Source organism: Streptomyces sp. CA-210063, assembly GCF_024612015.1.
Taxonomy (GTDB): Bacteria; Actinomycetota; Actinomycetes; order Streptomycetales; family Streptomycetaceae; genus Streptomyces.
Genome location: NZ_CP102512.1, coordinates 2,874,429 through 3,105,114, shown reverse-complemented (window position 1 = coordinate 3,105,114; position 230,686 = coordinate 2,874,429). Strand labels below are relative to the sequence as shown.

186 protein-coding genes, 5 tRNA genes, 7 pseudogenes and 2 riboswitches (2 of these 200 only partly in view) are annotated in these 230,686 nt (G+C 70.9%); of the genes and pseudogenes, 121 read left to right on the top strand and 77 right to left on the bottom strand.

Annotated features, from left to right (window positions below; translation table 11 throughout):
- The 8 genes from JIX56_RS13230 to JIX56_RS13195 form a co-directional block, all read right to left on the bottom strand.
- A protein-coding gene (locus JIX56_RS13230; protein WP_257540425.1) for a DUF1990 family protein crosses the window boundary here: on the bottom strand, window positions 1-133 show its 5' portion. It extends 401 nt beyond the left edge of the window; 133 of the gene's 534 nt are visible here — the first part of the coding sequence; it begins with the start codon at window positions 131-133; the stop codon falls past the left edge of the window.
- Between the two features lie 67 nt (window positions 134-200).
- The gene (locus JIX56_RS13225; protein ID WP_257540423.1) at window positions 201-1,862 is read right to left on the bottom strand and encodes a M4 family metallopeptidase; all 1,662 of its coding nucleotides are present in this window, start codon (window positions 1,860-1,862) and stop codon (window positions 201-203) included.
- 259 nt (window positions 1,863-2,121) lie between these two features.
- Window positions 2,122-4,206, bottom strand: a complete 2,085-nt coding sequence (locus JIX56_RS13220) for a M4 family metallopeptidase (RefSeq protein ID WP_257540422.1) — start codon at window positions 4,204-4,206, stop codon at window positions 2,122-2,124.
- A 257-nt stretch (window positions 4,207-4,463) separates the two neighbouring features.
- Window positions 4,464-4,676 (bottom strand): hypothetical protein, encoded by a 213-nt coding sequence (locus JIX56_RS13215; RefSeq protein ID WP_257550837.1) that lies wholly within the window; start codon window positions 4,674-4,676, stop codon window positions 4,464-4,466.
- 68 nt (window positions 4,677-4,744) lie between these two features.
- Window positions 4,745-6,517 carry an ABC transporter ATP-binding protein gene (locus tag JIX56_RS13210; RefSeq protein WP_257540420.1) on the bottom strand — a complete coding sequence of 591 codons (1,773 nt, stop codon included), beginning with the start codon at window positions 6,515-6,517 and terminating at the stop codon, window positions 4,745-4,747.
- Complete coding sequence (locus JIX56_RS13205; protein ID WP_257540418.1) at window positions 6,514-8,295, bottom strand: ABC transporter ATP-binding protein; 1,782 nt, start codon at window positions 8,293-8,295, stop codon at window positions 6,514-6,516. The genes JIX56_RS13210 and JIX56_RS13205 overlap by 4 nt, the downstream gene beginning before the upstream one ends.
- An 85-nt stretch (window positions 8,296-8,380) precedes the next feature.
- Window positions 8,381-10,294: an ABC transporter ATP-binding protein gene (locus JIX56_RS13200; protein ID WP_257540416.1), complete on the bottom strand. Its 1,914-nt coding sequence runs from the start codon at window positions 10,292-10,294 to the stop codon at window positions 8,381-8,383.
- Window positions 10,291-12,258 carry an ABC transporter ATP-binding protein gene (locus JIX56_RS13195; protein WP_257540414.1) on the bottom strand — a complete coding sequence of 656 codons (1,968 nt, stop codon included), beginning with the start codon at window positions 12,256-12,258 and terminating at the stop codon, window positions 10,291-10,293. The genes JIX56_RS13200 and JIX56_RS13195 overlap by 4 nt, the downstream gene beginning before the upstream one ends.
- A 173-nt stretch (window positions 12,259-12,431) precedes the next feature.
- Here JIX56_RS13195 and JIX56_RS13190 point away from each other — a divergent pair.
- Window positions 12,432-13,068: pseudogene (locus JIX56_RS13190) on the top strand (ABC transporter ATP-binding protein); the annotation flags it as partial.
- Window positions 13,069-13,095: 27 nt separating this feature from the next.
- On the opposite strand, the gene JIX56_RS13185 reads toward JIX56_RS13190, so the two are convergent.
- Both JIX56_RS13185 and tnpA read right to left on the bottom strand, forming a co-directional pair.
- A complete protein-coding gene (locus JIX56_RS13185) occupies window positions 13,096-14,304 on the bottom strand; it encodes an RNA-guided endonuclease InsQ/TnpB family protein (RefSeq protein WP_257540412.1) in 1,209 nt (402 codons plus the stop codon).
- A complete protein-coding gene (gene tnpA / locus JIX56_RS13180) occupies window positions 14,301-14,729 on the bottom strand; it encodes an IS200/IS605 family transposase (protein WP_443031813.1) in 429 nt (142 codons plus the stop codon). Before tnpA ends, JIX56_RS13185 begins: the two co-directional genes overlap by 4 nt.
- 157 nt (window positions 14,730-14,886) lie before the next feature.
- Between tnpA and JIX56_RS13175 the strand changes: the two are divergent.
- A pseudogene (locus JIX56_RS13175) lies at window positions 14,887-15,083 on the top strand (ABC transporter ATP-binding protein); the annotation flags it as partial.
- Between the two features lie 91 nt (window positions 15,084-15,174).
- Here the strand turns inward: JIX56_RS13175 and glgX are convergent.
- Complete coding sequence (glgX, locus tag JIX56_RS13170; protein WP_257540410.1) at window positions 15,175-17,439, bottom strand: glycogen debranching protein GlgX; 2,265 nt, start codon at window positions 17,437-17,439, stop codon at window positions 15,175-15,177.
- Window positions 17,440-17,664: 225 nt separating this feature from the next.
- Between glgX and JIX56_RS13165 the strand changes: the two genes are divergently transcribed.
- The 6 genes from JIX56_RS13165 to JIX56_RS13140 all read left to right on the top strand — a co-directional run bounded on the left by JIX56_RS13165 (window position 17,665) and on the right by JIX56_RS13140 (window position 24,040).
- Entirely contained in the window at window positions 17,665-18,891 is a 1,227-nt protein-coding gene (locus JIX56_RS13165; RefSeq protein WP_257540408.1) for a L,D-transpeptidase, read from the top strand.
- Window positions 18,892-19,071: 180 nt separating this feature from the next.
- Entirely contained in the window at window positions 19,072-20,328 is a 1,257-nt protein-coding gene (locus tag JIX56_RS13160) for a L,D-transpeptidase (protein ID WP_443031812.1), read from the top strand.
- A gap of 97 nt (window positions 20,329-20,425) precedes the next feature.
- Window positions 20,426-21,193 (top strand): enoyl-CoA hydratase/isomerase family protein, encoded by a 768-nt coding sequence (locus JIX56_RS13155; RefSeq protein WP_257540405.1) that lies wholly within the window; start codon window positions 20,426-20,428, stop codon window positions 21,191-21,193.
- Window positions 21,194-21,488: 295 nt separating this feature from the next.
- On the top strand, window positions 21,489-21,992 hold the full coding sequence (locus tag JIX56_RS13150; RefSeq protein WP_257540403.1) for an ATP-binding protein: 504 nt from the start codon (window positions 21,489-21,491) through the stop codon (window positions 21,990-21,992).
- A gap of 98 nt (window positions 21,993-22,090) precedes the next feature.
- The gene (locus tag JIX56_RS13145) at window positions 22,091-23,293 is read left to right on the top strand and encodes a YncE family protein (RefSeq protein WP_257550833.1); all 1,203 of its coding nucleotides are present in this window, start codon (window positions 22,091-22,093) and stop codon (window positions 23,291-23,293) included.
- A gap of 84 nt (window positions 23,294-23,377) precedes the next feature.
- Window positions 23,378-24,040, top strand: coding sequence for an ADP-ribosyltransferase (locus JIX56_RS13140; protein WP_257540401.1), 663 nt, complete (start codon window positions 23,378-23,380; stop codon window positions 24,038-24,040).
- On the opposite strand, the gene JIX56_RS13135 is transcribed toward JIX56_RS13140, so the two are convergent.
- Complete coding sequence (locus JIX56_RS13135; RefSeq protein WP_257540399.1) at window positions 24,022-24,678, bottom strand: GNAT family N-acetyltransferase; 657 nt, start codon at window positions 24,676-24,678, stop codon at window positions 24,022-24,024. The two genes, JIX56_RS13140 and JIX56_RS13135, sit on opposite strands and share 19 nt — an antisense overlap.
- A 49-nt stretch (window positions 24,679-24,727) precedes the next feature.
- On the opposite strand from JIX56_RS13135, the gene JIX56_RS13130 reads away from it, so the two are divergent.
- The gene (locus tag JIX56_RS13130; RefSeq protein ID WP_257540397.1) at window positions 24,728-25,642 is read left to right on the top strand and encodes a MerR family transcriptional regulator; all 915 of its coding nucleotides are present in this window, start codon (window positions 24,728-24,730) and stop codon (window positions 25,640-25,642) included.
- 72 nt (window positions 25,643-25,714) lie between these two features.
- Entirely contained in the window at window positions 25,715-25,927 is a 213-nt protein-coding gene (locus JIX56_RS13125) for an EF-hand domain-containing protein (RefSeq protein WP_257540396.1), read from the top strand.
- Window positions 25,928-26,333: 406 nt separating this feature from the next.
- Here JIX56_RS13125 and JIX56_RS13120 read toward each other — a convergent pair whose 3' ends face one another.
- Entirely contained in the window at window positions 26,334-27,233 is a 900-nt protein-coding gene (locus JIX56_RS13120) for an SIS domain-containing protein (RefSeq protein ID WP_257540394.1), read from the bottom strand.
- 163 nt (window positions 27,234-27,396) lie between these two features.
- Between JIX56_RS13120 and JIX56_RS13115 the strand changes: the two genes are divergently transcribed.
- Together JIX56_RS13115 and JIX56_RS13110 are read left to right on the top strand one after the other, a co-directional pair.
- Entirely contained in the window at window positions 27,397-28,341 is a 945-nt protein-coding gene (locus JIX56_RS13115; RefSeq protein WP_257540392.1) for an extracellular solute-binding protein, read from the top strand.
- Window positions 28,342-28,606: 265 nt separating this feature from the next.
- Window positions 28,607-28,762 (top strand): annotated as a pseudogene (locus JIX56_RS13110) (ABC transporter permease subunit); the annotation flags it as partial.
- Window positions 28,763-28,806: 44 nt separating this feature from the next.
- On the opposite strand, the gene JIX56_RS13105 reads toward JIX56_RS13110, so the two are convergent.
- Window positions 28,807-29,595, bottom strand: coding sequence for a DeoR/GlpR family DNA-binding transcription regulator (locus JIX56_RS13105; RefSeq protein ID WP_257540390.1), 789 nt, complete (start codon window positions 29,593-29,595; stop codon window positions 28,807-28,809).
- Between the two features lie 241 nt (window positions 29,596-29,836).
- Between JIX56_RS13105 and JIX56_RS13100 the strand changes: the two genes are divergently transcribed.
- A complete protein-coding gene (locus JIX56_RS13100) occupies window positions 29,837-30,670 on the top strand; it encodes a class II fructose-bisphosphate aldolase (RefSeq protein WP_257540388.1) in 834 nt (277 codons plus the stop codon).
- 274 nt (window positions 30,671-30,944) lie between these two features.
- On the opposite strand, the gene JIX56_RS13095 is transcribed toward JIX56_RS13100, so the two are convergent.
- The 8 genes from JIX56_RS13095 to JIX56_RS13060 form a co-directional block, all read right to left on the bottom strand.
- On the bottom strand, window positions 30,945-32,552 hold the full coding sequence (locus JIX56_RS13095) for an NADase-type glycan-binding domain-containing protein (protein ID WP_257540386.1): 1,608 nt from the start codon (window positions 32,550-32,552) through the stop codon (window positions 30,945-30,947).
- Window positions 32,549-33,106, bottom strand: a complete 558-nt coding sequence (locus tag JIX56_RS13090; protein ID WP_257540384.1) for a phage tail protein — start codon at window positions 33,104-33,106, stop codon at window positions 32,549-32,551. Before JIX56_RS13090 ends, JIX56_RS13095 begins: the two co-directional genes overlap by 4 nt.
- 112 nt (window positions 33,107-33,218) lie before the next feature.
- A complete protein-coding gene (locus tag JIX56_RS13085; protein ID WP_257540383.1) occupies window positions 33,219-35,177 on the bottom strand; it encodes a putative baseplate assembly protein in 1,959 nt (652 codons plus the stop codon).
- The gene (locus JIX56_RS13080) at window positions 35,177-35,620 is read right to left on the bottom strand and encodes a GPW/gp25 family protein (protein ID WP_257540381.1); all 444 of its coding nucleotides are present in this window, start codon (window positions 35,618-35,620) and stop codon (window positions 35,177-35,179) included. The genes JIX56_RS13085 and JIX56_RS13080 overlap by 1 nt, the downstream gene beginning before the upstream one ends.
- Before the next feature lie 91 nt (window positions 35,621-35,711).
- Window positions 35,712-37,613, bottom strand: coding sequence for a VgrG-related protein (locus JIX56_RS13075; protein WP_257540379.1), 1,902 nt, complete (start codon window positions 37,611-37,613; stop codon window positions 35,712-35,714).
- Window positions 37,613-38,338, bottom strand: coding sequence for a CIS tube protein (locus tag JIX56_RS13070; RefSeq protein WP_257540377.1), 726 nt, complete (start codon window positions 38,336-38,338; stop codon window positions 37,613-37,615). The genes JIX56_RS13075 and JIX56_RS13070 overlap by 1 nt, the downstream gene beginning before the upstream one ends.
- Window positions 38,339-38,354: 16 nt before the next feature.
- Window positions 38,355-38,780, bottom strand: coding sequence for a phage tail protein (locus JIX56_RS13065; protein WP_257540375.1), 426 nt, complete (start codon window positions 38,778-38,780; stop codon window positions 38,355-38,357).
- Between the two features lie 78 nt (window positions 38,781-38,858).
- On the bottom strand, window positions 38,859-39,677 hold the full coding sequence (locus tag JIX56_RS13060) for an extensin (protein ID WP_257540373.1): 819 nt from the start codon (window positions 39,675-39,677) through the stop codon (window positions 38,859-38,861).
- A gap of 55 nt (window positions 39,678-39,732) precedes the next feature.
- Between JIX56_RS13060 and JIX56_RS13055 the strand changes: the two genes are divergently transcribed.
- The 3 genes from JIX56_RS13055 to JIX56_RS13045 all read left to right on the top strand — a co-directional run bounded on the left by JIX56_RS13055 (window position 39,733) and on the right by JIX56_RS13045 (window position 42,747).
- A complete protein-coding gene (locus JIX56_RS13055) occupies window positions 39,733-39,870 on the top strand; it encodes a hypothetical protein (protein WP_257540371.1) in 138 nt (45 codons plus the stop codon).
- A gap of 894 nt (window positions 39,871-40,764) precedes the next feature.
- The gene (locus JIX56_RS13050; RefSeq protein WP_257540369.1) at window positions 40,765-41,430 is read left to right on the top strand and encodes a hypothetical protein; all 666 of its coding nucleotides are present in this window, start codon (window positions 40,765-40,767) and stop codon (window positions 41,428-41,430) included.
- A 486-nt stretch (window positions 41,431-41,916) separates the two neighbouring features.
- Window positions 41,917-42,747, top strand: coding sequence for a hypothetical protein (locus JIX56_RS13045; protein ID WP_257540367.1), 831 nt, complete (start codon window positions 41,917-41,919; stop codon window positions 42,745-42,747).
- Window positions 42,748-43,040: 293 nt separating this feature from the next.
- Here the strand turns inward: JIX56_RS13045 and JIX56_RS13040 are convergent, their stop codons facing one another.
- The 4 genes from JIX56_RS13040 to JIX56_RS13025 all read right to left on the bottom strand — a co-directional run bounded on the left by JIX56_RS13040 (window position 43,041) and on the right by JIX56_RS13025 (window position 45,890).
- Window positions 43,041-43,199, bottom strand: a complete 159-nt coding sequence (locus JIX56_RS13040; RefSeq protein WP_086750330.1) for a DUF6760 family protein — start codon at window positions 43,197-43,199, stop codon at window positions 43,041-43,043.
- Window positions 43,196-43,783: a hypothetical protein gene (locus tag JIX56_RS13035; RefSeq protein WP_257540365.1), complete on the bottom strand. Its 588-nt coding sequence runs from the start codon at window positions 43,781-43,783 to the stop codon at window positions 43,196-43,198. The genes JIX56_RS13040 and JIX56_RS13035 overlap by 4 nt, the downstream gene beginning before the upstream one ends.
- Window positions 43,783-44,226: a phage tail protein gene (locus tag JIX56_RS13030; protein WP_257540363.1), complete on the bottom strand. Its 444-nt coding sequence runs from the start codon at window positions 44,224-44,226 to the stop codon at window positions 43,783-43,785. Before JIX56_RS13030 ends, JIX56_RS13035 begins: the two co-directional genes overlap by 1 nt.
- Before the next feature lie 89 nt (window positions 44,227-44,315).
- A complete protein-coding gene (locus JIX56_RS13025) occupies window positions 44,316-45,890 on the bottom strand; it encodes a phage tail sheath subtilisin-like domain-containing protein (protein WP_257540361.1) in 1,575 nt (524 codons plus the stop codon).
- Window positions 45,891-46,418: 528 nt separating this feature from the next.
- Here JIX56_RS13025 and JIX56_RS13020 point away from each other — a divergent pair.
- From JIX56_RS13020 to JIX56_RS13010, 3 genes are all read left to right on the top strand, one after another.
- Entirely contained in the window at window positions 46,419-47,861 is a 1,443-nt protein-coding gene (locus JIX56_RS13020; RefSeq protein ID WP_257540360.1) for a hydrolase, read from the top strand.
- A 96-nt stretch (window positions 47,862-47,957) separates the two neighbouring features.
- Window positions 47,958-49,394: an RICIN domain-containing protein gene (locus JIX56_RS13015; protein ID WP_257540359.1), complete on the top strand. Its 1,437-nt coding sequence runs from the start codon at window positions 47,958-47,960 to the stop codon at window positions 49,392-49,394.
- Window positions 49,395-49,396: 2 nt separating this feature from the next.
- Window positions 49,397-50,782 carry an RICIN domain-containing protein gene (locus JIX56_RS13010; protein ID WP_257540357.1) on the top strand — a complete coding sequence of 462 codons (1,386 nt, stop codon included), beginning with the start codon at window positions 49,397-49,399 and terminating at the stop codon, window positions 50,780-50,782.
- 33 nt (window positions 50,783-50,815) lie between these two features.
- Here JIX56_RS13010 and JIX56_RS13005 read toward each other — a convergent pair whose 3' ends face one another.
- The 3 genes from JIX56_RS13005 to JIX56_RS12995 all read right to left on the bottom strand — a co-directional run bounded on the left by JIX56_RS13005 (window position 50,816) and on the right by JIX56_RS12995 (window position 54,360).
- Window positions 50,816-52,885, bottom strand: coding sequence for an ATP-binding protein (locus JIX56_RS13005; protein ID WP_257540356.1), 2,070 nt, complete (start codon window positions 52,883-52,885; stop codon window positions 50,816-50,818).
- Window positions 52,882-53,538, bottom strand: a complete 657-nt coding sequence (locus JIX56_RS13000) for a DUF4255 domain-containing protein (RefSeq protein ID WP_257540354.1) — start codon at window positions 53,536-53,538, stop codon at window positions 52,882-52,884. Before JIX56_RS13000 ends, JIX56_RS13005 begins: the two co-directional genes overlap by 4 nt.
- Window positions 53,539-53,670: 132 nt before the next feature.
- Complete coding sequence (locus JIX56_RS12995; RefSeq protein ID WP_443031811.1) at window positions 53,671-54,360, bottom strand: helix-turn-helix transcriptional regulator; 690 nt, start codon at window positions 54,358-54,360, stop codon at window positions 53,671-53,673.
- A gap of 239 nt (window positions 54,361-54,599) precedes the next feature.
- Between JIX56_RS12995 and JIX56_RS12990 the strand changes: the two genes are divergently transcribed.
- Both JIX56_RS12990 and JIX56_RS12985 read left to right on the top strand, forming a co-directional pair.
- A complete protein-coding gene (locus JIX56_RS12990; protein WP_257540352.1) occupies window positions 54,600-58,220 on the top strand; it encodes an AAA family ATPase in 3,621 nt (1,206 codons plus the stop codon).
- 298 nt (window positions 58,221-58,518) lie between these two features.
- Window positions 58,519-58,971, top strand: coding sequence for a DoxX family protein (locus JIX56_RS12985; protein WP_257540350.1), 453 nt, complete (start codon window positions 58,519-58,521; stop codon window positions 58,969-58,971).
- Window positions 58,972-59,114: 143 nt separating this feature from the next.
- On the opposite strand, the gene JIX56_RS12980 is transcribed toward JIX56_RS12985, so the two are convergent.
- The 4 genes from JIX56_RS12980 to gcvT all read right to left on the bottom strand — a co-directional run bounded on the left by JIX56_RS12980 (window position 59,115) and on the right by gcvT (window position 63,521).
- Window positions 59,115-60,482 carry an L-serine ammonia-lyase gene (locus JIX56_RS12980; RefSeq protein WP_257540348.1) on the bottom strand — a complete coding sequence of 456 codons (1,368 nt, stop codon included), beginning with the start codon at window positions 60,480-60,482 and terminating at the stop codon, window positions 59,115-59,117.
- A 110-nt stretch (window positions 60,483-60,592) separates the two neighbouring features.
- A complete protein-coding gene (gene glyA, locus JIX56_RS12975) occupies window positions 60,593-61,858 on the bottom strand; it encodes a serine hydroxymethyltransferase (protein WP_257540346.1) in 1,266 nt (421 codons plus the stop codon).
- 18 nt (window positions 61,859-61,876) lie between these two features.
- Window positions 61,877-62,254, bottom strand: a complete 378-nt coding sequence (gcvH, locus tag JIX56_RS12970) for a glycine cleavage system protein GcvH (RefSeq protein ID WP_257540344.1) — start codon at window positions 62,252-62,254, stop codon at window positions 61,877-61,879.
- Window positions 62,255-62,393: 139 nt separating this feature from the next.
- Window positions 62,394-63,521, bottom strand: coding sequence for a glycine cleavage system aminomethyltransferase GcvT (gene gcvT / locus JIX56_RS12965; RefSeq protein WP_257540342.1), 1,128 nt, complete (start codon window positions 63,519-63,521; stop codon window positions 62,394-62,396).
- A 35-nt stretch (window positions 63,522-63,556) separates the two neighbouring features.
- Window positions 63,557-63,679: riboswitch (glycine riboswitch) on the bottom strand.
- A riboswitch (glycine riboswitch) is annotated at window positions 63,680-63,776 on the bottom strand.
- A 218-nt stretch (window positions 63,777-63,994) separates the two neighbouring features.
- Here gcvT and JIX56_RS12960 point away from each other — a divergent pair.
- The 11 genes and pseudogenes from JIX56_RS12960 (at window position 63,995) to JIX56_RS12910 (ending at window position 75,368) form a co-directional block, all read left to right on the top strand.
- The gene (locus JIX56_RS12960) at window positions 63,995-64,663 is read left to right on the top strand and encodes an ATP-binding protein (RefSeq protein WP_257540340.1); all 669 of its coding nucleotides are present in this window, start codon (window positions 63,995-63,997) and stop codon (window positions 64,661-64,663) included.
- 181 nt (window positions 64,664-64,844) lie between these two features.
- Window positions 64,845-65,621: an enhanced serine sensitivity protein SseB gene (locus JIX56_RS12955; RefSeq protein ID WP_257540338.1), complete on the top strand. Its 777-nt coding sequence runs from the start codon at window positions 64,845-64,847 to the stop codon at window positions 65,619-65,621.
- 153 nt (window positions 65,622-65,774) lie between these two features.
- On the top strand, window positions 65,775-66,563 hold the full coding sequence (locus JIX56_RS12950; RefSeq protein ID WP_257540336.1) for an enhanced serine sensitivity protein SseB C-terminal domain-containing protein: 789 nt from the start codon (window positions 65,775-65,777) through the stop codon (window positions 66,561-66,563).
- Between the two features lie 450 nt (window positions 66,564-67,013).
- Complete coding sequence (locus JIX56_RS12945) at window positions 67,014-68,012, top strand: ABC transporter permease (RefSeq protein ID WP_257540335.1); 999 nt, start codon at window positions 67,014-67,016, stop codon at window positions 68,010-68,012.
- 74 nt (window positions 68,013-68,086) lie between these two features.
- Entirely contained in the window at window positions 68,087-69,841 is a 1,755-nt protein-coding gene (locus JIX56_RS12940; RefSeq protein ID WP_443031810.1) for an ABC transporter substrate-binding protein, read from the top strand.
- 69 nt (window positions 69,842-69,910) lie between these two features.
- On the top strand, window positions 69,911-70,918 hold the full coding sequence (locus JIX56_RS12935) for an ABC transporter permease (RefSeq protein WP_257540331.1): 1,008 nt from the start codon (window positions 69,911-69,913) through the stop codon (window positions 70,916-70,918).
- A complete protein-coding gene (locus tag JIX56_RS12930) occupies window positions 70,915-72,009 on the top strand; it encodes an ABC transporter ATP-binding protein (RefSeq protein WP_257540330.1) in 1,095 nt (364 codons plus the stop codon). The genes JIX56_RS12935 and JIX56_RS12930 overlap by 4 nt, the downstream gene beginning before the upstream one ends.
- Window positions 72,006-73,172 (top strand): ABC transporter ATP-binding protein, encoded by a 1,167-nt coding sequence (locus JIX56_RS12925; RefSeq protein ID WP_257540328.1) that lies wholly within the window; start codon window positions 72,006-72,008, stop codon window positions 73,170-73,172. Before JIX56_RS12930 ends, JIX56_RS12925 begins: the two co-directional genes overlap by 4 nt.
- A 447-nt stretch (window positions 73,173-73,619) precedes the next feature.
- A pseudogene (locus JIX56_RS12920) lies at window positions 73,620-73,873 on the top strand (TRIC cation channel family protein); the annotation flags it as partial.
- An 84-nt stretch (window positions 73,874-73,957) separates the two neighbouring features.
- Entirely contained in the window at window positions 73,958-74,806 is an 849-nt protein-coding gene (locus tag JIX56_RS12915; protein ID WP_257540326.1) for a thioesterase family protein, read from the top strand.
- A gap of 148 nt (window positions 74,807-74,954) precedes the next feature.
- Window positions 74,955-75,368 carry a hypothetical protein gene (locus JIX56_RS12910; RefSeq protein ID WP_257540325.1) on the top strand — a complete coding sequence of 138 codons (414 nt, stop codon included), beginning with the start codon at window positions 74,955-74,957 and terminating at the stop codon, window positions 75,366-75,368.
- Between the two features lie 91 nt (window positions 75,369-75,459).
- Here JIX56_RS12910 and JIX56_RS12905 read toward each other — a convergent pair whose 3' ends face one another.
- Complete coding sequence (locus JIX56_RS12905) at window positions 75,460-76,086, bottom strand: TetR family transcriptional regulator (RefSeq protein ID WP_257540323.1); 627 nt, start codon at window positions 76,084-76,086, stop codon at window positions 75,460-75,462.
- A gap of 122 nt (window positions 76,087-76,208) precedes the next feature.
- Between JIX56_RS12905 and JIX56_RS12900 the strand changes: the two genes are divergently transcribed.
- From JIX56_RS12900 to JIX56_RS12885, 4 genes are all read left to right on the top strand, one after another.
- Window positions 76,209-76,373, top strand: coding sequence for a hypothetical protein (locus JIX56_RS12900; RefSeq protein ID WP_257540321.1), 165 nt, complete (start codon window positions 76,209-76,211; stop codon window positions 76,371-76,373).
- A 35-nt stretch (window positions 76,374-76,408) separates the two neighbouring features.
- A complete protein-coding gene (locus tag JIX56_RS12895; protein WP_257540319.1) occupies window positions 76,409-76,696 on the top strand; it encodes a DUF4190 domain-containing protein in 288 nt (95 codons plus the stop codon).
- A gap of 387 nt (window positions 76,697-77,083) precedes the next feature.
- Window positions 77,084-78,253: a cysteine desulfurase family protein gene (locus tag JIX56_RS12890; RefSeq protein WP_257540317.1), complete on the top strand. Its 1,170-nt coding sequence runs from the start codon at window positions 77,084-77,086 to the stop codon at window positions 78,251-78,253.
- A gap of 124 nt (window positions 78,254-78,377) precedes the next feature.
- Window positions 78,378-79,766, top strand: coding sequence for a DUF6777 domain-containing protein (locus JIX56_RS12885; RefSeq protein WP_257540315.1), 1,389 nt, complete (start codon window positions 78,378-78,380; stop codon window positions 79,764-79,766).
- A gap of 176 nt (window positions 79,767-79,942) precedes the next feature.
- On the opposite strand, the gene JIX56_RS12880 is transcribed toward JIX56_RS12885, so the two are convergent.
- On the bottom strand, window positions 79,943-80,662 hold the full coding sequence (locus JIX56_RS12880; RefSeq protein ID WP_257540313.1) for an N-acetylmuramoyl-L-alanine amidase: 720 nt from the start codon (window positions 80,660-80,662) through the stop codon (window positions 79,943-79,945).
- 60 nt (window positions 80,663-80,722) lie between these two features.
- Between JIX56_RS12880 and mnmA the strand changes: the two genes are divergently transcribed.
- The 16 genes from mnmA to JIX56_RS12800 all read left to right on the top strand — a co-directional run bounded on the left by mnmA (window position 80,723) and on the right by JIX56_RS12800 (window position 101,625).
- A complete protein-coding gene (gene mnmA / locus JIX56_RS12875; RefSeq protein WP_257540311.1) occupies window positions 80,723-81,853 on the top strand; it encodes a tRNA 2-thiouridine(34) synthase MnmA in 1,131 nt (376 codons plus the stop codon).
- Window positions 81,854-82,068: 215 nt separating this feature from the next.
- Entirely contained in the window at window positions 82,069-82,848 is a 780-nt protein-coding gene (locus JIX56_RS12870) for a class I SAM-dependent methyltransferase (RefSeq protein WP_257540309.1), read from the top strand.
- A gap of 9 nt (window positions 82,849-82,857) precedes the next feature.
- Window positions 82,858-83,397: a TIGR00730 family Rossman fold protein gene (locus JIX56_RS12865; RefSeq protein WP_257540307.1), complete on the top strand. Its 540-nt coding sequence runs from the start codon at window positions 82,858-82,860 to the stop codon at window positions 83,395-83,397.
- A gap of 40 nt (window positions 83,398-83,437) precedes the next feature.
- Entirely contained in the window at window positions 83,438-84,130 is a 693-nt protein-coding gene (locus tag JIX56_RS12860; protein ID WP_257540305.1) for an SDR family oxidoreductase, read from the top strand.
- A gap of 254 nt (window positions 84,131-84,384) precedes the next feature.
- Window positions 84,385-85,431, top strand: coding sequence for a methionine synthase (locus JIX56_RS12855; protein WP_257540303.1), 1,047 nt, complete (start codon window positions 84,385-84,387; stop codon window positions 85,429-85,431).
- A 15-nt stretch (window positions 85,432-85,446) separates the two neighbouring features.
- Complete coding sequence (gene ligA, locus JIX56_RS12850) at window positions 85,447-87,660, top strand: NAD-dependent DNA ligase LigA (RefSeq protein ID WP_257540301.1); 2,214 nt, start codon at window positions 85,447-85,449, stop codon at window positions 87,658-87,660.
- 227 nt (window positions 87,661-87,887) lie between these two features.
- Window positions 87,888-90,251 carry a putative bifunctional diguanylate cyclase/phosphodiesterase gene (locus JIX56_RS12845; RefSeq protein ID WP_257540299.1) on the top strand — a complete coding sequence of 788 codons (2,364 nt, stop codon included), beginning with the start codon at window positions 87,888-87,890 and terminating at the stop codon, window positions 90,249-90,251.
- A gap of 316 nt (window positions 90,252-90,567) precedes the next feature.
- Window positions 90,568-90,864 (top strand): Asp-tRNA(Asn)/Glu-tRNA(Gln) amidotransferase subunit GatC, encoded by a 297-nt coding sequence (gene gatC / locus JIX56_RS12840; protein WP_005480000.1) that lies wholly within the window; start codon window positions 90,568-90,570, stop codon window positions 90,862-90,864.
- Window positions 90,865-90,871: 7 nt separating this feature from the next.
- Window positions 90,872-92,368, top strand: coding sequence for an Asp-tRNA(Asn)/Glu-tRNA(Gln) amidotransferase subunit GatA (gatA, locus tag JIX56_RS12835; protein WP_257540297.1), 1,497 nt, complete (start codon window positions 90,872-90,874; stop codon window positions 92,366-92,368).
- On the top strand, window positions 92,365-92,607 hold the full coding sequence (locus JIX56_RS12830) for a hypothetical protein (protein ID WP_257540295.1): 243 nt from the start codon (window positions 92,365-92,367) through the stop codon (window positions 92,605-92,607). The genes gatA and JIX56_RS12830 overlap by 4 nt, the downstream gene beginning before the upstream one ends.
- A 16-nt stretch (window positions 92,608-92,623) precedes the next feature.
- Entirely contained in the window at window positions 92,624-94,138 is a 1,515-nt protein-coding gene (gene gatB / locus JIX56_RS12825; RefSeq protein WP_257540293.1) for an Asp-tRNA(Asn)/Glu-tRNA(Gln) amidotransferase subunit GatB, read from the top strand.
- A gap of 283 nt (window positions 94,139-94,421) precedes the next feature.
- On the top strand, window positions 94,422-96,719 hold the full coding sequence (locus JIX56_RS12820) for an MMPL family transporter (RefSeq protein ID WP_257540292.1): 2,298 nt from the start codon (window positions 94,422-94,424) through the stop codon (window positions 96,717-96,719).
- A complete protein-coding gene (locus JIX56_RS12815) occupies window positions 96,697-97,272 on the top strand; it encodes a GNAT family N-acetyltransferase (RefSeq protein ID WP_257540290.1) in 576 nt (191 codons plus the stop codon). Before JIX56_RS12820 ends, JIX56_RS12815 begins: the two co-directional genes overlap by 23 nt.
- A 35-nt stretch (window positions 97,273-97,307) precedes the next feature.
- Window positions 97,308-97,904, top strand: coding sequence for a hypothetical protein (locus tag JIX56_RS12810; RefSeq protein ID WP_257540288.1), 597 nt, complete (start codon window positions 97,308-97,310; stop codon window positions 97,902-97,904).
- Window positions 97,905-98,089: 185 nt separating this feature from the next.
- The gene (locus tag JIX56_RS12805) at window positions 98,090-98,257 is read left to right on the top strand and encodes a hypothetical protein (protein ID WP_257540286.1); all 168 of its coding nucleotides are present in this window, start codon (window positions 98,090-98,092) and stop codon (window positions 98,255-98,257) included.
- A gap of 278 nt (window positions 98,258-98,535) precedes the next feature.
- A complete protein-coding gene (locus JIX56_RS12800; RefSeq protein WP_257550830.1) occupies window positions 98,536-101,625 on the top strand; it encodes a helix-turn-helix transcriptional regulator in 3,090 nt (1,029 codons plus the stop codon).
- A 34-nt stretch (window positions 101,626-101,659) separates the two neighbouring features.
- On the opposite strand, the gene JIX56_RS12795 is transcribed toward JIX56_RS12800, so the two are convergent.
- Together JIX56_RS12795 and JIX56_RS12790 are read right to left on the bottom strand one after the other, a co-directional pair.
- Entirely contained in the window at window positions 101,660-102,826 is a 1,167-nt protein-coding gene (locus JIX56_RS12795; RefSeq protein ID WP_257540284.1) for a PQQ-dependent sugar dehydrogenase, read from the bottom strand.
- A 104-nt stretch (window positions 102,827-102,930) separates the two neighbouring features.
- On the bottom strand, window positions 102,931-103,929 hold the full coding sequence (locus tag JIX56_RS12790) for an aldo/keto reductase (protein WP_257540282.1): 999 nt from the start codon (window positions 103,927-103,929) through the stop codon (window positions 102,931-102,933).
- A gap of 76 nt (window positions 103,930-104,005) precedes the next feature.
- Between JIX56_RS12790 and JIX56_RS12785 the strand changes: the two genes are divergently transcribed.
- The 7 genes from JIX56_RS12785 (at window position 104,006) to JIX56_RS12755 (ending at window position 117,394) form a co-directional block, all read left to right on the top strand.
- The gene (locus JIX56_RS12785; RefSeq protein ID WP_257540280.1) at window positions 104,006-105,007 is read left to right on the top strand and encodes a 2-hydroxyacid dehydrogenase; all 1,002 of its coding nucleotides are present in this window, start codon (window positions 104,006-104,008) and stop codon (window positions 105,005-105,007) included.
- A 391-nt stretch (window positions 105,008-105,398) separates the two neighbouring features.
- Window positions 105,399-108,491, top strand: coding sequence for a putative bifunctional diguanylate cyclase/phosphodiesterase (locus tag JIX56_RS12780; RefSeq protein ID WP_257540278.1), 3,093 nt, complete (start codon window positions 105,399-105,401; stop codon window positions 108,489-108,491).
- Between the two features lie 247 nt (window positions 108,492-108,738).
- Window positions 108,739-110,586 carry an acetolactate synthase large subunit gene (locus JIX56_RS12775; protein WP_257540276.1) on the top strand — a complete coding sequence of 616 codons (1,848 nt, stop codon included), beginning with the start codon at window positions 108,739-108,741 and terminating at the stop codon, window positions 110,584-110,586.
- A gap of 20 nt (window positions 110,587-110,606) precedes the next feature.
- Window positions 110,607-111,134 carry an acetolactate synthase small subunit gene (gene ilvN, locus JIX56_RS12770; RefSeq protein ID WP_257540274.1) on the top strand — a complete coding sequence of 176 codons (528 nt, stop codon included), beginning with the start codon at window positions 110,607-110,609 and terminating at the stop codon, window positions 111,132-111,134.
- A 118-nt stretch (window positions 111,135-111,252) separates the two neighbouring features.
- On the top strand, window positions 111,253-112,254 hold the full coding sequence (ilvC, locus tag JIX56_RS12765; protein WP_257540273.1) for a ketol-acid reductoisomerase: 1,002 nt from the start codon (window positions 111,253-111,255) through the stop codon (window positions 112,252-112,254).
- Window positions 112,255-112,548: 294 nt separating this feature from the next.
- A complete protein-coding gene (gene serA / locus JIX56_RS12760; RefSeq protein ID WP_257540271.1) occupies window positions 112,549-114,138 on the top strand; it encodes a phosphoglycerate dehydrogenase in 1,590 nt (529 codons plus the stop codon).
- Between the two features lie 322 nt (window positions 114,139-114,460).
- Complete coding sequence (locus JIX56_RS12755) at window positions 114,461-117,394, top strand: helix-turn-helix transcriptional regulator (protein ID WP_257540269.1); 2,934 nt, start codon at window positions 114,461-114,463, stop codon at window positions 117,392-117,394.
- Here the strand turns inward: JIX56_RS12755 and JIX56_RS12750 are convergent.
- Window positions 117,372-118,955 carry an MFS transporter gene (locus JIX56_RS12750; protein ID WP_257540267.1) on the bottom strand — a complete coding sequence of 528 codons (1,584 nt, stop codon included), beginning with the start codon at window positions 118,953-118,955 and terminating at the stop codon, window positions 117,372-117,374. The genes JIX56_RS12755 and JIX56_RS12750 overlap by 23 nt on opposite strands.
- A 98-nt stretch (window positions 118,956-119,053) precedes the next feature.
- On the opposite strand from JIX56_RS12750, the gene JIX56_RS12745 reads away from it, so the two are divergent.
- Window positions 119,054-119,662, top strand: coding sequence for a TetR/AcrR family transcriptional regulator (locus tag JIX56_RS12745; protein ID WP_257540265.1), 609 nt, complete (start codon window positions 119,054-119,056; stop codon window positions 119,660-119,662).
- 33 nt (window positions 119,663-119,695) lie between these two features.
- Here the strand turns inward: JIX56_RS12745 and JIX56_RS12740 are convergent, their stop codons facing one another.
- The 6 genes and pseudogenes from JIX56_RS12740 to JIX56_RS12715 form a co-directional block, all read right to left on the bottom strand.
- Window positions 119,696-119,932 (bottom strand): hypothetical protein, encoded by a 237-nt coding sequence (locus tag JIX56_RS12740; RefSeq protein WP_257540264.1) that lies wholly within the window; start codon window positions 119,930-119,932, stop codon window positions 119,696-119,698.
- Window positions 119,932-120,603 (bottom strand): annotated as a pseudogene (locus tag JIX56_RS12735) (serine/threonine-protein kinase); the annotation flags it as partial. The pseudogene JIX56_RS12735 and the gene JIX56_RS12740, both read right to left, overlap by 1 nt.
- Before the next feature lie 37 nt (window positions 120,604-120,640).
- The gene (locus JIX56_RS12730; protein WP_257540262.1) at window positions 120,641-121,324 is read right to left on the bottom strand and encodes an ATP-binding cassette domain-containing protein; all 684 of its coding nucleotides are present in this window, start codon (window positions 121,322-121,324) and stop codon (window positions 120,641-120,643) included.
- Window positions 121,325-121,371: 47 nt separating this feature from the next.
- Window positions 121,372-122,403 (bottom strand): ABC transporter ATP-binding protein, encoded by a 1,032-nt coding sequence (locus tag JIX56_RS12725; protein ID WP_257540260.1) that lies wholly within the window; start codon window positions 122,401-122,403, stop codon window positions 121,372-121,374.
- Window positions 122,393-124,177 carry an ABC transporter permease subunit gene (locus tag JIX56_RS12720; RefSeq protein WP_257540258.1) on the bottom strand — a complete coding sequence of 595 codons (1,785 nt, stop codon included), beginning with the start codon at window positions 124,175-124,177 and terminating at the stop codon, window positions 122,393-122,395. The genes JIX56_RS12725 and JIX56_RS12720 overlap by 11 nt, the downstream gene beginning before the upstream one ends.
- A gap of 290 nt (window positions 124,178-124,467) precedes the next feature.
- On the bottom strand, window positions 124,468-125,958 hold the full coding sequence (locus JIX56_RS12715; RefSeq protein WP_257540256.1) for an ABC transporter substrate-binding protein: 1,491 nt from the start codon (window positions 125,956-125,958) through the stop codon (window positions 124,468-124,470).
- A gap of 204 nt (window positions 125,959-126,162) precedes the next feature.
- Here JIX56_RS12715 and JIX56_RS12710 point away from each other — a divergent pair, with 204 nt between their 5' ends.
- Window positions 126,163-127,494, top strand: coding sequence for a cytochrome P450 (locus JIX56_RS12710; protein ID WP_257540254.1), 1,332 nt, complete (start codon window positions 126,163-126,165; stop codon window positions 127,492-127,494).
- Window positions 127,495-127,513: 19 nt separating this feature from the next.
- On the opposite strand, the gene JIX56_RS12705 is transcribed toward JIX56_RS12710, so the two are convergent.
- Window positions 127,514-128,203, bottom strand: a complete 690-nt coding sequence (locus JIX56_RS12705) for an alpha/beta fold hydrolase (protein WP_257540252.1) — start codon at window positions 128,201-128,203, stop codon at window positions 127,514-127,516.
- Window positions 128,204-128,307: 104 nt separating this feature from the next.
- Here JIX56_RS12705 and JIX56_RS12700 point away from each other — a divergent pair, with 104 nt between their 5' ends.
- Window positions 128,308-128,682 (top strand): MerR family transcriptional regulator, encoded by a 375-nt coding sequence (locus tag JIX56_RS12700; RefSeq protein WP_257540250.1) that lies wholly within the window; start codon window positions 128,308-128,310, stop codon window positions 128,680-128,682.
- Window positions 128,683-128,725: 43 nt separating this feature from the next.
- Here JIX56_RS12700 and JIX56_RS12695 read toward each other — a convergent pair whose 3' ends face one another.
- Window positions 128,726-129,187: a MarR family winged helix-turn-helix transcriptional regulator gene (locus JIX56_RS12695; protein ID WP_257540248.1), complete on the bottom strand. Its 462-nt coding sequence runs from the start codon at window positions 129,185-129,187 to the stop codon at window positions 128,726-128,728.
- A gap of 90 nt (window positions 129,188-129,277) precedes the next feature.
- Between JIX56_RS12695 and gap the strand changes: the two genes are divergently transcribed.
- The gene (gene gap / locus JIX56_RS12690) at window positions 129,278-130,282 is read left to right on the top strand and encodes a type I glyceraldehyde-3-phosphate dehydrogenase (RefSeq protein WP_257540246.1); all 1,005 of its coding nucleotides are present in this window, start codon (window positions 129,278-129,280) and stop codon (window positions 130,280-130,282) included.
- 18 nt (window positions 130,283-130,300) lie between these two features.
- Here gap and JIX56_RS12685 read toward each other — a convergent pair whose 3' ends face one another.
- Window positions 130,301-131,488 (bottom strand): PucR family transcriptional regulator, encoded by a 1,188-nt coding sequence (locus JIX56_RS12685; RefSeq protein ID WP_443031809.1) that lies wholly within the window; start codon window positions 131,486-131,488, stop codon window positions 130,301-130,303.
- A gap of 128 nt (window positions 131,489-131,616) precedes the next feature.
- Here JIX56_RS12685 and JIX56_RS12680 point away from each other — a divergent pair, with 128 nt between their 5' ends.
- The 3 genes from JIX56_RS12680 to JIX56_RS12670 all read left to right on the top strand — a co-directional run bounded on the left by JIX56_RS12680 (window position 131,617) and on the right by JIX56_RS12670 (window position 134,861).
- Window positions 131,617-132,543: a proline dehydrogenase family protein gene (locus JIX56_RS12680; protein WP_257540242.1), complete on the top strand. Its 927-nt coding sequence runs from the start codon at window positions 131,617-131,619 to the stop codon at window positions 132,541-132,543.
- 239 nt (window positions 132,544-132,782) lie between these two features.
- Complete coding sequence (pruA, locus tag JIX56_RS12675) at window positions 132,783-134,414, top strand: L-glutamate gamma-semialdehyde dehydrogenase (RefSeq protein WP_257540240.1); 1,632 nt, start codon at window positions 132,783-132,785, stop codon at window positions 134,412-134,414.
- Between the two features lie 315 nt (window positions 134,415-134,729).
- Window positions 134,730-134,861: a hypothetical protein gene (locus JIX56_RS12670; RefSeq protein ID WP_257540238.1), complete on the top strand. Its 132-nt coding sequence runs from the start codon at window positions 134,730-134,732 to the stop codon at window positions 134,859-134,861.
- A gap of 145 nt (window positions 134,862-135,006) precedes the next feature.
- Here JIX56_RS12670 and JIX56_RS12665 read toward each other — a convergent pair whose 3' ends face one another.
- Window positions 135,007-136,539 carry a purple acid phosphatase family protein gene (locus tag JIX56_RS12665; protein ID WP_257540236.1) on the bottom strand — a complete coding sequence of 511 codons (1,533 nt, stop codon included), beginning with the start codon at window positions 136,537-136,539 and terminating at the stop codon, window positions 135,007-135,009.
- A gap of 227 nt (window positions 136,540-136,766) precedes the next feature.
- Between JIX56_RS12665 and JIX56_RS12660 the strand changes: the two genes are divergently transcribed.
- The 7 genes from JIX56_RS12660 (at window position 136,767) to JIX56_RS12630 (ending at window position 147,212) form a co-directional block, all read left to right on the top strand.
- Complete coding sequence (locus tag JIX56_RS12660) at window positions 136,767-137,810, top strand: 3-isopropylmalate dehydrogenase (RefSeq protein ID WP_257540235.1); 1,044 nt, start codon at window positions 136,767-136,769, stop codon at window positions 137,808-137,810.
- A gap of 274 nt (window positions 137,811-138,084) precedes the next feature.
- Window positions 138,085-139,173, top strand: coding sequence for a branched-chain amino acid aminotransferase (locus tag JIX56_RS12655; protein ID WP_257540233.1), 1,089 nt, complete (start codon window positions 138,085-138,087; stop codon window positions 139,171-139,173).
- A gap of 339 nt (window positions 139,174-139,512) precedes the next feature.
- On the top strand, window positions 139,513-140,694 hold the full coding sequence (locus tag JIX56_RS12650; protein WP_257540231.1) for a hypothetical protein: 1,182 nt from the start codon (window positions 139,513-139,515) through the stop codon (window positions 140,692-140,694).
- Between the two features lie 35 nt (window positions 140,695-140,729).
- Window positions 140,730-141,068, top strand: a complete 339-nt coding sequence (locus JIX56_RS12645; RefSeq protein ID WP_257540229.1) for a hypothetical protein — start codon at window positions 140,730-140,732, stop codon at window positions 141,066-141,068.
- 307 nt (window positions 141,069-141,375) lie between these two features.
- Window positions 141,376-142,980 carry a citramalate synthase gene (cimA, locus tag JIX56_RS12640; protein ID WP_257540227.1) on the top strand — a complete coding sequence of 535 codons (1,605 nt, stop codon included), beginning with the start codon at window positions 141,376-141,378 and terminating at the stop codon, window positions 142,978-142,980.
- Window positions 142,981-143,339: 359 nt separating this feature from the next.
- A complete protein-coding gene (locus JIX56_RS12635; protein WP_257540225.1) occupies window positions 143,340-145,727 on the top strand; it encodes a glycoside hydrolase family 3 N-terminal domain-containing protein in 2,388 nt (795 codons plus the stop codon).
- A 102-nt stretch (window positions 145,728-145,829) separates the two neighbouring features.
- Entirely contained in the window at window positions 145,830-147,212 is a 1,383-nt protein-coding gene (locus tag JIX56_RS12630; protein WP_257540223.1) for a hypothetical protein, read from the top strand.
- Window positions 147,213-147,301: 89 nt separating this feature from the next.
- Here JIX56_RS12630 and JIX56_RS12625 read toward each other — a convergent pair whose 3' ends face one another.
- The 3 genes and pseudogenes from JIX56_RS12625 to JIX56_RS47990 form a co-directional block, all read right to left on the bottom strand.
- Complete coding sequence (locus JIX56_RS12625; protein WP_257540221.1) at window positions 147,302-148,084, bottom strand: serine protease; 783 nt, start codon at window positions 148,082-148,084, stop codon at window positions 147,302-147,304.
- Window positions 148,085-148,301: 217 nt separating this feature from the next.
- Window positions 148,302-148,514, bottom strand: coding sequence for a DUF397 domain-containing protein (locus tag JIX56_RS12620; RefSeq protein ID WP_257540219.1), 213 nt, complete (start codon window positions 148,512-148,514; stop codon window positions 148,302-148,304).
- Window positions 148,515-148,542: 28 nt separating this feature from the next.
- Window positions 148,543-148,896, bottom strand: a pseudogene (locus JIX56_RS47990) (tetratricopeptide repeat protein); the annotation flags it as partial.
- Window positions 148,897-149,033: 137 nt separating this feature from the next.
- Between JIX56_RS47990 and JIX56_RS12615 the strand changes: the two are divergent.
- The 4 genes from JIX56_RS12615 (at window position 149,034) to JIX56_RS12600 (ending at window position 152,525) form a co-directional block, all read left to right on the top strand.
- On the top strand, window positions 149,034-149,162 hold the full coding sequence (locus JIX56_RS12615) for a hypothetical protein (RefSeq protein WP_257540218.1): 129 nt from the start codon (window positions 149,034-149,036) through the stop codon (window positions 149,160-149,162).
- A gap of 317 nt (window positions 149,163-149,479) precedes the next feature.
- The gene (locus JIX56_RS12610; RefSeq protein ID WP_257540216.1) at window positions 149,480-150,925 is read left to right on the top strand and encodes an ATP-binding protein; all 1,446 of its coding nucleotides are present in this window, start codon (window positions 149,480-149,482) and stop codon (window positions 150,923-150,925) included.
- 96 nt (window positions 150,926-151,021) lie between these two features.
- On the top strand, window positions 151,022-151,894 hold the full coding sequence (locus JIX56_RS12605) for an aminoglycoside phosphotransferase family protein (RefSeq protein WP_257540214.1): 873 nt from the start codon (window positions 151,022-151,024) through the stop codon (window positions 151,892-151,894).
- 37 nt (window positions 151,895-151,931) lie between these two features.
- On the top strand, window positions 151,932-152,525 hold the full coding sequence (locus JIX56_RS12600; protein ID WP_257540212.1) for a YdeI/OmpD-associated family protein: 594 nt from the start codon (window positions 151,932-151,934) through the stop codon (window positions 152,523-152,525).
- 108 nt (window positions 152,526-152,633) lie between these two features.
- Here JIX56_RS12600 and JIX56_RS12595 read toward each other — a convergent pair whose 3' ends face one another.
- Complete coding sequence (locus JIX56_RS12595; RefSeq protein WP_257540210.1) at window positions 152,634-153,254, bottom strand: YceI family protein; 621 nt, start codon at window positions 153,252-153,254, stop codon at window positions 152,634-152,636.
- Between the two features lie 146 nt (window positions 153,255-153,400).
- On the opposite strand from JIX56_RS12595, the gene JIX56_RS12590 reads away from it, so the two are divergent.
- The 3 genes from JIX56_RS12590 to JIX56_RS12580 all read left to right on the top strand — a co-directional run bounded on the left by JIX56_RS12590 (window position 153,401) and on the right by JIX56_RS12580 (window position 157,726).
- Complete coding sequence (locus JIX56_RS12590; RefSeq protein WP_257540209.1) at window positions 153,401-155,740, top strand: polysaccharide lyase 8 family protein; 2,340 nt, start codon at window positions 153,401-153,403, stop codon at window positions 155,738-155,740.
- A gap of 153 nt (window positions 155,741-155,893) precedes the next feature.
- Window positions 155,894-157,477 (top strand): acyl-CoA carboxylase subunit beta, encoded by a 1,584-nt coding sequence (locus tag JIX56_RS12585; RefSeq protein WP_257540207.1) that lies wholly within the window; start codon window positions 155,894-155,896, stop codon window positions 157,475-157,477.
- 57 nt (window positions 157,478-157,534) lie between these two features.
- Window positions 157,535-157,726 carry an acyl-CoA carboxylase epsilon subunit gene (locus JIX56_RS12580; RefSeq protein WP_257540205.1) on the top strand — a complete coding sequence of 64 codons (192 nt, stop codon included), beginning with the start codon at window positions 157,535-157,537 and terminating at the stop codon, window positions 157,724-157,726.
- 262 nt (window positions 157,727-157,988) lie between these two features.
- On the opposite strand, the gene JIX56_RS12575 is transcribed toward JIX56_RS12580, so the two are convergent.
- From JIX56_RS12575 to JIX56_RS12540, 8 genes are all read right to left on the bottom strand, one after another.
- Complete coding sequence (locus JIX56_RS12575) at window positions 157,989-158,570, bottom strand: GTP-binding protein (RefSeq protein WP_009314218.1); 582 nt, start codon at window positions 158,568-158,570, stop codon at window positions 157,989-157,991.
- The gene (locus JIX56_RS12570) at window positions 158,551-159,120 is read right to left on the bottom strand and encodes a DUF742 domain-containing protein (RefSeq protein ID WP_257540204.1); all 570 of its coding nucleotides are present in this window, start codon (window positions 159,118-159,120) and stop codon (window positions 158,551-158,553) included. Before JIX56_RS12570 ends, JIX56_RS12575 begins: the two co-directional genes overlap by 20 nt.
- 99 nt (window positions 159,121-159,219) lie before the next feature.
- The gene (locus tag JIX56_RS12565; protein WP_005479603.1) at window positions 159,220-159,633 is read right to left on the bottom strand and encodes a roadblock/LC7 domain-containing protein; all 414 of its coding nucleotides are present in this window, start codon (window positions 159,631-159,633) and stop codon (window positions 159,220-159,222) included.
- Between the two features lie 10 nt (window positions 159,634-159,643).
- Window positions 159,644-162,880 carry a sensor histidine kinase gene (locus JIX56_RS12560; protein ID WP_257540202.1) on the bottom strand — a complete coding sequence of 1,079 codons (3,237 nt, stop codon included), beginning with the start codon at window positions 162,878-162,880 and terminating at the stop codon, window positions 159,644-159,646.
- Window positions 162,881-163,279: 399 nt separating this feature from the next.
- Window positions 163,280-163,855 (bottom strand): GTP-binding protein, encoded by a 576-nt coding sequence (locus tag JIX56_RS12555; protein ID WP_257540200.1) that lies wholly within the window; start codon window positions 163,853-163,855, stop codon window positions 163,280-163,282.
- The gene (locus tag JIX56_RS12550) at window positions 163,836-164,234 is read right to left on the bottom strand and encodes a DUF742 domain-containing protein (RefSeq protein ID WP_257540198.1); all 399 of its coding nucleotides are present in this window, start codon (window positions 164,232-164,234) and stop codon (window positions 163,836-163,838) included. The genes JIX56_RS12555 and JIX56_RS12550 overlap by 20 nt, the downstream gene beginning before the upstream one ends.
- A gap of 111 nt (window positions 164,235-164,345) precedes the next feature.
- Entirely contained in the window at window positions 164,346-164,759 is a 414-nt protein-coding gene (locus tag JIX56_RS12545; protein ID WP_005479910.1) for a roadblock/LC7 domain-containing protein, read from the bottom strand.
- 9 nt (window positions 164,760-164,768) lie between these two features.
- A complete protein-coding gene (locus JIX56_RS12540) occupies window positions 164,769-168,653 on the bottom strand; it encodes a sensor histidine kinase (protein WP_257540196.1) in 3,885 nt (1,294 codons plus the stop codon).
- A 602-nt stretch (window positions 168,654-169,255) separates the two neighbouring features.
- On the opposite strand from JIX56_RS12540, the gene JIX56_RS12535 reads away from it, so the two are divergent.
- From JIX56_RS12535 to JIX56_RS12495, 9 genes are all read left to right on the top strand, one after another.
- Window positions 169,256-169,435, top strand: coding sequence for a hypothetical protein (locus JIX56_RS12535; protein WP_257540194.1), 180 nt, complete (start codon window positions 169,256-169,258; stop codon window positions 169,433-169,435).
- A 206-nt stretch (window positions 169,436-169,641) separates the two neighbouring features.
- Window positions 169,642-170,418: a fumarylacetoacetate hydrolase family protein gene (locus tag JIX56_RS12530; protein ID WP_257540192.1), complete on the top strand. Its 777-nt coding sequence runs from the start codon at window positions 169,642-169,644 to the stop codon at window positions 170,416-170,418.
- Entirely contained in the window at window positions 170,411-171,886 is a 1,476-nt protein-coding gene (gene gltX, locus JIX56_RS12525) for a glutamate--tRNA ligase (RefSeq protein ID WP_257540190.1), read from the top strand. Before JIX56_RS12530 ends, gltX begins: the two co-directional genes overlap by 8 nt.
- Window positions 171,887-171,979: 93 nt before the next feature.
- Complete coding sequence (locus tag JIX56_RS12520) at window positions 171,980-172,711, top strand: HAD family hydrolase (protein WP_257540188.1); 732 nt, start codon at window positions 171,980-171,982, stop codon at window positions 172,709-172,711.
- Window positions 172,712-172,801: 90 nt separating this feature from the next.
- A tRNA-Gln gene (locus JIX56_RS12515) sits at window positions 172,802-172,873 on the top strand.
- 42 nt (window positions 172,874-172,915) lie between these two features.
- Window positions 172,916-172,988 (top strand) — tRNA-Glu (locus JIX56_RS12510).
- Window positions 172,989-173,010: 22 nt separating this feature from the next.
- Window positions 173,011-173,083, top strand: a tRNA-Glu gene (locus tag JIX56_RS12505).
- Window positions 173,084-173,103: 20 nt separating this feature from the next.
- Window positions 173,104-173,175, top strand: a tRNA-Gln gene (locus tag JIX56_RS12500).
- Window positions 173,176-173,203: 28 nt separating this feature from the next.
- Window positions 173,204-173,276: transfer RNA gene (locus tag JIX56_RS12495), tRNA-Glu, on the top strand.
- Window positions 173,277-173,355: 79 nt separating this feature from the next.
- Here the strand turns inward: JIX56_RS12495 and JIX56_RS12490 are convergent.
- Entirely contained in the window at window positions 173,356-174,000 is a 645-nt protein-coding gene (locus tag JIX56_RS12490; RefSeq protein ID WP_257540186.1) for a MerR family transcriptional regulator, read from the bottom strand.
- 103 nt (window positions 174,001-174,103) lie between these two features.
- Between JIX56_RS12490 and JIX56_RS12485 the strand changes: the two genes are divergently transcribed.
- Window positions 174,104-174,613 (top strand): DUF4188 domain-containing protein, encoded by a 510-nt coding sequence (locus JIX56_RS12485; protein WP_257540184.1) that lies wholly within the window; start codon window positions 174,104-174,106, stop codon window positions 174,611-174,613.
- Window positions 174,614-174,768: 155 nt separating this feature from the next.
- Here JIX56_RS12485 and ndgR read toward each other — a convergent pair whose 3' ends face one another.
- A complete protein-coding gene (gene ndgR, locus JIX56_RS12480; protein ID WP_217547512.1) occupies window positions 174,769-175,485 on the bottom strand; it encodes an IclR family transcriptional regulator NdgR in 717 nt (238 codons plus the stop codon).
- A 195-nt stretch (window positions 175,486-175,680) separates the two neighbouring features.
- Here ndgR and leuC point away from each other — a divergent pair, with 195 nt between their 5' ends.
- The 4 genes from leuC to JIX56_RS12460 all read left to right on the top strand — a co-directional run bounded on the left by leuC (window position 175,681) and on the right by JIX56_RS12460 (window position 179,010).
- Complete coding sequence (leuC, locus tag JIX56_RS12475) at window positions 175,681-177,111, top strand: 3-isopropylmalate dehydratase large subunit (RefSeq protein WP_257540183.1); 1,431 nt, start codon at window positions 175,681-175,683, stop codon at window positions 177,109-177,111.
- 6 nt (window positions 177,112-177,117) lie between these two features.
- Complete coding sequence (gene leuD, locus JIX56_RS12470; RefSeq protein WP_257540181.1) at window positions 177,118-177,711, top strand: 3-isopropylmalate dehydratase small subunit; 594 nt, start codon at window positions 177,118-177,120, stop codon at window positions 177,709-177,711.
- A 288-nt stretch (window positions 177,712-177,999) separates the two neighbouring features.
- Entirely contained in the window at window positions 178,000-178,230 is a 231-nt protein-coding gene (locus JIX56_RS12465; RefSeq protein WP_257540179.1) for a hypothetical protein, read from the top strand.
- Between the two features lie 138 nt (window positions 178,231-178,368).
- On the top strand, window positions 178,369-179,010 hold the full coding sequence (locus JIX56_RS12460) for an HU family DNA-binding protein (RefSeq protein WP_257540177.1): 642 nt from the start codon (window positions 178,369-178,371) through the stop codon (window positions 179,008-179,010).
- Between the two features lie 203 nt (window positions 179,011-179,213).
- On the opposite strand, the gene JIX56_RS12455 is transcribed toward JIX56_RS12460, so the two are convergent.
- Window positions 179,214-179,417 (bottom strand): hypothetical protein, encoded by a 204-nt coding sequence (locus JIX56_RS12455; RefSeq protein WP_257540175.1) that lies wholly within the window; start codon window positions 179,415-179,417, stop codon window positions 179,214-179,216.
- 9 nt (window positions 179,418-179,426) lie between these two features.
- A complete protein-coding gene (gene cofC, locus JIX56_RS12450; RefSeq protein ID WP_257540173.1) occupies window positions 179,427-180,077 on the bottom strand; it encodes a 2-phospho-L-lactate guanylyltransferase in 651 nt (216 codons plus the stop codon).
- Window positions 180,078-180,239: 162 nt separating this feature from the next.
- Here cofC and JIX56_RS12445 point away from each other — a divergent pair, with 162 nt between their 5' ends.
- From JIX56_RS12445 to JIX56_RS12435, 3 genes are read left to right on the top strand one after another with little or no spacing between them, the layout of a single operon-like run.
- Window positions 180,240-181,052 carry a lysophospholipid acyltransferase family protein gene (locus tag JIX56_RS12445; RefSeq protein ID WP_257540171.1) on the top strand — a complete coding sequence of 271 codons (813 nt, stop codon included), beginning with the start codon at window positions 180,240-180,242 and terminating at the stop codon, window positions 181,050-181,052.
- Window positions 181,049-182,059 (top strand): NAD(P)H-dependent glycerol-3-phosphate dehydrogenase, encoded by a 1,011-nt coding sequence (locus tag JIX56_RS12440; RefSeq protein ID WP_257540169.1) that lies wholly within the window; start codon window positions 181,049-181,051, stop codon window positions 182,057-182,059. Before JIX56_RS12445 ends, JIX56_RS12440 begins: the two co-directional genes overlap by 4 nt.
- Before the next feature lie 59 nt (window positions 182,060-182,118).
- Complete coding sequence (locus tag JIX56_RS12435) at window positions 182,119-183,276, top strand: D-alanine--D-alanine ligase family protein (RefSeq protein WP_257540168.1); 1,158 nt, start codon at window positions 182,119-182,121, stop codon at window positions 183,274-183,276.
- Between the two features lie 67 nt (window positions 183,277-183,343).
- On the opposite strand, the gene JIX56_RS12430 is transcribed toward JIX56_RS12435, so the two are convergent.
- Together JIX56_RS12430 and JIX56_RS12425 are read right to left on the bottom strand one after the other, a co-directional pair.
- Window positions 183,344-183,865, bottom strand: a complete 522-nt coding sequence (locus JIX56_RS12430; RefSeq protein ID WP_257540166.1) for a DUF3515 domain-containing protein — start codon at window positions 183,863-183,865, stop codon at window positions 183,344-183,346.
- Between the two features lie 20 nt (window positions 183,866-183,885).
- Complete coding sequence (locus JIX56_RS12425; protein WP_055512560.1) at window positions 183,886-184,119, bottom strand: Lrp/AsnC family transcriptional regulator; 234 nt, start codon at window positions 184,117-184,119, stop codon at window positions 183,886-183,888.
- Window positions 184,120-184,346: 227 nt separating this feature from the next.
- On the opposite strand from JIX56_RS12425, the gene JIX56_RS12420 reads away from it, so the two are divergent.
- Together JIX56_RS12420 and thiD are read left to right on the top strand one after the other, a co-directional pair.
- Window positions 184,347-185,312, top strand: coding sequence for a thiamine-phosphate kinase (locus tag JIX56_RS12420; RefSeq protein ID WP_257540164.1), 966 nt, complete (start codon window positions 184,347-184,349; stop codon window positions 185,310-185,312).
- Window positions 185,309-186,127, top strand: coding sequence for a bifunctional hydroxymethylpyrimidine kinase/phosphomethylpyrimidine kinase (gene thiD / locus JIX56_RS12415; RefSeq protein ID WP_257540162.1), 819 nt, complete (start codon window positions 185,309-185,311; stop codon window positions 186,125-186,127). The genes JIX56_RS12420 and thiD overlap by 4 nt, the downstream gene beginning before the upstream one ends.
- Before the next feature lie 87 nt (window positions 186,128-186,214).
- Here the strand turns inward: thiD and JIX56_RS12410 are convergent.
- Together JIX56_RS12410 and JIX56_RS12405 are read right to left on the bottom strand one after the other, a co-directional pair.
- Window positions 186,215-186,781, bottom strand: a pseudogene (locus JIX56_RS12410) (NF041680 family putative transposase); the annotation flags it as partial.
- Between the two features lie 333 nt (window positions 186,782-187,114).
- Window positions 187,115-187,873 (bottom strand): class I SAM-dependent methyltransferase, encoded by a 759-nt coding sequence (locus JIX56_RS12405; protein WP_257540160.1) that lies wholly within the window; start codon window positions 187,871-187,873, stop codon window positions 187,115-187,117.
- 406 nt (window positions 187,874-188,279) lie between these two features.
- Between JIX56_RS12405 and JIX56_RS12400 the strand changes: the two genes are divergently transcribed.
- Window positions 188,280-188,615, top strand: a complete 336-nt coding sequence (locus tag JIX56_RS12400; protein ID WP_257540158.1) for an SCO4225 family membrane protein — start codon at window positions 188,280-188,282, stop codon at window positions 188,613-188,615.
- Between the two features lie 146 nt (window positions 188,616-188,761).
- On the opposite strand, the gene JIX56_RS12395 is transcribed toward JIX56_RS12400, so the two are convergent.
- The 3 genes from JIX56_RS12395 to rpmB all read right to left on the bottom strand — a co-directional run bounded on the left by JIX56_RS12395 (window position 188,762) and on the right by rpmB (window position 193,520).
- A complete protein-coding gene (locus tag JIX56_RS12395) occupies window positions 188,762-189,967 on the bottom strand; it encodes an FAD-dependent monooxygenase (protein ID WP_257540156.1) in 1,206 nt (401 codons plus the stop codon).
- A gap of 35 nt (window positions 189,968-190,002) precedes the next feature.
- The gene (locus JIX56_RS12390; RefSeq protein ID WP_257540154.1) at window positions 190,003-193,224 is read right to left on the bottom strand and encodes a BTAD domain-containing putative transcriptional regulator; all 3,222 of its coding nucleotides are present in this window, start codon (window positions 193,222-193,224) and stop codon (window positions 190,003-190,005) included.
- Window positions 193,225-193,334: 110 nt separating this feature from the next.
- Window positions 193,335-193,520, bottom strand: a complete 186-nt coding sequence (rpmB, locus tag JIX56_RS12385) for a 50S ribosomal protein L28 (RefSeq protein ID WP_003973430.1) — start codon at window positions 193,518-193,520, stop codon at window positions 193,335-193,337.
- 255 nt (window positions 193,521-193,775) lie between these two features.
- Here rpmB and JIX56_RS12380 point away from each other — a divergent pair, with 255 nt between their 5' ends.
- Window positions 193,776-195,476: a DAK2 domain-containing protein gene (locus JIX56_RS12380; RefSeq protein ID WP_257540153.1), complete on the top strand. Its 1,701-nt coding sequence runs from the start codon at window positions 193,776-193,778 to the stop codon at window positions 195,474-195,476.
- A gap of 157 nt (window positions 195,477-195,633) precedes the next feature.
- On the opposite strand, the gene JIX56_RS12375 is transcribed toward JIX56_RS12380, so the two are convergent.
- Both JIX56_RS12375 and JIX56_RS12370 read right to left on the bottom strand, forming a co-directional pair.
- On the bottom strand, window positions 195,634-198,594 hold the full coding sequence (locus tag JIX56_RS12375; RefSeq protein WP_257540151.1) for a tetratricopeptide repeat protein: 2,961 nt from the start codon (window positions 198,592-198,594) through the stop codon (window positions 195,634-195,636).
- Window positions 198,591-200,492 (bottom strand): HSP90 family protein, encoded by a 1,902-nt coding sequence (locus JIX56_RS12370; protein WP_257540149.1) that lies wholly within the window; start codon window positions 200,490-200,492, stop codon window positions 198,591-198,593. The genes JIX56_RS12375 and JIX56_RS12370 overlap by 4 nt, the downstream gene beginning before the upstream one ends.
- A 192-nt stretch (window positions 200,493-200,684) precedes the next feature.
- On the opposite strand from JIX56_RS12370, the gene JIX56_RS12365 reads away from it, so the two are divergent.
- The 9 genes from JIX56_RS12365 (at window position 200,685) to mutM (ending at window position 211,614) form a co-directional block, all read left to right on the top strand.
- Complete coding sequence (locus JIX56_RS12365) at window positions 200,685-203,903, top strand: helicase-related protein (RefSeq protein WP_257540147.1); 3,219 nt, start codon at window positions 200,685-200,687, stop codon at window positions 203,901-203,903.
- Between the two features lie 188 nt (window positions 203,904-204,091).
- Complete coding sequence (rsmD, locus tag JIX56_RS12360; protein ID WP_257540145.1) at window positions 204,092-204,679, top strand: 16S rRNA (guanine(966)-N(2))-methyltransferase RsmD; 588 nt, start codon at window positions 204,092-204,094, stop codon at window positions 204,677-204,679.
- 26 nt (window positions 204,680-204,705) lie between these two features.
- Entirely contained in the window at window positions 204,706-205,185 is a 480-nt protein-coding gene (coaD, locus tag JIX56_RS12355) for a pantetheine-phosphate adenylyltransferase (protein WP_257540143.1), read from the top strand.
- Window positions 205,186-205,262: 77 nt separating this feature from the next.
- Window positions 205,263-206,330, top strand: a complete 1,068-nt coding sequence (locus JIX56_RS12350; protein ID WP_257540141.1) for a cell division initiation protein — start codon at window positions 205,263-205,265, stop codon at window positions 206,328-206,330.
- Window positions 206,331-206,456: 126 nt separating this feature from the next.
- Complete coding sequence (locus JIX56_RS12345; RefSeq protein ID WP_257540139.1) at window positions 206,457-207,101, top strand: YceD family protein; 645 nt, start codon at window positions 206,457-206,459, stop codon at window positions 207,099-207,101.
- A 2-nt stretch (window positions 207,102-207,103) separates the two neighbouring features.
- Window positions 207,104-207,277 (top strand): 50S ribosomal protein L32, encoded by a 174-nt coding sequence (gene rpmF / locus JIX56_RS12340; protein ID WP_007493396.1) that lies wholly within the window; start codon window positions 207,104-207,106, stop codon window positions 207,275-207,277.
- A 7-nt stretch (window positions 207,278-207,284) separates the two neighbouring features.
- Window positions 207,285-208,139 carry a ribonuclease III gene (gene rnc / locus JIX56_RS12335; protein ID WP_257540137.1) on the top strand — a complete coding sequence of 285 codons (855 nt, stop codon included), beginning with the start codon at window positions 207,285-207,287 and terminating at the stop codon, window positions 208,137-208,139.
- 102 nt (window positions 208,140-208,241) lie between these two features.
- The gene (locus JIX56_RS12330; RefSeq protein WP_257540135.1) at window positions 208,242-210,704 is read left to right on the top strand and encodes a tetratricopeptide repeat protein; all 2,463 of its coding nucleotides are present in this window, start codon (window positions 208,242-208,244) and stop codon (window positions 210,702-210,704) included.
- Between the two features lie 49 nt (window positions 210,705-210,753).
- On the top strand, window positions 210,754-211,614 hold the full coding sequence (mutM, locus tag JIX56_RS12325) for a bifunctional DNA-formamidopyrimidine glycosylase/DNA-(apurinic or apyrimidinic site) lyase (protein WP_257540134.1): 861 nt from the start codon (window positions 210,754-210,756) through the stop codon (window positions 211,612-211,614).
- Here mutM and JIX56_RS12320 read toward each other — a convergent pair.
- Both JIX56_RS12320 and JIX56_RS12315 read right to left on the bottom strand, forming a co-directional pair.
- Entirely contained in the window at window positions 211,587-212,027 is a 441-nt protein-coding gene (locus tag JIX56_RS12320; protein ID WP_257540132.1) for a winged helix-turn-helix transcriptional regulator, read from the bottom strand. The two genes, mutM and JIX56_RS12320, sit on opposite strands and share 28 nt — an antisense overlap.
- Window positions 212,028-212,107: 80 nt before the next feature.
- The gene (locus JIX56_RS12315) at window positions 212,108-213,082 is read right to left on the bottom strand and encodes a CAP domain-containing protein (RefSeq protein WP_257540130.1); all 975 of its coding nucleotides are present in this window, start codon (window positions 213,080-213,082) and stop codon (window positions 212,108-212,110) included.
- Window positions 213,083-213,271: 189 nt separating this feature from the next.
- On the opposite strand from JIX56_RS12315, the gene JIX56_RS12310 reads away from it, so the two are divergent.
- The 4 genes from JIX56_RS12310 (at window position 213,272) to JIX56_RS12295 (ending at window position 219,616) form a co-directional block, all read left to right on the top strand.
- Window positions 213,272-213,553, top strand: a complete 282-nt coding sequence (locus JIX56_RS12310) for an acylphosphatase (protein WP_257540128.1) — start codon at window positions 213,272-213,274, stop codon at window positions 213,551-213,553.
- Between the two features lie 402 nt (window positions 213,554-213,955).
- Window positions 213,956-214,156 (top strand): hypothetical protein, encoded by a 201-nt coding sequence (locus JIX56_RS12305; protein WP_005479841.1) that lies wholly within the window; start codon window positions 213,956-213,958, stop codon window positions 214,154-214,156.
- A gap of 236 nt (window positions 214,157-214,392) precedes the next feature.
- Window positions 214,393-218,004, top strand: a complete 3,612-nt coding sequence (gene smc / locus JIX56_RS12300; protein ID WP_257540126.1) for a chromosome segregation protein SMC — start codon at window positions 214,393-214,395, stop codon at window positions 218,002-218,004.
- 193 nt (window positions 218,005-218,197) lie between these two features.
- Window positions 218,198-219,616, top strand: coding sequence for a sugar porter family MFS transporter (locus tag JIX56_RS12295; protein WP_257540124.1), 1,419 nt, complete (start codon window positions 218,198-218,200; stop codon window positions 219,614-219,616).
- A 155-nt stretch (window positions 219,617-219,771) separates the two neighbouring features.
- Here JIX56_RS12295 and JIX56_RS12290 read toward each other — a convergent pair whose 3' ends face one another.
- Complete coding sequence (locus JIX56_RS12290; RefSeq protein ID WP_257540122.1) at window positions 219,772-220,743, bottom strand: LLM class flavin-dependent oxidoreductase; 972 nt, start codon at window positions 220,741-220,743, stop codon at window positions 219,772-219,774.
- Window positions 220,744-221,025: 282 nt separating this feature from the next.
- On the opposite strand from JIX56_RS12290, the gene ftsY reads away from it, so the two are divergent.
- The gene (gene ftsY / locus JIX56_RS12285; protein ID WP_257540120.1) at window positions 221,026-222,225 is read left to right on the top strand and encodes a signal recognition particle-docking protein FtsY; all 1,200 of its coding nucleotides are present in this window, start codon (window positions 221,026-221,028) and stop codon (window positions 222,223-222,225) included.
- Window positions 222,226-222,323: 98 nt separating this feature from the next.
- Here the strand turns inward: ftsY and JIX56_RS12280 are convergent, their stop codons facing one another.
- A complete protein-coding gene (locus JIX56_RS12280; RefSeq protein WP_257540118.1) occupies window positions 222,324-222,980 on the bottom strand; it encodes a bifunctional DNA primase/polymerase in 657 nt (218 codons plus the stop codon).
- Between the two features lie 428 nt (window positions 222,981-223,408).
- Here JIX56_RS12280 and nsdA point away from each other — a divergent pair, with 428 nt between their 5' ends.
- The 6 genes from nsdA to ffh all read left to right on the top strand — a co-directional run.
- Entirely contained in the window at window positions 223,409-224,884 is a 1,476-nt protein-coding gene (gene nsdA / locus JIX56_RS12275; RefSeq protein WP_257540116.1) for a transcriptional repressor NsdA, read from the top strand.
- A gap of 315 nt (window positions 224,885-225,199) precedes the next feature.
- Window positions 225,200-225,841 (top strand): hypothetical protein, encoded by a 642-nt coding sequence (locus JIX56_RS12270; protein ID WP_257540114.1) that lies wholly within the window; start codon window positions 225,200-225,202, stop codon window positions 225,839-225,841.
- A gap of 402 nt (window positions 225,842-226,243) precedes the next feature.
- Complete coding sequence (locus tag JIX56_RS12265) at window positions 226,244-227,485, top strand: ammonium transporter (RefSeq protein WP_443032035.1); 1,242 nt, start codon at window positions 226,244-226,246, stop codon at window positions 227,483-227,485.
- Window positions 227,482-227,820: a P-II family nitrogen regulator gene (locus tag JIX56_RS12260; protein ID WP_003997576.1), complete on the top strand. Its 339-nt coding sequence runs from the start codon at window positions 227,482-227,484 to the stop codon at window positions 227,818-227,820. Before JIX56_RS12265 ends, JIX56_RS12260 begins: the two co-directional genes overlap by 4 nt.
- Before the next feature lie 26 nt (window positions 227,821-227,846).
- The gene (locus tag JIX56_RS12255; RefSeq protein ID WP_257540110.1) at window positions 227,847-230,297 is read left to right on the top strand and encodes a [protein-PII] uridylyltransferase; all 2,451 of its coding nucleotides are present in this window, start codon (window positions 227,847-227,849) and stop codon (window positions 230,295-230,297) included.
- A gap of 151 nt (window positions 230,298-230,448) precedes the next feature.
- A protein-coding gene (gene ffh, locus JIX56_RS12250; protein WP_257540108.1) for a signal recognition particle protein crosses the window boundary here: on the top strand, window positions 230,449-230,686 show its beginning. It continues 1,313 nt past the right edge of the window; 238 of the gene's 1,551 nt are visible here — the first part of the coding sequence; the start codon lies at window positions 230,449-230,451; the stop codon falls past the right edge of the window.

The window sequence follows — 230,686 nt, the reverse complement described above, 5'->3', positions numbered from 1 at the left end:
CGTCGACGCCCTCGCCGATGCGGGTGCGGACGTGGAGGGGCTTGAAGTCGGGTGGGCAGTGGCCCTCGCGGGTCGCGCCGACCGCGTCGTACGTGAAGGGGCCCTCGGGGAGGGGGCCGTCGGTGTGGGGCATGGGCCAAAGCCTAGGGCGGTACCCGGAGTCGCCTTCTCTCCGGGTACCGCCCTGGCTCAGATGTGCGTCACGCCGTCACGTTGACCGCCGCCCACGCCGCGTTCACCGCCGCGTACTCCGTGCTGCTGGAGCCGTAGAGGGAGGACGCCGCGTTCAGGGTCGCCGTGCGGGCGCCCTTGTAGTTGGTCGTGGACGTCATGTACGTGGTCAGCGCCTTGTACCAGATCTGGACGGCCTTGTCGCGGCCGATGCCCGTGATCGTGGCGCCGTTCGAGGTGGGGGAGTTGTACGACACCCCGTTGATCGTCTTGCTGCCGCTGCCCTCGCTCAGCAGGTAGAAGAAGTGGTTCGCCGGGCCCGAGGAGTAGTGGACGTCCAGGCTGCCCAGCGACGACGACCAGGCGTTGGCCGAGTTGCCGTCCTTGCTCGGCTGGTCCATGTAGCGCAGCGGGGTGCCGTTGCCGCGGATGTCGACCTTCTCGCCGATGAGGTAGTCGCCCGGGTCCTTGGAGTTGGCCGCGTAGAACTCGACCGCCGTGCCGAGGATGTCCGAGGTGGCCTCGTTCAGGCCGCCGGACTCGCCGCTGTAGTTCAGGCCGGCCGTGTTCGACGTCAGGCCGTGGGTCATCTCGTGGCCCGCCACGTCCAGGGACGTCAGCGGCTTGACGTTGCCCTCGCCGTCGCCGTACGTCATGCAGAAGCAGGTGTCGGACCAGAAGGCGTTGACGTACGCGTTGCCGTAGTGGACGCGGGAGTACGCGGCGACGCCGTTGTTCTTGATGCCGTTGCGGCCGAGGACGTTCTTGTAGAAGTCCCAGGTGACCTGGGCGCCGTAGTGGGCGTCCACGGCGGCGTTCTGGTCGGTGGAGGAGCTGGTGGCGGTCCCGGTGCCCCAGATGTCGTCCGCGTCGGTGAAGAGCGTGCCTGCGGAGGAGGACGTGGCGCGGGCCTTGTTGTACGTCTTGTGGGCGCCGCGGGAGGGGTCGTTCAGCTGGTACGTCGAGCCCGACAGGGACGTGCCGATGGTGACCTGGCCGTTGTACTGGCTGTTGCCCGAACCGGTCTGGATGGCCTCGAACTCGTACAGCTTCTTGCCGGTCTCCGCGTCGGTGATGACGTGGAGCTCCTGCGGGGTGCCGTCGTGCTGGAAGCCGCCGACGACCGTCTCGTAGGCGAGGGCGGGCTTGCCGTTCGCGGCCCAGACGACCTTGCGCGGGGCCTTGTCGGCCTCGGTCTTGGTGGAGCCCTCGGCCTTGGCGGCCTTCAGTGCCTGCTTCTCGGCGGTCGCCTTGGTGACGTCCGCGGTGAGGTCGGCGACCTTGACGGAGGCCTGCGTGGCCTTGGTGATGCTCTTGATGTCACCGGCCTTGGACTCGTGGACGACCAGGTCGCCGCCGAGGACCGGGAGGCCGCCGTAGGTGCGCTCGTAGCGCGTGTGGACCGTGCCGTCGGCGTCCTTGAGGACGTCGCGGACGACCAGCTCCTCCTTGGCGCCCAGGCCTATCTCGTCGGCGGTCGCGGTCGTGGCGGCGTCCGCCTTCTTGATCAGGGCGGTGCGCGTGGCGGGGGTCAGCGGGACCTGGGCACCGGCCGGCTGGGCCTTGTCCGTGACGGGCGCGGGCTGGGCGGTGGCGCCGGAGGTCAGCCCGGTGGTCAGCAGCGCGCCGGCGGCGACGGCGGTCGCGATGGCCAGGGTAGTGCGCTTGTGACGCGCGTAGAGGGGAGTCACACAAGCTCCTTATGTGGGGGAAGTGCTCTGGTGCTGGTGCGGCGGGTGGAGGAAGAGTGACACCTGAGGCGTGTTCATGTCAGGAGGGGGTGATGATGTTGGCCGAAAGTCAACTGTCCGGTGAATGTTTCGGGAACGTGAACGGGCTCCGCCCCGGCGGGAATCGACCCACCGGGGCGGTGCCTGGCTGAGAAGTGTCCGCGTGAGCGGTGGCCTACGGGAACGTCAGGCGGTACCTACGGGAACGTCACGCGGTGACCTACGGGAACGTCAGCTTCCAGCTGTTGATGCGGCCCGTGTCCTGCGCCGCGTTGTCCTGGACCCTCAACTGCCAGACCCCGTTGGCGACTTCGGAGGAGGCGTTCACCGTGTAGGTGGTGTTGATGTTGTCCGTGCTCCCGCCGGTGCCGTACGCCTTCAGCGTGTACGCCGTGCCGTCGGGGGCGACCAGCTGGACCTGGAGGTCACCGATGTAGGTGTGGACGACGTCCACGGCGACCGCGAGGTTCGAGGGCGCGTTGCCGGTCCGGCCGGAGACGGTGATCGACGAGGTGACCGCCGCGCCGTTGTCCGGAATCGATACGTCGGCCGTGTTCTCGAACGACGTGCCGCCGCCCCCGCCGCCGCCGGGCCGCGCGCCCACGTTCACGCCCGCCCACGCGTGCTGCACCGCCGTGTACTCGGCGGACGTCGTGCCGTACAGCTCACCGGCGGCCGCGAGGGTGCCGGTGCGGGCGGCCGCGTAGTTGGTCGTGGACGTGAACTTCGTGGTCAGCGCCCTGAACCAGATCTGCTCCGCCTTGGCGCGGCCGATGCCGGTCACCGCCAGGCCGTCCGAGGTGGGCGAGTTGTAGCTGACGCCGTTGATGGTCTTGGCGCCGCTGCCCTCGGAGAGGAGGTAGAAGAAGTGGTTCGCGGGGCCCGACGAGTAGTGCACGTCGATCGAGCCGATGCCCGAGTACCACGCGTCCCTCGACGAGCCGTCCCTGCTCGGCTGGTCCATGTACCGCAGCGGCGTGCCGTCGCCGTTGATGTTGATCTCCTCGCCGATGAGGTAGTCACCGACGTCGGAGGAGTTCGCCGCGTAGAACTCGACCGTCGCGCCGAAGATGTCCGAGGTGGCCTCGTTCAGACCGCCGGACTCGCCGCTGTAGTTGAGGCCGGCCGTGTTGGAGGTGAGCCCGTGGGTCATCTCGTGCGCGGCCACGTCGATCGACGTCAGCGGGTTGGCGTTGCCCGAGCCGTCGCCGTACGTCATGCAGAAGCAGGAGTCCTGCCAGAACGCGTTGACGTAGTTGTTGCCGTAGTGCACACGCGAGTAGGCGCCGACGCCGTCACCGCGGATGCCGCTGCGGCCGTGCACGTTCTTGTAGTAGTCCCAGGTCAGCGCCGCGCCGTAGTGGGCGTCCGCGGCGGCCGACTCCAGGTTCGACGGGGTGCCGTTGCCCCACACGTCGTCGGGGCCGGAGAAGAGCGTGCCGGTGCCGGACGTGCCGCGGTTCAGGTTGTACGTCTTGTGGCCGCCGCGCGCGCCGTCGGTGAGGTTGTACGTCGAACCGGACTGCGTGGTGCCGAGGGTCACCTGGCCGCTGTACACCGTGTTGCCGGTGCCGGTCTCGATCGCCTCCCACTCGAACAGCTTCGCGCCCGTGGTGGCATCGGTGATGACGTGCAGTTCCTGCGGGGTGCCGTCGTGCTGGAAGCCGCCGACGACCGTCTCGTAGGCGAGGACCGGCTTGCCGCTCGCGGCCCAGACGACCTTGCGCGGCGCGCGGTTGACCTCGGGGCTCTTGGCGTCCTCCGCCTTCGCGGCGCCGAGCGCCTGCTTCTCGGCCTTGGCGGCGGTGACGGCCGGCGTCAGTGACGGGACCTTGATCGTCGCCTTGGTGGCCTTCACGATGCCCTCGGTGTCGCCCGCCTTCGACGTCTCGACGACCAGGTCGCCGCCGAGGACCGGGAGGCCGTCGTACGTCCGCTCGTACCGGGTGTGCACGGTGCCGTCGCGGTCCTTGACCACGTCACGGACGACGAGCTTCTCCTTCGCGCCGAGGTTCAGCTCCTCGGCCGTCTCCGCCTTCGTGGCGTTGGCCTCGCGTATCAGCTCGGCCCGCTGGGCGGGGGTGAGCTTCACGGAGACCGCGCCCGGGGTCGCCTTGTCCGCGGCCGACGGTGCCTTCTCCGGGGCGGCGGTGGCGGCGCCCGACTGGACGGCCGCGGCGAGCAGGGCGGTGACGGCGACGAGCGCGCCGGCGGCCGCGCGCCGCCGGGTGCTGTGGCCGAAGGTGGTACCGGTGTGGGAGGTGCGTCTGTGGGACTGGCGTCTCAACACTGACTCCTTCTGCATGGCCGTGGTGCACACGGCCAGGGGAGACCGGACGGCTGGTGACCGCCCGGGCAGAACAAGGTGTGAACTGGTGAACGCGAAAACCACATGCGTGAGGGGTGCTTCGCGGCACGGCGGGCCACTGTGAGCTTGCTGTGACGCGGTTGTGGGCAGAGTGGCAGGAGACCGGGTGTCCTGTCAGGAGCGCGTCAAGGATTGGCCGGAAATGGTCCGTTGCCCGGTTGGTCATGTTCGGTATGCGGACTGTTCACCGCGCGCTACTTGATCCGTTCCAGCGCCTCGTCGGCCGTCAGGTCGGTCAGCCCCTCGACGAGGTGCGCGTGGTCGTCGCAGAACCACACGGCGTTCTCCGGGTGACCGACCCAGTCCTCGGGGTAGGTGCGGGTCTCGCGGAAGTACACCAGGGTGAACTCCGCGAGCGGCCTGTCGCGGCGCGGGGAGCGAGGGCAGACGACACACATCGGCGGCATCACGGGGACGCGTTCTCCTCATCGTGGTAGGGCTGTTCGGCAATCTTGTACGGTGCCGTGCACGCCCGTCAGGCCACCCCCTCCCCGTGCCACCTCCGCCACAGCGCCGCGTACGCCCCCTCCGCTGCCACCAGTTCCTCGTGCGTGCCCAGTTCGGTGAGGCGGCCGTCCTCCATGACGGCGACGCGGTCCGCGTCGTGGGCCGTGTGGAGGCGGTGGGCGATGGCGATGACGGTGCGGCCCTGGAGGACGGCGGCGAGGGCGCGTTCGGTGTGGCGGGCGGTGGTGGGGTCGAGGAGGGCGGTGGCCTCGTCGAGGATGAGGGTGTGGGGGTCGGCCAGGACGACGCGGGCGAGGGCGAGTTGCTGGGCCTGGGCGCCGTCCGTACGGCGACCGCCCTCGCCCAGTCGGGTGTCGAGGCCGTCCGGCAGGTCGCGTACCCAGGTGTCCGCGCCCACGGCCGCCAACGCGGCCCACAACTCCTCGTCGCTCGCGGCCGGTTCCGCGATCAGGAGGTTGTCGCGGACCGTGCCCAGGAAGACGTGGTGCTCCTGGGTGACGAGGACGACCTGGCGGCGCAGGCGTTCGGGGCCGAGGCCGACGACGGGGACGCCGCCGACCGTCACCGTGCCCGCCGTCGGCGCGTCGATGCCGGCCAGGAGGCGGCTGAGGGTGGTCTTGCCGGCGCCGGACGGGCCGACCACGGCCAGCCGTTCGCCGGGGCGGACCGTCAGGTCGACGCCGCGCAGCACCTCGCCGCCCCGCTCGTAGGCGTAACGGACACCGGTCACGTCGATACGGTCGCCCGCCGGTTCCGGGGTGTCGGCGGAGTCCGCGCGCGGGGCCCCGGCCAGGCCCTCGACCCGGGCGAACGAGGCGCCGCTGCTCTGCAGCAGTTCGACCCGCATCAGGATCTCGTCGAGCGGGCCGCTGAGTTGTTGCAGATACAGGGCCGCCGACACCACCGCGCCCAGGCTGACCGAGCCGCGCGCGAGCAGCATCCCGCCGAGCAGCAGGATCAGTACCTGGGGCAGGAAGTACGAGACCTCCACGCCCGGGAAGAACACCGTGCGCAGGAACAGCGTGTGGAACCGCCGCTGCCGGGACGTCTCCAGCGCGTCCCGGCTCGCGATGGTCCGTCGCCGCTCCAGCCGCAGCGCCTCGACCGTACGTGCACCGGACGCGGTCGCCGCGACGATCTCCGCGACCTCGGAATTGGCCGCGCCCTCCGCGAGATACCCGGTCCGCGCCCGGCGCAGATACCACCGCAGCACGACCCAGATGCCGGACAGGCCCACCACCACGCACACACCGAGCAGCGGGTCCAGCGCGAACACCGCGCCGATCAGGAACAGCGCCTGCACCGAGCTGATGAGCAGTTCGGGGCCGACATCGCGCAGCGTCTTGCCGACGGCGTCCACGTCGGCCGTGCCGCGCGCCGTCAGATCACCGGTCCCGGCACGCTCCACGACCGACGCGGGCAGCGCCAGCGTCCGGTCCACGAACTCCTCGCGCACCCGCGCCAGCGTCCGCTCCCCGAACCGGTGCCCCACATACCGGGCCCAGCGCGCCAGCAGCAGTTGCGCCACCGCGCACAGCAGGAGCGTCGCCGCCAGCCGGTCCACCGCCCCGACGCCGCCCCCGCCGCGCACCTCGTCGATGATCCGGCCCAGCAGCCACGGCCCGGCCAGCCCCGTCGCGGCCGCCGCCGCGTTCAGTCCCAGCACGGCGAGGAACGCCCGCCCGTCGGCCCGCACCAGCCGTACGGTGGCCCGCCGCACGGCGGCCGCCTCGGCGATGGGCAGCCGGCCCGAGGAAGAGGTGAGGGGTTCCGTGGTCACCGTACGACCTCCTTGGTCCCGGTCCCGGTCTCGGCCCCGGTCTCGGCCCCAGTCCCGGTCTTGGGCTTGTTCGGATCCTCTTCCTCGCCCGCGTCCCGTGCCACCAGCGACCGGTATCCCGGCTCGGTGGCCAGCAGTTCGCGGTGGCTGCCCGTGGCCGCGACCTTGCCGTCGACCAGGTGGACAACCGTGTCCGCGTGGTCGAGGACGAGGGGCGAGGTGGTGGTGACGACGGTCGTACGGCCCTCGCGGGCGGCCCGCAGCCGCTGGGCGACCCGTGCCTCGGTGTGCGCGTCGAGCGCCGAGGTGGGCTCGACGGCGAGCAGGATCTCGGGGTCGGCCACCAGGGCCCGGGCCAGCCGCAGGCGTTGCCGCTGGCCGCCGGAGAGGTTGCGGCCCTGGGCGTCGATCGCCGAGTCGAGGCCGTCCGGCAGACCCTGGACGATGTCCTCGGCCACGGCCGCGCGCAGCGCCCGCGCGGCCGTGGCGTCGTCGATGTCGCCGTGTCCGCCGAGCAGGTCGCGCAGCCGTCCCGCGAACAGGTCGGCCTCATGGTCGGCGACCAGGATCCGCGCGCGGACCTGCGCCAACGGGATCGCGTCGAGCGGTGTTCCGCCCCAGGTCGCCGCCGTCGGCGCGTACCGGCCGAGCCGGTCCACCACGGCCGTGGCCTCGGCCGGCCGTTCGGCGGCCAGCGCGATCAGCCGCCCCGGCGGAACCCGTACGCCCGACTCGGGATCGTGCAGCGTCGAGGGCTCGGCGGGCGCGTCCCGGGTGCCGTGGTCCGGCAGCGGCTCCAGGGTCAGGAACCGGATGACGCGCCGCGCCGCCACCACCCCGCGGCTGACCTCGTAGCCCCAGCTGACGAAGTACGACACCGGCCGCACCAGCACGGTGACGTACCCGTACACCGACACCAACTCGCCCACGGTGATGGCCCCTTGGGCGGCGAGGCGGGCCGCCAGCCAGGTCACCACCGCGAGGAACAGCGTCGGCAGCCCCAGCCCGAGCGCCTGCATCCAGCTGGTCACCGCCCCGACCCGGTACCCCTGCGCCCGCAGCCGCTGCGAGTCCCGGTGGAACGCGTCGGCGACCAGCCCCTTGCCGCCGAGCCCGTTGAGGACGCGCAGCCCGCCCGCGAGATCCGCGATCCGGGCCGTCAGCACGCCCTGCCGCTCGCGGTACTCCGTCTCCGTGCCCTGCAGTCGCCGCAGCAACGGCCCGATGACGACGGCCATCAGCGGCATCCCGAGCAGCACGACCACTGCGATGGGGAGGGAGACCGACAGAAGCAACCCGGCGACCACCAGGTACGCGGCGATCGCGCCGACGCCGGGTCCGATGACCGTCAGGGAGGAGGAGATCGTGTTGACGTCGCCCACGCCGATCGTGACGACCTCCCCGGCGCCGACGCTGCGCGGCAGAGCGGCACCCAGTCGGACGGCGTGGCCGATCACGACCTTCACCGTGCGGAAGTTGGCGTCCATCCGTACGCGGGTCATCGTGCGGTGGCGCATGATGCTCAGCCAGGCGTTGAAGGTGCCGACACCGAAGAGCGCGGCGGTCCAGCCGGCCAGGGCCGGGTAGTCGCCGGGTTCGAGTCCCTCGTCGATCGCCCGGGAGAGCAGGTAGGGGGTGGCCGCGAGCAGGACCATCCATACGCAGGAGAGCAGGGAGCCGAGTGCGGAGCGGGCGGCTTGCCGCCGGACCAGCCACCAGAGGTAGCGTGCGCCGCTGCGGCAGTCGGGTGTGCCGGGGTCCTCGTACGCGTTGATCATCGGCCCCCGATTCTTGTGTGGGATGCGTCGTGTTTCGGCTGCGGGTGGGTGGGGGCTGTAAGGGCTTTGCCCTTCGCGGGGCGCTCTACGCCAGGCTGTCCCGCCATGCCCGGTGCAGGTTCGCGAAGCGGCCCGTTTCCTTGATCAGGTCCGCCGGGGTGCCGTCCTCCACGATGCGGCCGTGTTCCATCACCAGGACCCGGTCGGCGATCTCGACCGTGGAGAGGCGGTGGGCGATGACGACGGCCGTGCGGCCGCGCAGGACCGTGGACATCGCGCGCTGGACGGCCCGTTCGCCGGGGATGTCGAGGGAGCTGGTCGCCTCGTCGAGGATGAGGACGGCCGGGTCGGCCAGCAACGCCCGGGCGAACGCCACCAGTTGGCGCTGACCGGCGGAGATACGGCCGCCGCGCTTGCGTACGTCGGTGTCGTAGCCGTCGGGCAGGGCGCTGATGAAGTCGTGGGCGCCGAGGGCCTTGGCGGCCCGCTCGATGTCCTCGCGGGTGGCGTCCGGGCGGCCCAGCGCGATGTTCTCGGCGACCGTGCCGGAGAACAGGAACGACTCCTGGGTCACCATGACCACCCCGCGCCGCAGCTCGGGCACCGCGAGGTCGCGCAGGTCGACGCCGTCGAGGAGGACACGGCCGGAGGAGGGGTCGTAGAAGCGGGCCACCAGCTTGGCGAGGGTCGACTTGCCGGCGCCGGTGGAGCCGACCACCGCCACCGTGCTGCCCGCCGCGAGGGTGAGGTCGAAGCGGGGCAGGACCTCACCGCCGGTGCGGTACGCGAACCGTACGTCCTCGAACACGACCTCGCGGCCCGGGAGGTCGGAGGCCGCGGCCGGCAGCTCCTTCGGCTCGGCGGGCTCCGGGACCGACGGGGTCTGGGCCAGCAGGCCCGCGATCTTCTCCAGCGAGGCCGCCGCCGACTGGTACGAGTTGAGGAACATGCCGAGCCGGTCGATCGGGTCGTACAGCCGCCGCAGATACAGCACCGCCGCCGCCAGCACACCCAGCGCGAGCGTCTGGGACGCCACCCGGTACGCGCCCCACAGCACGATCGCCGCCACCGTGACGTTGGCGGTCACCCGGGAGCAGACCACATAGCGGGCCATCTCCAGGATCGCGTCGCCGTTGGTGCGCTCGTGGTGCCGGTTCAGGGCACTGAACTCCGCGTCGTTCGCGGCCTCCCGGCGGAACGCCCGCACCGGGCGGATGCCGTTCATCGTCTCCGCGAACTTCACGATCACCGCGGCGATCGCGCTGGACCGGGCCGTGTACACACTCGCCGCGCGCCGCCGGTACATCCGCACGAACCCGTACAGCGGCACGAACGACGCCAGTGCCGCCGCGCCGAGACCCAGGTCCAGCCAGAGCAGCATCGCCGAGATGTAGACGAAGGCGAGGATCACGCCGATGAGTTCCTGCAAGCCCTCGTTGAGCAGCTCGCGCAGCGACTCGACGTCCGTGGTGGAACGGGAGATGAGCCGGCCCGAGGTGTACCGCTCGTGGAAGTCGATGCTCAGCGCCTGCGCGTGCCGGAAGATCCGGCCGCGCAGATCCAGCAGCACGTCCTGGTTCACGCGCGCGGACGCCCCGATGAACGCGTACTGCAGCCCGCCTGCCGCCAGCGCGCACACCAGATATCCGACCGCCACCGCGATCAGCGGCCCGTTCCGGCCGTCCCGGAACGCCGGTACGGCACGGTCGATGGCGTACGCCACCAGCAGCGGGCCCGCCTGCACCGCCGCCTGCTGGAGCAGGAGCAGCACGCTCGCCATGACCACCCGGGCCCTCATCGGCGCGAGTAGGGAGCGCAGCAGCGCGAGGGTGGCGCCCGGGGGAGTGGGGAGGTCGTCGTGGTCGAACGCGTCGTCGGCGGAAGGTTGTCCCGCGCCGGACTGTCCGCCGCCCGGCCCCTTGTCCAGTCCCTTGTCCAGTCCCTTGTCCGGTTCCTCGTTCGGTTCCTTGTCCGGCGCGGTGGTCGTGGGCGCCGTCATCGCTCGTCCTCCTCGGTTCCCGACATCAGATGGGCGTACTCCGCGTTGGTGCGCAGCAGTTCGTGGTGGGTGCCCACCGCGGCGATACGGCCGCCGGAGAGCAGCGCCACGCGGTCGGCGAGCAGGACCGTCGACGGGCGGTGCGCCACGATCAGCCCGGTCGTCTCCGCGAGCACGCGGCGCAGCGCGGCCTCCACCGCGGCCTCCGTGTGCACGTCCAGCGCGGACAGCGGGTCGTCCAGCACCAGGAAGCGGGGGCGGCCGACCACCGCCCGCGCCAGCGCGAGGCGCTGCCGCTGGCCGCCGGAGAGGCTGAGGCCCTGTTCGCCCACCTGGGTGGCGGTGCCCTGGGGGAGTGCGTGGGTGAACTCCGCCTGTGCGATGGCCAGGGCGCGGTTCAGTTCGGGCTCGCCCGCGTCGGGGTGGGCGCCCATGAGGACGTTCTCGCCGACGGTCGCGGAGAAGAGGGTGGGTTCCTCGAAGGCCACGGACACCTTCGCGCGCAGCTCCTCCCGCGACATCTCGGTGATGTCCTCGCCGTCCAGCGTGATACGGCCGCTCGTCACCTCGTGGAGGCGGGGGACGAGGGCGGTGAGGGTCGTCTTGCCGGAGCCGGTGGAGCCGACCAGGGCCATGGACTCGCCGGGGCGGATGTGGAGGTCGATGTGGTCGAGGGTGGGGGGCGTGTCGGGAGCGGCGTCGGGGTAGCGGAACGTGACGTCGTGGAACCGCAGGCCGCCCTCCGCCGCTGCTCCAGCTGCGGGCAGTCGTGCCGCTGGGGCGGCACGGGTGGGCGCAGCGGCACCTCGAACCGCCGAGCGGCGGATCCCACCCCCGGCCGACGCGAGCGCCGGGCCACTGGAACCCTCGGCGGCACTGGACTCCGGCTTCTCGTCCATCACCTCGAAATACCGCTCCGTCGCCGTCGCCGCCTCCTGGCTCATCGCCAGCAGGAAGCCGATCGAGTCCACGGGCCACCGCAGGGCGAGTGCCGTGGACAGGAAGGCGACCAGCGTGCCCGCCGACAGCGCCCCGTCGGCGACCTGGATCACACCGAGGACGAGGGCCGCCCCGATGGCCAGTTCGGGGAGGGTGATGATGATGCCCCAGATCGTCGACAGCAGACGTGCCTTGCGCAGCTCCGTCCCCCGCAGCGTCCGTGACAGCTCACGGAACGCCCGCGCCTGGCTCCGGTGCCGCCCGAACCCCTTGATGATGCGGATCCCGAGGACGCTCTCCTCGACGACCGTCGTCAGGTCGCCGACCTGGTCCTGCGCGCGGCGCGCGACGGCGGCGTACTTCTTCTCGAAGACGACGCAGGTGACGATCACGGGAACCACGGGGCCCAGGATGACGAGGCCGAGGGTCCAGTCCTGGATCAGCATGATGATGACGCCGACAACGATGGTCACCGCGTTGACCAGCAAGAATGTCAGCGGGAAGGCCAGGAACATCCGCAGCAGCATCAGGTCGGTCGTGCCGCGCGAGAGCAGCTGCCCGGAGGCCCAGCGGTCGTGGAAGGCGACCGGCAGGCGTTGCAGATGCCGGTACAGGTCCGCACGCATCGTCGCCTCGACCCCGGCGAGGGGCCGGGCCACGAGCCACCGCCGCAACCCGAACAGCAGTGCCTCGGCGAGGCCGAGCAGCAGCAGGTAGAGCGCACCGAGCCACACACCCGCCGGGTCCCGGTCGGCGATCGGCCCGTCCACCATCCACTTCAGGACGAGGGGGATGAAAAGGCCCACGCAGGAGGCGATTATCGCGACGAACGCGGCGACGGTCAGCCGCGCCCGCACGGGCCGGACATACGGCCACAGCCGCAGCAGCGTGCGTACGGCGGACCGCCCCTCGGCCTGCTCCGGTGCCGGGGCCGGCTCCCGCTCCGCGGCCTGCTCGGGTGCCTGGGCCTGCTCCGGTGCCTGGTTCTGGTCGGGTTCCTCGGCGGTTGCACGTGTCGTGGGCATCAGCTGCGAGCCTACGGATCGCCACTGACAACGCCCACCGAGTTTTGGCCGGACCGTGCTCGGTCGTCGGTCCTACGACCTGCTCGGCGTCGTCGATCCTACGACCTGCGCGGGCGTGGTGTCGTATCAGGGCATCAGCCGATCGGTTGATGTCCGTTCGAGCGCGACGGCCGATGTGTTCACACGCGCTCCGCCGGGATTCTCGACGTATGCCACCCATGTCGTCCACACCCGTCATCGAGGTCACCGACCTGCGCAAGTCCTACGGCGGCCGGAACGTCGTCGGCGGGGTCTCCTTCACCGTCGAGGAGGGCGAGATCTTCGGGATCCTCGGCCCGAACGGCGCCGGCAAGACCACCACCGTCGAATGCGTCGAGGGCCTGCGGGTGCCCGACGCCGGCCGGGTCAGGGTCGCCGGTCTCGACCCCGTCGCCGAGCACGAGGCCACCCGCCGGGTGCTCGGCGCGCAGCTCCAGGAGAGCGAGCTGCAGGCCAAGCTCACCGTCCGCGAGGCGCTGGAGCTGTACGCCGCCTTCTACCCGAGCCCGCTCGACTGGCGGCCCCTCGCCGAACGCCTCGGCCTGACCGCCAAACTCACCACCCGGTTCGCCAAGCTGTCCGGCGGCCAGAAGCAGCGCCTGTTCATCGCGCTCGCGCTCATCGGCAACCCCCGGATCGTCGTCCTGGACGAGCTGACCACCGGCCTGGACCCGCGCGCCCGCCGGGACACCTGGGCGCTGATCGAGGACATCCGCGCGGGGCGGTGTGACCGTCCTCCTCGTCACCCACTTCGTGACTCCGCCCGCGCGTCACCGCGCGGGCTTCCTGTGTCGGTGGTTAGGCCACGTCGCAGAGGACCAGCCCGGCCCTGTTGAGGACGTTCGTTGCGCCGACGTGATCCGCGTTCGCGGTGAACCCGCATCTGACACATGCGAACTTCGCTTGGGTGGCGCGGTTCTCCTTCGCGGCGTGCCCGCATGCGAGGCACGTGCGGGAGGTGTTGCGCGCGTCCACCGGAACCACGAGGCGACCGGCGCTCTCAGCCTTGTTCGCCAGGATCTGGAGGAACTGCGTCCAACCCGCGTCGAGAATGCTGCGGTTGAGGCCGGCCTTGGCGGCGGCGCCGTTCGGAAGGAAGGCGCCCCTGTCTGCGTGGTCGGGCTTGGGCTTGGGTGTGCGGGTCATGCCCGCCGTGTTCAGACGCTCGTGCGCGACCGCGTCGTGGTCGCGTACCAGGGCGCGGGCGGTCTTGTGATGGAAGTCGGCGCGCTGACGGCGGATCTTCGTGTGCAGCTTGGCGACTTTCCGGGCCGCGGCGCGGTGGCGTTTGCTGCGCTGCCGGGTCCGCTTGGGAAACGTGGCGAGGTGCCGCTGTGCTTCGGCCAGCTCAGCGGCCATCGCGTCGAGGAAGCGAGGGTTGGCGACGTGTTGGCCGTCCGAGGTGGTCAAAAAGTGCGTGACGCCCAGGTCGATGCCGACCACCGCCCCCGTCGGAGGGAGGGGCTCGGCGGGGACGTCGTCGCAGGAGAGGACCACGTACCAGCGGTTCCCCTCGCGCTTGACCGCGATCGTCTTCACCCGGCCCTTGATGGGCCGGTGCTGGTGCACGCGGAGGTGCCCGACGCCCTGGAGGCGGACGCGGGTGTGTGGGTCGTGTGGGGTCGAGTCCCAGCGGCAGCCGTCACCGTCCTTGGGGAAGACGACGGTGTCGAAGTGCCCGACGCCCTTGAACCTGGGGTAGCCCGGAGTCTCGCCGTTCTTCACGCGGCGGAAGAACGCTTGGAAGGCCTTGTCCAAGCGGCGCAGCGTGGCCTGCTGGGAGGAGAACGACCAACGCCCCTGGCGCTCCGCGTCGAACGCCCGGATGTCCTTGAGCTGGGCGGACTGGTCGCCGTAGCGGACGGGCGACTTCGAGCTGTGCCGGTAGGCGTCCCGGCGTTCCTGAAGCGCGCCGTTGTACAGCGAGCAGTGGTCCCGCAGCATGTCGCCCAGCGCGGCCGTCTGACGGGCGGTGGGGCGCAGGAGGAACTTGTACGCGCGGATCACGCCTGCCCCTCCTTCTTCCAGGGGCGTTCCCACTGGGTGTCGATGTACTTCTGCACCGTCCCGGCGCTCACCGCGCCGACGGAGGCCGCGAAGTACGACGACGACCACAGCGTCGGAAGCTTCGACCTCAGATGCGGGAACTCCTCACGCAGCACGCGGGACGTGAAGCCTTTGAACTGGTTCGCGATGTACGAGGCCGGTGACTTCGCGTCATGCTTGACGAACAGGTGGACGTGGTCGGGCATCACGTCGAGCGCCACGATCTCCCACCCCCGTTCATCAGCCTTCTGCCGGATCAGTTCCTCAAGGCGTGCCGCCACTCGGCCGCCGAGGACCGGACGGCGGTACTTCGAGCACCACACCACGTGTAGCCCGAGGTCATGCACGCCGCCGGAGAACCGGCGAACCTTCCTGGTCACAGCCACACGACGAATATACAAACGCCACCTGTAGATGAACCCTCTGGATCCTGAACCTCACCCGTACGTGTGAGGTGGCCGCCCCGGCTGCTCCCCGCCGCCCCCAAGGGGCCTGCGGTTCCCCCACCGGCCTGAGTCGGCGGTCTCCTCGAAGGAGATATGAGGCGCCACCGTCGTCAGCTTCACGCCCTCCGCCCCCGCTGGACGACCATGGCCTGAACGCGCTGCCTGCGCTCACGGCGATCGGGTACAGGGACGGCCGTATCTCCCTCTCCGGGCACCGACGAGATCGCAAACGCCGTGCTCACCCTCTTCGCCCGCACGCACATCTCCGCCCGCCAACTCCTGGTCAGTGACGCCAATCACCGCCGTGGTGGGCCTCCACCAGTCCTTCGACCCGTCCGACGGCGCGAACTCCCGCGACTGGTAGGAGAGCTGGCCCGGTATGACGTCACCCCACGACCCGCAGCAACAACACAGTGCGAGCCGGAACCGAGATGGCCTCCCCCGCCCGATGCACCACCCCCGGCCCCTCCCCCTGCTCCTCCCGCGACGTGTCGACGACCACCTCGTACCGTTCCGCCCACGGCGTGCCCGGCAGCACGAAGTCCACGTCACGGTCCCCGGCGTGGAGGACCGTGAGGAAGCTGTCGTCGATGATCTGCGCGCCCCGCGCATCCCGGCCGGGGATGTCGCGGCCGGAGAGGTACATGCCCAGCGTCGCGGCCGGCGCGTACCAGTCCCGCTCGGTCATCTCCGTGCCGCGGGCCGTGAACCAGGCCAGGTCCCGGAGCCCGTCCGCCGAATGGGCCCGCCCGGAGAAGAAGGCCCGCCGCCGCAGCACCGGATGCTCATGCCGCAGCGCGATCAGGCGGGCCGTGAGGTCGAAGAGCGCTTTCCAGCCGGGCTCCTCCAGCAGGCCCCAGTCCACCCAGCTGATCTCGTTGTCCTGGCAGTACGCGTTGTTGTTGCCCCCTTGGGTGCGGCCCAGTTCGTCACCGGCGACCAGCATCGGCACCCCGGTGGACAGCAGCAGCGTCGTCAGCAGGTTCCGCAACTGGCGCCGCCGCAGCGCCCGTACGCGCTCGTCGTCGCTCTCGCCCTCGGCGCCGCAGTTCCAGGACCGGTTGTCGTCCGAGCCGTCCCGGTTCCCCTCCCCGTTGGCCTCGTTGTGCTTGCGCTCGTACGACACGAGGTCCCGCAGGGTGAAACCGTCGTGCGCGGTGATGAAGTTGACCGAGGCGTAGGGCCTGCGGCCGCCCCAGGCGTACAGGTCACTCGACCCGGACAGGCGGTATCCCAGGTCGCGTACGTCCGGCAGCGCGCCCCGCCAGAAGTCCCGGACGGCGCCCCGGTAGCGGTCGTTCCACTCCGTCCACAGGGGCGGGAAGGCGCCCACCTGGTAGCCGCCCGAGCCCACGTCCCACGGCTCGGCGATCAGCTTCACCCGCCGCAGGACGGGGTCCTGGGCGATGACGGCGAGGAACGGGGAGAGCATGTCGACGTCGTGCATCGAGCGGGCCAGTGCGGCGGCGAGGTCGAAGCGGAAACCGTCCACGCCCATCTCCGTCACCCAGTACCGCAGTGAGTCGGTGATCAGGCGCAGGACGTGGGGCTGGACCACGTGGAGGGTGTTTCCGCAGCCCGTGTAGTCGGCGTAACGGCGGGCGTCGTTCTGGAGGCGGTAGTAGCCCCGGTTGTCGATGCCGCGCAGTGACAGGCTCGGGCCGCGTTCGTCGGCCTCGGCCGTGTGGTTGTAGACCACGTCGAGGACGACCTCGATGCCGGCGGCGTGCAGCGCCCGCACCATCCGCTTGAACTCCCCGACCTGCTGCCCGGCCGTGCCCGACGCCGCGTACGCCGCGTGCGGGGCGAAGTAGCCGATCGAGTTGTAGCCCCAGTAGTTCCGCATGCCCCGGCGCAGCAGATGGTCCTCGTGGGCGAACTGGTGCACGGGCAGCAGCTCCACCGCCGTCACGCCCAGCTTCACCAGGTGCTCGATCGCGGCGGGGTGCGCGAGACCGGCGTAGGTGCCGCGCAGTTCCTCCGGGACACCGGGGTGCGTCTTGGTGAAGCCGCGTACGTGCAGCTCATAGATCACCGAGTCGGCCCACGGCGTCTTCGGGCGGCGGTCGTCGATCCATTCGTCGTCGGGGGCGTCATCGTGGACGACGACGCCCTTCGGGACGTGCGGCGCGGAGTCCCGCTCGTCCCGTACGGTGTCGGCGACCTGCTGCTCGGGCCAGTCGCGGACGTGCGCGTACACCTCCGGCGGCAGACTGAACTCGCCGTCCACTGCACGGGCGTACGGGTCGAGGAGGAGCTTCGCCGGGTTCCAGCGGGCGCCGGTCCAGGGGTCCCAGCGGCCGTGCACACGGAAGCCGTACCGCTGGCCCGGCAGTACGCCGGGCACGAAGCCGTGCCAGATCTCATGGGTCAGCTCGCCGAGCCGGAGCCGGGTCTCCTCCCCCGTCTCGGAGAAGAGGCACAGCTCCACGGCCTCCGCCCCGCCCGCCCACAGCGCGAAGTTGGTGCCCGCGACACCGTCGGGGCCCACCCGGAACCGCGCGCCGAGCGGCGTCGACGCCCCCGGCCACACGGGTTTCGGCTCCGGCGCCGCCTCGCCCTGCCGGCTGCCGTTCAGCACGGTGGCCGGACGCGCGGCCGGCACCCCACGCGTCCCCTGTACTGCCTCCTGCTCGGCTGCGCTCGACACCTCAGGCCTCCCGCGGCTCGGTGGGGCGACAGGAAAGGGAGCCAGGTGTCCCAGCCCAGGGCCTGCTCGTCGGATCGGGCCCGGCGGCCAGGCGCTGTCGCCCGGAGCCGGCCCGATCCGACGGACAGGCCCTTGCTCCCCGTCGCGTCGTCCTCCCAAGGGTTCTGCCCAGAGCACGCCTCGCACTCACGTTTCCCGGGGGCGTGCGCCGTCGTTGGGCCGCACGTGAACCACGCACAGACGCACGCGCGCCGGGCCGGGGCCGCCCTGGCCGCCGCACTCATCTGGGCCGGCCTGCTGGCCGGGGCCGCCGGATGCACCGCCGGATCGCCCCTGACCAGCGAAAAGGCGCCCGACGACACGATCCGGGTCTCACCGGAGGACGGCAGCAAGGGCGTGCGCCCGGAGCAGCGCTTCGAAGTACGGGTGCCCAGCGGGCGCCTGGAGTCCGTCAAGGTGGTGAAGTCCCAGGACGCGCAGGAGTCACCCGTACCGGGGCGGATGTCCGCCGACGGACTGACCTGGCGCCCCACCGGCTCACAGAAGCTCGCGCTGGCCGCCAGGTACACCGTCGACGCGGTCGCCCTCGACGGCCACGGCCGCCGCTCGGCACGGCACGTCACGTTCACGACGTACGTCCCCGACGAGCGCTTCATCGCGTACGTCACCCCGGAGAACCGGTCCACCGTCGGCACCGGGATGATCGTCTCCCTGGAGTTCAACCGGGAGATCGAGAACCGCGCGGCCGTCGAACGCGCCGTCGACGTGACCGCGGAACCGGCCGTCGAGGTCCGCCCGCACTGGTTCGGCAGGAACCGTCTGGACTTCCGGCCCGAGCACTACTGGAAGCCCGGCACGAAGGTCACCGTCGGCCTGCGGCTGCGCGACGTCGAGGGCAGGCCCGGCGTCTACGGCCAGCAGTACAAGACCTTCTCGTTCACCGTCGGCCGCCACCAGGTCAGCCTCGTCGACGCCGCCAGGCACACCATGCGCGTCGAGCGCGGCGACGGGGTCCTCGCCACCCTCCCCATCACGGCCGGGGCGCCCAGGACCACCACGTACAACGGGAAGATGGTCGTCACCGAGATGCTGGAGGTGACCCGGATGAACGGTGCCACCGTCGGCTTCAAGAAGGCGAACGGCAAGGGCGAGTACGACATCCCGGACGTCCCGCACGCCATGCGCCTCACCACCTCCGGCACCTTCCTGCACGGCAACTACTGGGCCCCGGACGCCTTCGGCAGGGCCAATGTCAGCCACGGCTGCGTGGGCCTGCGCGATGTGAAGGGCGGCAGTTCGAGCACCCCCGCGGGCTGGTTCTTCGACCGCAGCCTCATCGGGGACGTCGTCGAGGTGGTCAACAGCAACGACAAAAAGGTCGCTCCCGACAACGGGCTCGGAGGGTGGAACATGGGCTGGAAGGAATGGAAAGCGGGTGCCTCGGTGAAGTAGACCGACATAGGCGCACCCGCGCCGGGGGGACCAGCGGGCTGGGGATTGTTCAAGTTGGGACTGAACGGTGACATGCACCGAGGCCAAACCATCCCGATCATCTGGTTAATGTACGTGCGTACGCGCACGCTGCGCGTAGGGGTGCGGGCCTGATCAGGCCGTGCGAGGGGAGAACAAGAGTTGAACGGGCGACCGATATCGGGGGCGTCGGTTGGCGCGCGGACTCGGCGGCGCAAGGGGGTCCTGGCCATGCTGCCGGTCCTGATGCTGCTCGCCGTCACCGCGTGCGGCGGGGGCGGGGGTTCGGACTCCGGCTCCGACGGCGACAAGGGGAAGGGCTCCGACAAGAGCGCTTCCGACAAGGCGGCCACCAAGGCCTCGGAAGCGGTGGTCTCCATCGCTCCGAAGAACGGCGCCGCCGACGTGGCGACCAGCGGCGCCCTCAAGGTGACCGCCGCCAAGGGCAAGCTGTCCGAGGTCACGGTCGAGAACGACAAGGGCGAGAAGATAGCCGGGGAGATATCCGGCGACGGCGCCAGTTGGACGCCGTCGATCCATCTCAACTCGGCCACCGAGTACAAGGTGCACGCCGTCGCGAAGGACTCCGAGGGGCGTGCGGCGGCCGAGGACTCGTCCTTCACCACGCTGACCCCGAAGAACACCTTCGTCGGCATCTTCACTCCCGAGGACGGCTCGAAGGTCGGCGTCGGCATGCCGTTCTCGATCCGCTTCACGCGGGGCATCACCGCCCCGAAGGACGTCGAGAAGGCCATCACCATCAAGACCGAGCCGGCCGTCGAGGTCGCGGGCCACTGGTTCGGCAACGACCGCATCGACTTCCGCCCGGAGAAGTACTGGAAGGCCGGCACGAAGGTCACCGTCGACCTCAACCTCGACGGCGTCGAGGGCCGCGACGGCGTCTACGGCGAGCAGAACAAGAAGGTCTCCTTCACCATCGGCCGCAGCCAGGTCTCCACGGTCGACGTCAAGAAGCTCACCATGAAGGTCGAGCGGGACGGCAAGGTCATCAAGACCCTCCCGGTCACCACCGGCAAGCCCGGCATGGAGACCTGGAACGGCCAGATGGTCATCAGCGAGCGCCTGAGCGTGACCCGTATGAACGGCGAGACGGTCGGCTACGGCGGCGAGTACGACATCAAGGACGTGCCGGACGCCATGCGTCTGACCAACTCCGGCACCTTCATCCACGGCAACTACTGGGGCGGCGACGCCTTCGGCAACTACAACGCCAGCCACGGCTGCATCGGCCTGCGTGACACCCGCGGTGGTTACGACCGCGGCGCGCCGGGCGCGTGGTTCTTCGACAACTCGATGATTGGTGACGTGGTGGTCGTCAAGAACTCCAACGACCGGACCGTGGACCCGGACAACGGGTACAACGGCTGGAACATGGCGTGGGACAAGTGGAAGGCGTGAGCGCCGCCGCTTGAGCCCGCTTGAGCTCCTGAGATACGGCCCCGGTGTGACGTACCGCACCGGGGCCGTTGTCGTTAGTCCCCGTTAACCTGCCCTCATGACTGTGCATCTCGAAGTCGCCGAAGGTGTCGGCACGATCCGCCTCGACCGGCCGCCCATGAACGCCCTGGACATCGCCACCCAGGACCGCCTCAGGGAACTCGCCGAGGAGGCGGCGGTCCGGGACGACGTACGCGCCGTGATCCTCTACGGAGGAGAGAAGGTGTTCGCGGCGGGCGCGGACATCAAGGAGATGCAGGCGATGGACCACGCGGCGATGGTCGCGCGGTCCCGGGCCCTGCAGGACTCCTTCAGCGCCGTGGCCCGTATCCCCAAGCCGGTCGTCGCGGCCGTCACGGGCTATGCGCTGGGCGGCGGTTGCGAGCTGGCCCTGTGCGCGGACTACCGGATCGCCGGGGAGAACGCGAAGCTCGGCCAGCCGGAGATCCTGCTCGGGGTGATCCCGGGCGCGGGCGGCACCCAGCGGCTGGCCCGTCTCGTCGGCCCCTCCAAGGCCAAGGACCTCATCTTCACCGGCCGCATGGTCAAGGCGGACGAGGCCCTGACGCTCGGTCTGGTGGACCGGGTCGTCCCGGCCGACGAGGTGTACACCGCCGCGCGCACGTGGGCCGCGCGGCTCGCCCAGGGGCCGGCGATCGCGCTGCGGGCCGCCAAGGAGTCGATCGACGCGGGGCTGGAGACCGACCTGGAGACCGGGCTCGCGATCGAGCGGAACTGGTTCGCGGGGCTGTTCGCCACGGAGGACCGGGAGCGCGGGATGCGGAGCTTCGTGGAGGAGGGGCCGGGCAAGGCGAAGTTCGTCTGACGGCGCCGGAATCCGCTCCACAAGTTCCGCTGATCGCCTTGCAGTTGACGCGATGTATTACCCGCGTCCCCCGAAGGGGCGGTTTGTCCGAGCCTTAAGGCAGCCTTAAGAGATCCTTGCCCAAGGGTCTTGGCGTCGACCGGAGTCCGGGTGGTTCGCGCTGGTCACGTGGGCTGTTGCGCGACTTTTGTTGCCGCTGGCATATGTCATCCGAAACCCCCGGAATGGTTGGTTCCGGGGGTTGTATTCCTCCGGAACGGCCCCGAGCAGGGCCCGGGGCGGCCATGATGGGGGCATGGCGGGGCTGGAGGGTATCGAACAGCCGCGGCGGCACGGGAGTGCGACCGCGGCGCGTTGGTCACCTGCGATCGAGGACGAACGGGCGCAGAAGGCACTGGAGTTGTTCGGCGATCCGACCGAAGCAGAGGTCCCGCTGCCGTCCCGTCCCGAGTCCGCGGCCACCGCCCGGCGGCTCGCCCAGGTCGTCGTCCTGCGCCAGTGGCGGCTCTCGCCGAAGATGACCGAGGACGCGGTCCTCCTCGTCTCCGAACTCGTCGGCAACGCCGTACGGCACACCGGGGCCCGCGTCTTCGGCCTCCGCATGCGCCGCCGGCCCGGCTGGATCCGGGTCGAGGTACGTGATCCCTCACGAGGGCTGCCGTGTCTGATGCCGGTGCAGGAGATGGACATCAGCGGGCGGGGGCTGTTCCTCGTCGACAAGCTCTCGGACCGGTGGGGCGTCGATCTGCTGCCGCGCGGGAAGACGACGTGGTTCGAGATGAGGGTCGCGGACCGGTGAGGCGCGCAACGCGCATCTCCGTCAATCGGGTCAATCATCATGTTTCCGGGAGCGGCTCCCTATAAATGGTGCGCGTGACCACGCCCCGCACCCCCCTCATGCAGCGCAACCTCGTGCAGCGCGCCCTTCTCGCGGCCGCCGTCCTCGCCGCCGTGGCCGCGTGCGGCTCCGAGACCGGGACCGATCAGCAGGAGCAGCGGATCCGGGCCGACCGGGCCGCCGCCGAAGCCGAAGCGGCCGAGCGGAAGAAGAAGCAACGGACGGCGGTCCGGGGACTGCACGGCATGCCGCCCGTGCTGGACCCCAAGGACGTCTACGCCGCCGACCGACCGAATCAGCTCTCCCCGGTGGTCAAGGACTTCCCGTCCCGGGTCTACGTCCCCAACAGCGAGTCGGACACCGTCTCCGTCATCGACCCGAACACGTACGAGATCATCGAGACGATCCCGGTGGGCCGCCAGCCCCAGCACGTCGTGCCGTCCTGGGACCTGAAGACCCTGTGGGTCAACAACAACCGCGGCCACACCCTCACCCCCATCGACCCCAGGACGGGGAAGGCGGGCAAGCCGGTCGAGGTGCACGACCCGTACAACCTGTACTTCACCCCGAACGGCAAGTACGCCGTCGTGATGGCCTCCCTCGACCGCGAACTCGTCTTCCGTGACCCGCACACCATGAAGCGGGTCAAGACCGAGCCGGTCACCTGCTACGGCGTCAACCACGCCGACTTCTCGATCGACGGCACGTACTTCATCGTGTCGTGCGAGTTCAGCGGTGAGTTGCTGAAGGTCGACACCGAGAAGATGAAGGTGATCGGGCAGCAGAAACTTCCGTTCGAGGGGGCCATGCCGCAGGACGTGAAGATCTCACCCGACGGCAAACGCTTCTACATCGCCGACATGATGGCCGACGGCATGTGGGTCCTCGACGGCGACACGTTCGACCAGCCGACACTGCTGCCCACCGGCAAGGGCACCCACGGGCTGTACGTCGGCCGCGACTCCCGCGAGATGTACGTCTCCAACCGCGGCGAGGGCACCGTCTCCGTCTTCGACTTCACCAAGAACAAGCTCACCAAGAAGTGGCACCTCCCCGACGGCGGCAGCCCCGACATGGGCGGCGTCTCCGCCGACGGCAAGGTCCTGTGGCTCTCCGGCCGCTACGACTCCGAGGTGTACGCCATCGACACCCGCAGCGGGGAGCAGCTCGCCCGCATCCCCGTCGGCAGCGGCCCGCACGGCCTCGCGGTGTACCCGCAGCCCGGCCGCTACTCCCTCGGCCACACCGGCATCTTCCGATGACACATGACAACCGGGCGGGCTGACACGCCTCCATACGAGTGAGGGTCCCCGGCCCGGCGCCGTCCAGCCGAGATCGTGCTCTCCATGATCACAACTCGCCTGCGGCGCCGGGCCGCCGCCGTCGCCCTGTCCGTCTCCGCCGTCCTCGCGACCTCCGCCGCGACCGCTCCGGCGCAGACCCATGCCTCCCCTTCGGCCAAGGCCGCGGCCGCTCCCGCCTTCGCGAGGGCCGCCGCCCCTGCCGTTGTGGGGGCTGCCGCCCCCACCTGTCCCCAGTTCGAGGACCCGGTCCACGCCGCCGTCGACCGCCGCGTGGACGTCGACCGCATCACCCCCGACCCGGTCTGGCGCGAGACCTGCGGCACGCTCTACCGCAGCGACAGCCGGGGCCCGGCGATCGTCTTCGAGCAGGGCTTCCATCCCAAGGACGTCATCGACGGGCAGTACGACATCGAGCAGTACGTCCTGGTCAACCAGCCCTCGCCGTACGTCTCCACGACGTACGACCACGACCTGTACAAGACCTGGTACAAGTCCGGCTACAACTACTACATCGACGCTCCCGGCGGCGTCGACGTCAACAGGACCATCGGCGACCAGCACAAGTGGGCCGACCAGGTGGAGGTGGCCTTCCCCGGCGGCATCAAGCCGCAGTACATCATCGGTGTCTGCCCGGTCGACAAGAAGACCAAGACGGAGAAGATGAGCGACTGCGAGAGCAACCCGTCCTACGAGCCCTGGCACTGAAGCAGCGCCTCCGAGCCGACGATGAGGTAGCCGGCCGACTGGAACGCCCGCATGCTGCGGGCGTTCCCCGGCGCGATCTGCGCCCACAGCGGCTCGGCGACGAGATGCCGTGCGGCGGTCACCAGCGCCCGGCCCAGCCCCCGGTGCCGTACGACAGGCCCCCGCGCGGAGCGCTCGTACACCTCGACCGAGACCTCCAGCCGCCCGGCGATTCCACGGCCCGTCGTCAGTACACCGCCGTCCGTCGTCCAGACCCGTACGTCGTCACGGCGCCGCCGCGCGTACCCGACGCGGGGATGCCCGGCGTCCTCTATCTCCTTCAGCGGGAGCGGCGGTTCGCCCGGCAGGGGTGAGGCGACCAGCATCGCGTCGATGGTCTCGGACGTGCGACCCGTCCGTTCCATGAAGGCCGCCAGGAACCGTGGGTTCATGCTCGCGGCCAGCGGGTCGCACTCCGCGGCCGCCAGCGTCTCGTACACCCAGTCCGGATCCTCGTCCGTGAAGACGACGGAGTGTGCCGTGAAGGCGAGGACGCCCGCGTCGCGGGGCGAGGGCTGGGGGACGACGGTCGTGCCGCCGTCCGGCGGCGGGAAGACACCCAGGGCCGCCGCATCCAGAATGTCCCGCAAGCTCTCCAACGCCGTGCTCCTTGAGTCTCCACCCACTGGAAGGCCCACACTCGCAGACATGATCGAGACAGGCACCGGCCTTTTCACCATCGGGCAGCTCGCCCGCGGCTCCGGTCTGTCCGTCCGCACGATCCGCTACTGGTCCGACGAGGGCGTCCTGCACCCGGTCACCCGCAGCGCGGGCGGCTACCGGCTGTACGACGCCGAGTCCGTGGCCCGGCTCGAACTCGTCCGCACCCTGCGGGAGCTGGGGCTCGGCCTGGACCACGTACGGCGGGTGCTCGCGGGCGAGACGACCGTCGCGGAGGTGGCGGCCGCCCATGTGGCCGCGCTGGACGCGCAGATCCGTGCTCTGAAGGTGACCCGGGCGGTGCTGTCGACCGTGGCGCGACGCGGCTCGACCGCGGAGGAGATGACACTGATGAACAGACTGGCCAGGCTGTCCGCCGCCGAACGCGGGCGGATCATCGACGACTTCATGGAGGAGACCTTCGGGGACCTGGACACCGCGGACCCCGACATCCGTACGCGGCTGAGGTTCGGCCTCGCGGATCTGCCGGAGGACCCCACGCCGGAGCAGGTGGACGCCTGGGTGGAGCTGGCCGAGATGCTCCAGGACCCGGGGTTCCGGGCGCGGATGCGGCAGACGGTCGAGTTCAACGCGGCGGACCGGGGGCCGGAGGTGCCGGCGGGCACCTCCCTGTGGTTCATGAGCCGTCTGGTGCAGCTCGCGGGGGAGGCGCTGGGGGAGGGCGTCGACCCGGCCTCGCCCGCCGCCGAGGAGGTGCTGGCCGGGCTGCTCGGTGACGCCGACCGGGCCGTCCTGCTGGACCGCGTCACCTCGGCGGCCCACGCCGAGATGGCCCGGTTCCGGGAACTGGCCGCGCTGGTGCGGGGTGTGGAGCCGCTGTCGACGCACACCGAGGAGTTCGCGTGGGTGGTCGCCGCACTCCGTGCTCGCGTGGCCGGATAATCTGACCTGCGTCAGTAGGACTGTCGGCAGGACTGCCGGAGAGACGGCAGGGCACCAAGAAGGGGCGGATCGGTGGCGGACATCGAGGCAGCGCGCAAGGAGTTCCAGCGGATCGACTCGGACGGGGACGGGTTCATCACCGCCGCCGAGTTCAAGACCGCCCTGGCCCAGGAGGGCGACTGGAACGTCACCGAGTCCGTGGCGGAGGTCATCATCCGCACCCGCGACCTCAACGGCGACAAGCTTCTGTCGTTCGACGAGTTCTGGGGCCACCTGAGCAAGTGAGCGGCATGTGTAAGGGGCGTCCCCACAGCGATACGCCGTGGGGGCGCCCCTTACGCGTGGCCCTCGATGCCGCCGGGTCGAGCCGCCCGGCTCCCGCCGTCCTGCGGGGCGGGGGCATGGAGTGATGGAGCAGCACAGCAAGATCATGCGTATTTCTGTTCATGTTCTGGCGATAAACGTCAGCTGTCAACACTCGCCTCCATGATTTATCGGCAGCAACACTGGCCACTCCCGGCCCTGGTGACGGCTGTTTTTCCGGGTCCGCGCTCTGCCTCGGGAGGCCGCGGACCCGGGGAGATCGGCTGTGAATTCCGTGTGAACGGCGCCCGATCCGGGCGGTTTTCGATGCCTGGGGCGGGTCTGGTGGCCGACGGTGGCGGCCAAGGCTGCCGGGGCCCGGCCGGGCTCAGGTCAGAATCACCGAGCGGGTCAGATGGCGGGGGTTGTCCGGGTCGAGCCCGCGCATCCCGCCGAGGGCCGCGGCCAGCCGCTGCACCACGATCAGGTCGGCCAGCGGGTCGCGCCCGAGGGCGACCAGCCGGCCGCCGGTGCGCGCGATCTCCTCCGGCAGGCCGCCGGGAACGGCCGCCGGATCGCCGAACCACCAGGCCACCCGGCCCGGTCCGGTGATGCTGATCGGCCCGTGCCGGTACTCCATCACCGGGTACGCCTCCGTCCACGCGCCCGCCGCCTCGCGCATCTTCAGGGCGGCTTCCTGGGCGATCCCGTACGCCCAGCCCCGCCCGAGGAAGGTGAACTGCTCGGCACTCAGGAGCTCTTCGGGCAGTGGCTCCACCAGCGCCGATGCGGCCTGCGCCTCCAGATGGCCGAGATCCTCACCGAGCAGGGCGCGCAGCAGCACCAGCTCGGTGGTGGCGAACCTGGTCTGCACCACCGACGTCTCGTCGGCGAAGTCGAGCACGACGGCCGCGTCGGCGACGTCCATGACCGGGGTCGCCGGGTCCGCGGTGACCGCGACGGTGGGGGTCCGCCCGCGGAACCGGCCGAGCAGTTCCAGCACCTCCGAGGTGGTGCCCGACCGGGTCAGCGCGACCACCCGGTCGTAGGCCCGGCCGGTCGGCATCTCGGAGGCCGGGAAGGCGTCCGTCTCCCCGTGGCCCCCGGATTCCCGGAGCGCCGCGTAGGCGTGGGCCATGAACCAGGAGGTGCCGCAGCCCACGACGGCGACCCGCTCACCGGGCCTGGGCATGGCCGCGCACGCGGGGTCGTCCGGCCGCCGTGCCAGTTCGGTGGCGCGGCGCCAGCATTCGGGCTGGGTGGCGATCTCGATCTCGGTCCGACTCATGAAGGGCTCCCGTCTCCGTGCTCATGGGCCGCGGCACAACCGAGTGGTAACCGTCGGCCCTTGACATCATGCGCGAACTGTTGGGCATGATGGATGCTGATGCTTGATCTTGGCTATTTTCAAGCAGAAAAAATCACTCGGTTGCAGTGAAGGTGGGTACCCCGTGAAACGGCACCTCGTCGATATCGCAGCAGGTGTGGCCCTCGCCCTGGTCCTCACCGGATGCGGCAAGGGAGGTTCGTCCGGCGGTGGCGACGCCGACGGAAAGACGATCAGATTCGTGGCCGCGAGGTACGACGACGACACCCAGCCCTACAAGGACATCTTCGACAAGGCCGGGATCTCCCGGCCGCCGTCCAGCTGGGCCGAGGTCGAGGACGCCGCCGAGAAGATGAAGAAGGCCGGGGACATCCCGCTGGGCCTGCCGCTCGGCGCGGAGGAGGCCCAGGCCGAGTTCTCCATCTGGGCGATGAACAACGGCGGCGGCTGGACCGACAGGTCGGGACAGTGGGCCGTCGACCAGCGGGCCAACGTGGAGACGCTGGAGTTCCTGCGAAAGCTCACCAAGGCCGGTCTGACCCAGCCCAACCCCGAGGCCACCAACCGCAAGGACGTCTTCAACCAGTTCGCCCAGGGCAGGATCGGCATGATCAACGGTGCCGTCTTCATGCGCAAGGGCTTCATCGACACGGTCGACAAGAACCTGAACTACGGCGTCGCGCCGCTGCCGAGCAAGGACGGTACGACGCACCACACGCTCGGTGTCCAGGACTACCTGGTGGCCTTCAAGAAGGACGAGGACAAGAACCCCGAGGCCGTCAAGAAGTTCCTCGACTTCTTCTACCAGAGGAAGAACGCCTCGAAGTTCCTGTCCACCGAGGGGGTCCTCTCGGTCGCCGAGTCGGCCGGTGACGCGCTGAGTTCGGACGCCGCCTACTACAAGCCGTTCGTCGACGCGCTGTCGGGCGCGCGGTTCGCACCCACCGACAACCCGAACTGGGCGACCGTCGAGGGCGCGGTGAAGCAGCGCATCGGTACCGCCGTGTCGAGTGCCGAGCCCGAAGAGGTCCTCGGCGAGATCCAGAAGACCGCCGAGAAGGACGACTGACGGGTGGCCGTCCAGGACGTCACCGCACGCACCGGCGGGGCGAAGGAGGACCGGACCCGGGCGGCACCGGAAAGCGGCTCCGGCCGCCGCCGGCCCGCACGCCGTCAGCGGGCGCTGGAACCGCTGCTGTGGCTCGGCCCCGCACTCGTTCTGATTCTGGCCGTGGTCGTCTGGCCCGTCGTCGAGATGGTCCGCACCTCCCTGATGGACATCAGCTCCACCGGACTGACCCAGGGCTTCGCGGGCGTCGCCAACTACACCGAGCAACCTGCCGTTCTGCAGCTGGATCCTGAACGCGTACTTCGCGTCCATCCCCAAGGAGTTGGAGGAGGCGGCGTACATGGACGGGGCGGGACGGCTGGGCGCGCTGGTGCGGGTCACCCTGCCGCTGGCGCTGCCAGGAGTGGTCACCGCGCTCGTCCACGCCGGCCGGCCTCGGCCCCGGCCCGGAACATGCGAAGACCCTCAGGCCCGGACGATCTCCACGCCCGCCGCGGCGAACGGCTCGGTCAGCTCGGGACCCGCCGCCTTGTCGGTCACCAGCACATGGACATCCTCCACCGGGCAGATCCGGGCGAAGGCCCGCCGGCCGAGCTTGGACGAGTCCGCGACCACGACCACCTGTTCGGCGCGGAGGGCCAACGCCCGGTTGATGCCGGCCTCGCCCTCGTCCTGGGCAGTGGCCCCGTGCCTGACGTCGATCGCGTCGACGCCGATGAAGACGTGATCGAGCGTGATCTGGGCGAGCACTTCGGTGGCCAGCGGCCCGGTGAGTTCGTACGAGGCCGGGCGGGCCACACCCCCCGTGACGACGAGCTTCACATGGCGGCGAACGACCAGCTCGTTGGCGATGTTCAGCGCGTTGGTGACCACCGTCAGCGAGGGACCGGCGCCCTCCGTGCTCAGCTCGGGCCTGATGGCCAGCGCCCGGGCGACCGCGGTGGTCGTGGTGCCGCCGTTCAGACCCACCACGGCGCCCGCCTTCACCAGGCCCGCCGCCGCATCGGCGATCCGCTCCTTCTCCGGAGCGTTGCGCGCGGCCTTGTAGCGGAGCGGCAGGTCGTACGCGATCGCGTTGATCACGGCGCCGCCGTGCGTGCGGGTGACCATCTGCTGGCGCGCCAGCTCGTCCAGATCACGCCGGATCGTGGCGGCGGAGACCCGCAGTTCGTCCGCGGCGGCGTCGACCTCGATCCGCCCGTCGCGCGTCAGCATCTCCAGCAACGCGCTCCATCTGGCCTGCGGTGCCGCCATGCGTCGTCCCCTGTTCGTGGTGTGCGGGCCCATGAACATCACAGGCCGAAGACCGAATTGCCGCTGCTCGGATCTCCGCTGCTCGGATCTCCGCTGCTCGGACTCCGAAGTCCGGAGCACGGACGCCCGGATCTGTTGAGCCCGGATGTGAAGGCTGATGCCTGCTTGAGCATTTTATCGTGCCAAAACGAGCGAATTCGTGCACGGCTGTCTCGGCTGAGGAAAGGCTATTAAGTACCCCATGCCCTTGATCCCCACCGCCCAACTGGTCCGCTCCGCCCGCGCCGACGGCCGCGGCGTCGGCGCGTTCAATGTGATCACACTCGAGCACGCCGAGGCGATCGTCGCGGGCGCCGAGGCTGCCGGGGCACCGGTCATCTGCCAGATCAGCGAAAACGCGGTCCGCTTCCACGGGGGCTCCCTCGGCCCCCTCGCCTCCGCCACGGCCGCCGTGGCGGAGGCCGCCGGCGTTCCGGTCGGCCTGCATCTGGACCACGTCACCGACGAGGCGCTGCTGCGCCGTGCCGGTGACTTCGGCTTCGGCTCGGCGATGTACGACGGCTCGGCACTGCCGCACGACGAGAATGTCGCCGCCACCCGCGCCGCGGCCGACTGGGCCCACAGTCAGGGCCTGTGGCTGGAGGCCGAACTCGGCGAGATCGGCGGCAAGGACGGCGTACACGCTCCCGGAGTCCGTACCGATCCCGACGAAGCGCGCGCTTTCGTGGCCGCCACCGGCGTCGACGCGCTCGCCGTCGCGGTCGGCAACTCCCACGCGATGACGACCCGAACCGCGAAACTCGACCACGAGCTCATCGCCCGGCTCGCGCGCGCCGTCCCGGTCCCGCTGGTCCTGCACGGTTCGACCGGTGTACCCGACGACGAACTCCGCCGAGCGGTCACGGGAGGCATGACGAAGATCAACATCGGTACGGCGCTGAACATCGCCTTCACCGGGGCGATTCGCGACTTCGTCGCCGGGGACACGCACAGCGTCGACCCGCGGGCGTACCTGGCGACTGCCCGCACCCGCATGGCCGAGGCGGTGGAACACCTCCTGCGGGTCCTCGGCTGACGGTGGCCCACTGACAGCGACGGCCGCTGATGCCGAAGGAGCCCGTCACAAGAAGTGCCCGGCCGGGTGCTCCTCCTCCACCACGACGGGCGCCCGCACGGGTAGGGGGTGCTGTCATCGCGGCCGCCGTCACAGTGCGGCGGCCGCGATGTGACGGCGGCGGGTGCGAGCAGCGTCAGGGCGGTGATGCCGTGCGCTCGGCCGCCCGATGTCGCCGCGGGCGCGGAGCCGGCGTTCTGGGTGGAACTCGGGCGGCCGCCTCCCCGTACTCGGCTCAGCTGGTGCCGCTGGAGCGGCCGAAGAACTCGATCTCGGCTATCGCCACCTGCTTCTTGGGGTCCGCGCCGTAGGCGGAGCGGATGGTGAAGCGGACGGTCTGGGCGTCGCCGACGCGGAACTTGCGGCGTTGGGCGCCGGCGGTCTGGTCGAGGGTGAGGATCTTGGTGGAGACGGAGCCGTCGACAGCGGTGATCTTCGCCTCGATGCGGTGGGGGCGGGCCGACTCCGAGCGCTTGTCCGCGTTCTTCGAGACGCCCGGAATGATGACCACGTCCAGCAGCCGGGTCGGCTGCTCGAAGCGGACCTCCAGCCACTCCCCCTCGCCGGACTCCGTGACACCCGGGCCCCACCACGTGTTGCTGTAGGTGTCGAAGGCCAGTTGGGGCTTGTGACCGGGGAACGAGCGGGACGCCTTGAAGGAGTCCGGGACGACCGAGGCGCGCTTGGCGAAGTGGTCGCGGGCCGCCTGGTAGCCGTCGTCGGCCTGGAAGGCGAGGGTGACGATCAGGGTGAGGACGAGGGCTCCGACCACCCAGTTCAGGATGTGGCCGAAGCCGCGGCGCAGGCGGGGGCGGTCGCCCGCCCACGGGGTCTCCGTGTTGCGGCCGTTCAGCATCCGGCGCCACCACGGCAGCCGTCCCGGTGTCTCCGCGCGGCCGGCCATCGGCATCGCACAGCGCGCGCAGAAGTGCCGGTCCGGCCGGGTGGGAGTCGCACACCACGGGCAGGGCACACCGCCCTCCGTGCCGAACTCCGGGCCGGGAGTGCGGACTTGGGGGCGCTGTGCGTCGGGGCGGCCGGGCAGCACGGGTGCGACGGCCGGCTCCGCCGGGGCGCGGGGTTCGGGGTCGGCGACGGGGACCAGGAGGGACCTCGCCCGGTCGGCGGCCGAGGGCGCGGGAGGGGGGTTCCCGTGGGTGGGGAGGGGGGTGGTGGGGGCGGCCGCCGGCAGGCGGTCGGTGTCGGCCTCGTCCTCGTGGCGGGGGCGGGGCGGGGTCGGTTCGGGGGTGGCGGGGGAGACGGGGGCCGCTGTGGACGCGGCTGTCGCCGCCGTCGCCGCTGTCGCCGCTGTCATGGACGCCGGGGGCGGGGTGACGGTCGGCGTTACGGTGCCGGGTGCCGGTGTGGTGCTCCCGGGGTGCCGGGTGTCGGTGGCGGGCGCGTCCGTTCGGACCGCCGTGGCCGCCTCCGGGGTCCGGCTGTGGGCGGCGTCGGCCGCGGTCGCCCCCGGCTGGCCCGTGTCGTGGGCCGTGCGGGCCGTACCCGTGCCGGCGCCCGGGAGGGCGAAGGCGTCCCAGCCCGGCTCGTCACCGGCCGTCGTGCGTCCGGCGGGCGCCGGTACGGGGGCGGGGGGCGCGCCTCCTGTGCGTCCGGCGTCCGCGCGGTCCGGTGCCGTGTCCGTCGTACGTCCGGTGTCCGGGCGGTCGGCGGCGCCGTTCGTCGCGCGGCCCGTGGTGGCCCGGTCCGTGGTCGCCCGGTCCGGCGCGTCGGACCAGCCGAGTACCGCGCCGCAGGCGTCGCAGAAGGACTGGCCGGGCTCCCCGCGGGTTCCGCATTCGGCGCAGCTCTGGGCCTGGCCGGTGCCGGGGGTCTGGCTGGTCATCTCTCGGGGATCCTTTCGGTGGCGGTCACCTGGACCGTGTAGGGCATGTGGGCGGGGCGGGCGGCGGCCACGAGGCTGTCCAGGCGGTGTTCGTCCGCGGGGGTCGGGTCGGGCAGGCGCAGGGTCACGTGGAGGCGGGGGCGGTGTTCGCCGGGGACGGGGCCGAGGGGGCGGGCGTCCCAGGTGGCGGCGCCGCTCTCGGTGATCTCCGGTGTCACGCCGAACACCAGGCGTACGGCCTCGGACAGGCCGCGTCGGGTGCCGCGTACCCGGTGCAGATACGCGGCGGCGGCGACCGCGGCGCGCAGGCGGTCCTCCGGTTCCGTGCCGTCGGTCTCGGCGCCGACCCAGCCGGCCAGCCACTGGGTGAAGTCCAGGGGGGCCAGTGACGGGGTGAAGTAGGAGTCCAGGCAGTCGAGGACGGAGAGGATCGGGGCGAGTACGTCGTCCAGGCCGCCCACGAAGCGTTGGGCGAGGTCGTCGTCGGCGAACACCGCGGGCAGCATCGTGCCGATGGGGGTGGAGGAGCCGAGGCCGTCTATGGAGCCCCTCATGTGTGGATGCCTCTCGCGCCTATGAGCTCGGGGGGATGGGGCGTGTGGCGGGTGCGGCGCCGTCGTGGCTGGTCGCGCAGTTCCCCGCGCCCCTTGCGGGGCTGCGCCCCGATCACGGCTTGTCCCCGATCACTCGGACCCGGTGGTCGAAGGAGAAGACCAGGGAGGGGGGTGAGAGGTCGATGCGGTCGGTGGGGTCGCCTCGTTTGCCGGTGAGGGGGTCGGCGGGGTGGAGCTGGACGTCGTCGACGAGTTCGACGCCGGGGACGCGTTGGAGGACGGCGAAGACCTCGCCGGACTGGACGGGGCGGCCGAAGGGCCAGCCGCGGCCGTCGGCGCCGCCGGTCAGGGGGTCGAGGTGGCGGTAGAGGGCGTCGTGGGCCTGGCGGCGGACCCGGTCGGTGTCCGTGCCCCGGAAGGCGTGCAGCGTGGCGACGACGGTGATGCCCTGGTAGAAGGGCGGGCCCACGGCCAGCCGGGTGCCTATCAGGCGGCGTTCGTCGAGGTGGCGGGTGATGCGGCGCAACAGGGCGTCACCGGGGACGAGTTGTTCGAAGCGGAGGCGGCCGCCGGGGTCCGGGACGGCCTGCGGGACCACCAACACCCGTACCGCGTACGCCCCGTGCTCGCCCTCCTCGCCCTCCAGGCAGGTGATGCGGGCGGTCTCGGGGGCGGCCCGGCGGGCGAGTTCCTCGTAGTCGCGCAGCGTCACCGCGCGTTCCTGGGCGCGCAGTGTGATCGGCGCCCGGAGCTTCGCCTCCTCCACGGTCTCGGCGTCGACCCCGCCGCGCGCGGCCTCGCGGTTGACGACCTCGGAGACGTACGGGACGGAGGTGCGCAGGACGCGTACGGCACCGCGGGCCACGTTTCCGGCCCGGCCGCCTCCCGTGCGGTAGCGCACGGCGCGGATGACGGCGCCCTTGGGGGCGACGGCCCCGTACTGGCGCAGGGTGCCGTCGGGCTCCCGTACCGCCGGGCCGAAGGCGATCTCGCCGGTGGCGGCGTCGAGGGTGATGTGGCGGTCGTACGGGGCGGACCCGGCGAAGGAGGGGACGACCTCCCAGTCGTTCCAGCCGTCGTGCTCGGCGGTCTGGAGCAGTACGGGCGGGGTGTCGCCCACCACCGGGAAGTGGGCGAGGCGCAGCCGCTGCCCGGGCAGGCCGGTGGACTCGCCGAGTGCCTCGTCGTACACGGTCTCGGCGTGGACGACGGTGGTGGTGCCGCCGATGGTGAAGGCCTCGGCGGCGCGGACGGTCGGCGAGGTGGTGTAGAAGGGCTGGCCGGGGAGGGGTTCGGTGACCCGGCAGCGCAGCCAGCCGGCCTCCTGCCCGCCCGTGCGGGACAGGGTGTGCCCGCCGGGCATGTGGAGGACCACCTCACCCGGGCGGTTCAGGCCACCCGTGCCGTCCCGGTCGACCTCGCACTCCGTCCAGCCGTCCTCGGTCCACGCCTCCCAGACCAGCGGGGGCTGCCGCGGGTCCACGCCGACGCCGTCGACCCGGCTGTCCAGCTCCAGCACGACCGCGCAGGTCGGCACGGCGGCGGTCAGCCCGAACAGCATGCAGTCGCCGGGCCGCGGGGACTCGGCGAAGCACATCAGGTCCTTGCCCTCGACGAGGTCGGTCGTCCGGTCGGCGACCGGCTCACCGCCCCGCTGGGTCACCAGATGCCTCAACTCGCAGGGCACGACGGTCAGTTCGCGCTCGGTGGCGAAGACGACCGCCTCCTCGCTCTCGGTGCGCACGGTGGCGACCTCCGTACCCACGGGCAGCAGGACCGGCTCCTCCTGCGGTGCCGACAGCCAGAAGGTCACATCCGTCCGGGCGGCCGACGGCGGGAACAGGGTGATGCCGACCAGGTCCAGGAACGCCAGATGGTTCTTCTCCGGCACCCGGTTGAGCCGGTAGACGATCTGGTCGGCCATGTGGGCGACCGTCTCCACCAGGGTGACGCCGGGGTCGGAGACGTTGTGGTCGGTCCACTCCGGGGCCCGCTGCTGGATGTAGCGCTTGGCGTCGTCGACGAACTGCTGGAAGCGGCGGTCGTCGAGGTTCGGGGAGGGCAGGGCCATCAGCGGTCGCTTTCGGGACGGTCGGAGCCTTCGGAAGCCAGGTCCGGCTCGTCGTGGGAGGGAATGACGTAGAACGGGAAGACCAGGCTGCGCGGGTTGTTGGTGCCGCGGATCGCGTAGCGGACGTCGATGAAGAGGACGCCCTGGTCGGCGCCCGCCGTCACCTCGACGTCGGTCACCTCGATCCGCGGCTCCCAGCGGTCGAGGCTCGCGTACACCTCGTGCTGGATACGGCCGGCGGTGGCCTCGTTGACCGGCGCGAACACCAGGTCGTGGATGGCGCAGCCGAACTCGGGGCGCATCGGCCGCTCACCCGGCGCCGTGGCCAGGACCAGCCGGATGGCCTCCTCGACCTCGCGTTCCCCGCTGACCAGGGCGATGCCCCCGGTGGGCCCGATGCGCAGCGGGAACGCCCAGCCGGATCCGACGAACTGCTCGGCCATCAGCGGGCCACCCCCCTTTCTGGAGTTCCTGACGTGCGTGACGTACTGGAAGTGCTTGAACTGCGTGTTTTCCGGAAGGACTTCCGGGGCGTCACGGGATCGGATACGGCTTCTTGTTGACCGTCACGAGGCCCATGATGTCCACGTTGGCCGCCCGGAGCGCCGCCTGGCCGACCGCGCTGATCTGCACGGTCCCGGCCGCGTTGATCGTCGCGGCACCGGCCGCGTTCATGGAGAGGGCGCCCACCGCGTTGATGTTGACCGCGCCGCCGAGCGACCTCAGGCCGACCATGCCCTGCCCCTGGAGGTTGAGGGGTCCGCCGCTGCGGATGGTCACGGACCTCAGCGCGCTCAGCGTCAGATCGGTCCCGGCCTTCACGGACACCGACGTACCGCCCGTGATGCTGACGGCCCCCTTGCTGTCCACCGTGATCTCGGTCTTCGTCCGGTCGAGGTTGATGATCAGCCGGTCGTTGCCGCTGGCGATGCGTACGCCCTGCTTGCGAAGGCCGGTCTGCTGGCTGAGCAGGTCCACCCGGTTGCCCTCGCGGTCGGACAGGGTGTGCCGGATCGCCTTCTTCTTGACCGGGTCGTGCAGCCACACGTCCTTCACGGGGGTGGGCTTGTCGATGCCGTTGTAGAGGCCACCGATGACGAACGGGTGGTCGAGTGCGCCCCGGTCGAAGGCGACCAGCACCTCGTCGCCGACGTCCAGTGGGAAGATCCCGCCGCCGCCCTTGCCGCCCATCTGCACGGTCCGCGTCCAGTCGCTGACGTACGTGTCGTCGAGCCACGGGAACTGGAGCTTCACCCGTCCCTGCTTCAGCGGATCCTGTACGTCGGTGACCAGCGCGTTGGCCACACTGGGCAGCCGGGGCGCCGCCGTACCGCCGCCGGAGGTCAGGCCGAACAGCGAGCGCCACTGACGGCCGCTGACGGTCACCCACGTCTCGTAGTGGCTGCCGTCGCCGAAGGAGTGCCGTACGGACGTGCAGGTGTACTTGCCCTCGAACGGGGCGCCCACCTCGGTGAGCGTGACCGGCACGCCGGGGCGCAGCTTGGGGTTGCCGCGCACGGTGACCTCCAGCTCGGCGAAGGCGGAGGTGATGTCGTCGGCGAGGGAGGCGGCGGCGTGCGTGACCTCGGTCTGGAGGTCGTACGGCGTGTCGGTCTCGACCAGCTTGGCCGCCTTGAACGCGGCCGCCGCCTTCTGCGGGCTGGTGCCGATGGCGATACCGGGGTTGGCCTTCGCCGGGGTGATCGCGGTGAGCTTCTTCTTCGTCGTCACGTTCCAGCCGCGCGCCTCGACCTTGTCGACCTGGTCGGCGGCGGTGACGGCGGCCCGGCAGCGCAGGATGTCCACACCGGCCTGGAGGACGAAGGGGCTCTTCTCGCCGGGCGTGCTCGTCGGGGGCGCGCCGGACGCCGGCTTCGGCTTGACGAACTGGAACTTCCCCTTGGCGTCCAGCGACATCACCATCTCGTTCTCGTCGGCGAGCCGCGCGAGGAAGTCCCAGTCCGTCACATTGGACTGGGAGATGAAGTCGTAGACCGTCTTGGTGGCCTGCACCTGCCCGACCGGGATGCCGTTCATCCCGGCCAGCTTGCGGGCGATGTCGGCGGCCGTCTGGTTGCGGTACGCCGCCACCCTGCGCACCCGCATCAGCCGGTGGCCCGGGTCGTAGCCGCGTACGACGGTGAAGGTGCCGGTGCCGTCGTAGTCGGTCTCCATGCCGGTGACCTCGCCCGTGAGCAGCGGCGACGCCGCGCCCTGTCCGTCGGCGACCGGGGCGATGACCACCTTGGAGCCGAACCTGACGTTCAGTTTGCCCAGCAGCAGCCCGTGCGGGTCCCGGAAGGTGAGCCGGAACGCGCCGGGCACCCCGGCGCCGAGATCGACCCAGCCGCCGACCAGCAGGTCGGCGTACTCGGTGGGCAGTTTCTTGCCGTCGAGGGTGACGTGGATGACGTTGGAGAAGGACGGCTTCACCATCAGAAACCCACCTCCTCGGCCGCCGGGAGGACGAGTTCGATGCCGGTGGGCAGGTGCGTCGGGTCGTCGATGCCGTTGGCCTCCGCGATCGCCCGCCACGCGGACGCGTTGCCGTACTCGCGCCACGCCAGCGACTGCAGCGAGTCGCCCGCGACGACCCGGTGCACGCTCTGCGCGGTCAGCGCGCCCGACGTCGGGTTCTGTCCCTTCGTCGTACTGGGGATCTCGTGCAGCGACATCCGGCAGGTGGCCCGGATCGGCACACCGGTCGTCCCGAACAGGGAGTACGTGACGTCCACGGAACTGACGTACGCCGTGAAGCGAGCCGTCGAGAACGACCCCCACTGGAACACCACCCAGGGCGGCGACGGCTGCTTCGCGGCGAGGCTCTTGGCCGTCACCTCGCAGCAGGACAACAGGGACTCCACCTTCTTCAACACCGTGTTGCCGCTCGGCTTGTCGGAGGAGTCCAGGAAGATCTCGACGTTCATCTCCCGGGGCTCGGGCCCCATGAACTCCGGCAGCGCGCCGTCGCGCACGGCCGCGCTGACCGTCGTCTTCCACTGGGCGCGCCGGCTCAGCGTCAACTCGGACGGGTTGAACTCGAAGTTGAACGTCTTCATCAGCCCGCCCGGCGTCGTGCTCGTCCCGACCGGCGGCTCGTGAATGGCCAGCGTGGCCCGCACGAGACTCTTGCCCGCGCCGCCCCTGCTTCCCTTCGCCATGTTCTGTCCCCGCCCCTCAGTCCGTGAACCCGTGGTGCGTGATCTCCAGGACCTCGGTCGCCACACTCGGGTTCGCCGGGTCCAGGGACGGCCCCTGCCAGCTCACCGGGAGGACGTCGATCAGCCCCCAGTGCGCCACCTCCGAGCCGTCCGCGCGCAGCGCCGCGATCTGGGCCGTCGGACGCTTCACGCCCGTCGCCACGGACGAGATCCACGCCGCGACCTTCGCCGTGTCCGGCGTCAGCGGCCTCGTCAGCCGGATGTTCGAGAACGTCACACGCGACGGGAGCTGCCAGACGAACCCGTTGTTCCCGCCCTCCTGGCGGTGCTCGATCTCCACCGTCGACGACAGTCCTTCACAGCCGTTGAAGTAGCCGAGGCTCTCGCCGTCGATCGTCAGCGTGAAGAAGATGGTGGAGCCCGGGTCGAGATCGCGGGGCATCGGGGAGGGCCTTTCTACGGACGGGGGTCGGGTGGTGCGGGCCGGCTTCGCCGGGGGCGGAGGGCTGGTGTCGGAGGGTCAGTGGCGGGGGTCGCGGAGCTTGCCGATGCGTTCGCGGTCGAGACGGAGTTCGGTGCGGACGAGGCGGGTGATCCGGCCGATGAGCTTGTGCGTCAGTTCGTCGAGCTGGAAGTCGGTGAGGGCGCGGGGGTCGAACGGGGCCCCGGAGGAGGGGTGGTTGTCCACTGCGGAGTAAGGGGGTGGGGGGTCGGCCGACGCGGTTGCGGAGTAGGGAGGCGGAGGGTCGGCCGACGCGGTGCGGTGAGGTGTGGTGGCCGCGGTCGCCGTTACCGGTGAGACGGCTGTGGTTGTGGTGGCGGCGGTGGGGCGGAGGGGGATCTCTGGGGCTCGCTGGATCGGGGCGGGGGTGGGGGTGGGCGTGGGGAGTGGGGGTGTCGGTGCGTGGGGGGTGACGGGGGCGGGGCTGGGGGCGGTGTTGGTGGCTTGGCGCTGGAGGGCTGTCCTGGCGGGGAGCGCGCTCGGTCGCCGCGGTGCCTGTGGTGTCTGCGGGGGCGTGGTGGGGGCGACGGTGAGGGGGATGGCGGTACGGGAGGGGGGCTTGTCGGCCGTGAGGCGTTGTACGGCGGGGCCGGTGCCCGGGGAGGTGGGCCGACCTGCCGTGCGTGTGGGGCGGCGCAGGGGTACGGCGGGCTGCGGGGCCTGACGCTGGACGGCGGGGGGTGTGGTGGTGGGGGGAAGGGACGAGGTGAGGGCGCGTGTGGGAGTCAGGGGGCGCGCGGGGGTGGAGATGGGCGCGAATGCGGGTGGGGTGAGGGCGCCGGTGGTGGTGGTCGTCGTCGTCGGCGGCGTGGCCTTGGTTGCGGGGGCGCGTTGCACGGCGGGCTTGGGGCCATTGCCTTCGCCTGGGGCGCCGGTGGTTGAGGGGTAGGCCGTGGCTCGCTGTACGGCGGGGGTGCTGGTGGTCGGGCGGGTCAGGGGCACGGCCGGGGGGCGGTGGAATGGCTGGGCCGACGCCGACGCCGACGCCGACGCCGACGCCGACGCCGGTGCGGGAGATGTGGGGGTCTGAGGGAGCGGGGCCGGGGTGCGCTTCGCCGTTCCCTGGTGTGGTGTTGTGGCCCGCTGTACGGGAGGGGGGCCGGCGGGGCGTGCACCGCCGGGTGCGGTGTGCCCGGAGAGGGGCTTCGCGTCTTGGGGCGGGGTGGAGAGGGGGGCGCCGAGCAGGGGGCGCTGACGGGGCGTGGCGGTGCGCTGGATCGGGGGAACCGGGGGGCCCGAGGGGGTGGTCGGGCTGGTGGCCTCGGCGTGGGTGCGGTCGGCCGGGCCCGGGCGTGTGGTCGGTCCGGTCGGCTGAGTGGAGGGGGTCGACGGCGGAGGGGTGGCGGTGACGGTGGGTGAAGGGGCCGGGCTTGGGGGCGCGGGTGTGGCGGTGGGGGTCGGCACGTTGCTGGAGGTCGGTGCGTTCCCGGAGGTCGGTGCGCCGAGGCCTACGCGCCTTGCTCCGCCGGTGGTGCGCCGCTGTACGGGGTGTGTGGCAGCGACGGTGGGTGTGCTCGGCGGGGGCGGCGTGGTGACACGGGTGACGGGGGCAGGCTGGTTCGGCCCGGGTGCAGGCGAGTGCGCGGCGGTGGGCCTCGTGGTCGGGGTGCCTGGGACTGTGGGGTTGCTGGGGCCGGTTGGTGCCGCCGTAGCGCCGCTGGGGGTGGCTGACGCCCTTTGGAGGGTGGCCGGGGCGCCGAGAGGGTTGCTGCCTGATGGGCCGGCGGAGGGCGTGCCTCGGGTGTCGGTGTCGGTGCCGGGTGGCCGGCTGTCGGCCGTGGCCTTTGTGGGGGCGGAACGAGCTGCCCCGTCGGCCGGGTTGGCCACGGATCCGGTGGGGCGAGCCGCAGGGGTCCCGTGGTCCGCCGCCGGGCGCACGGGCGCCGGGCTGCTGGGACTGGTCGGCGCGTTGGGGGAGTGGGTGGTGGGGCCGAAGGTCGTGGCTGCGGTGCTGTCGGGGTTGACCGTCGCGCGTGGGACGTTGACGGCTGTGCTGTCGGGGGTGGCCGATGCCCGTTGGACGTTGGCCGCTGCGCTGCCGGTGGCCGTGCCGCTGGAGTCGGCCGCCGTGCCGCCCGGGGTGGAGACAGTACCCGTGGAGATGGTTGGCGCGCCGCTGCGGTCGGTGGTCGCTCTCTGGACGCCGATCACAGCGTCACCGCTGCTGGTTGACGTGCCGCTCGGGCCATCAGCCGACCTGGCGGCGCCAGCTGTCGCCGTGCCGTTGCCGTTGCCGCTGGTCGCCGCGTCGCGACCGTGCGCCGCTGTGCTGGGGCCGGTCGGCGTTGCGGACGGGCTGGTCGGAGTACCGGCGGACGCGGCTGCCGTACGGCTGGGACCGGTTGCCGCCCGCTGGACGTTGACAGCTCCGCCGGAAGGGCCACCGGTTGCCGTACGTCCGGGGCCGCCCACCATCCTGCTGGTGCCGCTGGTGCCGCTGGTGCCGCTGGTGCCGCTGGTGCCGCTGGTGTCGCTGGTGCTGCTGGTGCTGCTGGTGCTGCTGGTGCTGCTGGTGCTGCTGGTGCTGCTGGTGCCGCTGGTGCCGCTGGTGCCGCTGGTGCCGCTGGTGCCGCTGGTGCCGGAGCCGTAGCCGGTGGTGGTGCCAGAGCCGGAGCTTGTGGCTGCGTCGGCGGTGGTGCTTGTGGGGTTGTGCGACGTGCTGCCGGGGTTGATCGCCGCACGCTGGATGTCGGCCGCCGGGTTACCGGGGCTGGTCGCCCTCGGGCCAGGGCCGCTCGACGCCGCGCCGGGACCGCTCGTCGTACGCGCTGCCTCGCCCGCTGTGTCGCCCTGTCCGGCCATCGACCGCTGGGTGGTGACCGCCGCGTTGCCCGGGCCGGCCGGCGTGGCGCCGGGGCCGCTCGCAGTCCCGCGAGGGCCGCCCGGCGCTCCGGCGGAGCGGGTGTCCGCTGCGCTGGGGTTGGTTGTCGTACGACCGGGTCCGGCCGCCGCCCGTTGGACACCGGCCTCTGCTCGGCCGGGGGACACAGGTGTGCCGCCAGGAGCGGTGGCCGTGCTGGCCGGGCCAGCTGCCGTCCCTGCGGAACGAGTTGCCGTCCCTGCGGAACCAGTTGACATGCCTACGGGGCCAGTGGACGTCCTCGCAGGGCCAGTTGCCGTCCCGGCGGGGTCGGCTGCCGTACGGCCGGAGGTGGTCGTCGCCCGCTGGATGTCGAGCCCCGCGGGCCTGGGGTTGGCCACCGTCTCGCTCGGACCGGTGGCCGTGTCGGTGAAGCCGCTCCCCGAGGCGTCGACGCGACCACTCGCTGCGGTGGGCGCCGTCGCCCCACGCGGGCCGACGGGCGCGCCGACCGGACCCGCACCGGAATCAGCCGGGCCCGCTGCAGCAGATCCGGACGCCGCAGGCGCAGACGCGGTACCGCCCGATGCAGCATGCGCTGACGAGGCACCGCCCGGTTCCGCTTGCCCCGACGAGGCACCTCCCGAACCCGTACGCGCTGCCGGGGCACCGCCCGACGCCCCGGCGACCCCGGACGCCTGCGGCCGTGCCGTCGGCAGTGTCCGGCGCTGGACGGCAGGCGCGGCGGGCACCTTTGTCAGCGGGGTCGGACGGGCGGTGCGGGGCGGTACGGGAGTCACCCGGGGGCCGGTCGGGCGGGACGGCGTGACCCGGTACGGCGCGCGCTGCACCGGCGGGGCGTCACCGCGCGCGTCGGCCGGGGCCGAGGGCTCGTCGGTGTTCGCCACCGGCAGGGTGCGCGAGGGCATTTCGAGGCCGGAGACGGGTGTCGCCGACGTCGTGAGGACGTCCTTGACCAGCCCGCCCGGCGCTCCGGGCAGGACGGCGTGGGACAAGGTCCCGGTGAAGGACGGGTTCTGCCAGGTGCTCAACCGCCCGCTGAACCCGGCGTCCGCGACAACGGCCCGCCCGGCGGTGGCCCGTTGAATCGGAGCAAGCCCCTCCCAGCCACCGACCGAAGCGGCCCCGCCGACCGGAGCAGCGGCACTCACCGCAGCAGCCCCGTCCGCCGAAGCGGCCCCACTCACCGAAGGCGCTCCGGTTCCCGAAGCCGAGCCGGCCGCAGTACCCGAGCCACCCGCGGTACCCGAGCCACCCCCGGTACCCGAGCCAGCCCCAGTACCGGAGCTACCCCCGGCACCCGAGCCACCCCCCTCAACCCCACCCCGGCGCCCCGCCGCCCCGGTGGCACCTCGTAGGCGATCCAAGAACCCCACGTGTCAGCCCTCCGCCCCGCCCCGTGTCACGAGGGACGCGATCTGTTCGGTGTAGCGGCGGCGGTCGTGGTGTTCGAGGTCGAGGATCTCCTCGAAGCTCCAGTGGAAGTGGTAGGCGACGTACGCGATCTCCTCGTGCAGCCGGTCGGTCGCGTACGTCACGATTCCCCCAGGCGGCTCCCGCCGAGTTCGACCTCGAAGGGCTCGGAGCAGTGGGGGCACTCCACGGCGGCACGGGTGTGACCCTCCGCGTTGACCTGCCGGTAGAAGTCCTGCAGGAACGCGAGGTCGGACGCGAACATGTTCTCCACGATCCCGTCGTGGACCATCGGCAGGTTGCCGAGGCGGGTGATGACCCGGCCGAGCAGCACGACCGACAGATACGCCGGGTTCTCCTGGACGCGGACGTCGCGGAGCGGGATCAACTCGTCCCGGGCGGTGGCGAGACGCATCACGCCCTCCCGGTGGACGTTCCCCGCCTCGTCGACATAGCCGCGCGGCAGTTCGAACGGGAACTCCGTCCGCAGCCGCTGCGCCACCGGCGCCACGGCCGGAGCCGGAGCGGGAGAAGGCGCGGAGGCGTGGGCGGGGCCGAAGGCGGAAGCGGCCGCAGCCGATCCGTCCCCCGCGCCCGTACCCGCACCCGCGCCCATGCCCGCCACCGGCTCCGGACCCGCTGCCCCCGGATTCGGGCCCGGTACGTCCACGATCGAGCCCGCGCCCGCCCTGGCAGCCGTGCGTCGCATTACTCGATGACCAGTTCTTCGAAGACGATGGTCACGGTCTCGGTGAGCGCAGACGCCTCGCCCGCCTTGAGGGTGCTCGCGTCGATCTTGCTGCACCAGGCGTTGCGCATGTTGTACCGCTTCACCGGATTGTTCTGGTAATCCATCATGATGATCGACGCGTTCTTACGGGCCGAGCTCATCTGACCGTTGATCGAGTCGTTGATCCACGTGTTGAACGCGGCCGACTGGGTCATACCGCGGACCACGGTGCACTGCCCGTTCTTCTGCACACCGGGCAGAAGGTTGACCTCGGGCCGCCCCTGGGCGGAGTTCTGCTGGTACGTGATGACGTCCTGCTCGAGGCTGAGGCCGCTGACCTCCGCGAGGTACTCGACCATCACCCCGTCGATCTGCAGGCCGAAATTATGTGAAGTAAGAGCGTCACCCGGCGCGAGACTCATCTGTTCTCTGTCCTTCTAGGGTTCTTGAGGATGTGGCGTACGACGGCGTACGAGGGCATACGAGAGCTGGGAGAAAGGGGAGGGACGGCCTACTCCTCCAGCTCCCCGTTGCCGCTGGAGAACTGCGCCAGCCGGAAGATCACGAACTCGGCGGGCTTGACCGGGGCGATACCGATCTCGCAGATGACCCGGCCGAGGTCGACCGACTCCGGCGGGTTGGTCTCCTCGTCGCACTTGACGTAGTACGCCTCCTCGGGACGCTGGCCGAAGAGGGCACCCTGACGCCACTCGTTGACCAGGAACGCGGAGACGTTGCGCCGGATCCGGGCCCACAGCGCGTGGTCGTTCGGCTCGAACACCACCCACTGGGTGCCGATCAGGATCGACTCCTCCAGGTAGTTGAAGTACCGGCGGATGTTGAGGTAGCGCCAGGCCGGGTCGGAGGACATGGTGCGGGCGCCCCAGACGCGGATGCCGCGGCCCGGGAAGGCGCGGATGCAGTTGACGCCGATGGGGTTGAGCAGGTCCTGCTCGCCCCGGGTGATCTGGAGTTCGAGATCCACCGCACCGCGTACGACCTCGTTGGCGGGCGCCTTGTGGACACCGCGCTCGAAGTCGTTACGGGCCCAGACGCCGGCGACGTGGCCGCTCGGCGGGACCACGCGGGACTGGCCGGTGGCCGGGTCGAAGACCTTGACCCAGGGGTAGTAGAGGGCCGCGTACTTGGAGTCGTACCCGGCGGTCTCCTGGCGCCAGACCCGGATCTGACGGGCGTTGAGGCCGGGCGGCGGGTCGATGACGGCGACCCGGTCGCCCATCAGCTCGCAGTGCGCGATCAGACCGAGCTGGACGGCCTTGACCGCCTCCAGGTCGATCGCGCCGCGCTGGTAGGCGGCCATCAGGTCGGGCACGGCGACCATCGAGATCTCGTCCACGGCCTCCAGGCCGCCGAAGCCGGTGCGGTCGGCGGAGTCGCCGAGGTACTGGGCCGGGCCGGGGTGGCCGTCGTCCGTCGCGGCGGGGGCGACCGGGGCGGGAGCAGCGGGGGCCGCCAGTGCCACGGTCTGGTTGTCGGGGCGCGCGAGCTGCGCGGCCGGCGCCGCCTCCTGGACGGTGATGAGCTTGGAGCGCTCCTTGACCTGGGTGACGACGTAGTTGCGGCCGCCCTTCTTGGCGGTCACGTCGAACGTCTCGACGGCCTTGTCGCCGTCCTTGACGATCAGCTTGAACCGCTCGGCCGGGCCCTCGCCCTCGGGGTCGGCGACCTCGACGCTGAGCGAACCGCCCGCGATGGCGGTCACGTTGAAGGTGCCCAGCTGCTTCGGCTCGCCCGGCGGGAGCGCGGCCGGCGCGGCCGAACCCGTCACGGCGGCCGGTCCGCCGGCGGACGAGCCCTGGTCGGAGCCGCCGACCCGGACGACGTACGCGGCGCTGCCGCCGTTGTTGAAGAACCCGTACACCGAGTGCGCGAGGTAGTAGCCGTCGGTGAACTCGCCGAAGGCCGCGACGTACTGGGACCAGTTGGTCACCAGGGTCGGCTCGTTCAGCGGACCGGTCGGGGCCAGGCCGACGAAGGCGGCCACCGAGGTGCCCACACCCTCGATGGGACGCGAGCCGCTGGCCACCTCCTCGACGTAGACGCCGGGCGACAGGTAGGACGGCATGCTCTGCTCTCCTTGGGGTACGAGACAGGTCGCCTCTCACCCTCACGCGCGAAGCGCGTTCCCTGAAACGTCCTCGGGGGCCTGGTCGGGGGCAGTCCCGTTGCCCGCAGGGGCAAACCGCCGGGTTGCCCTCGACGCTGCCGCCGCGAACCTTCCGCCGGGGCGGCGCTATCGCAATGCCTCCACGCACCAGCTGCCGGCAACTCCAGCGTCTGGCGGGCAACGCGGCCGTGAGCCGCGCCGTGGAGGAGGGGCGTCACGAGCACGACGCGAACTGCGGGCACGCGGCCGCCGCCGACAGCGCCTCCGTCCAACGCCCACGGGTGATGGGCGCGGCGGTCCCGGCGCCGCGAGCCGAATGCCGGTTCTGGTGCCGCGGGCCGAATAGCGGTTCTGGTGCCGCGAGCCGAATGGCGGTTCTTCCGGAGAGCGAGCACGCCCAAGCGGGTCGGGCGGGGGGCCGTCAGGGCACCCGGTGGTGCCCCCGCGACTCCTGACTCCCGTCGGCCGCCCGCCTAGCGTGGCCGTGTGAGCCTGTGGACTTCCCTCGAACCCGCCTCCGCGACTGTGGACCCGGGGAGCAGTACGACCGTGCGGCTGCGTTTGCGCAACACGGGTGACGTGGTCGACGAGTACCGCTTCGAGCCGGTCGGTGACATCGCGCCGTGGACGATCGTGGAGCCGCAGACGCTGCGGTTGTACCCGGGGACGACGGGGTCGGTGGACCTGACGTTCGCGCCGCCGCGCACCCCGGACGCGACGGCGGGTCCGAACGCGTACGCGGTGCGGATCACGCCGACCGAGCATCCGGAGGCGACGACCGTTCCCGAGGGGAACCTGACGATCACGCCGTTCACGGAGGTGCGGGCGGAGCTGGTGCCGCCGACCGTGAAGGGGCGGTTCCGGGGGCGGCCCAAGCTCGCCGTGGACAACCTCGGCAACACGAAGGTGACCGCGTCGGTCAGCGGCAGTGACAACGGCGATCAGCTGTCGTACGACATCCATCCGAGCAACGTGCAGATCGAGCCCGGTCGTGCCGCGTTCGTGAAGGGCACGTTGAAGCCGCGGCAGATCATCTGGTTCGGGTCCAAGGAGGAGCGGCCGTACACCTTCGCGGTGAAGCGGTCGGGGGTCACGCCGCTGGATGTCGAGGGCACGTATGTGCAGCGGAGCTTCCTGCCGGGCTGGCTCGCCACCTGTCTCGGGATCTTCCTGGCGCTGGCGATCACCTTCCTGACGCTGTGGTTCGCGTACCAGCCCCGGGTCACCAGCGCCGCCACGGAACTCCAGGAGACGGCCGTCAGCACGCTGCCGCCCAGCCCCTCGGCGCCGGCGTCGGCTCCACCTCCGCCGCCCGCTCCCTCCGCTCCTCCCGCCAGCTCGGCACCCCCACAGGTGACGGAGACGGAGAGCGACGGCGGAAGCGGCGGTGGCGGCGGGTCCGGCGGAGGCTCCGAGGAGAAGAAGAAGCCCGCGCCCACGGCCGCGACCGCCGTGCGCCAGCTGGCTGCGGCCGACCCGGGCGGCAGGCACATCTGCTACCGCGCCTTTGTGAGGGGCAAGGGCTGGACGGCCCCGGAGTGCGACGGCGACACCGCCGGCACGGTGGGCCAGAGCAGGCCGCTCACGGCCCTCAACATCGCGGTGTCCGGGGTCAACGGCACGGCCAGCGCCGCCTTCGTCCACAACCTCGACTCGACCAACGGACAGGGCCACTACGTGGAGCCCTGGGCGGCCGCGCTCGACGGCTTCGACAACTACGTCGGGGACAGCAAGAAGGACGCCCCGGCCATGCTGGGCTTCACCATCAACGTCGACGAGGGCGGCAAAGGGGTCTGCCAGTCGGTCCACCAGAAGGACCGGGGCTGGCAGAACCTGGCCTGCGACAAGCCCAACGAGGGAGACCACTTCATCTTCGGCGGCACCCTCGACAACGGAGTCTGGCTCGAAGCCGTCAAGTTCACTGTGTGACAAGGGACTTCGTGGACGGCCCCGATGACCGTCGGGGCAGCCGTGCCTGCCCCGACGGCTCCTGACCGGACGCCGTCCGCCCCGTAGCGTCCCTCTGTGAGCCTTTGGACTTCTCTGGAACCCGCGTCGGCCACGGTCGATCCCGGTGGCAGTACGACGGTGCGGCTGCGTTTGCGCAACACGGGTGACGTGGTCGACGAGTACCGCTTCGAGCCGGTCGGTGACATCGCGCCCTGGACGATCGTGGAGCCGCAGACGCTCCGGTTGTACCCGGGGACGACCGGGTCGGTGGACCTGACGTTCGCGCCGCCGCGCACCCCGGACGCGACGGCGGGTCCGAACGCCTACGCGGTGCGGATCACGCCGACCGAGCATCCGGAGGCGACGACCGTTCCCGAGGGGAACCTGACGATCACGCCGTTCACGGAGGTGCGGGCGGAACTCGTCCCGCCGACCGTGAAGGGGCGGTTCCGGGGACGGCCCAAGCTCGCCGTGGACAACCTCGGCAACACGAAGGTGACCGCGTCGGTCAGCGGCAGTGACAACGGCGATCAACTGTCGTACGACATCCATCCGAGCAACGTGCAGATCGAGCCCGGTCGTGCCGCGTTCGTGAAGGGCACGCTGAAGCCGCGGCAGATCATCTGGTTCGGGTCCAAGGAGGAGCGGCCGTACACCTTCGCGGTGAAGCGGTCGGGGGTCACGCCGCTGGATGTCGAGGGCACCTATGTGCAGCGGAGCTTCCTGCCGGGCTGGCTCGCCACCTGCCTCGGCGTCTTGCTGGCGCTGGCGATCACGTTCCTGACGTTGTGGTTCGCGTACCAGCCCCGGGTCACCAGCGCCGCCACGGAACTCCAGGAGACGGTCGTCAGCACGCTGCCGCCCAGCCCCTCGCCGTCACTGGAGGTGCCGCCCTCGGATCCGCCCGCCGAGTCGGCCCAGCCGACGGCCTCACCGACGACGGAGCCGGAGAGCGACGGTGGCGGCGGCGACGGTGGCGGCGGGTCCGGCGGTGGGTCCGGGGAGCAGCAGAAAAAGAAGAAACCGAGTGTGCTGCCCGCCTACGACATCATGCTGCTGAACCCGACCACCAAGCGGTGCGTCGTCCCCCCGGGGAGCGACGACAGCCAGAAGGAAGGCACGGTGGGGCAGCTCACCTGCGACGAGGGCAGCGGCAGACAGCGGTGGAACCTGGAGGTGAAGTACCAGAAGCAGGGCCCCGGCGGCTCCGCTCTCTTCCAGATCCGCAACGTCGAGACCCAGCGCTGCGTCGACCTGGGGGACTACGGCTCCAAACCCATCACGTCGCCGATCCTGGAGTTCACCTGCGACGGAACCACCGCCGACAACCAACTGTGGTGGCTCGACAAGCAGGACAGCGGAAACTACTGGATCCGTAACTACGCCAGCAACAACGAGTGCCTGGACGTCGCCGGTTACAGCACCGGCGGCCAGGGGACCAACCTCACGCTCTTCACCTGCTCCAACACCGATGACCAGGAGTGGAAGATCGTCCACCCCTCAAAGGACTGATCGTGAGCCTGTGGACCTCTCTCGAACCCGCCTCCGCGACCGTGGACCCGGGGAGCAGTACGACCGTACGGCTGCGGCTGCGCAACACCGGTGACGTCGTCGACGAGTACCGCTTCGAGCCGGTCGGTGACATCGCGCCCTGGACCACCGTGGAGCCGCAGACCCTGCGGCTGTACCCGGGCACGACGGGGACGGTGGAGCTGACGTTCGCGCCGCCCCGCACCCCGGACGCGACGGCCGGCCCGAACCCGTACGCGATACGCATCACGCCGACCGAGCACCCGGAGGCGACCACCGTTCCCGAGGGGAACCTGACGATCACGCCGTTCACGGAGGTACGGGCGGAACTCGTCCCGCCGACCGTGAAGGGCCGCTTCCGGGGGCGGCCGAAACTGGCCGTCGACAACCTCGGCAACACCCGGCTCACCGCCGCCGTCAGCGGCAGCGACAACGGCGACCAGCTGTCGTACGACATCCATCCGAGCAACGTGCAGATCGAGCCGGGGCGCGCGGCGTTCGTGAAGGCCACGCTGAAGCCGCGGCAGATCATCTGGTTCGGGTCCAAGGAGGAGAGACCGTACGCGCTCGCCGTCCAACGGGCGGGCGTCGCACCGCAGTCCGTGGACGGCACCTATGTGCAGCGGAGCTTCCTGCCCGGCTGGCTCGCCACCTGTCTCGGGATCTTCCTGGCGCTGGCGATCACGTTCCTGACGCTGTGGTTCGCGTACCAGCCCCGGGTCACCAGCGCCGCCACAGAGCTGAGGGAAGCCGGTACGAAGGTCGAGCCGAGCGCCAGCCCGTCCGCGATGGCCCCGGCGCCCAGCGTCTCCGCGGCGCCGCTGCCCTCGGAGACGCCCGAGGCACCGAAGCAGGAGGAGCAGCCCGAGGACTCCGGTTCGGATTCGGGTGCGGACTCGGATGCGGACTCGGGGTCGGACTCCGGGTCGGAGAAGGAACCGGACACGGAGGCCACGACCAGGAAACCGGCGGCCGCCAAGGGATCCCTGATCATCGGTCGGGGCTCGAACCGCTGTATCGACGTCAAGGCCGGGGCGGACGGCGAGGGCAAGGACGGCACCCCGCTGTGGATCTGGGACTGCCTCGGCGGCGCCAACCAGAAGTGGGACTTCCGGGGCGACGGCACCGTGCGCTCCCTCGGCCATTGCATGGACGTCGCCTGGGGCTCCCGGGACGACGGCGCCGTCATCCAGCTGGCCAGGTGCAGCGGCAACCCCGCCCAGCAGTTCGTGTTCACCGTCGAGGGCGACCTGGTCAATCCGCAGGCCGACAAGTGCGTCGACGTCAAGGACAACGGCACCGGGAACGGCGCCAGGCTCCAGCTGTGGACGTGCGCGGGCACACCCAACCAGAAGTGGCGCGTGGAGTGACACCGGTGGGGGCCGCCACCACGGAGGCCCCCGCTACCAGTTGCCCTCGCCCGGCACCAGCCGGCCGGCCTTGCGGTACTCGCGCTCCGCGCCCTCCCGCAGGTCGGCCGTGGTGACCGGCCCGGCGCGCCCCGCCGCCGCGTAGGCGGCGGTGACGACCGCGCTGCGGATCGAACCGCCGGCCAGCTCGAAGTCGCGGGCGACCTCTGCCGGGTCGATGTCGTCGGCGCGGGGCACCGCGGCGAGGCTGTGCCGCCACAGGGCCAGCCGCTGGGCGGTGTCCGGGAACGGGAAGTCGACCACCAGGTCGAGCCGCCGGGTGAACGCCTCGTCGATGTTGGCCCGCAGATTGGTGGTCAGCAGGGCGATACCGTCGAAGGACTCGAGCCGCTGGAGCAGATAGGCGCTCTCCATGTTGGCGTACTTGTCGTGGGAGTCCTTCACCTCCGAGCGCTTGCCGAAGACGGCGTCCGCCTCGTCGAAGAGCAGCACGGCGTCGGTGCGGTCGGCCTCGGTGAAGATCCGCTCCAGGTTCTTCTCCGTCTCGCCGACGTACTTGTCGACGATCGAGGAGAGCTGCACGACATAGAGGTCCAGGCCGAGTTCGGCGGCCACGACCTCCGCCGACAGCGTCTTGCCCGTGCCCGACTCGCCCGCGAAGAGCCCGAGGACACCGCGGCCCCGGCCGCCCCCGGCGCTCAGCCGCCAGTCGCCGAGCACCCGGTCGCGATGACGGGCGCGCAGGGCGAGTTCCCGCAGCTGGGCGAGGGGCTTGTCCGGCAGGACCAGGTCGTTCCAGCCGACGTCGGGGCGGATCCGGCGGGCGTGCCGCTCCAGCCCCGACGCGGACTGCAGCCGCGCCGCGAGCCGCAGATGGGCGGCGGTCACCTCGGTGCCGTCGAACGCCGCGAGGTCCACGGCCGCCCGGGCCGCCCGCTCGATCCGGTCACCGCCGAGCCGGTACGGGGCGACCGTGGCCGCCAGGTCGAACCCCGGCCCGTCCGCCCCCGCGCCGAGCGCGGCCGACCAGGCGTCCACCGCGCCCGTCGGCGGCCGGGGCACGTCCAGGACCAGCGGATCACGGTCGCACCACAGCGGGTCGTACGGCTGCGCCCCCACGCACAGCACGGACACGTCGGCCGTCGTCAACGCCCGGAAGAGCGGCCCCGGCCGCTCCGGCAACGGCGACACCACGATCGCGCAGCCACGCAGCCGGGCCTCGCGCAGCAGCCCGGGGAGGAGCACCGTGAGCTCCGCCTCGCCCGCCGGGGGCGTGAAGTGCAGGGCCGCCACACCCGCCGTACGCAGGGCGGCCGCGGCACGCATCAGCCCGTCGCCCTCGCGGTGCTCCCGCAGATGGACGGTGACCGGGGCGGCGGCCAGCCGGGCGGCCAGCCTGGCGGTGAACCCGCCGTCCTCCGCCGACGAGGACGACGCCGGGGAGGCCGGTGACGCCGGTGACGACGGCGACGCGAGCGGACGGACATGGCCGACGAGCGCCGCGTCCAGCGTGTCGTCGCCGAGCAGATGCGCGACCAGCCGGTCCGGCACCCGCAACGCCCGGCTGAGGAAGGGCCGCTCGGGATCCTCGACCGTCAGCAGCCCGAGCGCGCTCAGCGGCGCCGAGGGACGGAACCGGGCCCGCGCCTGAGCGAGATGCACGGGCAGCCCGCACAGATCCAGCGCCAGCCCGACGGTGGCCCGGCGCCTGCTCACGTCGTCGTTCAGATACCCGTACAGCGGCTCGTAGGAGCGGTCCAGGTCGGGCGCGAGGGCGATGAGCAGGATCCGCACGTCCAGCTCGGTGAGCCCGAGCCGCCCCGCGAGCCGCTCCAGCGGACCGTCCGGGGCCGCCTCCGCGAATCCGTCGCCGTCCTCGAACACGGGGGCGTACGACCCCGCCGAGGGCCCCAGCAGATGCCGTACGGCCTCCTCGGACACGTACAGCCCGCGCAGCGGGTCACCCGCCGTCGGGTCACCGGCACCGCGCTCGGACACCAGCTCGGCGACGCGGTCACGCAGTCGGGCGAGCCGGAGGAGGAGCGCGTCGGTGGTGGGGGAGGCGGGGGCCGCCGGGGAGTCGTGGGAGGCGTGCGTGGTCACGGCTTCGGCTCTCCCGGGTTCGGCGCGGACGCCAGATGCCGTGGCAGATGCGCGCGTTCCTCCGAACCCGCGACGGAGCCGTCCATGCCGCGTACGCGGATGGCCGCGCCCTCGGTGACCGGGGGACCGGCGTCGTACTCGGGGAAGGCCGGGAAGGGGGCGGTGACCACGAGGTCGAGGGACGGCTTGAGTTCACCGCCGAGTGCGGACCAGATCTCGGCCAGGGACCGGGACTCGGTGTGCAGCCCCGCCACCGTGAGCGGCACGGACAGGCCCAACGCGCCGAGTGCGCCCGGGAGTTCGTCGGGGTGCAGCAGCTCGTGGGGCAGCAGGGTGGCCAGCACCGCGGAGAGCAGCCGGTGTTCGTCCTGGGGCTGTTTGGTCCAGGCGGTGACCAGGTACGACAGCCGGAACCAGCGGGGCGGCTGACGGCGGCGCACGACGATGTCGCGCTCGTTACGGACCGGCATGTGGCCGCGCTGGCGGCGGGAGACGTCCTCGCGGATGTCGTACAGATACGTGTTGATGGTGGGCGCGTTGCGCCGGGCCGCCCAGTCGCGGGTCGGGGCCTCGAAGGAGACGTCGATGCCGGAGCCGGCCAGGGCACCACCGCCGATCAGTCCCTTGAGGACGTCGTCCACCTCGTGGATCACGGTCGTGCTCCTGCTGTGTCGTGTGCCTGTCCGCCGATCGTGCCCTGTGCGGGGCCGCCCTTGAAGGCACACCGGGGACGTCGAGGGGGCACGATGTGGTGCCCAACCGGCCCGGTGCGTCTGCCCGTTCGATCAGATGTAGCCTTCCCGGAGGGCATAGGCCACCGCGTGCGCCCGGTTGCGCAGATGCAGCCGGGTGGTGAGCCCGTGCATCACGTTCTTGACGGTGCGTTCGGAGTAGGAGAGCTTGCTCGCGATCTCACCGGTGTCCATCCCCTCGGCGACGAGCCGGAGGACGTCGATCTCACGCGCCACCAGGCCGGACAGCGGAGCCCCGGGCCGGCCGGCCACGGAACGCTGCAACGTACCCACCTGGTTGATCAGTCGGCCGAGCAGATCGGCCGGCAGGTCGCCGTCCCCGCGGGAGGCCGCGAACACGGCCTGCGACAGACGGTGCGCGGTGGCCTCGTGGCGCCACACGATGGCCCCGACCCCGCACTCGATGACATCGAGCAGCTCGGTCTCGCGGATCAGGCTCACCACCAGGACGGCCCTCGCCCCCTCGCTGCGCACCAGCCGGCGCAGCGTGGAGAGCAGCGACTCGTCCGGTGTCTCACCGACCAGCACGGCCACCGTGCCCGGCCGTACCTCGGCGTCGTCCACCAGGTCGATCACCGGGTGCCCGCGCAGCTGGCTGAGCACTCCGGCGCGGGAGAGCGGGTCGGGGGTGTGGACCACGACCGGGATACGGCGCTGGGACTCCTGGGGCTCCGCCGTGCCGGTGGCCGTGGCCGTGTCCGTCGTGCGGAATGTGCTGCGCAACCGTTTCTCCCGTATACACGAAATCGCCACTCCTGTGAAGGGAGTGGCCGATGGGCTCGATTCACCCTTCTGTGTGTCGTGTGCACCGCGCAATCGTGGAGGACCACGAGATGCACCACGAGATTCCCCGCGAGGCGGACCACGGCACTGCCACGCCGACCCTCCGCGACCAGTGCACCCCGAGGGGCGCTGCCCCGTCTACCGAAGCGGAAAACGACAGTCCACGACAGGAGGCAGTGATGTGCGCACCGGAACCGCTTCTCGAACGCGGTGAGCCCCTGGGGCTGCTGGCCGAAGAGGCCGCCCGCGCCCGGAACGGCTCCGGCCGCCTCGTGCTGCTCCGGGGTGCCACCGGCACCGGCCGCACCGCGCTCCTGGAGGCCGCCGCCGGCCACGCGGCGGCGAACGGCATGCGCGTCCTGCGGGCCCGCTGCTCGCCCGAGCGCACCTCGGTACCGTTCGACACGGTCCTCCAACTCTTCGCTCTGGGACCGGAGTTCGACCAGGTCGCGGACGAGGCGCCGGACCCGCCGGACACCCCGCCGGACCGGGGCAGGTCCGCCCGGCTGGGTCGTCTGCTGCGCTCCTGCGCGGCCGAGTCGCCGCTCCTCGTCGCCGTGGACGACGTGCACTTCGCCGACGGCCCCTCACGCCGCTGGCTCGCCGAGGCCGCCCGCCGGATCGACCGCCTGCCGGTGCTCCTCGTGGTCACCGAACGCAGCCAGTACGACATCGACCCCCCGGCGGTCGGCCTCGCGCACGCCCTCTCGCCCGCCCTCGTCCACACCCGCACCCTGGCCCCGCTGAGCCCCGATTCGGCGGCGGAGATGGTCCGTTCCGTCCACGGCGCCGCCCCGCCGGAGTGGGTCGACGCCTGCTTACGGGCGGGTGCGGGCAACCCGCTGTTGCTGCGCGCCCTGCTGGACGACCTCCGGAACGCCGAATCCGGTGCCTTCCCGGCTGCCCTTCCGGACACCTGCGCCGCGCTCTACCCCGGTACCTACTCCGCCGCGGTGTCCTGGTGGCTGGACAGCGCCGGGCCCGCGACCACGGAGGTCGCCCGCGCGCTCGCCGCGCTGGACGACGAGGACGCCCCCGTGCCGGCCGACGCCGAACTGCTCGCCCGGACGGCGGGCGCCGATCCCGCCCGCGTACCCGGCTGGCTCACCGCGATGACCGGCCTCGGCCTGCTCCGCCCCGGCCCCGACGGACGGCCCCGCTACGCCCACCCGCTGCTGCGCGACGCGGTGCTCGGCGGCTGGGCGAGCGCCGGCCGGCAGGCCGCCCACCGCCGGGCCGCCGAGGCGATGTTGCACCGAGGCGACCACGCCGAGGCCGTCGCCGGACAACTGCTGCGCTGCGGCCCGGTCGGCGAGGCCTGGGCGACCGGCGCCCTGCTCGACGCCGCCGACCTCGCCGTCCGCGCCGACCGCGACGACGACGCCCTCGCCTACCTCCGCCGCGCGCTCGACGAACCGATGCCGGCCGCCCGCCGCACCGTGGTCCTCACCGAGCTGGGCTCCCTGGAGTACGCCACCGTACGGTCCTCGGCCGGCATACCCCGGCTCGCCGAGGCGCTGCGCCTGCCCGCCCCGCCCCGGGAACGCGTCCACGCGGCGGTGGCCCTGGGCACGGCCCTGGCCCGCCGCGGCGAGGCCCGCGCCGCCGTCGACGTCCTGCGCGGGCTGCGCGACGAACACCTGACGGGCCACCCGGACCTCATCCGCACGGTCCAGACCGCCTCCGCGCTGCTCGCCGACCACGACCAGGCCGTACGGCAGGAGGTGTACCGCTGGCTCCGCGAGAACGCCGAGCGCTCGCCCCAGCTGGTCGGCACCGCCGGACAGGCCCTCCTCGTCCGCTACGAGGCGACCGCCGGCCTCACCTCGGCGGCCTCGGCGATGCACCGCATCCGCGCCCTCCTCGCCCAGCCCGCCGACCCGCTCTCCGAGGTCTTCCTGCTGGGCACCGCCGCGGCCGTGGCCCAGTGGGCCGACCAACTGGACGAGGCCGAACGCCTGGTCCGGCGCGGTCTGACCGGCCAGCGCACCTCCCTCCTCCACCCCATGCATCTGGCCCTGCTCAACGTGCGCATCGACATCGCGGCCGCCCGCGGCGACCACGAGGAGGTCCTCGCCGAGGCCGAGGTGTCGCGCGCGGCCGGCGGCCGACCCGAGTCGGCCAACGCCCTGGCCCACGCGGTCATCGCCCTCGTGGAAACCGACCGGGCGGCGGAAGCGACCCGGCTGGCCGATGCCTTCGACATCCAACACGCCCACGACTCCTGGGAGTTGAACCGCTTCCTCTACGCCCGTGGCCTCCTCCGCGCCGCCACCGGCGACCCGGCGGCCGCCCTCGACGACTTCCTGGAATGCGGCCGCCGCCAGTCGGCCCGCGACGTCGCCAGCCCCGTCGTCACCCCCTGGCGCACCGCCGCCGCCCGATGCCACCTCGCCCTCGGCCGCCCCCACGAGGCCCTCGCCCTGGCCGAACAGGAACTCTCCCTCGCCACCGTCTGGAACACCCCCCGCGTCCTCGGCCGCGCCCTCAGCGTCCTCGGCACAGCGACAGGCGGCCGCCGAGGCCTGGAACTGGGGCACCGGGCAGTACGGGTCCTACGCCAGGGAGTCGACGGCGAACCGGAGGAGGCCGCCGCGGAGGGCGGAGCGCCGCGCGGGGGATCGACGGCGGAGGATGCGGTGCCGGACGGGGCATTGGCGGCAGCGGAGGGCGCGGTGCCGGAGGAGACGGCGGCGGCACAAGCGGGCCACCGGGCATCGGGCGCAGGGGCTGAGAGGGGAAGGGGGCAGAGGGTGCCGGGCGGAGAACCTGTCACGGGGGCGGGTCGCCGGATGCCGGGCCTGGGACCTGTGGCGGCGGAGGGTGGCCGGGTGCCGGGTGGGGAGTCTGTGCCGGGGATGGGTGGTCGGGTGTCGGGCGGAGGGTCTGTGGCGGTGGAGGGTGGCCGAGGGCCGGGCGGTGAGCCTGTGACGGGGACGGGCGGCCGGATGTCAGGTGGGGGATCTGCGGCGGTGGAGGGCGACCGGGTGTCGGGTGGGGAGTCTGTGCCGGCGGAGAGCGGCCGGGTGTCGGGTGGGGAGTCTGTGCCGGGGATGGGTGGCCGGGTGTCGGAAGGGGAGTCTGTGACGGGGGCGGGCGCCCCGATGCCCGGCGGGGGATCGATGGCGGCGGAGGACGCCCGGGTGCCGGGCGGAGGGCCAGTGGCGGCCGAGGGTGAGCCCGTGTCGGGCGGAGAGCCTGCGACGGCCATCGACGGCGGCCGGGCGCAGGGGCGAACACCCGCGAGGTTGACGGCCTTGCAGGGCTGGGCGCTGGGCGGAGGCCCTGTGAGGACTGTCGGTGGCTGGGCGGCCGGCGGCGGTTCCGCGCCGGGGATCGGTGGCCGGGCGGTGGCTGAGGCGCCGGACGAAGCCCGGATCGTGGCCGTGGGCGGGAAGCCGGTCGAGACGGAGTTGATCCCGGCGCTCGTCGCGCACGGGCGGGGGCTCGCCGCGGCAGGGGATCGGGCGCGGGCCCGTGACGCCTTCCGCGAGGCGGCCGAACGCGCCGAACGGCTGGGCGCGCTCCGCCTCCGCGCGGTCGCGGAGGCGGCCCTGCGCGAGGGCGGCGCCCGCCGCACGGCGACCGCCCTGACCGGCCCGGGCGCACTCACCGCCGGCGAGCGCCGCATCGCCGAACTCGCCGCACAGAGCCGTACGAACACCGAGATAGCCCAACTCCTCCACCTCGCCCGCCGCACCGTCGAGACCCACCTGACCAGCACCTACCGCAAGCTCGGCATCCGCCGCCGATCAGAACTCGGCGCGGCCCTCGCGAACACCGGCGAAGAGGCCGGATGACAGCCACCGGGCGAGGGTGAGGGGAGGGGGCGCCGAGGCCGTTGGTGCCCGGGCCATGTCCTCACACCCGCGCGCCGGAGGCGGCCGACGCACTCCATGACCGCACAGTCCGACCCGAATTCGCAGGCGGGTTCCTTGAACCCGAAGCCGCGCACGTGCGTAGAAAACCGGGAGCACCCACGCGTACGGGCCCGTACGGCCCGCATCGCCCATACCCACGCCCGTGCCGAGCCGACCCATCCGACCCATCCGACACAGTCGACCCATCCCACCCATGCGACCCATCCGAGGAGTACCCATGAGCGGCAGCCCGCGCCTGAACGACTGGCTCACGACACGACAACCCCTCGTCCTGGGCCTGTTCCGTATCGTCCTGGGCCTGCTCTTCGCCAGCGAGGGCGCCGCCACGGTCTTCGGTGTGCTGGACCGAAAGGCGAGCCCGGTGGGCGACTGGCCGTTCTGGTACGCCGGAGTGATCGAACTGGTCTGCGGCATTCTCCTGCTCCTCGGCGTCGCGACCCGAGGCACGGCATTCATCAGCTCGGGCATCATGGCGTTCGCCTATTTCACGGAACACCAGAAGGACGGCCTCTTTCCGCTCCAGAACGGCGGCCTCGCCCCGGTCCTCTTCTGCTGGGCCTTCCTGCTCCTGGTATTCACCGGCCCGGGCGCCCTGTCCTTGACAGGCTCGACCACCCGCGAAAGCGACACACGGCCCGGCGCCCATCGCGTCGGCGAGCAGTCTTCCTGAATCCACCTGCATTCATCGAGCCGACCAGGACCGGTCTCCGGTATCGCCACGCCCAGCAGTTCCGCCACGCGCTCCGTGCCGGTGCCGGCGGCGGTCAGCTCCTGCCAGGAGTCGCGGACGACGGCGCCCACCGGCCTGTTCCCTCAGCACTCGATGATGTTCACCGCGAGCCCGCCCCGGGCGGTCTCCTTGTACTTCACGCTCATGTCGGCGCCGGTGTCCTTCATGGTCTTGATGACCTTGTCGAGGGACACCTTGTGGGTGCCGTCGCCGCGCATGGCCATGCGGGCGGCGGTGACGGCCTTGACGGCGGCCATGCCGTTGCGTTCGATGCAGGGGATCTGGACGAGGCCGCCGACGGGGTCGCAGGTGAGGCCGAGGTTGTGTTCCATGCCGATCTCGGCGGCGTTCTCGACCTGTTCGGGGCTGCCGCCGAGGACCTCGGCGAGTGCGCCGGCAGCCATGGAGCAGGCGGAGCCGACCTCGCCCTGGCAGCCGACCTCGGCGCCGGAGATGGAGGCGTTCTCCTTGAAGAGCATGCCGATGGCGCCGGCGGCGAGGAGGAAGCGGACGACGCCGTCCTCGTCCGCGCCGGGGACGAAGTTGATGTAGTAGTGCAGGACGGCGGGGATGATGCCGGCCGCGCCGTTCGTCGGGGCCGTGACGACCCGGCCGCCGGCGGCGTTCTCCTCGTTCACGGCCATCGCGTAGAGCGTGATCCACTCCATGGAGCGGGCCAACGGGTCGCCCTCCGCCCGGAGTTGACGGGCCGACATGGCCGCGCGGCGGCGTACGCGCAGGCCGCCCGGCAGGATGCCCTCGCGGGACATGCCGCGTGAGACGCACGCCTGCATGACACGCCAGATGTCGAGGAGCCCGGAGCGGATCTCGTCCTCCGTGCGCCAGGACAGTTCGTTCTCCAGCATCAGCGCGGAGATCGACAGGCCCGTCTCCTTCGTCAGGCGCAGCAGCTCGTCGCCCGTGCGGAAGGGGTACTTGAGGGCCGTGTCGTCGAGTTTGATGCGGTCCGCGCCGACCGCGTCCTCGTCGACGACGAAGCCGCCGCCGACCGAGTAGTACGTCTTCGACAACAGCTCCGCGCCCTCGGCGTCGTACGCCCAGACCGTCATGCCGTTGGCGTGGTACGGCAGCGTCTCGCGGCGGTGCAGGACCAGGTCCCGGTCGAAGTCGAAGGGGATCTCGTGGTCGTCGAGGAGACGGATACGGCCCGACTCCCTGATCGACTCCACCCGGTCGTCGGCCGACCCGACGTCCACCGTGCGCGGTGAGGCGCCCTCCAGACCCAGGAGTACGGCCTTGGGGGTGCCGTGTCCGTGGCCGGTCGCGCCCAGGGAGCCGTACAGCTCGACGCGCACCGAGGCCACGCCCGTGAGCAGTTCCTCGTTCCGCAGCCGGCGGGCGAACATCCGGGCGGCGCGCATCGGACCGACGGTGTGGGAGCTGGACGGGCCGATGCCGATCGAGAACAGGTCGAAGACCGAGACGGCCACGGTGACTCCTCAGAACGGGGGAGGTTGTGCGGGGGGTTGGGGCACCGCGCTCACTGCCCAGTGTGCGCGGTGCCCCGGAAAAGCGGGACTACGTACCGATGAAGTCGGGGTTACTTCCCCAGCCCCGGGTACAGCGGGTGCTTGTCCGCCAGGGCCTTCACCCGGGTCTTCAGCGCTTCCGCGTCGTAGGACGGCTTGAGCGCCTCGGCGATGACGTCCGCGACCTCGGTGAAGTCCTCGGCGGTGAAGCCGCGGGTGGCGAGGGCGGGGGTACCGATCCGCAGACCGGACGTCACCATCGGGGGGCGCGGGTCGTTGGGGACGGCGTTGCGGTTGACGGTGATGCCGACCTGGTGGAGGCGGTCCTCCGCCTGCTGCCCGTCCAGTTCGGACTCGCGCAGGTCGACGAGGATGAGGTGGACGTCGGTGCCGCCGGACAGGACGTTGACGCCGGCTTCGCGGGCGTCGTCGGCCATCAGGCGTTCGGCGAGGATCTTCGCGCCCTCGACCGTACGGCGCTGACGCTCCTTGAACTCCTCGGAGGCCGCCACCTTGAAGGACACGGCCTTGGCGGCGATCACATGCTCCAGGGGGCCGCCCTGGAAGCCGGGGAACACCGACGAGTTGAGCTTCTTCGCGAAGTCCTTCTTGGCGAGGATGATGCCGCCGCGCGGTCCGCCGAGCGTCTTGTGGGTGGTGGAGGTGACGACGTCGGCGTGCTCGACGGGATTGGGGTGGATCCCTGCGGCGACCAGGCCCGCGAAGTGCGCCATGTCGACCCACAGGTAGGCCCCGACCTCGTCGGCGATCCGGCGGAACTCGGCGAAGTCCAGCTGGCGGGGGTACGCCGACCAGCCCGCGATGATCACCTTGGGCCGGTGCTCCTTGGCGAGCTTCTCCAGTTCGGCCATGTCGACGAGTCCGGTGGCGGTGTCGACGTGGTAGGCGATGACGTTGAACTGCTTGCCGGAGAAGTTCAGGCGCATGCCGTGGGTGAGGTGGCCGCCGTGGGCGAGGTCCAGGCCGAGGATGGTGTCGCCGGGCTGGGCGAGGGCGAAGAGGGCGGCCTGGTTGGCGGAGGCGCCGGAGTGGGGCTGGACGTTGGCGTATTCGGCGCCGAACAGGTCCTTCAGCCGGTCGATGGCGATCTGCTCGGCGACGTCGACGTGTTCGCAGCCGCCGTAGTAGCGGCGGCCGGGGTAGCCCTCGGCGTACTTGTTGGTCAGCACCGAGCCCTGGGCCTCCATGACCGCGAGCGGAGCGAAGTTCTCCGAGGCGATCATCTCCAGGGTCGACTGCTGGCGGTCCAGCTCGGCGTCGACGGCGGCGGCGACATCCGGGTCCAGCTCGTGCAGGGGCGTGTTCAGAAGCGACATGCGTACGACCTCGTGTTCTCAGCCGGCGGTGTGGGCGACGTACTCGTCGGCGGAGAGCAGATCGTCCGGCTCCTCCGCGACACGTACCTTGAACAGCCAGCCACCCTCGAACGGGGCGGTGTTCACCAGCGACGGGTCGTTGACGACGTCCTCGTTGATCTCGGTGACCTCACCGGAGACCGGCGAGTACAGGTCGCTGACCGACTTCGTGGACTCCAGCTCGCCGCAGGTCTCACCCGCGGTCACCGTGGAGCCCACCTCGGGGAGCTGGGCGTAGACGACATCGCCGAGCGCGTTCGCCGCGAACTCCGTGATGCCGACCGTCGAGACGCCGTCCTCGGCGACCGACAGCCACTCGTGCTCCTTGCTGTAGCGCAGCTGCTGGGGGTTGCTCATGGCCTGAATTCTCCTGTACGCGGGGGAGTGAGGATGAATGGGGGACTGCTGAAACCGCTGTTGAGCAGCACGTATGTGCCCAGCGTCACCTCTGTCGAACGACATCGAACGCCTATGCGGGCAAACACCTATGAAGGTGTCACTTCCGCCGCTTGTAGAACGGCAGCGCCACGACCTCGTACGGCTCGTGGCTGCCCCGGATGTCCACGCCCACACCGGCGGTGCCCGGCGCCGCGTGCGCGGCGTCGACGTACGCCATGGCGATCGGCCTGCCCAGGGTGGGGGAGGGCGCGCCGGAGGTGACCTCGCCGATCACCTTGCCGTCCGCGACGACCGGGTACCCGGCGCGCGGCACCCGGCGGCCCTCGGCGACCAGCCCGACGAGGACGCGCGGAGGAGCCGACGCGGCGCGCTCGGCGGCCGCCGCCAGCGCCGTACGCCCGACGAAGTCGCCCTCCTTCTCGAACTTCACGACCCGCCCGAGCCCGGCGTCGAAGGGCGTCAGCGCGGTGGACAGCTCGTGCCCGTACAGCGGCATCCCCGCCTCCAGGCGCAGCGTGTCCCGGCAGGACAGCCCACAGGGCACCAGACCGACGCCCTCGCCCGCCTTCGTCAGCGCCTGCCACAGGTCGACGGCGTGCTCCGGCTTCACGAACAGCTCGAAGCCGTCCTCGCCGGTGTACCCGGTGCGCGCGATCAGCGCGGGGACCCCGGCGACCGTGCCGGGCAGCCCCGCGTAGTACCTCAGACCGTCGAGATCGGCGTCGGTCAGCGCTTCGACGATCCCCGGCGACTCGGGGCCCTGCACGGCGATCAGCGCGTACGCGTCCCGGTCGTCCCGCACCTCGGCGTCGAACCCGGCGGAACGCTCGACGAGCGCGTCCAGCACCACCTGGGCGTTGGAGGCGTTCGCGACGACCAGGTACGAGGTCTCCGCCAGCCGGTAGACGATCAGGTCGTCGAGGATGCCGCCGTCCTCGCGGCAGATCATGGTGTAGCGGGCGCGGCCCGTCTTCACACCGCCGATGTCGCCGACCAGCGCGTAATCCAGCAGCGCGGCCGCCTGCGGGCCCCCGACGGTGATCTCCCCCATGTGGGAGAGGTCGAAGAGGCCGGCCCCGGTGCGTACGGCGTTGTGCTCGTCGCGTTCGGAGCCGTAGCGCAGGGGCATGTCCCAGCCTGCGAAATCGGTCATCGTCGCACCGAGCGAGCGATGCAGGGCATCGAGCGCGGTTCGGCGCGGTCCGGCGGTCGGGCTAGTGCTCATCGGTTCTGCTCCCAGGGCATGACGGGCGAGGTCGTTCCTCCCCATCTGTCATCGGAACCTGAGAGGTTCACCACGACCGTACGTACTGGTGGTCGTGGTTTGCACCGTGGGTGGAGCCGCCCTCCGCGGAAGAGGTACGGCCCGCTTTTCAGATGTGCCTCGCCCGCGCGGTATGTGGGCCTGAGAGATTCAAGGGAGGGACTTGCTCCTTCGGCGCCCCAGCGAGACTGCTGGGAGCTCTCCCGCGCGGATTCAAGCGGCCGGTATGCAGTTGGCGCGCACATCATCGCACGCATCGACCGGGCGCGGCAGGGGGACCTTTCACACGTGGGGGACAAGGAAACACAGACGGACACAGCGGTCCGTAGCACTCTTGTGGCAGGACGAGGACTGAACCAGGAGGGATCGGGCATTACCTTTTCTTTACGGTCTGTGGGGATGGGACCTCCATACCCCCTGGGGAGGACGATCACGTGAACAGGACCACGGCGTACGCGACGACCTCGGGCATCGCGGTGCCCAAGCAGCCCGTCGCACCGGCCGGGGAGGCGTGCGGCCCGTTCCCGAGGGCGGTAGTCCGCGACCTCAGGCAGCGTGCCGGACGGAGTCCCCACGGGCTGTCCTTCGGACCGGCCGACCTGGTGGTGGTCACCGGGCTCCCGGGCAGCGGAAAATCGACGCTGATGCGGCGGGCGGTGCCCGGCGTCCGCATCGACTCCCAGGACACCCGCGACCGCTTCGACGCGCGCTTCGCCCGCCATCTGCCGTACGCGGTCTACCGGCCGTTCGTGCGCATCGCCCACTACGCGGGGCTGCGGCGGGCGCTGCGCACCGGCGAGGGCATCGTCGTGCACGACTGCGGGACGCAGGCGTGGGTCCGGGGATGGCTGGCGCGGGAGGCGCGCCGGCGGGGCGGCACGCTGCATCTGCTGCTGCTCGACGTCACCCCTGGTGAGGCCAGGGACGGGCAGCGGGAGCGGGGGCGCGGAGTGTCCCGGTACGCCTTCGCCCGGCATCGCAGTGCCATGGCTCGGCTGCTGCGGGCGGTGGAGACGGGGAGGCTTCCGCAGGGGTGCGGGGCGGCGGTGCTCATCGACCGGGCCGCGGCGGATGTCTTGAAGCGGATCGACTTCGTGGGGTGAGATTCCGGGAGGGCTCGGGGGCGCTGCGCGTTGCGGGCTGCGGGCCGTGTCGGGTTGCTCGCGCCCACGCGGCGGAGCCGCATATTCATACAGCCCCGCGCTCCTGAAGGGGCGCGCCCCTGGCCCGGAGCAATTAAGGTGCAGCTACAACAGCATCACGGAGCAAAGCGGTAGGCAGCAGATGGACTTCCCGGCGGACTTTCCGGCACAGGCGCACCCCCATGGGCACGGCGGGTGGCCCGGCAATGAGCTGGAGGAGGTGCTGTCCGCGTCCCTCGGGGTGCCCCAGGCGGGGGCGCGGATCGTGGAGGTGCTGGCCCGCAGCTTCGTATGGGTGCCGCTGCCGGAGGGCGGCGGTCCGCAGAGCGGTCAGCTGGATCTGCCCACGATGGAGTTCGACGGCCAGGCGTACGTGCCGGTCTTCAGCTCCGAGGAGCAGTTCCGCCAGGTCGTCGGCAACCACATGTCGTACACGATCGCGCCGGCCGTCGAGTTCGCTCGCGGCCTGCCCCCGCAGATCGGCCTCGCCCTGAACCCGGACGGTGTCGTGGGCATCCCGCTGCCGCCACCCGCCGTGGCCGAGCTGTGCCGGGCCGGACGGACCCCGCTGGACGGATCGGCGAACGGCGCCCGGGTCCGGCTGTACGAGCCGGACTGGCAGGACGACCCGGTGGACTTCCTCGCCGCGGCCTCCGCCGAGTTCGCCGAAACCGGAGTGGTCCTCTCCGCCCGCCGCTGCCTCGCCGCCGTCGAGACCGCCGACCCCGTGATGTTCATCGGCGTCGAACTGGGCTCCTGGGAAGCCGACCGCACCCTCCCCCTCGCCGCCCTCGGCCGGGCCCTGACCAAGACCCCCGTCCCCTGGCCGGTCAACATGGTCTTCCTGGACGTCGCCCAGGACCCGGTGGCCGACTGGCTCCGCGAAAAGGTCCGCCCTTTTTATCAACAGGGCTACTGACCAGCTTCTTTCAGGGGCGCGGGGAACTGCGCGATCAGCCACGATGGCGCCGCACCCCGCAACGCACGACAACCCCCGAGCCCTGACCGGCTCAACCCGCACACCACCTAAGCTGTTTCTATAACCAGGGTCCAACAGGGAAGGGCGGCCAACGTGAGCGCGAGCGGCATCGCCACCGGCCAGGTCGAGCACATGCTGCGCCAGGTGACGCCCGGGCGCTACGACGCCTACGAGGCGCTGCTGCGTGCCCTCGCCAACCCGTCCTCCGGCCAGATCTGGATGCTGCTCTGGCACGGCCAGGCAGGCTCCCCGGACGCCCAGTACGGGAACATGGAGGTCGACGGGTTCAACTACGCCCCGTGTGTGACCTCCGCCCAGGAGCTCTCCGCCAGCGGCTGGAACCGCAGTTACGAGGTGGTCGACGGCCTCGACGTGGCCCGCACCCTCTACTCCGACCACTACGGCCTGTGGCTCAACCCGCACGCGCCGGGCGGCGGCGTCGGCATCCCCTGGCTCGATCTGCGCCGGATCGCCACGGGCCTGGAGCGGCAGCCCGCCGGCCCGCTCCGGCTGTCCGAGCCGGCCATCGAGATCCCGCAGTTCTACGCCCTGCTGACACAGAACGCCCACCGCACCACGGCCGTGCGCTCGCTGCGCCGCGCCTGGGTGCAGCCCGCCCTCGGCGCGCCGTACCTGGCCATCGGCCTCGACGTGTACGACACCTCGCCACCCGCCGTCGACTCGGTGCGCGCGATGATGCAGCAGTCCATCGGCGCGGTCCCGGACGGCCTGCCCGTCTCCACCGTCGCCATGTCCGACGAGTACGACCCCGTCGCCATGTGGCTCCGCGCCGCCGCCCGCCCCTTCTACGACCGCGAGGCCCACGCGGCCCCGGCCCAGGCCCCGGCGGCGGGCGGGTACGGGTATCCGGGCGGCTACTGAGCCGCCGTACTCCCCGCAAGTCGCCGGAAGACCTCGCCGGCCGCGCGGCACGGCAGAAGTCCAGGCCCCGGTCCGTCCGGGGCCTGAGTCGTATGCGGCGGCCGTTGCCACCGCTCAACAGAGCGTCACGTCCGGATAACGGAACCTCGCTGGCCACATCACGGTTGCGCATACATTCGCCGTCGGGTCTGGTGCCTGATCGCGCGACCGTTGAAGACTCCCCCAGAGCGATGGGGGGATCGGGCGAACACGCTGTTCATACGGTGAAGTTCGGTGCCGTACCTCCTCCCCTCCCGAACGGCTCGTTCCGACACCGGCGTTGGCACGGGCCGTGGATACCAAGCAGTAGCAACAGAGCAAGAGAGCAGCACTGGTGACGGACCGTACCGCAGACCCGGGCGGCCGCCAGGCACAGTCGGCAACCACCGGCACGGGCAAGCACGAGGGACGATGACCGCACCCATAGAGACGACCGGATCACAGGCAGAGGCGCAGCCCGAAGCCGTGCTGGCAGGGGTCGAGGCCAAGAAGATCGAGGGCCGTTCGCTCGGCCAGATCGCCTGGACCCGCTTCAAGCGCGACAAGGTGGCGGTCGCCGGCGGCGTCGTGGTCGTCCTGCTGATCCTGATCGCGGCCCTCTCCCGGCCGCTGCAGTCGATGCTGGGGCTCGACCCCAACGCCTTCAACCAGGATCTGATCGACCCCAACACCTCCCTCCCCAAGGGCGACTTCGGCGGGATGAGCTGGGACCACCCGCTCGGTGTCGAGCCGAAGTTCGGCCGCGACATCCTCGCCCGCATCCTGGAGGGCTCCTGGGTCTCCCTGGTCGTGGCCTTCGGCGCGACGATCCTGTCCAACGCCATCGGAGTGGTGCTCGGCCTCGTCGCCGGCTACTACGGCGGCCGGGTCGACACGATCGTGAGCCGGCTGATGGACACCTTCCTGGCGTTCCCGCTGCTGCTCTTCGCCATCGCCATCTCCGCGACGCTGCAGGGCGGTGCCTTCGGTCTCGAAGGACTGCCGCTGCACATCTCGGTGCTCATCTTCGTCATCGGTTTCTTCAACTGGCCGTACATGGGACGCATCGTGCGCGGTCAGACCCTGGCGCTGCGCGAGCGGGAGTTCATCGACGCCTCGCGGGGGATGGGGGCCGGCGGCCCGTACGTCCTCTTCAAGGAGCTACTGCCCAACCTCGTCGCGCCGATCATCGTCTACTCGACCCTGCTCATCCCGACGAACATCATCTTCGAGGCGTCGCTCAGCTTCCTCGGCGTCGGGATCCAGCCGCCGCAGGCCTCCTGGGGCGGAATGCTCAACCAGGCGGTCGACTTCTTCGAGGTCGACCCGCAGTACATGATCGTTCCCGGCCTCGCGATCTTCATCACGGTGCTGGCCTTCAACCTCCTCGGTGACGGCCTCCGGGACGCCCTCGACCCCCGCAGCCGCTGACGTCTGCGACCGCGGCCCGGTTGTGGCCCGAAGTCCCACTCAACTGTCCAACTACGAAGGGGAAACCGACCATCATGCGAAGGTCAGCAATGGCCGCTGTCGCGGTTGTCAGCAGCGCCGGTCTGCTGCTGTCCGCCTGCAGCAAGGCGGAAGACGGCACGGACACCCCCAAGGGCGCCGGCGCCAACGCCGCGACCAAGGGTGTCGTCAACGAGTCGACGGAGAAGGGCGGCACGGTCACCTACGCCAGCTCCGACGCCCCCGAGTCCCTCGACCCGGGCAACATGTACTACGCGTACGGCTTCAACTTCAGCCGCCTCTACGCGCGTCCGCTCATGACGTTCAAGCCCGGCGCGGGCGAGGCGGGCAACGAGCTCGTCCCGGACCTGGCGGAGAGCGCGGGCACCCCCAGCGACGGCGGCAAGACCTGGACGTACAAGATCCGGCAGGGCGTCAAGTACGAGGACGGCACCGCCGTCACCTCGAAGGACGTCAAGTACGCCGTGGAGCGCTCGAACTTCGCGCGTGACGTGCTCTCCCTCGGCCCCAACTACTTCCAGCAGATGCTGGACGACCCGGACAAGTACAAGGGCCCCTACGCGGACAAGAGCGACAAGGGCATCGCGTCCATCGAGACCCCGGACGACCACACCGTCGTCTTCAAGCTGAACAAGGCGTTCTCGGAGTTCGACTACCTGGCGAGCATGCCGCAGACGGCTCCGGTGCCGAAGGCCAAGGACACCGGCGTCGACTACACCAAGAAGGTCGTCTCCACCGGCTCGTACAAGTTCGAGAAGTACGAGGAGGGCAAGCAGATCGTCCTCGTCCGCAACACGGAGTGGGACGCCAAGACGGACCCGCTGCGCAAGCAGTACCCGGACAAGATCGTGGTGAACCTCAAGGTCAACAAGGCCACCATCGACAAGGACGTCATGTCCGGCGACACCATGATCGACATCCAGGGCACCGGTGTCGACGCCCAGACGCAGGCCCAGGTCCTCAAGGACAAGGACCAGATGGCCAACACGGACAACGCGCTCGGCGGCCGTCTCGTCTACACGGCGATCAACACCAAGGTCGCGCCGTTCGACAACGTCGACTGCCGCAAGGCCGTGCAGTACGCGATCGACAAGGTCGCCGTGCAGACCGCCATGGGCGGCCCGATCCGCGGTGACATCGCCTCCACCGTCCTGCCCACCGACGTCACGGGCTACGAGAAGGCCGACACGTACGCCACCCCGGACAGCAAGGGTGACGCCACCAAGGCCAAGGAACACCTGAAGGCATGCGGCAAGGAGGGCGGCTTCAAGACCTCCATCTCCGCCCGCACCGACCGTCAGGGCGAGGTCGACGCGGCCACCGCGATCGTCGAGGCGCTGAAGAAGGTCGGCATCGAGGCCGACATCAAGCAGTACCCGTCGGGCAAGTACTTCTCCGACTACGCGGGTGTGCCGGCGTTCAACAAGAAGAACAACATCGGCCTCATCATGATGCAGTGGGGTGCCGACTGGCCCACCGGCTACGGCTTCCTGCAGCAGATCGTGCACGGCAAGGCCATCGGCCAGTCCGGCAACACCAACCTGTCCGAGCTGGACGACCCCGCGATCAACAAGCTGCTCGACGAGGCGATCGGCAACACCGACGAGGCCGCCCGCACCGCGGCGTACACCGAGGTCGACAAGAAGGTCATGGAGCAGGCCGCCATCGTGCCGCTGACCTACTTCAAGGTCCTGCTGTACCGCTCGCCGTACGCCACCAACCTGGTGTCGTCCTCGGCCTTCAGCGGTCAGTACGACTACCTCAACGTCGGTACCAAGGAAAAGAAGTAGCCCCGGAAGGCAGGTGAAGGCATTGGCGCCCGCGGGAGACACCACCCGCGGGCGCCGGCGCCGGTCCTCGTGATCTCGTACATCATCCGCCGGACGATCGCGGCGGTGATCCTGCTGCTCGTCGTCACCGCGGTCACCTTCGGCATCTTCTTCATCCTGCCGAAGCTCGCCGGACAGACCGTCGACCAGCTGGCACAGCAGTACATCGGCAAGAACCCCACGCCCGAGGACATCGCGGCGGTCAAGCGCAACCTCGGCCTGGACCAGCCGGTCTACGAGCAGTACTGGAACTTCCTCAAGGGGATCGTCTCCGGTGCCACGTACGACCTCGGTCCCACCACGGTCCGCTGCGACGCCCCCTGCTTCGGCTACTCCTTCAAGGACCACCTGGAGGTCTGGCCGCAGCTCACCAGCCGGCTGCCGGTGACCATCTCGCTCGCCTCCGGCGCCGCCGTGCTGTGGCTGCTGGGCGGTATCACGGCCGGCGTCATCTCCGCCCTGAAGCCCGGCTCGTTCTTCGACCGGGCCGCGATGGGCGTGGCGCTCGCGGGCGTCTCCCTGCCCATGTTCTTCACCGGACAGCTGGCCCTGCTGCTGTTCAGCTACCAGCTGGAGATCTTCGGCAGGACGTACGTCCCCTTCACCGAGAACCCCTCGCAGTGGGCCAACACCCTCTTCCTGCCCTGGTGTTCGCTGGCGCTCCTCTACTCGGCCATCTACGCCCGGCTCACCCGCTCGGGCATGCTGGAGACGATGAACGAGGACTACATCCGCACCGCGCGGGCCAAGGGTCTGCGCGAGCGCAACGTGGTCGTGAAGCACGGTCTGCGCGCCGCGCTGACCCCGTTGGTGACGGTCTTCGGCATGGATGTCGGTCTGCTCCTCGGCGGTGCCCTCATCACCGAGACCGTGTTCTCCCTGCACGGCATCGGCGAGTACGCGGTCCAGTCGATCAGCGCCAACGACCTGCCCCCGATCCTCGGGGTGACCCTGCTCGCGGCGTTCTTCGTCGTCTTCATGAACCTTGTGGTGGACCTGCTGTACGCCACGATCGACCCGCGGGTGAGGCTCTCGTGACCGAACTGTCCAAGACCGGGGCCGCCGTCGGCGAGCCCGCACGCGCCGGGGACGCCCCCGAGGCGTTCCTCGAAGTGCGTGACCTCAAGGTGCACTTCCCCACCGACGACGGTCTGGTCAAGTCCGTCGACGGCCTCTCCTTCCAGCTGGAGAAGGGCAAGACCCTCGGCATCGTGGGCGAGTCCGGCTCCGGCAAGTCGGTGACCTCGCTGGCGATCATGGGCCTGCACCGGCTGGGCGCGCGCGGCAAGAACGTCCAGGTGTCCGGCGAGATCTGGCTGGACGGCAAGGAACTGGTCGGCGCCGACCCCGAAGAGGTGCGCCGGCTGCGCGGCCGCGAGATGGCGATGATCTTCCAGGATCCGCTGTCCGCGATGCACCCGTACTACAAGGTCGGCAACCAGATCGTCGAGGCGTACCGCGTCCACCACGACGTCAGCAAGAAGGTGGCCCGCAAGCGCGCCGTCGAACTCCTCGACCGCGTCGGCATCCCGGAGCCCGACAAGCGGGTCGACAGCTACCCGCACGAGTTCTCCGGCGGTATGCGCCAGCGCGCCATGATCGCCATGGCCCTGGTCAACAACCCCGAACTGCTGATCGCCGACGAGCCCACGACCGCCCTGGACGTCACCGTCCAGGCGCAGATCCTGGACCTCATCCGGGACCTGCAGAAGGAGTTCGGCTCCGCGGTCGTCATCATCACGCACGACCTCGGCGTGGTCGCCGAGATCGCCGACGACATCCTCGTGATGTACGGCGGCCGCTGCGTGGAGCGCGGACCGGTCGACGACATCTTCTACCAGCCCCAGCACCCCTACACCTGGGGCCTGCTCGGCTCGATGCCGCGCATCGACCGCGCGCAGACCGACCGGCTCATCCCGGTCAAGGGTCAGCCGCCGAGCCTCATCAACGTCCCCTCGGGCTGCGCCTTCAACCCGCGCTGCCCCTACGCGGACATCCCCAAGGACAACATCACCCGCACCGAGCGCCCCGAACTGCGCGAGGTGGGTGGCAGGCACTTCACCGCCTGCCACCTGTCGCCGGAGGACCGCACGCGGATCTGGACCGAAGAGATTGCGCCGAAGCTGTGAGCGAGACTGACACCCGGGCCCCTGTGCCGGCCCCGCGCGACGACGAAGAGAAACCGCTGCTCAGGGTCGAGGGCCTGGTCAAGCACTTCCCCATCAAGAAGGGCCTGCTCCAGCGGCAGGTCGGGGCGGTCAAGGCCGTCGACGGCATCGACTTCGAGGTACGCCGGGGCGAGACCCTCGGTGTCGTCGGCGAGTCCGGCTGCGGCAAGTCGACCATGGGCCGGCTCATCACCCGTCTCCTGGAACCCTCCGGCGGGAAGATCGAGTTCGACGGCAAGGACATCACGCACCTGGGCACCGCCGGCATGCGCCCGCTGCGCCGCGACGTGCAGATGATCTTCCAGGACCCGTACGGCTCCCTGAACCCCCGGCACACCATCGGCACCATCGTCTCGGCGCCGTTCAAGCTCCAGGGTGTCGAGCCCGAGGGCGGGGTGAAGAAGGAGGTCCAGCGCCTCCTGGAGCTGGTGGGCCTGAGCCCCGAGCACTACAACCGCTACCCGCACGAGTTCTCCGGCGGCCAGCGCCAGCGCATCGGCATCGCCCGCGCGCTCGCCCTGAAGCCCCGGATGGTCGTCGCGGACGAGCCGGTCTCCGCGCTCGACGTGTCCATCCAGGCCCAGGTCGTCAACCTGATGGACGACCTCCAGGACGAGCTCGGCCTGACGTACGTGATCATCGCGCACGACCTGTCGGTGGTCCGCCACGTCTCCGACCGCATCGCGGTGATGTACCTCGGCAAGATTGTGGAGCTGGCCGACCGGGACTCCCTGTACGCGGCGCCGATGCACCCGTACACCAAGGCGCTGCTCTCGGCCGTGCCGATCCCGGACCCCAAGCGCCGGAACGCCAAGAGTGAGCGCATCCTGCTCAAGGGCGACGTCCCCTCGCCGATAGCGCCGCCGAGCGGCTGCCGCTTCCACACCCGGTGCTGGAAGGCCACGCAGGTCTGCAAGACCACCGAGCCGCCCCTCGCCGAGCTGAAGCCCGGGCAGCGGGTCGCCTGCCACCACCCGGAGAACTTCGAGGACCAGCAGCCCCAGGACGTGGTCCTGCTGACGGCCGCGAAGGAGGCGGGCGAGCTGGTGCCCGAAACGGTCCAGAAGGCCGAGTCACCTTCGAAGACCACGGCTTCTGCTGATGCACCGGGCAAGGACAAGTAGCGCCTCGGTGCCTTGATCCTCTGCTGCACGGGGGCACGGGCCCGCCCTTGGGAGGGGCAGGCCCGTGCCTCTGTAGCTGGGGTTGCTTGCGGGTGGTGGCCGCATCCTCGGCTACTTCCTGACCGTCCCTGCGCAGCGAGCGGGGGCGATTTCGCCCACTGGCACGCCCCGAACGGTGTTGGGCGCACTGGGCATCCGCTTTCGCGTCCCGGGCGGCGACACGGATCCTGTCCGTGGTCCGAGCCGGGCGGGCGGATTTCCTCACGACCTGGCCAGTTGGGTGCGGCCAGAGGCGACGGGGAGGCCCTGAACCATCTCGCTGGTGGAGCAGGGGTCCCGCACGCTGGCACCGCACCCGGCGTCCCAGATCGCACGGCGACGCTACTCCGAATGGCCCAGTACATAGCAAGCCCACAGGTAGACAATCACGCGATCGAGTGAACTTCGGGTGGTGGCGTGTTCCGGGACGTCCTCGCCAACGAGGTGCCTCGCTGCTGCGCTGGGACCGTGACCTGTACGCCGTGCCCGCGATGGTCGGCGCCGGGCTGGTCGTCCTGTGCATCAGCCGCGACGCCCTGAACCCCTTCACCTCGGCCCTCGCCGCGGCCACGGCCTTCGCGCTGCGGCTGCTGGCGATGCGGTACCACTGGCGGGCGCCACGGGCGTGGAACAGGAGGTCGGCGGCGGTCGAGGAGGGGTGACGTGCGGGGTTCGCCGACCGAGGTGAAACGTCACCGCAACACATAAAGCTACCGCTTAGTAATCACCTGTTGTACGGTACCGCCATGGCTCAGGCATCCCAGGCGACCATCGGCAGCAGCGAGTTCGACCGCGACACGGCCGTCACGCGGCGCGAAGAGGGCGTCTACGACATCGACCTCTCCGCCGGCTGGACGATCACCGGCGCCGTCAACGGCGGCTACCTCCTGGCCGTCCTCGGCCGAGCCCTCGCCGACGCGCTCCCGCACGACGACCCGTTCACGATCTCCGCGCACTACCTGACCGCCTCCCGGCCGGGCCCCGCGGTCGTCCGCACGGACGTCGTACGCCCCGGACGGACCCTGTCGACCGGCCAGGCCTCCCTCTTCCAGTACGACGACGAGGGCCGCGAGGTCGAGCGGATACGCGTCCTCGCCTCCTATGGCGACCTGGACTCCCTCCCCGACGACGTCCGTACGACGGCGAAGCCGCCCGCGATCCCGCCGATCGACCAGTGCTTCGGCCCGCAGGACGCCCCCGGCCCCGTCCCCGGCGGCTCCGCGATCGCCGACCGGCTGTTCCTGAAGCTCGACCCCGCGACGCTCGGCTGGGCGCTCGGCGCGCCGTCCGGCAAGGGCGAGATGCGGTCCTGGTTCGGACTCGCCGACGGTCGCGACGCCGACCCGTTCTCCCTGCTCCTCGCCGTGGACGCGCTGCCGCCGACCGCCTTCGAGCTGGGCCTCAAGGGCTGGGTCCCGACGGTCGAGCTGACCGTCCATGTCCGGTGCCGCCCGGCGCCGGGACCGCTCCGGGTCTCCATCACCACCCGCAACCTCGCCGGCGGCTTCCTGGAGGAGGACGCCGAGGTCTGGGACAGTGCCGACCGCCTGGTCGCGCAGTCCCGACAGCTGGCACGGGCCAGGCTGTCGGACTGACTCGCCCGGGGGGCGGGGTACGTCTCGACAGGCACTCATCGCTTTGCCGTTCGCACAGCCTTGGCACAGCGCGAACCCAACAGAGCCCCAAGCTGCGTTGATTCGATGCCACCCAAGAACTCCCTCATCGTTCTCGGAGTGGTCTCTCATGAAGCGTGCACGTCTCGTCCCCGCCGTCGCCCTGCTGGCGGCCGCACCCCTCTTCCTCGTGGCGTGCGGCTCCAGTGACTCGTCGTCGACCACCTCGACCACCTCGAACAACGGCGACTCCGGCCGGCAGAGCTGCCAGGGCCCCTCGGGCGCTCCGTCCGGAGCTCCCTCGGGAGCCCCGTCCGACGCCCCGTCAGCCAACGGCCAGGCGCCGTCCGGTGCTCCATCCGGCGCGCCGTCGGGCCAGCCGTCCGGTGCGCCGAGCGGTGCCCCCGGCGCCGGCGGCCAGGGCGGGCCCGGCGGCGGGGGCGGCTGTGGCGGCCCCGGCGGTGGTCAGCAGGGCCAGGGCGGCCAGGCCCCGAGCGGGGCGCCGAGCCAGGAGGCCTCGGCCTCGGCGTCCAAGGACGGCTGACCCCGGGTCCGTACGGAAGCGAGTACGTACGCGCGGAGGGCGCGCCCGTTCACCGGGCGCGCCCTCCGCGCGTTGCGGGAGACGGCCGGTGTCAGTCGAGCCAGTGGCGACAGCCGATGGTGATCAGCCGCATACGCCGGCTCGCCAGCCGGGTCACCCGGTCGCGCTCCTGCTCCGGCTCGTCCAGTGCCTCCAGGAACAGCGAGGCGGTCACCAGCATCTGATCGACGTACAGGCCCGCGAGCATCAGCCGGTCGTCGTCGGTCCACCCCCCGGTCTCCGGCCGCTTGTCCAGCTCACTGCGTACCTCATCGGCGAACCGGGCCAGTTGTCCCTGGATGGCGTCCCGCACCGGCTGGACACCGCCGTGGCGCTCGCGCGCGATGAAACGGACGTGTGCGGGGTACGCGTCCACATGGCGGGCGATCAGATCGACGGCGCGCTCGATGAGTTCGTCGCTGTCGCCGATCGCCGACATCAGATCCCCGAGCACCGGATGCAGACTGCCCAGGGCCTCCTCGACCAGCGCCACGCCCAGGTCCGCGGTCGACCGGAAGTGCCGGTAGAACGCGGTCGGGGCGACGCCGACGGCCCGGGTGACCTCGCGAAGACCCAGGCTGCTGAGGCTCTGCTCCTCCAGCAGGCCGAGCGCGGCGTCCATGAGCGCCTGCCGGGTCTTCTGCTTCTGCACCTGCCGGATGCCGAGAGTGTGACTCATGCCATGCAGTTAACAACTGTTCTCCGTAATTGCAAAGCCGGGCGACCCGCTAGACTTGGCAGTCAGTGAACAACTGTAACTACAACCGTTCACCCAACTGTAACGAGAGAGGCGTTCCCCCGATGTTGTTCCTCGTCGCCGCACTTCTGCTGCTGGGTGTCGTCATGGGCACCGTGGCCCATGTGCCGCCGGCGGTCTCGTCGGCCCTCGCGGTCGGCATCGCCCTCTGGCTGGCGGTCTTCGCGTACCGGGAGCGCCACGCCCGCCGCAGCCGCACCACCGACTGACCGCCGCGCCTCAGCCCGTTGGGAGCAGACCCGCCATGCAGCTCACCGCCGCACGCCGGACCGAAACCACCGCCACCACCACCCGCACCCGAGGCCGCGACGCCGACGGCATGGCCGTCGCCTCCTTCGTCCTCGGCCTCCTGGGCCTCCTGGTCCTGAACCTCTTCCTGGGCCCCATCGCCATCGTCCTGTCCACCCTCGCCCTGAAGCGCGGCACCACCAGGCGAGGCCGCGCCTACCTGGGCCTCGGCCTCGGCATCGCCGACCTCGCCATCCTCGCCATCCTGATGCAGACGACGAACACGGTGTCCTGGAGCTTCTGAGCCAGACAGAGGCAGCGACTTACTTGGCCGAGCCGCACTTGCCACCGCGGTCACATCCCGCCGCTGCCGCTGCCGCTGCCGCTGCCGCTGCCGCTGCCGCTGCCCCTGCCCCTGCCGCCTCGGCCGCTGGCGCCGCTGCTGCCGCAGCCGCCCCCTGCTGGCTCCGCTGTGGGCAGTCGTTCCGCAGGGCGATGGGGGCACCTCCCGCTCGAGCGAAGCCGAGAGTGGGGGAGGGTGGGCACAGTCGACAGCGCCGGGTGCCTCGCCGCCAAGCCCCGGTGCAACCCCGGCAAGGCGCAAACCCGCCGCCGACCGCCGCCCCACAAGACCCTCAAGCCCAGCCGGGCCCCAGACCAAGGACACCGGGCCCGTAGAATCGGGCTCACCATGGCTTACCTCGACCACGCGGCGACCACCCCGATGCTCCCCGAGGCGGCAGAGGCCCTGACCGCCCAGCTGAGCGTCACCGGCAACGCCTCCTCGCTGCACGCATCCGGCCGCCGAGCGCGGCGCACCGTCGAGGAGGCCCGCGAAACCCTCGCCGAGGCCCTCGGAGCCCGCCCCAGCGAGGTCGTCTTCACCTCCGGCGGCACCGAGGCCGACAACCTCGCCGTGAAGGGCCTGTACTGGTCCCGCCGCGACGCGGACCCCGCCCGCACCCGGATCCTCGCCAGCCCCGTCGAACACCACGCGGTCCTCGACGCCGTCCACTGGCTCGGCGAACACGAGGGCGCCACCGTCGAGTACCTCCCGGTCGACGCGTACGGCCGAGTCCACCCGGAAACCCTCCGCGAGGCCATCGCCCGCAACCCCGACGACATCGCCCTGGCCACCGTGATGTGGGCCAACAACGAGATCGGCACGATCCTGCCGGTCCGTGAACTGGCCGACGTGGCAAAGGAGTTCGGCGTCCCGCTGCACGCCGACGCGGTCCAGGCCTTCGGTCAGGTTCCGGTCGACTTCGAATCCTCCGGCCTCGCCGCGATGACCGTCTCCGGCCACAAGATCGGCGGGCCGTACGGCATCGGCGCGCTGCTGCTGGGCCGTGAGTACAGCCCCGTACCCGTCCTGCACGGCGGCGGCCAGGAGCGCCATGTCCGCTCCGGCACCCTCGACGTCCCGGCCGTCGCCTCCTTCGCGGTCGCCGGCCGGCTCGCCGCCGAGCAGCACGAGTGGTTCGCCCGGGAGATCGGCGCCCTGCGCGACTCCCTGGTCGAGGCGGTCCGTACGGCGGTCCCGGACGCGATCCTGGGCGGTGACCCCTCCTCGGAAGGACGCCTCCCGGCCAACGCGCACTTCACCTTCCCCGGCTGCGAGGGCGATTCGCTGCTCCTGCTCCTCGACGCCCAGGGCATCGAGTGCTCCACGGGCTCCGCCTGCACCGCGGGCGTGGCCCAGCCCAGCCATGTCCTCCTCGCCACCGGCACCGACCCGGACCTCGCCCGCGGCACCCTCCGTTTCTCCTTCGGTCACACCTCCACGGAGGCGGACGTCGAGGCGGTCGCGAAGGCGATCGGCCCGGTGGTGGAGCGCGCCCGCAACGCCGGGCTGACCTGAAATACGCTCGCCCGAAAGAGTGAAGAGCATGGCCAATACCCGCCCCCACTGGGACCGTTGAGAGCGCGCGCCGGGACCGTAGAGCCCCGGCGCACTCGGGGGAGCACCAACGGGGGAGCGGGCCATGGCACGTGCCGAGCGGGGATTCCGCATGTCCGGACGGCGGGGGGCGGTCAAGTCCCGGCGGCGGGGAACACGTACGTTCACTCTGAGGACCGCCGGCGCGTTCGTCGCCTTCGCCGTCCTCCTCGGATCGATGACGGGCCTGGCCTGTGTGGCCCGTACGGCGGCCGCGGAGGCGGTCGGCTACCTCGCCGAGAACGCCTTCTTCACAGGAGAACTCGGCGACGGCCGGGACCTGGACGGGAACCTCAGCGACCAGGGCGGCTCCCGCAAGGGCGATGAGCGGGGACTCTACGGAGGCAGCACCGAGATCGACGTATGCGATCCAGAGCTGCTGCTCCAGTTTCTGCTGGAGGCCGGCAACGGCAGGAAGAAGACCGCCTGGGCGAAGGCGCTCGGCATCGGCGCGAAGAACAAGAACGTGCGCGAGTACGTCAAGTCCCTCACCCCCTTCGTCCTCGCCAACGACACCCTGGTCGCCAACCACGGTTACAAGAAGGGCGAGGCCAACCGCTACGACGCGGTTCTCGAAGCGGGCACCGCCGTGCTCGTCGACGTGTTCGGGGTGCCGCGTGTGAAGTGCAACTGCGGCAATCCGCTGGGCATCAGCGCGTACGACCCCGACGAGATCAAGGTCGAGTTCGACAACAAGGGCAAGGGCAACAAGCCGTGGAAGGTCAAGAAGGACCAGGTCGTACGGGTCGAGCAGGCCGACGCTCCGCAGCGGGAACTGACCGTCGCCGATGTGGAGGACCCCACCGAGGAGGTGCGGGTCCCGTTGCCTGAGGAGCCCGAGCTGACGAGTGGTGACGACTCCGGGAACGCCGACTCCGGGAACGGTGAGTCGGAGAGCCCGGCCGAGGTCACGATCCCCGAGACCAGGGGCAGGTCCGTGGAGGAGGTGACACAGGAACTGGAGGGCGCCGGTCTCGTCGTGACGACCGAGACCGTGGACGACCCTGATGTGTCCCCCGGCACGGTCGCCGGCACAAGGCCGGAGGGCGGTACCACGGTGGCTGTGGGCGACTCGGTGACTCTGCTGGTCGCGGAGGAGACGACGCCGGAACAGGTGACGGTGCCCGACGTGGTGGGTCGGCCTCAGGCCGAGGCGGAAGCGGAGATCACCGCCGTCGGACTGGTCCCCGTGGTGGAGCCAGAGGCCGTGTCGTCCCCGGACCAGGTGGGCGTGGTCATCCGGCAGACACCGGTCGGCCTCAGCGAGGCCGGGCCCCAGTCCGCCGTAACCCTGGTGGTCGGCACGGATCCGTCGGCCGGCGAGGACGTGGGCGGCACGGACATCGGCGGAACCGGCGAAGTGACGGACGGCGGAACCGGCACGGACGGCGGCGGAACCAGTGCGGACGGCGGTTTCTTCGGCGGCACCGGCTAGCCGGGAGATGCCGGCCACCGGGCCCCCGACTGGCTGATGCGCGTCACATCAGCCCGGGTTTGTGGCACTGCTGTCCCGGCCCCGTCCCGGCGCTGTGACCTGGCTGTCCGCACCCGCACCGGCGGACCGGCGAGCCCGTCGTCGTCGGTGGGTGTCGAGGTGTCGTCGGTCGAACGTCAGGCGGTCGTCGAGGTCTGCGCGGTGGCGGCCGCGCGCACGAGCTTCATGTAGCGGTCCCAGTCCCAGCCCTCGCCGGGGTCCGTGTGGTCCGTGCCCGGGACCTCGACATGGCCGAGGATGTGCTCGCGGTCGAGGGGTATCTCGTACCGCGCGCAGATCCGGGCCGTGAGCCGCGCGGAGGCCTCGTACATCTCGTCGGTGAAGTCCTCGGGGCGCTCGACGAAGCCCTCGTGCTCGATGCCGACACTGCGTTCGTTGTAGTCGCGGTTGCCCGCGTGGTACGCCACGTCCAGCTCGCGGATCATCTGCGTGACGTGGCCGTCCTTGCGGACGATGTAGTGCGCGGCCGCTCCGTGCGCCGGGTCCTGGAAGACCTTCACGGCGCTGTCGAAGCTGCCCTGGGTGACATGGATGATCACCATCTCTATGCCGAAGTCGTCCGGCCGGTCCGCCATCCGCCAGTTCGCGTCCGACGCGGCCACCCACCGGGCCCCGGTGTAGTCGACCTCGCCGTCCTTGCGCGGCTTCTCGACGCCGGGCACCCGCCACCACGCGCGCGTCAACTCGTCCCGGGCCACCACGGCGGTGCCGGCGGCGGCCACGGCCGTGCCGATGAGCAGGGCCCGGCGACCGATGCGCCGCCCCGCGTCCTTGCCGCCGGACGGACCCCCGCCGACATCCCCGGAACTGTTCTTCGAAGCCCGTCTTGTTCCCACGAGATCGTCAACGGATACTCGCGGGCTCCGGTTCCCGGCGCCCCGTACCCTGGAGGGGTTATGACTGAGATCTCGCAGCGCCCCCGCCCCCTCCGTGTCCTCGCCGCCATGTCCGGCGGGGTCGACTCCGCCGTGGCCGCCGCCCGCGCGGCGGAAGCCGGGCACGACGTGACGGGCGTCCATCTGGCCCTGTCCGCGAACCCGCAGTCCTTCCGGACCGGGGCGCGCGGCTGCTGCACGATCGAGGACTCCCGGGACGCCCGCCGCGCCGCCGACGTCATCGGCATCCCCTTCTACGTGTGGGACCTCGCCGAGCGCTTCCGCGAGGACGTCGTCGAGGACTTCATCGCCGAGTACGAGGCCGGACGCACCCCGAACCCCTGCCTGCGCTGCAACGAGAAGATCAAGTTCGCGGCCCTGCTCGACAAGGCCCTCGCCCTCGGCTTCGACGCCGTCTGCACGGGCCACTACGCCCAGGTGATCGTCAAGGACGACGGCACGCGCGAGCTGCACCGCGCCTCCGACATGGCCAAGGACCAGTCGTACGTCCTCGGCGTGCTCGACGACAGGCAGCTCGCCCACGCCATGTTCCCCCTCGGCGACACCGTCACCACCAAGGACGAGATCCGCGCCGAGGCCGAGCGCCGGGGCCTCGCGGTCGCCAAGAAGCCCGACTCCCACGACATCTGCTTCATCGCCGACGGCGACACCCAGGGCTTCCTCGCCGGCCGCCTCGGCAAGGCGGAGGGCGACATCGTCGACGAGTCGGGGGCGAAGCTCGGCACCCACGAGGGCGCCTACGGCTACACCATCGGCCAGCGCAAGGGCCTCCGCATCGGCACGCCCGCCCCCGACGGCAAGCCGCGCTACGTCCTCGACATCTCCCCGGTCAACAACACGGTGACGGTCGGCCCGGCCGCCGCCCTCGACGTCGACGCCCTGACCGCGATCAAGCCCCGCTGGTGCGGCGCGGCCCCCACCGGCCCCGGCACCTACACCGCCCAGCTCCGCGCCCACGGCGGCGAGACGGAGGTCCGTGCGGAGCTGGTCGACGGCGAACTCCAGGTCCGCTTCACCGAGCCGGTCCGCGGCGTCGCTCCCGGCCAGGCGATCGTCCTGTACGACGACACACGCGTCGTGGGCTCGGCGACGATCGCGTCGACCACGCGCGCGCGGATGGGAGTCGCGTAGGGCCATGGCCCCGATCGTCCCTCCCCGGGTAGCCGTCTTCGCGTGCGCGGCGCAGGCTGCTGGTGAGCTCTCGAGCTCTTCCAGGAGGCCGTAGCGGCCGCAGGGGGACGTAGGAGGTTGTCATGACAGCCACGGATCCGTCCGGACAGGCCGGAAACCCGTCCCGAGACCCGTCCCGAGACCCGTCCCGAAACCGTCGGAGTCTCACGCACCGGATGCGTTACGCCCTGCGCCATCCCAAGCGCGTGCCCGCGCACGCCCAGCGGGTGGTGCGGGACACGTGGCTGCAGCTGAAGCACCGCGACCACATCGCGTACTACCGGGCCGTCATGGCCGCCGACACCGCACGCAGCCCCGAGGCCGCGGTCGGGCACAACCCCTCCGTGGAGAAGTGGGAACGCATCGGACGGATGCAGTTCGACTACCTCCTGCGGCACGGTCTGGAGCCCCGGCACCGGATGCTGGAGATCGGCTGCGGGAACCTGCGGGCCGGGCGGCTGTTCATCGACCACCTGGACGTCGGTAACTACTACGGGATCGACATCTCGCCGGCCATCCTCATGGAGGCCCAGCGCACCCTCGCGCGAGAGGGTTTGCAATTCAAGCTCCCTCATCTGGCGCTCGTCGCCGACCTCACGTTCGCCTTCCTGCCCGCCGGCCACTTCGACGTCGTCCACGCGCACAGCGTGTTCTCCCACTCCCCGCCGCACGTCATCGAGCAGTGCCTCGCACATGTGGGCCGTGTCCTGGCCCCCGGCGGCTTCTTCGACTTCACGTTCGGCCGCACCGAGGGTCCGGAACACCAGGTGCTCCATGAGGACTTCTACTACCGGACCGAGACCCTGTTCGAACTCGCCCGGAGACACGGCCTGTCCGCCCGCTTCATGGACGACTGGGAGGAACTGCCGCACCTCCAGTCGAAGATCCGGGTGACGGTGGCCGCGGGGCGGGAAGCCGGTGGGCAAGAGGGCCCCGATGTCGGTGGCGCCCCCTAACGTGGACCCATGAACATCTGCGTCTTCCTCTCCGCCGCCGATCTCGCCGACCGTTACACACGCCCCGCGCGGGATTTCGCCAAGCTGATCGGCAAGGGCGGGCACACCCTGGTGTGGGGCGGTTCGGACGTCGGGCTGATGAAGGTGGTCGCCGATGGTGTGCAGGAGGCGGGCGGCCGGCTGCTGGGTGTCTCGGTCGAGTTCCTGGCGGCCAAGGCGCGACCGGGTACGGACGAGATGGTGATTGCCCGGGACCTCGCCGAGCGCAAGAGGCTGCTCCTGGAGAAGGCCGACGCGGTCGTCGTCATGGTCGGCGGGACCGGCACGCTCGACGAGGCGACCGAGATCCTGGAACTGAAGAAGCACGGCCACACCGACAAGCCGGTCGTGCTCCTCAACACCGCCGGCTTCTACGACGGCCTGAAGGAGCAGTTCCGGCGCATGGAGGACGAGGGTTTCCTGCCCCGCCCCCTCACCGACCTGGTCTTCTTCGCGGAGGAGCCGGTGGGGGCGATGGCATATCTGGAGGAGAGTCGCGGCGTGGCGTGAGCTGTTTTTCGTCCCGCCACGGTGATGCGAGCATGACGGTATGGCTACTCATGTGATCACCGGGGCGGGTTCCGGCATCGGCGCGGCCGTCGCCCGACGGCTGCACGAGCGCGGGGACGACCTCGTGCTGCACGCGCGCGACGCGGGGCGGGCGAAGGAACTGGCGGCGGCGTTCCCGGGGGCGAAGACGCTGGTCGGCGACCTGGCCGACCCGGACAAGCTCTCCTGGGCCTTCTCCCACCAGACCCTGCCCGACCGGGTGGACTCCTTGCTGCACATCGCGGGGGTGGTCGACCTCGGCCCGGTCGGCGAGCTGACGCCCAAGACCTGGCGCCACCAGCTCAATGTCAACCTCGTCGCCCCCGCCGAGCTGACCCGCCACTTCCTGCCCCAACTCCGGGCCACGCGGGGGCACGTGGTGTTCGTCAACTCCGGCGCCGGCCTCAACGCCCACGCCGACTGGTCCGCCTACGCCGCCTCCAAGCACGGCCTCAAGGCGTTGGCGGACTCGCTGCGGTGGGAGGAGCACGGGAACGGGGTGCGGGTCACCACGGTGTACCCCGGCCGCACCGCCAGCCCCATGCAGGCCAAGGTGCACCAGCAGGAGGGCAAGGAGTACGACGCGTCTCGATGGATCGCCCCCGAGTCCGTCGCGACGACGATTCTCATGGCGCTGGATCTGCCCAGGGACGCGGAAGTGAACGACCTGACGGTCCGGCCCGGGAGCGCCTAGGAGCTCGGGTGCGCCTGTGGGTCGGCGGGTGCGGGTGGGTGGGGGCTGGTCGCGCAGTTCCCCGCGCTCCTGAAAAGCAGGGACTGCGCCCCGTGCTTTTCGGCCCGCAGGGCCGTGTCCTTTAGGGGCGCGGGGAACTGCGCGACCAGCCCCCACCCACCCGCAGACAACACACGGCCCCGGGGTCGAAGGGGCGGAGCCCCTGGGATGGGACGGGTAGGGGCGGCGGGGGCGGAAAACGTAGGCTTCGGAACGTGAACGAAAACTTCAGCTTCGGCCCCGCCACCGGCATCGGTTCCCTGCCCGGCGGCGACGCCCGAGAGGCCGCCAAGACCGTCACCGGGACGTTCGAGGGGCCGGAGACGGGGATGCCGTATCTGCCCGAACTCCCCGCCAGGGGCCCCGGCGCCGACATGATCGGCAGAACCGCAGGGATGCTGGTCGAGCTGTACGCGCGCGTGGAGCCCAGCGGATGGCGGCTCGGGGACCGGCCGGGGCGGGACACCAAGCGGTCCAGGTCGTGGCTGGGCGAGGACCTGGACGCGCTGGAGGAGTTCACCCAGGGGTACGAGGGCCCGCTGAAGGTGCAGGCCGTCGGACCGTGGACCCTCGCCACCGCGCTGGAGCTGAGGAACGGTGAGGCGGTCCTCTCCGACCCCGGTGCCTGCCGGGACCTCGCCGGCTCGCTCGCCGAGGGGCTGCGCCAGCACCTCGCCGAGGTGCAGCGACGCGTACCCGGCGCCCGGATCGTGCTCCAGCTCGACGAGCCGTCCCTCATGGACGTCCTGCGCGGGCAGGTGAAGAGCGCGAGCGGCTACCGGACCCACCGCGCCGTCGACCGTCAGCTCGTCGAGTCCACGCTCCGGGACGTCATCGGGGTGCACGCCCCGAAGGGGGAGACCACAGAGGGCGACACCCCACAGAGCGCGGTCGTCGTGCACTCCTGCGCCCCCGACGTCCCCTTCGCGCTCCTCCGCCGCGCCGGTGCCACCGGCATCTCCTTCGACTTCTCGTTGCTCACCGAGCGTGACGACGACACGATCGGGGAAGCGGTGGAAGGGGGCACGAAGCTGTTGGCCGGTGTCGTGCCGACCACGGAGGACCCGTTGTCAGACCCTGCCGGTAGCGTCATGGGTGTCAGGACGCTGTGGCGCAGGCTGGGGCTGCATCCGGGGCTTCTCGCGGAGGCGGTCACGGTCACTCCGACGTGCGGGCTCGCGGGGGTCTCCCCGGCGTACGCGCGCCGGGCGCTCGCCCACTGCGTCAAGGCGGCGAGATCTCTCGCGGACAACCCAGAGTAACGGGAGGACAACACGGTGGCCGGCGACAAGGACGCACAGCCCACATTGGTACCCGCCGAGGCAGCGGTGCCCGCCGAGGCACGCGAGAAGCACGCGCGGCTCGCCGAGCAGATCGAGGAGCACCGCTTCCGGTACTACGTGAAGGACGCTCCCGTCATCGACGACGCGGAGTTCGACCGCCTCCTGCGCACCCTCGAAGGCCTGGAGGAGGAGTATCCCGAGCTGCGTACGCCCGACTCACCGACCCAGAAGGTCGCGGGCGCGTACCAGACGGAGTTCTCGGCGGTCCAGCACCGCGAGCGCATGCTGTCGCTCGACAATGCCTTCACCGACGAGGAGTTGGCCGCCTGGGCCGAGCGCGTCGCGAAGGACGTCGGCACCACCGACTACCACCTGCTGTGCGAGCTCAAGGTCGACGGCCTCGCCGTCAACCTCACCTACGAGCACGGCCGCCTCACCCGCGCGGCCACCCGCGGCGACGGCCGCACCGGCGAGGACATCACACCGAACGTCCGGACGATCGCGGAGATCCCGAACCACCTGACGGGCGAGAAGGTCCCGGACCTCGTGGAGATCCGCGGCGAGGTCTACTTCCCGATGGAGAAGTTCGAGGAGCTCAACGCCCGCCTGGTGGAGGCCGGTGACAAGCCCTTCGCCAACCCGCGCAACGCGGCGGCCGGTTCACTGCGGCAGAAGGACCCGCGCGTCACCGCCACCCGTCCCCTCCACATGGTCGTGCACGGTATCGGCGCCCTGTCCGGTTTCGACGGCCTCACCCGCCTCTCCGAGGCCTACGACCTGCTCAAGTCCTGGGGCCTGCCCACTGCCCGGCACAACACGGTGGTCGACGACCTCGACGGCGTACGGGAGTTCATCGCCCACTACGGCGAGAACCGCCACTCCGTGGAACACGAGATCGACGGCGCGGTCGTCAAGCTCGACGAGATCCCCCTCCAGGGCCGCCTCGGCTCCACCTCCCGCGCCCCGCGCTGGGCCATCGCGTACAAGTACGCGCCGGAGGAGGTCAACACCAAGCTCGTCAACATCCGTGTGGGTGTGGGCCGTACCGGCAGGGTGACGCCGTACGCCCAGGTCGAGCCGGTCACGGTCGCGGGCTCGGAGGTCGAGTTCGCCACCCTGCACAACCAGGACGTGGTCAAGGCCAAGGGCGTCCTCATCGGCGACACGGTCGTGCTGCGCAAGGCCGGAGACGTCATCCCGGAGATCCTCGGCCCCGTGGTCGACCTGCGCGACGGCACCGAGCGCGAGTTCGTGATGCCGGCCGAGTGCCCGGAGTGCGGTACGCCGCTCGCGCCCGCCAAGGAGGGCGACGTCGACCTGCGCTGCCCCAACTCCCGTACCTGCCCGGCCCAGTTGCGCGAGCGGCTCTTCTATCTCGCCGGGCGCAAGTGCCTCGACATCGAGAACTTCGGATACGTCGCCGCCGCCGCCCTCACCAAGCCGCTGGAGCCGTCCGAGCCACCGCTCGTCGACGAGGGCGACCTCTTCGACCTGACCATCGAGCACCTGCTGCCCATCAAGGCGTACGTCCTCGACCAGGACAGCGGCCTGCCCAAGCGCGACCCCAGGACCGGCGAGGAGAAGATCGCCACGGTCTTCGCCAACCAGGAGGGCGCGCCCAAGAAGAACGCGGTCGCGATGCTGGAGAACATCCAGGCGGCCAAGGAGCGGCCGCTCGCCAGGATCCTGACCGGCCTGTCGATCCGTCACGTCGGACCGGTTGCGGCGGAGGCGCTCGCGCGCGCGTTCCGTTCGATCGACCGCATCGAGCAGGCCACCGAGGAAGAGCTCAAGGACACCGACGGCGTCGGCCCGATCGTCGCCGCGGCGGTCAAACAGTGGTTCGCCGAGGAATGGCACCGCGAGATCATCCGCAAGTGGAAGGCCGCCGGCGTCCGCATGGAGGAAGAAGGCTCCGGCGAGGACGAGGGGCCCAGGCCCCTCGAAGGGCTGACGGTCGTCGTGACCGGCACGCTCGAACACCACACGCGCGACGGGGCCAAGGAGGCGCTGCAGAGCCGGGGCGCCAAGGTGACCGGGTCGGTGTCGAAGAAGACCTCATTCGTCGTAGTCGGTGAGAATCCGGGCTCCAAGTTCGACAAGGCGATGCAGCTCAAGGTGCCCGTCCTGAACGAGGACGGCTTCGCCGTGCTGCTCGAACAGGGACCGGACGCGGCTGCGGAAGTCGCCCTTCCGACCGAGGAGTAGGGGTTGAAGGCCACCCGTTCGGCGCATACCAGATGCATACGGGTGGCCGGTCGCATTCGGGCAACCGACGTCGACCGCTGCCCGTGGAAGCCTTGTGCGGCCTACTGTTGAGGTGTGCGCCTGCCGTGCCCGGACGCGTGGTGGGTTTTCGGACGCGGCGCCGTTGAGGGTTGTCGGGAGCGACGGGCCGCGTGGCGCGGGCACCGCCGGCTGTGAGAGGGACGGGAATGGAACCGACCGAGAGCGTCGCCCCGGACTCACGGCTGCGCCTGCGCCGGGTGTCCGGGGCCTGGCGACGGGGGCGCTCCCTGCTCATGGGGGGACGCCCGTTCGAGGGAAGCCGAGAGCGGGGTCCCGGGCAGGAGACGACGGCGGACTCCAGGGTCGGGACAGGCCGGCCGACGGGCCGTGCGGGCGCGAGCGCACGCGGACCCCTCGTACCGGGCCCGGCACAGCTCACCGCCGGCACGGCGGTCGGCACGGGCGGCGCCCCTTCCCTCACGGGCGCGCTCAGTGAGGGCCGCGGACACGAACTGCCGGAGCACGACGCCGAGCGGCACATGTCCTGGCCCGCGCTGCCCGCCGTGATCGTGGGCCTCGCGGGCGCCATCCTGGGCGCCGGCTTCTACCGGGCGTTCGCCGGGCAGCACGCGCTCTTCCCGTCCGGAGCCGTCGGCTGGTCCCTCGCCCTGCTGACCGGCATCATCGTCGGCCATCTCGTCGCCATGGGCCGCGCCCGCTGGTGGGGCGGCACCGGCTCCGGCGCCGCCCTCACCCTCGCCGTCCTGCTGCTGTACGGCTGGGTGGCCGCCGGGATGGTCAGCCTCACCGTCGTCGTCCTCGTCGGCATCGCCCGCCGGGGCCGCTGGCGGCAGGGCGTGCTGCACGGCGCGGTCGACATCCTCGGCATCGGCGCCGCCGCGCTCGTTCTGAGGGTCTTCGGCCGGGTCCCCTCGGTGGAGCGGCCCTGGGACCCGGAGTACTGGAACCTCTATTCGGCGCCCCAGGTGGCGCTGGTCGCCATCGCCTATCTCGTGGTCAGCCGCGCCCTGCTCTGGTATCTGGCCGCGCCGCGCGGCGGTCTCCCCACCGTCGCGCGTACGGCCCTGGTCAGACAGGGGCTCGTCGCCGTCGCGCTGCTCGGCATCGCGCCGCTCGTCTGTGTCGTCGCCACCGCCCAGCCCCTGCTGCTGCCGCTCTTCGCGATCCCCCTCATCGCGCTGGACTCCACCCTGTGGATAGCCCGCGCCCGGGCCGAGGAGCAGCTGCGCGACCCGCTCACCGGACTGCCGAACCGGCAGTGGCTGCTGGAACGGACCTGGACCGCCCTGGACGACGCCGAACGCATCGGGGCGAGGTCGGCACTGATGCTGATCGACCTCGACCGCTTCAGGTCTGTCAATGACACGCTCGGGCATCTCGCGGGCGACCGACTGCTGTTGCAGATAGCGGATCGGCTGCGGGTCGCCCTGCCGCGCGGAGCGGAGGCCGCACGGCTCGGCGGTGACGAGTTCGCCGTACTGCTGCCCGTCGCCGACTCCACGACGTCCGCTTCGCGCGTCGCCCGCAATCTCGTCGCCGCGCTCGGCTCACCGCTCGACCTCGACGGGCTCACCCTCGTCCTGGAGGCCAGCGCCGGGCTCGCCGTCTTCCCCGACCACGCGCTCGACGCGGAGGGGCTGCTGCGGCGCGCGGACGTGGCGATGTACCAGGCGAAGGTGGACCGGACGGGCGTCGAGGTCTACGAGTCCAAGCGGGACTCGAACACACCGGACCGGCTCGGTCTCCTCGGCGATCTGCGGCGTGCGCTGGACGCGCAGGAGGTCGAGCTGCACTACCAGCCGAAGGTCCGCTTCGACGGGCAGGTCGCGGGCCTCGAGGCGCTGGTGCGGTGGGTGCATCCCGAGCGGGGGAAGGTGCCGCCGGACGAGTTCATAGCGATCGCCGAGTCGTCCGGGCTGATGCCGCATCTGACGGAGTACGTGCTGGAGACGGCGCTCGGTCAGGTGGCGCGGTGGCGGGCGCAGGGACTGCACGTCCCGGTCGCCGTGAACGTGTCCCCGCGCGATGTGCATACGCCCGGCTTCGCCGGGGCGGTGGCCGCGCGGCTCGCCCGCCATGGGGTGCCCGCCGGGGCGTTGCAGTTGGAGATAACCGAGCATGTGCTGCTCGAAGACCCCCAGCGGGCCGCGGACACCCTTGCCGGGCTGACCGGGCACGGGGTGAAGATGTCGCTCGACGACTTCGGGACGGGATATTCGTCGCTCGTGCATCTGCGGCGGCTGCCGGTGAGCGAGCTGAAGATCGACCGGTCGTTCGTGGCTCGGCTGGCGATCGACAACGAGGACGCGGAGATCGTGCGCTGCACGGTCGATCTCGCGCATTCGCTCGGGCTGCTCGTCGTCGCGGAGGGGGTCGAGGACGACGAGACGTGGGAGCGGTTGCGGGATCTGGGGTGTGATGCGGTGCAGGGGTGGCTGGTCGCTGCCGCTATGCCGCCGGAGGAGACCACGGCGTGGCTGCGGGCGCGGGGGTCACGGGGGTGGCAGCGGCCGGCTGCGGCGTTGCCTGCGGCGACGGCCGACGAGTAGTTTCCTCGCCCCCGCCGCCCCTACCCGTCCCATCCCCAGGGGCTGCGCCCCTTCGACCCCCGTCGCGTGCGTTTTTCGGCTGCGGGTGGGTGGGGGCTGGTCGCGCAGTTCCCCGCGCCCCTGAAAGAAGAAGCACGGGGCGCAGCCACGGCTTTTCAGGGGCGCGGGGAAGTGCGCGAGCAACCACGAATCACCCGCAGTCGCCCGATCACAGGCGTCCCGAGCCATGAGGCGCCCGGCCCGGCGGCGCAGCGAGCGGCGCGCGCCCCATAGGATTGGCGCCAAACCACACACACTCACCCCAGAGGATCGCTGCATGCCTGGCATTACGCGCGAGGAGGTCGCCCACCTCGCCCGGCTGGCGCGTCTGGAGCTGAAGCCCGAAGAGCTCGAACACTTCGCAGGCCAGCTGGACGACATCATCGGCGCGGTCGCCCGCGTCAGCGAGGTCGCCGACCAAGACGTACCTCCGACCTCGCACCCGCTGCCGCTGACGAACGTCATGCGCGCGGACGAGGTCCGTCCGTCGCTCACCCCCGAGCAGGCGCTTTCCGCCGCCCCGGCCCAGGAGCAGCAGCGTTTCAAGGTGCCGCAGATCCTGGGGGAGGACTGATCACGTCATGACCGACAGCATCATCAAGCTCACCGCGGCGGAGATCGCCGCGAAGATCGCGTCCGGTGAACTCACCGCCGTAGAGGTCACCGAGGCCCACCTGGCCCGGATCGAGGCCGTCGACGAGAAGGTGCACGCCTTCCTCCACGTCGACCGCGAGGGCGCCCTCGCCCAGGCCCGTGCCGTCGACGAGAAGAAGGCCAAGGGCGAGAAGCTCGGGCCGCTCGCCGGTGTCCCGCTCGCGCTCAAGGACATCTTCACCACGGTCGGGGTTCCGACCACCGTGGGGTCGAAGATCCTGGAGGGCTGGATCCCGCCGTACGACGCCACCGTCACCAAGAAGCTGAAGGACGCCGACGTCGTCATCCTCGGCAAGACCAACATGGACGAGTTCGCCATGGGGTCCTCCACCGAGAACAGCGCGTACGGCCCGACCGGCAACCCGTGGGACCTCACCCGGATCCCGGGCGGCTCCGGCGGCGGTTCCTCCGCCTCGCTCGCCTCCTACCAGGCGCCCCTCGCCATCGGCACCGACACCGGCGGTTCCATCCGCCAGCCGGCCGCCGTCACCGGCACGGTGGGCGTCAAGCCGACGTACGGCGCGGTCTCCCGCTACGGCATGGTGGCGTTCAGCAGCAGCCTCGACCAGGGCGGCCCCTGCGCCCGTACGGTCCTGGACGCGGCGCTCCTCCACGAGGTCATCGCCGGGCACGACCCGCTCGACTCCACGTCCATCGACGCCCCGGTCCCGCCGGTCGTCGAGGCCGCCCGCAACGGCAGTGTCGCCGGGATGCGCGTCGGTGTCGTCAAGCAGTTCCGCGGTGAGGGCTACCAGGCCGGTGTGCTCCAGCGGTTCGACGAGTCGGTCGCGCTCCTGAAGGAGCTGGGCGCCGAGATCGTCGAGCTGGACTGCCCGTCGTTCGACCTGGCGCTGGCCGCGTACTACCTGATCGCACCGAGCGAGTGTTCGTCGAACCTCGCCCGCTTCGACGGGCTGCGCTACGGCCTGCGCACCGGCGACGACGGCACCCGCTCCGCCGAGGACGTCACCTCCCTCACCCGTGAGGCGGGCTTCGGTCCCGAGGTGAAGCGCCGCATCATGCTCGGCACGTACGCGCTCAGCTCCGGCTACTACGACGCGTACTACGGCAGCGCCCAGAAGGTCCGTACGCTCATCACGCGCGACTTCGAGAAGTCGTTCGAGAAGGTCGACGTCATCGTCTCGCCGACGACGCCGACCACCGCCTTCCCGATCGGCGAGCGCGCCGACGACCCGATGGCGATGTACCTGGCGGACCTCTGCACCATCCCGACCAACCTCGCGGGCAACGCCGCGATGTCCCTGCCCTGCGGCCTCGCGCCGGAGGACGGGCTGCCGGTCGGGCTCCAGATCATCGCCCCGGCACTGAAGGACGACCGTCTTTACAAGGTCGGCGCCGCCGTCGAGGCCGCCTTCGTGGAAAAGTGGGGGCACCCGCTTCTCGAGGAGGCTCCGTCGCTGTGAGCAACGCACTGTCCAAGGCCAAGGACTTCCAGAAGTCCAAGTCCGGTACGTACGTGTCCATCGCCACCACCGCGTTCGGCGCGTGGGGCATCGCCAAGCGGATCAAGAAGGCCCGCGCGGAGCAGGACACGCTGCGACTGATCGACGCGTCCGTGGCCGCCGTCGGCATCGTCACCGGTCTCGCCATCCTGTACCGCGAACTGAAGCGGCTGGGCGACGACGACGTCCTGCTGGGCTGAGAGGGAAGTTTCCACCGTGACCACCACGACCGACCTGGTGTCGTACGAGGACGCGCTGGCGTCGTACGACCCCGTCATGGGCCTTGAGGTCCATGTCGAACTCGGCACCAAGACCAAGATGTTCTGCGGCTGTTCGACCGAGCTCGGGCAGGGCGCCAACACGCAGACCTGCCCCACCTGCCTCGGCCTGCCCGGCGCCCTCCCGGTCGTCAACGCGATCGGCGTCGAGTCCGCGATCAAGATCGGTCTCGCGCTGAACTGCGAGATCGCCGAGTGGTGCCGTTTCGCCCGGAAGAACTACTTCTATCCGGACATGCCGAAGAACTTCCAGACCTCCCAGTACGACGAGCCGATCGCCTTCAACGGCTACCTCGACGTACAGCTGGAGGACGGCGAGACCTTCCGCGTGGAGATCGAGCGCGCCCACATGGAGGAGGACACCGGCAAGTCGACGCACGTCGGTGGCGCGACGGGCCGTATCCACGGCGCCTCGCACTCCCTGCTCGACTACAACCGCGCGGGCATCCCGCTCATCGAGATCGTCACCAAGCCGATCGAGGGTGCGGGCGAGCGCGCTCCCGAGGTCGCCAAGGCGTACGTCCGTGAGCTGCGCGAGCTCATCAAGGCGCTCGGCGTCTCGGAAGCCCGTATGGAGATGGGCCAGATGCGCTGCGACGTCAACCTGTCGCTGCGCCCGCACGGCCGCGAGAAGTTCGGCACGCGTTCGGAGACGAAGAACGTGAACTCGCTGCGCTCCGTGGAGCGCGCGGCCCGCTTCGAGATCCAGCGGCACGCGGCCGTCCTCGACAGTGGCGGGACGATCATCCAGGAGACCCGGCACTTCCATGAGGACACGGGGTCCACGACCTCGGGCCGTGTGAAGGAGGAGGCCGAGGACTACCGGTACTTCCCCGAGCCGGACCTGGTGCCGGTGGCCCCCTCGCGCGAGTGGGTCGAGGAGATCCGTGCCGGGCTGCCCGAGCTGCCGCTGGTCCGCCGCAACCGGCTCCGCGAGGAGTGGGGCATCAGCGGCACCGACATGCAGGCCATCCTGAACGCCGGTGCGCTGGAGCCGATCGTCGCCACGATCGAGGCCGGGGCGGACGCCGCCTCCGCCCGCAAGTGGTGGATGGGCGAGCTGGCCCGCAGCGCCAACGAGTCCGGCACGTCGCTTGACGAGCTGGCGATCACGCCGGAGCAGGTCGCCCGGGTCACCGAGCTGGTGGCGAAGGGTGACCTGAACGACAAGCTGGCGCGTCAGGTCATCGAAGGCGTCCTCGCGGGCGAAGGCACCCCGGACGAGGTCGTCGACAAGCGCGGTCTGAAGGTCGTCTCCGACGAGGGCGCCCTGACGACGGCCGTCGAGGAGGCGATCGCCGGCAACCCGGCCATCGCGGACAAGATCCGCGGCGGCAAGGTGGCCGCGGCCGGTGCCCTGGTCGGCGCGGTCATGAAGGCCACGCGCGGTCAGGCGGACGCGGCCCGCGTCAAGGAGCTGATCCTGGAGAAGCTGGGCGTCGGCGAGGGCTGAACGACCGGCTGATCGACTGCGTATCCCTGAGGGCGGCCCAGCACGGCGACGGGCCGCCCTCAGGCGTGTCCATGAGGGGGACGCAGGGCGACAGAGTGCCGCGAACTGTCCTGTGAGTTGGCTCCCATCCCGTGTGAGGAGACCCTCAAAGGAGCCAAACGATCACTTCAGGGTGCAACAGTTACCAAGCATTGCTCATGCGTTCTTTGCATGCTGTTCAGTTCCATATGCGGCTGTACACGGTCAAAGATCCACAAAACATCCCCCCCAGGAGTGCGATTCCGTGGCAGCCCTCGCGCGCTGGTGCGTCCGGCACCGTCTCGTCGCCGTACTTCTGTGGCTCCTCGCCTTCGCCGGCACGGCCGCCGGGGCCGCCGTCGCGGGAGCCGCGTACTCGAACGACTACAAGACCCCCGGAACAGAGTCCAGCCGCGCCACCGACCTCCTGAACGACGGCTTCCCCGGCATCGGCGGTGACAACGCCACCGTCGTCTGGCATACGGGCGACGGGTCCGTACGGGCCGCCGCCGTCGAGCAGACGATGACCCGGACCCTCGACGAGATCGCCGAGCTGCCGGGCGTCGCCGCCGTGACCGACCCGTACGACGGCGCCGACGGCGGCCGGATCAGCGAGGACGGCCGTACGGCGTACGCCACCGTCACCTTCGACGAGCCGGCCGAGGACGTGGACAAGGCGCAGGCCGAGGCCGTCGTCGACACCGCGAAGGACGCCGAGGGCGACGGGCTCCAGGTGGAGCTGGGCGGCACCTCGATCGGACTCACCGAGACCTCCGGCGGGCACCTCGCCGAGATCGTCGGCGTGCTCGTCGCCGCCGTCGTGCTCTTCCTGGCGTTCGGCTCGCTCGCCGCCAGCCTGCTGCCGATCGCGACCGCCCTGGTCAGTGTCGGCACCGCCTACGCGGGGATCACCCTGCTCGGGCACGCCATGACGGTCGCCGACTTCGCGCCCATGCTCGGCACCCTGATCGGCCTCGGCGTCGGCATCGACTACGCGCTGTTCATCGTGACCCGGCACCGCAAGGGGCTGAAGCGGGGGCTGTCCGTCGAGGAGGCGGCGCGGAACGCGGTCGCGACCACCGGGCGGGCCGTCGTCTTCGCGGGTGCCACGGTCTGCATAGCCCTGCTCGGGATGCTGATCCTGCGGCTCGGTTTCCTCAACGGGGTCGCGATCGCCGCCTCGCTCACCGTGGTCCTCACCGTCGCCGCCTCCGTCACGCTGCTGCCGGCCCTGCTGTCGTTGATCGGCATGCGGGCGCTGAGCCGCCGCGAGCGCCGCCATCTGGCCGAGCACGGCCCCGAGCCCGAACTGCCCACGGGGTTCGCCGCCCGCTGGTCCGCGTTCGTCGAACGGCACCCCAAGAAGCTCGGCGCGATCGCCCTCGTCGTCATGACCCTGCTCGCCCTGCCCATGCTCGGACTGCGCCTGGGCACCTCCGACCAGGGCAACGACCCCGAGACGACGACCACCCGCCAGGCGTACGACCTCCTCGCCGACGGTTTCGGGCCCGGCGTCAACGGCCCGCTCACCCTCGTCACCAAGGTGGACGGCGCCGCCGACCAGCTCGCGCTCGACAACCTCGACACCGCGCTGAGGGCCACCGAGGGCGTCTCGGCGGTGACCCCGGTGACGTACGACACCGACCGCGACGCCGCGTACCTCACCGTCGTACCGGACTCCTCCCCGCAGTCCGCGAAGACCAGCGACCTGGTCGAACGGCTGCGCGACGAGGTGCTGCCGCGCACCGAGACCGGTACCTCGCTCGATCTGCACGTCGGTGGGGTGACCGCCGGTTACGACGATTTCGCGGACGTGATCGTCGGCAAGCTGCCGCTGTTCGTGGGTGTCGTCATCGGCCTCGGCTGTCTGCTGCTCCTGCTCGCCTTCCGGTCGATCGGGATCCCGCTCAAGGCCGCCGCGATGAACGTGGCCGCCGTGGCCGCCGCGTTCGGCGTGGTCGTCGCGATCTTCCAGTGGGGCTGGGGGAGCGAACTGCTGGGCCTCGGCCGGGCCGGGCCGATCGAGCCCTTCCTCCCCGTGATCATGGTCTCGGTCCTCTTCGGGCTCTCCATGGACTACCAGGTCTTCCTGGTCAGCCGGATGTACGAGGAGTGGCTGGAGACCGGCGACAACCGGCGCGCGGTCCGCGTCGGCCTGGCCGAGACCAGCCGGGTGATCAACTCCGCCGCGGTCATCATGATCTCCGTCTTCCTCGCCTTCGTGCTCAGCGGCGACCGCGTGATCGCCATGTTCGGCATCGCCCTCGCCGCCGCCGTCGCCCTCGACGCCTTCGTCCTCCGCACGCTCCTCGTCCCCGCCCTGATGCACCTGCTCGGCGGCGCCAACTGGTGGCTGCCCCGCTGGCTCGACCGCCGGCTGCCCCGCATCAGCATCGAACCGCCCGAGGCCCGCGCCGCCCATGAGAGGCTGGCCGCCGCGACGGACGCCGAGGCGGCGGACGTACTGGCGGGGGACGCCGAGGGCATACCGGCGCGGGACGCCGACGCGACGGACGTACGGGCGAAGGAGCGACAGCCGGATGTACGCGATATCCCTGGGTGACGACGGAGCCGAACTGCGGCCCCTGGAGCCCTGGCACGCCGAGGAGTTCCTCGCACACCTGGAGCGGGGGCGGGACTTCATCAACCAGTACGTCCCCTTCGGCCAGACCGCCACGGACGTCGTGTCCGCGCGTGCCGTCCTCCAGCGGTACGCCGACATGCGCGCCGCCGACACCGGCTCCCTGCATGGCATCTGGCTCGACGGCAAGCTCGTCGGCGGGGTCCTCTTCCTCAACTTCGACGCGGAGCACGCCAACTGCGAGGTCGGCTGCTGGCTGGAACCCGCCGGCACCGGACGGGGCCTGGTCACGCGCGCGATGCGGATCCTGATCGACTGGGCCGTCGACGTCCGCGCCATCCACCGGGTCGAGTGGATCGCCGCCTCCGGCAACACGCCGAGCCTGGACGTGGCCCGACGGCTCGGCATGGTCAGGGACGGTGTGCAGCGGGAGAGATATCCCCACCGAGGTGTCCGGCACGACTTGGAGATATGGTCCGTCCTGGCGCCCGAATGGCGAGCGGCACGCGCCCGCAGCGCTCACAGCGATCATTAAGAAACCTCTCAGACAACATTCGTACGGTGCGAGGTATGGGAACCAAGACAGCTGACGAGACCGGGGCCGACACGGGCGCCGAGGCCAAGAACGACGACGAGGCGGTGAACGTCACCAAGGAGGACGTGGCGAAGGAGGAAGCCGCGACGGAAGCCGAGGGGCAGACCTCCGCCGACGACTCCGAGGAAGCCGGAGAGTTCGACGACGAGTTCCCGCCCACCGCCGCGAAGGCGTCGCCCGGAGTCGGACAGGGTGCCGCCGGCATCGTGTCCGTCGTGCTGGGCCTCGTCTCGCTGACCGGCGGCTGGGTCGGCACGGTGGCCTCCGCACGCGAGGAGATCACCGGCCAGCTGGAGATGCAGGCCGCGACCAACGCGACCGTCGCCACGCAGCTCCAGGCCGTCTACGGTGACGCCTGGCAGGCCAGCGCGCTGTGGGGCGGCGTCTTCGCGCTGCTCGCACTGCTCGTAGGCGTCGCCGTGCTGGTGCGACCCGCGTTCGGTGACCCCGACCAGGTGCAGACGCCGTGGATCAAGTCCGTCGCCTGGGCCGGTGTCTCGGTCGGCTTCATCGGGCTGGTGCTGGCCGTCCTGAAGTACACCGACATCCTGCTGGTACTGCCCAGTACCTGACGTCCGCCCAGCCAGGATGGCATCTGAGGGGCCTTAGTTCCGTCGTAGGGATACCTACGACGGAACTAAGGCCCCTCATCCGTTCAAGATGCGGAACTCTCCCGATGTGGCGGCCCCGCCTTGGAGACGAAGGTTGAGGCATCGCAACAAGCGAGCCGAGACCGACTCTTCACGAGGGGTACGAGATGTTCGAGTACGAGCTCCAGCAGATCCGTTCCGCAGAGCTGATCCGCGAGGCGGAGCAGTACCGCCAGGTACGCGAGGTACGCCGCGCCCGCCGCGAAGAGCGCGACGAGGAGGGCAGGGTGCCCCGCGAACGCCCACGTCGGCTCCGGTTCCTACGCGCCGCATGACTGTGGGGTGTGGGCGTTCTTGGGCGAGTGCGGGAGGAGTGTGGTTGCCCACGCAGTTCCCCGCGCCCCTGAAAAGCAGAGGCTGCGCCCCGTGCTTTTCGCCTTTAGGGGCGCGGGGAACTGCGCGATCAGCCCCCACGCACCCGCACTCGCCCGACAACCGAACCCCCGAGCTCTGACGCGGAAGCCCGGCATGGAGACGTGGAGGCCTGGTGAACGACAGCTCGGCGGCCGGGCAGCCGCCGATAATCGGTGCCGGAGTGTCCGCGCCTCGTGCGATGCTCGGCGACGTGGAGACCAGGTCCGTCAGTCCGGTGTTCGTCGGTCGTGCCGGCGAACTGGAGGTGTTGCGCGAGGCGTTGGCCCGCGCGGCCGGTGGGGGCGCCGCACGGGCGGCGGGAAGCGGGGGAGACGGGGGCGGGCCACAGGCGCTGCTGCTCGGCGGTGAGGCCGGGGTGGGGAAGACCCGCCTGGTCGAGGAGTTCGCCGCGGAGGCCGTGCGCGCGGGCGCGGTCGTCGCGCTCGGCGGCTGCGTCGAGATCGGCGCCGACGGACTGCCCTTCGCGCCCTTCTCCACCGCGCTGCGCGCCCTGCACCGCCGGCTGCCGGACGAGCTGACCGCCGCTGCCGCCGGTCAGGAACAGGAACTGGCCCGGCTGCTGCCCGAGTTCGGCGAGACCCCCCGCGCACGGCACGACGAGGAGGGCACGGCCCGCCTCTTCGAACTCACCGCCCGCCTCCTGGAACGCCTCGCCGCCGACCGCACCATCGTCCTCGCCCTGGAGGATCTGCACTGGGCCGACGCCTCCACCCGCCACCTCCTCTCCTACCTCCTGCGCACCCTGCGCACCGGCCGCCTCGTCGTCCTCGCCACCTACCGCTCCGACGACATCCATCGCCGCCACCCGCTGCGCCCCCTCCTCGCCGAACTCGACCGCCTCCGCACGGTCCGCCGCATCGAACTGCCCCGCTTCAACCGCGCCGAGGTCGGCCACCAACTCGCCGGCATCCTCGCCGCCGAACCCGAACCGGAGCACGCCGACGAGATCTTCGAACGCTCCGACGGCAACGCCTTCTTCGTCGAGGAACTCGCCGTCGCCGCCCACGACGGCGGCTGCGTCGGCCTCACCGACTCCCTGCGCGACCTGCTCCTCGTCCGCGTCGAACGTCTCCCCGAGGACGCCCAGCGGGTCGCCCGCATCGTCGCCGAGGGCGGCTCCACCGTGGAGTACGCCCTGCTCGCGGCCGTGGCCCGGCTGCCCGAGGACGACCTCATCGAAGCCCTGCGCGCCGCCGTCGGCGCCAACATCCTGCTCGCCGCACCCGGCGGCGACGGCTACCGCTTCCGCCACTCCCTGGTCCGCGAGGCCGTCAGCGACGACCTGCTGCCCGGCGAACGCTCCCGCCTCAACCGCCGCTACGCCGAGGTCCTGGAGGCCGACCCCACGCTCGTCCCGGCCGACGGCCGCGCCACCCGCCTGGCCAGCTACTGGTATCACGCCCACGACGCCGCCAAGGCCCTGCCCGCCGTCCTCGACGCCTCCGCCGAGGCCCGCGCCCGGCACGCCCACGCCGAGCAACTACGGCTCCTGGAGCGGGCGATGGAGCTGTGGGAGGCCGCCCCCGACGCCGTACGCGCCGCACTGCGCCCCATCGACTACACCGAGGTCTACCCTCCCTGCGGCTGCGACCCCGCCACCACCCCCCTGCGCTACCTCGACCTCATGGCCGAGGCCGCCGTCGCCGGACGACTGTGCGGGGAGCGGGAGCGGGCCATGCGGATCACCCGGCGGGCGCTGGACCTGCTCGCGGACGGGGACGACCCGCTGCGCGCCGCCTGGTTCTGGGTGCAGCGGTCGATGCTGACCGAGGGGCTGGCCCGGGGCGACGGCTGGAAGGAACTCGCCACCGCCCAGGACCTGGTGCGCGGTCTGCCGCCCTCGGAGGTGCACGCCGAGGTACTGTCCCGCGTCGCCTGCTGGTCCATGCTCCACGCCCCCGGCCCCGACGCGCTCTCCGACGCCCAGCGCGCCGTCGAGTACGCGCACATGGTGGGCGCCGAGGACATCGAACTGAACGCGCGCCTCACTCTCGGCGGACTGATGGTCGACGCCGGTGACGTCGAGACGGGCATCGCGGAGATGGAGGAGGTCCGCCGCCGCACCCTCGAACGCGGCCACCCCGCCGCCGTCCTGGGCCGCGCCTATGTGAACGTCCCGTCCTGCCTGGAGGGCATCGGACGCTCCCAGGACGCTGTGCGCCTGCTGAGGGAAGGCATCGAAGTCACCGGACGCATGGGCCTGTTGGAGTCCGAGGCCTGGGTCTGGGGCAACCTCGCCGAGTCCCTGCTCTCCCTGGGCCGCTGGGACGAGGCCCTGGAGGCCGTGGAGAAGGCCCAGATCGTCGGCTCCAGCCACAAGCCGCGTGGCCTCAGCAGTCTCATCTGCTCCGCCGTCGCCGTCGCCCGCGGCGACACCCCCGAGGCTCGCCGACAAGTCGCCATCGCCCACGGCCACTACGGCAGCCACAACCCCATGCCCCAGAACAACCTGCCGCTGTCGGCCCTCGCCATCGGCGTCGCCGCCACCGAGGGCCGCCTCCCCGACGCCCGCACCGAACTCGCCCGCGTCCTCGACACCGGCTTCCCCGTCGGCACCCAGCGCTACGCCTGGCCCCTGCTGCTCACCGCCGCGACCGCCGAGGCCGACGCCCGCGTCCTGCCGGCCACCGGGCCCGGCCGCGCCGAGGTCCTCGACCGGATCTTCACCGCGGTCAGGAAACTCACCACCGGCGCACCGATCTGGCTCGCCCACGAACAGTGGGTGCGCGCCGAACTCCAGCGCGCCGAAGGCGTATCCGACCCGGACACCTGGTCCGACGTCGTCACCGCCTTCGAGCCCCTGGAACGGCCCTACGACCTCGCCCGCGTCCGGCACCGCCTCGCCGAGGCGCTGCTGGCCGACGGCGCCGACGACGAGGCCCGGGACCGCGCGACGGAACTGCTGCGGCTGGCCGCCGCCGTCGCCGACCACCTGGGCGCCCGTCCGCTCGCCGACGAGGTCGCCCTCCTGGCCCGCCGTGCCCGCCTGACCTTGAGGCGCGGCCCCGAGCCCGCCCTCACCCCCGCCGACCCCGTCGCCGCGCTCGGCCTCACCGGCCGCGAACACGACGTCCTCCGTCTGGTGGCCGCCGGCCGCACCAACCGCCAGATAGCCGAGGAACTCTTCATCTCCCCCAAGACGGCCAGCGTCCATGTCTCCAACATCCTCGCCAAGCTCGGTGTCTCGGGCCGCGGCGAGGCGGCGGCGGTGGCCCATCGGCTGGGGCTGTTTCCGACGGGGGCCGGGGAGCGGCTGGCAGCGGGCTGACGGCAGGGCGGAGCGCCGAGGAGCAGCTGGCGGTCTACTTCACCTCCAGCTCCAGGATCTTGTCGTCGCCGCCCTCCGGGGAGCCGCGGCCGTCCGTCTCGCTGGTCACCAGCCAGAGCTTGTCGCCGCCGGCGGAGAGGACCGTACGGAGGCGGCCGTAGTCGCCCTCCAGGAAGGCTTGCGGGTCGGCGGAGGCCTTGGTGCCGTCCAGGGGGATGCGCCAGAGGCGCTGGCCCCGGAGGCCTGCCATCCAGACGGAGCCCTCCGCTATGGCGATACCGCTGGGGGAGGCCTCGTCCGTACCCCACACGGCCACCGGGTCGATGTAGCCGGACTTGTCGCCCTTGCCTTCGACGTCCGGCCAGCCGTAGTTCCCGCCGGGCTGGATGTGGTTCAGCTCGTCCCAGGTGTTCTGGCCGAACTCCGAGGCCCACAGGCGCTGCTTGCTGTCCCAGGCGAGGCCCTGGACGTTGCGGTGGCCGTACGAGTACACGACGGAGTTGTCGAAGGGGTTGCCCGGGGCGGGCCGGCCGTCCGGGGTCATGCGGAGGATCTTGCCGCCGAGGGAGTTCTTGTCCTGGGCCAGAGGGCCCTCGTACCGCTCGCCGGTGCTCGCGTAGAGCATCTGGTCGGGGCCGAAGGCGAGCCGCCCGCCGTTGTGGTTCGTGCCCTTGGGGATGGCGCGGAGGATGATGTCGGGGGCGCCGAGCTGCTGGCCGGCGGGCTTCTCGGGGTCGTACAGCATCCGCACGATCCTGTTGTCGGACTCCGAGGTGAAGTACGCGTAGATCATGTGGTCGGAGGCGTAATCCGGGGAGACGGCGATGCCCATGAGGCCGCCCTCGCCGGCCGGGGCGACGCCGGGGACCTCGCCGAGCTCGGTCTTCTTGCCGCTCTCCTCGTCGATTCTGCTGATCGTGGCCTCGTCACGGGAGGACACGAGGAGGCCGCCCTCGGGAAGGGCGGCGAGCCCCCAGGGCGTGTCGAGGTCCTCGGCGACGGTGCGGACCACCTTCACCGAGCCCTTGTCGGGGGGCGCCGCGTCCGCCGCCCGCTCCGACGGGGACGCCGCCGCGCTGCTGCTGCTCGGGGGTGAGCCACCGGCCGCGTCCGGTTGCTCTCCGTCGTCCGAGGAACAGCCGGTCGTCACCAGGAGCACGGCTGCGGCCAACGCGGCCGTCACCACTCGACGTTGCACCATCACGATCCCTTCGACGTGGAGCTTCTACTTGTCTTACACCGCGAGTGCCCCACAGGTTCCACCTCCGCCCGATCAAGAGGATTTTCCGGCTGGCGGGCGACGCCTCAGTCCCAGGATCCCCGGGCGGGAGGAAGGGCCGCCACCTCCGCCAGATCCGCGGCCGTCAGACGCAGCGCGTGGGCCGCCGCGTTCTCCGTCACCCACCGTGCCTGCTTCGTGCCCGGCACCGGCACCACGTGGGAACCCAGGGACAGCACCCAGGCGAGGGCGACCTGCGCCGGGGTCACGTCGGCCCCGTGACGGGCCGCGACGCGGCGGAGGCCGACGACGAGGGGCTGGTTGGCGGCCATCATGTCGGCGGTGAAGCGAGGGTGACGGGCGCGGAGGTCGTCGGGCTCGAAGCCCCCGCCGGGCGTCAGGGTGCCGGTGAGGAAACCATTCCCCAGGGGCATGGCGGCGAGGAAGCCGATGCCGCGGGCCACGCACCAGGGGAGGAGGGAGTCCAGGGCGTCCCGCGACCAGACCGACAGCTCCGCCTGGACCGCGCTCACCGGGAACACCTGCTGGACCCGCTGGAGCTGGCGGATCGTGGTGTCGTACATGCCCGCGCCCGGCCGGCGGCCCGCCCGCGCGCCCACCGCGCACAGACCCAACGCCCGTACCTTTCCGGCCTGTACGAGTTCCGCCATCGCGCCCCACGTCTCCTCGACGGGGACCTCGGGGTCCGCCCGGTGGAGCTGGTAGAGGTCGATGACGTCGGTCTGGAGCCGACGCAGCGAGGCGTCGCAGGCACGTTTCACATAGCCGGGGCGGCCGTTGGCCACGATGTGCTGCTCGCCCACCAGCAGACCCACCTTGGTGGAGACGAAGGCCTCCGAGCGTCGCTCCTTCAGCACCCGGCCCACCAGCAGTTCGTTGGTGAACGGGCCGTACATGTCGGCCGTGTCCAGCAGTGTCGTGCCGAGGTCGAGCGCCCGGTGCACCGTCCGCATCGACTCGTCGCCCCGTTGCCGCGACCCGGTGTACGCCCAGCTCATCGGCATGCACCCGAGTCCGACGGCCCCCACCTCGAGCGTCGCCGCGCCGATCGTCCTGCGGTCCACCTGGTCGTGACCCTCCCTCTCCTGGCCCCCCAACCTAACCTCTGCCGTACCAGGTACCTGACATAGCCTCCGGAGCATGACTGCTGACGTGACTGCCGACCCGACCGCGGATGTGACCGCCGATGTGTGGCTCCCCATCCCGCCGGACGAGATCGAGGGGCTCCCGCAGGGCCCCAACTACCTCTTCTGGGACGGGGGTGAGGACGGCACGCAGCCGTATCCGGGCGACCCCGAGGACTGCGTCCTGTACGTGGTGCCCTATATGAAGCGCTGGCCGGTGAAGGTGAACCCGCTGGAGCACATGCGGAACCTGCGGGTGATCCAGACGCTCACGGCAGGCGTGGACGACGTCCTCGCCCGGCTGTCCGCGGTCGCCCCCGGTGTCCAGCTGTGCAACGCGCGTGGCGTGCACGAGGCGAGTACGGCCGAACTCGCGCTCACCCTGACCCTCGCCTCGCTGCGCGGCATCCCCGACTTCGTACGGGCCCAGCAACAGGAGCGCTGGCAGGGCGCGTTCCGTCCCGCGCTCGCCGACCGGACCGTCCTGATCGTCGGCTACGGCGCGATCGGCGCCGCCATCGAGGACAGGCTCGTGCCCTTCGAGGTGGCGCGGGTGGCGCGCGTCGCGCGCTCCGAGCGCACCACGGCGCGCGGCCCGGTGCACCCGCTCACCGAACTGTCCGCCCTGCTGCCGCAGGCCGATGTCGTGATCCTCTCCACTCCCCTCACGGAACAGACGAAAGGCCTGGTCAACGCCGATTTCCTGGCCCGTATGAAGGACGGTGCCCTCCTGGTGAATGTTGCCCGCGGAGGCGTCGTCGACACCAAGGCACTGCTCGCGGAACTCGACAGCGGGCGCATCACCGCGGCGCTCGATGTCACCGACCCCGAGCCGCTGCCGCCGGGGCACCCGCTCTGGCGCGCGCCCGGGGTGCTCATCAGCCCCCATGTCGGCGGCCCCACGTCGGCCTTCCTGCCGCGTGCCAAAAGGCTGTTGGTGGACCAGTTGGGGCGATTCGTGAACCGGGAGCCACTGCGCAACGTGGTCCTTACGACAGGCGAGACGGACGACGCGTAATCCACTTCGGGCACCCTCCGCATTCCTTCGGAAGCGGACCGTGCTCGTGTTGCCGCAGGTGGTCACTTAGCGTAGAGAAGCTATGTCCCTGAGTGACGAGACTGGTGTATCGTCCCGACAGGGGCTGCGCCGCGCACCGTCGGCGCCGGGGACGGGACTTGAGACAGCGAGGGGGGCGACGGGCGATGCACGGCCTATGGACGAACGATCCGACGCGGCGGAGTCGCCGACGGCGGCCCTGGCGAGCTGCGACGCGGAGGCACCCGCAGGGGAGTCAGGGCGACCGCGGCGGTCACGGCCAGCACCGCAGGCACAGCAGCCACAGAAAGCACACCCACCCCACGCACCGGGACCAGCGGGACACGGGAGCGGCGTTCACCGGGGAGACCCGGTGAGCCCCCGCCAGTCCTCCTCCACGCTGAGCCCCATGCTCCGGTCGGCCGAGCCACTGCCCGGGCCGCTGCCCCACGGCGGGCCCTCACCCGAGCGCGGTGGCGCGACCCTGCGGGCCCAGCTCGTCCTCGCCCTGCTCTGCGCGGCCTACGCCGTCGGTGCCGCGTTCAGCTGGGGCAATGAGCAAGTCGCCCTCGTCATGGGTGACTTCGGGCTCAGCGCCGCCGCCGGCGCGGCCGCCGTCTCCTGCTTCCGCTACGCGCGCAGCCGCCGCAGCCGCTTTCGGCCCGCCTGGCTGCTGTTCGCCCTGTCGTCCGCCATGGCGGCGCTGGGCAACGGCGTCTGGGGGTGGTACGAGGTCGTCCTGGAGCGGCCCGTGCCCGAGCCGAGCTACGCGGACCTGTTCTTCCTCTGCTTCGCGCCCCCCGCCATCGTCGGCCTGCTGGTGCTCGCCAAGAGGCCCGTGACCAAGGCCGGCTGGGTCTGCCTGGCGCTGGACTCCTGGCTCATCGGCGGCTCCCTGGTCACCCTCTCCTGGAGCCTCGCGCTCGCGCAGAACGCCCAGCTCGAAGACTCCAACACCGCGCACACCGCGCTCTCGCTGGCCTATCCGCTGCTCGACATCGCCCTGGTCAGCATGGTGCTCGCGCTGCACTTCCGGCGCTCCTCGATGCACCGCTCCGCGGTCAACACCGCGATCGGCGCCCTCGCGCTCACGGTGATGTGCGACGCCCTGTTCACCTCGCCCCTGCTGCACGCCAGCTACCGCTCGGGCCAGCTCCTCGACGCCGGCTGGTTCGCGGGCTCCCTGCTCCTCGCCTACGCCCCCTGGGCAGGCCAGCGGCACGGACAGACGGACGAGGGCGGGCACGCGCGCGTGGTGCACGAACACATCCCGGGCCAGCGCCACGACGCGCAGTCGGGACACCGCCACGACGTCCATCCGGGCCACCGGCACGACGGTCCACAGGGAGGACATGTGCACGTGCTCCTCCAGGGCGGAGGTCACAGTCGGTATCCGGCCAACCGCCCCATCGCCGGATCCCTGGCCGCGCTCACTCCGTATCTGGCCGCCGCCGTCTGCACCCTGGGCATCCTCTACAACGTCCTCAACGGCAGCAGCGTCGACCGCGTGGTGCTCATCACCGCCTGCACCGTCGTGCTCGCCCTCGTCGTGCGCCAGGGCATCATGCTCCTCGACAACATCACCCTCACCCAGGAACTGGCCCAGAAGGAGAACCACTTCCGCTCCCTGGTGCAGGGCTCGAGCGACGTCATCATGATCGCCGCCCCGAACGGCATCCTCCGCTACGTCAGCCCGGCCGCCGCCGGGGTCTACGGACGTCCCGCGGAGGATCTCGTCGGCAAGGAGCTGGCCTCGATCATCCACCCCGAGGACCTCGGCTGCGTCGTCCACGAGGTGCGCCGCTTCCTCGCCGCCGACCCCGCCGAGGAGCCCACCACCCGCATCGAGTGCCGCTTCAAGGCCGGCGGTGGGGGCACCTCCCGCTCGAGCGAAGCCGGGAGTGGGGGAGGCTGGCTGAACGTGGAGTCCACGGTCAACCGTCACCACGGCGGCCTCATCTTCAACAGCCGGGACGTGACCGAAAGAGTGCGCCTGCAGGCCCAGCTGCAGCACAACGCCGAGCACGACCCGCTCACCGACCTGCCCAACCGCGCCCTGTTCACCAAGCGCGTCCAGCAGGCGCTCTCCGGCCGCCGCTCCTCCGACCGCGGCATCGCCCTGCGCAACACGGCGGTCCTCTTCATCGACCTCGACGGCTTCAAGGCCGTCAACGACACCATCGGGCACCAGGCCGGGGACGAGCTGCTCGTCCAGGCCGCCCGCAGGCTCCAGGACGCCGTCCGGCAGGGGGACACCGCCTCCCGCCTCGGCGGCGACGAGTTCGCGGCCCTCATCGTCGGGGACGGCTCCCGCGACCGCGCCGCCCGCGAGCAGCACATCTTCGAGCTCGCCGACCGGCTCAGGATCACCCTCTCGCAGCCGTACACCATCGACGGCAACGATGTCCGGGTGGCCGCCTCCATCGGGGTCTCCTTCGCCGAGCCCGGTCTCGGCGCGGGCGAGCTGCTGCGCAACGCCGACCTCGCCATGTACCGGGCCAAGGCGTCCGGCAAGGGCCGCGTCGAGCTGTACAAGCCACAGATGCAGCAGGACGTCGTACGCAAGGCCGAGCTGGCCACCCGGCTGCGGGCCGCGCTGCACGACGGCGAGTTCATGCTGCTGAACCAGCCCGTGGTGGAGCTGGAGACCGGCCGGATCTCATCGGTCGCGACGGCTGCCCGATGGCGCTCGTCCCAGGGGGTGCTGTTCACACCTGCCGAGTTCCTGCGGGTCTCCGAGGACAGCGACAAGACCGCCGAACTGGGCCGCTGGATGCTGGAGCAGGCCGTCGAGCAGGCTGCCGACCGGCTCACCAACGGCATGAACGTACCGGTGTCCGTGCGGATGAGCGCCCGGCGCCTGCTGGACCGCTCGCTGCCCCCCAACTCCGTGGAGACGCTCCTGACCCGCCACGGACTTCCCTCCGGCTCGCTGATCGTCGAGCTGTCCGACACCCAGTTGAAGGGTCCTATGGACGACCTGGAGCGCCGGCTGAACCACCTGAGGCGCCTCGGTGTCCAGATCGCCCTGGACGGCTTCGGCAGCGGCCACGCGGCCATCACGGCGCTGCGCCGGCTTCCCGTCGACGTCCTGAAACTGGACCGGGGCCTGGTCGAGGGGGTCGTGGAATCCTCGCGGCTGAACAAGATCACCAGCGGGCTGCTGCGCATCGCCAACGACCTGGGGCTCCAGTCCGTGGCCGACGGGGTGGACCTGCCCGAGCAGGTCGTCGCCCTGCGCGCGATGGGCTGCACCCATGGTCAGGGCGCCGCCTTCTCCGGACCGCTGGACGAGTACCGGCTGCGCCGGGCCCTGTCCTTCGGGCACTACCCGGTGCCCAGCGGGCCCGCGGAACCCGCGTTCGCGGGCGGTGGGGCAGGGGTGTACACAAGTGGTGTGCCCGCTGTCTACGGAGGCGGAAGTGCCCTTCGCTCACATAATGAGACTCCCGTCCCACCCGCTTGACATGCGGTGCGCGCCGGGGGGAGGGTCTGTGCCATGCGCACCCGAATCCTCGTACTTGGACAGCGCGTCGGCTGAAGCTGGGACCCACCGGAACGACGATCCGGAATCCCCAGCGACCGTATCCGGCGCGCTCCCCTCGCTTGCCTCATGGCACGAGGGGTTTTTTGTTGCACGGGCACCAGTCGAACGCCAGCCGAACACCGCACGAACCTCGCAAAACACCCTCAGCATCGAGAAGAGAATGCCGATGACCGAGCAGGCCACCGGGGCCCACCATCCGCAGCCGCGGCCCCGATCCGGAGGACAGTCCACCCCCGTCGAGCACGTCACGGGTGCGCAGTCCCTCATCCGCTCTCTTGAGGAGGTCGGGGCCGACACGGTATTCGGCATCCCCGGCGGCACCATCCTGCCGGCGTACGACCCGATGATGGACTCCAAGCGGGTGCGTCATGTGCTGGTCCGCCACGAGCAGGGCGCCGGCCACGCGGCCACCGGTTACGCGCAGGCCACCGGCAAGGTCGGGGTGTGCATGGCGACGTCCGGGCCGGGCGCCACCAACCTGGTCACCCCGATCGCGGACGCGCACATGGACTCCGTGCCGCTGGTCGCGATCACCGGGCAGGTCGTGTCCAAGGCCATCGGTACGGACGCCTTCCAGGAGGCGGACATCGTCGGCATCACCATGCCGATCACCAAGCACAGCTTCCTGGTCACCAAGGCGGAGGACATCCCCCGGGCGATCGCGCAGGCGTTCCACATCGCCTCCACCGGCCGCCCGGGACCGGTCCTGGTCGACATCCCCAAGGACATCCTGCAGGCGAAGACCACCTTCAGCTGGCCGCCGACGATGGACCTGCCCGGCTACCGGCCCGTCACCAAGCCGCACGCCAAGCAGATCCGCGAGGCCGCCAAGCTGATCACCGCCGCCAAGCGGCCCGTCCTCTACGTCGGTGGCGGCGTCCTGAAGGCCCACGCCACGGCTGAGCTGAAGGTGCTCGCCGAGCTGACCGGCGCGCCCGTCACCACCACCCTGATGGCGCTCGGCGCGTTCCCCGACAGCCACCCGCAGCACCTGGGCATGCCCGGCATGCACGGCTCCGTGGCCGCCGTCACCGGACTGCAGAAGGCCGACCTGATCGTCGCCCTCGGCGCCCGCTTCGACGACCGCGTCACCGGCAAGCTGGACAGCTTCGCCCCGCACGCCAAGATCGTCCACGCGGACATCGACCCGGCGGAGATCGGCAAGAACCGCGCCGCCGACGTGCCGATCGTCGGTGACGCCCGCGAGGTCATCGCCGACCTGATCCAGGCCGTCCAGAAGGAGCACAGCGAGGGCGGACAGGGGGACTACACCGCCTGGTGGAAGGACCTCAACCGCTGGCGCGAGACCTACCCGCTCGGCTACGACCAGCCGGCCGACGGCTCGCTCTCCCCGCAGCAGGTCATCGAGCGCATCGGACAACTCGCCCCCGAGGGCACGATCTTCACGGCGGGCGTCGGCCAGCACCAGATGTGGGCCGCCCACTTCATCCAGTACGAGAAGCCCGCCACCTGGCTGAACTCCGGCGGCGCCGGAACGATGGGCTACGCGGTCCCGGCCGCCATGGGCGCCAAGGCCGGAGCTCCGGCGCAGACCGTCTGGGCGATCGACGGCGACGGCTGCTTCCAGATGACCAACCAGGAGCTCACCACCTGCGCCCTGAACAACATCCCGATCAAGGTCGCCATCATCAACAACGGCGCCCTCGGGATGGTCCGCCAGTGGCAGACCCTGTTCTACAACCAGCGCTACTCCAACACCGTCCTGCACAGCGGCCCGGACGACGTCAATCCGAACGCCCGCGGCACCCGCGTCCCCGACTTCGTGAAGCTGTCGGAGGCCATGGGCTGCCACGCGATCCGCTGCGAGTCCCCGGACGACCTCGACAAGGTCATCGAGGAGGCGAACTCGATCAACGACCGCCCGGTCGTCGTCGACTTCGTCGTCCACGAGGACGCGATGGTGTGGCCGATGGTCGCCGCCGGCACCTCGAACGACACGATCATGGCCGCCCGGGACGTCCGCCCCGACTTCGGCGACAACGAAGACGACTGAGCGAGAGAGACCCTTCAGACATGTCCAAGCACACGCTCTCCGTCCTGGTGGAGAACACCCCGGGCATCCTGGCCCGGATCGCCGCCCTGTTCTCCCGTCGCGGCTTCAACATCGACTCCCTCGCGGTCGGTGTCACCGAGCACCCCGAGATCTCCCGCATCACCATCGTGGTGAACGTGATCGAGGAACTGCCGCTGGAGCAGGTGACGAAGCAGCTCAACAAGCTCGTCAACGTCCTGAAGATCGTCGAGCTGGAGCCGGGCTCCGCTGTTCAGCGGGAACTCGTTCTGGTGAAGGTGCGCGCCGACAACGAGACGCGCTCCCAGATCGTCGAGATCGTCCAGCTGTTCCGCGCCAAGACGGTCGACGTCTCCCCGGAGGCCGTCACCATCGAGGCCACCGGCTCCAGCGACAAACTGTCCGCGATGCTCAAGATGCTGGAGCCGTTCGGCATCAAGGAGCTGGTCCAGTCCGGCACGATCGCGATCGGCCGCGGTGCCCGTTCGATCACGGACCGCTCGCTGCGCGCCCTGGACCGGTCGGCCTGACACTCGAAACGGGCGGCCGTCGACAGTCGGCCGCCCGTATGCCGAGACCCGAGGACTTTCATTCCCCCCGCCGTCATACGGTGGGACGCAACACCTGCACTCAAGGAGAGAACCCAAAGTGGCCGAGCTGTTCTACGACGCTGACGCCGACCTGTCCATCATCCAGGGCCGCAAGGTCGCGGTCATCGGCTACGGCAGCCAGGGCCACGCCCACGCGCTGTCCCTGCGCGACTCGGGTGTCGACGTCCGCGTGGGTCTGCACGAGGGCTCCAAGTCCAAGGCGAAGGCCGAGGAGCAGGGCCTGCGCGTGGTGACCCCGGCGGAGGCCGCCGCCGAGGCCGACGTCATCATGATCCTCGTCCCGGACCCGATCCAGGCCCAGGTCTACGAGGAGCACATCAAGGACAACCTGAAGGACGGCGACGCGCTGTTCTTCGGCCACGGCCTGAACATCCGCTTCGGCTTCATCAAGCCCCCGGCCGGCGTCGACGTCTGCATGGTCGCCCCCAAGGGCCCGGGCCACCTGGTCCGCCGCCAGTACGAGGAGGGCCGCGGCGTTCCGTGTATCGCCGCCGTCGAGCAGGACGCCACGGGCAACGCCTTCGCGCTGGCCCTGTCGTACGCCAAGGGCATCGGCGGTACCCGCGCCGGCGTCATCAAGACGACCTTCACCGAGGAGACCGAGACCGACCTGTTCGGTGAGCAGGCCGTTCTCTGCGGTGGTACGGCCGCGCTGGTCAAGGCCGGTTTCGAGACGCTGACCGAGGCGGGCTACCAGCCGGAGATCGCGTACTTCGAGTGCCTGCACGAGCTGAAGCTCATCGTCGACCTCATGTACGAGGGCGGCCTGGAGAAGATGCGCTGGTCGATCTCCGAGACCGCCGAGTGGGGCGACTACGTCACCGGCCCGCGGATCATCACGGACGCCACCAAGGCCGAGATGAAGAAGGTCCTCGCCGAGATCCAGGACGGCACCTTCGCCCAGGCGTGGATGGACGAGTACCACGGCGGTCTGAAGAAGTACAACGAGTACAAGACCCAGGACTCCGAGCACCTGCTGGAGACCACGGGCAAGGAGCTGCGCAAGCTGATGTCGTGGGTCAACGACGAAGAGGCGTGATCGCTGCGCTGTGCTGAGCCGGATTCCGCGGCGGTTCCCCTCTTGCGGGGGCGCCGTCGCGGGGCTCTGCCCCGGACCCCGCCCCTCAAGTGCCGGAGGGGCTTTTTCGGGGCACGGTTCCCGTCCGGGTGATCCTTCCGCAGTCGCGTGAGACGACCGTCTCGTCGCCACTACACTGCTGGACTACATACGCGTCAGGCCCACAGCGTCGTGCGTCTTCCACGCGGCCACCACCCTCCACCGCCTGCGGCCGTCGGGACGGCCGTCCGCAGCATTGGACTTGTGAGGACTCACGTGAGCTCGAAACCAGTCGTACTCATCGCTGAAGAGCTGTCGCCCGCCACCGTCGACGCGCTAGGACCGGACTTCGAGATCCGGCACGTCAACGGAGCGGACCGAGCCGAACTGCTCCCGGCCATCGCCGACGTCGACGCGATCCTGATCCGCTCGGCCACCAAGGTCGACGCCGAGGCGATCGCCGCCGCGAAGAAGCTGAAGGTCGTCGCGCGAGCCGGCGTCGGCCTGGACAACGTGGACGTCTCCGCCGCCACCAAGGCCGGCGTGATGGTCGTCAACGCCCCCACCTCGAACATCGTGACCGCCGCCGAGCTGGCCTGCGGTCTGCTCCTCGCCTCCGCCCGCCACATCCCGCAGGCGAACACGGCGCTGAAGAACGGCGAGTGGAAGCGCAGCAAGTACACGGGCGTGGAGCTGGCCGAGAAGACCCTCGGTGTCGTCGGCCTCGGCCGCATCGGTGCCCTGGTGGCCCAGCGCATGTCCGCCTTCGGCATGAAGGTCGTCGCCTACGACCCCTATGTGCAGCCCGCGCGGGCCGCGCAGATGGGCGTCAAGGTCCTGTCGCTGGACGAGCTGCTCGAGGTCTCCGACTTCATCACCGTCCACCTGCCGAAGACCCCCGAGACGGTCGGCCTGATCGGCGCCGAGGCGCTGCACAAGGTCAAGCCGTCGGTGCGCATCGTCAACGCCGCGCGCGGTGGGATCGTCGACGAGGCCGCGCTGTACTCGGCGCTCAAGGAGGGCCGGGTCGCGGGCGCGGGCCTCGACGTGTACGCCAAGGAGCCCTGCACCGACTCGCCGCTGTTCGAGCTGGACGAGGTCGTCTGTACCCCGCACCTGGGCGCCTCGACCGACGAGGCCCAGGAGAAGGCGGGTATCGCGGTGGCGCGGTCCGTGCGCCTCGCCCTCGCGGGTGAACTGGTCCCGGACGCGGTGAACGTCCAGGGCGGTGTCATCGCCGAGGACGTCAAGCCGGGCCTGCCGCTCGCCGAGCGCCTCGGCCGTATCTTCACCGCGCTGGCCGGTGAGGTCGCGGTCCGTCTCGACGTCGAGGTGTACGGCGAGATCACCCAGCACGATGTGAAGGTGCTGGAACTGTCCGCGCTCAAGGGTGTCTTCGAGGATGTCGTCGACGAGACGGTCTCCTACGTCAACGCTCCGCTGTTCGCTCAGGAGCGCGGTGTCGAGGTCCGTCTGACGACCAGCTCGGAGTCGCCGGACCACCGCAACGTCGTCACCGTGCGCGGCACGCTCGGCAGTGGCGAGGAAGTATCGGTCTCCGGCACGCTCGCCGGTCCGAAGCACCACCAGAAGATCGTCGCGGTCGGTGAATACGACGTCGACCTCGCCCTCGCCGACCACATGGTCGTCTTCAGCTACGTCGACCGTCCCGGGGTCGTCGGCACCGTCGGCCGTATCTTCGGCGAGGCCGGCATCAACATCGCCGGTATGCAGGTCGCCCGCTCCACGGCCGGTGGCGAGGCCCTCGCGGTTCTCACCGTCGACGACACGGTTCCCCCGCTGGTCCTCGCGGAGGTCGCGGAGGAGATCGGCGCGACGTCGGCGCGGTCGGTGAACCTGGTCTGAGGTTCGTTCTTCAAGGAGGCGGGGCCTGGTCACCTGGGGTGGCCGGGTCCCGCCTTTTTCGCCCCCGCCGCCCCTACCCGTCCCATCCCCAGGGGCGCTGCCCCTTCGACCCCGAGGGGTTCGTTGTCGGGTGCGGGTGGGTGGGGGCTTGTCGCGCAGTTCCCCGCGCCCCTGAAGGGGCGCGGGGAACTGCGCGAGCAACCACGACGGACCCGCGGTTGGGGGGCGAAGGGGCGCAGCCCCTGGGGATGGGAACGGGTAGGGGCGGCGGGGGCGAGGAAAGGCGGCGGTGCGGGGTGGTGGTGCGTGCCAGGATGACGGGGTGCCGCAGAACATATTTCACGCGCCGTTCGTCGGGCGGGACGCCGAGCTGGCCCGGTTGACGGATGTGCTGGACCGGGCCGGGGCGGGTGAGCCCCGGGCGGTGCTGGTCGCGGGGGACGCGGGGGTGGGGAAGAGCCGGACGCTGGCGGAGGCGGCGGCGTACGCGGTGGGCAAGGGAACGACCGTGCTCACCGGGCACTGTGTGGACCTGGGTGATGTCGGTCTGCCGTACCTCCCGTTCACGGAGATCCTCGGCGCCCTCGCCGCGGACGAACGATTCGCGCCGCTCCTCCGGACGCACCCGGCGACCGGCCGCCTCCTCGGTGGCGGCGCGTACGGCGGTGACCGGCTGCAGCTCTTCGAGGGCATTGCCGCGCTGCTGGCGGACCTCGCCGAGACGACCCCCGTCCTGCTCGTGCTGGAGGACCTGCACTGGGCCGACCAGTCCTCCCGCGACCTCCTCCGCTTCCTGCTCAGCCGGGGCGTGCTCCAGCGCCCCACCCCCGGCACCCCCGCCCACCGCCTCGCCGTCTTCGCCTCGTACCGCGCGGACGACCTGCACCGCCGCCACCCGCTGCGCCCCCTCCTCGCCGAGCTGGTGCGGCTGCCCGCCGTGGAGCGGCTGGAGCTGCGGCCGATGCCGGACGCGGAGGTCACTCGGCTGGTGCGTTCGCTGCGGGCCGAGCCGCCGGACGACGCCACGGTCGGCCGGATCGTGGAGCGGGCGGAGGGCAACGCGTTCTACGCGGAGGAGCTGCTGGCCGCGACGGCGGACGAGCCGGGGACGGTGCTGCCGAGCGGTCTGGCCGACGTCCTGCTGATCCGTATCGAGCAACTGCCCGGCGCCGCCCAGCAGGTGCTGCGCACGGCGGCGGTGGCGGGCCGCAAGGTGGAGCACGACCTGCTGCGGGACGCCGTACAACTCCCGGACGAGGAGCTGGAGTCGGCGCTGCGGGAGGTGGTGGGGCGGCAGTTGCTGCTGCCGGGTGCGGGGGCGACGTACGAGTTCCGGCACGCTCTCACCCGGGAGGCGGTCTACGCGGATCTGCTGCCGGGCGAACGGGTGCGGCTGCACGGGATGTTCGCCAAGCTGCTGGCCCGCCGGGGGCGCGCGGGGGAGAGCGCCGAGCGGGCCCACCACTCGCGTGAGAGCCATGACCTCGCCGACGCGCTGACCGCGTCCGTCGAGGCCGCCGACCACGCGCACCGGATCGGGGCGCCCGCCGAGGAGCTGCGGCATCTGGAGGGTGCCCTCGATCTGTGGTCGTCCGTGGACGCCGGTGCCCGGCCCCGGGACCTCGACACGGTCACCCTCACCCTGCGCGCCTCGGCCGCCGCCGCGCGCGCCGGGGAGAACCACCGCGCGGTCTCGCTCACCCGCTCGGCGCTGGCCGGAGCCGGTCCGGACGCGGACTCGGAGCTGGCCGCCCGGGTGCGCTACACCCTCGCCGGGGACCTGATACGCGTGGACCACATGGAGGCCGCGTTCCGGTACAGCAGCGAGGCGCTGGCGATGATCCCCGCCGAACCGCCGTCCCGGACCTGGGTGTGGGCGGCGGCCACGCATGTCATGGCGGCGCGGTACTTGGGGAAGGTCGGGGAGGCCGGTCGGGTCGCGAGTGATGCGCTGCGTGTCGCGGGGCGGCTCGAACTGGTCGATGCCCAGGCCGACTTGATCATTTCCGTGGTCGGTCTCGACGCCCGGAACAACCGGCGCTCCGAGGAGGGCCGTGCACGCCTGCGCCACGCCCGCGAGCTGGCCCGCGGGGCGGGCAACGTCCCCGTCGAGATGCGCGCCCTGTTCAATCTCGCGGTCGGCTGCTTCGAATCCGGTGACCTCGACGCCTGCCTCGACTGGCTCTCCGAGGGCCTCGACCGCGCGGGCCGCGCCGGTCTTCTCTCCTCCCCGTACCCGGTGGAGATGCGCTACCTCCACTCCCTCTGCCTCTACACCCTGGGCCGCTGGGACGAGTGCGTCCGCTCGGCCGCCGAAGCGGACCGGCTGCCCGCCGCGGGCGGCTACGCGATCGGGCCCGCCCTGTGCGTCGCCTTCGCGCGCGGCGACGAGAGCGCCGTGGACCGGGCCCGCGCGCTGCTCGACGGGCCGTTCGACTGGATGGCCGCGCAGGTCGCGGGCATCGTCCTCACCGAGGCGGCCGTGGGGCGGCGCGATCCGCAGGCCGCGGTCGGGCAGTTCCGCACGACCGTCGCCGCGCTCTCCGACGCCTCGGGCTCCCGGCCCGACGTCACCGTACGGCTCGCCGCCCTCGCGCTCTCCGCGCTCGCGGACGCGGCGGTGGAGCGGCGGTCGGTGGGGGACGAGGCGGGCGCTCGCGGCTGGGCCGCCCTCGGGGGTGAGCTGGTGGAACTGGCGCGGGCCACCGCCGCTCTGGGGGAGGAGGGGATCGAGCAGGGGCCGGAGGGGCTTGCCTGGCTGGCCCGGGCCGAGGCGGAGTGGGTGCGGGTGTGCACCGGGCCCGATGCGGGGGCGTGGCGGAGAGCGGTGGACGCGTTCGCGTTCGGCGACCCGTACGAGCGGGCCCGGTGTCGACTGCGGCTCGCCGAGGCGTTGTTGGGGGAGGGGGCGCGGGAGGAGGCCACGGCTCAGGCCCGGCTGGCGGGCGAGACCGCCGACCGGCTGGGCGCCGTCGTGCTGCGTGCGGCCCTGGACGCGCTCGTCCGGCGGGGGCGGTTGGCGGAGGCTTCGGAGGGCGAGGGCATCCCCGCCCTCACCGCGCGGGAGAGCGATGTGCTGCGGCTGCTCGCGCTCGGGCGCACCAATCGGCAGATCGGTGAGGAACTGTTCATCACCGGGAAGACGGCCAGCGTGCATGTGTCGAACATCCTGGCCAAGCTGGGCGCGGCGAGCCGTACGGAGGCGGTGGCCATCGCGTACCGGGAGGGACTGATCACGGCCGGCCCGCCGCGCTGACTTCCTGCGCCTCCGCCGGGGCGCAGCACTCCCCGTCGCGATCCCGAGCCCCTGCGCCCCGCAGCGTCAGCACCGCCGGCACCGCCGCTCCGAGCAGGACCACGGCCCCCGCGACCGCCGCGCCCTGCATTCCGCTGGTGAAGGCGGCCCGGGCGGCGGTCGCCAGCGCCTCGCCCGCGGCGCCGGGGAGTTGGTCGGCGACGGCCAGGGCGCCGCCGAGCGTCTCGCGGGCCGGAGCGGGCGCGGAGGCCGGGATCTCGTGGTGGTAGACGGCGGTGCCGATGGAGCCGAGGAGGGCCATGCCGAGGGCGCCGCCGAACTCCTGGCTGGTTTCGAGGAGGGAGGAGGCGGAGCCGGCACGTTCGACGGGCGCGGTGCCGAGGGCGAGGTCGGTCATCTGGGACAGGACGGTGACGATGCCGGCGGCGAGGACACCGCAGCCGGCGAGGACGAGCCAGAGGGAGTCCGGACCGGCGCCGGCCAGCAGCGCGTAACCGGCCGCGGCGGTCACGAAGCCCGCGGACACCACGTACGCCCGGTTCACACCCCGCTGCACGAGCTGCGTCGTGACCGGCGCGGCGACGCCGATGAGTACGGAGGGGAGCAGCCCCCACAGCGCGGCCTCCAGTGCGCTCTTGCCGAGGACGGACTGGAGGTACTGGGTGGTGAAGTAGGCCGAGCCCATCATCCCGAAGGCCGCGACGAGGTTGAGGACGAGGGCCGGGGTGAAGCCGGGGCCGCGGAACAGCGCGGGGGAGAGCATCGGTGAGGCCGCGGTGCGCTGCCGGTGGACGAAGAGAGCCGCGAAGAGCAGACCGACCGTCACCGACATCACGTAGCGCACGCTCCAGCCCTCCGACGGGATCTCCTTGAGGCCGTAGACGACGGGCAGGACGGCGGCCATCGACAGCGGGATGCTCAGCAGGTCGAAGCGGCCGGGTGCCGGGTCCCTCGACTCGGGGAGCAGGACCGGGCCGAGGACCAGGAGCAGCGCCATCGCGGGGAGGTTCACCAGGAAGACCGAGCCCCACCAGAAGAACTCCACCAGCACACCGCTCAGCACGGAGCCGAGCGCGATGCCCGCCGTCATGACCCCCGACCAGATGCCGATCGCCGTCGCCCGCTGGCCCGGGTCCGTGAACATCGTGCGGACCAGCGCCATCGTCGACGGCATGAGCGTCGCGCCGCCGATGCCGAGCACCGCACGCGCCGCGATCAGCGTCTCGGCACTGTTCGCGTACGCGGCCACCAGTGACGCCGCGCCGAACGCCGCCGCGCCGATCAGCAGCAGCCGGCGGCGGCCGACGCGGTCACCGAGCGAGCCCATCGTCATCAGCAGCCCGGCCAGCACGAACGCGTAGATGTCGAAGATCCACAGCTGCTGCGTGCCGCTCGGCTCCAGATCCGCGCTGATCGCGGGCACCGCGAAGTACAGCACCGACACGTCCATCGAGACCAGCAGCAGCGGAAGCATCAGGACGCACAGGGCGGTCCATTCACGGCGACCGGCCCGTCCCCGAGGGGCGTCGGGGGCGGACGGGTTCTTGGGTTTCGACGTCATGACGGCGACTGTACGGGCGTCTTATACGCTCGTCTAGTACGAGCGTATAAAACATGCGTCTAGGACGGTCGTATGGCGGCGAAGCTACGCTGACCGGCATGGGACACCGTGAGGATCTGCTCGAAGGCGCCAAGCGCTGCCTGCTGGAGAAGGGGTTCGCGCGGACGACGGCGCGCGACATCGTCAAGGAGTCGGGGACGAACCTGGCGTCGATCGGCTACCACTACGGCTCGAAAGGCGCGTTGCTGGCGCAGGCGTACGTGGCCCTGGTCGGAGACCTGTCCCAGGCCTTCGACGCGGAGGAGCCGGTGACGGGCGGGGCCGAGCCCGGGTCGGTCGAACGGTTCGAGGAGGTGTGGGGCAACGTCATCGACACCATGCGCGAGCCCGGTTCGATGTGGCGGCTCAGCATGGAGATCATCGTCATGGGCGACCAACTGCCCGAAGTCCGGGACCACTTGGCGCTGGCGCAGCGCGAGGCCGGGCGGGGCCTGATCTCGATGTTCATGGGCGGCCGGGGCGAGGACGTCACGGAACAGGACGTCGACACCCTCGGCAAGTTCTTCGTGACCCTGATGACCGGGCTGATCGCCCAGTGGACCTTCGACCCGCCGAGCGCCCCCGAGGCCGACCAACTCGCCGAGGGGCTTCGCCGGGTGATGGCGGCCGCGGCGAAGGCCGGGGGTGCGGGGGGCTACGGGGTCTAGGCCCGGACAACCGCCTCGGACGAGGCGAACCCCCTAGCCCGCCGGCCAGACCGTCATGTCCGCGGTGACGAAGCCGGCCTCGCTGTCCCCGAGCGCCGTCGACTTCACCTGGACCACCAGCAGGGCGATGTCTCCGGAGGGGTGCTTGACGCAGAACTCGCTGCCGGCCGCCGCCCCGGCAAGGGTGAAACTGCGGTTCTCGGCGCCGGTGAGGGCGATACGGCATGTTGCGAGGGTGGCGCCCGGATCGGCGTACATCATCGTGATCACGAGGGGCCGTCCCCGTAGAGCGGCTCGCCCAGTGCCGCGAACGCCGCCGTCTGGCCCAGCGCGAAGACATCGGTCGCCGGCGTGACGTCACCCCCGGTCGCCTGCTCGGGAGCCATGAACTGCGGTGTGCCGACCGCCGTGCCGGTGGCGGTGTTCGAGGTGATGCCGGAGGCCAGCGAGATACCGAAGTCGATCACGCGGGGCCCGTCGGCGGCCAGCAGCACGTTCGACGGCTTCAGGTCGCGGTGCACGATGCCCTCGTCGTGGATGGCCTGCAGGGCCTCGGCCACCCCCGCCATCAGCCACAGCACCGTCGGCACCGGCAGCGGCCCGCGGCGGCCGACGGCCTCCGCGAGGGAGGGGCCGGGTAAGTACAGCGTGGCCAGCCAGGGCGGTACGCCGTCCGCGTCGGCGTCGATCACCTCGGCGGTGTACGCGCCCCGGACCCGCCGGGCCGCCTTGATCTCCCGGCCGAAGCGCCGCCGGAAGGCCTGGTCGTCGGCCAGCTCCGGGCGCACCACCTTGATCGCCACCGGCCGGCCGCCCTGCGTGTGCGACAGATGGACCCGGCCCATGCCACCCGCGCCGAGCCGGGCCGCGAGGCGGTAGCCGGCCACCTGGGCCGGATCGTCCGCCTGCAACGGCTGGAACACCTCAGTCGCGTTGTTCAACGGTTCACGTCCCCCTGATCCCCCGGCCCCCGGCCCCCTAGGCCGGGACGAGCTTCCCCGCCCGCATCTCGATCGAACGGTCCGCGAAGTGGCGTACGACCGCACGGTCGTGGCAGATGAAGAGGTACCCCAGCTCCAGCTCGTCCTGGAGGTCGGCGAGCAGGTTGAGGACTCCGGCCCGGATCGACGGGTCGAGGGCGGACACCGGCTCGTCGAGGACCAGCAGGCGGGGCTCGGACGCCAACGCCCGGGCGATCCCGGCACGTTGGCACTGTCCGCCGGACAGCTCGTGCGGGAAGCGGTCGCCGTAGGCCGGGTCCAGGCCGACCCGGTCGAGGAGTTCGGCGACCCGGGCGGGACCGGTGGCGTCCCAGCGGCCCTGGACGCGCAGAGGCTCCGCCACCGCGTCCCGGATGCGGTGGCGGGGACTGAGCGAGCCGTACGGGTCCTGGAAGACGGGCTGCATACGGGGGCGGAGCGGGCGCAGCTCACTCTCGGTGAGGGCGGTCAACTCCCGCCCCTCGAAACGGACTTCGCCCGACTCCGGGCGCCGCAGCTGGAGCACGGCGGCGACCGTGGAGGACTTGCCGCAGCCGGACGGGCCGTTCAGGGCCAGGGTCTCGCCCGCGTCCACCGTGAAGGACACCCGGTCGACCGCGGTGACCGTGCCGTAGCGGACGACCAGGTCGCGTACGCCGAGCAGAGGGTCGCTCTGGTTCATGCGGGCTCCTGGTTCATGCGGGCTCCTGGTTCATATGGGTTCCTGGTTCATACGGGCTCCTGGAACAACTCGGCTGCGGGGTAGGGGACTTCGTCCCACCGGTGGCAGGAGACCTCGTGACCGTCGTCGGCCGTCGGCCACGGTCGCGGTTCCTCGTGACGGCAGCGGTCCTCCACCAGCGGGCAGCGGGGGGCGAAAGCGCAGCCCGGTGGGAGGGCGTCGGGGGTGGGCGGCGAGCCGGGAATGGAGGGCAGCCGACGGCGACGACGGCCGGCGGCAGCGCGAGGATCGTCACCGCCGACGCTGTCGGCAGCGCTGCCGGCCTCGGGTGGCAGTGACGCCAGCAGGCCCGCCGTGTACGGCGCTCGGGGTCGCCCCAACACCCCTTTCGCCGGGCCCTGTTCGACCTGACGCCCGGCGTACATGACCAGGACGCGGTCGGCGTGTTCCCGGACGACGCCCAGGTCGTGGGTGACCAGCACGAGCGCGGCGCCGACCGCCTCGCGCTGCTCGCTGAGGACCCGCAGCACCTGTTCCTGGAGCTCCGCGTCGAGCGCGGTCGTGGGTTCGTCGGCGACGACGACGTCCGGTTCGTTGATCGTCGCCATGGCGATCACCGCTCGCTGACGCATACCGCCGGAGTACTCGTGCGGATAAGCCCGCGCCTTGCGTACGGCGTCCGGGATCCCGACCCGGTCGAGCGCGGCGACCGCACGGGCGCGGGCCTCCTTGCGCGAGACGCCCGCCACCGACCGTACGGCGGCGGCCAGTTGGTCGCCCACGGGGTGCACGGGGGAGAGGGCGGAGAGGGCGTCCTGGGGGACGAGGGCGATACGGCGGCCACGGTGGGCGGCGATGTCCGTCTCACCCCGCAGCCGTACGGTTCCGCTCGTCGTCGCGCCCCTCGGCAGCATCCCGAGCAGTGCCCGGGCCGTGAGGGACTTGCCCGCGCCCGACTCGCCGACCAGGGCGAGCACTTCGCGCGGGCGGACGTCGAAGGACAGACCGCGCACGGCCTCCACCCCGTTGAACGCGATCCGCAGCTCGCGTACCGACAGGAGTACGTCGTCAGGCGTCAACGGGGGCCTCCTTCGCCATGGTCCGTCCGCTCTTCGAGCCCGTGGGCCCCTTGGAGTTCCGCGCACTCCGGCCGGTCTTCCGGCCGCGCTGCCCCTCCGCGTACGCCGCCCCCGACACCGCCAGCCCGGCCAGCAGGGCCAGGGCGACCGCCGGGGCCAGGGCGGCCCACGGGGCGCGTTCCACGTACGCGCGGGACTCGTCGAGGAGCAACCCCCACTCGGGGGTGGGCGGTTGGGCGCCGAGGCCCAGGAAGCCGAGGGAGGCGAGAGCCAGGGCGATGCCCGGGAGACGGAGGACGGCGTGACGGGCGACCGGGGCGGCGACGGACGGGAGGACGTGCCGGGTGAGGATCCACCACGGGCTCGCGCCGATGGCCCGTTGAGCGGTCAGGAACGTGGACGCGCGGACCTCCTGGACCAGCGCCGCCGCGTGGGCGGACAGGGCCGGCCAGGAGATCAGGGCCACGGCGAGGGCCGCGCCGCCCGTACCGGGGCCGGCCGCGGCGGCGACGAGGATGCCGGCGATCACCGGGGGCAGCGCGTTGGCGATGTCCGCCGCGCCCTCGGCCACGCCCGGCAGGAAGCCGAGCGCGAGAGAGACCAGCAGGCTCAGCGCGCAGACCGCCGCCGCGGTACCGACCGTGGAGGCCGCGCCGTGGCCGAGGCGGGCCAGCACGTCACGGCCGAGCCCGTCCGTGCCGAGCGGGTGCCCCCAGGACGGCGGGAGGAGACGTGCGGTGGTGTCCACGGCGTACGGGTCGCGCAGCAGGCCCCAGCCGATGGTGACCAGGAGGACGACGGCCAGGGCCAGGGGTATCGCCGGGTGGGTGCGGACCGGGCGGGCCGGCGGGAGGGTGAGGCCAGCGTCGCGCAGGGCCGGGCCGAGGAGCCGGCGCCGGGCGAGGGCAGCCAGGGCGCCGGCGACCAGGCCGAGGGCGAGGAGGGCGAGGATCGAGCCCTGGAGGAGGGGGAGGTCCTGGGACTTGGCCGCCCCCAGCGCCGTACGGCCGATGCCGGGCACCGCGAACACCGTCTCCACGGCGACCGCGCCGCCCGTCAGGCCCACGGCGGCCATGCCGAACTGCGGTACCAGGGGCGGCAGTACACGGCGCAGCGCGGCCGCCGAGATCCGGGCCCGGCTCACGCCCGCGCCGCGCCACAGCTCCACCCAGCGCTCGTCGAGCACGGCGGGCAGCGCGTCCGCGACCAGGCGGCCCAGCAGACCGCCGGCCGGGACACCGAGGGCGATCGCGGGCAGGACCAGGTACTCGGGGCCGGCCCAGCCCGCCGTCGGCAGCCAGCCCAGCCACACCCCGCACACCAGCAACGCCACCGTGGCCAGCAGGAACTCGGGCACGGCGGCGAGCATCGCGGCGAACGCGCCGGCCGAGCCCCGGCCCCGTACGAGCACCGGGGCGACCAGCGCGCAGGCCAGCAGCACCGCGACGGCGAAGGCGGCGCCCATCACACCGAGGGAGACCTGGAGGCCGGAGACCACCGAGGGAAGCACGTCCGTGCCCGACACCCACGAGGTGCCCAGATCGCCGCGCAGCAGCCCCGAGGCCCAGCCCCCCAGCAGGGAAAGGGGACCGGCACCCAGGCCGAGGTCGTCACGGATCGCGGCCAGCGCCTCGGGCGTGGCCTCCTGCTCTGCGGACCGGGCGCGCAGCACGGTCAGCGCGGGATCGCGGCCGGACAGCCACGGCAGCAGACCGACGACGGCCAGCACGGCGACCAGACAGACGAAGCGGGTGAGCCCGGCGGGACCGACCAAGTGCCTGGCGGCACGCCGCACTCGGGTGGGACCGGCGAACTTCGTCGAGGCACGTCGTACTCGGGCCGGACCGGTGAACTTCCTTGCGTCAGGCCCCACTTGAGCCGTACCGGCGGACTCGCCTGCGGCGGGCCCCACTGGGGCGGAACCAGCCGACTCCCCTGCGGCAAGGCCCACTTGGGGGGAACCGGCCGACTCCGCTCCGGCACGGTTCTCCCGCGCCGCGTCGGGCGGCCTCTCCGCGCCCCGATCCACTCGCGCCGCGTCTGCCGACTTCCCCACGGCTTTCCTCACTTGATGTACGTGTCCGCCGTGACCAGCTCCCGCTCGCGCGGGTCGTGCGCCGCGTCCACGACTCCGGCCGCGTCGCCCTGGATGACCCGCTCGTGGAGCATCGGCACGGCCGCGTCGGTGGTGAGGACGGCGGCCTCGGCGTCGATGACGGCCTGGCGGCGGGCGTCGCCGGCGGCGGTGTCGGCGGCCTTGTCGAGGGCCGTGTCGACGGTCTTGTCGGCGAGCTGGGAGAGGTTGAAGGAGCCGTCGGAGGCGAAGTCGCTGTACAGGTACGCGGCAGGGTCGCCGGAGTCGAGGACGGTCGCCCGGGAGAGGATGAACGCGTCGAACTCGCCCGCCAGCGCGTCGGATTCGATGTTGGCGTACTCACGCACGTCGAGCTTCACCTTGAACCCGGCCTTCTGCAGCTGCTGCTGGAGCGTTGCCGCGACCTCGGGCAGCTCGGCGCGGTCGGTGAAGGTGCCGATGGTGATCGACTTGCCCGACGGGTCCCCGGCCTCGGTGTGTTTCACGGTCGAGCGCAGCTCGGCGGCCCAGGGGAGCGCGGGGCCCAGCAGCCCCTCGGCGACATCCGCCCGCCCCTCGTACACACCGTCGACGATCGACTTCGCGTCGATGGCCTCACGGGCGGCGGCGCGCAGCGAGGCGTCCTTGAAGACGCCCTTCTCGGTGTTCAGGTACAGGGTGTTGGTCCGGGGCATCGGGACCTCGGTGATCAGGTCCTGGTCGAGCACGGCCGCCTGCGACACCGGGATCGCCTCGACGATGTCGGCCTCGCCGGTGCGCAGGGAGGCCGCGCGGGCGGTGCCGTCCGGCACGAACTTCACGTCGATACCGGGGGCCTTGGCCTTGCCGCCCCAGTAGTCGTCGTAGCGGTCGAGGGCGGCGGAGGCGGTGCCGTTGACCTTGGTCAGCTCGAAGGGGCCGGTGCCCGCGCCGACGGGGTTCACCGTTTTCCCCTTGTACGCCTTCGCCGCGAGGATCGACAGTTGCGGCGAGCTGAGGCGCTGCGGGACGAGCGGGTCCTCGGTGCCCGTGGTGACGGTGACGGTATTGCCGTCGGCCTTCGCCGTCAGGTCCACGCCGTCGAGGATGCGGGGCTTGGGGGAGGCGGTGGCGGCCACGGTGAGCGACTTGACGACGGCCTCGCCGGTGAGCTTCGTACCGTCGTGGAAGGTGACGCCGTCCCGGATCGTGAACGTCCAGGTCTTCCCGGACCGCTCCCACTCGGTGGCCAGCGCGGGCTGTGCGTCGCCCTCCGCGTTCAGCTTCACCAGGGTCTCGGCGGTCGACCAGCGCGACAGCTTGAACGCGTCGTCGGAGAGCGGTGACAGGCCCGAGCGGGGCGGCAGCATGTGCGCCACACGTATGCGCTTGCCCTCGCTCCCGGTCTCCGCGGATTCCGTCGACGCGAAGCAGCCCGTGAGCAGGGCGGAGGCCGCGGTGGTGACCGCGGTGAGAGGGACGAGACGGGCCGGGACGCGCACGGGACACTCCGAGTAAAGGCGTGGTCAAAGGTTGAACGCGCATCGACCGTAGCACGATGACAATCATTTTCAGAAGCATGGTTTCCGGCCGCTCCTGGCCGGTCAGGGCATGTGCTGTCACCGGACGTGCCCACTCCCGTACAGTCCGTGGTGCCCGTGCTCCGTCAGGGCAGCGAAGCCCAACGGCCGACCAGGAGAAGAAACATGGACACCGAAGCCGGTCTCGGCGCCCTTCCCCACGTCCCCGGAACGGGGCGGCCGGTACCGGAGGCCGAGCCCGGACTGGTGAAGCGGTGGCACGCGGGGGGAGGCGAACTGATCGAGCTGCTGTCCCAGGTGCGCGAACAGCTCGGCGGCGTCGCGGCGTTCCGCCTCGGGCCGGCGCCCACCGTTCTCGTCACCGACCCGCGGGCGGTCCAGCACGTACTCGCCCGACAGCCCGAGCGGTACGTCAAGCGCTCACACCGCGCCCGTCTGCTGATCGGCGACGGCGTCCTCGCCGCCACCGGTGAGGCGTGGAAACGGCAACGCCGCTTGTTGCAGGCCCAGTTCACCGGTACCGGGATGCGCCGCTACGAACAGCGGATCACGGAGGCCGCCCGAACGACCGCCGGGCGTTGGGGCGCGTACGCCCGTACCGGCCAGACCCTCGATGTCGGGCAGGAGATGCGCCGCTTCGCCCTGGACACCATCTGGCGCTCTCTCACCGGGCACCCCCTCGACGACGAGACCGAGCGCGAACTGGCAGCCGTCGAAGCCGTGGGGGCCGCCCTGCCGACTCTCCCTGCCGATGCCACCGACGCCCGGGACGCCGTCGCCGCCGACCTCGCCCGGATCGACGCGGTCGCCGGGCGCGCCATCGAGGCCGCCCGCAGCGGGGAGGCCGGCCCCGACGGCCCGGGCCTGCTGCACATCCTGACCGACGCCGCCACCGAGCGCCCCGAATACACCGACCAGCTGATCCGCGACGAGTTCGTCACCCTGCTCGCGGCCGGGCACGAGACCACCGCCACCACCCTGACCTGGCTCTACCTGCTCCTCGACCGGTACCCCGCCGCCCGCGAACAGGCGCTCGCCGCCGGCGACGAAGGCTCGGCCGAGCGCCGCCAGGCCCTCCAGGCCCTGGTCCACGAGACGCTCCGGCTCTACCCGTCCGCCTGGATCCTGCCCCGCCACGCCGCCGAGGACGACACCCTCGCCGGCTACACCGTCGAGGCGGGCACCGACCTGCTCGTTTGCCCGTACCTCACCCACCGCGATCCCGAACTGTGGCCGGGCCCGGAGCACTTCGACCCCCGGCGCTTCACCACGCCGGACGGCCGCCCCACCCACCCGGGCGCCTACTTCCCCTTCGGTATTGGCCCCCGCGCCTGCCTCGGCCTGCAGTTCGCGCTCCGCGAATCGACCGTGCTGCTCGAACACCTCCTGCCGGCCCACACCGTGGCCTTCCGGTCCACGCCCACGAAGGCGGTCCACGGCTTCACGGTCCGCCCCGACGGCCCGACCCCGGCGACCTTGGCACCGCCGGCCAGGTGAAGGGGGACGACCCGCGGTTTCATTCCCACCCACCGCCCTTCCCGTCCGAAAGCGCGAGGGAGTGGAGAAAACCGAGGACCGGCTTCAGCCACTCCTCCGGACGCTCGACCATGACCACGTGGTCGCTGTCGATCTCCGTGTACCGCGCGCCCCGGATCCCGTCGGCCAGCGCGCGGGAGCCGCTGGGCGGGACCAGGCTGTCGGCGGTCGTCGCGACGACCAGCGTCGGTACGGCGACCTCGACCAGGTCACCGGTGATGTCGAGGGAAGGGACCAGATCGAGATGCGGGCGGAGGGCGGGGGGCTCCTCGGCCCGCCAACCGGGAAGGAGGCCCAGCAGATGGTCGTCGGGCCGGGCGAACCCGGCGGTCAGCACGAGCGCGGTCACCCGCTCGGGATGGCGTACGGCGGCGCGCACCGCCACCAGCGTGCCGAGCGAGAAGCCGAGCACCGCGAACCGCCCGACGCCGCGCCGCACGGCGGAATCGACGACCGAGTCCGCGAGTTCGTCCAGGTCCAGCGGGGCTTCGGCGACCGGCGTCGCACCCGAACCGGGGTAGTCCGGGGCGACGACGGTGTGGGCGGCGGCGAGGGCGGGCAGCACCGGCCCGAAGTTGCCTTCGGTGCTGCCGGTGGCGCCATGGGCCAGCAGCAGCCCCGGGCCGGTGCCCGTGACGGTGGTGGCGAGGGAGGGGAATGAATCGCGCATGCCTCGTACGTTGACCCATCACACCGGTGTGAAGGTCAAGTCCCGGGCTGGTGAGTCAAGTCCCGGGCTGGTGAGTCGGGTCCCGGGCGTGGTGAGGAGAATCAGTGCTGATAGGCGAGCTGTCACGGCGGACCGGAGTCGCGGCCCGGCTGCTGCGGTACTACGACGAGCAGGGCCTGCTCCGCCCCGACCGCGACAGCAGCGGATACCGCGTGTACGCACCTGACGCCCCGTACGTCGTCGCCCGCATCCGGGGCATGCTGGCGGCCGGGCTGACCACCGAATCCATCCGCGAGATGCTGCCGTGTGCCGACGGCGAGGGGCCGGGCATCGAGCCCTGCCCGGAAGTGCTGCGCACGATGACCGCGCACCTGGCACGGATGGACGCGGACATCGCGGAACTGAGCCGCCGCCGGGCCGCGTTGGCCGCGTTCCGCGACGCGACCGAGGCACGGCAGGAGCGGGCGGACGCTCGCTGAAGGGCCTGTCCGAAGGTGGAGCTGATGCGCAGCGTGGACAGCCCTACCGCCGAGACCGGGTCCCGAGTTGCGCGAGGCGGGTGAGCACGGGGAGGGCCCCGGCGATCGCGCGTCGTTCCTCGGGCGTCAGCTGGGCGATCAGCGGGAGCAGATGACGGGCCCGGTCGTCGTGCCGGGCCTGGCCGATCTGGCGGCCGGCTTCGGTGATGTGGATGAGGACGGCGCGTCCGTCCGTCGGGTCGGGGCGACGTTCCACGAGTCCGTCGCGCTCGAGCCGGGTGACCAACTGAGTGAGCCCCGGCTGGCTGATCTGCTCGTTCTTGGCGAGTTCGGTCAGCCGCGTCGGGCCGCTGTGGGTCAGCGTGTCCAGCACCGACAGCGTCGTGAACGACAGCTTCTGCAACGTGGGGAGCCGGATGTAGAAGCGATTGAAGTTCTCGATCGTCTTGGTGAGGACATCAACGTCCAAGTCGTCCTGTGCGCTGGTGTGCGGAGAGTCGGTCACCCTTGAAATATATCGCAGGCTTATATAACGTCTCAATGGATCGCACCCGGCTGCCGCGGCAACTCATGGCGCAAGGTGAGGAGCACCTCTATGACAGTGCGTATCGGCATCAACGGTTTCGGGCGGATCGGCCGCAACGTCTTCCGTGCGGCGGCCGCGCGGGATTCCGAGCTGGAGATCGTCGCCGTCAACGACCTCGGTGACGTCGCCACGATGGCCCACCTGCTGGCCTACGACTCGATCCTGGGCCGCTTCCCCGCGGAGGTCACCGCTGAGCCGGGTGCGATCCATGTGGGCGACCGGACGGTCAAGGTCCTCGCCGAGCGCGACCCCGGCGCCCTGCCCTGGGGCGATCTGGGAGTGGACGTCGTCATCGAGTCCACGGGCATCTTCACCGACGCCGCCAGGGCGCGCGCACACGTCGAAGGTGGCGCGAAGAAGGTCATCATCGCCGCCCCGTCCGCCGGAGAGGACATCACGGTCGTGCTCGGCGTCAACGATGACGCCTACGACCCGGAGCGCCACACCATCATCTCCAACGCCTCCTGCACCACCAACTGCCTCGCGGTGCTGGCCAAGGTTCTGCACGAAGCCGTGGGCATCGACGCCGGCATGATGACCACCGTCCACGCCTACACCCAGGACCAGAACCTCCAGGACGCCCCCCACACGGACCTGCGCCGCGCTCGCGCGGCGGGCCTCAACATCGTGCCGACCTCCAGCGGAGCCGCCAAGGCCATCGGCCTGGTGCTCCCGGAACTGGCCGGCCGTCTGGACGCCTTCGCCCTGCGGGTGCCCGTGCCCACCGGCTCCGTCACGGACCTGACGGTCACCCCCGGCCGGAGCACCACCGTGCAGGAGGTGAAGGAGGCGTACCAGGCCGCCGCGGCCGGGCCGTACAAGGGTCTTCTCTCGTACACCGAGGCGCCCCTCGTCAGCAGCGACATCGTCGGCGACCCCGCCTCCTGCGTCTTCGACGCCGAGCTGACCCGCGTGACCGGGTCGCAGGTGAAGGTCGTCGGCTGGTACGACAACGAGTGGGGCTACTCCAACCGTCTCATCGACCTCGCCCTGCGGGTCGGCGCCTCGCTGTGAAGTGACCTGACACATCGGTCAGAGCCGCGCCCCCTTCAGCGCCATGTGCAGCAACAGCCGGTCCTCGCCGTCGTCCAGGTCCAGGCCCGTGAGCTGTTCGACGCGGGAGAGGCGGTAGTAGAGGGTCTGGCGGTGGATGCCCAGTTCGGCGGCGGTGCGGCCGGCCTGGCCTGCGCAGTCGAGGAACACCTCGGCGGTATGGGCGAGTTCATGGTGGGCGGGGGCCAGGAGGGTGCGGACGCACGGGTCCTGGGGAACGTCGCGGGGGAGGGCGGTCAGGAGGCGGTACGGGCCGATGGAGCGCCACTCGGCGACCGGGCCCAGGCGGGGCTCCGCCAGCACCGCTCGGGCCGCCGCCGAGGCCTCGCGCCAGGCGGTGCCCAGTTCGGCGAGGCCGGTGCGGGCGCCCGCGACGCCGGCCGCCGCGTGGGTGCCCGCGCGTTCCAGGAGCCGGGCGGCGGCCGCGAGCGCCGGGGCCGGAACGTCCGCCGAGCGGAGCCGCACCAGCAGGGCCAGGCACTGGCCGGCCGCGCCCCACGGCACCGTGCACAGCGCGGTCGCCCCCGGCACCGTACGGAAGGACGGGGCGTCGTCCGGGTCGGCGGACGGCCAAGGGGCCACGCACACCATCGTGTGGACGCCGTCGCCGCGCGGGCCGAGGGCCGTGCGCAGCTCCGCGACCGCCATGTCGCGCTCCCAGCCGTGCTCGGCGGTGAGGACCGCGCGTAGCTCCCGGGTGAGATCGGCGCCGGCCTGGGCCTCGTCCGCGAGGAGGGCGCCGATCCGGGAGGTGACCGCCATGGCGGCGGACAGCTGGACATCGGTCGGGCCCGGGTCGCCGTCCAGGAGCCAGACGTAGCCGAGGACGACACCCCGATGACGTACCGGGAGGCAGACGCGGCCGCGCAGGACCCCCGCCTCGGGGGTGGGCGGGATCCGCACCGGGGCCGTCGCCCGGGTGATGCCGAAGCCCTCGAACCACTCCCGCACCGCCGCCGTCGAGCGGCGGGTCAGGATCGAGCGGGTGCGGACCGGGTCCAGGGCCGACGGATCGAGGTCGTCCTCGCTGTCGTACGCGCCGAAGGCGATCAGCTCGAAGTCGCGGTTCTCCAGCGTCGCCGGGGCGCCGAGGAGCCCCGAGATCTCGTCGACCAGTTCCTGGTAGTCACCCTTGAATTCCGACGTCACCCGGGCATTCTGCCGCATTTTCCACGGGCCTTCATACATCTGTCTGAGATCCGTGCCACGGATGCGTGACAGCTGTCGATGGCCGACGAACCGAGGGATCCTTAGGTTTCACGGTGGTTCTGTCTGCTGGTCTGTGGAGGTGCCCCGTGCTGGGTCCCGTGATTCTCGCCGCGTCGCGCAGCGACCGGATGCGACGCCTGATCTCGGCGGCGCCCGTGACCAAGCAGGTCGTCGACCGCTTCATCCCCGGTGAACGGGTCGACGACATCGTGCCGGTCGTCCGGGACCTCACCGACCGGGGCCTCGAAGTGACGTTGGACGTCGTCGGCGAGGACATCACCCGCCCCGAGCAGGCCGCCGCCGCCCGCGACGCCTACCTGGAGCTGATCGACCGGCTGAAGGAACTGGAACTCGGCGAGCGCGCCGAGATGTCCGTCAAGCTCTCCCTCTTCGGACAGGCGCTCCCCGGCGGTCATGAGCTGGCCCTCGCAGGCGTCCGCCCGGTCGTCGAGGCCGCCGCCGCGATCGGTACGACGGTCACGCTCGACGCGGAGGACCACACCACCCTCGACTCGATGTTCGCCATCCACGACGAGCTGCGGCGGGACTTCCCGCAGACCGGCTGCGTCATCCAGGCCTACCTCTTCCGCACCGAGGCCGACGCCCGCCGCCTCGCCGCGAACGGTAGCCGCGTACGGCTGGTCAAGGGCGCCTACAAGGAGCCCGCCGACATCGCCTTCCAGCAGAAGACCGAGGTCGACAAGGCGTACGTCCGCGTTCTGAAGATCCTCATGGCCGGAGAGGGGTACCCGATGATCGGGTCCCACGACCCGCGCCTCATCTCCGTCACCCAGGAACTCGCCCGCCGGGCCGGGCGCAAGCTCGACGAGTACGAGTTCCAGATGCTGTACGGCATCCGCACCGAGGAACATCTCCGGCTCGCCGCCGAGGGACACCGGATGCGCGTCTACACCGCGTACGGCACCGACTGGTACGGCTACTTCATGCGCCGCCTGGCGGAGAAGCCGGCGAACCTGCGCTTCTTCGTCCGCTCGATGGTCAGCAAAGGGTGAGCGGTAGCTGTCGGAACCCGGGTGCATCCTGGGTTACGGCAGCTACCGCCCATCGGTCGGCTGAGCCGACCCGATTTCCGGAAGGAGTTACGGAAACCGTGACTCCGCCCCCGTAGGGGCTTCTCACTCGCTCGCCGCAGCGGGCGCGTGACGGTCAAGCCCTGACCGCCGCCCAACATACGCACATGGCTTCGGTGCCACCGGACTGAAGCCAGGGATTCACTCGGAAGAGGTAGCTCATGGACGCTGTGACCCAGGTCCCCACCCCCGTCAACGAGCCGGTGCACGGCTACGCCCCCGGCTCGCCCGAGCGCGCCCGGCTGGAGGTCAAGCTGAAGGAGCTGGCCGAGAACCCCGTCGATCTGCCGATGACGATCGGCGGCGAGAAGCGGATGGGCGGCGGCGACCGCTTCGACGTGGTGCAGCCGCACAACCACAAGGCCCGCCTCGGCACGTACGGCAACGCCACCCGGCAGGACGCCCAGGACGCCATCGACGCGGCCCTCGCCGCCGCGCCCGCCTGGCGCGCGATGTCCTTCGACGACCGCGCCGCGATCATCCTGCGCGCCGCCGAACTGCTCGCCGGCCCCTGGCGCGAGACGCTGGCCGCCTCCACGATGCTCGGCCAGTCGAAGACCGCCCAGCAGGCCGAGATCGACTGTCCCTGCGAACTGGTCGACTTCTGGCGGTTCAACGTCAAGTACGCCCGCGACCTGCTCGCCGAGCAGCCCCCGGCCAACTCCCCGGGCGTCTGGAACCGCCTCGACCACCGCCCGCTGGAAGGCTTCGTCTACGCGATCACGCCGTTCAACTTCACGGCGATCGCGGGCAATCTGCCGACCGCGCCCGCACTCATGGGCAACGTGGTGGTGTGGAAGCCGAGCCCGACGCAGACCCACGCGGCCGTGCTCCTCATGCGGTTGCTGGAGGAGGCCGGCCTGCCCAAGGGCGTCATCAACCTCGTCACCGGCGACGGCATCGAGGTGTCGAACGTGGCGTTGGAGCACCGCGACCTCGCCGGCATCCACTTCACCGGCTCGACCAAGACCTTCCAGTACCTGTGGAAGACGGTCGGCGCCAACATCGAGAAGTACCGCTCCTACCCGCGGCTCGTCGGCGAGACCGGCGGCAAGGACTTCGTGGTCGCCCACCCGAGCGCCGACCGTGCCGTGCTGAAGACGGCGCTCACCCGTGGCGCCTTCGAGTACCAGGGCCAGAAGTGCAGCGCGACCTCCCGGGCCTACATCCCGGCGTCGATCTGGAACTCCGGCTTCAAGGAGGAGTTCGCGGCCGAGGTCGACCACCTGACCATGGGTGACGTCACCGACCTCTCCCACTTCATCGGTGCCGTCATCGACGAGCGTTCCTTCGCCAAGAACAAGGCCGCCATCGACCGCGCCAAGTCCGACCCCACCTGCACGATCGTCGCGGGCGGCTCCTACGACGACTCCGTCGGCTACTTCGTCCGCCCGACCGTCGTCGAGTGCACCGACCCGACGAACGAGGTGTTCACCACCGAGTACTTCGGCCCGTTCCTCGCGGTGCACGTCTACGAGGACGACCGGTACGAGGAGATGCTGACCCAGATGGAGTCGGTGTCCGACTACGCGCTCACGGGTTCGGTGATCGCGGGCGACCGCGCGGCGGCGGCGTACACGATGGACAAGCTCCGCTACGCGGCCGGCAACTTCTACATCAACGACAAGTCCACCGGCGCCGTCGTCGGCCAGCAGCCCTTCGGCGGCGGCCGCGCCTCCGGCACCAACGACAAGGCCGGTGCCCCGCAGAACCTGATGCGCTGGACCCTGACCCGCGCCATCAAGGAGACGCTGGTCCCGCCGACGGACTACCCGTACCCGCACATGGGCTGACACCAGGGACCGACAGCGCGCCCGGCACCTCCGTCGTGAGGGGCCGGGCGCGCTGTGTTCCGCGAAACCGCAGGTCAGTGGAGTGTGACCCAATCCACCGTCTCAGATAGTAGGAAGTCCGACTAATTGTAGAGACAGATGCGCGGCCCTCGCTTAGCTTTGTAGGAGCCGAACGTCTCGCTCGATCAAGCGAATGGCGGTCGTGAGCCGGAGCCCGAGGCAGGCAACCCCTGCGGCCCCGCTCCCCGCCCCTTCCGGCGTCTCGTACACCGCCCGTTTCCGTACTCCGGATTGCCTCGAAGGAGTCGATTCCCCATGGCCGAGACGACCGTCCGCCGCCGAGTCCGTCACATTTCCCGGACGAGCGAGTCCGACCGCAAGAACGCCGCCGCCGCCCTCCAGCGCGCCCTCGACCGCAGGGACAACGGCGGTTCGACCGGGCACTGAGCGGCCCGCACACCCGGGTGCCGAACGGCCCGCACAGGCGGGCGCCCGGCACCCCCGTCAACCGGGAGCCGTACCCTCCCCCACTCTCGGCTTCGCTCGAGCGGGGGGACCCCCACGGGGTGCGGTGCGGCCGCGGGTGGACGACTCACGCGCCGCGCCGTACCTCGAAATGGTCGACGCGCTCCCCGTTCTGGGCGAGCGCCGAGACCTTCAGGGCCGGCCTGGAACCGCTCTCCGCCTCCACCGAGAGCAGGGAGAAGCCCCGGTAGCGCACCCGTGACCACTCCACCGTCTCCTCCTTGGAGCTGCGTGACCTGGTCCACTCGAAGGTGTCGACGGCGTCGTGGCGCGTGACGTGCCCCTCGTAGCTCTCCTTCACGCCGGACGGGAAACCGTACAGATCACGGCCGCCGCCGCCCGCCGTGACATACACGATTCCGTCCCGGGTCGGGTCGGTCGACGCGCCGATCGGTACGGCCCTGCCGACCTCGCCGTTCTTGATGGCGTCCGTGCGCTCGTAGACGTGGTTGTGGCCGTTGACGACCAGGTCCACCTCGTGCTTCGCGAACAGGGGTACCCACCTGTCGCGTACACCGCCGTCGGAGGCGTGCGAGGACGTCGAGTAGGCGCAGTGGTGGAAGAAGACGACGATGAAGTCGACGTCCTTCGCGGCCCGCAGCTCGCCCAACTTCTTGTCCAGCCACTTGGTCTGCCGGCCGTCCGTGCAGCCGAAGTTGGCGGGGATCTCGTACGAGACGTCGTTCGCGTCCAGCGCCACGACTCCGACGTTGCCGTACGTGAAGGAGTACACCCCCGGCGCGGAGCGCGCGTCGAAGCCGCTGTCCGGGAGCGACCAGCGGGCGAGCTGGCCGCCGTAGCCGTCCGGCGAGTACCAGGCCTCCATGTCGTGGTTGCCGGTCGTCACCATCCAGGGCACGGTCGCCGCGACCTGCTCGTTCTGCTTGAGGAACAGGTCCCAGAACCCGGGGTCGTAGCCGTCCGACTCCACGCCCTTGCCATTGCCGTTCGCGTAGCAGATGTCGCCCGCGTGGAGATGGAAGGCGGGCTTCTGCCGGAGGATGACATCGTCGTTGGCGGCCGCGGCCTTGCCGACGCCCTGGTCGCCGAACGCCGTGAAGACGAACTTCTCGGGGGCGGCGGGTGCCGTACGGAACGTGCCGATCGTCGAGCGGTGGGCCGGGGAGGTCGGGTCGAAGCCCTCGTGGCCGACGCCGTAGTAGTACGTCGTGCCGGGGCGCAGACCGTCCAGCGCCGCGTGCAGGTAGTACTGCTCCAGCTCCAGGCGCACGCCGTCGATGCCCGGCGTGTGCAGGTCGCGGACCTCCGCCTCGACCTTCCGGCTCAGCTCCTCGGGCTTCAGGCCCACCCGCAGGTACGGCTTCTTCACCGCGAGCGGCACCTGCCAGGAGACGCGCATCTGCGTCTTGGGGTCGGCGCCCAGGGCGAGATGACGGCCGAAGGGGGTGACGACCGAGCCGGGCGCCTTGGAGGTGGCCGGTGACGGGATCGAGGACTTCGAAGCCGTCGCGCCCGGAGAGCCCGGCGAGCCGGAGCCGCCGCAACCGGTCAGCAGCCCGCCCGCCGCGACCGAGCCCGCTGTGATCAGCGTGCGGCGCCGCGTCAGCTTCGTCCGCAGGTACTCGTGCTGCTCGGCCATGCTCATCCGGCGTGCGAGCTGCGGCGGAATGCCGAAGTCGGGTACGGGGGGGCCGGGGGGTGTCCCCCTGGAAGGCACAGTCATGCTGTTGAACTTCCCAGCGAATGCCAACACCCGCCCTACATACGGGTGAACGCATGGCGACGTGTGGGCGCTGTCACCCGATTGCCGCGTCCGTATCGCGGACACCCCATGTCATCCCGTGGGACAAGGAGTACGGTGCCGTCATGTCTCGCAGCCTCAATCTCGCAGTGATCCCCGGTGACGGCATCGGTCAGGAAGTCGTGGCCCAGGGGCTCAAGGTCCTCTCCGCCGTCCTTCCGCAGGATGTGAAGCTGGAGACCAAGGAGTACGACTTCGGCGCGAAGCGCTATCACGCCACCGGTGAGACCCTCACCGACGCCGACGTGGCCGCGCTCAAGCAGCACGACGCGATCCTGCTCGGCGCGATCGGCGACCCGAGCGTCCCCTCCGGGGTCCTGGAGCGCGGCTTCCTGCTGAAGCTCCGCTTCCTCTTCGACCACCACGTCAACCTGAGGCCGAGCAAGCTGCTGCCGGGCGTCGAGACCCCCCTCAAGGGCCAGCCCGAGATCGACTTCATCGTGGTCCGCGAGGGCACCGAGGGCCCGTACACGGGCAACGGCGGCACGATCCGCAAGGGCACCCCGCACGAGGTCGCCACCGAGGTCTCCGTGAACACGGCCTTCGGTGTCGAGCGCGTGGTCCGTGACGCGTTCGCCCGCGCCCAGGCCCGCCCGCGCAAGAAGCTCACCCTCGTCCACAAGAACAACGTGCTGGCCTTCGCCGGTCACCTGTGGACGAACATCTTCAACCAGGTGGCCGAGGAGTTCCCCGACGTCACCACCGACTACATCCATGTCGACGCGGCGACGATCTACCTCGTCACCGACCCGGCCCGCTTCGACGTGATCGTCACCGACAACCTCTTCGGCGACATCATCACCGACCTCGCCGCGGCCGTCTCCGGCGGCATCGGCGTCGCCGCCAGCGGGAACATCAACCCGTCCGGCGAGTTCCCCTCGATGTTCGAGCCCGTGCACGGCTCGGCCCCGGACATCGCCGGCCAGGGCAAGGCGGACCCCTCCGCCACGGTCCTGTCCGTCGCCCTGCTCCTGCGCCACCGCGGCTTCGAGGCCGAGGCCGCAGCGATCGAGGAGGCCGTCTCCGCCGACCTCGCGGAGCGCGTCGGCAAGCCCGCCCGTACGACGGACGAGATCGGCGACGCCCTCGCCGTACGAGTAGCCGGCTGACCCCGCCGCCACTCGAAACCTTTCGAAGCCGCCGGGGGCATCAGCACCCGGCGGCTTCCGCATGTCCCCGCCGGGTGTCACCATCATCCCCTGGGTCGCACATCACCTCCGTTTTCGTCCACGGTCATCCACGTTTCGGCCACGCCCCACCGCGGGCGATAATCGAACGAGGTGCCGCGGGATTGAGGGAATGCTCGGACGTCCCAACACTGGCCACTGGCCGTACGGATGTGAGCGCGGCCCGTCACACACAACCGGTGAAGGACAACCACTCATGACGACGCCCACGATCGAGCTGAAGCCGTCCGCCCACCCGCTCTCCGACGCGGAGCGCGAGGCGGTCCTGGCCAACCCCGGCTTCGGCCGCCACTTCACCGACCATATGGTGACGATCAAGTGGACCGAGGGCCGCGGCTGGCACGACGGTCAGCTCGTGCCGTACGGCCCGCTCTCCCTCGACCCCGCGAACATGACCCTGCACTACGCGCAGGAGATCTTCGAGGGGCTGAAGGCGTACCGGCGGCCCGACGGTTCCGTCGCCACCTTCCGCCCGGAGATGAACGCCAAGCGTTTCCAGCGGTCCGCCAGGCGTCTGGCCATGCCCGAGCTGCCGGTGGAGACCTTCATCGAGGCGTGCGACGTCCTGGTCCAGCAGGACAGGGCGTGGGTGCCCGCGCACGGCGGCGAGGAGTCCCTCTACCTGCGCCCGTTCATGATCGCCACCGAGGTCGGCCTGGGCGTCAAGCCGGCCAACGAGTACCTCTTCCTGGTCATCGCCTCCCCGGCCGGCGCCTACTTCCCCGGCGGCGTGAAGCCCGTCTCCATCTGGGTCTCCGAGGAGCACGTCCGTGCCGTCCCCGGCGGCATGGGCGACGCCAAGACCGGCGGCAACTACGCGGCGTCCCTGCTCGCCCAGGCCGAGGCGGCGGCCGAGGGCTGCGCCCAGGTCTGCTACCTCGACGCGGTCGAGCGCAGGTGGGTCGAGGAACTCGGCGGCATGAACCTGTACTTCGTGTACGGCGACCGCATCGTCACCCCCACCCTCACCGGCTCGATCCTGGAGGGCGTCACCCGCGACTCCCTGCTGACGGTCGCCGCCGACCTCGGCTACACCGCCGAGGAGGGCCGAATCTCCATCGACCAGTGGCAGGCCGACTCCGAGAGCGGCGCCCTCACCGAGGTCTTCGCCTGTGGCACCGCCGCCGTCATCACCCCCGTCGGCACGGTCAAGCGCACCGGCGCCGCCTGGCAGCAGTCCGGCGGCGAGCCCGGCCCCGTCACCCTCAAGCTCCGCGAGGCCCTGCTGAACATCCAGCGCGGCACGCTGGAGGACAAGCACGGCTGGATGCACGAGCTGGCCTGAAGCCCACCGTCGCCCCCGCGCCCCGCAAGGGGCGCGGGGAACCGCGCGACAAGCCACGACGAACGCGCAGCCGAAAGCCTCCCCAATTCCCCTACGGCGCTGAAGAAGGCGGGGTCCGGGGCGGCAGCCCCGGGTGGCGGGGTCGAAGGGGCGGCAGCCCCTGGGGATGGGACGGGTAGGGGCGGCGGGGGCGAAAACCCCTCTTCTACGCTCGCGGACACCCGAGAAGCCGCCCGGGTTGTACGTAAACGAGCGCATTGACCCGGGGTGCTTGGTGCGCTTGTATCCCGATGAGCCCTCGGCGAAGGGCCGGGGGACGACAAGGTTTCGGGGGGAACCGTGTCCAGAGCCGCGCATGTGTCCAAGCACCTCGGAGTCTCCTGGGGCTCTGCCTCGATAGGCTCCTTAGGTCCGGCGCTGCTGCTCGCGCTCACCGCAGCCGCCGTCCCGAGCGCCACCGCGGCATCGCCGCACGCACCGAACGCTCCACACGCATCCCGTGTCGAACGCGTCAGCACCGCCGCCGACGGCAGCCAACTGCCCGCCGCCTCCACCGGCGCCGGGATCAGCGCCGACGGCCGGTACGCGGTCTTCACCTCGGCCGATCCCGCCGGCGGCGACAACCGCCGCGTCTACGTCAAGAACCTCCGCACCGGCGCACTGAGCCAGGTGCCGGAGGACATGCAGTACACCGGGTCCGCGGTGATCAGCGGCGACGGCCGCCGGATCGCCTACAACAACGGCAACCGCTTCCCGCACCCGTACGTGTACGACCGCGTCACCGGCGAGACACAGCAACTGTGGCCCGCGCAGGTGCCGGACGACGCACGCTACGAACTGGGCACCGTGCGCGCGATCAGCGCCGACGGCCGCCATGTCGCGTATGTGATCGGCAACCGCAACGGCAACCAGGACTCCCGCGTCCTGTACGTCCGCGACCTGGCCACCGGCACCGACGAGCAGATCACGGCGCTGCCGCCCGAGGGCATGATCGACAACGTCCGGCTGAGCGCCGACGGCAATGCCGTCGCCTACGACGTCATCGTGCTCACCGGATCGGCCTCGGGCGCCCTCGGCCGCGTCCACGTCAAGGACCGGCGGACGGGCACCACCCACCGCGTGGACACCGACCCCGAGGCCCGGTCCGTCCTCGCCCAGCTGACCGACGACGGCCGCCGCGTCCTCTTCACCACGACCCCGGCCACGTCACCCACCCCGGGCACGCCTCAGCCGTACGTCCACGACCTGCGCACCGGGCGCGCCGAGCCGGTCGGGCCCGAGGGCAGCACGGCGGTCGCCGGAGACGCCACCGGCCGGCACGCCCTGCTGAGCCAGGACGGCGCACTGACCCTCCTCGACCTGCGCACCGGCGCGCACCGGCCCGTGACCACGGCCGGTACCGCGCTCCCGGGCGCGGTCGCCCGTCACGGCCGCGCCGTGGTGTTCACCTCCACGGCTGACGACCTGGTCCCGGACGACACCAACGGGGTCGCGGACGTGTTCCTCCACCGCGGTCACTGACCGGACCGACAGACAGCACTACAGGGGGAACGGACTTGTACGTCACCACACGCACCGCACTCACCGCCGCCGTGGTCGCCGCCACGGTGGCCCTGACCGGGCTCTCGGCGAACGCCGCACCCGCCGCCCCGCGCACCGAACCGATCAGCGTCACGCCCGAGGGGAAGGCGGGCAACGGTGCCTCCGGGGACGTGGTGATCAGCCGCGACGGCCGGTACGCGGCCTTCTCCTCGGACGCCACCGACCTGGTGCCGGGCGATCCGGGCGGGATCTTCGTCCGTGACCTGCGCACCGGGAAGCTGGAGCGGGTCGCGGGCGGCAGCGCCCCGTCGATCGGACGCTTTCGTACGACACCTACGGTGACCGTGGGGTGATCAGCGCGCTGTTCGCATCCTGAGACGGACGGTGAGCACGGGGACGGTCTGTGCCAGACTGCCCCCGTGCTCTCGTTCGCCATGATTATTGGCAGCAGGCGCGCCGGTCCGCAGTGACCGCCACGTACGACCAGGTACGGGCGGACACCGTCGTTCTCGACCCGCGCGCAGACCTCTCGCACCCGCGAGGGGTTTTTCGCATTTCTGGCCCACCTACAGCCGGGAGCGCAGCGCGAGGGATCATTGGAGGACGGTGGAGCCGGTCATTCCGGTACAGACCGAGATCCAACACAGGAGCCTTGAGACCATGACGGAAACCAGCGAGCTCGACGACTCGTTCCACGTCTTCGACACCACCCTGCGCGACGGCGCCCAGCGTGAGGGCATCAACCTCACGGTCGCGGACAAGCTGGCCATCGCACGGCACCTGGACGACTTCGGCGTCGGCTTCATCGAGGGCGGCTGGCCCGGCGCCAACCCGAGGGACACCGAGTTCTTCGCCCGCGCGCGAAAAGAGATCGACTTCAAGCACGCCCAGCTGGTCGCCTTCGGCGCCACCCGCCGCGCGGGCGGCAAGGCGAGCGAGGACCCGCAGGTCAAGGCCCTCCTCGACTCGGGCGCCCCGGTCATCACCCTCGTCGCCAAGTCCCACGACCGCCATGTGGAACTGGCGCTGCGCACCACCCTCGACGAGAACCTGGAGATGGTCCGCGACACCGTCTCCCACCTCCGCGCACAGGGCCGCCGGGTCTTCGTCGACTGCGAGCACTTCTTCGACGGCTACCGCGCCAACCCCGAGTACGCCAAGGCCGTCGTCCGTGCCGCCGCCGAGGCCGGCGCCGACGTCGTGATCCTCTGCGACACCAACGGCGGCATGCTCCCCGCCCAGGTCCAGGCCGTCGTCGCCACCGTCCTCGCCGACACCGGCGCCCGCCTCGGCATCCACGCCCAGGACGACACCGGCTGCGCGGTCGCCAACACCCTGGCCGCCGTCGACGCCGGCGCGACCCACGTCCAGTGCACCGCCAACGGATACGGCGAGCGCGTCGGCAACTCCAACCTCTTCCCGGTCGTCGCCGCCCTGGAGCTGAAGTACGGCAAGAAGGTCCTCCCCGAGGGCGCGCTGAGGGAAATGACGAGGATCTCGCACGCGATCGCCGAGGTCGTCAACCTCACGCCCTCCACGCACCAGCCGTACGTCGGTGTCTCCGCCTTCGCGCACAAGGCCGGCCTGCACGCCTCCGCGATCAAGGTCGACCCGGACCTGTACCAGCACATCGACCCCGAGCAGGTCGGCAACACCATGCGGATGCTGGTCTCCGACATGGCGGGCCGCGCCTCCATCGAGCTCAAGGGCAAGGAACTGGGCGTCGATCTCGGCGACGACCGCGAACTGGTCGGCCGGGTCGTCGAGCGGGTCAAGGAACGCGAGCTCAGGGGCTACACCTACGAGGCCGCCGACGCGAGCTTCGAGATCCTGCTGCGCGACGAGGTCGCGGGCACGCCCCAGCGCTACTTCCGCACGGAGTCCTGGCGGGCCATCGTCGAGGACCGCCCCGACGGCAGTCACGCCAACGAGGCCACCGTCAAGCTGTGGGCCAAGAGCGAGCGCATCGTCGCCACGGCCGAGGGCAACGGCCCGGTCAACGCGCTCGACCGCGCCCTGCGCGTCGCCCTGGAGAAGATCTACCCCCAGCTCGCCAAGCTGGAGCTGGTCGACTACAAGGTCCGGATCCTGGAGGGCAAGCACGGCACGAATTCCACGACCCGTGTGCTGATCTCCACGTCCGACGGTACGGGGGAGTGGTCCACGGTCGGTGTCGCCGACAATGTGATCGCCGCGTCGTGGCAGGCGCTGGAGGACGCGTACACGTATGGGCTGCTGCGGGCGGGTGTGGAGCCGGCGGAGTAGTTCTCGGGGGGCGCGGGAGAGATCGGGCGGCGGGGAGCGTCGGCGGCTGCGGCTTTGGCGTGGTTGCTCGCGCAGTTCCCCGCGCCCCTGAAAACTCCGGGCGCGACCCATGCCGTCAAGGGGCGCGGGGCTGTGTCGATGTGCGGCTCCGCCGCGTGGGCGCGACCAGCCCCCACCCACCCGCACCCGACAACGCACCCCCCACCCTCTGTCCCCCCACGTGACCCGCGCCCCTCCCGAACGGTTGTACAGCCGTCTTGACGCTCACCCAAGTCGACAGTTGACTCCCTCAAGTCACCAGAGTGAAACGGGAGTTCAGCGCGGCGACTGGTCCTGGAGTTTCACGTGGAGGGAACCCGATGCGGAACCGAAGAACGTCGATGCTCGTCTCGGCCGCCCTGCTGTCCGGCCTGATCCCGCTGTCGTTCGCCCCCACGGCGACGGCGGCCGCACCCGCGAAGGTGGCGACGGACGCCACCGCACACCCCGTGGCCGAGGGCGGCACGGCCCACGTCCGCGTCGCCGTCACCGGCACGGTCGACAGACCCGTCACCGTGGCGTACCGGACGACCCCCGACGCCGACCACACCCCCACCGACGGCACCCTGACCTTCCCGGCGGGCACCCCCTCCGGCACCTCCCGCACCATCGCCGTACGCACCCTGCGCGACGGCGTCGCGGAGACGGCGGAGACGATCCCCGTCGAACTCACCGTCACCGGCGCCGAGGCCCCCGCCGACACCCCGACCGTCGTCATCGACGCCCACGGCCTGCCGTATCTGAACCCCGGACTGCCGGTGAGGAAGCGAGTCGCGGACCTCCTCTCCCGGATGACCCCGGAGGAGAAGGCCGGCCAGATGACCCAGGCCGAGCGCGGCGCCCTGGCCACCCCCGACGACATCACGGCGTACGGCCTCGGCTCGGTCCTCTCCGGCGGCGGCTCGACCCCCGCGCGGAACACACCCGAGGCCTGGGCCGAGATGATCGACGGCTTCCAGCTCCGCGCGCTGTCCACGCGGTTGCAGATCCCGCTGATCTACGGGGTGGACGCGGTCCACGGTCACAACAACCTCGCCGGCGCCACGATCACCCCGCACAACATCGGCCTGGGCGCCACCCGTGACCCCGAAGTCGCCCACGAAATGGGCGAGTTGACGGCGGCCGAGACCCGGGCCACCGGCATCCCGTGGGACTTCGCCCCCTGCCTGTGCGTGACGCGCGACGACCGCTGGGGCCGCGCGTACGAGTCGTTCGGCGAGGACCCGGCGCTCGTGAAGTCCATGGAGACGGTCATCCAGGGCCTCCAGGGCGCCCGCGACGGACGGGACCTGGACCGCGGCGACAAGGTCCTCGCCACCGCCAAGCACTTCGTCGGCGACGGCGGCACCGAGTACGGCTCGTCCACGACCGGCACGTACACGATCGACCAGGGCATCACCGAGGTCACCCGCCAGGAACTGGAGGCGGTCCACCTCTCGCCGTACCAGGAGGCCGTGGACCGGGGCGTCGGCTCGGTCATGCCGTCCTTCTCGTCCCTCGACATCCTGGGCGACGGCAAGGGCGCGGTGAAGATGCACGCCCGCGCCGACATGATCAACGGCGTCCTCAAGGACCGTATGGGCTTCGACGGCTTCGTCGTCAGCGACTGGCAGGCCATCGACCAGATCCCCGGCGACTACGCCTCCGACGTCCGTACGTCCGTCAACGCCGGCCTCGACATGATCATGGTCCCGTACGCGTACGGCGACTTCCACCGGACCCTCGTCGCCGAGGTGAAGGCGGGCCGCGTCAGCGAGCGGCGTGTGGACGACGCCGTCTCCCGCATCCTCACCCAGAAGTTCAAGCTGGGCCTCTTCGAGAAGCCGTACGCCGACACCGCCGGCATCCCCGGCATCGGCTCGGCGAAGCACCGCGCGGCGGCCCGCGAGGCGGTGGCGAAGTCGCAGGTGCTGCTGAAGAACAAGGGCGGGGTCCTGCCGCTGAGGAAGTCCCAGAAGGTGTACGTGGCCGGTTCGAACGCCGACGACATCGGCAACCAGTCCGGCGGCTGGACGATCACCTGGCAGGGCTCGTCCGGTGACATCACCGAGGGCACGACCGTCCTGGAGGGCATCCGAAAGGTCGGCGGGAACCGCGTCACGTACTCCCAGGACGCCTCCGCCCCCACCTCCGGGCACGACGTGGGCGTGGTCGTCGTCGGCGAGACCCCGTACGCCGAGGGCTTCGGCGACGTGGGCAACGGCCACGACCTGGAGCTGAGCGCCGCCGACAGGGCCGCCGTGGACAAGGTCTGCGGCGCCATGAAGTGCGCGGTGCTGATCGTCTCCGGGCGCCCCCAGCTCATCGGCGACCGGCTCGGCGACATGGACGCGCTCGTCGCCTCCTGGCTCCCCGGCTCCGAGGGCGACGGCGTCGCGGACGTCCTCTACGGCAAGCGGCCCTTCACCGGCCGGCTCCCGGTCACCTGGCCGAGGTCGGAGGCACAGCTGCCGATCAACGTCGGCGACGCGTCGTACGACCCGCAGTTCCCGTACGGCTGGGGCCTGACGACGAAGGGCGCGGCACCGGAGCGGGGCGCGCACGCCGCGGTGCTCAAGGCGCGGCAGCTGGTGCAGTGGAAGGTCGGCCAGGACGTCCGTATGACGGAGGCGGTCGCGAAGCCCTTCGCGGAGGCCGACCACCTGCTGCTCACGGGCCGCTACACGCGGGCACTGGCGAAGCTCGGGGAGGCGTACCGGGCGGCGTGACGGCCGTCCGGTCAGCGTCGGTGGGGAGCCGAATCCCCGGTTTTTCGGTTCCCCGCCGTCCGAATCGTCCGTTTTCGTGTCGATAGAGGTAGCTTCGAAGGTATGAAGGGCGCACCGCTTCGACGTCTGCTGAGCCTCCTGACAGTGCCGCTCGCCGCGATGGTACTGGCGGCTCTGGCGGTGCTGTCCGTCGGTGCGTCGAGCGCCCACGCGGCCACCGACCTGTCGACGGTGGCCGCGGCCCTGCGCGAGAGCCCCGTCTACGTCGACCCGGCCGCCTCCGACCTGCTCCCCTCGTCGGACGCCGAGGCGCTCGCCGACAAGATCGAGGACGCGGACGAGCCGATCTTCGTCGCGGTCCTCCCGGCCGACCAGCCGACCGAGAACCTCTTCCGCAACCTCCGCACCGAGACGGGTGTGACCGGCCTCTACGCCATCCGCCTCGGTGACCGCTTCGACGCCCAGGCCGACAGCAGTGTTCTGAGCAACCAGGCCGTGGCGAACCTGGTCTCGGCGGCCCAGGGCGCCGGCGACCCGAAGGCCCAGCTCAACGACTTCGTGGACGACGCCCTGCGCAGCAACCCCGGCGGCACGGCCCCGTCGAGCTGGAGCGGCGGCGGCGACGACGAGGGCGTGGACGCGGGTGCCCTGGCGGCGGCGGGCGCGGTCGTCGTGGCGGGCGGCGTGGGCGCGTACACGATGGTCCGCCGCAGCCGGCGCAAGAAGGAGGAGGAACGCCGCGAGGCGCTGGCCAGGCTCGCGGTGGTGGTGGACGAGGACATCACCGCGTTCGGCGAGGAACTGGACCGCCTGGACTTCCACCCCGCGGAGGCGGGCGCGGACGACGCCATGCGCGCCGACTACGAGCGGGCCCTGGACGCCTACGAGAAGGCCAAGTCCCTCATGGTGGCGGCCACCCGCCCCGAGGAGGTCCGCGCGGTCACCCAGACCCTGGAGGACGGCCGCTTCTCCCTCACCCAGCTCGCCGCCCGCAGGGAGCGCCGCCCGCTCCCCGAACGCCGCGCCCCCTGCTTCTTCGACCCCCGCCACGGCCCCTCCGTCACGGACGTCCCCTGGACCCCGGGCGCCGGCGCCGCACGAGAGGTCCCGGTCTGCGCGGCGGACCAGGCCCGCCTCGCCGACGGCCAGGACCCCATGATCCGCGAGGTGGAGACAGCGTCCGGTGGGCGTCGCCCCTACTGGGACGCCGGCCCGGCCTACGGCCCCTGGGCAGGCGGCTACTACGGCGGCGGCCTCCTCCCCGGCCTCCTCGTCGGCACCATGCTCGGCAGCATGATGGCCACCCCCTCCTACGCGGCCATGTACGGCTCCGGCTACGGCGACTTCGGCGCGGCCTCCGGCTACGAGGGCGGCGACGTCTCCGGCGCCGACTTCAACACGGACGACTTCAGCGGCGGCTTCGGAGGCGGCGACTACGGCGGCGGAGGCGACTTCGGGGGCGGCGGGGACTTCGGCGGCTTCTGAGAACGGCGTGGACGCGGGTATGCGCACGGGCCCGGCGCTGGGCGGCGCCGGGCCCGTGGACGTCGTACGAAGTGATGCGGGCGTGCTGGTCAGAGAGTGGCCGCGGCCGCCGCGATCTGGGACGCGAAGGTGGACACCTCGGTGTAGACACCGGGGGCGTTGGGCCGGGCGCAGCCTATGCCCCAGCTGACGATGCCGACCTGGACCCACTCGTTGGCGTTGTCCCGGCGGAACATCGGACCGCCGGAGTCGCCCTGGCAGGTGTCGACGCCACCCGCCGCGAGCCCGGCGCAGATCTCCTCGCCCGCGATGAGCCCGCTGTAGCCGCTGTACGAACGGCAGGTCGCGTCGCTCACGAACGGCACGGTGGCCTTGAGCATGTACCGCTGCTGCGAGCCGCCCTCGGTGGCCGCGCCCCAGCCGGCGACCGTGAAGGTGCCGGTGTTGTACGCCGTGGTCGTGGCGATCTTCAGCGTCGGGAGGTTGATGGGCGTGGCCAGCTTGATGAGCGCCCAGTCCTTGCCGTCGCCGTTGTAGCCGGGGGCCCGGTACACCTTGGTCGAGCGGACCTGGACCCGGCCGCTGGTGTTCTGGAGGTCCACGACACCGGCCGTGGCCGTGTAGCTGGTGTTGTTGCCGGTCGCGCCGACACAGTGCGCGGCCGTCAGCACGATCTGCTGCGTGTACAGCGCGCCGCCACAGCCCATCGACAACCGGACCATGAACGGGAACTCGCCCTGCGCGGCGCGGGTACCACCGACGACGGGAGCCGGAGCGGCCTGCGCGGCCGACACGGGCTGAAGGCTGGCGATCGCGAGAGCGGCGGCGCCGATCGCAGCGCATCTCTTCAGGGCGGTGATGAGTCTCTTCAACGTGGTGCCTTCCGTGGGGGGTCGACATGAGGACTCGTGCAGCCGAAACACAGATTTGACGCGCGCATGCCAAACGATGCAATAAAGAAATGCCTGCCCGCTGGCATGGTCAGGTCAATTTCTGTTGCAGGATTATGGGAACGCCGCAACCCTTCACACAAGGGGTGCGATTCAGCCACACCCGCCCCGGTCACGCGGTCAAGCGACGGTCATCCACTCAGCCGGTGACGCGCTCAAGGAAGACGCTCCAGGTGCTGGGGGAGACGGTGAGGACGTTGCCCGTGGGGATCTTGGAGTCGCGGATGTGGACGGTGGAGGGGGTGGTGGCGACCTCGACGCAGTTGCCGCCTTCGTTGCTGCTGTAGCTCGACTTGAACCACGCCAGTTCGTCCGAGATCTCGCGCGGCAAGTGCCTGTTGAAAAGCGTCAAGGGCTTCCATGGGACGGCTCAGGCGCAGAAGTGCGCCTCCGAGGTTGAGCCATGCTGTCGCTTCTGTGTGTCTATCGCATAGGTAGCTGTTCCAGTCACGTGCCCGTCTGTGGGCGCGGGCCGCCTCGTCGAACCGCCCGAGACCTTGCAGGGTCAGGCCCAGGTTGTTCCACGCCTTCGCTCTGAGATACCAGTCTCCGAGTTCGGCCGAGAGCCCAAGAGCACGGGTCAGAGCCGTGGCGGACTCGTCGTAACGGCCGAGGTCGAACAGGGCGAGTCCGAGACTGTTCAATGCCGTGGCTGCCCCATCTCTGTCGCCTGCCACGCTGTGCTCGGTGAGCGCTTGCACGAGGGCGGCACGGGCTTCTTCGGGCCGCCCCATCTCATCCAAGGTGATGCCTACAGTGGTCCGGACGGTGGCAATCTGTCGCTGGTCACCCAACTCCAAGTAGCCGCGCAGACTGTGCTCCTTGGCCTCAAGCGCCTCGTGCCGAGTTCGGCGTAGACATCACGCGCGCGATGGTGAGCCTCGAGGGCTTCTTCGAATCGCCGTGCGCCCTCGTCGACTTGGGGATCGAGTACGCCCAGCAACGCGTCGGCCTCGGGATCCCTCCCAGTGAAGAGGGCTGGTGCCGCTGGCAGCGCTGACAACCCGTCCGTCGAGGCCATGGCGCCATGCGGGGCCGCTGTGCCGGTGACCGGTCCGTGGAAGGTGCTCCCCCGAAAGTCGAAATAGTCCCCGCCGCCCACCAGGCTGCCCCTTCCCCTCCCTGAGAAGCCTTCGAACCATCTTGACCCACACCTGACGTCAGCGAACGGAGAGGGGGGAAAGACCATTCTCCGGCCGTGACCCGTCATGCTGCCGGTCGTTAAGGGAAACATACTTCCGGGAAATGTACTTCCCTAACCATCGGGTGGAGATATCCGTGATCCGTTCCCGCACTCACCTGCCGAAACCCTCCGACATGTTCGACCGAAACTGGGAATGGAGCGAGCTGACCGCATTCGCGACCGACGACGGCCCGGAAGCGACCATGGCCGTCGTCTCCGGGCGGCGACGGCAAGGCAAGTCCTTCCTCCTCGACTCCCTCGCCAGAGCAGCCGGCGGCTTCTACTTCTGCGCGTACGAGGCGACGGAAGCCGAGTCGTTGCGTCGCTTCGGCGAGGAGCTGGGCCAGCACAGCGGAAGCATCGCTCCGATGCGCTTCGATCGCTGGGAGCAGGCCATCGACGCGTTGCTCGCGCTGGGCAAGGACGGCCCGCTCCCCGTCGTCATCGACGAGTTCCCGTACCTGGCCAGGGCGACCCCGTCCCTGCCCTCCATCGTCCAGGTCGCGTACGGTCCCAGGCGCCCGGAACGGCTCCAGTCCCGCACCCGCCTTCTCCTCTGCGGCAGCTCGCTCTCCTTCATGGGCAAGCTGCTCAGCGGAACGTCACCGCTTCGCGGGCGCGCCGGTCTCGAACTCGTCGTCCGGCCGTTGGACTTCCGGCAGGCTGCCGCCTTCTGGGGCATCGACGACCCACGGCTCGCCCTGCTCGTACACAGTGTGGTCGGCGGAACTCCCGCGTACCGCCGGGAGTTCGTACGCGACGACGTCCCCGCCGACCTTCCGGACTTCGACGCCTGGGTCTGCCGTACGGCCCTGTCCCCGCGCTCGCCGCTGTACCGCGAGGCCCGTTACCTCCTCGCGGACGAATCCGATCTGCGGGACCGGGCCCTGTACCACTCCGTCCTCGCGGCCCTGGCCTCGGGAAACGCGACGGCGGGACGGATCGCCGGGTGTCTGGAGCGTCCGACCAGCGACATCACCCATCCCCTCACCGTCCTCCAGGACTGCGGACTCGTACGCCGGGAGACGGACGCCTTCCGTAGGAACCGGAGCGTGTATCGCGTGGGTGAACCGCTGATCGCCTTCGACCACGCCATCTCCCGGCCCAAACTCCCCCTCCTGGACCGAGGCATGGCGGAACACGTCTGGGAGACCTCACGTGCTCGCTTCCTCTCCGCCGTCGTAGGACCGCACTTCGAGCAGATCTGCCGCGAGTGGGTGACCCATTTCGCTGCGCCGGACACGTTCGGCGGTATGCCGATCGACGTCTCGTACGGCACGGTCCCGGACCCGGCGGCGCACAGCAGTCATGAGATCGACGTGGTCGTACGGGGCGCGGTGGGCCAGGACAACGGGGTTCTACTCTCCCTGGGTGAGGCCAAGTGGGACCAGGTCATGGGCATCGGCCATTTGGAACGGCTGCGCCACGCCAAGGCCCTGCTCGCGGACCGAGGGGTCGACACGTCGGCTGCGCGGCTGGCCTGTTACAGCGGAGCAGGATTCACGGAAGAGCTGCGGGCCGTGGAAAAGCAGGGGGATGCGGTCCTGGTGGATCTCGCGCGGTTGTACGAAGGAGAGTGAGGGGAGGGCGAGGGCGCATTCTGCCGTCGTAATCCCTCAACCCGGCCTGGAGAAAAGCGCTTTCGCAGCCGCAGGCAGAGCCCGCAGACTGACCCGGTGATCGACATCACCGCCGAACTCGTACGCACCCTGGTCTCCGACCAGTTCCCGGAGTGGAGCGACCTCCCGGTCAGTCCCGTCGACCGCCAGGGCTGGGACAACCGCACCTTCCGGCTCGGCGAGCAGCTGACCGTGCGTCTCCCGAGCGCGGAGGGCTACGTGGCCGCCGTGGCGAAGGAGGACCGGTGTCTGCCCCACCTGGCCGAACAACTGTCGTTGCCCGTACCGGAACCGGTCGCTGTCGGGCGTCCGGCGGCGGGCTATCCGTTCCCGTGGTCGGTGCGGAGATGGCTTCCGGGGGACACGGTCGAGGCCTCGACGGACATCGACCGGACCCAACTGGCCCGCGATCTCGGCGACTTCCTGACCGAACTGCGCGAGGCTCCGGCCCACCAGGGCCCGGCCGCCGGGCGGCACTCGTACTTTCGTGGCTGCCACCCCAGCGTCTACGGCGATGAGGTCGAGGGCGCCCTCGACAGACTGAAGGATGTCGTCGATGTCGGTGCGTGCCGGGAAATCTGGGCGAGCGCGCTGACGTCTGCCTGGCCACTGCCACCCACGTGGTTCCACGGTGACGTCTCGGTCGGCAATCTCCTCGCCACCGGCGGAGCACTCTCCGCCGTCATCGACTTCGGCTCGTCCGGCGTCGGCGACCCCGCCTGCGACCTCGTCATCGCCTGGAACCACTTCGTCGGCGAGGAACGGAAGGTGTTTCGGGAGGCGGTCGGTCTGCCCGAGGACGCCTGGCGGCGAGCGCGCGGATGGGCGCTCTGGAAGGCGCTGGTGAGCATGGCGGGTCTGTCCAGCCCTGACCCCGACGGTACCCAGAGCCGGGTGCTGGTCAAGGTGTTGGAGGACCCGGTCATATAGGACTGAGACTGTCCTACTTCCTGCTTACGGTGTCCCCATGAGCACTCCCGAGGACGGCACCGAGACCCGAGCCTTCCGAGACGCCGACCATCTCGACGCCTGGCTCGCCGCACGCCCCGGCCCACACCCCGGCCTCTGGGTGAAGGTCGGCAAGAAGGGATCCGGAGTGCGTTCGGTCAGCGCCGGTGACGTCAACGACGTCGCCCTCTGCCACGGCTGGATCACCGGCAATCGGAGGCGACTCGACGAGACGTACTTCCTGCAGAGGATCACCCCGCGCAGGCCGGGCAGCGACTGGTCGATGGTGAATGTGCGGCGGGTGGAGGAGCTGAGCGCCACCGGGCGGATGCGGGCCGGAGGGCTCGCCGAGGTCGCGGCTGCCAAGGCGGACGGGCGGTGGGCTGCGGCGTACGAGTCGCAGCGGGAGGCCACCGTGCCGGAGGATTTGGCGACGGCCCTCGAACACAGCCCTCGCGCCCGGCGAAGCATCGAGCGGCTCGGGAAGACGGACCGGTACCTCGTCATCCTGGGGCTGCTGAAGGCCCGGACGCCACAGACGCGAGCCGCACGGCTCAAGGCGGCCTTGGCCAAGTTGGAGACGGACGACCAGCCGAGCCATCGATCACCGTGATCGCATGCGACCGTGGCCGTTCCCACCAGCCGTACAGACCGATTCAGCCGGCCGTACCGGCCGGCGGCTCGGCCCGCGTCGCGCGCGGGCCGTGGCCGACCGGAGGAATCAACCCGCGTTCCGGATCGCCGAGATGTCGAAGCTCAGCTTGATCTTGTCCGAGACCAGGACGCCACCGGTCTCCAGCGCCGCGTTCCACGTCAGGCCCCACTCGGAGCGCAGGATCTCCGCCTTGCCCTCGAAGCCGACGCGCTCGTTGCCGAACGGGTCCTTGGCGGTGCCGTTGAACTCCAGGTCGATGGTGAGCGGCTTGGTCGTGCCGAGGATGGAGAGGTCACCGGTGATGCGGTAGTCGTCGCCGCCCAGGGCCTCAGCCTTGGTCGAGCGGAAGGTCATCGTCGGGAACTCCTCCGTCTTGAAGAAGTCCGCGCTCTTCAGATGGCCGTCACGGTCGGCGTTGCCGGTGTCGATGCTCTCCATCTTGACGTCGATGGAAGCGGTGGACCGCGAGGGGTCCGAGCCGTCCAGGTGCAGGCTGCCGGAGAAGTCGAGGAAGCCGCCCTTGACGTTGGTGACCATGGCGTGGCGGGCGACGAAGCCGATCGTGGTGTGGGACGCGTCGATCGTGTAGTCGCCGGTCAACGCGGCGAGCTCGGGGTTCACCGCGGAGCCGGCCGCCGAGGCGGTGGCGGTCTCGGTGGTGGGGTTGCTGCGGCCGAAGATGCCCATGACGTGCTCCTTGGATGATGTCGTTCAATCTTCAACGAACTGACACGGCCCACCGTAGACCTATTCCGTTCAAGTTTCAACCTTATCGTTTTCGTGGTGGTGTCGTCACTCGTTGTTGATATCCCCGCATCCTGGTGGTAGACGGCATGAGCATGACCTCGACCCGCCGTACGTTCCTGCTCCGTACTGCGACACTCGCCGCGACCCTGGCGGCGACCGCCCCCACCGCGTACGCCGCCGACGACGAGTACGACACCCTCCGCCGGCGCTGGCTGACCATCGCGCTCGGCGCCGGCTACGACCCCGCCGCCGAGCCCTACGCGAGCCGCCTCCGCGAGACCGGGGACCTCGCCCGCGCGTTCCGGGCCGCGATGGCGCCCACCGCCGGCTCCCTCTGGCCGGGCCATCCCTTCGACCCGCCCGCCGGGATCACCCAGAGCTACAGCCGGCTCTGGACGATGGCCCAGGCGTACACGCAGCCGGGCACCGGCTCGACGGGCGACGCCGCCCTCCTCGCGGACCTCCTGCGCGGCCTCGACCACCTCTCCGCGACGGTCTACCACCCCTCCACCACCCGCTACGGCAACTGGTGGGAGTGGCAGATCGGCAGCCCCCGCCTCCTGACGGACATCGTCGCCGCCCTGTACGACGCGTTGACGCCCGCTCAGCGGGCCGACGCCTGCGCGGCGATCGACCACTTCGTCCCCGACTCGACGCTCCGCGAGTACACCGGTACCTCCACCGGCGCCAACCGCGTCGACCTCTGCCGCTCCGTCGCCCTGCGCGGCGTCCTCGGCCGCGCTCCCGAGAAGATCGCCCTCGCCCGCGACGCCCTCTCGCCCGTCTTCCCGTACGTCACCCAGGGGGACGGGCTGTACGCCGACGGCTCGTTCGTGCAGCACACCTGGGTCGCGTACTCGGGGACGTACGGGCAGGTCATGCTCGACGGGCTGGGGCGCCTCTTCGCGCTGCTGGCCGGGTCGAGTTGGGAGGTCACCGACCCGAACCGGCGGATCGTCCTGGACAGCGTCGAGCGGGCGTACGCGCCGCTCATCCACGACGGGCTGGTCATGGACAGCGTCAACGGCCGTGCCATCAGCCGGGGTCACCTGAAGGGCGACGACCGGCCCATCCTGCGCGGCGACCACTTCCACGGGCAGGGGATCATCGCCGCGATCGCACTGCTCGCGCTCGGCGCCGGCGCGGCCGAGCGCGAGCGGTGGTACGGCCGGATCAAGGGATGGATCGAACGCGACACGGTGACGCCGATCCTCACCGCGGCCCAGTTCGGCGTGGCGGACCTGGCCCGGCTGCACGCCGTCGCCGCCTCCCCGGTCGCCGCCGCGCCGGAACCCGTCGGCCACCGCCTCTTCGCCGCCATGGACCGGGCCGTCCACCGCCGCCCGGGCTTCGTGGTGAACATCGCCATGGCCTCCGACCGCATCGCGTACTACGAGTGCGGCAACGGCGAGAACCCGCGCGGCTGGCACACCGGCGCCGGGACGACCCTGTGGTGGGCCGACGGGCACGGCGACCAGTACACCAACTGGTTCTGGCCGACCGTCGACTGGTACCGGCTCCCCGGCACGACCGTCTCCACCAAGCGGCTCGCCGACCGGGAAGGCGGCGAACGGGGTGCGCCGAAGCCCGCCGTACGGTGGGTCGGCGGGACCACGGACGGCGAGTACGCGGCGATCGGCCAGCACCTCAAGGGGCTCGGCTCCACCCTCCAGGCCCACAAGTCGTGGTTCTGCGTCGCGGACGCCGTCGTCTGCCTGGGCGCGGGGATCAGCTGTTCGGACGGGGTGCCGGTGGAGACGGTGGTCGACAACCGCAATCTGGGGGAGCGCGACGACACGGCACCCCAGGCCCTCGTACACGGTCGGCGCTGGGCTCACCTGGAAGGCCATGGCGGCTGGGTCTTCCCGGACCCGCCGGGCGGCACCCCGCGCACCCTCCGCGAGGACCGCACCGGCGCCTGGTCCGACATCAACACCACCAGCACGGCCGAACGCCGCACCCGGCGCTGGCAGACCCTCTGGCTGGACCACGGCACCGATCCGGTGAACGCCACCTACGTCTATCTGCTCATGCCCGGGGCATCCCGCCACGCCGTCGCGGTCCGTGCCGCCGACCGGCGCTGGTTGTCGATCCTCGCCAACGACAGTACGTGCCAGGCGGTCCATGTCCCCTCGCTCGGCCTGACGGCCGCCAACTTCTGGCAGGCCGGCACGGCGGGCCCGCTGACCGCCTCCGCCGGGGCGAGCGTGCTGGTACGCCGCCGGGGCCGGACCGCTACCCTCTGCGTGAGCGAACCGCCGCGCACCGGCGAGCCGATCGAGATCACGTGGCGCGGACCGGTCCGCGCGGTGGTCCGGGCGGACGAGTCGGTCGAGGTGCTTCAGGGCACGGGCGACCGGCTGCGGGTCCGGGTGGCTGCCGGCACGGCCTGCGCCACCCATCTGTGTGAGCTGATTCTCAGCTGACCGTTTGTGCGACTTCTACAAGCCCGACACCCCCTGAGCAGTCGGTTCGGCTGCACACCGGCATGGTTCTGTTCAGGGGTACCAGGAAAACACGCCGGAGACTGTACGGAGTCGACGGGCCGCTTTGCGCGCTCGGCTTCGTATGGTCGCTACATGACCGTTTTGGATGAGGCACCGGGTGAGCCGACGGACGCGCGAGGGCGAGTGGCCGAGCTGCACGAGATTCGTGCCCAGGCGTTGGCCGGCCCCAGCGAGAAGGCGACCGAGGCGCAGCATGCCAAGGGCAAGCTGACCTCCCGGGAGCGCATCGAACTGCTGCTGGACCCGGGTTCCTTCAGCGAGGTCGAGCAGTTGCGCCGGCACCGGGCCACCGGATTCGGTCTGGAGGCCAAGAAGCCGTACACCGACGGTGTGATCACGGGCTGGGGCACGGTGGAGGGCCGCACGGTCTTCGTCTACGCCCATGACTTCCGCATCTTCGGCGGCGCCCTCGGTGAGGCCCACGCCACGAAGATCCACAAGATCATGGACATGGCCATCGCGGCCGGGGCCCCGCTGGTGTCGCTGAACGACGGCGCCGGCGCCCGTATCCAGGAGGGTGTCTCCGCGCTCGCCGGGTACGGCGGCATCTTCCAGCGCAACACCAGGGCCTCCGGTGTCATCCCGCAGATCAGCGTGATGCTCGGCCCGTGCGCGGGCGGCGCGGCCTACAGCCCCGCCCTCACGGACTTCGTCTTCATGGTCCGCGAGACGTCGCAGATGTTCATCACGGGCCCGGACGTCGTCAAGGCGGTCACCGGCGAGGAGATCACCCAGAACGGCCTCGGCGGCGCGGACGTGCACGCCGAGACGAGCGGCGTGGCCCACTTCGCGTACGACGACGAGGAGACGTGCATCGCCGAGGTGCGCTACCTCCTGTCGATGCTCCCGCAGAACAACCGCGAGAACCCGCCGCGCGTGGAGGCCTCCGACGCGGCGGACCGCCGAAGTGACGTCCTCCTCGACCTGGTCCCGGCCGACGGCAACCGGCCCTACGACATGGCCAAGGTCATCGAGGAACTCGTCGACGACGGCGACTACCTGGAGGTCCACGAGCGCTGGGCCCGCAACATCATCTGCGCCCTCGGCCGTCTCGACGGCCAGGTCGTCGGCATCGTCGCCAACCAGCCGCAGACCCTCGCGGGTGTGCTGGACATCGAGGCCTCGGAAAAAGCTGCGCGCTTTGTCCAGATGTGTGATGCTTTTAATATCCCGATCATTACGCTGCTGGATGTCCCCGGCTTCCTGCCGGGCGTCGACCAGGAGCACGGCGGAATCATCCGCCACGGCGCGAAGCTGCTCTACGCCTACTGCAACGCGACCGTCCCCCGGATCTCGCTGATCCTTCGGAAGGCGTACGGAGGTGCCTACATCGTCATGGACAGCCAGTCCATCGGCGCGGACCTCACGTACGCGTGGCCGACCAACGAGATCGCCGTCATGGGCGCCGAAGGTGCCGCCAACGTCATCTTCCGGCGGCAGATCGCCGAGGCCGAGGACCCCGAGGCGATGCGGGTCCGGATGGTCAAGGAGTACAAGGCCGAGCTGATGCACCCGTACTACGCGGCCGAGCGCGGCCTCGTGGACGACGTCATCGACCCCGCGGACACCCGCGCGGTCCTCATCCGCTCCCTCGCGATGCTCCACACCAAGCACGCGGACCTGCCGTCCCGCAAGCACGGCAACCCGCCGCAGTAACCCGCCGGTTCCTTCGCGGTACCCCTGCGGAAACCTCTCTCACGGAGACTGACATCCATGAAGCTGCCTGATATTCGCGTCGAGAAGGGCCACGCCGAGCCGGAAGAAGTGGCCGCGATCACCGCGCTGCTCCTGGCCCGCGCCGCCGCGCGACCCGCCGAGGCTCCGGCCCACCGGGGCCGCCCCCGCGCGGGCTGGCGCCGCCTGGAGCGCGAGCCGGGTTTCCGTGCACCGCACAGCTGGCGCTGAGCCTCACCTCTGACAGGGCCCCATCCGAATGGACGGGGCCCTTTCGTATGTGCGTCGGCTGCGGCTTGGTGGGGGCTGGTCGCACAGTTCCCCGCGCCCCTTAAAGGCTGCTTTTAAGGGGCGCGGGGAACTGCGCGAGCAACCACACACGACCCGCGGCCGAACGCCAACCCCCAGCTCAACGGCGCTGAACGGAGCCGAGGACGACGAAGGGGCCCCTCTGCCAAAGAGGGGCCCCTTCGTACGGCTGAGCGCCGCAGGCCTACCGCAGGCGCGCCATCAGCGCGTGCTCGACCAGGGTGATGAGCGCCGACTTCGCGTCCGCCCGATGCCGCGCGTCCGTCGTGATGATCGGCGTGTCGGGGCCGATCTGAAGGGCTTCCCGGACCTCGTCAGGGTTGTACGGCTGCTGGCCGTCGAAGCCGTTCAACGCGATCACGAACGGCAGGCCGCTGTTCTCGAAGTAGTCGACCGCCGGGAAGCAGTCGGCCAGACGACGCGTGTCGACGAGGACGATCGCGCCGATGGCACCGCGCACGAGGTCGTCCCACATGAACCAGAAACGGTCCTGACCGGGGGTGCCGAACAGGTACAGGATGAGGTCCTGGTCCAGGGTGATACGACCGAAGTCCATGGCCACCGTCGTGGTGGTCTTGTCCCCGGTGTGGGTGAGGTCGTCGATGCCCGCGGAAGCGGACGTCATCACGGCCTCGGTACGCAGCGGGTTGATCTCCGAGACGGCCCCGACGAACGTGGTCTTGCCCACGCCGAAGCCACCCGCCACCACGATCTTCGCTGAGGTGGTGGAGCGGGAAGGACCGCCGCTAGAGCTTGCGAAGTCCACTGAGCACCCTTTCGAGCAGTGTCACGTCTGGCTGGCCACCGGCGTTCTCGTCGCCGCCGGGCTGATGGATGGCGACCAGGCCCGCCTCCGCCAAGTCGGCGACGAGGATCCTGGCCACGCCGAGAGGGATCGTCAGGAGGGCCGAGATCTCGGCCACCGACTTGATTTCCCGGCAGAGGTTGCAGATCCGCTGATGCTCGGGCAACTGGCCCTGCATCTGATGCGGCTGCGCGGTGGTATGCACCAGCGCCTCGATGGCGAGCTGGTAGCGCGGCCTGGTGCGGCCGCCTGTCATGGCGTACGGGCGCACCAGGGGGTTGTGTGCCGCCCCGGCGGGCGACGGCTCAGGGGTGCGGCGTTGCGGCTGCACGGGCTGGATGCGCGGCGCCGGCGGCTGGTCGTACGGCGAAGGGCCAGGGCCCTGCGGTGTGTACGGCTGCTGGCGGCTCGGTGCGGAGGGGAAGTTGTACCGGTTCTGGTCACCCTGGCCCGGCCCCTGGCCAGGGTAGGACCAGTTGCCCGACGATGAACCGCCTGGGGGTGTTGCCACGTTCTCTCCTCCTCCGACTGTGCTGGCATCCATGGCTCATTTGGAAGCCGCGTCCCGAAACCTTACGGCCCCGGGACGCCAAAACGCACCGTCTGACTGTTAGTTGAGCAGGCTGCCCTGGAGCTCCGCACGAAGATCGGGCGTCAGGACCGTACCGGCACGGTCCACCAGAAGTGCCATCTCGTACCCGATGAGACCGATATCGGCCTCCGGATGTGCGAGAACGGCGAGCGAGGAACCGTCGGATACGGACATGATGAAGAGGAATCCCCGCTCCATCTCCACAACCGTCTGATTGACGCTGCCACCTTCGAAAATGCGGGAGGCACCCGCGGTCAGAGAGGTCAGACCCGACGCGACGGCCGCCAGCTGGTCGGCTCGGTCACGGGGAAACCCTTCGGACATCGCCAGAAGGAGTCCGTCGGCGGAGACCACCACCGTGTGAGACACCCCGGGGGTGTTGTCCACGAAGTTGGTGATCAACCAGTTCAGGTTCTGCGCCGCCTGGCTCATCGGGCTCACACTAACGCTCCTGGTTGTAGGTGCTGTCAGGACCACTGTGCTGATTTCTAGTGGCCTGGCCGTTCGTTTCACTGCTTGCGTTGCGCCCACGCTGGACACCCCGGCGCAGGTTGCTCAGCCTGCCCCTGACGTCCTCGGGAGCGCGGGAGATCTGTGGACCTCCCTGCGGGGTCGTCGTCGCGGCACCCTCGACCAGGTTGGCCTTGGGCACCCGCCGCGGCAGACCGGAGGAGGTGACCCCGCCTGCCTTGGGCTTCTTCAGCTGGGAGGCCTGCTGCCAGCGCTCGTCGTTGGCCGAGCGCCAGTCGCCGTTCGGTCCCCCGGCCGTCGTCGGCTGGTCCTGGGCCGCACCCTGTTGTCCGTTCACGGCGCCCGCGCTCGTGCCGCCCGCGCTCGCGGTGGAGCCGCGGCGGGGCAGGCCGGCGTCGGTCAGCGCGTGGCCGGCGGAAGGGGTGGGTCCCGGACGGTCGAAGCCTACGCGGTCCGGCTCCTTCACGTCAGCGGCCTGCGCAGATTCCGGTTCCGGAGCGTACTCGGAGCGGTAGGAGCTCTGGTAGTCCTGCTGCTGCGGCCAGTCGTCCTGATAGGACTGCTCTTCGAAGCCCGAGTACGTCTCCGGGGCCGTCGCGGCGGACGCCGTGTGGTCCTCCTGGAGGGACTCCGGATAGGAGGGCTCGGGGTAACCGCCGGTAGCGGTGAACGGGTCGTTCCCGCCCGGCAGCTGTCCGTTGCCGGGCTGCGTGGTGCCGCCCTGCCCGAAGTACGCCTCGTCGTACGACGGCTGCCGCGGCTCCTCGTACGCCGTCTGCTGGTCGAACGACCGCTGCGGGTCCACATAGGCCGTCGCGCCGTTGTCGTAGGACGGTTCGGGCGACTGGAAGTCGTCGCCGTAGCGCGGCGTCTGGCCCGGGGGCAGCTGGGGGTCCGGGTGCGCCTGGGCCTCCAGGGCCGCGCGACGCTCCTCGCGCATCAGGGAGCGGCCCACGGGGTCCAGCTCGCGGATGTCGTCCGGGACCTCGTAGCGGCTGTCGTCGAAGCCGAGCTCGGCGGCGGTCCGCATCGGAGGCACGGCGGCCTGCTGCTGGAACGAGTGCTGCTCCGGGATGATCTGCGAGACCGTGAACTGGTCGGCCGCCGGCTGCTGCTCGCCACCGCCACCGTGGGTGATGACGTCCGGGAGCATGACCAGCGAGGTCGTACCGGCCTGCTCGCCCGAGGGGCGCAGCTGGACGCGGATGCCGTGCCGGTCGGACAGCCGGCCGACCACGAAGAGGCCCATGCGCTGCGAGATCGCGGCGTCCACGGTCGGCGGGTTGGCCAGCTTGTGGTTGATGTCCGCGAAGTCCTCGGCGGTGAGGCCGATGCCCTTGTCGTGGATCTCGATCATCACGCGGCCGTCGGGGAGACGGGTCGCGGTGACACGGACCTTGGTCTGCGGGGAGGAGAACGTGGTGGCGTTCTCCAGGAGCTCGGCGAGCAGGTGCACGAGGTCGGTCACGGCGCGGCCGTGGATCTCGGCCTCCGGGACACCGGAGAGCTCGATGCGCTCGTACTGCTCCACCTCGGAGGAGGCGGCGCGCAGCACGTCGACCAGCGGGACCGGCTGGTCCCAGCGGCGGCCGGGCTCCTCGCCGGCGAGGACGAGGAGGTTCTCGCCGTTGCGGCGCATACGGGTCGCCAGATGGTCCAGCTTGAAGAGGTTCTCCAGCTGGTCCGGGTCGGCCTCGTTGTTCTCCAGGTCGGTGATCAGGGTCAGCTGGCCCTCGATCAGCGACTGGTTGCGGCGCGAGAGGTTGGTGAAGATCGCGTTGATGTTGCCCCGCAGCAGGGCCTGCTCGGCGGCGAGCCGCACGGCCTCGCGGTGCACCTGGTCGAAGGCGCGGGCGACCTCGCCGATCTCGTCCGTGGTGTTGATCGGGATGGGCGCGACGCGGGTGTCGACGCGACCGGGGTCGGTGCGCGAGAGCTGGTCGACCAGCATCGGCAGGCGCTGCTCGGCGACGCCGAAGGCGGCGTTGCGCAGCTGGCGCATCGCGCGGCTCATCTGGCGGGCCATGAGGGACGCGATGATGAACGCGGCGAGCAGGGCGAGGATGACGATGGCGCCGTTGATGTAGGCGTCGCGCTGGGCGTCGGAGGCGATCTGGCCGGCCTCGTCCACCGCGCGGTTGATCAGCTCGGTCTCGACCTCGCTGTAGCCCTGGAACTTCAGGGTGGAGGCGGCCATCCAGTTCTCGTAGGTGACGCCCTGCTTGGCGAGGTCGTCGCGGGAGGCGCCGCTGCCGATCAGCCGGATCATGTCCGTCATGGATTCCGGCGGGGCGACGTACTTGTCGCTCTTGGCCTTGTTCTCGGCGGCGAGCTTCTTGCCCTCTTCGGTCTTCTGCGCCATGACCGACTCCAGGCGCGAGGCGTCGGCCTCGGTGCCACCGGAGACGAACTCCTGTACGGCGACGTTCTCCAGGTAGGCGTACGAGGTGAACGCGGTGAGCTGCTGGCGGAAGACGGTCTCGTCCTCGCTGGGTCGGACCAGCAGGTGGGTGCCGATCGCGCGCTGCAGTGAGGCGGCGCCCTTGGCGAGGGCGACGGCGTAGACCGTACGGCCGTACGCGGTGACGTTGCCGGTACCGAGGCCGAGCTCGTTGGAGAACTCCATCAGGAGGTGCTCGACGGCGACGTAGCCCTCTTCGGTCTGCACCGGGTCGGCGGCCCGGGTGAAGGCGGCCTGCCGGAGGTCCTCCAGCTTGGGCTCGGCCTCCTCGACCAGACGCAGTCGGCGCTCCAGGCCCTGCCCGGAAGGCATCCCGACGACCTCCGAGTGGAAGATGTCGGCCTTCTCGTCGGTGAAGGCGCGGGCGTCCTTGACGACGTCGCTGTTCCGCTCGCCGTCCAGCAGGGGCTGGGCCGAGAGGTCACGCTCGTTGAGCAGTGCCTCGGCGTACACGGCCGCGGCGGCCACGATCTGGGCCACCTTCTCGGCGTCCCGTGCCTCTTGCCAGGTGTCGATCGAGCCCTTCACCTGGAAGCCGCCCATGACCAGGCCGACGAGCACGGGTATGAGGAGAATCGCGTTCAGGCGAGTGGGTACGCGCCAGTTGCGGGGGGAGAGACGACTGCCGCTTGGTGCGGGAGCTGCCGTCGGCTCCGGTCCGGTCACTTGTGCGGGTGCCGCTCCGCGCGGCGGCGGGGTGAAGTTGCCCCGCGCCGACGGCTCGGGACCTTTCTTGCTTCGCCTCACTCGACCAACAACCTCTCGGCGCCGGCACCTACGTCGTGCCGCGGGTGACTCCACGCCCTAGTACGTCTTTGACTAATGGGCAGTTCAGGCATTCCAGCACGTCGCGCTGAGGACTTCCAAACACTGGGAGGCAACGATTCCGCGTGATGTAAGTCCCAGATAAAACGGTCATAAAGAGCGAGCCACGGCAAAAAGCGGGGCCTTTGTGAGCGCAGCGGTACCGATCGACCGCGACGCGTGGTCGTACCACCCTATTTCTCTGTCGAAACGTTATGAACGCCGAGGCCGACCGTGTCAAAGGACACAGCCGGCTTCGGTGTAACTACGACAACTGCCGTATGGCGTTGTGGACTTGAGTCCTGTTTTGGGTCCGGGTGGGGTACTTCGGTTCCCTGTGCCCTACCGCAGCCGTGCCATGAGCGCGTGCTCGACCAGGGTGATCAGCGCGCTCTTGGCGTCCGCGCGGTGGCGGGCGTCGGTGGTGATGATGGGGGCGTCGGGCCCGATCTGGAGCGCCTCGCGCACCTCGTCGGGGCTGTAGGGCTGGTGCCCGTCGAAGCCGTTGAGGGCGATGACGAAGGGCAGGCCGCTGTTCTCGAAGTAGTCGACGGCCGGGAAGCAGTCGGCGAGGCGGCGGGTGTCCACCAGGACCACCGCGCCGATGGCACCGCGGACCAGGTCGTCCCACATGAACCAGAAACGGTCCTGACCGGGCGTACCGAAGAGGTACAGGATCAGGTCCTGGTCGAGGGTGATGCGGCCGAAGTCCATGGCGACCGTGGTGGTCGTCTTGTCCCCGGTGTGGGTGAGGTCGTCGATGCCCGCGGAAGCGGACGTCATCACGGCCTCGGTACGCAGCGGGTTGATCTCCGAGACGGCTCCGACGAACGTGGTCTTGCCCACGCCGAAGCCACCCGCCACCACGATCTTCGCCGACGTGGTGGCCCGTCCCGCTTCAGAGCTTCCGAAGTCCACTGAGCACCCTTTCCAGCAGAGTCACGTCCGGCGCGCCACCGGCGCTCTCGTCGCCACCGGGCTGGTGGATCGCGACGAGTCCGGCCTCGGCGAGGTCCGCGACAAGGATCCGTGCCACACCGAGCGGCATGGACAGCAGGGCCGACACCTCGGCCACCGACTTCACCTCGCGGCACAGGTGGCAGATCCGCTGGTGCTCGGGAAGCAGCCCCATGAGGTGCGCGGGGTCTGCCGTCGTACTGATCAGCGCCTCGAGGGCGAGCTGGTAACGCGGCCGCGTCCGGCCACCGGTCATGGCGTACGGCCGAACCAGCGGCTGGTCGCCCTCGTCTCCGTACGGCTCTGCGTACGGATCGTGAGGAGCGGTGGGCGGGGTCATTGATCCTCCGGGCGGGACAGCAAGTCGGTCAGTCGTGCCGTCTGACGGGGGCCGGTGGGGGGACTGTGGCGGCCGGACGGTGATTTGGTGAGTTCTGTGGATCCGCAGGCGTCAGTGGAGGAGACTGCCTTGGAGTTCGGCGCGCAGGTCGGGCGTGAGCACAGCGCCCGCGCGATCGACGAGCAGCGCCATCTCGTAACCGACCAGGCCGATGTCGCACTCGGGGTGGGCGAGGACGGCCAGGGACGATCCGTCGGAGACGGACATCAGGAAGAGGAAACCGCGTTCCATCTCGACCACCGTCTGGGCCACGTCCCCGCCCTCGAAGATCCGGGATGCCCCGGCCGTGAGCGAGGTGAGACCGGAGGCGACGGCGGCGAGCTGGTCGGCACGGTCGCGCGGAAAGCCTTCCGACATCGCCAGAAGAAGACCGTCGGCGGAGACGACGACGGTGTGGGACACCCCGGGGGTGTTGTCCACGAAGTTGGTGATCAACCAGTTGAGGTTCTGTGCCGCCTGGCTCATCTGGCTCAACTAACGCTCCTGCTGGTGAGTGGGGCTCGGGAAGCTACCGGTCTGGCCGTTACCGGCCTGTCGACCCTGCGCGATGCCCCGACGGAGATTGGTCAGCCGGCCGCGTACGTCATCAGGCGAACGCGAGACCTGCGGACCGGTTTGGTGCTGTTGCTGCTGAGCCGTGCCCGGCACGAGGTTCGCTCGCGGGACCCGGCGCGGCAGACCGGAGGTGGTGACCCCGCCTGCCGAAGGCTGACGGGCTCGTTCGGCCTGGCGGACCAGGTCGTCATTGGGAGTGCTGCGCCAGGTGGGGGAGGCAGGCGCGGCGGGGGTCGCCGGCCGCTGAGGAGCGGCCGGAGTCTGGGGGGCCGGGGCGGCGGGCTGCTGCGGCGCGGGACCGTTGCCCGCCTGCTGGCCGTTCTGCCCGTTCTGACCGCCCTGACCGTGGAACCAGTTGGTCTCCAGCGTGTCGTACAGCGGCGTACGGCCGTCCATCGGACCCGTGGCCGGCGGCAGTGCCTCCGGCTCCTGCGGGCGCGTGTGGCGCTGCGGGGGCATCGGCGGTCGCTGCGGCGGCACCGGCGGGCGGGGCGCGCCGTAGTTCTCGCCGTTGACCTGCGGCCGCTCGAACTGGCCGGTGTCCTGCGGGTTCTGGCGACCGGGCACAGGGAACTGTCCGGTGCTCTGGCCGTTCTGCCGGCCGGGCGCGCCGAACTGTCCCGTGTCCTGGGGGTTCTGCGGGTTCTGGCGACCGGGCACGTTGAACTGCCCGGTGTCCTGCGGGTTCTGCCGGCCCGGAGCCGGGAACTGGCCCGTGCTGGAGCCGTCGTAGCCCGGCGTGGCGAACTGGCCGGTGGACGACGGGTCCTGTGAGCCGCCGCGGGAGGGACCGGTGGGCGCCGGCGGAGCACCGGCCCCGCCGAACACGTCGGAGCGGACGAAGGACCCGGAGTCGTTCTGCTGGGTGCCCGCGCCGGGGCGCCGGCTGTCGAAGCCGGAAGGGGGGAAGTCGGCGGACGAGCCCGGACCCTGGTGGGGGTCGACGCGCGGCATCGGCGCGGTGACGTCCGGCTGCTCCTCGTGGCCGCGCGGGGCGTCCAGCGAGGCGCGCGGCACCGGCGGCTGCGCGTTCTCGTCGCTCCAGCTCGGCGTCCGCGACGAGGAGTTGCCGCCGGGCAGCTCGGCACGCGGACCACCGCGGCCCGGCAGCTGCGGACGGCGCCTGCTGGAACGTTCCTTGCCTTGCTTCGGCGGCACGGAGCCCAGGCCGTTGTCGGCCCCGCCCGGCCGGCCCGCACCGGCGTCACCGGGACCGCCGGCCGGGCGCAGACCCGAGCCGCCGCCCGGGAAGCCGCCCTGGCGTGAGGTGTCGTCGAAGCTCTCGAAGCTGTTGGGGCCACCGGTCCCGGCGGCCTGCAGACCCTGCGGGGCACCCGGCGCCTGACCGCCGCCGAACCCACCGGCACCGGCGCCCGCCGGAGCCGGCCGGCCGCCCTGCGCAGGCGGACCGCCCTGCGGCCCACGCGGACCACCCGGGTTGCCGGGCAGCGCGGCCCGCGGACCCTGGCCCGCGCCGACCTGCCCACGCTGCGGAGGGGCACCGAGAAGTCCGCCGGCGGAGGGGCCGCCGCCGAGCGGCGGGCCCGACTGGTTGCCGGCCTGGCGACGCGCGGCGGCGGCACCGGCCGCGGCCTGCGCGGCGGCCGGACCACCGGTGGTGGGGGAACCCTGGCCGGGCTTGCCCGGGGTGGGCTTCTTGTTGCCCTGCGCGACGTCGACGGGAAGCATGACGAGCGCGGTCGTACCGCCCGAGTCGGACGGACGCAGCTGGATCCTGATGCCGTGGCGCTGCGACAGCCGGCCGACCACGAACAGACCCATGCGGCGGGAGACCGAGACGTCCACGGTGGGCGGCGAGGCGAGCCGCTCGTTGATCGCGGCGAGGTCCTCGGGGGAGAGGCCGATACCGGTGTCGTGGATCTCGATCAGCACCCGGCCGTCGGGCAGCGCGTGACCGGTGACCTTGACCTTGGTCTGCGGCGAGGAGAAGGAAGTCGCGTTCTCCAGCAGCTCGGCGAGCAGGTGCACGAGGTCGTTGACCACGCGGCCGGCGACCTCGGTCGTCGGCACGGACGACAGCTCGATGCGCTCGTACTGCTCCACCTCGGAGGCCGCGGCGCGGAGCACGTCGACCAGCGGGACCGGACGGGTCCAGCGGCGGCCGGGCTCTTCACCGGCGAGAACGAGGAGGTTCTCACCGTTACGGCGCATGCGGGTGGCGAGGTGGTCGAGCTTGAAGAGGGAGGACAGCTGGTCCGGGTCGGCCTCGCGGGACTCCAGTTCGGAGATGAGCGACAGCTGACGCTGGATGAGGCCCTGCGAGCGGCGCGAGAGGTTGGTGAACATCGCGTTGACGTTGCCCCGGAGGAGGGCCTGCTCGGCGGCGAGACGGACCGCCTCGCGGTGCACGTCGTCGAAGGCCGCGGCCACCTGGCCGATCTCGTCCTTGGAGTGCACACCGACCGACTCGACGGAGGTGTCGACGTCCTGCGGGTCCGACTCCGACAGCTGCTTGACCAGCTCGGGCAGCCGTTCCTGGGCGACCTTGGTCGCGGTGTCCTGCAGCCGGCGCAGCGAGCGGATCATGGACCGGGCCACGACGAACGCGCCGACCAGCGAGACACCGAGGACGAGCAGGATCAGCGCACCGGAGATGATCGCTTCCTGCTCGGACTCGGCACGCAGGTTACGAGCGGTCTGCTCCATCTCCTCCAGGAGCGAACCCTCGATCTTCTTCATCTGCTCGATCTTGGACGAGGAGTCGTCGGTCCAGTCCTTGTACGACCGCTTGTCCTGCCCGCGCAGACCGCTCTGGCTGGAGAGCACCCGGTCCGCGTAGAGGTCGGCGGCCTCGATCGTGGGGCTCGCGTCGTCGATCGGCTTGGTCAGCTCCTCGGCGCCGGGACCGTAGATGTCGGAGAAGGTGCTGCGGTCGGACTCCTCGTTCGACAGCGCCGAGTTCGCGTACAGCCGGTCGTTGTCGGAGAGCGTGCCGGTCTTGTCATTGGTGTCGGGCAGGGCCGCCGCGATGACCGCGCGCTGGATGGAGGCGTACTCCTTGGCGGAGGAGAACGCCGCCAGGGCACGGGTGCGCTTGATCATGTCCGGGTTGCTGGTGGCCTCGGCCATGTCCGTGGACAGGTCCAGCAACTGGGTGATCAGCCGGTGGTACGCCTCGACCGTCTGCGTGGAGTTCTCGGCGTCCGCGTAGGCGTCCTTGCGGATGCTGCTCAGGTTGTACAGCTCGCGCACGACCCGGACGAGACTGTCGCGGACGCCGGGCATCTTCGCCGTGGTGCTCGCGGTCTCGGCGGCCTGGGTCGCGTCGGTGAACTGGATGCGGGCCTGGTCCGTCTTGTCGCGGGTGCCCTTGACCGTCAGGTCGGTGCCGTCCAGACCGTGCGCGAGGGGACCGGCCGACAGGTCGCGCTCCTGCTGGAGCGCGGAGGCGAGCTCGGTCGCCTGCTTGGTCATGTCGGTCAGCAGCCGCATGTTGTCGAGCTGCTGGATGTCGTCCACGTTGTCGCTGATGCGCAGTGCGCCCAGCGAGGTCGCCGCCACCACGGGGAGGGCGAGCAGCGAGACGAGACGCGTCGAGATGCGCCAGTTGCGCAGGGCTATTCGGGAGCCGGGCCCTCCGGCACCGGCCTTGCTGCCGCCCTTGGGCTTCCCGGGCGGCGCGGAAGGAACTGACGCGCCGGGGCGCCCGGAGCGCTCCCCGCCGTCGCCGATCTCCGCCGGACCCGGGTTCTGGGCGTGCTGGGGGGAGGAACCGTTGACGGTTCCCTTGTGTGGCTCCGGCTCCGCCGAAGCGCTGCCATCCCTCTTGAAACGTCCCTGCACTAGCGTCGCAACCTCTGGACCAGGCGCCCCACCGCGTGAACGGCGGGACGGTGTCGGCGTCTTCGGGGGCGCCCTGAATACGTCCCCAATTGGTGGTCGTGAGTGACCGGCGCTGGCTCCCCCTTCCACCGCCGCCAGGCGCTGCTCTGCGCCCCTGCGCGCCGGCACAATCCCGCGGCGGTCCGTGGAATTCCAGCACAGTGCCGGATCTCCAACAAGGCCAATGGGTAACGGTCTGTTCACTGTGACAGCCTGTGAAGGGTGAGTCACCGGGCGTGGAAGGGGTTTCCGTTGATACCGGACATACCCAGGCGATCCACCGGTGTGAGCAGGGTGTCCCAGTCGCCATGATCAGGAGCGGAATGCGGGCTTCAGGTCACTGATGTCCGCTTTGTGAGGGCGTGTCGATGGCCTGAATTGCCCGTTTTACCCATGACTGAGTGAGCAAACTCACACGGCGATCATGTCTTCTTCACGACTTGACCCGGGAATCGGATGTTTAGCCTGACGCTTTACAGGGATGGCGAATCCGACAACCCGCGCTTGTGGGGCGGCCCTTGCGGCCCACCCGGCGCCCGCACACGACGAGGTCTTGAACAACAGTGAAGACGACGACGATGTTCCGCACCATAGCCAACCCCCGGCGCACGACGCTGGCCCACCTCGCCGACGCCGAGGACCTGCGCACGCCGGAGCAGGAGCACTCCGTCGACCTCCCCTCCCAGACCGCCAACCCCCGCCGGACGGTCCTGATGGTGGCACCGGGCGAGACGGCGGAGTAGTTGCACGCTCAAGTACGCGCAGAATCCGCCGACCGCTCAAGTCGGTTCCTGTGAAGAAACGGCGGAGGGGCGATGAGCACCCGCGTGAAGGGCGCCCGGCACGAGCCGGGCGCCCTTCCGTATCAATGCGCGAGGTGGGCGCCCCTTGCCGCGTTAGCCTGGAGCGTCACACTCCAGCCAGCTCAGTTAAGGGGCGCAAGCATCCCGTGCGCATCGCCAGGTTCTCCATCGACGGGAACGTAGCCTTCGGCGCGGTCGAGGGCGACAAGCCGGACGAGCTCGTCCTCGACATCATCAAGGGCATTCCGTTCGCGGACTACGAGCTCTCCGGTACGAAGGTCCCGGTCAGCAAGGTCAGGCTGCTGCCGCCGGTGCTCCCCAACAAGGTCGTGGCCTTCGGCCGCAACTACGCCGCACACGCCAGGGAACTGGGCAACGAGGTCCCCGACGCCCCGTTCGCCTTCTTCAAGCCGGCCACCTCGGTGATCGGCCCCGGCGACGCGATCCAGTACCCGTCCTTCTCCGAGGACCTCCACCACGAGGCCGAGCTGGCCGTCGTCATCGGCCGTATGTGCCGCGAGGTCCCGCGCGAACGCGTCAAGGACGTGATCTTCGGCTACACCTGCGCCAACGACGTCACCGCGCGCGACGTCCAGAAGCGCGAGAAGCAGTGGGCCAGGGCCAAGGGTTTCGACACCTCCTGCCCGCTGGGCCCCTGGGTGGAGACCGACCTCGACCCGAGCGACCTGACCATCCAGCTCACCGTCAACGGCGGCCAGCGGCAGCTCGGCCGGACGAGCGAGATGATCCACTCCATCGAGGACCTGATCGTCAACATCACCGAGGCCATGACGCTGCTCCCCGGCGACGTCATCCTCACGGGCACCCCGGCAGGGGTCGGCCCCCTCAACGTCGGCGACGAGGTCGCCGTCACCATCGAAGGCATCGGCACTCTCACCAACAAGGTGATCAAGCGTGGCTAACGGATCCGTCCGCGTACGTTTCTGTCCGTCCCCGACCGGCAACCCCCATGTGGGTCTGGTCCGCACGGCCCTGTTCAACTGGGCGTTCGCCCGCCACACCGGCGGCACGTTCGTCTTCCGCATCGAGGACACCGACGCGGCCCGCGACTCCGAGGAGTCCTACGAGCAGCTCCTGGACTCCCTGCGCTGGCTGGGCTTCACCTGGGACGAGGGCCCCGAGGTGGGCGGCCCGCACGCGCCGTACCGCCAGTCGGAGCGCATGGACACGTACAAGGAGATCGCCCGGAAGCTCCAGGACGCCGGCCACGCGTACCACTGCTACTGCACCGCCTCGGAGCTGGAGGAGCGCCGCGACGCGGCCCGCGCCGCCGGCCGGCCCTCCGGCTACGACGGCAAGTGCCGCGAGGTCACGTCCGAGCAGAAGGCCCAGTACGAGGCCGAGGGCCGCGAGCCGATCGTCCGCTTCCGCATGCCCGACGAGACGATCACCTTCACGGACCTGGTCCGCGGCGACCTGACCTTCACCCCGGAGAACGTGCCGGACTACGGCATCGTCCGCGCGAACGGCGCCCCGCTCTACACGCTCGTCAACCCGGTCGACGACGCCCTGATGGAGATCACCCACGTCCTGCGGGGCGAGGACCTGCTCTCCTCGACGCCCCGTCAGATCGCCCTGTACAAGGCGCTGATGGAGCTGGGCATCGCGAAGGCCGTCCCGCAGTTCGGCCACCTGCCGTACGTGATGGGCGAGGGCAACAAGAAGCTCTCCAAGCGTGACCCGGAGTCGTCGCTCAACCTCTACCGCGAGCGCGGCTTCCTCCCCGAGGGCCTGCTCAACTACCTCTCCCTCCTCGGCTGGTCGCTCTCCGCGGACAAGGACATCTTCACGATCGAGGAGATGGTCGCCGCCTTCGACGTCGCGGACGTGAACCCCAACCCGGCCCGCTTCGACCTGAAGAAGGCCGAGGCGATCAACGCCGACCACATCCGCATGCTGGATGTGAAGGAGTTCACCGAGCGCTGCGCCCCGTGGCTGAAGGCCCCGTTCGCCCCCTGGGCGCCGGAGGACTTCGACACGGCGAAGTGGGAGGCCATCGCCCCGCACGCGCAGACCCGCCTCAAGGTCCTCTCGGAGATCACGGAGAACGTCGACTTCCTGTTCCTGCCGGAGCCGGCCGAGGACGAGGCGTCCTGGACGAAGGCCATGAAGGAGGGCTCCGACGCGCTCCTGCGCACGGCGAAGGAGAAGCTGGAGTCCGCCGACTGGACCTCGGCCGAGTCGCTGAAGGAGGCCGTCCTGGCCGCCGGCGAGGCCCACGGCCTCAAGCTCGGCAAGGCCCAGGCCCCCGTCCGCGTCGCCGTCACCGGCCGCACGGTCGGCCTGCCGCTCTTCGAGTCCCTGGAGATCCTGGGCAAGGAGAAGACGCTGGCGAGGATCGACGCGGCCCTGGCCAGGCTGTCCGCGTAACGCCCGCAGGTGAGGGGCGGCACCCGATGATCCGGGTGCCGCCCCTTCGCCATCCCCCGGACAGGACGGCGGGCCTCGGGCTACCGTCGGATCATGGACATCAAGGCCGTGCTCTGGGACGTGGACGACACTCTCTTCGACTACACCGCGGCCGACCGGGCCGGTATGCGCGATCACCTCGCCGCCGAGGGCCTGCTGCTCGGATACGACTCCGTCGAAGAGGCCCTGACGCGCTGGCGCGAACTCACGAGCCTGCACTGGAGGCGGTACGCGGCGGGCGAGGGCGACTGGGAGGCCACCCGTCGCGACCGGGTACGGGACTTCCACGGCCGGCCCCTGAGCGACGCGGAGGCCGACGCCTGGTTCGAGCGCTACGTCGCCCACTACGAGCGGGCCTGGTCGCTCTTCCCGGACGTCCTGCCCGTCCTGGACGCGCTCGCCGCCAGCCACCGGCACGCGGTGCTCTCCAACTCCAGCCTCCCCGTCCAGGAACGCAAGCTGCGCGCCCTCGGTGTGTGGGACCGCTTCGAGACGGTGTTGTGCGCCGAACAACTGGGTGTCCACAAGCCGGCCGCCGAAGCCTTCCACGTCGCCTGCGAGGCCCTGGAGCTGCCACCGCACGAGGTCGTGTACGTCGGCGATCACCCGGAGATCGACGGGCGGGGCGCCGCGGACGCCGGTCTGCTGTCGGTCTGGATCGACCGCGGCGGCGTCTACGCGACCGTCGACCCGCCCGTCGGGCCGCACCGGATCGCCACGCTCGCCGAACTCCCCGCGATCCTCGGCTCCGATACCCGTTTTGGAGCGCCGTCCACCTTCGGGTAATGTTCTTTCTGCGCCGCCGGGGAGCGGGCCGAAAGGCCGGAACCGACGGGGCAAGCTAGAACAAGATCCCCTGAGGGGCTTGCGTTCCAGTGGCCTATGGTGTAATTGGCAGCACGACTGATTCTGGTTCAGTTAGTCTTGGTTCGAGTCCAGGTAGGCCAGCTCGCAGAGCTCATCTGCACAAGCGGAGATCATGTCCGCGAAGCCCCCGTTGTGTAGCGGCCTAGCACGCTGCCCTCTCAAGGCAGTAGCGCCGGTTCGAATCCGGTCGGGGGTACGTCGATCGAAAGATCGCCAGGGCCCCCGTTGTGTAGCGGCCTAGCACGCCGCCCTCTCAAGGCGGTAGCGCCGGTTCGAATCCGGTCGGGGGTACTGTCTGGTCTAAACCACATTGGTCTATGGTGTAATTGGCAGCACGACTGATTCTGGTTCAGTTAGTCTTGGTTCGAGTCCAGGTAGACCAGCTCGGACCTGCGGAAACGCAGGCTCCTTGCCCCCGTTGTGTAGCGGCCTAGCACGCCGCCCTCTCAAGGCGGTAGCGCCGGTTCGAATCCGGTCGGGGGTACGCGACAGAAAGGCCCTCCACTTCGGTGGGGGGCCTTCTTCGTGCCGGGCCGGACGCACTGATCGCCCGTCGCCCCGGTCTACTCGATGCCGTACCGCCGCGCCGACTCCTCCTCCTGGGCCAGCCGGTGCAGCGCGCGCAGCACCGGCTCGAAGAGCACCGCCGACGAGACCGCCAGCTCCACCTTCTCCGTGTCGGACTCACAGGTCTCCAGACGGTCCAGGTCCCGCACGGCCGCCTGATGCATCAACTCGGCGTACGGGGCCATCCGTTCGGCGTCGCAGGGATAGCCGAGCCGCAGCAGCGTGGCCACCAGCGCCACCAGTGAACGATGCACGGGGGAGAGGGAGCCGATCTCCCTCGCCGAGTCCCAGCCCAGCGTCCGTAGCAGCCGGTCCACCTCGGCCGTCGCGGTGGCCGTGACCGGGTCCTCCTCGTCCGGGGCGGGAGCCTGGGGCAGCGCCCACAGGGCCGCGCCGAGCCGGATCGTACGGCCCAGGGACTCGTCGTCGACGTGCCTCAGCACCTCCCTGGCGTTCGCCACCGGGACCTTGCCGACCTGGATCAACGCCCGCACCAGCCGCAGCCGGCGCAGATGTCCCTCGTCGTACTCGGCCGTCGTCGCGTTGATCTGGCGGCCCGGTGCCAACAGGCCTTCGCGCAGGTAGTACTTGATCGTCGCGGTGGACACGCCGCTCTCCCGGCTCAGCTCGGCCAGTCGCATATCCCTTGCGCCTTTCCTTGGTTAGCGGCACTATCTAAACATGGGCACTCGGATAGTGCCGCTACCCAATGAGTGTCTGGGCGGTCATGGACAAGGGGGAGTCATGTTCGGGAATCCGGTCGTCGCCGGTCGCACCACCGCGGGAGCCGAGGGGGACGTCGTGGTCCTGCTCATCGGCGTACGCGTCAACCACTTCTGGGCCGTGCACCACTGGCTGCCGGTGCAGCTGGCGATGGTGCGCATGCTGCGGGAGCTGCGGAAGGACAAGAGCCGTGGGCTGTTGAGCGCCGTGCTGCTGACGGCCTCGCCGCGGACGTACTACGTCGTCCAGTACTGGGAGTCCAAGGAGAAGCTGTACGGGTACGCGCACGCGCCCGACGCGTTCCACCGCGTGGCGTGGGCGGCGCTCAACCGCAAACAGCGGAAGGGGAAGGCCCGGCGGCATGTGGGGCTGTGGCACGAGACGTATGTGGTGCCGGAGGGGGCGTACGAGGCGATCTACATGGACATGCCGGCGTTTGGGTTGGCGGCCGCGCATGGGCAGGTGGCGGTGGAGCGGCGGGGGAGGTCGGCGAAGGAGCGGTTCGCCCACCGGCGGGGCGTGAGTGCCTGAGCGTCGTGGGGGAGCTGGGTTCTGGCGGCTGCGGGTTGGTCGTGGTTGCTCGCGCGGTTCCCCGCGCCCCCGAGTCGGCTGCTCCCGACCCACGGAAAAAGGCCTGCCGCGGCGTTGGGGCAGGCCTTTCGCGTGGTCGGGCGGGGCTTCGACGGTCAGCCGGTGCGGCGCAGGGCCTCGGAGAGGCGGGACGCGGCGTCGATGACGGCCTGGGCGTGCATGCGGCCGGGGTGGCGGGTCAGGCGCTCGATGGGGCCCGAGACCGAGACGGCGGCCACCACGCGGTTCGACGGGCCGCGTACGGGGGCGGAGACCGAGGCGACTCCCGGCTCGCGCTCGCCGATGGACTGGGCCCAGCCCCGGCGCCGTACGCCCGAGAGGGCGGTGGCCGTGAAGCGGGCGCCCTGGAGGCCCCGGTGCAGGCGCTCGGGCTCCTCCCAGGCCATGAGGATCTGGGCCGAGGAACCGGCTTTCATCGTGAGGGTCGAGCCGACCGGCACCGTGTCCCTGAGGCCCGAGAGCCGCTCCGCGGCGGCGACGCAGATACGCATGTCGCCCTGGCGGCGATAGAGCTGCGCGCTCTCGCCCGTGATGTCGCGGAGGTGTGTGAGCACCGGGCCCGCCGTCGCGAGGAGGCGGTCCTCGCCGGCGGCCGCGGCCAGCTCGGCCAGCCGGGGGCCGAGGATGAAACGGCCCTGCATGTCGCGTGCCACCATGCGGTGGTGTTCCAGAGCCACGGCCAGGCGGTGGGCCGTGGGTCGTGCGAGTCCCGTGGCGCCGACCAGACCCGCGAGGGTGGCCGGACCGGACTCCAGAGCGCTCAGGACCAGGGCCGCCTTGTCCAGAACGCCGACGCCGCTACTGTTGTCCATGCAACGATACTCGCGTCTCACTCTGTGAAACGCAAGTTCAATTTCGCGTGGACCTTGCCACTCTGGAAGCAGAACAAAACGGCTCGCGGACCAACGAGCCCGGCGGCCGGCGCCCATACGAGGGGTAAGGGCGCTCGCCACCTCCGATATCTCTAGTTGGGCCGGTGCTCGGACAAGCCGGCCGGAGGGAAAGCGATGGGTAGGACACTCGCGGAGAAGGTCTGGGACGACCACGTCGTCCGGCGCGCCGAGGGCGAGCCCGACCTCCTCTTCATCGATCTGCACCTGCTGCACGAGGTGACCAGCCCCCAGGCCTTCGACGGTCTCCGCAAGAGCGGGCGGAAGGTGCGCCGGCTCGACCTGACCATCGCCACCGAGGACCACAACACCCCCACCCTCGACATCGACAAGCCCATCGCGGACCCGGTCTCCCGCGTCCAGCTGGAGACGCTGCGCAAGAACGCCGCCGATTTCGGGGTGCGCCTGCACCCGCTGGGCGACGTGGAGCAGGGTGTCGTGCACGTCGTCGGCCCGCAGCTGGGTCTGACCCAGCCCGGCATGACGGTCGTCTGCGGTGACTCCCACACCTCCACGCACGGCGCCTTCGGCGGTCTGGCGTTCGGTATCGGCACCTCCCAGGTGGAGCATGTGCTGGCCACCCAGACGCTGCCGCTGGTCCGCCCCAAGACCATGGCCATCACCGTCGAGGGTGAGCTGGCCGAGGGCGTCACCGCCAAGGACCTGATCCTGGCGATCATCGCCAAGATCGGTACGGGCGGCGGCCAGGGCTATGTCCTGGAGTACCGAGGCTCCGCCATCGAGAAGCTCTCGATGGAGGCCCGCATGACCATCTGCAACATGTCGATCGAGGCCGGCGCCCGCGCGGGCATGATCGCCCCCGACGAGACCACCTTCGAATACCTCAAGGGCCGCCCGCACGCCCCCGAGGGCGAGGACTGGGACGCGGCCGTCGCGTACTGGAAGACGCTGAAGACCGACGAGGACGCCGAGTTCGACGCCGAGGTGATCATCGACGGCGCCGCCCTGTCGCCGTTCGTCACCTGGGGCACCAACCCCGGCCAGGGCGCGCCGCTTTCGGCGTCCGTCCCCGACCCGGCTTCGTACGAGGACGCTTCGGAGCGACACGCCGCCGAAAAGGCCCTGGAGTACATGGGGTTGGAGGCCGGCCAGCCGCTGAAGTCCATCAACGTGGACACCGTCTTCGTAGGCTCGTGCACCAACGGCCGGATCGAGGACCTGCGCGCCGCCGCCGAGCTCATCAAGGGCCGCAAAGTCGCCGACGGCGTACGGATGCTGGTGGTCCCCGGCTCCGCGCGGGTCGGTCTGCAGGCCGTCTCCGAGGGCCTGGACATCGTCTTCAAGGAAGCCGGCGCCGAGTGGCGGCACGCGGGCTGTTCCATGTGTCTGGGCATGAACCCCGACCAGCTGGCCCCGGGAGAGCGCTCCGCGTCCACCTCCAACCGCAACTTCGAGGGCAGGCAGGGCAAGGGCGGCCGTACGCACCTCGTCTCGCCGCAGGTCGCCGCCGCGACGGCCGTCCTGGGCCACCTGGCGTCCCCCGCCGACCTGATCGACGCCGACACCCCTGCGCCCGCTGGAGTCTGAACAATCATGGAAGCATTCACCACGCACACCGGCCGGGCCGTCCCGCTGCGCCGCAGCAACGTCGACACCGACCAGATCATCCCCGCCCACTGGCTCAAGAAGGTGACCAGGGACGGCTTCGAGGACGGGCTGTTCGAGGCCTGGCGCAAGGACGAGTCCTTCATCCTCAACCAGCCCGAGCGCCGGGGCGCCACCGTCCTGGTCGCCGGCCCCGACTTCGGCACCGGCTCCTCCCGTGAGCACGCCGTGTGGGCGTTGCAGAACTACGGCTTCAAGGCCGTCATCTCCTCCCGCTTCGCCGACATCTTCCGCGGCAACTCGCTCAAGAACGGCCTGCTCACGGTCGTTCTGGACCAGAAGATCGTGGACGCGCTGCAGGAGCTCACCGAGAAGGACCCCGAGGCCGAGATCACGGTCGACCTTCAGGCCCGCGAAGTGCGCGCCGAGGGCATCACCGCCTCCTTCGAGCTGGACGAGAACTCCCGCTGGCGGCTGCTGAACGGGCTGGACGACATCTCCATCACCCTCCAGAACGAGGCCGACATCTCCGCGTACGAGGCCAAGCGCCCCTCGCACAAGCCGAGGACGCTGAACGTCTGACCCACGGGTGCGGATCCCCCCTCGGGGCGGCCCGCGCAAGGCGGATTCCAGCCACCGCGACACCCCCAGGTACCCCCAATCGTGCACGGTTGGGGGTACCGCCATGTTCGGGTTCGGGGACCTTCGAAGTCGCGTGCAGAAAGGTTTCAACTCCCCTAGTTACAAAGGCGATTACCGGGGTACGCGCACCATGGTGCGGCATCGGACGGGGATGCTCCCCAGGCCCCCGGTAGACGGCAGTTGCCCCCTGCGCAGGCGACAACTCGCCCCAGATGGCACAATCTGTGCATGGAACACGACGGCCAACTCGAGCTCTATACGGCGGTCGCGGGCCAACTCAAGGAAGCGCACGCAAGAGTGCGCGCACTGCAAGTCCCGGAGGGCGTACGCATGGCGCTGACCCGGAAGCTGCTGGTCATTACGGCCGTGGCCAAGCACGATCTCGCCGACGCGGCAAGGCGGCTGGAGAGCTTCACGACGGACCTCGACGAGGGGCGAATGCCCACAGGGGAACGCTGAAGGAACTCCATGACCGCCGAGTTCGTTGCGGCACAAGGGTGATAAGCCCGTTTCGTGTTTGATTTGCGGTATATATCTGCCTAACGTGCGAAAAAGCTTGAACACTTTCGTTCTGGCGATGTCTCCGAAGGGGAAGACGTGAACAAGGCGCAGCTCGTAGAAGCGATTGCGGACAAGGTCGGCGGGCGTCAGCAGGCCGCCGATGCGGTCGACGCCGTTCTGGACGCCATCGTCCGCGCAACGGTCGCGGGTGAACGGGTCTCGGTCACCGGCTTCGGTTCGTTCGAGAAGGTCGACCGTCCGGCCCGCTACGCCCGCAACCCGCAGACGGGTGAGCGGGTTCGGGTCAAGAAGACCTCCGTGCCGCGCTTCCGTGCCGGTCAGGGCTTCAAGGACCTGGTGAGCGGCTCGAAGAAGCTGCCCCGTGGTGGCGAGGTCGCGGTCAAGAAGGCGCCCAAGGGCAGCCTGAGCGGTGGGGCTTCGGCGACGGTCAAGAAGGCGGCGGCGAAGAAGACGACCGCGAAGACCACCGCCCGTAAGACCGCCGCGAAGAAGACGACGGCGGCCGCGAAGAAGACCGCGGCGAAGAAGACGCCCGCGAAGAAGGCCACCACCAAGACGGCGGCGGCCAAGAAGACGACCGCCAAGACCACGGCGGCCGCGAAGAAGACCACGGCGCAGAAGGCGCCGGCCAAGAAGGCCACGGCCAAGAAGGCGCCGGCCAAGAAGTCGACGGCTCGCAAGACGACCGCGAAGAAGACTGCCGCCCGCCAGCAGTAGGGCGCTGAGTACTCACACGCGCCGGGCCGGGCTCCTGTTGATGGAGCCCGGCCCGCGGCGTGTTCCGGGGATATTTCCGGGTGCCTGATCGCCGTGGGTGCCTAATCGCCGGGGTGACTTGTGGGACGGCGGGTGCGACTGGTTCTTGGTTGGTCGCGCAGTTCCCCGCGCTCTGGAAAGCACCACAAGGCTTCAGCTCTTTCTCAGAACGTCTGCAAGGTGATCAGGGTGATGCGCAGGGACCCGCCCTCGCCCTCCGTCTCGATGCGGACGCGCTGGCCCGGGCGGAGGAGGCGCAGGGCGCCCGCGTCGAAGGCCGGGGCGTCGAAGGGGACGGGGGTGCCGTCGTCGAGGAGGACCTGGCCGGTGCGGGTGGTGGGGTCGTAGGTGTACGCGGTGGCCTGCATGGGCGCAGCCTACTGGCCGGGTATCAGCAGGCGCGCGGCCGCGGCGGCCGTACGGGGACCGACGCCGAGGGTGAGTGCGGCGCGGAGGTCGTCGCCGGTGTCGACGTCCTGGCGTACGGAGTCGACGGTGTCGAGGGCGAGTTCCACGGCGCCGGAGTGGCGGTGGCGCAGGCGGGATTCGGGGCCGAAGGCGGGGGAGAGGTCATGGCCGGGGGCCGCGGCGAGCAGGGTGGTGCCGATGCCGGCGGCGTCCACGAGGAACGAGCGGGGGAACGCGGCGGCCGCGTCCAGGACGCGGGTCAGCTCCTCGGGGCGCAGGGCGGGCAGATCGGCGTTCAGGGCGGCGACGGGGCTCTGCGGGCGTACAGCGCGCACGACGGCCGTTCCGTGCCGGAGAGCGGCGTTCAGGCCGTCTCGGGGGCTGTCATGGGAGTCCTCCGGGACCGTCCGGGCGCCCAGGGCCGCCAGCTCGCGGGCGGCGAGGTCGTCGTCCGTGACCACCAGCACACCGCGGACCGCCCTGGCGGCCAGCGCCGCGGCCACGGTGTCCTGGGCGAAGGCGAGGGCCAGTCCGGGGCGTACGCCGTCGCCGGCGGTGTCCGAGAGCCTGCTCTTGGCCCGCGCCAGGGGCTTCAGGGGTACGACCAGGGTCCACTGCACGGGCGTTCCCCTCTCTTGTCGCGGCCATTGTCACCTGGGCGCAATGGACGGCCGCAGGGCGGGGCGTACGGTGTCCTCGACAGACCGGTGGCCCGGGGCGACACTTGTGCGGCTCCGGACCCCCGGAGCAGGCGCTGGGAAGTCCTAGAGGAAGGTGTCCGCGTGCCCCGCCGCAGAATCGGTTTCTGGTACCGCCTCGCCGCGGTGATCGCCAAACCGCCACTGGTGGTGCTGATCAAGCGGGACTGGCGTGGAATGGAGAACATTCCGGCCGAGGGTGGATTTATTGCCGCAGTGAACCACAATTCGCACGCCGATCCCTTTGCGTACGGCCACTATCAATACAACAGCGGCCGCGTTCCGCGATTTCTCGCGAAGAGCAGTCTCTTCGGTAAGGGATTCGTGGGAGCCATCATGCGCGGCACCGGACAGATCCCCGTCTACCGCGAGAGCACCGACGCGCTGAGCGCCTTCCGGGCCGCGATCGACGCCGTGGAGCGAGGCGAATGCGTCGCGTTCTACCCCGAGGGCACCATCACCCGGGACCCCGACCAGTGGCCCATGACCGGCAAGACCGGCGCCGCCCGGGTCGCCCTGCAGACCAAGTGCCCGGTGATCCCGGTCGCCCAGTGGGGCGCCAACGAACTGCTGCCGCCGTACGCCAAGAAGCCCCACCTCCTGCCGCGCAAGACCCACCACGTACTCGCGGGCCCGCCCGTCGACCTCTCCCGTTTCTACGGCCAGGACATGACTCCCGACCTGCTGAAGGACGCGACGGAGGTCATCATGGCCGCCATCACCCGCCAGCTGGAGGAGATCCGCGGCGAGCGGGCGCCGAAGACGCCGTACGACCCGAAGCTGGAGCGGATCGAGCAGCGGCGCAGGACCGCCCGGGCGGTCGTCGACCACCAGAACCACCGACAGCACAGCACGGTCCAGCGGGCACAACATCAGGAAGAGGGGCAGGGCAAGTGAGCAAGCCGGTCAAGGCGGCCGTCTTCAGCGCCGGTTCGTGGGGCACGGCTTTCGGCACGGTGCTCGCCGACGCCGGGTGCGAGGTCACCCTGTGGGCGCGCCGCGCGGAGGTCGCGGAGGCGATCAACTCCACCCGGACCAACGCCGACTATCTGCCGGGCCTGGAACTCCCGCAGAACGTGCGGGCCACCACGGACCCGGCCGAGGCCGCCGCCGGCGCCGACTTCACCGTCCTCTCGGTCCCCTCGCAGACCCTGCGCGCCAACCTCGCCGAGTGGACGCCGCTGCTCGCCCCCGACACCGTCCTCGTCTCCCTCATGAAAGGCGTCGAACTCGGTTCCGCCATGCGGATGAGCGAAGTGATCGAGGACGTCGCCAAGGTCGGCCAGGACCGGATCGCCGTCGTCACCGGGCCCAATCTGGCGCGCGAGATCGCCTCCCGCATGCCGGCCGCCTCCGTGGTCGCCTGCACCGACGAGGCCGTGGCCCAGCGGCTCCAGGCCGCCTGCCACACGCCGTACTTCCGCCCGTACACGAACACCGACGTCGTCGGCTGCGAGCTGGGCGGCGCGGTGAAGAACGTCATCGGTCTCGCCGTCGGCATCGTGGACGGCATGGGCCTCGGCGACAACGCCAAGGGGTCGCTGATCACGCGCGGTCTCGCCGAGACGACCCGCCTCGGCCTCGCGATGGGCGCGGACCCGCTCACCTTCTCCGGACTCGCGGGCCTCGGCGACCTGGTGGCCACCTGCTCCTCGCCGCTCTCCCGCAACCACACCTTCGGCACCAACCTCGGCAAGGGCATGACCCTGCAGGAGACCATCGCCGTCACCAGGCAGACCGCCGAGGGCGTCAAGTCCTGTGAGTCCGTACTGGACTTGGCACGTCGGCACGGCGTCGACATGCCCATCACGGAGACGGTCGTCGGCATCGTCCACGAGGGCAAGCCGCCCGTCGTCGCCCTCAAGGAGCTGATGTCGCGCAGCGCCAAGCCGGAGCGACGCTGAGCGATGGCGGCCGTTCGGACGCTGACTGCCGCCCTACCAACGGGTACCCTCAACGCGATATGAGCAGCGAGAACCTCCCCCAGAGCCCTGAGCAGCCGTCCCGCAAGCCGCGCGTGGCCGTCGTCTTCGGCGGCCGCAGCTCGGAACACGGGATCTCCGTGGTCACGGCCGGCGCCGTACTGCGTGCCATCGACCGGACGAAGTACGACGTCCTGCCGATCGGCATCACCCGGGAAGGCCGTTGGTTTCTCACCGCCGACGAACCGGAGCGCATGGCGATCACCGACCGCCGTACGCCGAGCGTCGAGGAACTCGCCGAGTCGCGGGAGGGCGGCGTGGTGCTCCCCGTCGACCCCGCCAACCGCGAAGTCCTCTACAGCGAGCCCGGTTCGGTGCCCAAGGCGCTCGGCGAGGTCGACGTCGTCTTCCCCGTCCTGCACGGCCCGTACGGCGAGGACGGCACCCTCCAGGGCATGCTGGAGCTCTCCGGTGTCCCGTACGTCGGTTCGGGCGTCCTCGCCTCGGCCGTCGGCCAGGACAAGGAGTACATGAAGCGGGTGTTCACCTCCTTCGGGCTCAAGGTCGGCCCGTACGTGGTGATCCGGCCCCGCGAGTGGCAGCTCGACGAGTCCGCCGCCCGCAAGAAGATCATCGACCTCGCCGGTGAGCACGGCTGGCCCCTCTTCGTGAAGCCCGCCCGCGCGGGCTCCTCGATCGGCATCACCAAGGTCGACGACCTCTCCGGCCTCGACGAGGCGATCGCCGAGGCCCAGCGCCACGACCCGAAGATCCTCGTCGAGGCGGCCCTGCGCGGCCGCGAGATCGAGTGCGGCGTCCTGGAGTTCGAGGACGGCCCCCGCGCCTCCGTCCCCGCCGAGATCCCGCCGCCCGAGGCCCACGCGTACTACGACTTCGAGGCCAAGTACATCGACTCGACCCCCGGCATCGTCCCGGCCCCCCTCACCCCGGAGGAGACCGCCGAGGTCCAGAAGCTCGCGGTCGACGCCTTCGACGCGGCGTCCTGCGAGGGCCTGGTCCGGGCGGACTTCTTCCTCACGGAGGGAGGTGACTTCGTCATCAACGAGATCAACACGATGCCGGGGTTCACGCCGATCTCGATGTACCCGGCGATGTGGAAGGCGAGCGGGGTGGAGTACGCGGAGTTGGTGGACCGCTTGGTGCAGGCGGCGCTGTGGCGGTCCACCGGGCTGCGTTAGGTCGTTCGCCGACTGCGGGTCCGTTGTGGCTTGTCGCGCAGTTCCCCGCGCCCCTATGAGGCGCGCTTCAGTCGGCCACTCCTACAGGTACTGCCTTCTTGATCGCCGGCGCGAACGCCACAAGTATCGGCGACGTGTCCTCGTCGGCCCTCTCCGCCGACACCGACACCTCCACGTACGCGGAGCGGTTGGCGGTGGTGAAGCGGTACCCGCCACCGTCCCGCTTCTCCATCAGCCAGTCGACCCCGTCGACGGCCCCGGCCACCGCATCGGCGTCGCGGCCCTCGGCCACCTTGGAGTCGATCATCTTGGGCGGCTGAGGGACACCACAGCGCAGTATGATCACCGCGTCACCCCAGCCCGCCGTCAGCTCGGAGGCCGGCTGTGGATCCTGGCGGCTGAGACCGTCCACCTCGCGCGGCAACACCTCGTCCAGGTTCCGGCACAGTTTCACGGCGGCGGCCCCAGCGCTGGGAACCGCCGCCGAGCTGCCGTCGTCTGCTGAGGAGCAGCCCACGACGGCGATCAACGACATGGCCAGGACGGGCAGCCCGAGGCGAGCGGGGTGCCGGTGACGCGACGAGTTCACCGGCCAAGGGTAGACGGGGGCTACAGGTGCACGACCGGGCAGGTCAGGGTACGGGTGATGCCGTCCACTTGCTGGACCTTCGCGACCACCAGTCGGCCGAGGTCGTCGACGGTGTCGGCCTGGGCGCGCACGATGACGTCGTACGGACCCGTCACGTCCTCGGCCTGGATGACCCCAGGGATCTTGCTGATCGTGTCGGCGACGGTCGACGCCTTGCCGACCTCCGTCTGGATCAGGATGTACGCCTGTACCACGGAACCTCCAGGGCGGCCACGAGGATCATGTGGATCATGTCGGGAAAAGGAACGCCACGGTATCGCGTCGTCACGCGCCAGGGGGAGACCCCTGGAGGCCGCGCCGCACGCACCGGGGTGCGGGGACGACGGAAGTTGACGGTCCACTCGACCGTACCGAGGACGAGAACGGCCCGCGACCGGGCGCCTGTGACACTGGAAGCGGCACAAGAAGGGGCGATACGACGATGAAGGGCACCGTGGGAGAGCTGGGGGAGTTCGGGCTCATCAGGGAGCTCACCTCCCGGCTCACCACCACCCCGGCGGTCCGGGTCGGTCCCGGCGACGACGCCGCCGTGGTGGCCGCGCCGGACCGCAGGGTCGTGGCGAGCACCGACATCCTCCTCGAGGGGCGGCACTTCCGCCGCGACTGGTCCACGGCGTACGACGTGGGCCGCAAGGCGGCGGCGCAGAACCTCGCGGACATCGCCGCCATGGGCGCCGTACCCACCGCGCTGCTCCTCGGTCTGGTCGCCCCCGTCGAACTCCCGGTGACCTGGGCCACCGAGCTGATGGACGGCCTGCGCGACGAGTGCCAGGTGGCCGGCGCGGCCGTCGTGGGCGGTGACGTCGTCCGCGGTGACACCATCATGATCTCGATCACCGCGCTCGGTGATCTGCGCAACCACGAGCCCGTGACCAGGGGCGGAGCCCAGCCCGGCGATGTCGTGGCTGTCACCGGCTGGCTCGGCTGGTCCGCCGCCGGGCACGCGGTGCTCTCCCGCGGCTTCCGCTCGCCCCGCGCCTTCGTGGAGGCCCACCGGCGCCCCGAGCCGCCGTACCACGCGGGGCCGGCCGCCGCCTCCCTCGGCGCGACCGCGATGTGCGACGTCAGCGACGGGCTGATCGCGGATCTGGGGCACATCGCGGAGGCGAGCAAGTGCCGGATCGACATCCGCTCCGGCGCGATCGACATCCCGTCCCAGATGAACGACATCGGGCAGGCCGTCGGCGTCGACCCGATCCAGTGGGTGCTCACCGGCGGCGAGGACCACGCGATCGTGGCGACCTTCCCGCCGGACGTGAAGCTGCCCGCGCGGTGGAAGGTGATCGGCGAGGTCCTCAACCCGTCGGCGCTGCCCCAGGTGACCGTGGACGGGGCGCCCTGGACCAGCAAGGGCGGCTGGGACCACTTCGCGGACATCGAGTCATGAACCTCCCCAGGGTTCTGACGGTGGCGGGCTCCGACTCCGGCGGCGGGGCCGGCATCCAGGCCGACCTGAAGACGATGCTCGCGCTCGGGGTGCACGGCATGAGCGTCGTCACGGCCGTCACCGCGCAGAACTCCCTCGGCGTGCAGGGCGCTTGGGAGCTTCCGGTGGAGGCCGTCCGGGCCCAGTACCGCAGTGTCGTCGACGACATCGGCGTCCAGGCGGTCAAGACCGGCATGCTCGCCTCGGCCGAACTCGTCGAAGCCGTCGCCGAGTTGCTCGCCACCACCGGTACGCCGGTCGTCGTCGACCCGGTCGGCGTCTCCAAGCACGGCGACCCGCTGCTCGCCGCCTCCGCGCTGGACTCCGTACGGACGCGACTGCTGCCGGTGGCGACCGTGGCGACCCCCAACCTGGACGAGGTCGCCCAACTCACCGGCATCCAGGTCCAGTCGGAGGCCGGGATGCGTGAGGCGGCCGAGGCCTTGCTGGTGTACGGGCCCCGATGGGCGCTGATCAAGGGCGGGCACCTGTCCGGTGACGCGGGGCGGGTGGGAGGGGACCAGGCTGTGGACCTGCTCACCGACGGCTCCGAGGAACACTGGCTGCGGGCCCCCAGATACGACAACCGGCACACGCACGGCACGGGCTGCACCCTCGCCTCCGCGATCGCGTCGCAGCTCGCGAAGGGGCAGACCGTGCCGGAGGCGGTGGCGGCGGCCAAGGAGTACGTCACCGGGGCGATCGCCGCCGGGTTCGCGCTCGGCGGGGGCATCGGGCCCGTGGACCACGGCTGGGCCCTGAGGGCCCGTGGATGAACCCCCGTCGTCCGCCCGAAGGGCGGGCGTGCGTGCCGGAGGGCGGGGCGCAGGCGGGGGTTTGTCCACAGACCCTCACCTTGATCCTTAAGGTCTCGCCCGGTCGCGTTCGTAGAGGGTGCTGGGTCGTTTGATGGTTTTGCCCACGTCCTGGTAGGTGGCGGGGTGCCGGTTCTTGGAGCCGGGTGGGCGTCAGGGGCCTGCCCGGCTGGGTTTGGGCACCCGGGCCGGGCAGGGCAAGTGGGGCCGGAGGTGCCGGAAGCCGCGTCGGACGCGGGTCGGTGTGAGAACGGTGCCGGGGCGGGTGGTCTTCTCCCAGGGCTTGCGCACGTCGATGGTCAGCGGTGCGGCGAGGCGGAGTTGGGTGTGCGCGACGATGACGATCCAGGTCCAGCGGTCCGCCGCCTGCGGGTCGCGCATGCGGGGACGGGCCCAGCCGAGGGACTGCTTGAACAGGCGAAACGTGTGCTCCAGGTCGAATCTGCGCAGGTAGCTCGACCAGACGAAGTCGACGTCGGCCGGGCTTGCGCCGGTGGCGGAGGACCACAGCCAGACCGGTGGCGCCTCGCGGTCACGGGGCAGGTGATCGACCTCCAGCCGGATTAAGGTGCCCTCGACGACGGGGAGTTCGCTGTGGTGGTCGATCCAGGCGGAACCCACCCCTTGTCCCGCGCTCGTCGGAGGGTCCAGGATGACGAGGAATGCCCCCTCATGCCCTGTGGTCACTCCAAAGAGTGGCCACGGGACGACATCGGAGTTGAGGCGCGCGGTGACAGGCGTGGCTGGCGGCCGGGTCGTCCGTACGACTGGTTTCGTAAGCGAGAGTGAGCAACGTTTGTCGACGGTTTCGGGCAGCACTTAGTGATCAAGTGGCTCGGCAATGTCGATGAGAACTGACAACGCTCAGGGCCTGACGGTTCCGCAGCACTGTGGGTGTTCTGAGGTGACCTTGGTGGCGCTGAGGTGTCTGTGGGCGCTGGGTTCCGTTCAGGTGTGGGCGGTGGCTGATCGCACGACGGTCAGGCCGCACAGATATGGCTCGTCGAGCTCGCCTTCGGGGAAGATCCGAGCCAGTGCGGTGCGGTTCATGTCGAGGAGTTCGGCCCGCTCGACGGGGTCCATGACCGCGAAGTGCGAGTGGGTGGCGAGGTATCTGGTGTGCTCCTCGACGGTGATCCGGCGCGACCACGGGATCTCGCGGGTAACCACGTGGACCGGGAACGAGACGAGCAGCTCGGCCACGGTTGCCGGGTAGTTGCGGGTGAAGGGCGCGAGTCGGGCATCCTCCGCCGCGACCCACGGGACGCGGACGTCGGCCTGGTTCCACCACAGGGCCAGCACGCCGTGCGGGCGTAACACACGCAGCGCTTCGGGGACGGAGCGGGCCGGGTCGGTCCAGTGCCAGGCTTGGGCGTAGGTGATCACGTCGAACCTGTCGGCGGCGAATGGCAGGCGGTTCCCCTCGCCCCGCACCAGCGGGATCTCCGGCTCGGCCGCGCGCAGCCCGGCCGCCATACCGGCGCCCGGCTCCAGGGCGACGACGTGGGCGCCTCGTTCGCGCATCAGCCGAGTGGCGATGCCGGTGCCGGCTCCACAGTCCAGCACGTCGGCGCCGGCCAGCGGTCGGCCGGCGAGTTCCTCAACGGCGTCGAAGAGGGCCGACGGATAGTCCGGCCGGGTGGCAGCGTACTGAGTGGCAACAGTGTCGAAGGACAGGGCGCGGGCTTGGTTCGCGTGGGATGCCATGCCCGTGATCTTTCCGGGGGCGGAGAGGAGTTGTCAGCAGTGCACGGCGAGATCCGCGTCCAGCGCAAGCGATTGACCGGGCCCTGATGAGAGGCCATCGCACCCTCATCCCGCAGAGCACCGCCAGGCTCCCACCGCAAGGCCCCGAGTGTTGCCAGAACTCAGCAACACCGGCCTCCGGAGAAACGGGGCGTTCCCCGCTCTGAGCGACAAGTGGTGTCAGCTCCCACATACAAAACCAGTACGACCGAGGCGTGCACGTGCGGAAAGACATGACGGGCCAGCGTGGTGACCGTACGCAGAGGCGCCTGAGCTTCGTACGCAGTGAAGTGAGTACGCGTACCCATGCCACGGCCTCATGCTCTTCAGGAACATGAGGGACCACATCACCTGCCGGGGGAGCCTCATGATCGCGCGCAAGCTGTTTCGTATCGCCTTCGCCAACCCTCTTTCCGCCGTCTACCTGGGAGTTGTCGGAGCGGTCACGGTGTTCGAGGTAATCGCTGCCCTCATCGAGGGCCCCCAAGAATTCGCAGGGCTCTATGTCCTCATGGTGACCTCTCCCACGGCCCTGTTGCTCATGGAGTTCGCCGAGGCGATCGGCGGGTTCGCGAAGCCGTCCCAGGAACTCTCGGTCGTCATCCTGGCCGTCAGCGCCGTCCTTCAGTCCCTGACCCTGGGGCTGCTCTGGAAGCTCGTGCGCAGTGGGCGCGCAAAGCCGGGCCGTGTCCAGCACAGTTGAGCTGCCCCTGCCTGACCACGGTTTCGCAGAGCCCGAGCCTGTCTCCGAGGTGGCCGCGATCGGGTTCCCGGACAACAGGCAACAGATCCGCACGGCTGAGATTTGTTGGGACGCCTCACAGGTCGGCTGGTCGTTAAGGATCAAGCTCACCCGGGGTACTCCGGCAGCCTGATGTCGGTCGCCGACTTCTCGGTGAGTCGCTTGAAGAAGGCTGCCAGCGGGCGGGAGGCGAGCAGGCGGTACATACGGTCCCGGCTGCGGATCCGCCGCTCGGTGGGCGGCGCGAAGAACGGGCCCGCGTTGCCCGAGGTCTTCTGGCAGCCCTTGGCGAAGTCCCGGATCCGGCCCTCGTACGCGGCGAACGCCGTACGGTGATCCCCGCCCGCCAGGGCGAGTTCACCGGCCAGGACGTAGGCGCCGACGATCGCCACACCGGTGCCCATGCCACCCATCGTGGCGCCGTACCCCGCGTCCCCGAGCAGCGCCACCCGGCCCTTCGTGAGCCGGTCGACGTGGATCTGGGCGATCGCGTCGAAGTACAGGTCGTCGGCCGCCTCCAGCGCCTTGAGGACGTTCGGCCCCTCCCAGCCCATGCCCGCGAACCGCTCGGCGAGGATCCGCTTCTGCGCGGCGACGTCCCGGCGGTCGTACGACAGCCGCCCGGAGCGGAAGACCAGCAACGCGCCGGCGCGGTCCGGGTCGCCGTCGTAGTTGCCGAGGGCGATCGCGCGGCCGGGCTCGCTGTAGAGCCGGCCGGTGCGGTCCAGGCCCAGGTCGTTGGGGACGGCGAAGCCGGCCACGTAGTGGTCGAGGAAGCGCAGATGGCGGGACGCGTCGCCGAAGACGAGGGAGCGGGTGTGGGAGTGGAGGCCGTCCGCGCCGATCACCAGGTCGAAGCGGTGGGCCGGGCCCTTCTCGAAGGTGACGTCCACACCGTGCGGTGTGTCGGTGAGCGTGGCGATCGAGTCGCCGAACACGTACTCGACGTGGTCCCGGGTGCGTTCGTACATGATGCGGGCCAGCTCGCCGCGGAAGATCTCCACGTCGCCGCTCATCATCTCCGACGGCAGGTCCACCTTCGGGGAGCCGTCCGCGTCGACGACGATCTGCCGGCCCATGTGGGTCTGCCGGGCGTGGATCTCGTCCCAGATCCCCATCTCGGTCAGTACCTTCCGGTGCACGTGTCCCCGGAAGTCGACGGCGAAGCCGCCCGCGCGCAGGTCGGGCGCCTTCTCGACGACGGTGACCCGGGCGCCGTGGCGGACGAGGTTCAGGGCGAGGGCCGGACCGGCGACGCTGGCGCCGGAGATCAGGACGGTGAGGTGGCCGAGGTTGTACGTCGTGTTCGTCATGCACGGCAGCTTCGGCGGGACCGCTGACCGTCCCCCTACCGTTCGCTGACCGCCGTCGGCCCGAGGCGTCGGCCCTGCTCGAAGGCCTGGTCGTACGCGTCGGGCGACAGCCGCCCGCGTACGTCCCGCTCCGTGCGTACGACATCGGGGTCGCCCTCGACACGGGCGCCGCGCAGGGCCGTGGCCGCGCCCAGGAGTTCGGCGGCGCGCTCGGTGGACGGGGCGACGGAGGCCAGCGCTTCGGAGAGTTCCGCCCGCGCGAGGACGTCGGTGGAGTCCAGGGCGTGGGAGCCGGCCTGCGCGAACCAGTCGCGGGCCGCCTCGACGTCCCCCTCGGCGGCCGCCGTACGGCCGAGCCCGATGAGGATGCGTACCGTCTCGCCGACGCTGAACCAGTTCGCCGCACAGGCCTCCAGGGCGTTTTCGTAGTGCACGCGCGCGTGGGCCGTGTCTCCGGTGAGCCGGGCCAGGTCTCCGAGGCCCCGCCGGGCGCTTGCCACCTTGTCGTGCGCGCCGGCGGTACGGGCGAGCGCGGCCGAGCGGGTGTAGTGGGCGGCGGCCTCCTCGGCGTCGCCCCGGTGCAGCAGCACGGCCGCGCGGGTGCGGAGCAGGTCGGCGGTCTCCTCGGGTGCCTGAAGCTCCCGGACGTGCGCCAGGCCCTCGTCGAGCAGTTCCAGGGCGCGCCCGTGGTCGCCGCGCCAGTCGGCGAACGAGGCCAGCGGGTCCAGGCAGTTGGCCATGCCCCAGCGGTCGCCGGTCGCGCGGAAGCCGCCCAACGCGCGTGTGAAGGCCGCCTCCGCCGCGGCGGGGCGCCCCGCGAACATGTCCTGGTAGGCGAGGCCGACGTCCAGGAGCGCCCGGCCCCATGGATCGTCGCTCATCTGCACGGCCCGGATCTCCTCCTCCACGGAGAGGATCGGACCGCCGACGAGCGACCAGATGACCATGGTGGACGGCAGCCGCAACGGCTCCTCCAGCGCCCGCAGTACGGCCGCCACGCGCGCGAGGCGCGCGGGTTCGCCGGGGTCGTCACCGCGCCCGGCGACCGTGTTCATCACACACAGCGCGTACTCCTCGGCCAGCCCCGGGGGCGGTGTGTCGCCGACGGCCGCCAGCAGCGCGCGGGCGAGCGGTATGTGCTCGCCCTGGGGGCCGCGCAGCCGCCAGAACCACGACAGGGCGGCCATCAGCCGCAGGGCGTTCCCGGTGTCGGTGTGCGACAGATGGCGCAGGGCCGCGTCGAGATTGCCGTGCTCGACGGTCAGCCGGTCCAGCCAGGGCAACTGCCCGGCGCTCCGCAGGAACGGCTCCGCGCGCTCGGCCAGGGCCAGGAAGTACCCGGCGTGCGCGGCCCGCAGCCGCTCCGGATCGTCCTCCCCGGCGAGCCGCTCGGCGGCGTACGCGCGGATCGTCTCCAGCATCCGGTACCGCCCGTCGGCGACCTCCACCAGCGACTTCTCCACCAGCGAGGCCAGCAGATCCTCCGCGTAGGGCACCTCGCAAACGGCCTCGACCGCCTCTGCCGTCGCACCCCCGGAGAACACCGCCAGCCGCCGTGCCAGCTCCCGTTCGGCCTCGTCCAGCAGGTCCCAGCTCCACTCCACGACCGCTCGCAGCGTGCGGTGCCGGGGCGCCTTGGTGCGGTCGCCGCGCGAGAGCAGCCGGAAGGGGTCGGTGGTGTGGGCGCGGGCGGTCTCGGGCGCGGGCCCGTGGGGGCCCAGCCGCGCGCCCAGGCGGTCGGCGAGTTCGTCCACGGTCAGGGTGCGCAGCCGGGCGGCGGCCAGCTCGATGGCCAGGGGCAGCCCGTCGAGAGCGGCACAGATGTCGGCCACGCGCGCGTGCTCGTCGAGACCGGCCACGCGCGTGTGCTTCTCGACATGGGCCACGCGCGCGTGCTCGTCGGCACCGGCAACGCGCGCGTGCCCCTCGGAACCGGAACCGGAACCGGAATCGCCGATGCCGAGGTCGGGGCGTACGGCCCGTGCGCGGTCCAGGAACAAGTGGCCGGCGGGCTCCGGCGGCAGCGGTGGCACCGGCACGAGGACTTCACCGGTGATGCCGAGCGACTCCCGGCTGGTGGCGAGGACGCGGAGACCGGGGCAGCCGCCGAGCAGGAGCCCGACCACGTGGGCCGCCTCCTCGACCAGGTGCTCGCAGTTGTCGAGCACGAGCAGCAGTTCGCGCTCCTCCAGGGCGGCCAGCAGCCGTTCCGTGGCCTCCGTGCCGGGGTTCGCGGAGCCACGCAGACCTTCGCGCACGCCGAGTGCCGAGAGGATGGCGTACGGGATCTGCGCGCCGTCGCTCAGGGCCGCCAGCTCGGTCACGCAGACGCTCGCGGAGGAGTCCGCGTGGGCCCGTGCGGCCTCGATCGCGAGCCGGGTCTTGCCCGCCCCGCCGGGCCCGGTGAGCGTCACGAGGCGGGAGCCGGACGGACCGGAGCCGGCCAGGAGCGCGGCGATGCGCGTGAGTTCGGTCTCCCGGCCGATGAAACGGGTGAGTTGGGCCGGTACCCGGGGCCGGCGCGAGGCCGGGCCCTGCCCCCGCAGCAGGTCGAGGTGGAGCGCGGACAGCTCGGGCGACGGGTCGGCGCCCAGTTCGTCGGCGAGGGTGTGCCGGGCCTCCTCGTAGACGCCGAGCGCCTCGGCGGGACGCCCGCCCGCGTGGAGCGCCCGCATCAGCTGCCCGTACAGCCGCTCGCTCAGTGGGTGCGCGGCGAGCAGCGAGCGTACCTCGGGGACGAGTTCGGGGCCGCCGCCGAGCGCGAGGTCCGCCTCGATCCGGTCCTGTACGGCGGCCAGCCGCAGCTCGTCGAGGCGCGCGACCTCGGCGTACGCGTCCGGGAGGTCGGGCAGCGCGGGCCCGCGCCACAGGGCGAGCGCCTCCCGCAGCCGGGCCGCCGCCTGCGGATGGTCCCCGGCGGCGAGAGCGGACCGGCCCTCCCGGTACAGCCGCTCGAAGAGCTGGGCGTCGACGGCGTCCGGCGGGACGGCGATGCGGTAACCGGCGGGTGTGGCCTCGATCTCCGGGTGCGGACCCAGGCGCCTGCGCAGCCGGGAGATCTGCGACTGGAGCGCGTTGGCGGCTCCGGCGGGCGGCTCGGCGCCGTACAGGCCGTCGGTCAGGCGTTCGACGGAGACGGTGCGGCCCGCGTCGAGGAGCAGCAGCGTCAGCAGGGCGCGGGGCCGGGGGCCGCCGGGATGCAGCGAGGTGCCGTCGTCGGTGCGTATGTCGAGGGGACCCAGGATGCCGAACCGCATGGCCGGAGTCTGACAGGTCGCCTGGTTGTCAGGTACAGCAAAAAGCCGGTCCACCCAGGTGGACCGGCTCGATGCAGCGAACCAGCAGTGGCCGCGCGCTTAGCTGAGCGTCAGCGCGAGACCTTGCCGGCCTTGATGCACGAGGTGCAGGCGTTGACGCGCTTCGGCGTCCCGCTGACCACGGTACGGACGCGCTGGATGTTCGGGTTCCAGCGACGGGACGTACGGCGGTGCGAGTGCGAGATGTTGTTGCCGAAGCCCGGCCCCTTGCCGCAGACGTCGCAGTTGGCAGCCACGGGTCACTCCAAAGACTTCAGATGCACTAACGGTTGATCCCGGCAGGCCGGGATCGCGATCATGGGATCAGAGACCTGAGTGGCTTTGCCGGGGGAGAGCCCGATGTGGATCGGGCAACCGGAGCAGCATACAACGGCTGCGCCGGTACAACGAAACTACCATGGCTGCTCAGGGACCCTGCCCCCGTCCTCTTCCGGTGGACACCCCTCCAAGGTCTACTCTGCGTCCCAGTCCAGCAGCTCAAGGAGGCGCAGGTGCCGCAGGTGCCGCAGACATTCTTCGATGCTCTCGCGGTGCGCACCTGGTGCGGACTCGCGCTGGCGGCGCTGGGACGCGCGCGCGAGGAGATCGACGCCATCAACGTGTACCCGGTGGCCGACGGCGACACCGGCACGAACCTCTACCTGACCATGGAGTCGGCCGTGGCGGCCGTCGAGGCCGTGTTCGCGGGCCACGAGGCCGGCGGCCCGCCCACCGGCGGCCCGCCCACCAGTAAGGGGAAGCCCACGCTCGCCGAGGCCGCGCGGGCCATGGCGCACGGCGCGCTGATAGGGGCCCGGGGCAACTCCGGGACGATCCTCGCCCAGCTCCTGCGCGGTATGGCCCAGGTGCTCGCCGACGACAGCGAGGCGGCCCACACCGACGGCCAGGGCCTCCGGCTCGCGCTCCGGCACGCCGCCGACTCCGCCCGCGACGCCGTCGCCCACCCCGTCGAGGGCACCGTCCTCACGGTCGCCTCCGCGGCGGCCGAGGCGGCCACCGACGCCGAGGGCGACTGCGGCACGGTCGCCCGCGCGGCCTACGAGGGCGCCGGTACGGCCCTCGCGGCGACCCCCGACCAACTGGCCGCCCTGGCCCGCGCCGGCGTCGTGGACGCGGGCGGACGGGGCCTGGTGGCGGTGCTCGCGGCGCTGGTGGAGACGTTCACGGGGGAGGCGCCCAGGGCGGTCGCCGTTTCCGGTGTGCACGCGCGCGTGCGCGATGCCGCAGCCGCCGTCGACCCGGTGGCCGAGGTGTGCGGGGCGGGCGGGCCCGCCTTCGAGGTGATCTACCTCCTGGAGGCGGAGGACGCGGCCGTGGCCCGGCTGCGGCGGCGGCTCGACGCGCTGGGCGACTCACTGGTGGTGGTCGGCGGGGACGGGCTGTGGAACGTCCATGTGCACGTCGACGACGCCGGGGCCGCCGTGGAGGCCGGGGTCGAGGCCGGGCGGCCGTACCGGATCCGGGTCACGCACTTCGGGGCCGAGGACGCGCACATGACCGGTGAGGCCGGTCGGCAGCCGCGCGAGCGCGCCCAGCGGGCCGTCGTGGCCGTCGTGCCGGGGGAGGGGCTGGCCGGGCTGTACACCGAGGCCGGCGCCACCACGGTTCTGGCCCGCCCCGGGGAGCCGCCCGCCAGCGGGGAGCTCGTGGAGGCCGTTCGGCGGGCCCACGCGCGCGAGGTGGTGCTGCTGCCCAACGACGCGGACCTCCGTCACACGGCGGCCGCCGCGGCCGAGCAGGCCCGCGCCGAGGGTGTCCGGGTCGCCCTCATCCCCACCCGCTCGGCCGTCCAGGGCATCGCCGCCCTCGCCGTCCACGAGCCCGACCGCCGCTTCGACGAGGACGTCGTCTCCATGACCTCCGCCGCCGGAGCCACCCGCTACGCCGAGGTCGTCATCGCCGAGCGCCAGTCCTGGACCATGGCCGGCATCTGCCAGGCCGGCGACGTCCTCGGCCTCATCGACGGCGACGTCGCGGTCATCGGCTCGGACGTCACGCTGACCGCGGCGGCGGTGGTCGACCGAATGCTGGCCGCCGGCGGCGAAATGGTCACCCTGGTGCTCGGCGACGAGGCCCCCGCCGGCGTCGTGGACCACGTGGAGACGAGAGTGCGGGAGTCGTACCTGGCGGTGGACACGGTGGTGTACCGGGGCGGGCGGCAGGGGGCGTTGCTGCTGATCGGCGTGGAGTAGGACGTGACTCGGGGCTCCGCGCCCTGAAAGGGGCGCGGGGAACTGTGCGAGCAACCACGACGAACCCGCGGCCGGGGGTCGAAGGGGCGCAGCCCCTGGGGGATGAGAAGGGTAGGGGCGGCGGGGGCGAAACCCGGAAGCGCGCCCCCACCTCGCCTCAGCCCTCGCCCAGCGCCTCCGCCACCTCCAGCAACCGCTCCGCCTCCGCCCGCCGCGCCCCCGCCGTCTCGTCGTCCCGCCCGGCGAACGCGGACAGCACACCCCGCGCCCGCCCCGAAGCGGCGGCACCCCGCCGCAGATCGGCCTCCAGCCATCCCGCGGCGAGTTCCGCGGCGGTACGCGCGTCGAGGAACTCCGCCCCGAGGGAGGCGTAGGCGGAGACCGCCCGCTCGACGAACCCGAGCGCCTCCTCGAAGACCGGCCGGAAGGAGGCGAGTTCCGCGTCCTCGGCCACGGAGCGGGCGAGCAGGTCGCCGAACTGCCGACAGGTCTCACCGAGTTCGGCGACTATCCGCCGCCGGTTCTCCTCACCGGTCACATCGGACAGCGCCGCCTCGCAGCCCACCACGGCGTCGCCCATCAACTCCCGTGCCTCGTCCAGAGCCGACGGCTTCGCACCCTCGCGCCCCTCCCGCGCCGCGTACCAGGCCCGCGCCCGCAGCGCCCGTACATACCCGTGGACGTTCCCCAGCTCGCCCCAGAGATCGACGGCGCGCGCGTACGCCCGGTCGGAGTCGGCGGGCAGCCCCGCGCGGGCGAGGGCCTCGGCGGCGAGATGCGCGAGCATGGCGTGGTCGCGCTGCTCGGGCCACAGCCGGGCGATGTCGGCGGCCCGCAGCCACCGTTCGGCGGCCTCACGGTGCTCACCCAGCTCGGTGTGGCAGTCGCCGAGCCACCACAGGGTCTGGGCCACGGCCCCGTCGCCGTGCGTCTCGGCGGTGAGATCCGGCAGAGCCGACTCCAGCACCTCGGCCGCCTCCGCCCAGCGCCCCAGCCGCAGCAGGAGCCCGCCGAGCAGATGCCGGGCCCAGGCGCCGAGGGTCGGGCCCTCGCCCGCCTCGTCGGCCCAGTGCGCCGCCTCCAGGGCGTGCTCCGCGGCCTGCTCGATCCGCTCGTCGGCGCCGAGGAGTTCGGCCAGCTGAAGGTGCAGCTGGGCGTGGCCCAGCGGCTCCAGGTCCGACCCGCCGTGCTCCAGCGCCGCCCGAGCCGCCCGCTCGGCGGTCTCCAGGTCTCCGAGATGCTGCGCGACCCCGGCGAGCCGCGCCTCGTACTGCACCGCGAACCACGGCAGCCCGGCCGCCACATACCGCTCCGCGGCCTCCGCGAACAGCCCGGCGGCGGCCTGCGCGTCCCCGCCGTGCGCGGCCAGCTCCCCGAGCATCGCCCGCGCCTCCGCGGCCCGCGAGGCCAGCCGTATGTCTTCCTCCCGGCGTGGCTCGACGAACTCCGCCAGCTCCCGCACGGCGGCCTCGGCGAGGGCCGCCGCACCGGCGTCCTCCGTCTCGTGCGTCCGCTGCACGAGGATCCGCGCCCGCCCCACCAGCACGGACGCCGTCTGCCGTACGCCCGTCCCGCCCTCCGCCCAGAGGACGAGGATCTTCTCGTACGGCTCGGAGATCAGCTCCAGGGCCGCATCCGGGTGGCCCGTCAGGGCATGGACGTTCGCCCCACGCGCGCGTGCCGCCAGGGCCTCGCCCGGGTCGCCGGCCTCCTCGTACAGCTCGGCCGCCCGTTCGAAGAGGGCACGGCCCTCAGGGCCGAGGCCGATCGCCTCGTGGTCGACGATCTCCGCGCGGTCCCAGGCGTCGAGCTCCGCGCCCTCGGCCTCGGCGGTACGCGCCACGGCGGCCCAGGCGTCGACGGAGCCGGGATGCAGGGACGCGGAGAGCCGCCTCGCCTCGGCGAGGAGCGCGGGCAGGTCGTCCGGGGCCGCAGCGGCTTCCCACCGCTCGACGGCGGCGGGCGGCCGGGGCGCCGGCACCGCAACGACGGACCGCGTGGAGCGCACTCCCAGCGGCAGCCGGTCCAGCAGCGGCGACCGGTCCATCCGCTCCCGGACATGCGTGCTGACGTACGCCGTGCCGTTGCGCTCGTCGAAGAGCGCGGCGAGGGAAAGGGCCTCCTCGCGCGCGTGCGTGGCCAGTTCGCGGGCGGTCCAGGTACGGCCGGCGGGGCCGGGGACGGTTTGATCGCCAAACCCACGTGCCGTGAGACGGCCCATGAGCAGGGCCACCACACTCATGAAGTCCAGCTTGCTGCGCGGGTCCCCCGAGTCCGTGAAGTACGCCGGACGCTCGGCCAGCAGCTCCAGGCCGCGCGCCTCGTTGCCGGTCAGGGCACAGAACTCCACGTGGTCCGCGTACGCGCCCCGCATGCTCTCCATGGCCCGCACCAGCCGGAAACCGCGCAGATGGTGGGCCCGGGCCTCCTCCGGGCGCCCCAGGCGCAGCAGGGGCACCAGGGAGGACGCCAGGACGGTGTGCGGCTCGTGGGCGCACGTGTACTCGCCCTCCAGGACGGGCGCCCACAACTGAAGCGCCTCCGCGTCCTCGCGCCGCCGGGCCTGCCACCAGCCCTGGCCGTGCAGCTCGCACGCGAGACAGTCGGCCATGGAGTCCCGGTCGGCGGCCAGCCACGCCCCGTACGCCCGCTCGGCCCGCGCCAGGTCACCGATGTGCGCGGCCACACTGAACTCGGCGCTGCGCACCGCCCGTTCCGAGTGCCCGGCGAGCCGGTAGCGGTGCTCCATCTCACCGAGCCACTTCTCTATGGAGGCGAGCGGGATGTGCGGCTGGTTCAGCATGCCGGCCGACATCCACTTGAACACCCAGTGCAGGGAGTGGATCTCGTACTCGTCGAAGTCCTCCGGGCGCTCGTCCCACATGCGCAGCAGCCGCGCGAAGGGGACGAACATCTTGTCCTTCTCGGAGCTGTAGTTGTAGACCTTCAGCTGGTGCCCGAGTGCCTCGATCACGGCCAGCGGGACGTTCAGCTTCTCGGCCTCCACGAGCAGCAGCTCCGCGCGCGCGTTGCGCGCCGGGCCCTCCGGCTGCTCGTAGTTCTCCGCCATGGCGCGGCGCAGCTCGTCGAAATCCGTGATGTCGGTGAACTGGCTCATCCGCGGTCGCCCTCCCCGAAACCAGGACCGGAACCGGATCCCGAGCCCGGCCCGGACCCGGACTCGGTGTGCGTGGCCCACTCCAGCAGGCCGATGAACGCGCGGTTCAGGAGCGCCGAGTCGGCGGGCCTGAGCGGCCGCTGGGCCATCAGCAGGGCCTGCCCGTACAGGGACTCCGTGGCCGTGCCGATCAGCTCCCGGTCGGTCAGGGAACTGATCCGCCGGATCAGCGGGTTGAGATGGTTGAGCACCAGCCGCGCGCGCGGGGCACTGCCCCGCAACGAGCCCAGGATGCCCGCCCACAGGTCGTCGGCCTGCTCCTCCGCCTCCGCGCGGGCCTGCTCGTGCCGGGAGGACCGGTCGTCCAGGTGCAGCGCGGGCACGGACAGCGGATGGAAGGCCCGCAGCACGACATCGCACCCCAGGGGGTCGAGTCTGGCCCGCGCGGCCGACAGGAAGCCCGCCAGCGCCAGCTCCACGTCCGGGTCCAGCGTGTCCAGGTGTGCGGTCACCGTGTCGGCGTCCAGCTCGGCGACCACTGTCCCGGGGCGCACCGACGGCAGCGCCTCGACCAGCTCGCTGTCGTACGTGTAGCCGCCGTTGACCACCCCGACGCCCTGCGCGGACGCGATCGGCGCGACCTGGCGGTACTCCTCGACGGTCCGTGTGAAATGCACCACCGGGTGCCGCTGCGCGAACTCCTCCAGGGACAGCCGCCCGTCGGTCGTCTCGAAGGGGAGCCACGGCAGCATCGTGCGCAGCATCTCCTTGTCGTGCCGCGCCAGGGACTTGACCCCCAGATAGTGCACCGACAGGAAGGCCGCCAGCCGCTCCGGATCACCGGCGGCGAGCCCGGTGAGCCAGCCGCGAATCCTTTCGCCCAGCGCCTCCCGTACGGCCGCCAGCGTCTCGTCCTCGTACAGCGACTCCCGCGACGCCGTGGGCCGCAGACTGTCCGTGTCGAGGACGCAGCGCACGAAGAACGCCCAGTCCGGCAGCAGCTGTTCGGCCCGCTCGGTGAGCAGCATGCCCTTCAGATGCACCCGGTGACTCGCCCTCTGGGCCGGGCTGACGGCGGACGGCAGGACGTACGCCACGCCCCGGATCCCCGCCAGCGGCACGTCCAGCTCGATCGAGTCCAGCGGCGTGAACCCGAACAGGTCGTGACAGTGCCGGGCCAGGGCCACCCTGCGGGTGGCGGGGGAGGGGTACGCGCGGTCCCACGGCGCCGGCAGGTCGGTGACCGCCTCGTCGCCCACCCGGACGTCGTACGGCAGCAGCGCCCCGAAGTCCCGCGCCAGCGTCAGCACGCGCGCGGGGGAGAGCCATTCCGCCGCCCCGGGCCGCGCCACGAGATGCACGGTCGTGCCCGGCTCGGGACGGGCCTCGTCGGGCAGCGTCCGCACGGTGTACGAGCCGTCGTCGGCCGCCGTCCACTCCACGGGCGGCGCGTGCGGCGTCCGGGCGCTGCGGCTGACCACGCGGATGCGCTCGGCGACCACGAAGCACGCCAGCAGCCCGATGCCGAACTGCCCCAGAAAGTCCGAGCGGACCTCCTGGATGCCACCGTCGTCGCGCTTGGAACTCCGCCCGATCGTGGCGAGCAGGTTGTGCACATCGGCCTCGGTGAGCCCGATGCCGGAGTCCTCCACCCGCAGCGCGCCGCCCTCGGCGAACAGCCGCACCCGGGCGGGCGCGTCGGGCTGCTCGGCCCGCCGCGCGGTGATCGCGTCCACCGCGTTCTGCAGCAGCTCGCGCAGATAGACCTTCGGACTGGAGTAGAGGTGGTGCGAGAGCAGATCCACCAGGCCACGCAGATCGACCTGGAACGTATGAGGCGATTGGGGTGACTGAGATGTCCGGGGTGCCTGGGATGACTGTGAGGTCATTGAATCCATCGTCGCAGCGCCGGTGGGATGGGATTCTGGCGACGGCGGCGGGGTCGGGCGGTCCCGGGAGACGGTGACCGCGGACGGGAGGCGGTACGGACCCTGACACGGGCCCGGGAGTGCGTCATCCTAGGCGCGAACGACCCGTCTGACCAGCGGATTTCAAGGACGTATACGGGATTGTCAGTCCCGTGGTGTGCAATGGATCTCGTGCCCGCGCTCGAAGAACCGCTCAAGAACACGCTCGGCGCCGCCACCGCGAAGGTGATGGCCGAGCATCTCGGCCTGCACACCGTCGGCGACCTGCTGCACCACTACCCCCGCAGGTACGAGGAGCGGGGGCAGCTCACCCACCTCGCCGACCTGCCCATGGACGAGCACGTCACGGTGGTCGCCCAGGTCGCCGACGCCCGCCTGCACACCTTCGCCTCCGCCAAGGCCCCCCGGGGCAAGGGCCAGCGCCTCGAAGTGACCATCACGGACGGCAGCGGCCGCCTCCAGCTCGTCTTCTTCGGCCACGGCGTGCACAAACCCCACAAGGAGCTCCTCCCCGGCACCCGCGCCCTCTTCGCCGGCAAGGTCTCCGTCTTCAACCGCCGCCTCCAACTGGCGCACCCGGCCTACGAACTCCTGCGCGGCGAGGACGTCACGGAGACCGTCGACACCTTTGCCGGCGCCCTCATCCCGATCTACCCGGCCACCGCCAAGCTGGAGTCCTGGAAGATCGCCAAGGCCGTCCAGACGGTCCTCCCGAGCGCCCAGGAAGCCGTCGACCCCCTCCCCGACTCCCTCCGGGAGGGCCGAGGACTGGCCACCCTCCCCGAAGCCCTCCTGAAGATCCACCGCCCGCACACCAAGGCGGACATCGAGTCCGCCCGCGACCGCCTCAAGTGGGACGAGGCCTTCGTCCTCCAGGTCGCCCTGGCCCGCCGCCGCCATGCCGACGCCCAACTCCCCGCCGTGGCCCGCAAACCCACCCCCGACGGCCTCCTCAGCGCCTTCGACGCCCGCCTCCCCTTCACTCTCACCGACGGCCAGCGGAAGGTCTCCAAGGAGATCTTCGACGATCTCGCCACCGAACACCCGATGCACCGGCTGCTCCAGGGTGAGGTCGGCTCGGGCAAGGCCCAGCCGCTCGACTCGTTGGTGCTCACTCCTGCCGGTTTCCGCAGGATGGGGGACTTGGGCGTGGGGGACGAGGTTGTCGTGCCCGACGGGGAGATCGCGCTGATCGACGGCGTCTTCCCGCAAGGAGAGCGCGATGTCTGGCGGCTGGTGCTGTCCGACGGCAGCTCTGTCGAGTGCGACGACGAGCATCTTTGGATCGTCGACACGGGCGGTGGGCGGTACGGAGGGCAGGAACCCAAGGTCATGACCACGCGAGAGATCCGTCTCGACACCTTGGAGGCGAACGGATCCTCGAAGTGGTACATCCCGGCCGCAACCCCCGTCGACCTCGGAGCCGATTCAGGGCTGCCGCTGGATCCCTACCTGTTCGGCCTCCTCCTGGGAGACGGCTCGTTCCGCCACCATCTGCGTTTCTCCACGATCGACGAGGAGATTCGAGATGCCGTGTCAGCCGCGGTCGCGCCCGAATGCCGGCTGGTGCCGATAGAGGGCTCCAGCCGCGACTACACGATCGAGCTGACGCAATGTGCTGAGGGCGCCCGCAATCCCGTGATCCAGACGCTGCGAGACCTGCACCTGTGGGGCCTCACGGCACAGGGGAAGTTCGTGCCGGACGACTTCAAGAACACGTCGGTCAAGAACCGGCTGGCCCTGCTGCAAGGCCTGCTGGACACGGATGGCACCGTCCAGGCGGACGGCCTCGGCATCTCGCTCCGTTCGGCCTCGCGCAGGCTCGCGGACGACGTCGCCTGGCTCGTGCGATCGCTGGGCGGCCGCGCACGAGTGCTGTCCGAGCGAGCCGCTTTCGATGTCTCGGTCGCCCTGCCTGAGGAACACGCGCCGTTCCGGCTGACCCACAAGGCCGACCGCGTACGGGCCCGGCCGACATACGACACGTTTCGACGCGGAATCCGGGCCGTCGAGCATGTGGGGCGCAAGCCGGTCCAGTGCATCAGCGTCGCCCACCCGAGTCACGCCTACGTCACCGACAACTTCACGGTCACCCACAACACCATGGTGGCGCTGCGCGCGATGCTCGCCACGGTCGACGCGGGCGGTCAGGCCGCGATGCTCGCGCCCACCGAGGTGCTCGCTCAGCAGCATCACCGGTCGGTCACCGAGATGATGGGGGAGCTGGCCGAGGGCGGGATGCTGGGCGGGGCCGAGCACGCCACCAAGGTGGTGCTGCTCACCGGGTCGATGGGCGCCGCGGGACGCCGGCAGGCGCTGCTGGACCTGGTCACCGGCGAGGCCGGAATCGTCATCGGCACACATGCGTTGATCGAGGACAAGGTGCAGTTCCACGACCTGGGCCTGGTCGTCGTGGACGAGCAGCACCGCTTCGGCGTCGAGCAGCGCGACGCCCTGCGCGGCAAGGGCAAGCAGCCGCCCCACCTCCTCGTCATGACGGCCACCCCCATCCCGCGCACGGTCGCCATGACCGTCTTCGGTGACCTGGAGACCTCGGTCCTCGACCAACTCCCCGCCGGCCGCTCACCCATCGCCAGCCATGTCGTCCCGGCCGCCGACAAGCCCCACTTCCTCGCCCGCACCTGGGAACGCGTCCGCGAGGAGGTGGAGAACGGCCACCAGGCGTATGTCGTCTGCCCCCGCATCGGGGACGAGGAGGAGGACCCGAAGAAGGCGAAGAAGAGTCCCGAGGACGACGCCGAGAAGCGCCCGCCCCTCGCCGTCCTCACCGTCGCCGACCAACTCGCCAAGGGCCCCCTCCAGGGCCTCAAGGTCGAGGTCCTGCACGGCCGAATGCACCCCGACGACAAGGACGCGGTCATGCGCCGCTTCGCCGCCGGCGAGACCCATGTCCTGGTCGCCACCACGGTCATCGAGGTCGGCGTCAACGTCCCGAACGCCACCGCCATGGTGATCATGGACGCCGACCGCTTCGGTGTCTCCCAGCTCCACCAGCTCCGCGGCCGGGTGGGCCGAGGCTCCGCCGCGGGCCTGTGCCTCCTGGTCACCGAGATGCCGGAGGCGAGCGCCGCCCGCCAGCGCCTCAACGCCGTCGCCTCCACCCTCGACGGCTTCGAACTCTCCCGCATCGACCTCGAACAACGCCGCGAGGGCGACGTCCTCGGCCAGGCCCAGTCCGGCGCCCGCACCAGCCTCCGCATGCTGGCCGTCATCGAGGACGAGGAGATCATCGCGGAGGCGAGGGAAGAAGCGGCGGCGGTCGTGGCGGCCGACCCGGACCTGGAGCACCTACCGGGCATGCGCACGGCCCTGGACGCCTTGCTGGACGAGGAGAGGGAGCAGTACCTGGACAAGGGCTAGGAAGCAGTTCCTGGCCAAGGCTGAGGGCGGTGCGTCTGAAACGGGGCCGAGGACCACCGCGCCCTGAAGGGGCGCGGGGAACTGCGCGAGCAACCACGACGAACCCGCAGCCGTCCAAGACGCAGAGCACCCCCTACGTCCGACTGCCAAACTGGACCCGTGACCACGCCCTCGAACAAGGACCCAAGATGACCCGCGTGATCGCCGGCACAGCCGGCGGACGCCGCCTCGCCGTCCCGCCGGGCAACCGCACACGCCCCACCTCCGACCGCGCACGCGAGGGCCTCTTCTCCACCTGGGAATCCCTCCTCGGCGGCCCCCTGGCCGGCGAACGCGTCCTCGACCTGTACGCCGGATCGGGCGCGGTGGGCCTGGAGGCCCTCTCCCGCGGCGCCGCCCACACCCTCCTCGTAGAGGCCGACGCCCGCGCCGCCCGAACGGTCCGCGCCAACGTCACATCGCTCGGCCTGCCCGGCGCCGAAGTGAGGTCGGGCAAAGCGGAGCAGATCATCCAGGGCCCGGCGCCGGAAGCGCCGTACGACCTCGTCTTCCTCGACCCTCCGTACGCCGTCTCGGACGACGATCTTCGGGAGATCCTGCTCACACTCCGTACCGGGGGCTGGCTAGGCGAGGAAGCCCTCGTCACCGTGGAGCGCAGCACCAGAGGCGGCGCATTCGTCTGGCCGACCGGTTTCGAAGCGATCAGGGCCCGTCGCTACGGCGAGGGAACGTTTTGGTACGGTCGCGCCGCCTCTACGTGCGAAGACGCACGATGACCGGACCGGAGAGCGAGGGATCGCAAGTGCGCCGTGCCGTATGTCCCGGGTCGTTCGACCCCATCACCAACGGGCACCTCGACATCATTGGCCGCGCCTCCAAGCTGTACGACGAGGTCTACGTCGCGGTGATGATCAACAAGTCGAAGAAGGGCCTCTTCGAGGTCGAGGAGCGGATCGAGCTGATCCGCCAGGTCACCAGCGAGTACGCCAACGTACGGGTGGAGGCCTTCCACGGCCTGCTCGTCGACTTCTGCAAGCAGCGCGACATCCCCGCCATCGTCAAGGGCCTGCGCGCGGTCAGCGACTTCGACTACGAGCTGCAGATGGCCCAGATGAACATCGGCCTGTCGGGCGTGGAGACCCTCTTCGTCCCCACCAACCCCACCTACAGCTTCCTGTCGTCCTCCCTGGTCAAGGAGGTCGCGACCTGGGGCGGCGACGTCTCCCACCTGGTGCCCCCGCTCGTCCTCGAAGCCCTCGGCGAGCGTTTGAAGCAGGACTGAGCGGACGAAGGTCCCCGGCTGGCCGTACAGTCGACCCGACCGTCTCCAACCCAGCTGTAGAGAGTGGCGAGCACACGGTGGACGTGCAGAAGAAGCTCGACGAGATCGTCTCGGTGGTCTCCGGCGCCCGATCCATGCCCATGTCGGCCTCGTGCGTGGTCAACCGCGCCGAACTGCTCTCGCTGCTCGAAGAGGTCCGCGCCGCCCTGCCCGACTCCCTCGCCCAGGCGCGGGAGTTGATCGGCGACCGCGACCACATGGTCGAGCGGGCCCGCCTGGAGGCCGAGCGGATCATCGAGAACGCGCACGCCGAGCGCGGCTCCCTGATCTCCGACACCGAGGTCGCCCGCCGCTCCCAGAACGAGGCCGACCGCATCCTCACCGAGGCCCGCCAGGAGGCCGAGGAGATCCGCGCCGAGGCCGACGACTACGTCGACTCCAAGCTCGCCAACTTCGAGGTCGTCCTCACCAAGACCCTCGGCTCGGTCGGCCGCGGCCACGAGAAGCTCCTCGGTACGGGCCCCGGCCTCGACGAGCAGGGCTACGAGGACGAGGACGCCCCCGAGCGCAGCCACGACCCGGAGACCCTGCGCCGCGACGCCGATGCCTACGTGGACGCCAAGCTCGGCGCCTTCGAGGCGGTCCTCGCCAAGACCCTGGACGCCGTCGGCCGTGGCCGCCAGAAGCTCCACGGCCGCATCGCCACGGACGACCTCGGCGCCCTCTCCCTGAACGACGACGGCACCTCCCCGCAGCCCACCAGCGACGCCGACTACCTGGCCGAGCTCGTCGCCCTCTCCGACTCCGAGACCCCGGCGCAGCAGTCCCGCTCCGTGCCGGAGCAGCAGTCGTACGGACAGCAGCAGGACGCGTACCAGGCGACGGCGTACCAGCAGGACGCCTACGGCGGCTACCAGCAGCAGTACGCCCAGCCCCAGCAGGCCGCCGACCCCTACGGCTACCAGCAGGCCGACCCGTACGCGGCCGGCTACCCGCAGCAGCCGGCGTACGACCCGAACCAGGCGCATCAGGACCAGCAACAGGGCTATGCGCAACCCCAGGCGAACGCCCTGGACGAGACCAGCCTCTTCGACACCACCATGATCACGGCGGAGCAGCTGCGCCGCTACGAACAGGGCCGCTGACAGCGGATTGGGCCGATAGGGAAAGGTCCAGTATCCTGGCTCTTCGGTCGCGCGTACGTCCGCGATCAACGCTGCCCGGGAAGCATCGAAGGGTGGCGTCCTAGAGCTTCAAGATCGAAAGCAGGAATGGCCCTGAACGCCCGCCTCGACCACCGCAACCCTCTCGTGTTCGACACACACGAGCTGGGGCGGCGTCCTGGCGCGCTGCAGCGCCTGACCCGTGAGATCGACGCTCCCCAGGATCTCGGGATCCAGGGAGTGATCGGGGTGCCGGAAGGCGCCCCGGTGGAGCTCGAACTCCGCCTGGAGTCGGTCATGGAGGGTGTGCTTGTCACAGGCACCGCCCGTGCACGGGCCAAGGGGGAGTGCGTAAGGTGTCTGGAGCCGCTGGAGCTGGAGCTCGCAGCGGACTTCCAGGAGATGTTCTCGTACCCTGACGCCGACGACCGGGGCCGCCCCAAGGCGGAGCCGGCCGACGACGCCGAGGAAGACGAGGACAGGCTCTTCATCGAGGACGGCCTGTTCGACCTCGAACCCGTGCTGCGTGATGCGGTGGTGCTCGCACTGCCGATGCAGCCGGTGTGCCAGGACGACTGCCCCGGCCTGTGCTCCGAGTGCGGAGCCCGGCTCGCGGACGACCCGGACCACCACCATGACGCCGTCGACATCCGTTGGGCGGCACTGCAGGGACTCGCCGGTTCACTCGAAGACGGCGAGAAGGACGAGATGAGCGGCGCCGAAACCGGTGTCGACGAGAAGCAGGAGAAGTAGCCGTGGCTGTTCCGAAGCGGAAGATGTCGCGCAGCAACACGCGCCACCGCCGGTCGCAGTGGAAGGCTGCGGTCCCCACCCTGGTTGCGTGCGAGCGCTGCCACGAGCCCAAGCTGCAGCACATCGCGTGCCCGTCTTGCGGCACCTACAACAAGCGCCAGGTCCTCGAGGTCTGAGCGGCTGGTGAGAGGCACTGTGTCCAGCCCCAAGAAGGCGGATGACGCCAAGAAGCAGTCTCTCCGCACAAGCGGAGGTGGCCCGGCGGAAAACACAGCCTCGTCCCACACGCTTCTGGAAGGGCGGCTCGGCTATCAGCTCGAGTCCGCCCTTCTGGTGCGCGCACTGACCCACCGTTCGTACGCGTACGAGAACGGCGGCCTGCCCACCAACGAGCGTCTGGAGTTCCTCGGGGACTCCGTACTCGGCCTCGTGGTCACGGACACGCTGTACCGCACCCACCCCGACCTGCCCGAAGGCCAACTGGCCAAGCTGCGGGCCGCGGTGGTCAACTCTCGTGCGCTGGCGGAGGTGGGCCGTGGGCTCGACCTCGGCTCCTTCATCCGGCTCGGCCGCGGTGAAGAGGGCACAGGTGGCCGGGACAAGGCATCCATCCTCGCCGACACCCTTGAAGCGGTGATCGGTGCGGTCTATCTCGACCAGGGACTGGACTCGGCGGCGGAGCTGGTGCACCGCCTGTTCGACCCGCTGATCGAGAAGTCCTCGAATCTCGGAGCCGGCCTGGACTGGAAGACCAGCCTCCAGGAGCTCACCGCGACCGAGGGGCTCGGCGTGCCCGAGTACCTGGTCACGGAGACCGGTCCCGACCACGAGAAGACCTTCACCGCTGCCGCCCGCGTCGGAGGCGTCTCGTACGGCACCGGCACCGGCCGCAGCAAGAAGGAAGCGGAGCAGCAGGCGGCCGAGTCCGCCTGGCGTGCCATCCGCGCCGCGGCGGACGAGCGGGCGAAGGCGGCGGCCGAGGCCGCGGCCCAGCCCGACGAATCCGCCGACACACCTTCGGACACCGCCCCGGCCTGACACCGGGACCGGATCGCTCGAAACCCCCACCGGGCACGCTTTCGGTGGGGGTTTCGGCATCCGGTGGGGCAGCAGTGGGTTCGCCGGTACGAGGGGGAGCGTGTGGGGGAGCGGGACGAGACCGCGGCAGCGGACAGAGCACCGGGCGGCGCCACGGCGAACCGCCTCACGGGGGCCGTCGTCGGCGGGCACAGCCTGCAGATCGGTGAGATCCACGGCAACCTCTCCGTGGTGACGCGGACCGACGGGACCCTGCGGGCGCGGCGCGGGCCCGAACCCGTCCGTGTACGCGACGCCGACCCCCTCCGGCTCGGAGTGCACCGCCCCATCCGCCGCACCGGGGCGGCCAAGCCGTCCCTGCCCGGCTATGTACCCCGCGACCTGGACACGCCCGAAGGCGGCGGACTGCGCGACCTGATCGGGCGGGCGGCGGACCACGGCGGGTTCGTCCTCCTGGTCGGCGGCTCCTCGGTGGGCAAGACCCGCTCGCTGTACGAGGCCGTACGCGACCGGCTGCCCGACTGGTGGTTGGTGCACCCGGCCGACACGGGCCAGATCGAACAGCTTCTCGAGCTCCCGTCCGGGCCACTGGTGCTCTGGCTGGACGAACTGCAGAACCATCTGGCCGGCGAGCACGGCCTCACCGCGGCCACCTTGCGCGCCCTGACGGCACCGCCCCGCCGGGTACTGGTCGTGGCGACACTCTGGCCGGACTACTACGACGCGTACACCGCGCCGCACACCTCACCGAAGGACGGCGACCGCCACCGGACCGAGCGGGAACTGCTCAAGCTCGCCGAGGTCGTCCATGTGCCGACGGGCTTCACGACCGCCGAGCGGGAGCGGGCCCAGCGGATCGCGGCCACGGACGAACGGCTGCGCACGGCCCTGGAGTCGACGGACTTCGGCCTCACCCAGGTCATCGCGGGCGCCCCGCAGCTGACCCACCGCTGGGAGAGCGCCGGCCCCTACGCGCGAGCGGTGCTGACCACCGCCGCGGACCTGACCGTCCTCGGCGCGCAGTCCGCCCTCCCCGAGGCCCTGCTGCGGTCGGCGGTCCCCGGCCACTGCACGCCTGCGGAACGCGCCGCAGCACCCGCCGACTGGTTCGAGGAGGCCCTGACGTACGTCACACGGGAACTCCTCGGCGCCACCGCACCCCTGCGCCCCGCGAGCGACGGCCAGGAGATGGGCCGCCCTGACGGCTACCGCATGGCGGACTACCTCGTGCAGCACATCGGCCGGGAGCGACGCGCCACGCCCCCGCCGCAGTCCTTCTGGGACGCGTGCGCGGAGCACCTGCGCGACCCGGCGGACGCCCACCGCGTCGGTGCCTCCGCCGTCGCCCGGCAGCGCTTCGGCGTGGCCGTTCCGCTGCTGCGGAGGGCGGTGGAGGCGGGCTCGGTGTCCGCGATGGAGACTTTGGGGAGCCTCTACCGGACGATGGGCGACGAGCAGGGGCGCCAGGAGATGGCACACCGCCTGGCGGCCTCCGCGCACACCGACGCCCCGCTCTACCGGACCGTCCTCGCGGGCTGGGACTTCGAGGAACTCCTCGATCTGGCCGACGCCGGGAACGAGTACGCCATCGGCCATCTCGTCGAGTACGGCGATCCGCAACTGGCCATCGCCCTGCTGATCGAGCGGATCGAACCCGACGACCTCTGGTCCTGGAAGCGGCTCGCGGAACTCTTCCACGACGAGGGCGACGACGAGCGGGCCATCGCCATCCTGGAGATGCTGGTCGAGAAGGACCACGACGAAGCGATCGGCCTCCTGGCGGAACTCCTCCAGCAGAACGGGCACCTGGCCCGGCTCGGAGAGCTGACCGACGAGGGGTACTTCGCGGCGGCGTACTGCCTGGCCGACACGCTGCAGGAGATGGGGCGACCGATCGAGGCGGAACTCGTCCTCGAAGAGTTCGCCGGCGAGGGTTACCGGGACATCGACGCGATGCTGGCCGATCTCCTCGTGGCGCGGGGCGACTTCGAGAGCCTGCTCGAACGCGCCGAGGACGGCGACGCGGACGCGGCCGTGGCGGCCGCCAAGGTGCTCCGGTCGCACGGTGAAGCCGACCGAGCGGTGGCCCTGTTGGCCGGTCTCGCCGACGAGGGCGAGGTCTACGCGGCCTCCACGCTCGCGGCGATGCTCCGCGAGTGCGAGGACGAGCCCCGGCTCCGGGCGCGGGCGGCGGGCGGAGACGAATGGTCCGCCCGCGAACTGGTCCGGCTCCTCCTCGCACGGGGCGAGGTCGACGAGGCGATACGGCGCTGCCCCACCGGAGACCGGAGCCACTCCCACATCGTGGACGCCCTCGTGGCACACGGCGACGTGGACGGGGCCGTACGGCTGCTCATGGACAGGTCCGACGACAGCTCGCGTCTGCGCCGGCTGCTCAAGGAACACGGCCGCGCCGACGACCTGAGGGTCCTGATCGACCGGGGCGACCGCTTCGCGGCCGACGACCTCGCCGATCTCCTCACCGACCAGGGCAAGGAGAGCGAGGCCCGCGCTCTGCGCACCCACGGCCTCACCCCTGACGGCCGCCTCGCCGACACCCCCTGACCACCGGGTACGCTGCCGACGTCACCCCACCCCGCTACCGGAGGACCCCGTGCCCGAACTTCCCGAGGTCGAGGTCGTGCGACGGGGCCTGGAGCGCTGGGTGGCCCACCGGACCGTCGCCGACGTCGAGGTGCTGCACCCGCGCGCGATCCGGCGCCACCTCGCCGGGCCCGACGACTTCGCGCACCGCCTCAAGGGGCACCGGATCGGCGAGCCGAGCCGGCGGGGGAAGTATCTGTGGCTGCCCGTGGCGGACACCGGCACAGCGGTCCTCGCCCACCTCGGCATGAGCGGTCAGCTGCTCGTCCAGCCGCACGACGCGGCGGATGAGAAGCACCTCAGGATCCGCGTCCGCTTCGCGGACGACCTCGCCACCGAGCTCCGCTTCGTGGACCAACGCACCTTCGGCGGACTGTCGTTGCACGACACCACCCCCGACGGCCTGCCCGACGTCATCGCGCACATCGCCCGCGACCCGCTCGACCCGCTGTTCGACGCGGAGGCCTTCCACCAGACGCTGCGGCGGAAGCGTACGACCGTCAAACGGGCCCTGCTGGACCAGTCGTTGATCAGCGGGGTGGGCAACATCTACGCGGACGAGGCGCTGTGGCGGGCGCGGATCCACTACGAGCGCCCGACCGCCGGTTTCACCCGCCCCCGCACCACTGAACTCCTGGGCCACATACGGGATGTGATGAACGCGGCCCTCCAGGTGGGCGGCACGAGCTTCGACAGCCTGTACGTCAATGTCAACGGAGAGTCGGGGTACTTCGACCGCTCGCTGGACGCGTACGGCCGGGAGGGGCTGCCCTGCCGACGCTGTGCCACGCCGATGCGGCGGCGGCCGTGGATGAACCGGTCCAGCTACTTCTGCCCGAAGTGTCAGCGGGCGCCGCGGGCCGCGTCGTAACGCTCGCGGGCCCGGAGCACGTCCTCCATGCGGTCCTCCACGCAGGAGATGAGGGACAGCAGACGCTCGGAGACCTCGCGGCCGAGCGGGGTGAGCGTGTAGTCGACGCGGGGCGGATTGGTGGGCTGGGCCTCGCGGTGGACCAGGCCGTCGCGCTCCAGGGCGTGCAGGGTCTGGGAGAGCATCTTCTCGCTGACGCCGTCGACGCGACGGCGCAGCTCGTTGAAGCGGAGTGAGCCCTCGTGCAGCGCGCCCATCGTGAGCACGCCCCAGCGGCCCGTGACGTGTTCCAGGGTGCCCCGCGACGGACAGTTCCTGGCGAACACGTCGAAGGCCAGGTCGTCGAGGTTCAGGCCGTCCGCACCCGCGGAGGCCTGCGCGGGCGTCACGGCGGTCTGCGCGGCTGATTCCATACGTCGAGAATACTCCGACACAGCGCTAACCAAAAGGTTGCACTAACTTGCGGTTAGCGTTCGCTCGGGGGTGGTGCCGCCTAGTAACCGAAGTCCTGCGTCCACCACGGTCCGCCGTCGCCCATGTGGACACCGACGCCGAGGGTCTTGAAGTCGCAGTTCAGGATGTTCGCCTTGTGGCCGGGGCTGTTCATCCAGGCCTCCATGACCGCCTCGGCGGTGGCCTGGCCGCGGGCGATGTTCTCGCCGCCGAGGCCGATGATCCCGAAGGCGGCCGCGCGGTCCCACGGATCCTCGCCGTCGGGGTTGGTGTGGTCGAAGAAGCCGCGGAGGGCCATGTCCTCACTGAAGGCCTCGGCCAGCTTGGCCAGATCGCTGTCGGCCGCCACCGGGCTGCAGCCCGCCTTGGCCCGCTCCTCGTTGACCAGCAGGAGGACCGCCGCCTCGGCCCGGGTCTCCGAGGAGAGCTCCGCCGGGGAAGTGGTCTTCTTCTCCTTCCCCTTCTCCTTGGTGGGCTCGGCGGTCGGCGTCTTGGTCTTCTTCGAGCCGGAGTCCTTGCCCGCCTCTTCGGACGGCTTCTCGGACGGAGTCTTCGAGGGGGACGGGCTGTTCGACGGCGAGGCCTCGCGCTCGGTGTCGCGGCTGGTGGACTCGTCCTCGCGCTCCTGCGCGGCGCCGTCCGTACCGCCCTGCTGGGTCGCCGCACCCGTCGGCGAACCGGCAGGCAGCACCGTCTCGGCGCTGTTGCCCCCGCTGACCGTGTACTTGTCGCCGCCCGGGAGCACCCCGGTCGCCACCGCGACGGTGCCGAGGGCGACGGCGGCGGAGACACCGAGCAGACCGGTCTTCACGGGGGTCGCGGTCCTCTTCTTACGGCGGCGCGAACCACCGGCGCGCGACGCGGCCTGAGCGTCGGCTTCCAGGACTGCGGCGAACCCGTACAGATTCTCCGGGCCGTAATGGGGCTCCTCGGCAGCGAAGCCCGTGTCCGTGACCCCGGTGGCCCGGCCCCCCCTGGCGGCGCGGCCGGCGGCGGAGCGTCGGTGGCGTCCCATGTCTTGGCCTTCCTCGTCCTTGCGGTGTCCTGCGGTCAACGTTGGGGATCTTGTCAACGTTGTGATCGTCGCCTTCACGAACCTCACACGAAGGAGTGAGTTTCATATGAGATTCATTGGGTCGGGACGGTACAGCATGGCGCCAGGGCAGGGAGAGACCCCAGGGACATTGCCCGTTAGCGTGCAGGCATGAGCGAGGATGTACGGCTGGTCGCCTGGGTGCGTGGACGGGTGCAAGGTGTGGGTTTCCGCTGGTTCACCCGGGCCAGAGCCCTGGAGATCGGCGGGCTGAGTGGTTTTGCTCTCAATCTGGCCGACGGGCGGGTGCAGGTGGTCGCCGAGGGCTCCCGCGAGGCGTGCCAAGGGCTCCTCGAGTGGCTCCAGAGTGACGACACGCCCGGGCGCGTGGACGGTGTCACCGAGATCTGGGACACACCGCGAGGGGGTTACGACGGCTTCGCCATCCGCTGAGCCTCTTCTGTGAAGCGAGCCGGGCGAGAGGGGGAAGGTCCGCCACCGGCATATGCCAGGAGCATGTACAAAACAGAAATGTGCAGGTGATTGCCAAGACGGACGTGTCGTGGCAGGCTCCGAAGAACGGATGATCCCCTCGCTCCACCGGCCAGGAGAGGCCCCGGAAACGCCGCAGCGCCGCCCGCTCGGGGCCGCGCGGCACCGGGATGCCCGCCAATGCGGGGCGTGATCGTGTTGACCGTCAAACTTTTTGGTGAGACGCTAAAAGCAACCCCGCGCACCTTAGCTGTTTGGCATGGAGAACGGCAGCAAAACTCAACAGTGCCAAGCATCGCGGGTGCGATTCCCTCACGACCCACACCGCTTCGGTCGGTCACTCAGTGTGGAGGACCATCCATCATGGCAAAGGCGCTTCTCGGTTACGTCGGCGGCTCCGATCCGCGACTCCTCGCCGAGATGCGACGGCTCCAGCAGCGTGTCCAGGACCTGGAATCCGAGCTCGGACGAATCCAGGCGGAGAACGACGCGCTGACGGCTGCCGCTTCTCACGACTCGCTCATGGAGCTCGACGCACGCCAGGCGGAGCCTGCGCTCACCTGATCGCTGCACCGCACCACGACAGACAGCAGTGGTTGGGTTGCCCGTATCAACCGCTAAGTTGTCAGATCTGCAAGGGACGCCTTCTCAAGGCGTCCCTTCTTTCTTTCCCCCGGCGCTTTCTTCTCCGGCGCTCCTGCGCTTCCTCACACTCTTTAACGTCTGATGTGCCCTGCACGTTCATGTGCGAAACCGCGCGTTCATGCAGTGAGACAGGCCGGAAGGTAGAGTCCAGCGGCGTGCACCTCAAGGCCCTGACCCTCCGTGGGTTCAAATCGTTCGCCTCGGCGACCACACTCCGGTTCGAACCGGGTATCACGTGTGTCGTCGGACCGAACGGTTCGGGCAAGTCCAATGTCGTGGACGCGCTCAGCTGGGTCATGGGCGAGCAGGGCGCGAAGTCGCTGCGCGGCGGAAAGATGGAGGACGTCATCTTCGCCGGCACCACCGGGCGCCCCCCGCTGGGCCGCGCCGAGGTGTCCCTGACCATCGACAACTCCGACGGGGCCCTCCCCATCGAGTACTCCGAGGTCACCATCACGCGGATCATGTTCCGCAACGGCGGCAGCGAGTACCAGATCAACGGCGACACCTGCCGTCTCCTCGACATCCAGGACCTGCTCTCCGACTCCGGCATCGGCCGCGAGATGCACGTCATCGTCGGCCAGGGCCAGCTCGACTCCGTTCTGCACGCCGACCCCATGGGCCGCCGCGCCTTCATCGAAGAGGCCGCCGGCGTCCTCAAGCACCGCAAGCGCAAGGAGAAGGCGCTCCGGAAGCTGGACGCCATGCAGGCCAACCTGGCCCGTGTCCAGGACCTCACCGACGAACTCCGCCGCCAGCTCAAGCCCCTCGGCCGGCAGGCCGCCGTCGCCCGCCGGGCCGCCGTCATCCAGGCCGATCTGCGCGACGCGCGGCTGAGGCTGCTGGCCGACGATCTCGTACGGCTCCACGCGGCGCTCCGGACCGAGGTCGCCGACGAGGCCGCGCTGAAGCAGCGCAAGGAGGCCGCCGAGACCGAGCTGAAGAAGGCACTCCAGCGGGAGGCGCACCTGGAGGGCGAGGTGCGACGCCTCGCTCCGCGCCTCCAGCGGGCCCAGGAGACCTGGTACGAGCTGTCCCAGCTCGCCGAACGGGTGCGCGGAACGATCTCCCTGGCCGACGCCCGGGTCAAGAGCGCCACCTCCGCACCCCCCGATGAGCGGCGCGGACGCGACCCCGAGGACATGGAGCGCGAGGCCGCCCGCATCCGTGAGCAGGAGGCCGAACTCGAAGCGGCCCTGGAGGCGGCCGAGCGCGCCCTGGAGGACACGGTCGAGCACCGCGCCGAGCTGGAGCGCGCACTGATGGTCGAGGAGCGCCGTCTGAAGGACGTCGCCCGCTCCATCGCCGATCGCCGTGAGAGCCTCGCCCGCCTGGGCGGCCAGGTCAACGCCGCCCGCTCCCGCGCGGCCTCGGCCCAGGCCGAGATCGACCGCCTCGCCGCCGCCCGCGACGAGGCGAAGGAACGTGCCGTCACCGCCCAGGAGGAGTACGAGGCGCTGAAGGCCGAGGTCGACGGCCTCGACGCCGACGACACCGAACTGGCCGAACAGCACGACGCCGCGAAGCGTTCCCTGGCCGAGGCCGAGTCCGCCCTCACCGCCGCCCGCGAAGCCGCCACCGCGGCCGAACGCCGCCGCGCCGCCACCCAGGCCCGCCACGAAGCCCTCGCGCTGGGCCTGCGCCGCAAGGACGGCACGGGCGCGTTGCTCGGAGCGAAGGACCGGCTCACCGGGTTGTCGGGGCCGGCCGCGGAACTGCTGACGGTGACCCCGGGCTACGAGGTACCGCTGGCCGCCGCCTTCGGCGCGGCGGCGGACGCGATCGCGGTGACGTCACCGTCCGCCGCGGCCGAGGCGATCCGGCTGCTGCGCAAGCAGGACGCGGGCCGGGCGGCCCTGCTGCTGGCGGGAGCGCCGGAGGACGCGCCCCTTGGGGGCGCGGGCAACCGCGCGACCAGCCACGACGAACCCGCAGCCGAGCCACGACCCCTCCCGGCATCCCCCGCCACGCACTTCGCAGTCGACCTGGTCCGTGGTCCCGCCGACCTCATGCCCGCCGTACGCCGCCTGCTCCACCGCATCGTCGTCGTCGACACCCTCGAAGACGCCGAGGACCTCGTCTACGCGCGCCCCGACCTCACCGTCGTCACCGCCGAGGGCGACCTGCTCGGCGCGCACTTCGCGCACGGCGGTTCGGCGGGGGCGCCGAGTCTGCTGGAGGTGCAGGCGTCCGTCGACGAGGCGGCGGCCGAGCTGGAGGAACTCGCCGTACGGTGCGAGGAGCTGGCCGAGGCCCAGGAGAGCGCGGTCGAGCTGCGCCGGGAACGGGCCGGGCTCGTGGAGGAGCTGGGGGAGCGGCGCCGGGCGGCCGAGCGGGAGAAGTCGGCGGTCGCCCAGCAGCTCGGGCGGCTCGCCGGGCAGGCGAGAGGGGCATCCGGGGAGGCCGAGCGGTCCACCGCCGCGGCCGCGCGGGCCCAGGAGGCGCTGGACAGGGCCGTACAGGAAGCCGAGGAGCTGGCCGAACGGCTTGCGGTGGCCGAGGAGATGCCCGTCGAGGAGGAGCCCGACACCTCCGTACGGGACCGGCTCGCGGCCGACGGGGCCAACGCGCGGCAGACCGAGATGGAGGCCCGGCTCCAGGTGCGTACGCACGAGGAGCGGGTGAAGGGGCTCGCGGGGCGCGCGGACTCGCTCGACCGCGCCGCGCGCGCCGAGCGCGAAGCGCGGGCGCGGGCCGAACAGCGCAGGGCGCGGCTGCGGCACGAGGCGGCCGTGGCCGAGGCCGTCGCGTCCGGCGCCCGGCAGCTGCTCCTCCACGTCGAGGTCTCGCTCGCCCGCGCGGAGGAGGAACGCACCGCCGCCGACGCGGCCAAGGCCCGCCGGGAGCAGGAACTCGCCCAGGCCCGCAACGAGGGGCGCGATCTCAAGGCCGAGCTGGACAAACTCACCGACTCCGTACACCGGGGCGAGGTGCTCGGCGCCGAGAAGCGGATGCGGATCGAGCAGCTGGAGACCAAGGCGCTGGAGGAGCTGGGCGTAGAACCGGAGGGGCTGATCGCGGAGTACGGGCCCGACCAGCTCGTACCGCCGTCGCTGCCGGCCGAGGGGGAGGAGCTGCCGGACGACCCGGAGCATCCCCGGAACCAGCCGAAGACGTTCCATCGCGCCGAGCAGGAGAAGCGGCTGAAGGCGGCCGAGCGGGCCTACCAGCAGCTCGGCAAGGTCAACCCGCTGGCGCTGGAGGAGTTCGCGGCGCTGGAGGAGCGGCACAAGTTCCTCAGCGAGCAGCTGGAGGACCTGAAGAAGACCCGCGCCGATCTCCTCCAAGTGGTGAAGGAGGTCGACGAGCGCGTCGAGCAGGTCTTCACCGAGGCGTTCTGGGACACCGCACGGGAGTTCGAGGGCGTCTTCAGCCGCCTCTTCCCCGGTGGTGAAGGGCGGCTTCTCCTCACCGACCCCGACAACATGCTCACCACCGGTGTCGACGTCGAGGCCCGGCCGCCCGGCAAAAAGGTCAAGCGGCTGTCGCTGCTCTCCGGCGGTGAGCGCTCACTCACCGCCGTCGCCATGCTCGTGTCGATCTTCAAGGCGCGGCCCAGCCCGTTCTATGTGATGGACGAGGTCGAGGCGGCGCTCGACGACACCAACCTGCAGCGGCTGATCCGGATCATGCAGGAGCTGCAGGAGGCGTCGCAGCTGATCGTGATCACCCACCAGAAGCGGACGATGGAAGTCGCCGACGCGCTGTACGGCGTGTCCATGCAGGGTGATGGCGTGTCGAAGGTGATCAGCCAGCGGCTGCGGTAGCGCGCCGCGGGTTCGCCGTTTCAATCTCTTCAAGAGTTGAAGGAAACGTGACCGCGCCTACCGTCCTGCTGTCACATACCCCCCTCTTGACTTCGAAACTTGAAGGCATAGTCTCTGGGGCGTTGCTTTTACCTTCAAGTCCAAGGTTCCCCCCCACATCGGCGACGTTGCCGGTGGTCCGAGGAGTACACACGTGACCAGCACTAGGCAGGCACCCAAGACAGGAGCTCGGGACGCTCAGCCCGACCATCTCTCGCACGTGATCTTCATCGCGGCGGCGGCCGCGATGGGCGGCTTCCTCTTCGGCTACGACAGTGCCGTGATCAACGGCGCCGTCGAAGCCATCCGGGACCGCTACGACATCGGCTCCACGGCCCTGGCCCAGGTCATCGCCGTCGCGCTGATCGGCTGTGCCGTCGGCGCGGCCACCGCGGGCCGCATAGCCGACCGCATCGGCCGTATCCGCTGCATGCAGATCGCCGCCGTCCTCTTCACGGTCAGCGCCGTCGGCTCCGCGCTCCCCTTCGCGCTGTACGACCTCGCCTTCTGGCGCGTCGTCGGCGGCTTCGCCATCGGCATGGCGTCCGTGATCGGCCCCGCCTACATCGCCGAGGTCGCCCCAGCCGCGTACCGGGGACGGCTCGGCTCGTTCCAGCAGGCCGCGATCGTCGTCGGCATCGCCATCTCCCAGCTGGTCAACTGGGGCATCCTGAACGCCGCCGGCGGCGACCAGCGCGGCGAGCTGCTCGGCGTGGAGGCCTGGCAGATCATGCTCGGTGTCATGGTCGTCCCCGCCGTCCTGTACGGCCTGCTCTCCTTCGCGATCCCCGAGTCCCCGCGCTTCCTGATCTCCGTCGGCAAGGACGAGCGCGCCCGCGAGGTGCTCGCCGAGGTCGAGGGCAAGGACGTCGACCTGGACGCCCGGGTCGCCGAGATCGAGTCCGCCATGAGCAGCGAGCACAAGTCGACCTTCAAGGACCTGCTCGGCGGCAGCTTCTTCTTCAAGCCGATCGTCTGGATCGGCATCGGCCTGTCGGTCTTCCAGCAGTTCGTCGGCATCAACGTCGCGTTCTACTACTCCGCGACGCTGTGGCAGTCCGTGGGTGTCGACCCGACCGAGTCGTTCTTCTACTCCTTCACGACCTCGATCATCAACATCGTCGGCACCGTCATCGCGATGATCTTCGTGGACCGCATCGGCCGCAAGCCGCTCGCCCTCATCGGCTCCGTCGGCATGGTCATCGGCCTCGCCCTGGAGGCCTGGGCCTTCTCCTTCGACCTCGTCGACGGCAAGCTCCCCGCCACCCAGGGCTGGGTCGCCCTGATCGCCGCCCACGTCTTCGTCCTCTTCTTCGCCCTCTCCTGGGGTGTCGTCGTCTGGGTCATGCTCGGCGAGATGTTCCCGAACAGGATCCGCGCCGCCGCCCTGGGCGTGGCCGCCTCCGCGCAGTGGATCGCCAACTGGGCCATCACCGCGAGCTTCCCGTCCCTGGCCGACTGGAACCTCTCCGTGACGTACGTGATCTACACGGTCTTCGCCGCGCTCTCCATCCCCTTCGTCCTCAGGTTCGTGAAGGAGACGAAGGGCAAGGCGCTGGAGGAGATGGGCTAGCCCGCAGGCCCAGCCCGCCGACCACGCGCCTCCCCGAGTTCGAGGAGAAGGGCCAAGTCCCCGCTGCCCCTCTCCTCGTACCCCTCCGCCGTCCCGGCCCGACCACTGAGCGGGCCGGGACGGCGGTCCGTCGCACGGCGGGGTGCGCGGATCGCTCAGCCGTCGAGGCGCGGCAGCACCCGCTCGGCGAACAGCCGGAGCCCGCGCCACCCCTCCTCGACCGGCATTCCCCCGGCCAGCGGATGCAGTACGTAGCTGGCCAGGCCCAGTGCCACGCACTCGTCCGGCGTGACGATCCGGTACACACCCTCCGCGCGCAGCTCCGCCACCGTCGCCGCCCCCGACCGCACGGCCGACCGTATGCCGGCCGACTGCCAGGAGGCGTACGTCCGCGCCTCGTGCAGGAAGTGCCCGCCGTACTCGGCCCACGCCCGGTCCGGATCCTCCGCGACATGCAGCAACGGGGTCTCGGCGGCGGGCATCATGGTCCAGCCCTCGGTGCCGTACTCGACGAGCCGCTCCTTGTAGTACGCCTCAAGCTCCGGCAGATGCGCGCTCGGGAAGAAGGGGAGCCCGAGGCGCGCCGCCCGGCGGGCCGCGGCCTTCGACGAGCCGCCGACCAGCAGCAACGGATGCGGCTCGGTACCCGGACGCGGGGTGACCCGGACCGTGCGCCCCCGGTACGCGAACGGCTCACCGGTCCACGCCAGGAGCAACGTCTCCACCACCTCGTCCTGGAGTTTTCCGCGGCCCTTCCAGTCGACGTCGAACTGCGCGTACTCCTCCGGCCGGTACCCGATCCCGGCGACGGTCACCAGCCGCCCGCCGCTCACCAGGTCCAGTACGGCGATGTCCTCGGCCAGCCGCAGCGGGTCGTGCAGCGGCCCGATCACCGCCGACACCGTGACCGCGATCCGGCGCGTCGCCCCGAACACCGCCCCCGCGAAGACGAACGGCGACGGCAGCCAGTTGTTCTCGACCCCGTGGTGCTCCTCCGTCTGCACGGTGCTGATGCCCTGCTCATCGGCGTACGCGGCCATCTCGACGGCGGCCCGGTAGCGGGCCCGGAGCGAGGCGGGAGTGGCGCCGGGCTCGACCAGATTGAAACGGACGACCGTGACGGGCATGGGGACCCCCTTCGGGCGGCTGTGGAGGGGGACGTTAGCTGACGATGTGTCAGGTTTCTAGAGGAGGGTGTGTGACGACCCACTGCATGGGCCGTCACACACTCTGGGGACGCTTCTCTGCGCACCCGGCGGGACATTCGCATACTGGTCCCGTTGTGACTCCACCCCTGAGGGGCTTCCGCTCGACGAGATGTCGGACGGCGGGCCAGCCCGGCCCGTGGGGTGTAACCCCGACGTGCCCAACGAACTGCCGGGCGGGGGGTCACGCATACTGGCTTAGTTATGGAACTCATCCTTGCTCTTGTCATCGCCGTGGTCTTGCTCGGCGTGCTGGGCGGGCTCGTCGTCGGCAGCCGCAAGAAGAAGTCGCTGCCCCCGGCACCCCCCACCACTCCGGACATCACCGCGCCCCCGGCCGAGCCGCATGTCGGCGACGAGGCCGAGACGCCGCGCGACGAACCGCGCAGAACGATCGAGGAGGTCGATCTCCCGGACGCCACGGCGACGGCACCCGTCGCCGTCGAGGAGCCGCCGGCCGCCCCCGCGATCGAGATCCCCGAGCCGACCGCCGGCCGTCTCGTACGGCTGCGCGCCCGGCTCTCCCGCTCGCAGAACGCGCTCGGCAAGGGGCTGCTCACGCTGCTCTCGCGCGAGCACCTCGACGACGACACCTGGGAGGAGATCGAGGACACCCTCCTCACCGCCGACGTCGGCGTCCAGCCCACCCAGGAGCTGGTCGAACGCCTGCGCGAGCGTGTGAGGGTGCTCGGCACCCGGACCCCGGCCGAGCTGCGCGCCCTGTTGCGCGAGGAACTGCTCGCGATCCTCGTCCCCGAGTTCGACCGCGCGGTCAACACCGACTCGCCCCTCGACACCCCGGGCATCGTCATGGTCGTCGGCGTCAACGGCACCGGTAAGACCACCACCACCGGCAAGCTCGCCCGCGTCCTCGTCGCCGACGGCAAGAACGTCGTCCTCGGTGCCGCCGACACCTTCCGCGCCGCCGCCGCCGACCAGCTGCAGACCTGGGGCGAGCGGGTCGGTGCCCGTACCGTGCGCGGTCCCGAGGGCGGCGACCCGGCGTCCGTCGCCTTCGACGCCGTCAAGGAGGGCATCGAGGAGGGCGCCGACGCCGTCCTTATCGACACCGCCGGCCGGCTGCACACCAAGACCGGCCTCATGGACGAGCTCGGCAAGGTCAAGCGCGTCGTCGAGAAGCACGCGCCGCTGGACGAGATCCTGCTCGTCCTCGACGCCACCACCGGCCAGAACGGCCTCGTCCAGGCCCGCGTCTTCGCCGAGGTCGTCGACATCACCGGCATCGTCCTCACCAAGCTCGACGGCACCGCCAAGGGCGGCATCGTCATCGCCGTACAGCGTGAGCTGGGCGTCCCCGTCAAGCTCGTCGGCCTGGGAGAGGGCGCGGACGACCTGGCGCCCTTCGAGCCGGAGGCGTTCGTGGATGCGCTTATCGGAGAGTAGGCATCGCTCGACGTTCACCGCTGGTCGAAGAAGCGCCCGCCCCCACGGTGCAGTCGGGGACGGGCGCTTCGCTGTGTACGAACCTGAGGTCTGCGCCGCTATGCCCGCGAGCGGTGCGCCACGTACGCGAGCGTTCCCAGCAGCAGACGCGCGGCGGGTGGCCTCGTCGCCGAGTCGAGGGCGGGGGAGCGGAGCCAGCGGACCGGGCCGAGGCCGCCGCGGTCGGAGGGCGGGGCGGTGACATGGGCGCCGGGGCCGAGGCCGCGCAGGTCGAGGGCGGACGGGTCGTCCCAGCCCATGCGGTAGAGCAGCGCGGGCAGCTCGGCGGCGGCGCCGGGGGCGACGAGGAAGTGGGCGCGGCCCTCGGGGGTGGCGATCACGGGGCCGACCGGGAGGCCCATGCGCTCCAGGCGGACGAGTGCGTGCCGGCCGGCTGACTCGGCGACCTCGATGACGTCGAAGGAGCGGCCCACCGGCAGCATCACGGAGGCGCCGGGGAACTCGGACCAGGCCTCGGTCACCTCGTCGAGCGTGGCGCCGGCGCGGACGGGAGGCGCGAAGTCGAGGGGGTGCGCGCCGGGCGCGGTACAGGTGGTCCTGCCGCATGAGCACGCGCCCGAAGCCGTCCGCGCGCCGGGGACGACGTCCCACCCCCAGAGGCCGGTGAACTCGGCCACGGCCGTGCATTCCGAGGAACGGCCGCGCCGACGTGTGCCGGATCGCATGTCCCGAATGCCGCCGATCGTGAAGCCCATGCCCCCTCCAACGGGTCCAGCGCGCCGGTGGTTACGCGACGGAGTCGGAATGCGACGCTCTGCTTCCGCATGTGCGGCGCACAATGTCACCCCGGGTGGTGCGGTCGACGGCACGCGCCCCCGAATGCATCGCTCCGCCCAGTCCCGGCCGTCATGTGTCAAGTGAATCGCGTACGGGCAACCGTGAGTTCATTCGAAGGGGTGGCGAATGGTGGCGTTTCTGGGATCGCCGTGGCCGGACGCGTGATCGTGGGATTACTTTGAGTACACGCGACCTGGGGATGTACGCGCTCGTGGGTATGCCGGAGGCAAGTCGTCTTTCCGTTCGAGGGGTGACAACGGTCGGACGTACGGCGTGGTAACCGGCATTCTGGTAGGGCTTGGCGCACACAGCGCACACAAGTGGTTTCAGGGATGGGGGCGTTCCAGTGGGCGGCAACGGCGGAAGCGGCACGAACGCTGAGAAGCGCCCGAACGAACTGCTGGGCTCGTGGTTCGTCCGCAGCGGCTGGTCCAAGGGCGAGCTCGCCCGGCAGGTGAACCGCCGGGCCCGACAGCTCGGGGCCAATCACATCTCCACCGACACCTCGCGCGTACGCCGCTGGCTCGACGGGGAGAACCCGCGCGAGCCGATCCCCCGGATCCTGTCCGAGCTGTTCTCCGAGCGGTTCGGCTGTGTCGTCGCCGTGGAGGACCTGGGGTTGCGCGCCGCCCACCAGTCCCCGTCCGTGTCCGGTGTCGACCTGCCCTGGACGGGCCCGCAGACCGTGGCGCTGATCAGCGAGTTCTCGCGCAGCGACCTGATGCTGGCGCGGCGCGGCTTCCTCGGGAGCTCGCTCGCCCTGTCCGCGGGCCCGGCCCTCATCGAGCCGATGCAGCGCTGGCTCGTCCCCTCGCCCCCCGCCCCGCGCCCGGAGCCCGAGCCGTCGCCCGCCGCACGCCGGGCCGGCCGCCTCTCCAAACCGGAGCTGGACCTCCTCGAATCCACCACGGTGATGTTCAGGCAGTGGGACGCCCAGTGCGGCGGCGGTCTGCGCCGCAAGGCGGTCGTCGGCCAGCTGCACGAGGTGACCGACCTGCTCCAGGAGCCCCAGCCCGAGGCCACCACCCGGCGGTTGTTCAAGGTCGCCGCCGAGCTGGCAGAGCTGGCCGGCTGGATGAGCTACGACATCGGCCTCCAGCCCACCGCCCAGAAGTACTTCGTCCTCGCCCTGCACGCGGCCAAGGAGGCGGGCGACAAGCCCCTCGGCTCGTACGTCCTGTCCAGCATGAGCCGTCAGATGATCCACCTCGGCCGGCCCGACGACGCCCTCGAACTGATCCATCTCGCCCAGTACGGCAGCCGTGACTGCGCGAGCCCGCGCACCCAGTCGATGCTGTATGCGATGGAGGCCCGCGCCTACGCCAACATGGGCCAGCCCGGAAAGTGCAAACGGGCCGTGCGGATGGCCGAGGACGTCTTCGCCGACGCCGAGGAATGGGACGACCCGGACCCCGACTGGATCCGCTTCTTCAACGAGGCCGAGCTGCACGGCGAGAACTCCCACTCCTACCGCGACCTCGCCTATGTCGCCGGCCGCAGCCCCACCTACGCCTCCCTCGCCGAACCCGTGATGCGCCGGGCCGTCGAGCTCTTCTCCACGGACACCGAACACCAGCGGTCGTACGCGCTGAACCTCATCGGCATGGCCACGGTGCATCTGCTCCAGCGTGAGCCGGAGCAGGGGGCGGCCATGGCCAAGCAGGCCATGGATGTCGCGGGCAAGGTCCGCTCCGAGCGGGTCAACACCCGGATCCGCAAGACCGTCGACACGGCCGTACGCGATTTCGGCGATCTGGCTGAGGTCGTCGACCTCACCGACCAGCTCGCCGTCCACCTTCCCGAGACCGCCGCAGCGGTCTGACGCCGACCCGCGGAATCCTGCGGGCCCTCGACCCCGGCCGCGGCAGGCCATCCCTACTGCCCGACTCGGCTCCCCCATGCCAGGTCAACGGATGGCCCGCCGTGGTCGGCTCATGCCTCGGCTGTTCGCCGGATATTTGCAAAGCTGATGGACTGTAACGAGTTTGATCCTTGTTCTGTAACGTGGCGTGCCCGTGTCAACCTCGGTGACTAGAGTGGCGTCCGCGCCGCCCGTGCGGGTGGCGCCAACTCCACGGTGTGCGCGTGCAGTTGGCGCGCCGACCAGAGAAACTACGGGGAACGGGGAAAACCGGATATGCAGAGCAAGTCAGTCGCGTCCGCCGTCGCGGTGGGCGCGTCCTCCCTCGCGCTCGTCATGGGCATGGCGCCCAATGCGGGTGCGGTCGCAAAGACCTCGCACAGCAAGCCGTACAGCGCGACCGTGACGATGTGGTCCAAGCCGCTGAAGCGCTGTGTCTATGTGAAGCTCACCGGCCGGGTCGAGTTCAAGCACTACTACTGGAAGATGAAGGGCGCCAAGGATCACGCCTACACGGACGTGAAGCTCAAGGACCCGAGCATGACGGCCACCACCTACACCAGCTGTTCCGGTGGCAAGCGGGCGAAGCTCACCAAGCTGGAGCTGACCCAGCGCTGGTACGAGAGCACGAAGTGCAAGATGAACGCCAAGGTGGCCGTGGGTGTGTGGAGTATCTCCGTCACACCGACCCTGGAGTGCGGCAAGCGCAAGGCCGCGACGCGCGCCACCACCTACAACGAGACCCTGTGGAAGTACGCGCAGAGCAACAGCGGCCGTCCGGCGAAGTTCGACGGTATGGTCCGCGTCTCCCTCAAGAAGGAGAAGCTGTGCCTCTCCGCGCGCCCGGAGATCACCGCGTACGTCAAGGGCAAGTCGGACTCCTGGACCAAGACCGTGAAGGTCTGCGTCAAGCGATGACGCGTCCGGCGGGTCGGTAGACGATCCGGCTCGGGTGAGGGCGGGTGCACACGTCCTCGCCCGAGCCGGGGACCGCCCGGGAAAAGCGAACATCACCGGAAGTTCCATCGGATACGAAACCGTTATCCGCCGAGGGGTCCGCAGAGGCCGGGCCCCACACGGGATGAATCCTCCGAGATTCACGTTTCACATGTCTGTAACGTGATGGGGGCCTTCGTCACGTCCAGGAAACATTTCCAATCTCCCTGTGAAACGGTGCTGCGTCAGTCTCCTGAGCACAGTCGGCCCTCCCCGAGAGCTCCCCCAAGCTTCAGCATCCGCACGGGCCGTTCCGACCATGAGGAGATACCGGCATTGAACGGCACAGATACCGGATTCGTATTGATCAGCGCGGCGCTCGTCATGGTGATGACGCCGGGCCTGGCGCTCTTCTACGGCGGCATGGTCCGGGCGAAGAGCGTGCTGAACATGCTGATGATGTCCTTCATCTCGCTGGGCATCGTCAGCATCCTGTGGGTGCTGTACGGCTACTCGCTCGCCTTCAGCGGTGACCAGGGCGGCTTCATCGGCAACCTGGACGCGATCGGCCTCAAGGGCATCGACGTCACGAGCACGGTCGACAGCTTCGTCGCGGGCGCCAACGGCGAGCCGCACAAGATCGCCGCGTTCGCCTTCATCCTCTTCCAGATGCTCTTCGCGGTCATCACCCCGGCCCTGATGAGCGGTGCGCTCGCCGACCGCGTCAAGTTCGGCGCCTGGATGATCTTCGTCGGGCTCTGGGTCACCCTGGTGTACTTCCCGGTCGCGCACTGGGTGTGGGCGCCGGGCGGCTGGCTCTTCGAGATGGGCGTCATCGACTTCGCCGGTGGTACCGCGGTCCACATCAACGCGGGTATCGGCGCGCTCGCCGCGGTCCTCGTCGTGGGCAAGCGCATCGGCTTCAAGAAGGACCCGATGCGGCCGCACAGCCTGCCGCTGGTCATGATCGGCACCGCCCTGCTGTGGTTCGGCTGGTTCGGCTTCAACGCCGGTTCCTGGCTCGGTGTCGACGGCACGACCGCCCGCATGGCGATCAACACGCAGATCGCGACCGCCGCGGCCGTCATCGGCTGGCTGATCTACGAGCGCATCCGCCACGGCGCGTTCACCACCCTCGGTGCCTGCTCCGGTGCCGTCGCCGGCCTCGTCGCGATCACCCCGTCGGGCGGTCACGTCAACGCCTTCGGCGCCATCCTGATCGGCATCGTCGCCGGTGTCCTCTGCTCCTGGGCCGTCAGCCTCAAGTACAAGCTCGGCTACGACGACTCCCTCGACGTCGTCGGCGTCCACCTGGTCGGCGGTGTCATCGGCACCCTGCTGGTCGGCTTCCTGGCCACCGACGGGATCGGCGGCCTCGAGCAGTTCGGCAAGCAGGCCACGGGTGCCTTCTCCGTCATGGGCTACACCTTCGTGGTGACCTGGATCATCGCCTTCGTCATCCAGAAGACGATCGGCTTCCGGGCGTCCGAGGAGGACGAGGTCTCCGGTGTCGACCAGGCCCTGCACGCCGAGACGGCCTACGACTTCACCTCGGCGACCCAGTCGCACATCTCCTCCCCGGCGGGCAGCGCCGCTGCCACTGAGAGCAAGAAGGTCGAGGCATGAAGCTGATCACCGCGGTCGTCAAGCCGCACCGGCTCGACGAGATCAAGGAAGCCCTGCAGGCCTTCGGGGTGCACGGCCTTACGGTGACCGAGGCCAGTGGGTACGGTCGGCAGCGGGGCCACACGGAGGTGTACCGGGGTGCCGAGTACACGGTGGACCTGGTTCCCAAGATCCGTATCGAGGTGCTCGCCGAGGACGACGACGCCGAACAGTTGATCGACGTCATCGTCAAGGCCGCTCGCACCGGCAAGATCGGTGACGGCAAGGTCTGGTCCCTCCCGGTCGAGACGGCCGTTCGGGTCCGGACCGGCGAGCGCGGCCCGGACGCGCTCTGACCGAAGAGAAGAACAGGAGTCGCTGGGTGACGAGTACGGACGTACGTACGGATGCAGAGGACTCGGGACCCAGCGGCTACGCGGCGGCCCGGCTGCGCCTCCTCCAGGAGGGGGCGCAGTCCGGGCCGCCGCGCCGTTCGGCCCTGGCCGAGCTGACCGACGACTGGCTCGCGGGACTTTTCGGCGCGGGCGCCTCCGAACTGCGCGGGGCCTCGCTGGTCGCCGTCGGGGGATACGGGCGCGGCGAGCTCTCGCCCCGCAGCGACCTCGATCTGCTGCTCCTGCACGACGGGTCCGACGAGGAGGCGGTGGCCGCGCTGGCCGACCGCATCTGGTACCCGGTCTGGGATCTGGGGCTGGCCCTCGACCACTCGGTCCGCACCCCCGCCGAGGCCCGCAAGACCGCCGGCGAGGACCTCAAGGTGCAGCTGGGGCTGCTGGACGCCCGGCACATCGCCGGTGATCTGGGACTGACCGCCGGACTGCGCACCGCCGTCCTCGCCGACTGGCGCAACCAGGCCCCCAAACGCCTCCCGGAACTCCAGGAGCTGTGCGCCGAGCGGGCCGAGCGGCAGGGGGAGCTGCAGTACCTGCTGGAACCCGACCTCAAGGAGGCGCGGGGCGGGCTGCGCGATGGCACGGCTCTCCGGGCCGTCGCCGCCTCCTGGCTGGCCGACGCCCCGCGTGAGGGGCTCGCGGACGCACGCCGCCGGCTCCTCGACGTACGGGACGCACTGCATCTCACCACCGGGCGCGCGACCGACCGGCTCGCGCTCCAGGAACAGGACCAGGTCGCCGCCGAGCTGGGGCTGCTGGACGCCGACACGCTGCTGCGCCAGGTGTACGAAGCGGCGCGCGTGATCTCGTACGCCAGTGATGTGACCTGGCGTGAAGTGGGGCGCGTGCTGCGTTCGCGCGCCGTGCGGCCTCGGTTGCGCGCCATGCTCGGTGGCGGGAAGCCGGCTCCCGAGCGGTCCCCGCTGGCGGAGGGCGTGGTCGAGCAGGACGGAGAGGTCGTGCTCGCGCGCGCCGCCCGCCCCGAGCGGGATCCGGTGCTGCCGCTGCGCGCCGCCGCCGCTGCCGCCCAGGCCGGACTGCCGCTCTCCCTGCACGCCGTACGGCGGCTGGCGGCCGCCGCCCGGCCACTGCCGACGCCCTGGCCCGCCGAGGCGCGCGAGCAGCTCGTGACCCTGCTGGGTTCCGGGCGCCCGACCGTCGACGTCTGGGAGGCGCTGGAGGCCGAGGGCCTCATCACGCAGTTGCTGCCGGACTGGGAGCGGGTCCGCTGCCGGCCGCAGCGCAACGCCGTGCACATCTGGACCGTCGACCGGCATCTCATCGAGACCGCCGTCCGGGCCTCCGAACTGACCCGCCGGGTCCACCGGCCCGACCTCCTGCTCGTCGCCGCGCTGCTGCACGACATCGGCAAGGGCTGGCCCGGCGACCACTCCGTCGCCGGCGAGATCATCGCCAAGGACGTGGCCGCCAGGATCGGCTTCGACCGCGAGGACGTGGCGGTCCTCTCCACCCTGGTACGGCATCATCTGCTGCTGGTCGACACGGCCACCCGGCGTGATCTGGAGGACCCGGCCACCGTCCGGTCCGTGGCCGAGGCCGTCGGATCGCCGGGCACGCTCGAACTGCTGCACGCGCTGACCGAGTCGGACGCGCTGGCCACCGGGCCCGCCGCCTGGTCGTCGTGGCGTGCCTCGCTCGTGTCCGAGCTGGTCCAGCGAGTGGACGCGCTGTTCGCCGGGGACGCCCCGCAGGAGCCGGAGCCCGGCGAGACCAGCGCCGAGCAGGAGCGGCTCGCCATCGAGGCGTTCCGCACGGGCGGGCCCGTGCTGTCGCTGCGCGCGCAGACCGAGGCCGCCGCCGAGGAGAAGGACGAGAAGGCCGACCCGGAACCCCTGGGTGTGGAACTCCTCATCGCCGTCCCCGACCAGCCGGGCGTCCTGCCCACGGTCGCCGGCGTCCTCGCCATGCACCGGCTCACCGTGCGCACGGCAGAACTCCGGGCGCTCGACCTGCCGGACGGCGTCGAGGGCTCCGTACTGCTCCTGAACTGGCGGGTGGCCGCCGAGTACGGCTCGCTGCCCCAGGCCGCCCGGCTCCGCGCCGACCTCGTCAGAGCGCTGGACGGCTCGCTGGACATCGCCGGGCGGCTGGCCGAGCGCGACGCCGCCTACCCCCGGCGGCGCGGTGTCGTCGCGCCCCCGCCGCGCGTCACGGTGGCCCCGGCCGCCTCCCGGCACGCCACGGTCATCGAGGTGCGCGCCCAGGACGCCCCGGGCCTGCTGCACCGGATCGGGCGCGCCCTGGAGGACGCGAACGTACGGGTGCGCAGCGCGCACGTCAGCACGCTGGGCGCCAACGCCGTGGACGCCTTCTACGTGACCGGGCCGAAGGGCGCACCGCTTCCGGGCGACGAGGCGGCGTCCCTGGCGCGGAAGCTGGAGGAGACCCTGCGCGGCTGAACACGACGGGTACGGGGCCGCCGGGCCCCGTACCCCCTGTGGAATCGGGCGCGACCGACCGTTGTCCACAGGGGTGGAGACCCGACCACACCCAGACAGATACCCTGGAGGGCAACCCAGACTGCCCCCGACTCCGAGGACCGACACCGCCGTGTTCGATACGCTCTCCGATCGCCTCTCAGCGACTTTCAAGAACCTGCGGGGCAAGGGTCGCCTTTCCGAGGCGGACATCGACGCCACGGCACGCGAGATCCGCATCGCGCTCCTGGAAGCGGACGTCGCGCTGCCGGTCGTCCGGGGCTTCATCAAGAACGTCAAGGAGCGCGCGCTCGGCGCCGAGGTCTCCAAGGCGCTGAACCCCGCCCAGCAGGTCCTCAAGATCGTCAACG

Bases quoted from the DNA above. Each gene is read 5' to 3' on its own strand.
- JIX56_RS12370 (WP_257540149.1), bottom strand. From the start codon at position 200,492: ATGGATTCAATGACCTCACAGTCATCCCAGGCACCCCGGACATCTCAG.
- JIX56_RS13130 (WP_257540397.1), top strand. From the start codon at position 24,728: ATGATCGAGACAGGCACCGGCCTTTTCACCATCGGGCAGCTCGCCCGC.
- JIX56_RS13120 (WP_257540394.1), bottom strand. From the start codon at position 27,233: ATGAGTCGGACCGAGATCGAGATCGCCACCCAGCCCGAATGCTGGCGC.
- JIX56_RS12585 (WP_257540207.1), top strand. From the start codon at position 155,894: ATGACCGTTTTGGATGAGGCACCGGGTGAGCCGACGGACGCGCGAGGG.
- JIX56_RS12260 (WP_003997576.1), top strand. From the start codon at position 227,482: ATGAAGCTGATCACCGCGGTCGTCAAGCCGCACCGGCTCGACGAGATC.
- gatC (WP_005480000.1), top strand. From the start codon at position 90,568: ATGCCTGGCATTACGCGCGAGGAGGTCGCCCACCTCGCCCGGCTGGCG.
- JIX56_RS12785 (WP_257540280.1), top strand. From the start codon at position 104,006: ATGACTGCTGACGTGACTGCCGACCCGACCGCGGATGTGACCGCCGAT.
- JIX56_RS13065 (WP_257540375.1), bottom strand. From the start codon at position 38,780: ATGCCCCGCGATCTCGACCCGGGCTCCACCATCTTCTTCACGCTGACG.
- gap (WP_257540246.1), top strand. From the start codon at position 129,278: ATGACAGTGCGTATCGGCATCAACGGTTTCGGGCGGATCGGCCGCAAC.
- JIX56_RS12375 (WP_257540151.1), bottom strand. From the start codon at position 198,594: ATGAGCCAGTTCACCGACATCACGGATTTCGACGAGCTGCGCCGCGCC.
- JIX56_RS12985 (WP_257540350.1), top strand. From the start codon at position 58,519: ATGAGCGGCAGCCCGCGCCTGAACGACTGGCTCACGACACGACAACCC.
- JIX56_RS12405 (WP_257540160.1), bottom strand. From the start codon at position 187,873: ATGGCATCCCACGCGAACCAAGCCCGCGCCCTGTCCTTCGACACTGTT.
- JIX56_RS12390 (WP_257540154.1), bottom strand. From the start codon at position 193,224: ATGCGGTTCGGCATCCTGGGTCCCCTCGACATACGCACCGACGACGGC.
- gatA (WP_257540297.1), top strand. From the start codon at position 90,872: ATGACCGACAGCATCATCAAGCTCACCGCGGCGGAGATCGCCGCGAAG.
- JIX56_RS12265 (WP_443032035.1), top strand. From the start codon at position 226,244: ATGGTGATGACGCCGGGCCTGGCGCTCTTCTACGGCGGCATGGTCCGG.
- JIX56_RS12685 (WP_443031809.1), bottom strand. From the start codon at position 131,488: ATGCGGCAGAATGCCCGGGTGACGTCGGAATTCAAGGGTGACTACCAG.
- ilvN (WP_257540274.1), top strand. From the start codon at position 110,607: ATGTCCAAGCACACGCTCTCCGTCCTGGTGGAGAACACCCCGGGCATC.
- glyA (WP_257540346.1), bottom strand. From the start codon at position 61,858: ATGTCGCTTCTGAACACGCCCCTGCACGAGCTGGACCCGGATGTCGCC.
- JIX56_RS13045 (WP_257540367.1), top strand. From the start codon at position 41,917: ATGCCTACGGGGCCAGTGGACGTCCTCGCAGGGCCAGTTGCCGTCCCG.
- JIX56_RS13145 (WP_257550833.1), top strand. From the start codon at position 22,091: ATGCAGCGCAACCTCGTGCAGCGCGCCCTTCTCGCGGCCGCCGTCCTC.
- JIX56_RS13085 (WP_257540383.1), bottom strand. From the start codon at position 35,177: ATGGCCCTGCCCTCCCCGAACCTCGACGACCGCCGCTTCCAGCAGTTC.
- JIX56_RS12455 (WP_257540175.1), bottom strand. From the start codon at position 179,417: ATGCAGGCCACCGCGTACACCTACGACCCCACCACCCGCACCGGCCAG.
- JIX56_RS12865 (WP_257540307.1), top strand. From the start codon at position 82,858: ATGAACATCTGCGTCTTCCTCTCCGCCGCCGATCTCGCCGACCGTTAC.
- JIX56_RS13025 (WP_257540361.1), bottom strand. From the start codon at position 45,890: ATGCCGTCCTACCTGTCGCCCGGCGTCTACGTCGAGGAGGTGGCCAGC.
- JIX56_RS12710 (WP_257540254.1), top strand. From the start codon at position 126,163: ATGGACACCGAAGCCGGTCTCGGCGCCCTTCCCCACGTCCCCGGAACG.
- JIX56_RS13095 (WP_257540386.1), bottom strand. From the start codon at position 32,552: ATGACCAGCCAGACCCCCGGCACCGGCCAGGCCCAGAGCTGCGCCGAA.
- rsmD (WP_257540145.1), top strand. From the start codon at position 204,092: ATGACCCGCGTGATCGCCGGCACAGCCGGCGGACGCCGCCTCGCCGTC.
- JIX56_RS12940 (WP_443031810.1), top strand. From the start codon at position 68,087: ATGCGAAGGTCAGCAATGGCCGCTGTCGCGGTTGTCAGCAGCGCCGGT.
- JIX56_RS12365 (WP_257540147.1), top strand. From the start codon at position 200,685: ATGGATCTCGTGCCCGCGCTCGAAGAACCGCTCAAGAACACGCTCGGC.
- JIX56_RS12610 (WP_257540216.1), top strand. From the start codon at position 149,480: ATGTTCGACCGAAACTGGGAATGGAGCGAGCTGACCGCATTCGCGACC.
- JIX56_RS13090 (WP_257540384.1), bottom strand. From the start codon at position 33,106: ATGAGGGGCTCCATAGACGGCCTCGGCTCCTCCACCCCCATCGGCACG.
- JIX56_RS12900 (WP_257540321.1), top strand. From the start codon at position 76,209: ATGTTGTTCCTCGTCGCCGCACTTCTGCTGCTGGGTGTCGTCATGGGC.
- JIX56_RS13105 (WP_257540390.1), bottom strand. From the start codon at position 29,595: ATGGCGGCACCGCAGGCCAGATGGAGCGCGTTGCTGGAGATGCTGACG.
- JIX56_RS13195 (WP_257540414.1), bottom strand. From the start codon at position 12,258: ATGCCCACGACACGTGCAACCGCCGAGGAACCCGACCAGAACCAGGCA.
- JIX56_RS12905 (WP_257540323.1), bottom strand. From the start codon at position 76,086: ATGAGTCACACTCTCGGCATCCGGCAGGTGCAGAAGCAGAAGACCCGG.
- JIX56_RS12805 (WP_257540286.1), top strand. From the start codon at position 98,090: ATGTTCGAGTACGAGCTCCAGCAGATCCGTTCCGCAGAGCTGATCCGC.
- JIX56_RS12310 (WP_257540128.1), top strand. From the start codon at position 213,272: ATGAGCGAGGATGTACGGCTGGTCGCCTGGGTGCGTGGACGGGTGCAA.
- JIX56_RS13140 (WP_257540401.1), top strand. From the start codon at position 23,378: ATGATCACAACTCGCCTGCGGCGCCGGGCCGCCGCCGTCGCCCTGTCC.
- gcvH (WP_257540344.1), bottom strand. From the start codon at position 62,254: ATGAGCAACCCCCAGCAGCTGCGCTACAGCAAGGAGCACGAGTGGCTG.
- JIX56_RS12860 (WP_257540305.1), top strand. From the start codon at position 83,438: ATGGCTACTCATGTGATCACCGGGGCGGGTTCCGGCATCGGCGCGGCC.
- JIX56_RS12290 (WP_257540122.1), bottom strand. From the start codon at position 220,743: ATGCCCGTCACGGTCGTCCGTTTCAATCTGGTCGAGCCCGGCGCCACT.
- JIX56_RS12990 (WP_257540352.1), top strand. From the start codon at position 54,600: ATGTGCGCACCGGAACCGCTTCTCGAACGCGGTGAGCCCCTGGGGCTG.
- JIX56_RS12600 (WP_257540212.1), top strand. From the start codon at position 151,932: ATGAGCACTCCCGAGGACGGCACCGAGACCCGAGCCTTCCGAGACGCC.
- JIX56_RS12665 (WP_257540236.1), bottom strand. From the start codon at position 136,539: ATGGCCGAGCAGCACGAGTACCTGCGGACGAAGCTGACGCGGCGCCGC.
- JIX56_RS12660 (WP_257540235.1), top strand. From the start codon at position 136,767: ATGTCTCGCAGCCTCAATCTCGCAGTGATCCCCGGTGACGGCATCGGT.
- JIX56_RS12400 (WP_257540158.1), top strand. From the start codon at position 188,280: ATGATCGCGCGCAAGCTGTTTCGTATCGCCTTCGCCAACCCTCTTTCC.
- JIX56_RS13075 (WP_257540379.1), bottom strand. From the start codon at position 37,613: ATGGTGAAGCCGTCCTTCTCCAACGTCATCCACGTCACCCTCGACGGC.
- pruA (WP_257540240.1), top strand. From the start codon at position 132,783: ATGGACGCTGTGACCCAGGTCCCCACCCCCGTCAACGAGCCGGTGCAC.
- JIX56_RS12305 (WP_005479841.1), top strand. From the start codon at position 213,956: ATGGCAAAGGCGCTTCTCGGTTACGTCGGCGGCTCCGATCCGCGACTC.
- leuC (WP_257540183.1), top strand. From the start codon at position 175,681: ATGGGTAGGACACTCGCGGAGAAGGTCTGGGACGACCACGTCGTCCGG.
- JIX56_RS12580 (WP_257540205.1), top strand. From the start codon at position 157,535: ATGAAGCTGCCTGATATTCGCGTCGAGAAGGGCCACGCCGAGCCGGAA.
- JIX56_RS13080 (WP_257540381.1), bottom strand. From the start codon at position 35,620: ATGGCCGAGCAGTTCGTCGGATCCGGCTGGGCGTTCCCGCTGCGCATC.
- JIX56_RS12800 (WP_257550830.1), top strand. From the start codon at position 98,536: ATGCTCGGCGACGTGGAGACCAGGTCCGTCAGTCCGGTGTTCGTCGGT.
- JIX56_RS12420 (WP_257540164.1), top strand. From the start codon at position 184,347: ATGAAGGGCACCGTGGGAGAGCTGGGGGAGTTCGGGCTCATCAGGGAG.
- cimA (WP_257540227.1), top strand. From the start codon at position 141,376: ATGACGGAAACCAGCGAGCTCGACGACTCGTTCCACGTCTTCGACACC.
- JIX56_RS12670 (WP_257540238.1), top strand. From the start codon at position 134,730: ATGGCCGAGACGACCGTCCGCCGCCGAGTCCGTCACATTTCCCGGACG.
- JIX56_RS12795 (WP_257540284.1), bottom strand. From the start codon at position 102,826: ATGGTGCAACGTCGAGTGGTGACGGCCGCGTTGGCCGCAGCCGTGCTC.
- JIX56_RS12810 (WP_257540288.1), top strand. From the start codon at position 97,308: ATGGGAACCAAGACAGCTGACGAGACCGGGGCCGACACGGGCGCCGAG.
- JIX56_RS12315 (WP_257540130.1), bottom strand. From the start codon at position 213,082: ATGGGACGCCACCGACGCTCCGCCGCCGGCCGCGCCGCCAGGGGGGGC.
- JIX56_RS13215 (WP_257550837.1), bottom strand. From the start codon at position 4,676: ATGCCGCCGATGTGTGTCGTCTGCCCTCGCTCCCCGCGCCGCGACAGG.
- JIX56_RS13100 (WP_257540388.1), top strand. From the start codon at position 29,837: ATGCCCTTGATCCCCACCGCCCAACTGGTCCGCTCCGCCCGCGCCGAC.
- JIX56_RS12895 (WP_257540319.1), top strand. From the start codon at position 76,409: ATGCAGCTCACCGCCGCACGCCGGACCGAAACCACCGCCACCACCACC.
- JIX56_RS12270 (WP_257540114.1), top strand. From the start codon at position 225,200: ATGCAGAGCAAGTCAGTCGCGTCCGCCGTCGCGGTGGGCGCGTCCTCC.
- JIX56_RS12395 (WP_257540156.1), bottom strand. From the start codon at position 189,967: ATGACGAACACGACGTACAACCTCGGCCACCTCACCGTCCTGATCTCC.
- JIX56_RS12635 (WP_257540225.1), top strand. From the start codon at position 143,340: ATGCGGAACCGAAGAACGTCGATGCTCGTCTCGGCCGCCCTGCTGTCC.
- JIX56_RS12870 (WP_257540309.1), top strand. From the start codon at position 82,069: ATGCGTTACGCCCTGCGCCATCCCAAGCGCGTGCCCGCGCACGCCCAG.
- JIX56_RS12345 (WP_257540139.1), top strand. From the start codon at position 206,457: ATGGCCCTGAACGCCCGCCTCGACCACCGCAACCCTCTCGTGTTCGAC.
- JIX56_RS12910 (WP_257540325.1), top strand. From the start codon at position 74,955: ATGAAGCGTGCACGTCTCGTCCCCGCCGTCGCCCTGCTGGCGGCCGCA.
- JIX56_RS12745 (WP_257540265.1), top strand. From the start codon at position 119,054: ATGGGACACCGTGAGGATCTGCTCGAAGGCGCCAAGCGCTGCCTGCTG.
- JIX56_RS12630 (WP_257540223.1), top strand. From the start codon at position 145,830: ATGAAGGGCGCACCGCTTCGACGTCTGCTGAGCCTCCTGACAGTGCCG.
- mnmA (WP_257540311.1), top strand. From the start codon at position 80,723: ATGACTGAGATCTCGCAGCGCCCCCGCCCCCTCCGTGTCCTCGCCGCC.
- JIX56_RS12845 (WP_257540299.1), top strand. From the start codon at position 87,888: ATGGAACCGACCGAGAGCGTCGCCCCGGACTCACGGCTGCGCCTGCGC.
- ndgR (WP_217547512.1), bottom strand. From the start codon at position 175,485: ATGGACAACAGTAGCGGCGTCGGCGTTCTGGACAAGGCGGCCCTGGTC.
- JIX56_RS12435 (WP_257540168.1), top strand. From the start codon at position 182,119: ATGAGCAGCGAGAACCTCCCCCAGAGCCCTGAGCAGCCGTCCCGCAAG.
- JIX56_RS13205 (WP_257540418.1), bottom strand. From the start codon at position 8,295: ATGATCAACGCGTACGAGGACCCCGGCACACCCGACTGCCGCAGCGGC.
- JIX56_RS12815 (WP_257540290.1), top strand. From the start codon at position 96,697: ATGTACGCGATATCCCTGGGTGACGACGGAGCCGAACTGCGGCCCCTG.
- JIX56_RS12280 (WP_257540118.1), bottom strand. From the start codon at position 222,980: ATGGGCTTCACGATCGGCGGCATTCGGGACATGCGATCCGGCACACGT.
- JIX56_RS12705 (WP_257540252.1), bottom strand. From the start codon at position 128,203: ATGCGCGATTCATTCCCCTCCCTCGCCACCACCGTCACGGGCACCGGC.
- JIX56_RS12955 (WP_257540338.1), top strand. From the start codon at position 64,845: ATGGACTTCCCGGCGGACTTTCCGGCACAGGCGCACCCCCATGGGCAC.
- leuD (WP_257540181.1), top strand. From the start codon at position 177,118: ATGGAAGCATTCACCACGCACACCGGCCGGGCCGTCCCGCTGCGCCGC.
- JIX56_RS13035 (WP_257540365.1), bottom strand. From the start codon at position 43,783: ATGCGACGCACGGCTGCCAGGGCGGGCGCGGGCTCGATCGTGGACGTA.
- JIX56_RS12595 (WP_257540210.1), bottom strand. From the start codon at position 153,254: ATGGGCATCTTCGGCCGCAGCAACCCCACCACCGAGACCGCCACCGCC.
- JIX56_RS12890 (WP_257540317.1), top strand. From the start codon at position 77,084: ATGGCTTACCTCGACCACGCGGCGACCACCCCGATGCTCCCCGAGGCG.
- JIX56_RS13155 (WP_257540405.1), top strand. From the start codon at position 20,426: ATGACTGTGCATCTCGAAGTCGCCGAAGGTGTCGGCACGATCCGCCTC.
- JIX56_RS12490 (WP_257540186.1), bottom strand. From the start codon at position 174,000: ATGCGACTGGCCGAGCTGAGCCGGGAGAGCGGCGTGTCCACCGCGACG.
- JIX56_RS12915 (WP_257540326.1), top strand. From the start codon at position 73,958: ATGGCTCAGGCATCCCAGGCGACCATCGGCAGCAGCGAGTTCGACCGC.
- JIX56_RS12565 (WP_005479603.1), bottom strand. From the start codon at position 159,633: ATGAGCCAGGCGGCGCAGAACCTGAACTGGTTGATCACCAACTTCGTG.
- JIX56_RS12730 (WP_257540262.1), bottom strand. From the start codon at position 121,324: ATGAACCAGAGCGACCCTCTGCTCGGCGTACGCGACCTGGTCGTCCGC.
- JIX56_RS12520 (WP_257540188.1), top strand. From the start codon at position 171,980: ATGGACATCAAGGCCGTGCTCTGGGACGTGGACGACACTCTCTTCGAC.
- JIX56_RS13220 (WP_257540422.1), bottom strand. From the start codon at position 4,206: ATGCAGAAGGAGTCAGTGTTGAGACGCCAGTCCCACAGACGCACCTCC.
- JIX56_RS12485 (WP_257540184.1), top strand. From the start codon at position 174,104: ATGTTCGGGAATCCGGTCGTCGCCGGTCGCACCACCGCGGGAGCCGAG.
- JIX56_RS12750 (WP_257540267.1), bottom strand. From the start codon at position 118,955: ATGACGTCGAAACCCAAGAACCCGTCCGCCCCCGACGCCCCTCGGGGA.
- JIX56_RS13030 (WP_257540363.1), bottom strand. From the start codon at position 44,226: ATGAGTCTCGCGCCGGGTGACGCTCTTACTTCACATAATTTCGGCCTG.
- JIX56_RS13150 (WP_257540403.1), top strand. From the start codon at position 21,489: ATGGCGGGGCTGGAGGGTATCGAACAGCCGCGGCGGCACGGGAGTGCG.
- ftsY (WP_257540120.1), top strand. From the start codon at position 221,026: ATGGAACTCATCCTTGCTCTTGTCATCGCCGTGGTCTTGCTCGGCGTG.
- JIX56_RS12615 (WP_257540218.1), top strand. From the start codon at position 149,034: ATGGTGAGCCTCGAGGGCTTCTTCGAATCGCCGTGCGCCCTCGTCGAC.
- JIX56_RS12775 (WP_257540276.1), top strand. From the start codon at position 108,739: ATGACCGAGCAGGCCACCGGGGCCCACCATCCGCAGCCGCGGCCCCGA.
- JIX56_RS12320 (WP_257540132.1), bottom strand. From the start codon at position 212,027: ATGGAATCAGCCGCGCAGACCGCCGTGACGCCCGCGCAGGCCTCCGCG.
- JIX56_RS12545 (WP_005479910.1), bottom strand. From the start codon at position 164,759: ATGAGCCAGGCGGCACAGAACCTCAACTGGTTGATCACCAACTTCGTG.
- JIX56_RS12655 (WP_257540233.1), top strand. From the start codon at position 138,085: ATGACGACGCCCACGATCGAGCTGAAGCCGTCCGCCCACCCGCTCTCC.
- JIX56_RS13200 (WP_257540416.1), bottom strand. From the start codon at position 10,294: ATGACGGCGCCCACGACCACCGCGCCGGACAAGGAACCGAACGAGGAA.
- JIX56_RS12465 (WP_257540179.1), top strand. From the start codon at position 178,000: ATGGAACACGACGGCCAACTCGAGCTCTATACGGCGGTCGCGGGCCAA.
- JIX56_RS13070 (WP_257540377.1), bottom strand. From the start codon at position 38,338: ATGGCGAAGGGAAGCAGGGGCGGCGCGGGCAAGAGTCTCGTGCGGGCC.
- JIX56_RS12590 (WP_257540209.1), top strand. From the start codon at position 153,401: ATGAGCATGACCTCGACCCGCCGTACGTTCCTGCTCCGTACTGCGACA.
- thiD (WP_257540162.1), top strand. From the start codon at position 185,309: ATGAACCTCCCCAGGGTTCTGACGGTGGCGGGCTCCGACTCCGGCGGC.
- JIX56_RS12945 (WP_257540335.1), top strand. From the start codon at position 67,014: ATGACCGCACCCATAGAGACGACCGGATCACAGGCAGAGGCGCAGCCC.
- JIX56_RS12550 (WP_257540198.1), bottom strand. From the start codon at position 164,234: ATGACCCCGCCCACCGCTCCTCACGATCCGTACGCAGAGCCGTACGGA.
- gcvT (WP_257540342.1), bottom strand. From the start codon at position 63,521: ATGAGCACTAGCCCGACCGCCGGACCGCGCCGAACCGCGCTCGATGCC.
- JIX56_RS12885 (WP_257540315.1), top strand. From the start codon at position 78,378: ATGGCACGTGCCGAGCGGGGATTCCGCATGTCCGGACGGCGGGGGGCG.